This window comes from Ruegeria sp. AB7 (genome assembly GCF_056542625.1).
In genome coordinates this window covers 730,672-954,329 of the sequence record NZ_JBQGAC010000001.1, presented here as the reverse complement: position 1 = coordinate 954,329, position 223,658 = coordinate 730,672, and the positions used below count along the sequence as shown (strand labels likewise).

The 223,658-nt window shown below is 57.8% G+C and carries 221 protein-coding genes and 1 tRNA gene (2 of these 222 only partly in view); 128 read left to right on the top strand and 94 right to left on the bottom strand.

Features of this window, described 5'->3' with window-relative positions:
• Positions 1-675, bottom strand: partial view of a c-type cytochrome biogenesis protein CcmI gene (gene ccmI, locus ACR0EN_RS04785; RefSeq protein WP_170466350.1) — the 5' portion only. 546 nt of this gene lie to the left of the window's left edge; the window shows 675 of its 1,221 coding nt (coding positions 1-675); the start codon lies at positions 673-675; its stop codon lies beyond the left edge, outside the window.
• Positions 676-853: 178 nt separating this feature from the next.
• Here ccmI and ACR0EN_RS04780 point away from each other — a divergent pair, with 178 nt between their 5' ends.
• The 4 genes from ACR0EN_RS04780 (at position 854) to ACR0EN_RS04765 (ending at position 6,133) form a co-directional block, all read left to right on the top strand.
• Positions 854-2,098, top strand: coding sequence for a sarcosine oxidase subunit beta family protein (locus ACR0EN_RS04780; protein WP_170422297.1), 1,245 nt, complete (start codon positions 854-856; stop codon positions 2,096-2,098).
• A gap of 88 nt (positions 2,099-2,186) precedes the next feature.
• Entirely contained in the window at positions 2,187-2,516 is a 330-nt protein-coding gene (locus tag ACR0EN_RS04775) for a sarcosine oxidase subunit delta (RefSeq protein WP_170511915.1), read from the top strand.
• 43 nt (positions 2,517-2,559) lie between these two features.
• Complete coding sequence (locus tag ACR0EN_RS04770; protein ID WP_480585422.1) at positions 2,560-5,574, top strand: sarcosine oxidase subunit alpha family protein; 3,015 nt, start codon at positions 2,560-2,562, stop codon at positions 5,572-5,574.
• Positions 5,567-6,133: a sarcosine oxidase subunit gamma family protein gene (locus ACR0EN_RS04765; RefSeq protein ID WP_170396351.1), complete on the top strand. Its 567-nt coding sequence runs from the start codon at positions 5,567-5,569 to the stop codon at positions 6,131-6,133. The genes ACR0EN_RS04770 and ACR0EN_RS04765 overlap by 8 nt, the downstream gene beginning before the upstream one ends.
• Positions 6,134-6,242: 109 nt before the next feature.
• Here ACR0EN_RS04765 and ACR0EN_RS04760 read toward each other — a convergent pair whose 3' ends face one another.
• Positions 6,243-7,010: an FkbM family methyltransferase gene (locus ACR0EN_RS04760; RefSeq protein ID WP_170663719.1), complete on the bottom strand. Its 768-nt coding sequence runs from the start codon at positions 7,008-7,010 to the stop codon at positions 6,243-6,245.
• A gap of 101 nt (positions 7,011-7,111) precedes the next feature.
• Here ACR0EN_RS04760 and ACR0EN_RS04755 point away from each other — a divergent pair, with 101 nt between their 5' ends.
• Both ACR0EN_RS04755 and ACR0EN_RS04750 read left to right on the top strand, forming a co-directional pair.
• A complete protein-coding gene (locus tag ACR0EN_RS04755) occupies positions 7,112-7,711 on the top strand; it encodes a superoxide dismutase (protein ID WP_480585419.1) in 600 nt (199 codons plus the stop codon).
• Positions 7,712-7,995: 284 nt separating this feature from the next.
• Entirely contained in the window at positions 7,996-8,448 is a 453-nt protein-coding gene (locus ACR0EN_RS04750) for a baeRF12 domain-containing protein (protein WP_170396355.1), read from the top strand.
• Between the two features lie 49 nt (positions 8,449-8,497).
• On the opposite strand, the gene ACR0EN_RS04745 is transcribed toward ACR0EN_RS04750, so the two are convergent.
• Positions 8,498-9,049 (bottom strand): TIGR00730 family Rossman fold protein, encoded by a 552-nt coding sequence (locus tag ACR0EN_RS04745; RefSeq protein ID WP_170396357.1) that lies wholly within the window; start codon positions 9,047-9,049, stop codon positions 8,498-8,500.
• A 126-nt stretch (positions 9,050-9,175) separates the two neighbouring features.
• Here ACR0EN_RS04745 and ACR0EN_RS04740 point away from each other — a divergent pair, with 126 nt between their 5' ends.
• The 3 genes from ACR0EN_RS04740 to ACR0EN_RS04730 all read left to right on the top strand — a co-directional run bounded on the left by ACR0EN_RS04740 (position 9,176) and on the right by ACR0EN_RS04730 (position 12,847).
• Positions 9,176-10,516, top strand: coding sequence for a LysM peptidoglycan-binding domain-containing protein (locus tag ACR0EN_RS04740; RefSeq protein WP_480585416.1), 1,341 nt, complete (start codon positions 9,176-9,178; stop codon positions 10,514-10,516).
• A gap of 59 nt (positions 10,517-10,575) precedes the next feature.
• The gene (locus ACR0EN_RS04735) at positions 10,576-12,387 is read left to right on the top strand and encodes an ABCB family ABC transporter ATP-binding protein/permease (protein WP_170565844.1); all 1,812 of its coding nucleotides are present in this window, start codon (positions 10,576-10,578) and stop codon (positions 12,385-12,387) included.
• Positions 12,388-12,523: 136 nt separating this feature from the next.
• Positions 12,524-12,847 (top strand): hypothetical protein, encoded by a 324-nt coding sequence (locus ACR0EN_RS04730; protein WP_170663717.1) that lies wholly within the window; start codon positions 12,524-12,526, stop codon positions 12,845-12,847.
• Between the two features lie 47 nt (positions 12,848-12,894).
• Here the strand turns inward: ACR0EN_RS04730 and ACR0EN_RS04725 are convergent, their stop codons facing one another.
• Together ACR0EN_RS04725 and ACR0EN_RS04720 are read right to left on the bottom strand one after the other, a co-directional pair.
• Positions 12,895-16,710, bottom strand: a complete 3,816-nt coding sequence (locus tag ACR0EN_RS04725; protein WP_480585413.1) for an efflux RND transporter permease subunit — start codon at positions 16,708-16,710, stop codon at positions 12,895-12,897.
• A complete protein-coding gene (locus ACR0EN_RS04720) occupies positions 16,707-17,930 on the bottom strand; it encodes an efflux RND transporter periplasmic adaptor subunit (protein ID WP_480585410.1) in 1,224 nt (407 codons plus the stop codon). The genes ACR0EN_RS04725 and ACR0EN_RS04720 overlap by 4 nt, the downstream gene beginning before the upstream one ends.
• 226 nt (positions 17,931-18,156) lie before the next feature.
• Here ACR0EN_RS04720 and ACR0EN_RS04715 point away from each other — a divergent pair, with 226 nt between their 5' ends.
• The 5 genes from ACR0EN_RS04715 (at position 18,157) to ACR0EN_RS04695 (ending at position 23,540) form a co-directional block, all read left to right on the top strand.
• On the top strand, positions 18,157-18,828 hold the full coding sequence (locus ACR0EN_RS04715; protein ID WP_170396370.1) for a hypothetical protein: 672 nt from the start codon (positions 18,157-18,159) through the stop codon (positions 18,826-18,828).
• A gap of 40 nt (positions 18,829-18,868) precedes the next feature.
• On the top strand, positions 18,869-20,191 hold the full coding sequence (locus tag ACR0EN_RS04710) for a PQQ-like beta-propeller repeat protein (protein WP_480585407.1): 1,323 nt from the start codon (positions 18,869-18,871) through the stop codon (positions 20,189-20,191).
• 49 nt (positions 20,192-20,240) lie between these two features.
• The gene (gene der / locus ACR0EN_RS04705) at positions 20,241-21,704 is read left to right on the top strand and encodes a ribosome biogenesis GTPase Der (protein ID WP_480585404.1); all 1,464 of its coding nucleotides are present in this window, start codon (positions 20,241-20,243) and stop codon (positions 21,702-21,704) included.
• Positions 21,705-21,868: 164 nt separating this feature from the next.
• Positions 21,869-22,855, top strand: a complete 987-nt coding sequence (locus ACR0EN_RS04700; RefSeq protein WP_170396376.1) for a fatty acid desaturase — start codon at positions 21,869-21,871, stop codon at positions 22,853-22,855.
• 88 nt (positions 22,856-22,943) lie between these two features.
• Entirely contained in the window at positions 22,944-23,540 is a 597-nt protein-coding gene (locus ACR0EN_RS04695) for a helix-hairpin-helix domain-containing protein (protein ID WP_480585402.1), read from the top strand.
• A 52-nt stretch (positions 23,541-23,592) separates the two neighbouring features.
• Here ACR0EN_RS04695 and serS read toward each other — a convergent pair whose 3' ends face one another.
• Both serS and ACR0EN_RS04685 read right to left on the bottom strand, forming a co-directional pair.
• Positions 23,593-24,885, bottom strand: a complete 1,293-nt coding sequence (gene serS / locus ACR0EN_RS04690; RefSeq protein WP_170817939.1) for a serine--tRNA ligase — start codon at positions 24,883-24,885, stop codon at positions 23,593-23,595.
• A gap of 72 nt (positions 24,886-24,957) precedes the next feature.
• The gene (locus ACR0EN_RS04685) at positions 24,958-26,622 is read right to left on the bottom strand and encodes a mechanosensitive ion channel domain-containing protein (protein ID WP_170817938.1); all 1,665 of its coding nucleotides are present in this window, start codon (positions 26,620-26,622) and stop codon (positions 24,958-24,960) included.
• 192 nt (positions 26,623-26,814) lie between these two features.
• Here ACR0EN_RS04685 and yajC point away from each other — a divergent pair, with 192 nt between their 5' ends.
• The 10 genes from yajC to ACR0EN_RS04635 all read left to right on the top strand — a co-directional run bounded on the left by yajC (position 26,815) and on the right by ACR0EN_RS04635 (position 33,793).
• Complete coding sequence (gene yajC, locus ACR0EN_RS04680; RefSeq protein WP_155151194.1) at positions 26,815-27,102, top strand: preprotein translocase subunit YajC; 288 nt, start codon at positions 26,815-26,817, stop codon at positions 27,100-27,102.
• Positions 27,103-27,135: 33 nt separating this feature from the next.
• Positions 27,136-28,797 carry a protein translocase subunit SecD gene (secD, locus tag ACR0EN_RS04675; RefSeq protein ID WP_170403231.1) on the top strand — a complete coding sequence of 554 codons (1,662 nt, stop codon included), beginning with the start codon at positions 27,136-27,138 and terminating at the stop codon, positions 28,795-28,797.
• A gap of 1 nt (position 28,798) precedes the next feature.
• A complete protein-coding gene (secF, locus tag ACR0EN_RS04670; RefSeq protein WP_170396385.1) occupies positions 28,799-29,767 on the top strand; it encodes a protein translocase subunit SecF in 969 nt (322 codons plus the stop codon).
• Positions 29,748-30,506, top strand: coding sequence for a TSUP family transporter (locus ACR0EN_RS04665; protein WP_480585399.1), 759 nt, complete (start codon positions 29,748-29,750; stop codon positions 30,504-30,506). The genes secF and ACR0EN_RS04665 overlap by 20 nt, the downstream gene beginning before the upstream one ends.
• A 10-nt stretch (positions 30,507-30,516) precedes the next feature.
• Entirely contained in the window at positions 30,517-30,870 is a 354-nt protein-coding gene (locus tag ACR0EN_RS04660) for an Mth938-like domain-containing protein (RefSeq protein WP_170565867.1), read from the top strand.
• A gap of 130 nt (positions 30,871-31,000) precedes the next feature.
• On the top strand, positions 31,001-31,615 hold the full coding sequence (gene ccmA, locus ACR0EN_RS04655; RefSeq protein WP_170403218.1) for a heme ABC exporter ATP-binding protein CcmA: 615 nt from the start codon (positions 31,001-31,003) through the stop codon (positions 31,613-31,615).
• On the top strand, positions 31,612-32,268 hold the full coding sequence (gene ccmB, locus ACR0EN_RS04650; protein WP_170396393.1) for a heme exporter protein CcmB: 657 nt from the start codon (positions 31,612-31,614) through the stop codon (positions 32,266-32,268). The genes ccmA and ccmB overlap by 4 nt, the downstream gene beginning before the upstream one ends.
• Before the next feature lie 61 nt (positions 32,269-32,329).
• Entirely contained in the window at positions 32,330-33,103 is a 774-nt protein-coding gene (locus ACR0EN_RS04645; protein ID WP_170396395.1) for a heme ABC transporter permease, read from the top strand.
• Positions 33,100-33,258, top strand: a complete 159-nt coding sequence (gene ccmD / locus ACR0EN_RS04640) for a heme exporter protein CcmD (protein WP_170422269.1) — start codon at positions 33,100-33,102, stop codon at positions 33,256-33,258. The genes ACR0EN_RS04645 and ccmD overlap by 4 nt, the downstream gene beginning before the upstream one ends.
• Complete coding sequence (locus ACR0EN_RS04635; protein WP_170396396.1) at positions 33,251-33,793, top strand: DsbE family thiol:disulfide interchange protein; 543 nt, start codon at positions 33,251-33,253, stop codon at positions 33,791-33,793. Before ccmD ends, ACR0EN_RS04635 begins: the two co-directional genes overlap by 8 nt.
• On the opposite strand, the gene ACR0EN_RS04630 is transcribed toward ACR0EN_RS04635, so the two are convergent.
• From ACR0EN_RS04630 to acnA, 3 genes are all read right to left on the bottom strand, one after another.
• Positions 33,788-34,489 carry an SDR family NAD(P)-dependent oxidoreductase gene (locus tag ACR0EN_RS04630; RefSeq protein ID WP_480570282.1) on the bottom strand — a complete coding sequence of 234 codons (702 nt, stop codon included), beginning with the start codon at positions 34,487-34,489 and terminating at the stop codon, positions 33,788-33,790. The genes ACR0EN_RS04635 and ACR0EN_RS04630 overlap by 6 nt on opposite strands.
• Positions 34,490-34,604: 115 nt before the next feature.
• Positions 34,605-36,107 (bottom strand): BCCT family transporter, encoded by a 1,503-nt coding sequence (locus ACR0EN_RS04625; RefSeq protein ID WP_170403204.1) that lies wholly within the window; start codon positions 36,105-36,107, stop codon positions 34,605-34,607.
• A gap of 117 nt (positions 36,108-36,224) precedes the next feature.
• A complete protein-coding gene (gene acnA / locus ACR0EN_RS04620; RefSeq protein WP_170626640.1) occupies positions 36,225-38,915 on the bottom strand; it encodes an aconitate hydratase AcnA in 2,691 nt (896 codons plus the stop codon).
• Between the two features lie 226 nt (positions 38,916-39,141).
• Between acnA and ACR0EN_RS04615 the strand changes: the two genes are divergently transcribed.
• Positions 39,142-39,843 (top strand): DUF1223 domain-containing protein, encoded by a 702-nt coding sequence (locus tag ACR0EN_RS04615; RefSeq protein ID WP_480585396.1) that lies wholly within the window; start codon positions 39,142-39,144, stop codon positions 39,841-39,843.
• On the opposite strand, the gene ACR0EN_RS04610 is transcribed toward ACR0EN_RS04615, so the two are convergent.
• The 4 genes from ACR0EN_RS04610 to purB all read right to left on the bottom strand — a co-directional run bounded on the left by ACR0EN_RS04610 (position 39,844) and on the right by purB (position 44,241).
• On the bottom strand, positions 39,844-40,767 hold the full coding sequence (locus ACR0EN_RS04610) for a lysophospholipid acyltransferase family protein (protein ID WP_170396406.1): 924 nt from the start codon (positions 40,765-40,767) through the stop codon (positions 39,844-39,846).
• A gap of 85 nt (positions 40,768-40,852) precedes the next feature.
• A complete protein-coding gene (locus ACR0EN_RS04605; RefSeq protein WP_480585694.1) occupies positions 40,853-41,929 on the bottom strand; it encodes a flagellar motor switch protein FliG in 1,077 nt (358 codons plus the stop codon).
• A gap of 84 nt (positions 41,930-42,013) precedes the next feature.
• The gene (locus tag ACR0EN_RS04600; protein WP_170817933.1) at positions 42,014-42,556 is read right to left on the bottom strand and encodes a tetratricopeptide repeat protein; all 543 of its coding nucleotides are present in this window, start codon (positions 42,554-42,556) and stop codon (positions 42,014-42,016) included.
• A gap of 380 nt (positions 42,557-42,936) precedes the next feature.
• On the bottom strand, positions 42,937-44,241 hold the full coding sequence (gene purB / locus ACR0EN_RS04595) for an adenylosuccinate lyase (protein WP_170422262.1): 1,305 nt from the start codon (positions 44,239-44,241) through the stop codon (positions 42,937-42,939).
• Between the two features lie 88 nt (positions 44,242-44,329).
• On the opposite strand from purB, the gene ACR0EN_RS04590 reads away from it, so the two are divergent.
• The 5 genes from ACR0EN_RS04590 (at position 44,330) to ACR0EN_RS04570 (ending at position 46,802) form a co-directional block, all read left to right on the top strand.
• The gene (locus ACR0EN_RS04590) at positions 44,330-44,662 is read left to right on the top strand and encodes a hypothetical protein (protein ID WP_170396412.1); all 333 of its coding nucleotides are present in this window, start codon (positions 44,330-44,332) and stop codon (positions 44,660-44,662) included.
• On the top strand, positions 44,659-45,081 hold the full coding sequence (locus ACR0EN_RS04585) for a DUF6314 family protein (RefSeq protein WP_170422260.1): 423 nt from the start codon (positions 44,659-44,661) through the stop codon (positions 45,079-45,081). Before ACR0EN_RS04590 ends, ACR0EN_RS04585 begins: the two co-directional genes overlap by 4 nt.
• 75 nt (positions 45,082-45,156) lie before the next feature.
• Entirely contained in the window at positions 45,157-45,744 is a 588-nt protein-coding gene (locus tag ACR0EN_RS04580; RefSeq protein WP_170396416.1) for a biotin transporter BioY, read from the top strand.
• Positions 45,745-45,883: 139 nt separating this feature from the next.
• Entirely contained in the window at positions 45,884-46,441 is a 558-nt protein-coding gene (locus tag ACR0EN_RS04575) for a hypothetical protein (RefSeq protein WP_170511968.1), read from the top strand.
• A 10-nt stretch (positions 46,442-46,451) separates the two neighbouring features.
• On the top strand, positions 46,452-46,802 hold the full coding sequence (locus tag ACR0EN_RS04570) for a hypothetical protein (RefSeq protein ID WP_170511970.1): 351 nt from the start codon (positions 46,452-46,454) through the stop codon (positions 46,800-46,802).
• Between the two features lie 55 nt (positions 46,803-46,857).
• On the opposite strand, the gene ACR0EN_RS04565 is transcribed toward ACR0EN_RS04570, so the two are convergent.
• The gene (locus tag ACR0EN_RS04565) at positions 46,858-48,072 is read right to left on the bottom strand and encodes a bifunctional alpha/beta hydrolase/OsmC family protein (RefSeq protein ID WP_170422256.1); all 1,215 of its coding nucleotides are present in this window, start codon (positions 48,070-48,072) and stop codon (positions 46,858-46,860) included.
• A 254-nt stretch (positions 48,073-48,326) separates the two neighbouring features.
• Here ACR0EN_RS04565 and ACR0EN_RS04560 point away from each other — a divergent pair, with 254 nt between their 5' ends.
• Positions 48,327-48,521 (top strand): hypothetical protein, encoded by a 195-nt coding sequence (locus ACR0EN_RS04560; protein WP_170396424.1) that lies wholly within the window; start codon positions 48,327-48,329, stop codon positions 48,519-48,521.
• 10 nt (positions 48,522-48,531) lie between these two features.
• Here ACR0EN_RS04560 and dddP read toward each other — a convergent pair whose 3' ends face one another.
• Entirely contained in the window at positions 48,532-49,875 is a 1,344-nt protein-coding gene (gene dddP, locus ACR0EN_RS04555; protein WP_170396426.1) for a dimethylsulfonioproprionate lyase DddP, read from the bottom strand.
• Between the two features lie 124 nt (positions 49,876-49,999).
• Here dddP and ACR0EN_RS04550 point away from each other — a divergent pair, with 124 nt between their 5' ends.
• Positions 50,000-50,743: a heme-dependent oxidative N-demethylase family protein gene (locus ACR0EN_RS04550; protein ID WP_170396428.1), complete on the top strand. Its 744-nt coding sequence runs from the start codon at positions 50,000-50,002 to the stop codon at positions 50,741-50,743.
• Between the two features lie 36 nt (positions 50,744-50,779).
• On the opposite strand, the gene ACR0EN_RS04545 is transcribed toward ACR0EN_RS04550, so the two are convergent.
• The 5 genes from ACR0EN_RS04545 to ACR0EN_RS04525 form a co-directional block, all read right to left on the bottom strand.
• Entirely contained in the window at positions 50,780-51,688 is a 909-nt protein-coding gene (locus tag ACR0EN_RS04545; RefSeq protein ID WP_480438669.1) for a hypothetical protein, read from the bottom strand.
• Between the two features lie 197 nt (positions 51,689-51,885).
• Positions 51,886-52,680, bottom strand: a complete 795-nt coding sequence (locus ACR0EN_RS04540) for a lytic murein transglycosylase (protein WP_170396432.1) — start codon at positions 52,678-52,680, stop codon at positions 51,886-51,888.
• Between the two features lie 67 nt (positions 52,681-52,747).
• Positions 52,748-53,395 (bottom strand): MSMEG_1061 family FMN-dependent PPOX-type flavoprotein, encoded by a 648-nt coding sequence (locus tag ACR0EN_RS04535; protein ID WP_480585391.1) that lies wholly within the window; start codon positions 53,393-53,395, stop codon positions 52,748-52,750.
• A gap of 128 nt (positions 53,396-53,523) precedes the next feature.
• Positions 53,524-54,930: a type I glutamate--ammonia ligase gene (glnA, locus tag ACR0EN_RS04530; protein ID WP_170396436.1), complete on the bottom strand. Its 1,407-nt coding sequence runs from the start codon at positions 54,928-54,930 to the stop codon at positions 53,524-53,526.
• Positions 54,931-54,963: 33 nt separating this feature from the next.
• Positions 54,964-55,302, bottom strand: coding sequence for a P-II family nitrogen regulator (locus tag ACR0EN_RS04525; protein WP_170422248.1), 339 nt, complete (start codon positions 55,300-55,302; stop codon positions 54,964-54,966).
• 169 nt (positions 55,303-55,471) lie between these two features.
• On the opposite strand from ACR0EN_RS04525, the gene ACR0EN_RS04520 reads away from it, so the two are divergent.
• From ACR0EN_RS04520 to tig, 3 genes are all read left to right on the top strand, one after another.
• The gene (locus tag ACR0EN_RS04520; protein ID WP_480585388.1) at positions 55,472-57,055 is read left to right on the top strand and encodes an NAD(P)H-hydrate dehydratase; all 1,584 of its coding nucleotides are present in this window, start codon (positions 55,472-55,474) and stop codon (positions 57,053-57,055) included.
• Between the two features lie 300 nt (positions 57,056-57,355).
• Complete coding sequence (locus tag ACR0EN_RS04515) at positions 57,356-58,480, top strand: porin (protein ID WP_170663697.1); 1,125 nt, start codon at positions 57,356-57,358, stop codon at positions 58,478-58,480.
• A gap of 184 nt (positions 58,481-58,664) precedes the next feature.
• Positions 58,665-59,996: a trigger factor gene (tig, locus tag ACR0EN_RS04510; protein WP_170396960.1), complete on the top strand. Its 1,332-nt coding sequence runs from the start codon at positions 58,665-58,667 to the stop codon at positions 59,994-59,996.
• A gap of 95 nt (positions 59,997-60,091) precedes the next feature.
• Here the strand turns inward: tig and ACR0EN_RS04505 are convergent, their stop codons facing one another.
• From ACR0EN_RS04505 to rpsF, 6 genes are all read right to left on the bottom strand, one after another.
• Positions 60,092-60,946, bottom strand: a complete 855-nt coding sequence (locus tag ACR0EN_RS04505) for an acyl-homoserine-lactone synthase (RefSeq protein WP_170396444.1) — start codon at positions 60,944-60,946, stop codon at positions 60,092-60,094.
• Between the two features lie 119 nt (positions 60,947-61,065).
• Positions 61,066-61,767, bottom strand: coding sequence for an autoinducer binding domain-containing protein (locus ACR0EN_RS04500; protein ID WP_170396446.1), 702 nt, complete (start codon positions 61,765-61,767; stop codon positions 61,066-61,068).
• A 278-nt stretch (positions 61,768-62,045) separates the two neighbouring features.
• Positions 62,046-62,531: a transglycosylase SLT domain-containing protein gene (locus tag ACR0EN_RS04495; protein WP_480585385.1), complete on the bottom strand. Its 486-nt coding sequence runs from the start codon at positions 62,529-62,531 to the stop codon at positions 62,046-62,048.
• Between the two features lie 153 nt (positions 62,532-62,684).
• Positions 62,685-63,305, bottom strand: coding sequence for a 50S ribosomal protein L9 (gene rplI, locus ACR0EN_RS04490; RefSeq protein WP_170396450.1), 621 nt, complete (start codon positions 63,303-63,305; stop codon positions 62,685-62,687).
• 12 nt (positions 63,306-63,317) lie between these two features.
• Positions 63,318-63,545 carry a 30S ribosomal protein S18 gene (gene rpsR / locus ACR0EN_RS04485; RefSeq protein WP_005608650.1) on the bottom strand — a complete coding sequence of 76 codons (228 nt, stop codon included), beginning with the start codon at positions 63,543-63,545 and terminating at the stop codon, positions 63,318-63,320.
• Between the two features lie 27 nt (positions 63,546-63,572).
• On the bottom strand, positions 63,573-63,926 hold the full coding sequence (gene rpsF / locus ACR0EN_RS04480; RefSeq protein ID WP_068332653.1) for a 30S ribosomal protein S6: 354 nt from the start codon (positions 63,924-63,926) through the stop codon (positions 63,573-63,575).
• A gap of 269 nt (positions 63,927-64,195) precedes the next feature.
• Between rpsF and ACR0EN_RS04475 the strand changes: the two genes are divergently transcribed.
• Together ACR0EN_RS04475 and ACR0EN_RS04470 are read left to right on the top strand one after the other, a co-directional pair.
• On the top strand, positions 64,196-64,714 hold the full coding sequence (locus tag ACR0EN_RS04475; RefSeq protein WP_170422242.1) for a hypothetical protein: 519 nt from the start codon (positions 64,196-64,198) through the stop codon (positions 64,712-64,714).
• Positions 64,715-64,840: 126 nt separating this feature from the next.
• Positions 64,841-65,413, top strand: coding sequence for a YceI family protein (locus tag ACR0EN_RS04470; protein ID WP_170422240.1), 573 nt, complete (start codon positions 64,841-64,843; stop codon positions 65,411-65,413).
• A 53-nt stretch (positions 65,414-65,466) separates the two neighbouring features.
• On the opposite strand, the gene ACR0EN_RS04465 is transcribed toward ACR0EN_RS04470, so the two are convergent.
• On the bottom strand, positions 65,467-66,696 hold the full coding sequence (locus tag ACR0EN_RS04465) for a cytochrome b/b6 domain-containing protein (RefSeq protein WP_170817926.1): 1,230 nt from the start codon (positions 66,694-66,696) through the stop codon (positions 65,467-65,469).
• 172 nt (positions 66,697-66,868) lie between these two features.
• On the opposite strand from ACR0EN_RS04465, the gene fabD reads away from it, so the two are divergent.
• The 7 genes from fabD to mltG all read left to right on the top strand — a co-directional run bounded on the left by fabD (position 66,869) and on the right by mltG (position 73,208).
• Complete coding sequence (gene fabD / locus ACR0EN_RS04460) at positions 66,869-67,807, top strand: ACP S-malonyltransferase (RefSeq protein WP_480585382.1); 939 nt, start codon at positions 66,869-66,871, stop codon at positions 67,805-67,807.
• Positions 67,808-67,851: 44 nt separating this feature from the next.
• Complete coding sequence (gene fabG / locus ACR0EN_RS04455; protein ID WP_170396459.1) at positions 67,852-68,589, top strand: 3-oxoacyl-[acyl-carrier-protein] reductase; 738 nt, start codon at positions 67,852-67,854, stop codon at positions 68,587-68,589.
• A 210-nt stretch (positions 68,590-68,799) separates the two neighbouring features.
• Positions 68,800-69,033, top strand: a complete 234-nt coding sequence (locus ACR0EN_RS04450) for an acyl carrier protein (protein WP_008756330.1) — start codon at positions 68,800-68,802, stop codon at positions 69,031-69,033.
• A 141-nt stretch (positions 69,034-69,174) separates the two neighbouring features.
• On the top strand, positions 69,175-69,714 hold the full coding sequence (locus tag ACR0EN_RS04445; RefSeq protein ID WP_170396461.1) for a GNAT family N-acetyltransferase: 540 nt from the start codon (positions 69,175-69,177) through the stop codon (positions 69,712-69,714).
• A 123-nt stretch (positions 69,715-69,837) separates the two neighbouring features.
• Complete coding sequence (locus tag ACR0EN_RS04440) at positions 69,838-70,581, top strand: 1-(5-phosphoribosyl)-5-[(5-phosphoribosylamino)methylideneamino]imidazole-4-carboxamide isomerase (protein WP_170396463.1); 744 nt, start codon at positions 69,838-69,840, stop codon at positions 70,579-70,581.
• 203 nt (positions 70,582-70,784) lie between these two features.
• Positions 70,785-72,050: a beta-ketoacyl-ACP synthase II gene (gene fabF, locus ACR0EN_RS04435; RefSeq protein WP_170403139.1), complete on the top strand. Its 1,266-nt coding sequence runs from the start codon at positions 70,785-70,787 to the stop codon at positions 72,048-72,050.
• Complete coding sequence (mltG, locus tag ACR0EN_RS04430; RefSeq protein ID WP_170817924.1) at positions 72,051-73,208, top strand: endolytic transglycosylase MltG; 1,158 nt, start codon at positions 72,051-72,053, stop codon at positions 73,206-73,208. It abuts the gene before it with no gap.
• Between the two features lie 113 nt (positions 73,209-73,321).
• On the opposite strand, the gene ACR0EN_RS04425 is transcribed toward mltG, so the two are convergent.
• A complete protein-coding gene (locus tag ACR0EN_RS04425) occupies positions 73,322-74,581 on the bottom strand; it encodes a DEAD/DEAH box helicase (RefSeq protein ID WP_170512921.1) in 1,260 nt (419 codons plus the stop codon).
• Between the two features lie 325 nt (positions 74,582-74,906).
• Between ACR0EN_RS04425 and ACR0EN_RS04420 the strand changes: the two genes are divergently transcribed.
• A complete protein-coding gene (locus ACR0EN_RS04420) occupies positions 74,907-75,794 on the top strand; it encodes a DMT family transporter (protein ID WP_480585379.1) in 888 nt (295 codons plus the stop codon).
• A gap of 433 nt (positions 75,795-76,227) precedes the next feature.
• Entirely contained in the window at positions 76,228-77,598 is a 1,371-nt protein-coding gene (locus ACR0EN_RS04415; protein ID WP_480585691.1) for a DNA-packaging protein, read from the top strand.
• Positions 77,599-77,671: 73 nt separating this feature from the next.
• Here ACR0EN_RS04415 and ACR0EN_RS04410 read toward each other — a convergent pair whose 3' ends face one another.
• Entirely contained in the window at positions 77,672-77,926 is a 255-nt protein-coding gene (locus ACR0EN_RS04410; protein WP_170422230.1) for a hypothetical protein, read from the bottom strand.
• A gap of 888 nt (positions 77,927-78,814) precedes the next feature.
• On the opposite strand from ACR0EN_RS04410, the gene ACR0EN_RS04405 reads away from it, so the two are divergent.
• The 16 genes from ACR0EN_RS04405 to ACR0EN_RS04330 all read left to right on the top strand — a co-directional run bounded on the left by ACR0EN_RS04405 (position 78,815) and on the right by ACR0EN_RS04330 (position 91,339).
• Positions 78,815-79,975 (top strand): phage portal protein, encoded by a 1,161-nt coding sequence (locus tag ACR0EN_RS04405; RefSeq protein ID WP_480585376.1) that lies wholly within the window; start codon positions 78,815-78,817, stop codon positions 79,973-79,975.
• Positions 79,968-80,186: a GTA head formation protein, RCAP_rcc01685 family gene (locus ACR0EN_RS04400; RefSeq protein ID WP_170635229.1), complete on the top strand. Its 219-nt coding sequence runs from the start codon at positions 79,968-79,970 to the stop codon at positions 80,184-80,186. The genes ACR0EN_RS04405 and ACR0EN_RS04400 overlap by 8 nt, the downstream gene beginning before the upstream one ends.
• 26 nt (positions 80,187-80,212) lie before the next feature.
• Positions 80,213-80,758 (top strand): HK97 family phage prohead protease, encoded by a 546-nt coding sequence (locus ACR0EN_RS04395; RefSeq protein ID WP_480585373.1) that lies wholly within the window; start codon positions 80,213-80,215, stop codon positions 80,756-80,758.
• A 34-nt stretch (positions 80,759-80,792) separates the two neighbouring features.
• Positions 80,793-81,971 carry a phage major capsid protein gene (locus ACR0EN_RS04390; protein WP_480585370.1) on the top strand — a complete coding sequence of 393 codons (1,179 nt, stop codon included), beginning with the start codon at positions 80,793-80,795 and terminating at the stop codon, positions 81,969-81,971.
• Between the two features lie 172 nt (positions 81,972-82,143).
• Positions 82,144-82,743 (top strand): head-tail connector protein, encoded by a 600-nt coding sequence (locus ACR0EN_RS04385; RefSeq protein WP_170612370.1) that lies wholly within the window; start codon positions 82,144-82,146, stop codon positions 82,741-82,743.
• Complete coding sequence (locus tag ACR0EN_RS04380) at positions 82,740-83,078, top strand: phage head closure protein (protein ID WP_170817918.1); 339 nt, start codon at positions 82,740-82,742, stop codon at positions 83,076-83,078. The genes ACR0EN_RS04385 and ACR0EN_RS04380 overlap by 4 nt, the downstream gene beginning before the upstream one ends.
• Positions 83,075-83,488, top strand: a complete 414-nt coding sequence (locus ACR0EN_RS04375) for a DUF3168 domain-containing protein (protein ID WP_480585367.1) — start codon at positions 83,075-83,077, stop codon at positions 83,486-83,488. The genes ACR0EN_RS04380 and ACR0EN_RS04375 overlap by 4 nt, the downstream gene beginning before the upstream one ends.
• Before the next feature lie 20 nt (positions 83,489-83,508).
• Positions 83,509-83,922 carry a phage major tail protein, TP901-1 family gene (locus tag ACR0EN_RS04370; protein ID WP_170663688.1) on the top strand — a complete coding sequence of 138 codons (414 nt, stop codon included), beginning with the start codon at positions 83,509-83,511 and terminating at the stop codon, positions 83,920-83,922.
• Entirely contained in the window at positions 83,922-84,236 is a 315-nt protein-coding gene (locus tag ACR0EN_RS04365; RefSeq protein WP_170626664.1) for a gene transfer agent family protein, read from the top strand. The genes ACR0EN_RS04370 and ACR0EN_RS04365 overlap by 1 nt, the downstream gene beginning before the upstream one ends.
• Complete coding sequence (locus tag ACR0EN_RS04360; RefSeq protein ID WP_480585364.1) at positions 84,233-84,442, top strand: rcc01693 family protein; 210 nt, start codon at positions 84,233-84,235, stop codon at positions 84,440-84,442. Before ACR0EN_RS04365 ends, ACR0EN_RS04360 begins: the two co-directional genes overlap by 4 nt.
• Positions 84,429-85,091 (top strand): phage tail tape measure protein, encoded by a 663-nt coding sequence (locus ACR0EN_RS04355; protein ID WP_170512022.1) that lies wholly within the window; start codon positions 84,429-84,431, stop codon positions 85,089-85,091. The genes ACR0EN_RS04360 and ACR0EN_RS04355 overlap by 14 nt, the downstream gene beginning before the upstream one ends.
• A 12-nt stretch (positions 85,092-85,103) precedes the next feature.
• Positions 85,104-85,736 (top strand): DUF2460 domain-containing protein, encoded by a 633-nt coding sequence (locus tag ACR0EN_RS04350; protein ID WP_170817913.1) that lies wholly within the window; start codon positions 85,104-85,106, stop codon positions 85,734-85,736.
• Complete coding sequence (locus tag ACR0EN_RS04345; protein ID WP_170817912.1) at positions 85,736-86,620, top strand: baseplate hub domain-containing protein; 885 nt, start codon at positions 85,736-85,738, stop codon at positions 86,618-86,620. The genes ACR0EN_RS04350 and ACR0EN_RS04345 overlap by 1 nt, the downstream gene beginning before the upstream one ends.
• Entirely contained in the window at positions 86,617-87,060 is a 444-nt protein-coding gene (locus tag ACR0EN_RS04340) for an NlpC/P60 family protein (protein ID WP_170817911.1), read from the top strand. The genes ACR0EN_RS04345 and ACR0EN_RS04340 overlap by 4 nt, the downstream gene beginning before the upstream one ends.
• Positions 87,060-91,040, top strand: coding sequence for a baseplate multidomain protein megatron (locus tag ACR0EN_RS04335; protein ID WP_480585360.1), 3,981 nt, complete (start codon positions 87,060-87,062; stop codon positions 91,038-91,040). Before ACR0EN_RS04340 ends, ACR0EN_RS04335 begins: the two co-directional genes overlap by 1 nt.
• Positions 91,041-91,042: 2 nt before the next feature.
• Complete coding sequence (locus ACR0EN_RS04330) at positions 91,043-91,339, top strand: DUF7742 family protein (protein ID WP_480585357.1); 297 nt, start codon at positions 91,043-91,045, stop codon at positions 91,337-91,339.
• On the opposite strand, the gene ACR0EN_RS04325 is transcribed toward ACR0EN_RS04330, so the two are convergent.
• Positions 91,320-91,658, bottom strand: coding sequence for a TraR/DksA C4-type zinc finger protein (locus tag ACR0EN_RS04325; protein ID WP_170396506.1), 339 nt, complete (start codon positions 91,656-91,658; stop codon positions 91,320-91,322). The genes ACR0EN_RS04330 and ACR0EN_RS04325 overlap by 20 nt on opposite strands.
• A gap of 86 nt (positions 91,659-91,744) precedes the next feature.
• On the opposite strand from ACR0EN_RS04325, the gene cysE reads away from it, so the two are divergent.
• On the top strand, positions 91,745-92,554 hold the full coding sequence (gene cysE / locus ACR0EN_RS04320; protein WP_170396508.1) for a serine O-acetyltransferase: 810 nt from the start codon (positions 91,745-91,747) through the stop codon (positions 92,552-92,554).
• Positions 92,555-92,626: 72 nt separating this feature from the next.
• On the opposite strand, the gene ACR0EN_RS04315 is transcribed toward cysE, so the two are convergent.
• The 6 genes from ACR0EN_RS04315 to ACR0EN_RS04290 form a co-directional block, all read right to left on the bottom strand.
• Positions 92,627-93,928, bottom strand: a complete 1,302-nt coding sequence (locus tag ACR0EN_RS04315; RefSeq protein WP_170396510.1) for a pyruvate dehydrogenase complex dihydrolipoamide acetyltransferase — start codon at positions 93,926-93,928, stop codon at positions 92,627-92,629.
• A gap of 1 nt (position 93,929) precedes the next feature.
• Positions 93,930-94,190, bottom strand: a complete 261-nt coding sequence (locus ACR0EN_RS04310; protein ID WP_170403080.1) for a hypothetical protein — start codon at positions 94,188-94,190, stop codon at positions 93,930-93,932.
• The gene (locus ACR0EN_RS04305; protein WP_170396514.1) at positions 94,190-95,563 is read right to left on the bottom strand and encodes a pyruvate dehydrogenase complex E1 component subunit beta; all 1,374 of its coding nucleotides are present in this window, start codon (positions 95,561-95,563) and stop codon (positions 94,190-94,192) included. Before ACR0EN_RS04305 ends, ACR0EN_RS04310 begins: the two co-directional genes overlap by 1 nt.
• Positions 95,564-95,578: 15 nt before the next feature.
• Complete coding sequence (gene pdhA, locus ACR0EN_RS04300; protein WP_170396516.1) at positions 95,579-96,568, bottom strand: pyruvate dehydrogenase (acetyl-transferring) E1 component subunit alpha; 990 nt, start codon at positions 96,566-96,568, stop codon at positions 95,579-95,581.
• 172 nt (positions 96,569-96,740) lie between these two features.
• The gene (locus ACR0EN_RS04295) at positions 96,741-97,040 is read right to left on the bottom strand and encodes an FtsB family cell division protein (RefSeq protein ID WP_170626672.1); all 300 of its coding nucleotides are present in this window, start codon (positions 97,038-97,040) and stop codon (positions 96,741-96,743) included.
• Between the two features lie 130 nt (positions 97,041-97,170).
• The gene (locus ACR0EN_RS04290) at positions 97,171-98,361 is read right to left on the bottom strand and encodes a phosphoglycerate kinase (RefSeq protein ID WP_170817907.1); all 1,191 of its coding nucleotides are present in this window, start codon (positions 98,359-98,361) and stop codon (positions 97,171-97,173) included.
• A gap of 135 nt (positions 98,362-98,496) precedes the next feature.
• Here ACR0EN_RS04290 and ACR0EN_RS04285 point away from each other — a divergent pair, with 135 nt between their 5' ends.
• Together ACR0EN_RS04285 and ACR0EN_RS04280 are read left to right on the top strand one after the other, a co-directional pair.
• Positions 98,497-99,003, top strand: coding sequence for a peptidylprolyl isomerase (locus ACR0EN_RS04285; protein ID WP_170396522.1), 507 nt, complete (start codon positions 98,497-98,499; stop codon positions 99,001-99,003).
• Complete coding sequence (locus ACR0EN_RS04280; RefSeq protein ID WP_170512043.1) at positions 98,996-99,544, top strand: peptidylprolyl isomerase; 549 nt, start codon at positions 98,996-98,998, stop codon at positions 99,542-99,544. The genes ACR0EN_RS04285 and ACR0EN_RS04280 overlap by 8 nt, the downstream gene beginning before the upstream one ends.
• A 51-nt stretch (positions 99,545-99,595) precedes the next feature.
• Here ACR0EN_RS04280 and aqpZ read toward each other — a convergent pair whose 3' ends face one another.
• A complete protein-coding gene (gene aqpZ / locus ACR0EN_RS04275; protein WP_170396526.1) occupies positions 99,596-100,285 on the bottom strand; it encodes an aquaporin Z in 690 nt (229 codons plus the stop codon).
• A 239-nt stretch (positions 100,286-100,524) separates the two neighbouring features.
• Here aqpZ and ACR0EN_RS04270 point away from each other — a divergent pair, with 239 nt between their 5' ends.
• A complete protein-coding gene (locus tag ACR0EN_RS04270) occupies positions 100,525-100,890 on the top strand; it encodes a cupin domain-containing protein (RefSeq protein ID WP_170403066.1) in 366 nt (121 codons plus the stop codon).
• 176 nt (positions 100,891-101,066) lie between these two features.
• Here ACR0EN_RS04270 and ACR0EN_RS04265 read toward each other — a convergent pair whose 3' ends face one another.
• The 4 genes from ACR0EN_RS04265 to ACR0EN_RS04250 form a co-directional block, all read right to left on the bottom strand.
• Positions 101,067-101,567 (bottom strand): bactofilin family protein, encoded by a 501-nt coding sequence (locus ACR0EN_RS04265; protein ID WP_170396528.1) that lies wholly within the window; start codon positions 101,565-101,567, stop codon positions 101,067-101,069.
• Positions 101,557-102,882 carry a DUF5930 domain-containing protein gene (locus ACR0EN_RS04260; protein WP_170422207.1) on the bottom strand — a complete coding sequence of 442 codons (1,326 nt, stop codon included), beginning with the start codon at positions 102,880-102,882 and terminating at the stop codon, positions 101,557-101,559. The genes ACR0EN_RS04265 and ACR0EN_RS04260 overlap by 11 nt, the downstream gene beginning before the upstream one ends.
• A 178-nt stretch (positions 102,883-103,060) precedes the next feature.
• Complete coding sequence (locus ACR0EN_RS04255) at positions 103,061-103,879, bottom strand: ferritin-like domain-containing protein (protein WP_480585689.1); 819 nt, start codon at positions 103,877-103,879, stop codon at positions 103,061-103,063.
• 85 nt (positions 103,880-103,964) lie between these two features.
• Positions 103,965-104,426, bottom strand: a complete 462-nt coding sequence (locus ACR0EN_RS04250) for a peroxiredoxin family protein (protein ID WP_170396533.1) — start codon at positions 104,424-104,426, stop codon at positions 103,965-103,967.
• A 68-nt stretch (positions 104,427-104,494) separates the two neighbouring features.
• Here ACR0EN_RS04250 and ACR0EN_RS04245 point away from each other — a divergent pair, with 68 nt between their 5' ends.
• The 4 genes from ACR0EN_RS04245 (at position 104,495) to ACR0EN_RS04230 (ending at position 111,033) form a co-directional block, all read left to right on the top strand.
• Positions 104,495-107,878, top strand: a complete 3,384-nt coding sequence (locus ACR0EN_RS04245) for a YhdP family protein (protein WP_480585354.1) — start codon at positions 104,495-104,497, stop codon at positions 107,876-107,878.
• Between the two features lie 44 nt (positions 107,879-107,922).
• On the top strand, positions 107,923-108,969 hold the full coding sequence (queA, locus tag ACR0EN_RS04240; protein ID WP_480585686.1) for a tRNA preQ1(34) S-adenosylmethionine ribosyltransferase-isomerase QueA: 1,047 nt from the start codon (positions 107,923-107,925) through the stop codon (positions 108,967-108,969).
• Between the two features lie 106 nt (positions 108,970-109,075).
• On the top strand, positions 109,076-110,347 hold the full coding sequence (locus ACR0EN_RS04235) for an MFS transporter (RefSeq protein WP_170422201.1): 1,272 nt from the start codon (positions 109,076-109,078) through the stop codon (positions 110,345-110,347).
• Positions 110,348-110,454: 107 nt separating this feature from the next.
• Positions 110,455-111,033 (top strand): DUF924 family protein, encoded by a 579-nt coding sequence (locus tag ACR0EN_RS04230; RefSeq protein WP_170396541.1) that lies wholly within the window; start codon positions 110,455-110,457, stop codon positions 111,031-111,033.
• Here ACR0EN_RS04230 and ACR0EN_RS04225 read toward each other — a convergent pair.
• Positions 111,030-111,464 (bottom strand): hypothetical protein, encoded by a 435-nt coding sequence (locus ACR0EN_RS04225; protein WP_170396542.1) that lies wholly within the window; start codon positions 111,462-111,464, stop codon positions 111,030-111,032. The genes ACR0EN_RS04230 and ACR0EN_RS04225 overlap by 4 nt on opposite strands.
• A gap of 212 nt (positions 111,465-111,676) precedes the next feature.
• Between ACR0EN_RS04225 and lpdA the strand changes: the two genes are divergently transcribed.
• Entirely contained in the window at positions 111,677-113,071 is a 1,395-nt protein-coding gene (gene lpdA / locus ACR0EN_RS04220; RefSeq protein WP_480585350.1) for a dihydrolipoyl dehydrogenase, read from the top strand.
• A gap of 134 nt (positions 113,072-113,205) precedes the next feature.
• Here lpdA and ACR0EN_RS04215 read toward each other — a convergent pair whose 3' ends face one another.
• Positions 113,206-114,591 (bottom strand): dipeptidase, encoded by a 1,386-nt coding sequence (locus tag ACR0EN_RS04215; protein WP_170512055.1) that lies wholly within the window; start codon positions 114,589-114,591, stop codon positions 113,206-113,208.
• 302 nt (positions 114,592-114,893) lie between these two features.
• Between ACR0EN_RS04215 and hemA the strand changes: the two genes are divergently transcribed.
• The 3 genes from hemA to ispG all read left to right on the top strand — a co-directional run bounded on the left by hemA (position 114,894) and on the right by ispG (position 118,654).
• Positions 114,894-116,117, top strand: a complete 1,224-nt coding sequence (gene hemA, locus ACR0EN_RS04210) for a 5-aminolevulinate synthase (protein ID WP_480585347.1) — start codon at positions 114,894-114,896, stop codon at positions 116,115-116,117.
• 130 nt (positions 116,118-116,247) lie between these two features.
• On the top strand, positions 116,248-117,462 hold the full coding sequence (locus tag ACR0EN_RS04205) for a helix-turn-helix domain-containing protein (RefSeq protein WP_170817904.1): 1,215 nt from the start codon (positions 116,248-116,250) through the stop codon (positions 117,460-117,462).
• 70 nt (positions 117,463-117,532) lie between these two features.
• Entirely contained in the window at positions 117,533-118,654 is a 1,122-nt protein-coding gene (ispG, locus tag ACR0EN_RS04200) for a flavodoxin-dependent (E)-4-hydroxy-3-methylbut-2-enyl-diphosphate synthase (RefSeq protein WP_480585344.1), read from the top strand.
• A gap of 6 nt (positions 118,655-118,660) precedes the next feature.
• On the opposite strand, the gene ACR0EN_RS04195 is transcribed toward ispG, so the two are convergent.
• The 3 genes from ACR0EN_RS04195 to ACR0EN_RS04185 are packed head-to-tail and all read right to left on the bottom strand — an operon-like array spanning position 118,661 to position 121,894.
• Positions 118,661-119,731 carry an agmatine deiminase family protein gene (locus tag ACR0EN_RS04195; RefSeq protein ID WP_480585341.1) on the bottom strand — a complete coding sequence of 357 codons (1,071 nt, stop codon included), beginning with the start codon at positions 119,729-119,731 and terminating at the stop codon, positions 118,661-118,663.
• 22 nt (positions 119,732-119,753) lie between these two features.
• On the bottom strand, positions 119,754-120,512 hold the full coding sequence (locus ACR0EN_RS04190; RefSeq protein ID WP_170396556.1) for a DsbA family protein: 759 nt from the start codon (positions 120,510-120,512) through the stop codon (positions 119,754-119,756).
• On the bottom strand, positions 120,509-121,894 hold the full coding sequence (locus tag ACR0EN_RS04185; protein ID WP_480585338.1) for a M48 family metalloprotease: 1,386 nt from the start codon (positions 121,892-121,894) through the stop codon (positions 120,509-120,511). The genes ACR0EN_RS04190 and ACR0EN_RS04185 overlap by 4 nt, the downstream gene beginning before the upstream one ends.
• Between ACR0EN_RS04185 and ACR0EN_RS04180 the strand changes: the two genes are divergently transcribed.
• From ACR0EN_RS04180 to ACR0EN_RS04150, 7 genes are all read left to right on the top strand, one after another.
• A complete protein-coding gene (locus tag ACR0EN_RS04180; protein ID WP_480585335.1) occupies positions 121,893-123,056 on the top strand; it encodes a pyridoxal phosphate-dependent aminotransferase in 1,164 nt (387 codons plus the stop codon). The two genes, ACR0EN_RS04185 and ACR0EN_RS04180, sit on opposite strands and share 2 nt — an antisense overlap.
• Positions 123,057-123,122: 66 nt before the next feature.
• Positions 123,123-124,343 carry an N-acetylmuramoyl-L-alanine amidase gene (locus ACR0EN_RS04175; protein WP_170626681.1) on the top strand — a complete coding sequence of 407 codons (1,221 nt, stop codon included), beginning with the start codon at positions 123,123-123,125 and terminating at the stop codon, positions 124,341-124,343.
• Between the two features lie 95 nt (positions 124,344-124,438).
• Positions 124,439-126,925 (top strand): penicillin-binding protein 1A, encoded by a 2,487-nt coding sequence (locus tag ACR0EN_RS04170; RefSeq protein ID WP_480585332.1) that lies wholly within the window; start codon positions 124,439-124,441, stop codon positions 126,923-126,925.
• A gap of 89 nt (positions 126,926-127,014) precedes the next feature.
• Positions 127,015-128,142, top strand: coding sequence for a peptide chain release factor 2 (gene prfB / locus ACR0EN_RS04165; protein WP_480585329.1), 1,128 nt, complete (start codon positions 127,015-127,017; stop codon positions 128,140-128,142).
• A complete protein-coding gene (locus tag ACR0EN_RS04160) occupies positions 128,143-128,850 on the top strand; it encodes a M50 family metallopeptidase (RefSeq protein ID WP_480585328.1) in 708 nt (235 codons plus the stop codon).
• Between the two features lie 118 nt (positions 128,851-128,968).
• Positions 128,969-130,366, top strand: coding sequence for an amidase (locus ACR0EN_RS04155; protein WP_480585325.1), 1,398 nt, complete (start codon positions 128,969-128,971; stop codon positions 130,364-130,366).
• Between the two features lie 28 nt (positions 130,367-130,394).
• Complete coding sequence (locus tag ACR0EN_RS04150) at positions 130,395-131,192, top strand: DUF2189 domain-containing protein (protein WP_170396570.1); 798 nt, start codon at positions 130,395-130,397, stop codon at positions 131,190-131,192.
• Here the strand turns inward: ACR0EN_RS04150 and ACR0EN_RS04145 are convergent.
• From ACR0EN_RS04145 to ACR0EN_RS04130, 4 genes are all read right to left on the bottom strand, one after another.
• On the bottom strand, positions 131,189-131,884 hold the full coding sequence (locus ACR0EN_RS04145; RefSeq protein WP_480585684.1) for a helix-turn-helix domain-containing protein: 696 nt from the start codon (positions 131,882-131,884) through the stop codon (positions 131,189-131,191). The genes ACR0EN_RS04150 and ACR0EN_RS04145 overlap by 4 nt on opposite strands.
• A 340-nt stretch (positions 131,885-132,224) precedes the next feature.
• Positions 132,225-132,785: an acetolactate synthase small subunit gene (gene ilvN / locus ACR0EN_RS04140; protein ID WP_170396580.1), complete on the bottom strand. Its 561-nt coding sequence runs from the start codon at positions 132,783-132,785 to the stop codon at positions 132,225-132,227.
• Entirely contained in the window at positions 132,782-134,053 is a 1,272-nt protein-coding gene (locus tag ACR0EN_RS04135; protein WP_480585323.1) for a glycosyltransferase family 87 protein, read from the bottom strand. Before ACR0EN_RS04135 ends, ilvN begins: the two co-directional genes overlap by 4 nt.
• 73 nt (positions 134,054-134,126) lie before the next feature.
• Positions 134,127-135,878 (bottom strand): acetolactate synthase 3 large subunit, encoded by a 1,752-nt coding sequence (locus ACR0EN_RS04130; protein ID WP_170396584.1) that lies wholly within the window; start codon positions 135,876-135,878, stop codon positions 134,127-134,129.
• A 425-nt stretch (positions 135,879-136,303) separates the two neighbouring features.
• Between ACR0EN_RS04130 and ACR0EN_RS04125 the strand changes: the two genes are divergently transcribed.
• Positions 136,304-137,149, top strand: a complete 846-nt coding sequence (locus tag ACR0EN_RS04125; protein ID WP_170422173.1) for a HalD/BesD family halogenase — start codon at positions 136,304-136,306, stop codon at positions 137,147-137,149.
• Positions 137,150-137,192: 43 nt separating this feature from the next.
• On the top strand, positions 137,193-137,579 hold the full coding sequence (locus ACR0EN_RS04120; RefSeq protein ID WP_255612071.1) for a bleomycin resistance protein: 387 nt from the start codon (positions 137,193-137,195) through the stop codon (positions 137,577-137,579).
• A gap of 74 nt (positions 137,580-137,653) precedes the next feature.
• Here the strand turns inward: ACR0EN_RS04120 and ACR0EN_RS04115 are convergent, their stop codons facing one another.
• Positions 137,654-138,301: a response regulator transcription factor gene (locus tag ACR0EN_RS04115; RefSeq protein WP_170396590.1), complete on the bottom strand. Its 648-nt coding sequence runs from the start codon at positions 138,299-138,301 to the stop codon at positions 137,654-137,656.
• Positions 138,301-139,734 carry a cache domain-containing protein gene (locus tag ACR0EN_RS04110; RefSeq protein ID WP_480585320.1) on the bottom strand — a complete coding sequence of 478 codons (1,434 nt, stop codon included), beginning with the start codon at positions 139,732-139,734 and terminating at the stop codon, positions 138,301-138,303. Before ACR0EN_RS04110 ends, ACR0EN_RS04115 begins: the two co-directional genes overlap by 1 nt.
• A 246-nt stretch (positions 139,735-139,980) precedes the next feature.
• Between ACR0EN_RS04110 and ACR0EN_RS04105 the strand changes: the two genes are divergently transcribed.
• The 3 genes from ACR0EN_RS04105 to ACR0EN_RS04095 all read left to right on the top strand — a co-directional run bounded on the left by ACR0EN_RS04105 (position 139,981) and on the right by ACR0EN_RS04095 (position 144,479).
• Positions 139,981-141,063 carry a TRAP transporter substrate-binding protein gene (locus tag ACR0EN_RS04105; protein WP_170396967.1) on the top strand — a complete coding sequence of 361 codons (1,083 nt, stop codon included), beginning with the start codon at positions 139,981-139,983 and terminating at the stop codon, positions 141,061-141,063.
• A gap of 117 nt (positions 141,064-141,180) precedes the next feature.
• Positions 141,181-142,107, top strand: coding sequence for a TRAP transporter small permease subunit (locus ACR0EN_RS04100; RefSeq protein ID WP_170396594.1), 927 nt, complete (start codon positions 141,181-141,183; stop codon positions 142,105-142,107).
• A gap of 17 nt (positions 142,108-142,124) precedes the next feature.
• The gene (locus ACR0EN_RS04095) at positions 142,125-144,479 is read left to right on the top strand and encodes a TRAP transporter large permease subunit (RefSeq protein ID WP_170396596.1); all 2,355 of its coding nucleotides are present in this window, start codon (positions 142,125-142,127) and stop codon (positions 144,477-144,479) included.
• A 53-nt stretch (positions 144,480-144,532) separates the two neighbouring features.
• Here ACR0EN_RS04095 and ACR0EN_RS04090 read toward each other — a convergent pair whose 3' ends face one another.
• The 5 genes from ACR0EN_RS04090 to ACR0EN_RS04070 form a co-directional block, all read right to left on the bottom strand.
• The gene (locus ACR0EN_RS04090) at positions 144,533-145,891 is read right to left on the bottom strand and encodes a dicarboxylate/amino acid:cation symporter (protein WP_480585317.1); all 1,359 of its coding nucleotides are present in this window, start codon (positions 145,889-145,891) and stop codon (positions 144,533-144,535) included.
• A gap of 244 nt (positions 145,892-146,135) precedes the next feature.
• A complete protein-coding gene (locus tag ACR0EN_RS04085) occupies positions 146,136-146,543 on the bottom strand; it encodes a VOC family protein (RefSeq protein WP_170396600.1) in 408 nt (135 codons plus the stop codon).
• 6 nt (positions 146,544-146,549) lie between these two features.
• A complete protein-coding gene (locus tag ACR0EN_RS04080; RefSeq protein WP_170396602.1) occupies positions 146,550-147,374 on the bottom strand; it encodes an arginyltransferase in 825 nt (274 codons plus the stop codon).
• Between the two features lie 74 nt (positions 147,375-147,448).
• Positions 147,449-147,880, bottom strand: a complete 432-nt coding sequence (locus tag ACR0EN_RS04075) for an RDD family protein (protein ID WP_170396604.1) — start codon at positions 147,878-147,880, stop codon at positions 147,449-147,451.
• A gap of 65 nt (positions 147,881-147,945) precedes the next feature.
• Positions 147,946-148,371: a DUF2852 domain-containing protein gene (locus ACR0EN_RS04070; RefSeq protein WP_170598123.1), complete on the bottom strand. Its 426-nt coding sequence runs from the start codon at positions 148,369-148,371 to the stop codon at positions 147,946-147,948.
• Between the two features lie 263 nt (positions 148,372-148,634).
• Between ACR0EN_RS04070 and ACR0EN_RS04065 the strand changes: the two genes are divergently transcribed.
• Complete coding sequence (locus tag ACR0EN_RS04065; protein ID WP_170817898.1) at positions 148,635-149,312, top strand: aspartate/glutamate racemase family protein; 678 nt, start codon at positions 148,635-148,637, stop codon at positions 149,310-149,312.
• Between the two features lie 784 nt (positions 149,313-150,096).
• Here the strand turns inward: ACR0EN_RS04065 and ACR0EN_RS04060 are convergent.
• Positions 150,097-150,732: a response regulator transcription factor gene (locus ACR0EN_RS04060; RefSeq protein ID WP_255612072.1), complete on the bottom strand. Its 636-nt coding sequence runs from the start codon at positions 150,730-150,732 to the stop codon at positions 150,097-150,099.
• Positions 150,733-150,947: 215 nt separating this feature from the next.
• Here ACR0EN_RS04060 and ACR0EN_RS04055 point away from each other — a divergent pair, with 215 nt between their 5' ends.
• The 7 genes from ACR0EN_RS04055 (at position 150,948) to ACR0EN_RS04025 (ending at position 157,879) form a co-directional block, all read left to right on the top strand.
• Positions 150,948-152,189: a pyridoxal-phosphate-dependent aminotransferase family protein gene (locus ACR0EN_RS04055; protein ID WP_480585313.1), complete on the top strand. Its 1,242-nt coding sequence runs from the start codon at positions 150,948-150,950 to the stop codon at positions 152,187-152,189.
• Positions 152,190-152,204: 15 nt separating this feature from the next.
• Positions 152,205-153,401: a malate--CoA ligase subunit beta gene (locus ACR0EN_RS04050; protein WP_480585311.1), complete on the top strand. Its 1,197-nt coding sequence runs from the start codon at positions 152,205-152,207 to the stop codon at positions 153,399-153,401.
• Positions 153,401-154,291: a succinate--CoA ligase subunit alpha gene (sucD, locus tag ACR0EN_RS04045; protein WP_170613799.1), complete on the top strand. Its 891-nt coding sequence runs from the start codon at positions 153,401-153,403 to the stop codon at positions 154,289-154,291. The genes ACR0EN_RS04050 and sucD overlap by 1 nt, the downstream gene beginning before the upstream one ends.
• Positions 154,291-155,262, top strand: a complete 972-nt coding sequence (locus ACR0EN_RS04040) for a 2-hydroxyacid dehydrogenase (RefSeq protein WP_170818144.1) — start codon at positions 154,291-154,293, stop codon at positions 155,260-155,262. The genes sucD and ACR0EN_RS04040 overlap by 1 nt, the downstream gene beginning before the upstream one ends.
• Positions 155,263-155,290: 28 nt before the next feature.
• Positions 155,291-156,268: an HpcH/HpaI aldolase/citrate lyase family protein gene (locus ACR0EN_RS04035; protein ID WP_170817896.1), complete on the top strand. Its 978-nt coding sequence runs from the start codon at positions 155,291-155,293 to the stop codon at positions 156,266-156,268.
• A 622-nt stretch (positions 156,269-156,890) separates the two neighbouring features.
• The gene (locus tag ACR0EN_RS04030) at positions 156,891-157,469 is read left to right on the top strand and encodes a Gfo/Idh/MocA family protein (protein WP_480585309.1); all 579 of its coding nucleotides are present in this window, start codon (positions 156,891-156,893) and stop codon (positions 157,467-157,469) included.
• A complete protein-coding gene (locus ACR0EN_RS04025) occupies positions 157,445-157,879 on the top strand; it encodes a Gfo/Idh/MocA family oxidoreductase (RefSeq protein WP_480503328.1) in 435 nt (144 codons plus the stop codon). Before ACR0EN_RS04030 ends, ACR0EN_RS04025 begins: the two co-directional genes overlap by 25 nt.
• A gap of 342 nt (positions 157,880-158,221) precedes the next feature.
• On the opposite strand, the gene ACR0EN_RS04020 is transcribed toward ACR0EN_RS04025, so the two are convergent.
• From ACR0EN_RS04020 to ACR0EN_RS04010, 3 genes are all read right to left on the bottom strand, one after another.
• On the bottom strand, positions 158,222-159,901 hold the full coding sequence (locus ACR0EN_RS04020; RefSeq protein ID WP_170396620.1) for a BCCT family transporter: 1,680 nt from the start codon (positions 159,899-159,901) through the stop codon (positions 158,222-158,224).
• A 27-nt stretch (positions 159,902-159,928) separates the two neighbouring features.
• Positions 159,929-160,987 carry a hybrid-cluster NAD(P)-dependent oxidoreductase gene (locus ACR0EN_RS04015; protein WP_170626693.1) on the bottom strand — a complete coding sequence of 353 codons (1,059 nt, stop codon included), beginning with the start codon at positions 160,985-160,987 and terminating at the stop codon, positions 159,929-159,931.
• 78 nt (positions 160,988-161,065) lie between these two features.
• Positions 161,066-161,941 carry a LysR family transcriptional regulator gene (locus ACR0EN_RS04010; RefSeq protein ID WP_170817894.1) on the bottom strand — a complete coding sequence of 292 codons (876 nt, stop codon included), beginning with the start codon at positions 161,939-161,941 and terminating at the stop codon, positions 161,066-161,068.
• Positions 161,942-162,066: 125 nt separating this feature from the next.
• On the opposite strand from ACR0EN_RS04010, the gene ACR0EN_RS04005 reads away from it, so the two are divergent.
• The 8 genes from ACR0EN_RS04005 to ACR0EN_RS03970 all read left to right on the top strand — a co-directional run bounded on the left by ACR0EN_RS04005 (position 162,067) and on the right by ACR0EN_RS03970 (position 170,469).
• Complete coding sequence (locus ACR0EN_RS04005; RefSeq protein WP_480585308.1) at positions 162,067-163,149, top strand: amidohydrolase family protein; 1,083 nt, start codon at positions 162,067-162,069, stop codon at positions 163,147-163,149.
• Positions 163,150-163,166: 17 nt separating this feature from the next.
• Complete coding sequence (locus ACR0EN_RS04000) at positions 163,167-163,520, top strand: Rieske (2Fe-2S) protein (RefSeq protein WP_480585306.1); 354 nt, start codon at positions 163,167-163,169, stop codon at positions 163,518-163,520.
• A gap of 692 nt (positions 163,521-164,212) precedes the next feature.
• Positions 164,213-165,136: a hypothetical protein gene (locus tag ACR0EN_RS03995; protein ID WP_480585304.1), complete on the top strand. Its 924-nt coding sequence runs from the start codon at positions 164,213-164,215 to the stop codon at positions 165,134-165,136.
• 112 nt (positions 165,137-165,248) lie between these two features.
• Positions 165,249-165,638: a DUF4440 domain-containing protein gene (locus ACR0EN_RS03990; protein ID WP_480585302.1), complete on the top strand. Its 390-nt coding sequence runs from the start codon at positions 165,249-165,251 to the stop codon at positions 165,636-165,638.
• Positions 165,635-168,427 (top strand): [protein-PII] uridylyltransferase family protein, encoded by a 2,793-nt coding sequence (locus tag ACR0EN_RS03985; RefSeq protein WP_480585300.1) that lies wholly within the window; start codon positions 165,635-165,637, stop codon positions 168,425-168,427. Before ACR0EN_RS03990 ends, ACR0EN_RS03985 begins: the two co-directional genes overlap by 4 nt.
• Positions 168,414-168,686: a hypothetical protein gene (locus ACR0EN_RS03980; RefSeq protein WP_480585299.1), complete on the top strand. Its 273-nt coding sequence runs from the start codon at positions 168,414-168,416 to the stop codon at positions 168,684-168,686. The genes ACR0EN_RS03985 and ACR0EN_RS03980 overlap by 14 nt, the downstream gene beginning before the upstream one ends.
• 41 nt (positions 168,687-168,727) lie before the next feature.
• On the top strand, positions 168,728-169,930 hold the full coding sequence (locus ACR0EN_RS03975; protein WP_480585297.1) for an RSP_2647 family RNA methyltransferase: 1,203 nt from the start codon (positions 168,728-168,730) through the stop codon (positions 169,928-169,930).
• Positions 169,927-170,469: an RSP_2648 family PIN domain-containing protein gene (locus ACR0EN_RS03970; RefSeq protein WP_480585295.1), complete on the top strand. Its 543-nt coding sequence runs from the start codon at positions 169,927-169,929 to the stop codon at positions 170,467-170,469. The genes ACR0EN_RS03975 and ACR0EN_RS03970 overlap by 4 nt, the downstream gene beginning before the upstream one ends.
• A gap of 68 nt (positions 170,470-170,537) precedes the next feature.
• Here the strand turns inward: ACR0EN_RS03970 and ACR0EN_RS03965 are convergent, their stop codons facing one another.
• The 7 genes from ACR0EN_RS03965 to ACR0EN_RS03935 all read right to left on the bottom strand — a co-directional run bounded on the left by ACR0EN_RS03965 (position 170,538) and on the right by ACR0EN_RS03935 (position 177,385).
• Entirely contained in the window at positions 170,538-171,227 is a 690-nt protein-coding gene (locus ACR0EN_RS03965) for a M48 family metallopeptidase (protein ID WP_170396642.1), read from the bottom strand.
• Positions 171,228-171,311: 84 nt separating this feature from the next.
• Positions 171,312-173,114: a hypothetical protein gene (locus ACR0EN_RS03960; protein WP_480585292.1), complete on the bottom strand. Its 1,803-nt coding sequence runs from the start codon at positions 173,112-173,114 to the stop codon at positions 171,312-171,314.
• 161 nt (positions 173,115-173,275) lie between these two features.
• On the bottom strand, positions 173,276-174,460 hold the full coding sequence (locus tag ACR0EN_RS03955; protein ID WP_170817871.1) for a vWA domain-containing protein: 1,185 nt from the start codon (positions 174,458-174,460) through the stop codon (positions 173,276-173,278).
• Between the two features lie 4 nt (positions 174,461-174,464).
• Positions 174,465-174,632, bottom strand: coding sequence for a hypothetical protein (locus ACR0EN_RS03950; protein ID WP_170396648.1), 168 nt, complete (start codon positions 174,630-174,632; stop codon positions 174,465-174,467).
• A 6-nt stretch (positions 174,633-174,638) separates the two neighbouring features.
• On the bottom strand, positions 174,639-176,003 hold the full coding sequence (locus tag ACR0EN_RS03945; protein ID WP_170406392.1) for a DUF2927 domain-containing protein: 1,365 nt from the start codon (positions 176,001-176,003) through the stop codon (positions 174,639-174,641).
• Positions 176,000-176,449 carry a GNAT family N-acetyltransferase gene (locus ACR0EN_RS03940; RefSeq protein ID WP_170509831.1) on the bottom strand — a complete coding sequence of 150 codons (450 nt, stop codon included), beginning with the start codon at positions 176,447-176,449 and terminating at the stop codon, positions 176,000-176,002. The genes ACR0EN_RS03945 and ACR0EN_RS03940 overlap by 4 nt, the downstream gene beginning before the upstream one ends.
• A gap of 90 nt (positions 176,450-176,539) precedes the next feature.
• On the bottom strand, positions 176,540-177,385 hold the full coding sequence (locus ACR0EN_RS03935; RefSeq protein ID WP_170406386.1) for an AAA family ATPase: 846 nt from the start codon (positions 177,383-177,385) through the stop codon (positions 176,540-176,542).
• A gap of 385 nt (positions 177,386-177,770) precedes the next feature.
• On the opposite strand from ACR0EN_RS03935, the gene dksA reads away from it, so the two are divergent.
• Both dksA and ACR0EN_RS03925 read left to right on the top strand, forming a co-directional pair.
• Complete coding sequence (dksA, locus tag ACR0EN_RS03930) at positions 177,771-178,193, top strand: RNA polymerase-binding protein DksA (RefSeq protein WP_074736317.1); 423 nt, start codon at positions 177,771-177,773, stop codon at positions 178,191-178,193.
• A gap of 72 nt (positions 178,194-178,265) precedes the next feature.
• The gene (locus tag ACR0EN_RS03925; protein WP_170817870.1) at positions 178,266-179,417 is read left to right on the top strand and encodes an FAD-dependent monooxygenase; all 1,152 of its coding nucleotides are present in this window, start codon (positions 178,266-178,268) and stop codon (positions 179,415-179,417) included.
• 4 nt (positions 179,418-179,421) lie between these two features.
• Here the strand turns inward: ACR0EN_RS03925 and xth are convergent, their stop codons facing one another.
• Both xth and ACR0EN_RS03915 read right to left on the bottom strand, forming a co-directional pair.
• A complete protein-coding gene (gene xth / locus ACR0EN_RS03920; protein WP_170817869.1) occupies positions 179,422-180,201 on the bottom strand; it encodes an exodeoxyribonuclease III in 780 nt (259 codons plus the stop codon).
• A gap of 280 nt (positions 180,202-180,481) precedes the next feature.
• Positions 180,482-180,805, bottom strand: a complete 324-nt coding sequence (locus ACR0EN_RS03915; RefSeq protein ID WP_170406378.1) for a HesB/IscA family protein — start codon at positions 180,803-180,805, stop codon at positions 180,482-180,484.
• A 76-nt stretch (positions 180,806-180,881) separates the two neighbouring features.
• Here ACR0EN_RS03915 and ACR0EN_RS03910 point away from each other — a divergent pair, with 76 nt between their 5' ends.
• Positions 180,882-182,039: a deoxyguanosinetriphosphate triphosphohydrolase gene (locus ACR0EN_RS03910; protein ID WP_170626805.1), complete on the top strand. Its 1,158-nt coding sequence runs from the start codon at positions 180,882-180,884 to the stop codon at positions 182,037-182,039.
• Here ACR0EN_RS03910 and ACR0EN_RS03905 read toward each other — a convergent pair.
• The gene (locus ACR0EN_RS03905) at positions 182,021-182,572 is read right to left on the bottom strand and encodes a molybdopterin-binding protein (protein WP_170626806.1); all 552 of its coding nucleotides are present in this window, start codon (positions 182,570-182,572) and stop codon (positions 182,021-182,023) included. The genes ACR0EN_RS03910 and ACR0EN_RS03905 overlap by 19 nt on opposite strands.
• Positions 182,573-182,702: 130 nt before the next feature.
• On the opposite strand from ACR0EN_RS03905, the gene argS reads away from it, so the two are divergent.
• The 6 genes from argS to ACR0EN_RS03875 all read left to right on the top strand — a co-directional run bounded on the left by argS (position 182,703) and on the right by ACR0EN_RS03875 (position 188,315).
• Positions 182,703-184,448 carry an arginine--tRNA ligase gene (gene argS, locus ACR0EN_RS03900; protein ID WP_170817868.1) on the top strand — a complete coding sequence of 582 codons (1,746 nt, stop codon included), beginning with the start codon at positions 182,703-182,705 and terminating at the stop codon, positions 184,446-184,448.
• A 39-nt stretch (positions 184,449-184,487) separates the two neighbouring features.
• The gene (locus ACR0EN_RS03895) at positions 184,488-185,579 is read left to right on the top strand and encodes an SPOR domain-containing protein (RefSeq protein WP_480585286.1); all 1,092 of its coding nucleotides are present in this window, start codon (positions 184,488-184,490) and stop codon (positions 185,577-185,579) included.
• On the top strand, positions 185,576-186,583 hold the full coding sequence (nagZ, locus tag ACR0EN_RS03890) for a beta-N-acetylhexosaminidase (protein WP_170396666.1): 1,008 nt from the start codon (positions 185,576-185,578) through the stop codon (positions 186,581-186,583). Before ACR0EN_RS03895 ends, nagZ begins: the two co-directional genes overlap by 4 nt.
• Positions 186,573-187,367 carry a segregation and condensation protein A gene (locus ACR0EN_RS03885; protein ID WP_170626808.1) on the top strand — a complete coding sequence of 265 codons (795 nt, stop codon included), beginning with the start codon at positions 186,573-186,575 and terminating at the stop codon, positions 187,365-187,367. The genes nagZ and ACR0EN_RS03885 overlap by 11 nt, the downstream gene beginning before the upstream one ends.
• Positions 187,360-188,010 carry an SMC-Scp complex subunit ScpB gene (gene scpB, locus ACR0EN_RS03880; protein WP_170422113.1) on the top strand — a complete coding sequence of 217 codons (651 nt, stop codon included), beginning with the start codon at positions 187,360-187,362 and terminating at the stop codon, positions 188,008-188,010. The genes ACR0EN_RS03885 and scpB overlap by 8 nt, the downstream gene beginning before the upstream one ends.
• 65 nt (positions 188,011-188,075) lie before the next feature.
• Positions 188,076-188,315: a hypothetical protein gene (locus ACR0EN_RS03875; RefSeq protein ID WP_170396673.1), complete on the top strand. Its 240-nt coding sequence runs from the start codon at positions 188,076-188,078 to the stop codon at positions 188,313-188,315.
• A gap of 3 nt (positions 188,316-188,318) precedes the next feature.
• Here ACR0EN_RS03875 and ACR0EN_RS03870 read toward each other — a convergent pair whose 3' ends face one another.
• The 8 genes from ACR0EN_RS03870 to ACR0EN_RS03835 form a co-directional block, all read right to left on the bottom strand.
• Positions 188,319-189,398 (bottom strand): 2'-deoxycytidine 5'-triphosphate deaminase, encoded by a 1,080-nt coding sequence (locus tag ACR0EN_RS03870; protein ID WP_170396675.1) that lies wholly within the window; start codon positions 189,396-189,398, stop codon positions 188,319-188,321.
• A 61-nt stretch (positions 189,399-189,459) separates the two neighbouring features.
• Positions 189,460-189,536, bottom strand: a tRNA-Pro gene (locus ACR0EN_RS03865).
• A 61-nt stretch (positions 189,537-189,597) separates the two neighbouring features.
• Positions 189,598-190,188 carry a MerR family transcriptional regulator gene (locus tag ACR0EN_RS03860; RefSeq protein WP_170509407.1) on the bottom strand — a complete coding sequence of 197 codons (591 nt, stop codon included), beginning with the start codon at positions 190,186-190,188 and terminating at the stop codon, positions 189,598-189,600.
• Between the two features lie 18 nt (positions 190,189-190,206).
• On the bottom strand, positions 190,207-190,509 hold the full coding sequence (gene ihfA, locus ACR0EN_RS03855) for an integration host factor subunit alpha (protein ID WP_008755922.1): 303 nt from the start codon (positions 190,507-190,509) through the stop codon (positions 190,207-190,209).
• Positions 190,510-190,605: 96 nt separating this feature from the next.
• On the bottom strand, positions 190,606-191,577 hold the full coding sequence (locus ACR0EN_RS03850; protein ID WP_170406350.1) for a beta-ketoacyl-ACP synthase III: 972 nt from the start codon (positions 191,575-191,577) through the stop codon (positions 190,606-190,608).
• 24 nt (positions 191,578-191,601) lie between these two features.
• Positions 191,602-192,687 (bottom strand): phosphate acyltransferase PlsX, encoded by a 1,086-nt coding sequence (plsX, locus tag ACR0EN_RS03845; protein ID WP_480585283.1) that lies wholly within the window; start codon positions 192,685-192,687, stop codon positions 191,602-191,604.
• A 24-nt stretch (positions 192,688-192,711) separates the two neighbouring features.
• Positions 192,712-192,918 carry a 50S ribosomal protein L32 gene (gene rpmF, locus ACR0EN_RS03840; protein ID WP_008756996.1) on the bottom strand — a complete coding sequence of 69 codons (207 nt, stop codon included), beginning with the start codon at positions 192,916-192,918 and terminating at the stop codon, positions 192,712-192,714.
• 205 nt (positions 192,919-193,123) lie between these two features.
• On the bottom strand, positions 193,124-193,660 hold the full coding sequence (locus ACR0EN_RS03835; RefSeq protein WP_480585280.1) for a YceD family protein: 537 nt from the start codon (positions 193,658-193,660) through the stop codon (positions 193,124-193,126).
• A gap of 84 nt (positions 193,661-193,744) precedes the next feature.
• Between ACR0EN_RS03835 and ACR0EN_RS03830 the strand changes: the two genes are divergently transcribed.
• The 3 genes from ACR0EN_RS03830 (at position 193,745) to ACR0EN_RS03820 (ending at position 196,931) form a co-directional block, all read left to right on the top strand.
• Entirely contained in the window at positions 193,745-194,221 is a 477-nt protein-coding gene (locus tag ACR0EN_RS03830) for an outer membrane protein assembly factor BamE (RefSeq protein ID WP_170396685.1), read from the top strand.
• A 98-nt stretch (positions 194,222-194,319) separates the two neighbouring features.
• A complete protein-coding gene (locus ACR0EN_RS03825; protein ID WP_170510766.1) occupies positions 194,320-195,054 on the top strand; it encodes a GNAT family N-acyltransferase in 735 nt (244 codons plus the stop codon).
• Between the two features lie 68 nt (positions 195,055-195,122).
• On the top strand, positions 195,123-196,931 hold the full coding sequence (locus ACR0EN_RS03820) for an ABC-F family ATP-binding cassette domain-containing protein (protein ID WP_480585278.1): 1,809 nt from the start codon (positions 195,123-195,125) through the stop codon (positions 196,929-196,931).
• Between the two features lie 71 nt (positions 196,932-197,002).
• On the opposite strand, the gene ACR0EN_RS03815 is transcribed toward ACR0EN_RS03820, so the two are convergent.
• The 3 genes from ACR0EN_RS03815 to ACR0EN_RS03805 all read right to left on the bottom strand — a co-directional run bounded on the left by ACR0EN_RS03815 (position 197,003) and on the right by ACR0EN_RS03805 (position 199,336).
• On the bottom strand, positions 197,003-197,545 hold the full coding sequence (locus ACR0EN_RS03815; protein ID WP_170817865.1) for a sugar O-acetyltransferase: 543 nt from the start codon (positions 197,543-197,545) through the stop codon (positions 197,003-197,005).
• A 10-nt stretch (positions 197,546-197,555) separates the two neighbouring features.
• Positions 197,556-198,311, bottom strand: coding sequence for a 3-hydroxyacyl-CoA dehydrogenase (locus ACR0EN_RS03810; RefSeq protein WP_480585275.1), 756 nt, complete (start codon positions 198,309-198,311; stop codon positions 197,556-197,558).
• Between the two features lie 74 nt (positions 198,312-198,385).
• Positions 198,386-199,336, bottom strand: a complete 951-nt coding sequence (locus ACR0EN_RS03805; RefSeq protein ID WP_170396693.1) for a GlxA family transcriptional regulator — start codon at positions 199,334-199,336, stop codon at positions 198,386-198,388.
• A gap of 133 nt (positions 199,337-199,469) precedes the next feature.
• Between ACR0EN_RS03805 and ACR0EN_RS03800 the strand changes: the two genes are divergently transcribed.
• The 4 genes from ACR0EN_RS03800 to ACR0EN_RS03785 are packed head-to-tail and all read left to right on the top strand — an operon-like array spanning position 199,470 to position 203,942.
• Positions 199,470-200,180 carry a GntR family transcriptional regulator gene (locus tag ACR0EN_RS03800; protein WP_480585272.1) on the top strand — a complete coding sequence of 237 codons (711 nt, stop codon included), beginning with the start codon at positions 199,470-199,472 and terminating at the stop codon, positions 200,178-200,180.
• Positions 200,181-200,187: 7 nt separating this feature from the next.
• Entirely contained in the window at positions 200,188-201,105 is a 918-nt protein-coding gene (locus tag ACR0EN_RS03795; protein WP_480585269.1) for a dihydrodipicolinate synthase family protein, read from the top strand.
• A gap of 3 nt (positions 201,106-201,108) precedes the next feature.
• The gene (locus tag ACR0EN_RS03790; RefSeq protein WP_480585266.1) at positions 201,109-202,605 is read left to right on the top strand and encodes an aldehyde dehydrogenase; all 1,497 of its coding nucleotides are present in this window, start codon (positions 201,109-201,111) and stop codon (positions 202,603-202,605) included.
• Positions 202,602-203,942, top strand: a complete 1,341-nt coding sequence (locus ACR0EN_RS03785; RefSeq protein WP_480585264.1) for an NAD(P)/FAD-dependent oxidoreductase — start codon at positions 202,602-202,604, stop codon at positions 203,940-203,942. Before ACR0EN_RS03790 ends, ACR0EN_RS03785 begins: the two co-directional genes overlap by 4 nt.
• A 12-nt stretch (positions 203,943-203,954) precedes the next feature.
• On the opposite strand, the gene ACR0EN_RS03780 is transcribed toward ACR0EN_RS03785, so the two are convergent.
• From ACR0EN_RS03780 to ACR0EN_RS03770, 3 genes are read right to left on the bottom strand one after another with little or no spacing between them, the layout of a single operon-like run.
• On the bottom strand, positions 203,955-204,689 hold the full coding sequence (locus ACR0EN_RS03780; protein WP_480585261.1) for an SDR family NAD(P)-dependent oxidoreductase: 735 nt from the start codon (positions 204,687-204,689) through the stop codon (positions 203,955-203,957).
• Entirely contained in the window at positions 204,686-205,417 is a 732-nt protein-coding gene (locus tag ACR0EN_RS03775; RefSeq protein WP_480585259.1) for an SDR family NAD(P)-dependent oxidoreductase, read from the bottom strand. The genes ACR0EN_RS03780 and ACR0EN_RS03775 overlap by 4 nt, the downstream gene beginning before the upstream one ends.
• Before the next feature lie 19 nt (positions 205,418-205,436).
• Positions 205,437-206,987, bottom strand: coding sequence for a trimethylamine methyltransferase family protein (locus tag ACR0EN_RS03770; protein WP_170626821.1), 1,551 nt, complete (start codon positions 206,985-206,987; stop codon positions 205,437-205,439).
• Positions 206,988-207,339: 352 nt separating this feature from the next.
• Here ACR0EN_RS03770 and ACR0EN_RS03765 point away from each other — a divergent pair, with 352 nt between their 5' ends.
• Complete coding sequence (locus ACR0EN_RS03765; protein ID WP_480585257.1) at positions 207,340-207,984, top strand: hypothetical protein; 645 nt, start codon at positions 207,340-207,342, stop codon at positions 207,982-207,984.
• A gap of 180 nt (positions 207,985-208,164) precedes the next feature.
• On the opposite strand, the gene tyrS is transcribed toward ACR0EN_RS03765, so the two are convergent.
• Together tyrS and ACR0EN_RS03755 are read right to left on the bottom strand one after the other, a co-directional pair.
• Complete coding sequence (gene tyrS, locus ACR0EN_RS03760) at positions 208,165-209,415, bottom strand: tyrosine--tRNA ligase (RefSeq protein WP_480585254.1); 1,251 nt, start codon at positions 209,413-209,415, stop codon at positions 208,165-208,167.
• 298 nt (positions 209,416-209,713) lie between these two features.
• Positions 209,714-210,793, bottom strand: a complete 1,080-nt coding sequence (locus tag ACR0EN_RS03755; protein WP_170396711.1) for a Hint domain-containing protein — start codon at positions 210,791-210,793, stop codon at positions 209,714-209,716.
• Between the two features lie 650 nt (positions 210,794-211,443).
• On the opposite strand from ACR0EN_RS03755, the gene ACR0EN_RS03750 reads away from it, so the two are divergent.
• Positions 211,444-212,523 carry an anhydro-N-acetylmuramic acid kinase gene (locus ACR0EN_RS03750; RefSeq protein WP_370644450.1) on the top strand — a complete coding sequence of 360 codons (1,080 nt, stop codon included), beginning with the start codon at positions 211,444-211,446 and terminating at the stop codon, positions 212,521-212,523.
• 64 nt (positions 212,524-212,587) lie between these two features.
• On the opposite strand, the gene ACR0EN_RS03745 is transcribed toward ACR0EN_RS03750, so the two are convergent.
• On the bottom strand, positions 212,588-213,478 hold the full coding sequence (locus ACR0EN_RS03745) for a fatty acid desaturase (RefSeq protein ID WP_480585251.1): 891 nt from the start codon (positions 213,476-213,478) through the stop codon (positions 212,588-212,590).
• Between the two features lie 4 nt (positions 213,479-213,482).
• Positions 213,483-213,902: a cupin domain-containing protein gene (locus ACR0EN_RS03740; RefSeq protein WP_170611016.1), complete on the bottom strand. Its 420-nt coding sequence runs from the start codon at positions 213,900-213,902 to the stop codon at positions 213,483-213,485.
• A gap of 86 nt (positions 213,903-213,988) precedes the next feature.
• Here ACR0EN_RS03740 and ACR0EN_RS03735 point away from each other — a divergent pair, with 86 nt between their 5' ends.
• Positions 213,989-215,407 (top strand): protein adenylyltransferase SelO, encoded by a 1,419-nt coding sequence (locus ACR0EN_RS03735; protein ID WP_170611013.1) that lies wholly within the window; start codon positions 213,989-213,991, stop codon positions 215,405-215,407.
• A gap of 62 nt (positions 215,408-215,469) precedes the next feature.
• On the opposite strand, the gene ACR0EN_RS03730 is transcribed toward ACR0EN_RS03735, so the two are convergent.
• Positions 215,470-215,865 (bottom strand): hypothetical protein, encoded by a 396-nt coding sequence (locus ACR0EN_RS03730; RefSeq protein WP_480585247.1) that lies wholly within the window; start codon positions 215,863-215,865, stop codon positions 215,470-215,472.
• 152 nt (positions 215,866-216,017) lie between these two features.
• On the opposite strand from ACR0EN_RS03730, the gene ACR0EN_RS03725 reads away from it, so the two are divergent.
• The 6 genes from ACR0EN_RS03725 to ACR0EN_RS03700 all read left to right on the top strand — a co-directional run bounded on the left by ACR0EN_RS03725 (position 216,018) and on the right by ACR0EN_RS03700 (position 220,355).
• Positions 216,018-216,722: an endonuclease/exonuclease/phosphatase family protein gene (locus tag ACR0EN_RS03725; protein ID WP_480585244.1), complete on the top strand. Its 705-nt coding sequence runs from the start codon at positions 216,018-216,020 to the stop codon at positions 216,720-216,722.
• A gap of 72 nt (positions 216,723-216,794) precedes the next feature.
• Entirely contained in the window at positions 216,795-217,208 is a 414-nt protein-coding gene (locus ACR0EN_RS03720) for a Fur family transcriptional regulator (protein WP_170396723.1), read from the top strand.
• Between the two features lie 136 nt (positions 217,209-217,344).
• On the top strand, positions 217,345-218,223 hold the full coding sequence (locus ACR0EN_RS03715; protein WP_170422062.1) for a DMT family transporter: 879 nt from the start codon (positions 217,345-217,347) through the stop codon (positions 218,221-218,223).
• 144 nt (positions 218,224-218,367) lie between these two features.
• Complete coding sequence (gene eno, locus ACR0EN_RS03710; protein ID WP_170406273.1) at positions 218,368-219,645, top strand: phosphopyruvate hydratase; 1,278 nt, start codon at positions 218,368-218,370, stop codon at positions 219,643-219,645.
• 122 nt (positions 219,646-219,767) lie between these two features.
• Positions 219,768-220,085 (top strand): hypothetical protein, encoded by a 318-nt coding sequence (locus ACR0EN_RS03705; RefSeq protein WP_170422059.1) that lies wholly within the window; start codon positions 219,768-219,770, stop codon positions 220,083-220,085.
• 102 nt (positions 220,086-220,187) lie between these two features.
• A complete protein-coding gene (locus ACR0EN_RS03700) occupies positions 220,188-220,355 on the top strand; it encodes a hypothetical protein (RefSeq protein WP_170396730.1) in 168 nt (55 codons plus the stop codon).
• Here the strand turns inward: ACR0EN_RS03700 and ACR0EN_RS03695 are convergent.
• From ACR0EN_RS03695 to mazG, 3 genes are all read right to left on the bottom strand, one after another.
• Positions 220,352-220,801: a GNAT family N-acetyltransferase gene (locus ACR0EN_RS03695; RefSeq protein WP_170422057.1), complete on the bottom strand. Its 450-nt coding sequence runs from the start codon at positions 220,799-220,801 to the stop codon at positions 220,352-220,354. The genes ACR0EN_RS03700 and ACR0EN_RS03695 overlap by 4 nt on opposite strands.
• Positions 220,798-221,736 (bottom strand): nucleoside hydrolase, encoded by a 939-nt coding sequence (locus ACR0EN_RS03690; RefSeq protein WP_170509500.1) that lies wholly within the window; start codon positions 221,734-221,736, stop codon positions 220,798-220,800. Before ACR0EN_RS03690 ends, ACR0EN_RS03695 begins: the two co-directional genes overlap by 4 nt.
• A 63-nt stretch (positions 221,737-221,799) precedes the next feature.
• Positions 221,800-222,657, bottom strand: coding sequence for a nucleoside triphosphate pyrophosphohydrolase (mazG, locus tag ACR0EN_RS03685; RefSeq protein WP_170732455.1), 858 nt, complete (start codon positions 222,655-222,657; stop codon positions 221,800-221,802).
• A 66-nt stretch (positions 222,658-222,723) separates the two neighbouring features.
• Between mazG and ACR0EN_RS03680 the strand changes: the two genes are divergently transcribed.
• Positions 222,724-223,658, top strand: the 5' portion of a protein-coding gene (locus tag ACR0EN_RS03680; protein ID WP_170406258.1) for a M20 aminoacylase family protein. 229 nt of this gene lie beyond the right edge of the window; the window shows 935 of its 1,164 coding nt (coding positions 1-935); it begins with the start codon at positions 222,724-222,726; the stop codon falls past the right edge of the window.

Here is a 223,658-nt window from a genome sequence, read left to right as displayed (position 1 = left end):
CATCATCTCTGCCTGATCCGAATAGGCCTGAGCCGACGCGTTGTCACCCGACAGTTCGATCACACGGGTTTGTGCCTCATACCCTGCTTTGAAGTTCCCCGCGTTGGTTTCATGCTGTGCCAGCAGGGTATGGCCTTGCAGATCATCGGGGCGTTCGGCCACAGTTTCGCGCAGCCGGTTCAGCAAAGTTGCATAGCTTTCGTCCAGCGGAGGCGTCTGGAGCGGTGTGGCAATGCCCTCGGCCTCAGCCTGGCTGGGTCGATTTTCGCGCAGGTCTTCTGCCATTTCCAGACGAACTGAAAGGGGCATGTCAGGGAAACCGGCAGCACCCAACTGGCGATACATCGCCAACCCGCCACCAACCAGAACGGCGGCCATGGCGAGGAACGCAATTATGGTAACCAAGCGTGATGGCCCGGTGCCTTTGTCTTCATTGCGCATCTGCGCGTCTGCAGCCAGGATACGGCGCGAGATTTCCGTGCGTACACGTTCAGCATCAGCTTTCGCGATCACGCCGCGCGCCAAGTCTTTGTCAACGCCTGCTAGCTGTTCACGATAGACCCGCAGATCATAAGCAGCTGTCGGGCCGGTGCCGCGACGACCGCGCAGCATCGTGTAACCCAGGAAAATCGCGATCAGCAGCGCGATCAAGAAGATGAGAACCCAGAACGGCATGGTCCCTCCAAAATGGTTGCCCTGACTTAGACCTGTCGGCGCATGGAAAAAAGGGACAAATAGCCGCGAAGGGCGCTCATGTCGCAATAGTGCATTATTGCGGCGTTGCGCGGCAGGGTTAAAATGTACGGGCACGGCATACCTGCGCCCAATCATCGAAGACCGGACGGATTCGCACATGAAACACTACTCAGCCTTTGCTGTAGCGCGCGAAGCGCTGCGCTATCACACCGGATGGGAGCGCGCATGGCGTTCGCCGGAGCCTAAGAAGCGCTATGACGTCATTATCGTCGGGGCCGGCGGTCACGGCCTGGCAACAGCTTACTATCTTGGCAAGAACTACGGCATCCAGAACGTTGCCGTAATAGAAAAAGGCTGGTTGGGCGGTGGCAACACCGGTCGGAACACGACCATCATCCGATCGAACTATCTGCAGGATCCGTCAGCGGCGATTTACGAAAAGGCGCGCGGTCTCTACGAAGATCTGAGCCAGGAGCTGAACTATAACATCATGTTCAGCCCGCGTGGCGTAATCATGCTGGCGCAGACCCAGCACGAGATTCGCGGCTATCAGCGTACTGCGCATGCGAATGCGCTGCAGGGTGTTCAGACCGAATGGATTGGGCCCGAGCGTGTGAAAGAACTGGTGCCGATCATTAATCTGGAAGGTCCGCGCTATCCGGTTCTGGGCGGGCTTTGGCAGGAACGTGGTGGGACCGCGCGCCATGATGCGGTGGCATGGGGCTATGCCCGCGCATGTTCGGCCATGGGAATGGACATCATCCAGAAATGCGAAGTCACCGGCGTCCGGTCCGAAAACGGTCGTGTTGTCGGGGTCGATACCACAAAAGGTGCCATCGATTGTGACAAGCTGGGCATCGTGGTTGCGGGGCATTCTGGCCAGTTGGCTGAGATGGCGGGCTTCCGTCTGCCACTGGAAGCCGTTGCACTGCAAGCGTTGGTGTCCGAGCCGATCAAACCCTGTATGGATGTCGTTGTGATGGCGAACACCGTACACGGCTACATGTCTCAGTCCGACAAGGGCGAGATGGTGATTGGTGGTGGCACAGACGGGTTCAACAACTATACCCAGCGCGGCAGCTTCCACCATATCGAGGAAACGGTACGCGCATTGGTCGAAACTTTCCCGATGATCTCGCGCCTGAAAATGCTGCGCCAGTGGGGCGGTATTGTGGATATGACCGGCGACCGTTCACCCATCCTGTCGAAAACACCGCTTAATGGCTGCTTTATCAACGCAGGCTGGGGCACCGGCGGCTTCAAGGCCATTCCGGGATCGGGCTGGGGCATGGCTCAGCTGATGGCCACGGGGCATTCACCACTGACCGAAGCCTTCTCGCTGGATCGTTTCAAAGAAGGCCGCTTCATCGACGAAAGCGTCGCGGCCGGGGTGGCGCACTGATGAAGATTTTTTGTCGAAAAATCTCGCACGCCCGTCACGCAGAATTTGCAGGCAGATACGTCTCGCCTGCTGCCAAGAGGATGATCACATGCTGATCTTGAAATGCCCTTATTGCGGCGTCGAAGCCGAAGAAACTGAACTGGCTGCAGGTGGCGAGGCGCATTTGAAGCGTTATGGCCCGGGCTCGTCAGATGATGAGTTCCACGACTACCTTTTTATGCGCGAAAACCCCAAGGGCGTTCATTTCGAACGCTGGCGCCATGCCAATGGGTGCGGCAAGTGGTTCCACGCCGCGCGCTGTACGAACACGCTTGAGGTCTTTGGCACCTATTCGGCGCAGACAACCGAGCCGCCCCAAGAGATCAAGGACGCCATCACCGTCAAGCGTCCCGGCTGGACGTGGAGAGAGTACAAATGATCTGTACAGCCATCCAAAATACCGCCTGCGAAAGGTCCGCATCATGAGCACCCGTCTCGCAAAACATGGCCGTTTGATTGATCGGTCGAAAAAGGTCAACTTCACCTTCAACGGCACCTCGATGCAGGGCTACGAGGGCGATACGCTCGCGTCTGCCTTGCTGGCAAATGATCAGATGATGATGGGCCGGTCGTTCAAGTATCACCGCCCGCGCGGCGTGGTCGCTAGTGGCGCGGAAGAGCCAAACGCTCTGGTCGGTCTGGGTGAGGGCAACCGGTTTGAGCCGAACCAGCGCGCCACCACGACAGAGCTGTTCAATGGTCTGACATCCGCATCACAGAACCACTGGCCGAACCTCGAGTTCGACATCGGCGCGATCAATACGCATCTGTCGCGGTTTCTGCCAGCCGGATTCTATTACAAGATGTTCATCCATCCGAAACCGTTCTGGAAACATGTTTACGAGCCGTTTATTCGCCAGTCGGCGGGTTTGGGCAAAGCGCCCGACAAGGACAACCGTGACGCGGACACATACGAGCACTTTTACGCCTTCACCGATGTCTTGGTGATTGGCGGTGGCGTTGCAGGTCTGCAGGCCGCCAAAACGGCAGCCCAGTCCGGTGCCAGGGTAATGTTGATTGAACAAACCGCACATTGGGGCGGTCGCGCTCCGGTTGATGGCGGTACCATCAATGGTGAGCCTGTGGATAAGTTCGTGGAACAATTGGTTTCCGAACTCGAAACAATGAACAACGTCACCATGCGCAATCGCTGCATGGGCGCTGGTGTCTATGACCACGGTTATGTGCTGGGTTATGAGCGCCTGGCAGACCACAAGCCGGGTGTTCAGGGCCCGCGTCACCGCCTGTGGCGCATTCGTGCGAAGCAGGTCGTGACCGCGACTGGTGCGATTGAGCGTCCGCTGTCATTCGCAGGCAATGATGTGCCTGGCGTCATGCTGGCCTCTGCCATGCGCGACTATGTGGTCAACTGGGGCGTGACGCCGGGTGACCGTGTCATCATCGCCACCAACAATGATGACGCCTACCGGACTGCAATTACGTTGAAGCAGGCCGGTGTCGATGTCCTGCGCGTGGTTGATGCGCGCGACACCGCCGGACCTCTGGCCGAAGAGGCGCGTCAGCTGGGTATCCGCGTCGATCCGGGCAAGGCGATCGCAAAGGTCAAAGGCGGCAAGCGGGTCAAGAAAGTTGCGATCTGCAATCAAGAGGGTATCGGAGGCGCCCGGGAAGAGGTCGAATGCGATGCGATTGCCATGTCAGGTGGCTGGTCTCCGGTCGTGCATATGTGGTCGCATTGCGGCGGCAAGCTGATCTGGGACGAGGCGAACGCGCATTTCCGCCCCGATCCTTCGCGTCCTCCGCTGGGGGCCGACGGTGCAGGTTTTGTTCTGGCGGCAGGGGCTTCGAACGGCCCGCTGGCCCTAGGGGATGTCCTGAAGGATGCAGATACTGCCGGCAAAGCGGCAGCGAAGGCGGCCGGGTTCGCCGCGAAGCGCACCAAAGCGCCAGTTGGTGAGACTACGGCCGAGGCCCCTATGGCCGCTGTCTGGCTGATGCCTTCTAATGCCGAGATTGATCTGCGCATGAAATCGTGGCTGGACTTCCAGAACGACGTGAAAGTCTCGGACGTGCAACTGGCTGCGCGCGAGGGCTATGAAAGTGTCGAGCATACCAAGCGTTACACCACGCTGGGCATGGCAACGGATCAGGGTAAGTTGAGTAATATCAACGGTCTGGCAATCCTTGCTGATGCGCTGGATTCAGAGATCCCGAAGGTCGGTACCACCACCTTCCGCCCGCCATATACTCCGATCTCGATGGCTTCGATTGGTGGTGAAGCGCGTGGTGAGGTGTTCCAGCCGATCCGTCAAACGCCGATGCATAACTGGCACGATAAGAACGGGGCCGATTGGGAGCCGGTCGGCCATTGGCGTCGAACCTATGCCTATGTCCGTCCCGGTGAATCCGTGCATGACGCGGTGAACCGAGAGGTGAAAAACACCCGCGAAAACCTCGGGCTGTTGGACGCTTCGACCCTCGGCAAGCTGATCGTCAAAGGCCCCGACGCAGGCAAGTTCCTGGACATGATGTACACCAACATGATGTCCACGCTGAAGGTCGGCAAATGCCGCTATGGCCTGATGTGTTCCGAGAATGGCTTCCTGATCGACGACGGCGTTGTTGCCCGCATCGATGAGGACACGTGGCTGTGCCATACCACCACCGGCGGGGCCGAGCGTGTCCATGGCCACATGGAAGAATGGCTGCAGACCGAGTGGTGGGACTGGAAAGTCTACGTCGCGAACGTCACCGAGCAATATGCGCAGGTCGCCGTGGTAGGTCCGAACGCCCGCAAGGTACTTGAGAAGCTGGGCGGCATGGATCTGTCGAAAGAGGCGCTGCCCTTCATGGAATGGCGCGATGGCAAGATCGGCGCGTTCGACGCGCGGGCCTACCGTATCTCGTTCTCGGGTGAGCTGTCCTATGAGATCGCGGTCCCTGCAAGCCAAGGTCAGGCGTTCTGGGACGCTCTGATCGAGGCAGGGCAGGAGTTCGGAGTGATGCCATACGGCACCGAATGTCTGCATATTCTGCGTGCCGAGAAAGGCTTTATCATGATCGGCGATGAGACCGACGGCACCGTGATCCCGCAGGATCTGGGGCTGCACTGGGCGCTGTCCAAAAAGAAAGAGGATTACCTCGGAAAACGCGCCCATTCGCGGACCCATATGGCCGATCCTGAGCGCTGGAAACTGGTTGGTCTTGAGACTGTGGATGGATCGGTTCTGCCGGACGGTGCCTATGCGGTGGGCGAGGGTGTGAATGCGAACGGTCAGCGCAACATGATCGGTCGCGTAACTTCGACCTACTACTCGGCCAATCTGGGCAAAGGCATCGCCATGGGCCTGATCAAACACGGCCCCGACCGGATGGGCGAAGTGGTCGAGTTCCCGGGCACTGACGGCAAAACCTACAAGGCCAAGATCGTGGACCCGATCTTCTATGACAAGGACGGGGAGAAGCAGAATGTCTGAACCCATCAGCGCACTGAACCACGCCTCATATGATGGCATCGCCAAGATCGAGGAATGCGGCCTACAGGGCATGATCACACTGCGCGGTGATCTGTCGGATAAGGTACTGGCTAAGGTTGTCAAAGACGCCACCGGGCAGAAAGTGCCCGGTCAGCGTGAAGCGTTTGTGAATGGCGACACCGGTGTTTGCTGGATGTCCACCGACGAATTGCTGGTGCTTGTGCCTTATGCCGAGGTCGAGGCCAAACTCGCCGCGATGACCAACGCGCTAAGTGGTACGCACGCACTGGCGGTCAACGTCTCCGACGCGCGGGCCGTATTCCGCGTTTCGGGCGCGAACGCGCGCGAGGTATTGGGCAAGCTGGCTCCGGTTGAGCTGTCGGCCGAGGCATTCCAACCCGGCCAGATCCGCCGTTCGCGTTTGGCGCAGGTGGCAGGTGCCTTCTGGATGGACGACGCTGAGACTTTCCGCATCGTCTGCTTCCGCTCTGCGGCGGACTATGCGTTCAAATTGCTGAAGGTTGCGGCGCAGCCCGGCAGCGAGGTCGGGGTTTATTAAGCCCTGATCGCCTGATGATATGTGGGTGAGGGGGCTTTGCCCCCTCGGCCTGCGGCCTCACTCCCAGGATATTTCTGTTTAGATGAAGGTCGGATCTCTGGTTCGGATCTCAGGGGGTCGTGCTGAACAGGAATGTCGGGAACTGAGTGAGTGCACGCTGGCCCGTGAGGGCGGACTCACCGGTTTCGCGTGTGTGTGGGTCGTGGCATTGGCGATAGAAAGCCAGGTCTTCTGATAGTTTTTTCATGGCCGCGCTGCGGTTGTCTACGCTCAGATAAGGTGCGTGCGTTGAGAGAAACAGCGCAGGGTTATCTTTTTCTAACCAAGACAGCATAGAAGGCAGGACCGAAAATTCAGCGCCTTCGATATCCATTTTGACCAAAGAGACATCAGTCAGGTCGACGGATTCAGAAAATTGATCCCAACCGATGGTAAGTGCGTCGGTGCCATGGCTTCCTTCGTGGAGCAATGATGACGTTGAATCGCCTGCCTCTCCGTGCGCTGAAGCCATTCGTGTCACTCCAAACCCATCTGACAAGGCGATGCTGAAGGCTGATACGTTTCGGATGTCGTTCAGTTCTAGGTTCCAGACCAAATGGCGGTAAGCCACTGGGTCAGGCTCAAAACACCACACATGGCGAGCGCGGCGCGCGGCATAGAGGACCGTGGGGCCGATCCATGCACCGATATCAAGATAGTCCTTTTCGGGCGACAGATAGTGGTCCAGCACCGAAAATGTCTCAGGTTCCCACTCCCCGGCTGATACCTTGCGCCAGAATTTCGAGTGATAGGGGTCCAGGCGAAAGGGTTCACCGTTCAAGTTGCCCGCATAGTATCCGCGGGCGCGATAGAACATTTTGCGCGCCTGTGTCAGCATCGCGGACCTCCGGGTTTTTGTGTTGCGGCCCTTGACCTGCGGCGGCTGTCAAAGCATTTAACCTTTGGAACCGCAACATTCATTTTCAACAGGGGGCCGAGATGGCTTTTGTACTTCCTGATCTTCCTTATGCACATGACGCGCTGGCAGCCAAGGGTATGTCCGCGGAAACGCTGGAATATCACCATGACCTGCACCACAAGGCCTATGTCGACAACGGCAACAAGCTGATCGCCGGCACCGAGTGGGACGGCAAGTCACTGGAAGAGATCATCGTTGGCACATACGACGCAAATGCCGTCGCGCAGAACGGTATCTTCAACAACATCAGCCAGCTGTGGAACCACAACCAGTTCTGGGAGATGATGGGCCCCGGTGGCAACGCGATGCCCGGTGAGCTGGAGAAGGCTCTGACCGAAAGCTTCGGTTCGGTTGACGAATTCAAGTCGCAGTTCAGCGCTGCCGGTGCCGGTCAGTTCGGTTCCGGCTGGGCGTGGCTGGTCAAGAATGCCGACGGTTCGTTGGCAGTGACGAAAACTGAAAACGGCGTGAACCCGCTGTGCTTCGGTCAAACCGCACTGCTTGGCTGTGATGTGTGGGAGCACTCGTATTACATCGATTTCCGCAACAAGCGTCCGGCGTATCTGTCGAACTTCCTCGACAATCTTGTAAATTGGGAAAACGTCGCCTCGCGGATGTGATTTCCACTTGGTAGAACTTAATGAATGGCCCGCTGGCAGTGATGCTGGCGGGCTTTTTGTTATGAATTGATGGGTGGCCGGTAAAAACCTGCCGGTACGTCAACTTTCATTATTCCACCTATTGTGCACGGCCTTTCAGCACCTACGTAAAGTAGGCGGAGGGAGAGTACCGCCAATCAACCAAAAACCTATCAAAATGCGAGCGAAACACCAACGCCGCATCGTTAAACAGGTGTGTCTAAGGGACAGGCGAAGGCCAACCTAAGCGATACAGGAGATCACGAATGGCTGCACTTGAACAGGGAACATGGGTTATCATCGCCGATGGGGAAAAAGCGCTGGTGATGGAGAATATCACGGACGCACAGGACCCCAACTTGGTCGTCGTGTCGGTCGAAGAACAGGACGCAGCACCGACCAAGCCAAGTGACAGGGCAGGGCGGCGACCCGATACGGGACCGAACCAGAAATCTGCAGTTGAAGAGGAGACATGGAAGTCCCACGCAAAATCTCTGTTCGTTCAGGATGTGGCGAACCTTCTGAATCGCAAGGGGCTGAAAGGGGCCTATAAACGATTGGTGTTGGTTGCCAGTCCGCATGTTCTGGGCCTGTTGCGCCGTCGGCTGCACAGTGAAGTGCTGGCAAAGGTTGTGGCCGAAGTCGACAAAACACTCACAAACCACCCGTTGCACAAGGTCGAACGGATACTGAAGACTCGGTTGGCGAAACCTGCCTAAACGAATACTGAGACTCGGGCGGTTTGCGCCGCCCGATTGCCAGTTTTTCTTAGTTCAGTAATTTGCGAAGCGCGGACATGGTCGCATCCGGTGTGTCGACCCAGGTGATGAATTCTGCCAGAGAACCATCTGCAAACCCCTGACCGATCAGTTGATTCAGCAGCGTGTGCAGCGTGTCCCAGTACCCGTCAACATTCATCACCAGAATGGGTTTGTCATGAAGCCCCAGTTGCCGCCATGTCAGTGCTTCGAAAAGTTCGTCCAATGATCCGGGGCCGCCGGGCAGGACAACTACGGCATCCGCGTTCATGATCATCACTTTTTTACGCTCGTGCATCGTCTCGGTCACGATGAACCGGGTAAGGTCGGTCTTGCCGACCTCGCGCTGAAGCAAGTGCACCGGGATCACCCCAAATGTATCGCCGCCGGACGATTGTGCCGCCCGCGCGACCTCGCCCATAAGACCCACATCTCCGGCCCCGTAGACCAGCCGCCAGCCTTCGTTGGCCAACAAGGTTCCAAAGCTGTGGGCAGCGGCGGAGTAGGCAGGATTCACACCATTGCGTGACCCGCAATACACACAGACGGATTTCTGGGACATAGGTAGGGCTCTCTGCTCTTGTGTTAGGGGTTTTGACCCCTGATAGCGGGATTGATAGGTTGGCTCAACCGCTCCATGAAATGCGCGCCAAACTGGGCATTTCCCGGGCGGAGTGAAAGGAAAAGAATGAACGCCAAATCGGGAAGCGGAGGTTCTGGTACCTTCATATGGGGGCTGGTTGCCGGGATCGTTGTGGTGCTCGTTGCGGGCGGGTTGTACCTGTCCGGTCTGTTCGGCGAGCCGGAACAGCAGGCTGAGCAGGAAGCAACCGAAACATCCGAGCCGATTGCGGAGGTCGCCGAGCCGGAAACCCAGCCAGCGGAGGCGCAGCCCGAAAGCCAGGCGGCGGAAGCCGGCGAATCTGTTGCTGAAGACACACCGCCCGAGATTTCCGATCAAACTCCGGATAGCGAAGAAGCGGATGTTCCGGTTTTGGCCGCGCCGGTTCTGGATCAGATATTCGTTGAGTCCGATGGAAACGCGGTACTGTCCGGCAATGCCGAACCGGGGTCCGAGGTCAGTGTTCTGCTGGACGGTGAGACTGTTCACAGCTTCACCGTCGATGACAGCGGCCAGTTCGCCGAGTTTGTATCGATCCCGTTTGCAGACGACGCTCGCGGGCTTGTTCTTGAGACCCGGAAAGGCGAAGACACCAGCCGTTCAGATGATTATCTGATCGCGGCGCAGCCCGAACCGGCCCCACCGGCCGTGGCGGAGCCCGCTGCCGATGAGCCGGTCGAAGAGGTCGCCGAGGCAAAGACGACGGATACGGAAACAACCGATCAGCAAGCAGCCAACCAAGCTGAAACCGAAGAGAATGAACCAGAAGTTGCAGGTGCCGCAACGCCACCTGTGAATGAGACCGCGCCCGCGACTGAAACTCAGCCGGAATCGGGCGACGCGCCTGACCAGCAGGTTGCGATCCTGCGCTCGGGCGAAGAAGGGGTTGAACTTTTGCAAGCACCCACTGTTCAGGATACGCCGCCAGAGCAGATTGCCCTGGACACGATTGGCTATTCGGACGCGGGTGATGTGGAATTGACCGGGCGGGCACAGGATGGATCGGCCGTACGCTTGTATCTGGACAACCAGCTTGTGGCCGACATTGCACCAGCGACTGACGGGCAATGGCGCGGCGAGGTCGAGGGCATTGACCCCGGAGTTTACACTCTGAGAGTGGATGAGGTTGCCCCTGATGGCACTGTGGTCAGCAGGCTTGAGACGCCGTTCAAACGCGAACCCGTCGAGGTCCTGCGCGCGACCGAAACCACCAATCCGGGTGAGGCCTCAACCGACGCTCCGGCGATCCGCTCGGTCACGGTTCAAAAGGGTGATACGCTTTGGGCGATCTCGCGCGACCGGTTTGGTGACGGTGTGCTGTATGTCAAACTTTTCGAGGCTAACAAAGATTCGATCCGTGATCCTGACCTGATCTATCCAGGGCAGATTTTCACCATTCCTGAATAAACATGACCACTGGCCCAACCCGGGCCAGGGCTTTTCTCTGACCGCAGTTAAGGTACGTGATGAGACAACCATCCGCGATCAAAACCGACACGGACGAGCATCGTTCGGGCTGGCGAACCATCCGCAAGGTTTCGCCCTATCTTTGGCCCGAGGACGAGCCATGGGTGAAACGGCGTGTCATTTTGGCGATGGCGATGCTGGTGCTGGCCAAGCTGATCGCTGTGTATACTCCCATCCTGTACAAAGGTGCCGTGGATGGTTTGGCGGGCGAAGGTGTACCGCCGCTTGCGTTGGGTGCAATCGGATTGACCGTTGCCTATGGTGTGGCCCGCATGATGACTGTTGGCTTCCAGCAATTGCGGGATGCGTTCTTTGCGCCGGTTGGGCAACGCGCGCTGCGCGCGCTGGCGCTTGAGACGTTCCAGCACATTCACCAACTCTCGATGCGCTATCACGTGACCCGGCGCACGGGTGGTCTCAGCCGGATAATCGAGCGGGGCGTGAAAGGCGTAGAGTTTCTGTTGCGGTTTCTGCTGTTTTCAATCGGGCCGCTGATCCTGGAATTGCTTCTGGTGTCGATCATCCTGCTATGGTTATTCGACGTCTGGTATCTGGTCGTCGTTGCGGTGACGATTGCGCTTTACATATGGTTCACCTTTGCGGTGACCGAGTGGCGCGTGAAGCTGCGGCGCGAGATGAACGATCAGGATACCGAGGCCAACCAGCGCGCCATCGACAGCCTGCTGAACTTCGAAACAGTCAAGTATTTCAATGCCGAAACCCGCGAAGCCGAACGGTATGATGTTTCGATGAAAGGTTACGCGAAGGCCGCGCTGAAGACGGCCTATTCGCTGGCATTCCTGAATTTTGGTCAGTCGTTCCTGATCACATGTGGCCTGATTGGCGTGATGGTTCTGGCTGCAATGGGCGTGCAGAAGGGGGCGCTGACCGTCGGCGATTTCGTGATGGTTAATGCTTACATGATCCAGATAACCGTACCGCTGAATTTTCTTGGCACGGTGTACCGCGAAATTCGTCAATCACTGGTGGATATGGGGCAGATGTTTGATCTGTTGGAACAGCCAGCAGAAGTGATGGACAAACCCTGCGCCCCGAACCTGAAGGTAAATGGTGGGGAGGTCACGCTTGAAGATGTCCGCTTTGGATACGAGCCTGATCGCGAAATCCTCAAGGGCGTTTCCTTGGCCGTACCAGCCGGTCAGACCGTTGCGATTGTCGGCGCCACCGGGTCTGGGAAATCCACAATCGGGCGGCTGCTGTTTCGGTTCTACGATGTCACCGGCGGGTCGCTGAAAATCGACGGGCAGGATGTGCGCGATGTTAGCCAGTCAAGCCTGCATGCCTCAATCGGCGTCGTTCCGCAGGATACGGTCCTGTTCAATGACACGATCCGATACAATATCGCTTATGGGCGAGAAGGTGCGACCCAGCAGGATGTAGAGACCGCCGCCAAATCCGCGCAGATTCATGATTTCATCGTCAGCCTTCCAGAAGGGTACGATACCAAGGTCGGCGAACGCGGCCTGAAACTATCAGGCGGTGAAAAGCAACGCGTCGGCATCGCCCGAACCTTGCTAAAAAACCCGCCGATCCTGTTGTTGGACGAAGCGACGTCAGCCTTGGATACGGATACCGAGCAGGACATCAAAGATGCTTTGGCCCGAGCGGGTGAGGGGCGGACGGTGATCACCATCGCACACCGCCTTAGCACCATTGCCGAGGCCGACCGGATCGTCGTGCTGGAACGTGGTGAGATCATCGAGCAGGGCACGCATGATGAGCTGCTCAGCCGCGAAGGGCGATATGCCCAGCTATGGAACCGTCAACAGGCCGACAGCGAAGCGGCCTAGGCCCGACAGCCTTGACTGCCAATGATTGTGCGGATCGGTTCGAAAAGAAAATCGGCTGCTGTGGTACGGTTTCCGTTTGACGCGGACCCGCCGCCGCGACACTTTGCAGACCGAAACACAGACAAGGAAAAACTTCATGAAAATGCGAGCAGCAGCAGCGTTGACTGCAACACTGTTGATGGCCACATCGGCGGCAGCCGAGGATCTGGAATTCTTGATTATCAACGAAACCAGCTATGACTTGGTTGAGTTCAACGTGTCTCCGGCCTCGTCCGGCAGCTGGGAAGGCAACCTGCTTGAGGGTGGTTATCTGGGCGCGGATTACGAAGTAGACGTCCTTATTGCGGACGGGCTGACCACCTGTGTCTATGACATCCGTGGTATTTTCAGCGACGGAGAATCGATTGAAGACTATGGTCTGAACCTGTGCGATCTGGGCGAATACGCGTTCGTCGAGTAACGGCCATGCCAGAAACGAAAAGGCGAGCCCTTGGGCTCGCCTTTTTTTTATTCCGCCGCCTTCAGCGGTGTTGTCGGGGGATGATCGGGGCGGTCGTCCTGAGCGCTCTGATCTGGGGCAGCTTTGTCCTGTTCATCGGTCCAGATCATTTCGGCTGCTTGCACATCTCTCGCGCTTTGGCCGATTGCCATGTCCTGCGCGATTTGGCTGGATCGGCCCGCCGTGGCGCGTGCCAGCGCCTTACCCAGCCATACCGCGTAGGTTGTGACCCACACTCGCAGCGCCAGGAATGACGGCGTCACGATCAGTGTCAACACCGTGGCGGTACCCAAGCCAAAGACCACCGCCGTGGCCAGCTGTTTCCACCACAATGCCGTGGGGCTGTCGATCGAATACCCTCCGCCGATGAAATCCAGCGACAGGCCGAACATCATCGGGGTCAGACCCGCCATTGTTGTCAGCGTAGTCAGCAGAACCGGGCGGATACGCGCCTCAGCCGTGCGGACGATGGCATCAATGCGAGACATGTAGCCGCTATATTCCTGATAGGTGTCGATCAGAACAATGTTGTTGTTCACCACGATACCGGCCAACGCCACGATCCCGGTCCCGGTCATGATGATCGAGAACGGTTGTTGCATTACCATCATGCCCAGCAACACGCCGGTCGTAGACAGAACCACGGCCAGCAGCACCAGCACCGAGTTGTAGAACGAGTTGAACTGCGCCAGCAGGATCACGAACATCAGACCCAGTGCTGCCAGGAATGCGCTGGACAGGAACGCCTGGCTTTCCGCCTGATCCTCCTGATCGCCGGTCCATTCCCAAGTGATGGTGCGACCAAAAGGATCGGTTTCCAGCCACTCGGTCAGCACGGCAATCCGTTCGTTCGGATTGATCAGGGCAAACCGAGCGTCACCGCTTTCGATGGCGGACCGCACTTCACCCACGTTCTCGGCACCCGTTAGTTGAACGAGTTCGAACTCTGCCCCGTCCGCGCTGGTAATCGTGCTGCCAGTTGGTGTGGCACCTTCACCAATCGCGCGCACGGTTGCCAAACGCAGCTCTGCACCGTCGGGACCGGTGGTCACGATCTTGCTCAGCCCAGGCTCGACATCCGCTTTAACGTCATAGTAGCGCTGTTGATCCGCGCGATTGATCTCGGCGAGCTTAGCCACGGGTTTGCGGGTGACGAAGTTCGACAGGGGGACCAACCCGTCCGGTGTGCGAACTTTCAGCGTATCCAGCGTTGACAGGACGCGATCCTGATCAGGTAAGCGGACACGGATTTCTACCTCTTCATCGGTTGAATCCGGTCGCATTTCACCCAGCAAGATGCCACGCGTCACAAGCTGTACCATCGCGCCAACGGTTGCGACGTCCGCGCCGAATCGACCCGCCTTGGCCACGTCCACGTCGATCTGCCAGTCGATGCCGGGCAGAGGCAGGGTGTCCTCGATCTTGATCAAGCCGGGTGTGGTGTCAAAGGCTTCTCGTGCTGTGATGGTCGCGGCCGTCAGATCCTCCCAGCTATCGCCTTTGATGCGCAGATGAACGGGCTTGGCGGAAGCGGGACCTTGTTCCAGCGCCTGAAGATCAACGATAAAGCCAGGAAGGGTTGCCAGCTCTGCGGTTAGTTCGTCCAGAACAAAATTGCCGTCATATTCCGCCGCGACTTCTTCCTTTGCAAAGCCAAGTAGACCTGCAATCGGTCCCCAGAACCAACCGGTAATCTGTTCAGAGCTGATTGGGCGATCTTCCCAAGGAATGAGCTCGAACTGGACGCGACCAATTGTGTCGGCAGGGGCTTCTGCACCGCCATTGTTCTGATTGAGCCCACCTTCGCCCGCAAAGGCAAATACGTTGATCACCGCCGGGTGTTCGCTGATCACGCGCTCGGCCTCAAGAACCATTTCGTCCTTTTCAGCCAAAGACAGGTTGCCGCGCGCCCGGACATAGGCCGTGGCCTGTTCCGGTTCGCTTTCCACGAAGAATTCAACGCCGCGAGAGTTTTGCGGGAATATGATGAATGCGACCCAAAACACCGCCGCAAAGACGACTGCGATGGACACCACCGGCATGACCGGATTGCCGACCAGGAACTTGATCAAATAACCGAAGGGCGTGTGCTCTTTAGCGGTATGAACATGTTCATCCGGGGCGCGTTCGATCTTGGCAGCACTCAGCGTGACCGACCCAGCGAAGGCGCCGAACAGAAACAGCAGCACGCCAGCAAGTGAACCGCCGGGCAGCAGATAGTTGGGGTTCAAAACCTGCATCGCGCCGAGGAAGATCATATATAATGAAGGCGGCACCAGAAGCACTCGCAGCCACCAAGGCGTGCGGGCTCGCAGCCAGTTCGAGCTGCGCTCGAAACTGCGGCTCATACGGCCCGAGACACCGCCCACGACCGGCAGGTAGATCAGTGCCACAATCAGCGAGGCCGACAGAACGAAGATCAGCGTGATGGGCAGCATCTTCATGAACTCGCCGGGAATACCGGGCCAGAACAACATCGGAAGAAATGCACACAGTGTAGTGGCCGTCGACGAAACAATCGGCCAGAACATCCGTTGCGCCGCCTCGACATAGGCGTGCATCGGACCAACGCCTTCTTTGATGCGCTTGTCGGCATATTCCACAACAACGATGGCGCCATCGACCAGCATGCCTACGGCAAGGATCAGGCCAAACATCACCATATTCGAGATGGTGACCCCGATCATCGCGAGGAAGGCGAAGCACAACAGAAACGAGGTTGGAATGGCAAAACCCACCAACAACGCGGCGCGTGTTCCCAACGAAGCCAGCACCACGATCATCACCAGCGCGACAGCGGTCAGAACCGATCCTTCAAGCTGGCGCACCATTGAATCGACGATGCGGCTTTGGTCGTTTGAGGTGCCCACATCAACAGCGGCCTGCAGTTCGGCTGGCCACTTGATTTGTTCTTCGGCGACAGTGGCTTTGATCAGCGCAACGGTGTCGATCAAATTGAAGCCCTTGCGCTTGACGACCTGCAGCGCGACGGTGGGTTCGCCGTTGAACCGGGCCGTGCCCGCGCGGTCTTCAAACGTATAGTTGATTTCGGCCAGTTCGCCTAAGGTGACCACGCGGTCTCCGTTGACCTTTACGGGCAGGCCATAGACGTCCTGAGCAGTCTTAAATGACGACGGGATCTTGACCGAGAACGTGCCCTGTTCGGTCTCGACCTCACCTGCAGCGATCAGTTGGTTGTTGTTTTGCACAACGTTGATCAGTTCGGCGGCCGTGACGTTGTAGGCTTCGAGCCGCAGCGGATCGATCACGACCTCAAGCATTTCATCGCGGTTTCCGGCAATGCCAGCTTCCAGCACTGCGTCCAACGCCTCAAGTTCGTCCTGCAGATCTTTGGCAACGCGTGCCATCGTACGCTCTGGTACCGGGCCGGTCAGGTTAACAATGACGATGGGAAACTCGGAGAAGTTGACCTCGGTAATCGTGTATTGCTCAGCCCCATCAGGGAAATCAGCTTGCGCGGTGTTCATGGCATCGCGAACATCCGCGATGGTGGCGGATTTGTCCCAACCGAACTCGAACTCCAGCAGAATACCTGCATAGCCCTCGGCGGCGGTGGCTGTCATCGTGTCCAACCCGTCGAGATCGGCCATCTCGGTTTCCATCGGCCTGATCAGCAGGCTTTCGCTGTCCTCGGCTGAAATCCCTGGAAACTGCACCGACACAAAGAGCATCGGGATATCGATGTCGGGTTCACCCTCTTTAGGGAGCCCGACATAAGCATACCCGCCGATGACCAGCGAAATCGCGATGAAAGCCAGCACCATTCTGGCACGGCTTGCGGCCCAACTGACGATACCCGTCATTGCGATGCTTCCTTGTATGTCGGCGCGACCGTCACACCACGTGTGACGAATTCCTGCCCGATCACGATGATATCAGCAGTTTCCGGCAGGCCACCAACCCATACACCATCAGCGGTGTCACGCAGAAGGCGGATCGGAACAAAATCAACGACATTGTCGGCTACCACGGTGCGAACACCAAGCTCACCTTCATTGTTCAAGGTCAGTGCGGATTGGGGCAGCAGATGCGCCTTGACCCCTTCGGCCGCGATCTGAATGTTGGCGGTTTGGCCGTCACGGATCAGCAGTTCCGGGTTTGGCACTGTGATCTCGACCTCGAATGTCCGCGTGGTTTCATCAGCCGAACGGCTGAGGAAGGTCACGCGCCCCTCGACCTGCAGCCCCGTAACCAACTGCGCAGTTGCCATCGATCCGACAATGATCCGATTCACTTCGGATTCAGGCACAAAGCCCACCAGCTTGATCGGATCGAGCTGGATGACGGTTGCGCAGAGCGAGCCGGGCTGCATCAGGCTGCCCAATTCCGCAGTATCACTTTCAAGCAGACCCTTGAACGGTGCGCTGATGGTCAGGCGATCAATCTCGCGCTGGGCGGCTGCTACTGCTGCGGTGGCGGCTTCAATCCCGGCTTGCGTAGCTTCCAGACCGGCCTCGGCGGATTTGATTCCGGCCTCGGCAGTGCTCATTTCGGCTTCGCTTGAGATACGGCGCGTTTCTGATCCAAACCCGGTTTCCGACAGCTTGCGGGCTGCTTTCAGATTGATTTCGGCTTCAGCCAAACGGGCGTGAGCTTCTTCCAGGCGCGCTTCGGCCTCGGGAACGCGGCTTTCGGCCTCAAGCTTGGCTGCCATGGCTTCGGCCAGGCTCGCGGGCCGGGTTCCGGGGTCAAGCTCGCACAGCAGATCTCCTGCTTCGACAAAAGCTCCTTTGCGCTTGGGCTCGGACAGGACTGTCGAAATGGTTTCGGCAAGGACCTCGACCTGGCGGTTTGCCTTGGTCTGACCCCGTAATTGAACGGCGCTGCCGATCTCGCGCGCAGTCGAGCGCAGCACGACAACGCCGATCGAGTCCGGTGATTGCACCGATTCCGAGGCCTCGGTCGCGGTCTCGGATGGCTCGTCTCCGCGACCTGCAAAAGCAAACAGCGCGTCGCGCTCGAAAACAAGAAAATACAACGCAACAATAACCAAAATGGCGTTAACGAATGAAATCAATCGCATGCGGTAGAATCTCCAGATCTGTTCGCGCGGTCGGCTTTAGCCGCTATCCCTTAAAATGGGGCTGTGGCCATGTCTTTTCCATACTGAACTGAATAGTTCGGTTTAGTTTTTTACGCAAGGGTCACCCATATGGTGGCAAATGTATGAATTCGGGCACTTGGCTTGGCCTGATCGCCGGGGTATGACATGGCGCTAGAAAACCGGACACTTAAGCCTGGGGGCAGGGATGAGCGACGCCGACAGTTTTATTGAAGAGGTCACCGAAGAGGTGCGCCGCGATCGCATGTACCTTCTTTTGCGCCGCTGGGGCTGGGTCGGTGTGCTGGCTGTCGTGGCCATTGTCGGGGGCGCTGCGTTCAACGAATACCGAAAAGCACGTGATACCAACCAGGCCGAGGCTCTAGGTGATGCGATTCTGTCGGCGCTGGCTGAAAACGGATCGGCCGAACGGGCACAAAGCCTACAGGCGATCGATGCTGCATCTGTCGGCGGTGACGCGGTTTTGAACATGTTGCTGTCCGCCTCTCAGGCCGAGGCCGGATCGGCGCAAGATGCGGTGAACAGTCTGAACGCGATCGCCACGCAGGGGGATTTGCCCGAAATCTATCGCGCGATTGCAAGTTTCAAGGCATTGCTACTGCAAACTGACACGATGCCAGTGGCGGATCGTCGTCAACAGTTCGAAGCGCTGGCCATACCTGGTGCTCCGTTGCGTCTGCTCGCCGAAGAACAATTGGCCCTGATCGATGTGGCCGAGGGCAATACGCAAGCCGCTTTGGACCGTTTGCAGGCGTTGCGCCAGGACGCCGAGGCCAGCGTCGATCTGCAACAGCGCGCGGCTCAACTGATCGTCGCGCTTGGGGGCGAACCCGAGCCCGTGGCGAACCAGCAGGGTTAACCGGCAGCGAAACGGAACATCACAGGCGAGTTTGTAGATTATGCTATCACGTTATTTCTCAGGCTTCGGATTGCCCGTTGCGGCAGCCGCGCTCACCGTTCTCAGCGCCTGTCAGGAACCCGAAGTCATTCTGCCGGGTGAGCGTGAGGATATTCGTGCCTCCATCGACAACGAAACCGTTGAAACCCGTGGCGCCAAACCGATCAGTATTCCGGCTCAAAGCCGCAACGCCAACTGGTCGCAAAGCGCGGGTACACCCGCCTTCCGCACTACCAACGCAGCGCTGAGTGCCACACCGCAACGTATTTGGTCTGCTAACATTGGGTCCGGCGATAGCCGAAAACAGCGGATCACCGCAGACCCTGTTGTTGCTGGTGGCCTGATATATACGCTCGATTCCGGGGCAAATGTCTCGGCTGTTACGCCCCAAGGGCAGGTCGCCTGGAGTACAAACCTTATCCCGCCGAATGAAAAGGACGGGGATGCCACAGGCGGAGGGCTCGCCTATGCCGACGGTGTGCTTTATGTCTCGTCGGGTTTCGGTAGGTTGACCGCGCTCGATGCGAAATCCGGGGCGCAAAGGTGGCAGAAACGTCTGAATGCAACCGGCAGCGGTGCGCCTTTGGTCAGCGGCGGCATACTCTATCTGGTGGCCGGGGATGAAACCGGTTGGGCAGTGAATACCAAGGATGGCCGGATCATCTGGCAGATCGAAGGCACGCCGAGCGTCGGCAACGTTCTGGGTGCACCTGCGCCCGTGATTGCCTCGGACCTGTCAGTCTTTGCCTTTGGGTCGGGGGATATCGCTGCCACATTCCGCCGGGGCGGCATCCTGCGCTGGACTGCGTCCGTTGCAGGTGGGCGTCGGGGCCGTGCGGCGGCTCAGATCGTGGACGTGACCGCAGGGCCTATGGTGTCGGGTAGCTCTGTCATCATCGGCAACCACTCGGGGCGCACCGTCTCGTTCGACGGTAATTCGGGTGAGCGGAACTGGACCGCACCCGAGGGAGCCGTTGATACGGTCTGGCCAGCGGGGAACAGTGTTTTCCTGATCAGTGATCGCAGCCAGTTGGTACGGTTGGATGCAGCCGATGGCTCGACGGTCTGGGCGATCGATTTGCCGGGCTTTGTCAAGAACAAGCCGGGCCGCCGGGGGCCGATCTTTGCCCATTACGGCCCGATCATGGCCGGAGGACGCCTTGTCATCGCTTCGAACGACGGTTATCTGCGCTTCTTCAATCCCGTTGACGGTGCGCTGGTGCATCAGGTCGAAGTGCCGGGTGGCGCGACCACTGCACCGGTTGTGGCGGGTCAGACGCTCTATGTCGTATCGACCAAGGGCGAACTGCACGCTTTCCGTTGACGACAAGATGCGTTAAAGGGCGCATCTTGAGTCTTGAAAGTTGAGTATCATGTCGCTGACCCTCGCCATCGTGGGGCGCCCGAATGTGGGCAAATCCACCCTGTTCAATCGCCTTGTGGGCAAGCGTCTGGCTTTGGTCGACGACCAGCCCGGCGTGACGCGAGACCTGCGCGAAGGCGAAGGGCGTTTGGGCGATCTGCGGTTTACCGTGATTGATACAGCGGGACTTGAGGATGCGACCGATGACAGCCTTCAGGGTCGCATGCGCCGTCTGACTGAACGCGCTGTGGATATGGCCGATGTCTGCCTGTTCATGATTGATGCGCGCGTGGGCCTGACGCCGACCGATGAGATGTTCGCTGATATCCTGCGCAAACGCTCCAAGCATGTGATCCTTGCGGCTAACAAGGCCGAAGGGAACGCCGCTGACGCGGGTGTGCTTGAGGCTTACAATCTTGGCCTTGGTGAGCCGGTGCGCCTGTCTGGTGAGCATGGCGAGGGGATGACGGACCTCTACGCGCAGCTGATGCCACTGGCCGACGCGGCTGAAGAGGCGCGCGCCGAAGAGACACCGCAAACCGATATCGCGCTGGACGAAGACGGGGAAGGCGAAGCCCCGCTGATCACCGCCGACAAACCTTTGCAGGTGGCCGTGGTTGGCCGTCCGAATGCCGGTAAATCCACCCTGATCAACAAGATCATTGGCGAAGACCGCCTGCTGACCGGCCCCGAGGCCGGGATCACGCGCGACGCGATCAGCCTGCGGATCGACTGGGCCGACCCTGACGGGGGCAGTACCCCAATGCGGATTTTTGATACCGCCGGGATGCGCAAGAAGGCCAAGGTGCAGGAGAAGCTGGAAAAGCTCTCGGTCTCGGATGGCCTGCGTGCGGTCAAGTTTGCCGAGGTTGTCGTGGTTCTATTGGACGCTGCCATCCCCTTTGAGCAGCAGGACCTACGGATCGCCGATCTGGCCGAGCGTGAGGGGCGTGCTGTGGTCGTTGCGGTCAACAAATGGGACATCGAAGAAGACAAACAGGAAAAGCTGCGCGACCTGAAAGAATCCTTCGAACGTTTGCTGCCGCAGTTGCGTGGCGCTCCGTTGATCACTGTGTCGGCTAAAACAGGCCGCGGTCTGGAACGTCTGCGCGCCGCGATCCTGCGTGCCCATGATGTTTGGAACCGCCGGGTGCCGACCGCAGCGCTGAACCGTTGGCTGACCGCCATGCTGGAACAGCACCCGCCGCCAGCCCCGCAGGGGCGCCGGATCAAGCTGCGGTATATGACGCAGGCCAAGACCCGCCCGCCCGGGTTTGTGGTCATGTGTTCGCATCCGGACAAGATGCCTGACAGCTATTCGCGTTATCTGGTCAACGGCCTGCGCGAGGATTTTGATATGCCGGGCACCCCTATCCGCCTGACGTTGCGCGGACAGGGCGATAAGAACCCCTACAAAGGGCGGCGCAAGAAAAACGCAGGCGCACTGGCCAAGCATCTCAAGGGACGGGCGTAACTGCGCTAATTTCAAGCATTTTCAGAGAGGGGGCGTGACAGCCCCGTTTCTGCGCGTTAGCATTCAAGCACGTGCATTTGTTTTGCACGTGCTGCTTGTTTGCGGGATCTCCGCACTTAATTTTGAATTTGTGATTGGTCGGACCTCCGTGGGGAGCGGGCGTGATGGATCTGAGAGAATATACAAGACAATACGCGGTACAGGACAACAAGCTTGCCGCGCTAAGTTATTTCGGAACATTCGCGGTGTATTTCGCATCGCTTACATTGGCGATCACCTATGTCGACCGCTGGTACATCATGATCCCGGCCGGGATCGTTTTTGCCTTCTCTGCCGTGCGTCTCTATGTCCTGCAACATGATTGCGGGCACCATTCGTTGTTTGAAACGCGCGAGCAGAACGAATGGGCTGGCCATGGGTTATCGCCCTTCACATTTGCCCCGTTCGAGGTGATGAAGCAGAACCACAATCTGCATCACGCCGGAATCGGCAACCTCGAGCATCGCGAGACCGGTGAAATCCACACCATGACGCTGCGCGAATGGAACGAGGCGGATTGGAAAAAGCGTTTGTTTTACCGACTGTATCGGAATCCCTTCATTCTGGTGCCGGTTGGCGCGCTATTCACATACTTCATCCGCTATCGCTGGCCCAAGAACACCGTGCGGTTCGGCGTGATGGGCGTGGTGCTGCACAACCTCTCAATTGTTGTGTTTTTGGGGCTGCTGTATTTGATCGCCGGTGCCACCGGCATTCTGGTCTGGCTGGTGTTTTCGCTGCTGGGCGGGATGCTTGGGGTGTTCCTGGTGTATTTGCAGCACAATTTCGAAGACACCTACTGGGATCGCCGCCCCGAACTGGATCCGAAGCTGGCTGCGTTGGAGGGGTCCTCGGCGCTGGATTTCGGCTGGTGGTTCGATAATGCGGTGGCCTGCATCACATTGCATGACATCCACCATTTCAATGCCCGCATCCCATCTTACCGGCTGCGCGCGTGCCACTATAACCTGCCGCCAGAATACACACCGCGACGGATTAAGTTTCCCGAGGCAGTGGCGGCGCTGAATCTGAAACTATGGGATGAAGACGCCAAAAGACTTGTCCCATTTCCCAGCCGAACTGCAGGCCATCGCCTGGCCGAAAGCGGGTAACCTCCTATCTAATTCTTGAATTGGCGCTCTGTCAGGAACGTATGTGCTGTGCGTTTACAATCTGGGGGAGTTAACGAAAGGAAACGAAATGACCGCAGTTACCGAGGTGCGTGGCGTAGGGCCAGCGCTGGCTAAGGCCTTGAATGCAAAGGGCTACAAAACAGCAGAAGCCATTGCCAAGGCCAAACCGGAAGATCTGTCCGGCACCCCGCGGGTCGGTTCCACTCGCGCAGCTAAGCTGATCGCGGCTGCGAAAGAAGTCGTTGGTGCCAAGCCCAAGCCCGCGCCCCGCGCTGTCACCCGCAAGCCTGCAGAGCGGAAATCGGCTGTGCAGCGCGCGACGGCCAAAAGCAATGCGGCTGCGAACAAGGCCGAGGCCGAGCGTAAGGCGGCAAAGGAGCGCGCGGCGGCAGAACAGGCCGCTGCCGAGGCCAAAGCAAAGAAAAAGGCGAAAGCCAAGGCCAAGGCTGAAAAGGCGGCCAAGAAGAAGTCTGAAATGGAGGCGGTGTTTTCCAAAGCTAAGGAAAAGGTCAAAGAAAAGTCCAAGAAGGGTAAGAAAAACAAGAAGCCCAAAAAAGACGTTAAGAAAAAGGACGCCAAAAAGAAGGACGATAAGAAGTCTGATAAGAAGAAGTCCGACAAGAAGCCCGGAAAGAAGAAAGATAAGAAAAAGGCGAAGAAGTGATACTTCTCCGCCTTGTCTGATCGGAAACCGGCGCCTAAATGCGCCGGTTTTTTTATGTCAGCGTGCCGTTGGTCTGAAGGGTTAGCTTGCCGCCCAGATAGGGTGCCAGAACCTCGGGCAGGGTGACCGTCCCATCCGCATTCTGACCATTTTCCAACACAGCTATCAGGCAGCGCCCCACGGCCAGGCCCGAACCATTCAGGGTATGGACATATTCTGGCTTGCCCCCGGCCTCTGGCCGGAAGCGCGCATTCATGCGGCGCGCCTGAAAATCCCCGCATGTCGAGACCGAGCTGATCTCGCGATAGGTATTTTGGCCCGGCAGCCACGCCTCGATGTCGTAAGTGCGTCGTGCACCAAAGCCCATGTCGCCGGTGCACAAGATCACGGTGCGATAGGGGATGCCCAGCTTTTCAAGAATGCCTTCGGCGCAGCGCAGCATACGCTTCTGTTCATCATCCGACTTGTCCGGATGGGTGACCGAGACCATCTCGACCTTTTCGAACTGGTGCTGCCGCAGCATCCCGCGTGTGTCCTTGCCCGCACTACCAGCCTCGGACCGGAAGCACAGCGAATGCGCGGTATAGCGGCGAGGCAGGTAACTCTCCTCGATCATCGTGTCGTTGACGATGTTGGTCAGCGACACTTCGGAGGTTGGAATCAACCACCAGCCTTCGCGGGTCTGATAGCTGTCTTCTCCAAACTTCGGCAACTGGCCGGTGCCCTGCATCATTTCCGAGAGAACCAGAACCGGGCCGTTGACCTCGGTCAGATCATTCTCGTTGATATGGGTGTCCAGCATGAACTGCGCCAAAGCGCGGTGGATACGCGCGACGCCGCCCGACAGCAGCACAAAGCGCGAGCCGGAGAGTTTGGCAGCCGTCTCAAAATCCATGCCGTTTTGGACGGCATCGATTTCGAAATGCTCTTTAGGTGCAAAATCCAATTCGCGTGGTGTGCCCCAGCGGTTGACTTCGACATTGTCGTTCTCATCCGCGCCTTCGGGCACATCCTCGGCGGGCAGGTTCGCGATGCGGATCAGCTGGTCGGCCAGCAGAGCATCCAGATCCTTGGCCTCGGTCTGCATCCGCGCCACTTCGGCCTTTTTCTCGGCGACCAGAGCGCGCAGGCGTTCGAATTCAGCTTCATCCCCGCGCCCTTTGGCAGCGCCAACCTCTTTGGAGGCCTTTTTCTGCTCGGCCTGAGCTGTCTCAGCAGCCAGAATCTTGGCGCGGCGGCTTTCGTCCAGCCTCAGCAGGTCTGACGACACCGGCGCGTCCCCACGGCGCGCAAGGGCGGCGTCGAAGGCGGCTGGGTTTTCGCGTATGGCGCGGATGTCGTGCATGGTTCAGATCCTTAACTGCGTGAATCACTGAATCCGCTTATGCACCATCTGAATGGCAGGGTGTAGCACCGGTTACGACTTATCCGATTCCTCGTGGGATTCATGCGCCAGATGGCCATCCCACTCTTCGGTTGGGATTTTCGGCTCGGGCGGGTCGGCCATGTACGAAGGTGTCATGATCTGCACGTTATTCTCATTGAACACGGCCACGATGTTGCGGTGCAAATCCGAGCGGATTTTGGGAATGATGCTGCCTCGCGTGGTATAGCCGTTGATCTGATAGTTGATCGCGTAATCGGCCAGGGCGGTCCACAAAACAAAAGGTTCGGGCTTGGCCTTGATTCCCTTGGTGCGATGGGCTGCCTCGATCAGCATCGCTTCGATCTTTTCGGGCGGCTCTTCATAGCCAATCCCGACGGTCGTATGCAGCAGCAACCCGCTACCGTCTGTTCTTTTTGAGAAATTCACCACGTCCGAATTCATCAATTGGGCGTTCGGGATCGAGATCAGTTCATTCTTGATGGACTTCAGATGCGTCTCCATCAACTTGATCTGCACCACATCGCCAATATGGTCCCCGATCTGGATCCGATCCCCAATCGAGGTTGAGCGGCGATAGATCACGAAGAGCCCCGCCAGCATGTTCGACACGACCGAGTTTGCGCCCAGTGACAGCATGGCACCAACCAGAATCGTCAGCCCCTGAAACGCCGCCGAATCTGATCCGGGGATGTAAGGGACAGCAAAGACCAGAGCGATCAGGATAACGACGACGCGGGCGATGTTGAAGGTCGGGTTCACCCAGTGGCTTTCAAAATCGCCCATGTCAAAGGTTCCCGCCTCGACGGCGTCAAAGAACACACGCATGCCCCGGATAATATACAGCGTTATCCATGCGATCAGTATCAACATGATCAGGTTTGGGATGTAGCTGAGGATGCCTTTGAAGATCAGCAGGACCGGCTCGGTCAAGTAGGTCAGCAGGAGTTGCGCGAAATAGCGCGTCTCGGCAAAGGCAAGCAGAACGAAGGAGAGGTAGTAGTAGAAGCCGAGGAAAAAGATCACCAGCAGGACAAAATTTAGAGCATACCGGATCAACGCGGCGATGGCCTCGGCCTGAACACTTTTGGCGGTCGCGGTTTCGACATCCTTGAGGTAACGCTTGACCAGTTTCAGCGTACGGCGGCGAATGCGCCGGTGCAGCCACAGGATAACGACGACAAAAAGCGCGAATCCAGCTGTCCATGCTAAGGCTTCGATGGCACCCGAAACACGCGCCTGTTCGGTGCGGTTTGCGCGATAGCTTTCAATGGATTGTTTAATAGCGTCGCCGTGCAACAAACTGAGAACGTTCAAGTCCATCTGCTCAAGCTCGGAATCGGCATCGGTCACGATCGAAACTTGAACACCATCGGCAAAGATTCGAATGCCGAACTCTGAGTCCTCGAAGCTTATAGAGACCTGCTCGGCGTCTGAGGCCTCGGCGATTTCGATGATCTTGTTCTGTACACTCGCGGCCCGTTCCGGAGCGGGCAGCGCGCTGGAGCCGCGCAGGTGAAACAAGGTGTCGCCGTCAACGATAACCGGAGCCTGAAAAATCTCTGATTCAGTGTCTTCTATAGCAGGCTCTTCGCTAGTGGCGTTCTGTGCCCATACGGGCGACGCCAAAAGACCTATACAGGTTGTCACGAGCATCAGGCGAACAAACGCGCCAAGGGTCTGGATTGATTGAATCATTAGGCCTCCTGCCACAGGACTATATCTGACTGGAAGGGTCTGCCTAGAACATATCTGCAACGTCCGGCAGCAAACCTTTGAACCCGATGGTCGAAATGGGGCCAGGTTTGCTTGCAAACCCATGTTTCAAAGCATAGGTTCCCGCAAACTTTGCAGAGAGCTCTCTGCATCATCAGAACAAAGGAATATCCCATGGAAGGTGGCGCAATCGCCCAGTTTCTCCCGCTGATCCTGATCTTCGCGATCATGTATTTCCTGCTGATCCGTCCGCAGCAAAAGAAGATGAAGGAGCATCAAGCCATGGTCGAAGCCGTGCGCCGGGGCGATCAGGTTGTCACCCAAGGCGGGCTGATCGGCAAGGTGTCGAAGGTCAAGGAAGGCGATAACGAGATCGAAGTCGAGATCGCCGAGGGCGTTAAGGTTCGCGTGGTGAAATCGACCATCGCTCAGGTTCTGAACAAGACCGAACCTGCGAAGTAACTTCGCGCGACAATTCCTTGAAAAGGCAGGGTAATGCTGCAAATTGATTCCTGGAAGCGGGTTCTGATCTGGTCGGTCTGTGTGATCGGTCTGTTCCTTGCCCTGCCGAATGCGTTTTATACGCGCGTAGAACAATCTAACGATGCCAAGGCTGCGATTGAGCTGGGCATTGATACACCTGAAATGCAGGCCGAGGCCGCGCAATGGCCGAACTGGCTACCTTCGTCTCTGGTCAATCTCGGGCTCGACTTGCGCGGCGGCGCGCATTTGCTTGCCGAGGTCAAGGTTGATGATGTCTACGAATCCCGGATGGAGGCGATGTGGCCCGAAATCCGCGACGCGCTGCGTGATGAACGCGCGACGGTCGGCACGATCCGTCGTCAGGATTCGGCGCCTGACGAGATTCGCGTGCGCATCAGCCAACCCGAGGGCATGTCCCGCGCATTAGAGGTTGTGCGCGGTCTGGCCCGACAGGTGCAGACGCTGACCGGGGCAGGGGCAACAGATATAGAGGCTCGCGCTGAGGGGGACACTATCGTTGTCCAACTGTCCGAGGCCGAAAAGCTTGCTTCGGATGATCGTACTGTGCGCCAGTCCCTTGAGATCATCCGCCGTCGGATCGACGAGGTTGGCACACGCGAACCAACGATCCAGCGTCAGGGCGCTGATCGTATCCTGATTCAGGTGCCCGGCATCGGCAGCGCCGGGGAGCTCAAAGAGATTATCGGCACGACTGCACAGTTGACGTTCAATCCTGTCGTTGGGCGCGGGACTGACCCGGATGCCATTCCGGGCGTTGGTGAGAAGCTTGTGCCATCGATCGATGAAGATGGTGTGTACTACACTCTGGACGCCGCACCCGTCGTGACCGGTGAAGAATTGGTCGACGCGCAGCCATCTTTCGACCAGAACGGCCGCCCTGCGGTCAGCTTCCGGTTCAACACCTCTGGCGCGCGCAAATTCGGCGATTACACGCTGGAAAACATTGGCGCACCCTTTGCTATCGTCCTGGATGACGAGGTGATCTCGGCACCCGTAATCCAAAGCCATATCCCCGGCGGCTCGGGCATCATCACTGGCAATTTCACGGTTGAGGAAAGCACCAATTTGGCCGTTCTGCTGCGCGCAGGTGCCTTGCCTGCAGGTCTGGACTTCCTGGAAGAGCGCACCATCGGCCCTGAGCTGGGTCAGGACAGTATCGACGCAGGTAAAGTCGCGACAATCGTGGCCTTTGTCGCCGTGTTGGTATTCATGGCTCTCAGCTACGGCCTGTTCGGCATCTTCGCCAATATTGCGCTGATCCTGAACGTGGGGCTTTTGTTTGGCCTGCTCTCACTGATCGGCGCCACGCTGACCTTGCCCGGGATCGCGGGTATCGTGCTGACGGTGGGCATGGCAGTTGACGCCAACGTGCTGATCTTCGAGCGTATCCGCGAGGAACTGAAATCTGCCAAAGGTCCGGCGCGTGCCATCGAACTGGGATACGAAAAAGCGCTTTCGGCCATTCTGGACGCAAACGTGACCACATTCATTACCGCAACCATCCTGTTTGCCATGGGCAGTGGTCCCGTGCGCGGCTTCTCCATTACGCTTGGTCTGGGTATTCTGACCTCGGTCTTCACCGCGATCTTTGTGACGCGTCTGATGATCGTGATGTGGTTCGAACGCCGCCGTCCGAAAACGATCGAGGTTTGACATGAGACTGAAACTCGTACCCCAAAACACCTCGTTCGATTTCTTTAGCCGTTGGAAGGTCTGGCTGGGCATCTCGGGTTTGATGATGGTGATCGCATTCACGTCATTCCTGCTGCAAGGGCTGAACTTCGGCATCGACTTTCGCGGCGGCACCACGATCCGGACCCAAAGCGCGCAAGAGATCGACGTCGGCGCCTATCGCGACGCCATCGCGCCGCTTGAGCTTGGCGATGTGACCATCACCGAGATTTTTGATCCCACCTTTGGCGAGGATGAAAACGTCGCGATGATCCGCATTCAGGCACAGGACGGGGCCGAAGCTGTGGCGGCCGCAACCGTCACAGCCGTCGAAGAAGCGCTGACCGTCGCCGCGCCGGATATCCAGTTCGTCTCAGTCGAATCGGTTGGCCCCAAGGTTTCGGGTGAGTTGATCCAGACCGCGGTCATTGCAGTCGCCTTGGCGATTGGCGCAGTGCTTGTCTATATCTGGCTTAGGTTCGAATGGCAGTTCGCACTCGGGGCGGTCGCCGCGTTGGTGCATGACGTTATCCTGACCATCGGCATCTTCTCGGAACTACAAATCCGTTTTGACCTGGCGATCATCGCCGCTCTACTGACTATCGTCGGCTATTCGCTGAACGACACCGTGGTCGTCTTCGACCGGGTTCGCGAAAACCTGCGGAAGTACAAGAAGAAAGACCTCAAAGAGGTGCTGAACATCTCGATCAACGAAACGCTCAGCCGGACGGTGATGACCTCTGTGACCACGCTGCTGGCGCTGATCTCGCTCTATGTACTGGGCGGAGACGTGATCCGAGGCTTTGTCTTCGCGATGATCTGGGGCGTGATCGTCGGGACCTATTCGTCGGTCTTCGTGGCCTCGACCATCCTGCTGTGGCTGGGGGTCAAGCGCGACTGGTCGAAGCCGTCGAATACGGCGGGCAACCAGTTTGCCAACATTGATGCCTGAGTATTTCGGCCAGACCCCAACCGGTCTGGCCGTTATTATTTTCGCCGCCTTTGTTGGGGGCATCGTGCGTGGGTTCTCCGGCTTTGGGACGGCCCTGATCTTCCTGCCCATCGCCAGCCCGTATCTTGGCCCCTTCGGTGCCATCATCGCGCTGACGGTCATGGACCTATTTGGCCCGATCCCGAACCTGCGCCGCGCATGGACGGTTGTTGACAAGGCAGATCTGATGCGCCTTCTGGTCGGGTGCGCGCTACTTCTACCGGTTGGCTTATGGCTGCTAACCCGGACCGATCCCGAAGTGTTTCGCTATATCGTCAGCCTGATTTCATTGTCGATGCTGGCCGTTCTGGTTTTTGGTCTGCGCTACCGGGGAGCGGTATCGCGTGGCATGGTTGCTGCGATCGGCGGGGCTGCAGGGCTACTGGGCGGGGTAGCCGGGATACCGGGGCCTGCTGTCATCCTGTTTTATATGTCACGGCCCTTACCGGTTGAGATCATCCGCGCGACGATCCTACTGTTCCTGTTTGCTTTCGATTTGCTGATCCTTGGATATCTTGGCGGGATGGGGCGTCTTTCGATCGCGAGCATCGGATTGGGCCTTGCGCTTGCGGTTCCCAACATCACGGGCAACTGGCTGGGGGGCTGGATGTTCCGACCCGAGTACGAGAACCTCTACCGCGCCGCAGCCTATCTGGTGATTGCAACAGCGGCCTTGTCCGGCCTGCCGCTTTGGGGCTAGAACCCTGCACATGCGCCTGAACGAGATCACATATACAAACGCTCAGCCGGTTGATGGCTATGGCCCCGGGTTCTTTCGGATAGGCGGGGAAGTTCATGATGGGGCAGTCCTGACCGGCCCCACTGGTACATCGGCTTGGGCGGGTTACTCCGACGCCCAGACCCTGCTGGCCTTGTCCGAACATGTCGATGTTCTGTTCATCGGTACGGGCAAAGAACTGACCCACATCCCAGCCGACTTGCGCACCACATTGGAAGAGGCAGGTATGGGTGTCGAAATCATGAACTCTCCGGCGGCCTGCCGCACCTACAACGTGCTGCTTTCCGAAGGCCGCCGCGTTGCGCTTGCGCTGATCCCGGTCTGAGGATCTGTTCTTCCACTGGCTAAAAATATCCTGGGGAGTGTGAGGGGCTGGCCCCTCACTGCGACCCAACCGGCCGCTCTGCGGCAATTCCGACCTTTTGCCCACACGCACAATCCGCTAAGCGGGCTTCATGACTTTAAAGGTAACCGATCTGGCCATCGCACGCGGCGGAGTTCCCGTGCTCGAAGGGCTGAGCTTCTCGCTCGAGGCAGGAAGGGCGCTGATCCTGCGGGGACCGAATGGGATCGGAAAGACAACATTACTGCGTACGCTTGCGGGCCTGCAACCGCCGCTGGCAGGGCAAATCGTCGGGGCAGAAGACCAGATCGCATACGCGTCTCATTCCGACGGGTTAAAACCGACCCTGACCGTTGTCGAAAACCTCAACTTCTGGGCGTCGGTCTTTGGCACCCGTGATATCCAGCACGCCCTTGATGCGTTTGAGCTGAACGAGTTGGCTGACCGCCATGCGGGCAACCTTTCGGCGGGGCAGAAACGGCGTCTGGGATTGGCGCGCATGTTGGTTACTGGCCGCCCAATCTGGATGCTGGACGAGCCGACGGTCTCGCTGGATCGTCACGCCGTGCAGATGTTTGCGGATGCGGTGCGCGCGCATCTGGGGCAGGGTGGTTCGGCCCTGATTGCGACCCATATTGATCTTGGACTGGACGGAGAGGTTCTGGACGTTGGCCCCAACAAGGCCAAGCCCAAACCTATCGACGATTTCGACGGAGGTTTCTTGTGATCGCCTTATTGCTGCGTGATCTGAAATTGGCCTTCCGTGCGGGGGGTGGCTTTGGCCTCGGTCTTGCTTTCTTCCTGATCGTCACCGTTTTGGTGCCATTCTCGGTTGGCCCGCAATCTTCGCTGCTTTCGACCATCGCACCGGGCGTTCTTTGGCTGGGCGCGCTTTTGGCGTGTCTGCTGTCACTTGATCGCCTTCTGGCGCTGGATTGGGAAGACGGCTCGCTTGATCTGCTCGCGACCGCGCCGCTTCCGTTGGAATCGGTTGTTACCGTCAAAGCGCTAGCCCATTGGCTAACCACCGGATTGCCGCTGGTTCTGGCCGCGCCGTTCCTAGGCGTGTTGCTAAACCTGCCTGTACCCGGGTTTTCGTGGCTAGTGATCTCACTGCTCCTCGGTACTCCGGCGATGAGCGTTATCGGCACCTTTGGCGCGGCCCTTACTGTTGGTCTAAAACGGGGCGGTCTGCTACTGTCGCTTCTGGTTTTGCCGCTCTACGTGCCGACTTTGATCTTCGGAGCCGAGGTCGCCCGACGCGGTGCGACAGGCATGGAGACGCAAACGCCCCTGCTAATGCTGGCAGGGATTACCGCCGCAACGGTCGCACTTTTACCCTTTGCCAGCGCAGCGGTACTGCGCATCAATCTTAGGTGATGGCCACAAAGCTTGACAGAGGTCAATTGAGAACCACGCCGACTCGGACTAGATAGAGCCCATGACAATCGCAGCCAAAGCCAATGCCCTTTGGGAATACGCCAACCCGCGTAAGTTCCTCGCGACCAGCGAACGGGTCCTTCCGTTCTTCTGGATCAGCTCAGGTCTTTGTCTGGTCGTCGGATTGATCTGGGGCTTTTTCTTCACCCCGGATGACTACAAGCAAGGCTCGACCGTAAAGATCATCTATTTGCATGTGCCCGCCGCGTTGATGGCGATCAATTGCTGGCTGATGATGCTGGCAACTTCGCTGGTCTGGCTGGTGCGTCGCCACCATGTCAGTGCGCTGGCTGCCCGTGCCGCTGCGCCCATTGGCATCGTGATGACGCTGATCGCATTGGCCACCGGAGCGATCTGGGGGCAGCCCATGTGGGGGACATGGTGGGCCTGGGACCCGCGCCTGACATCGTTCCTGATCCTGTTCCTGTTCTATCTAGGTTATGTCGCCCTGTGGGAGGCCATCGAAGACCCGGACACCGCGGCTGACCTGACCTCGGTCCTTTGCCTTGTGGGTTCGGTCTTTGCGTTCCTCAGCCGGTATGCGGTGAACTTCTGGAATCAGGGGCTGCATCAGGGGGCTTCGGTGATGCGCGCCGGGGCGATCACAGGCACGGATACTGAGGAGAAGGTAAGCAATATCTACTTCTATCCACTGCTGCTTTGCATCATCGGCTTTGTACTGCTGTTCATTGCGCTGGTCTTCTATCGTACGGGCACAGAAATTCGCGCCCGCCGGACCAAGGCGCTTATGGCGCGTGAAAGGGTGAGCGGATGATGCCTGATCTTGGAAAATATGCCGATACCGTCTTGTGGTCCTATGTCGTGTCAATCGGACTTCTGATCGCATTGGTGGGTTTCAGCGTGATCCGGGGCCGTAAAGTACGGGCCGAGATGGAGAAGGTTGAACAAAGGATGTCACGCAATGGCTAAGATTTCGCCCCTGATGATCGCGCCTCCGCTGATTTTCGGCGCCTTCGCTGTACTCGCGGGCATCGGCATGTTCCGCGACGATCCTAACGCCTTGCCCTCGGCGCGCGAGGGTCAGCCAGCGCCGCCGGTTGTACTGACCGAGTTCGCGGGCAAACCGGGCTTCGATGATGCCACATTGCGTGATGGCGAGGTCAAGCTGGTCAACTACTGGGCCAGTTGGTGTGCACCATGCCGCGTCGAACACCCCAATCTGCAGGCTCTGTCTGACGAGGGTATCCCCGTCTATGGTATCAACTACAAAGATCAACTGGACAACGCCGAAGGATTTCTTGCTGAACTGGGCGATCCCTATGCCGGTATCGGTCGGGATGAACAGGGCCGAATGGGGCTGGACTGGGGCGTCTACGGTGTGCCCGAAACCTATGTGATCGACGGTGAGGGCACGATCATCCTGCGCTGGGCTGGTCCGGTCACTCAGCGGGTGATCGAAAGCACGATCCGCCCAGCACTTGAGAAAGCCGCAGGTGGCTCATAAGCGATAGCCACCGGTGACGCCCAGAACCTCACCAGTGATGAAGGATGCGGCATCGGACGCCAGAAACCTGACGACTTTGGCGATATCCTCGGGCTTTCCCGCGCGACCTAAAGCGGTTTCTTTGACAAACAGCGCGGTCAACTCCTCGGACCGGGGCGCTTCGGGGATGTTGATCGCACCCGGCGCGACTGCATTAACGCGTATCCCCTTTGGCCCAAGCTCCTTTGCCATGGCGTGGGTCCATAGATTCAGGGCAGCCTTGCTTGCCCCATAGGTCACCGCATCCCGAGGCGGCAAGACCGCGTTCATGGATGAGATATTGACGATTGAGGCGTCGCGTTTCAGATGTGGTAGCGCAGCAGCCAACAATGCGGCGGGGGCCAGCAGGTTCAAATCCAGAATGGCGCGGTGGTCCTCGGCCCGAAACTCCTCTTTGGGGGTAGATTTCACAAGGCCGGCATTGTTGACGATCACATCCAGCCGTCCAAACCGCTCGATCACCTGCGAAATCACGCTAGCCGGCTGGTCGGGCGCAGATAGATCGGAGCGTATGGCCAGAACATCCCCACCCAGTAGCTCGGGCGTGGGTTTGCTCGACAGCCAAGTAAACGCGACGCGGTGATCACGGCTGAGGTCTTCGACGATTGCACGCCCAATTCCGCGTGCACCGCCGGTTATCAATGCGACTTTGTCCATAATCGTAGGAAATCGGTAAAATGGCCGGGATTCAAGCCGTTACTTACGGACCAAAATCCAGATCATCGCGCCGATGAATGCAAAGGTGGTCAGATTCATAAGCGTATCCGTCAGATCACCGATCAGCATGGCTCAGCCCCTCTTCTCGTAGCCCTCGGAACAGGCAGACCATCAGCAGAACCGAGATGAACACAAAGGGCAGCGCCCCGAGTGAGATCAGGACTTTGACCGATTCCACCGAGCCCGACAGGATCATCGCAACACTCAACAAGCCCAGCAATGCACCCCAGATCAGCCGCACGCGCGGGGGCGGGTTTTCATCCCCCTGGGACGAGAATGTACCCAGCACAAAGGCTGCGCTTACAACGCTGGTTACGATGAACAGAAACGCCGCTGCTACGGTTGCGAGTATTGTGATCTGCGATAAGGGCAAACGGTCGAGCAGGGCGAAGGTCACACGCTCGATGTTTGTTTGCGTATAGGCCAGCAGTTCACCGGCACCGTTGAGCGCCTCGAACAGACCGATGCCGCCAAAGGCACCGAACCAAAGGATCGAGAACAGCGTGGGCGCAAAGAGTACTCCGATCACGAATTCCCGGATCGTGCGACCGCGAGAGATACGCGCGACGAACACACCAACAAAAGGTCCCCAGGCGATCCACCAGACCATATAGGTGAGGGTCCAGTCGCTGAACCATTTGGTGACGTCATCGCCGAAGAAGGTGAAGGTCTGAAAGCCCCGAGGAATGACATTGGTGACGTAATCGCCGAACCCTTGAACCACCGTGTTCAACAGATACTCTGTAGGCCCGAGGACCACTGTGTAGGCCACAAGGCAGATCGCGATCAGCATTGCCGCATTCGACAAGCGCGCCATGCCTTGGCCAAGGTCGATTAACAGAGCAGGGATGTAGGCTGCGACCATCGCCAGGAAAACAACGCCGATCAGAAGGGCACCAACCGTTTCCCGGCCACCCAGAACCGCAATCCCGTCCGCAACCTGGAACACGCCCATGGCCATTGAACCGCCAACACCGATAGAGATTGCAACAATGGCCATGAAATCCGACAGCCACCCGACCCGCTCGGCCCAGCGTTCGCCGGGAAACAGGCTTTTGATCGGGGCGCTGACCATCATGCCTGTCCCGCGCCGAAAGCTGAAATAAGCGATGGTCAGCGCGGTCGAACCGTAAATCGCCCAGGCGTGCAGACCCCAATGGAAGTTTGTTGCCAGCATGGCCTGCTGCGCGGCGACATAGTCGGGTGCCATGCCCGAGATGAAGTTGAAATGGGTCAGGGGCTCGGCGACCGCCCAGAACAGCAGTCCAACGCCCATTCCTGCGGAGAACAGCATTGAGATCCAGGTGGCGGTCGAGAACTCGGGCTCTTCATCATCCCGGCCCAGACGGATTTTGCCATAGGGCGAAAAGGCCAGAACCAAACACCCGATCAACATGCCTGAGGCCGCGAGCATCACGAACCAACCGCGACTGTGGAAGGTTTGTTGCACGATGCTATTGGCCCAAGTCACCAAGCTTTCGATATCGACGACGCCCCAGATCCCGATCACGGCGATGACGCTAAGCGAGCAAACCAATAGGGCGTTGGGCTTTTTCATGGTGATGAAATTCCGAAGACTGTCTTGCTCAACAGTTTCAGATTTTTGAATAAATGGCCAGAAAACAAAACCCCCGGCGCAGGGCCGGGGGTTGAGGTTGGATATCAACCTGCTGATTTATGACGCTTTTGCGAGATTGCGCAGCACGTATTGCAGCACCCCGCCGTTTTCGATGTATTCGATCTCGGGCGCGGTATCGATGCGGCACTTCAGGGTGATCGTCTTTTCGGTACCATCTCCGTAAATGATGGTGCAGGGCACTTCCTGCAGGGGCTCAACTGAATCCAACCCGTGGATCGATACGGTCTCATCACCTTTCAGACCCAGTGTCTTGCGGGTATCACCATCGGTGAATTCGAACGGTATGACGCCCATGCCCACCAAGTTTGAACGGTGGATGCGCTCAAAACTCTCGGCGATCACTGCCTTGACGCCAAGCAGAGCTGTGCCCTTGGCCGCCCAGTCGCGTGACGAACCTGCACCGTACTGTTCGCCGCCAAAGACGACCAGCGGGGTGCCTTGCTCCTGATAGGCCATCGATGCTTCGTAGACCGAGGTTTGTTCACCATCCGGGCCTTTTGTATAACCGCCTTCGACGCCATCCAGCATCTCGTTCTTGACGCGGATATTGGCGAAGGTGCCGCGCATCATGATCTCGTGGTTGCCACGGCGTGAGCCATACGAGTTGAATTCGCGCGGCTGAACCTGACGATCGGTCAGATACTTCCCGGCAGGTGTCGTTGTCGCAAACGAACCGGCGGGCGAGATATGGTCGGTGGTGATCATGTCACCCAGGATCAGCAGAACCTTTGCACCATCGATATTCGAGATTGTGCCCGGCTCAGGCCCCATGCCTTGGAAATAGGGAGGGTTTTGAATGTAGGTTGACGTCGGTGGCCAATCATAGGTTTCCTGTTGTGGAACCTCGACCTCCTGCCATTTCTCGTCGCCTTTGAAGACATCGGCATATTTCGACTGGAACGCCTCGCGGGTCACGGTTGCCTCAACCAATTCGGCGATTTCGCTTTGGGTCGGCCAGATGTCTTTCATGTAGACATCGTTGCCGGCCTGATCCTGTCCAATCGGTTCCGAGGTCAGGTCGATGTCCAACGTACCAGCCAAAGCATAAACCACCACCAGCGGCGGTGAAGCCAGATAATTGGCGCGCACGTCGGGCGAGATGCGGCCTTCAAAGTTGCGGTTGCCTGAAAGAACCGAAGTGGCAACAAGATCGCCTTCGGCAATCGCTTCGCTGATTTCCCTTTGGATCGGACCTGAGTTGCCAATACAGGTGGTGCAGCCATAGCCAACAAGGTTGAAGCCGATCTTGTCCAGATCTTCCTGCAGACCCGCAGCTTCCAAGTAGGCGGACACAACCTGCGAGCCGGGCGCCAATGAGGTCTTTACCCACGGTTTACGATCCAATCCCAGCGCGGCGGCTTTGCGTGCGACGAGGCCCGCGCCGATCATTACATACGGGTTCGACGTGTTGGTGCAGGAGGTGATCGAGGCGATCACGACTTTGCCCGATTCCATGCCGTAGTTTTCGCCTTTGACCTCTACTTGTTTGCCCATCGGGCGTTTGAAGGTCTCGGCCATTTCCTTGGTGAATGCGGCCTTGGCGTCGGTTAGTGCGACGTAATCCTGCGGCCGTTTCGGGCCCGAGATCGCAGGAACAATTGTGCCCATATCCAGCGACAGAGTGTCGGTGTAGATCGGCGCGTAATCGGCATCGCGCCAAAAGCCGTTTTCCTTGGCGTAGGCCTCGACCAATGCGATGCGGTCTTCGTCGCGTCCAGTATTGCGCATATAGCGCAAGGTCTCGCCGTCAATCGGGAAGAAACCACAGGTCGCGCCGTATTCGGGGGCCATGTTGGCGATGGTTGCGCGATCGGCCAAGGGCAAGCGGTCCAGACCTTCGCCGTAGAATTCAACGAATTTACCAACCACGCCTTTCTCGCGCAGCATCTCGACGACTTTCAGGACAAGGTCAGTTCCCGTTGTGCCTTCGACCATCGAACCGGTCAGTTCAAAGCCCACAACCTCGGGGATCAGCATCGAGATCGGTTGACCCAGCATCGCTGCCTCGGCCTCGATCCCACCAACGCCCCAACCCAGAACGGCCATGCCGTTGACCATGGTGGTGTGGCTGTCAGTACCAACAAGTGTATCGGGATAAGCGACTTCTTCGCCGCTTTGGTCCGTGTCCGTCCAGACGGTCTGCGCCAGGTATTCCAGGTTTACTTGGTGGCAGATTCCGGTGCCGGGAGGCACGACGCGGAAATTGTTGAACGCGTTCTGACCCCATTTCAGGAACTGATAGCGTTCCATGTTGCGCTCATATTCGCGGTCCACGTTCATCTGAAACGCGCGTGGGTTGCCGAACTCATCAATCATGACCGAGTGGTCGATGACCAGATCGACGGGGTTCAGCGGGTTGATCTTTTGCGCGTCCCCACCAAGGCCCTTGATGCCGTCGCGCATCGCTGCCAGATCCACCACGGCCGGAACTCCGGTAAAGTCTTGCATCAGAACCCGGGCAGGGCGATAGGCAATCTCACGTGGGTTCTTGCCACCGTTGGCACCCCATTCGGCAAAGGCTTTGATGTCATCGACGGAAACCGAGAACCCGTCATCTTCGAACCGCAGCATGTTTTCCAGAACCACTTTCAGCGCGGCAGGCAGATTCGAAAAATCGCCTAAGCCTGCTTCTTGCGCGGCTGGAATCGAATAATAGGAAATGGATTTGCCATTCACGTTCAGGCTGCGGCGTGTCTTGGCGGTGTCCTGTCCGACCTTGATGGGCATCTGTGGCCTCCCTCTCAAATGACTTGGAATACGGGCTTCGCTAAGGGTTATCTGCATTACCGCACCAGTTGTTTCAAGGTGCAACGGGCAGTTTGGGTGGTTTTTTGTATACCATTGCACACATTTTGTCGAAAGCTTGTGTCTGAGGTCTCAAGAAACCTTGATTGGCAGTTTATTCGGTTCCGACTTAAACCTGTCAGGCAATCATCCTCTATCGAGAGAAAACATGCTCAGATCAGTCGCTGCGACCGCGTTTGTTTCACTCTTTCTTGCTGCCCCGGCTCAGGCGCAGGATGATCCGGTGGTGGTCGAACTGTTCACCTCGCAGGGGTGCTCGTCCTGCCCGCCAGCAGACCGGATCATGCATGAATTGGCCAAGCGGGATGATGTAATCGGTCTGGCGTTGCATGTGGATTATTGGGACTACATTGGCTGGAAAGATGAATACGCCAATCCCGACCACACCGATCGTCAGCGCGCCTATGCACGTGAAGGCGGGCGGACGATGATCTACACGCCGCAGATGGTTGTGAATGGGCAGCAGGATGTGGTTGGGGCCAAGTCAATTGAACTGAACCGGCTAATCGATTCACACCTGACTGCGCCGCCGGAGGCCGAGGTCAGTGCCACGCGTACCGCGAACGAAGTATCCATGAATGTCGTTCCGATCGAGTTACCAGACGACGAAACCTATGATGTTCGGATTGTGCAGTATTCGCCGATGCGTCGCACCTCGATCCGGCGTGGCGAATTGGCCGGACATGATCTGGATTATGCAAACGTGGTCGAGAATTGGCAGATTGCCGGTCGCTGGGATGGCCAAACACCGCAGAGTTTCACCGCAACATTGTCATCGGAATTGCCTGCCGTTGTTCTGATCCAGCGCAGTGGCCATGGTCCGATCGTGGCCGCAGCGCGGGTTAAGTGATCAGGGCATATCCTTTGGCTGGACCCCCAGTCCCCTCCAGGACTTCCAGCGCCGATGAATCCAGAACCATTGTCCCATGTGCTGACGCACCATCGCTTCCAGGTCGTCATTGGTGAACTGGGTCATGGTTTTGGCATCAGTATGCGGGACCGGGTCGTGTAGGACGATCTCAAAATCGATCCCGTTGGGTTGGCGCACTGCATAGCAGGGGATCAGCACAGCCTTGTATTTGATCGCAAGTTCCGCGTTCAGCACCGAGGTGACGGCGGGTTTGCCGAAAAAGGTCAGCTCCTCACCACCATGCGCATGCAGGTCGGATACAATGGCAATGATGCCTCCGCTTTTCAGTGAACGGACCATTTCGACCATACCTCGGCGGCCCTGTTCGAACATGGGCGACCCGGTCTGATAGAATGCCTCGACATACATGTCGTTGAAATATGGATTTGCCATGCGGCGATAGAGGCTGCCGATGGGTTTACCGCTACGCGCCTGCAGCGCGACCCGCGCGGCCAGATAGTGCCCGAAATGCGCAGTGATCATCATCACTGGACGCCCTTCCGCCACGGCGGCATCAAATGCTTCGACACCCGAGCCCGATACTTTGGCCTTGCTTTGTCGCTCGATGAAACCGTCGGCTGAAAAATGCTCCATGATCGCGCGCCCGGCATTGTCAGGCACGGCGCGGCAGATGCGTTTGACCTCGGCCTCGGGCAGGTCTGGGCAGGTGAGTTTCAGGTTGCGGCGCACGCGGGTTCGAAACCCGACAATAGGGGCAAGCCAGCGCACAATCGCGCCCATCGCTCCGATGCGGCGCTCATATGGCAGCAGGCGCATGCCGCGGATTACGCCGGTCAGAAACAGGTTGGCGACGTAGTATTTTCCAAGCTCAAATCGGCTTAGTTCCGACTTTTCGACGGGCATGGGGAGAGACACCTGAGCGTTGTGAACTGCGCGACGAGACATACAGGCCCCATCGTGCGATCACAAGTGGTCGCGCCTTGCCGGACTATTCTGCATTCTCCTCAGCCTCGACCAGTGCGATCGCGCCCTCGTCCAAAAGCGCGCGGATGGCTGCAACGATCTGCGACATCGCTTCTTCACTGTCGGATTGTTTGACCTTGCCACGTTCAGCCATTTCTTCCCGTAAGTTGTCCGCCATGCGAGAGGACATGTTGGCTAGGAAGAACTCGACCGTGGCGAGGTCTTCGTCGCTATTGGCTCCGGCCAACGCCGTGATGAGAACGGGTTGATCCACAACGCGCAGAATCGCTGGAACATCGCGGGGTTGGATGCGCGAGGGCACATGCGAAAAGATGAAGATCGATTGCCGGACGGTATCCGCAAAATCGGCGTCTTCTTCGTCCAGCGCGGTCAGCAAACCATCACGCGTCGCCGCGGCCGACTGGTTGAGGATCGCGCCCACACGCTCACCCGGCCCATCCCGAAAGGCGGGCTCGGGGCGTTGATCCAGCTGAGCGGCCAAAGACCATCCGATCCGCTCAACCGCCTCGGGCGTCACGTTGGCCGTTTTCGAGACTGCATAAGTTATCCGTCGCGCTGTGGGGCCGGGCAGGTGGCCCAACAACTGGGCAGCCTTGGCGGTTTCCAGTTTCGACAGCATAACGGCGGCGACTTCTGTGCTTTCAGCTTTGGCCATCTCGGCCAGATCTTCTGAGGGTACTTCGCGCAAACGCTGCCATGGGTCACCGATCTGCCTCACGCCAGCTACCTTGCGCAGCCGGGCGGCGGTGGCTGGGGCGATCTTGCCGTTCACCGCGTCCAAAGCACCGGCAAGCCCATGGGGAAATGCAAGCCCTACGCCATCCAGCGCATCGGCAAATTCCTGTGCGACGGCGGCCAACGTTACCCGGTCAACCAACCCCATCTGTCCAAGTTGGTGGGTAAGTTGTTCCTGCAGTGAATCGGGAAGCTCTTCCAACGGGATATCCGCCCCCTCGTTCAGCAGCAGCCGAACCACAACTGCGGCTTTCTCTCGGTTGCTGAGGGCGCGCGGCACAACACGTGGCGCATCATCGTCTTGTTCAACGACCGGGGGTTGCGTGCCCGGCGTCATCTGCACCATTAGGTTCGTGTCCTGCATCTGCCTGCAATGCCTCATTCGCGTTGCAGGCAGAATATAGAGAGTCGGGTAAAGAAACCCTGAAACTCAGTAGCTATATGTCAGCCCTGTTCTGATCGCTTCGCGCAGCGATGTCTCAGCCCATGTGCCTTCGCCACCACGCGCCTTGATCTCGCGCCATTGTGCGATGGCCAACTCGGTCTTGCCCTGGGTAACAAATCCCTGACCCATGTAGCTGCGGGCGAGGATGTTGTTGGGGTTGGATTCAATTGCTTTCTGGTAAAATGCGTCAGCCAGTTTCAGCTCACCCATCTTGCGATAGGTGAATCCCCAATAGGTCTGCACCCGATCATCACCTTGATCCATGATACGCAGAATGCCCTGAGCATTTTCGTACTGCCCGTCGTAAGCCAACTCGCGCACGGCATCATACAGTTGGTCTTCGGTGAAATTTGTCTTGTTGGGTTTGACGCAGCGCCCGGCTGCCTCGTCATAAACGCGGCCAAACAGGCATTTCTTGGTGGTGTTGGTGGGCTTGGGCGGGCTGCTGTCCCCACCACCCGCAGCAATGGCCATGGGCGCGAAGGTAAAGGCCTGAAGAGCGATGGCCGAGGCTAGTACAAGACGCATTTTCCTACTCCGTTGTCAAAGAGACTTGTTACAATCATAGCTTGATCTTCAAAAAAGCTAACGATTGACTGATCGCTTTTATTCACAAGCAGGAAATAAAAATGTCAGCTATTGACGATTTTCATGCAGCTTTGGCTTTCGCTGTCCCAAATTGTGCCTTCAGCACAGGACTGGGTTTGCTTGGTGTTACCGTTACAGGCAAATCCGGCGGTGCCCGCACAGATAAGAGCAATTGCGCATAGAGCAGTTCGTAGCATCGAGTTTTCCTTTCGCGGAAACTGTGCCAACAGATTAACCGATTTTTGCCAATCTGGCAAAGACACAAGGCCCGGCTGCATTGAGCAAGCCGGGCCAAGTTTTTAGCACTGTTTGAGTTTGAATTATTCGCCGAATACGCGGGCGAAAATCGTATCTACATGTTTGGTATGGTAGCCGAGATCGAATTTCTCTTCGATTTCTTTCGGGCTCAGCGCGGCGGTGACATCGGCGTCGGCCAACAGTTCCTCTTTGAAGTCGGTGCGATGCTCCCAGACTTTCAGCGCGTTGCGCTGAACCATGGCATAGGCATCCTCGCGGCTTACACCGGCTTGGGTCAACGCCAACAGCACTCGTTGGCTCATGACAAGACCGGGGAACTTGTTCATGTTCTCGATCATGTTCTCGGGGAAGATCAGCATCTTGTCGATTACACCGGTCAATCGCGCGAGTGCAAAGTCCAGCGTGATAGTGGCATCCGGCCCGATCATGCGTTCGACCGAGGAATGCGAGATATCGCGCTCGTGCCACAGCGCCACGTTCTCCATCGCCGGGATCACGGCCGCACGCACCATGCGCGCAAGACCGGTCAGGTTCTCGGTCAGCACCGGGTTCTTCTTGTGCGGCATCGCGGATGAGCCTTTCTGACCCATCGAGAAGAACTCGGCCCCCTCCAGTACTTCGGTACGCTGCATGTGGCGGATTTCGATAGCGATGTTTTCGATGCTGCTGGCGATAACACCCAGTGTGGCGAAGAATGCGGCGTGACGGTCGCGGGGAATGACCTGCGTGCTGATCGGTTCAGGCACCAGACCCAGCTTGTCGCAGACATGCTCTTCAACCTGCGGGTCGATATTCGCAAACGTCCCGACCGCGCCGCTGATCGCTCCGGTGGCGATTTCCGCGCGGGCATCGCGCATCCGGGACAAGTTGCGGTCCATCTCGGCATAGAAGCGGGCAAAGGTCAGGCCCATCGTGGTGGGTTCGGCATGGATACCGTGGCTGCGACCGATGCGAACGGTGTCTTTGTGCTCGATCGCGCGGCGTTTCAGGGCAGCCAACAGACCTTCGAGGTCTGCAATCAGCAGGTCGGCGGCGCGGGTCAGTTGCACATTGAAGCAAGTGTCCAGTACGTCCGAGGAGGTCATGCCCTGATGCACGAAGCGGGCTTCCTCGCTACCCACATGTTCGGCCAGATGGGTCAGGAAGGCGATGACGTCGTGTTTGGTGACGGCTTCGATCTCGTCGATACGGGCGACATCAAACTCCACATCCTTGGCTTTCCACACGGCCTCGGCGTTTTCACGCGGGATCACGCCTAGATCGGCCATGGCGTCGCAGGCGTGCGCCTCGATCTCGTACCAAATGCGGAACTTGCTCTCGGGTGACCAGATGGCGACCATCTCTGGGCGTGAATAGCGGGGAATCATTGGCGGCAGCACCTTTTTATGATTGGGATGAGGCGTTGGCGCGGGGTTTAGCCGCGCATTGACCAAGGAACAAGGCGCGAGTGCTGGGATGAGACGGTTTGCCCTGATTTTATTGCTTTGGCCCGGATTTGTGGCCGCCGACGAGTTTCAGCAACTGACGGGTGATGAGATTCTGATGGCGCTTGCTGGCAAGAAGCTCGACTATGGCGAGGGGATCACCCAGACCTTCGATAGCAATATGCAAACGCAGTACTTTTCAGGCCGCCCAAGTTCGGGACGATGGGCCGTTCGTGATGATCGCTATTGCTCGGTCTGGCCGCCTTCGGATTTCTGGGCTTGTTATGATGTTGAGCAAAGCGGTGAAACCATCCGGTTTGTGGATGATTCAGGTAATACAACTGACGGAATCTATTTGAAGTGAGCCTGCCCAGAAATATTTATGATTTCCAGGGGGTTTGGGACCTGAGCCGCCTCATCCGGGACGAGCGTGCAGGCCAGATCATTCAGGCCGAGGGTAAGGCAGAGCTACGGCAAGATACCCAAGGGTTGGTCTATGATGAGACGGTCACGCTGCGTGTTCCGGGGCAGCCTGCAATGACGGGAACGCGTCGATACCTTTGGCGCGACGCCGGTGATCGGATCGCCATTCACTTTGATGATGATCGGTTTTTTCACGCACTTAAACTTGGCCAAACCCGCGTCAAGGATCATCACGATTGCCCGCCGGACAGCTATGATGCAGACTATGATTTCTCGGGATGGCCGCGCTGGACAGTCCGCTGGACTGTATCAGGACCGCGAAAATCCTATGAAATGGAGACCAAATACGCGCTGCGATAGCGTAATCATCTTGCAGCAACGGCCCGGAACGGGCATTGCTGCATGTGCAAATAAGTCCGAATGTGGAGAAATGAGATGAACGCAAACGTACTGGCCAATGCTTTTGGCCCGCGTGAGGGGACGGCGCTGCGCGTCAAGCAGGTGGCTCTGGTTGCCCTGGGTATCGTTGCTCTGGCTGTTGCTGCCAAAATCAAAGTGCCGATGTGGCCGGTTCCGATCACCATGGGCACATTCGCCGTTCTGACCATCGGCACCGCTTATGGCGCGCGCCTTGGCCTGATCACGATGCTGGGTTACCTGCTGGTTGGTGCTCTGGGCTTTGACGTGTTTGCAGGTTCCTCGGCCGAAAAATACGGCCTGACCTACATGATGGGTGGCACCGGCGGCTATCTGGTCGGTTACCTGATGGCGACCATTCTGCTGGGCGCACTGGCCGCGCGCGGCTGGGATCGTTCGGTCGGCAAGCTGGCGCTGGCGCTGGTACTGGCCAACGTGCTGATCTACGTGCCGGGCCTGCTGTGGCTGGGTCAGCTGTATGGCTGGGACAAGCCGATCCTGGAATGGGGTCTGACACCGTTCCTGCTGGGTGACGCGATCAAGCTGGCGCTGGCCGCTCTGCTGATCCCTGGCCTGTGGAAGCTGCTGGGCGACGCACGCACCTGATAGCGCGCTCTTGCGCAAGATACACCCGCGTTCGGAGCTTTCCGGACGCGGGTTTTTTATTGTCTGCAGAACAGGATGCTGGACAAAGTCAAACTGCATGGGCAACCTGACATCAGAAAACTGATCAGGTTATTGAGATATGCGTATTTTGTTAAGCTTGGTGCTTGCTGCAAGTGCCGTGACTTGGTTGGCTGTAACGCCTGTGCAAGCCGACACGCCGGTGACTTACACCGATGAAGGACGCGCCCTGTTCCGCTTTGAGGTTCCCGACTTCTGGACATTGCGTACCGGTGGCCCGCGTGAAATCGAGGATACCAATCTGGGCGATGCCCGTGCGGTTTCGCGCGTCATGGGGATCAGACCGGTGACCGACGATAATGTCTGGATGGGCTTCGTCTCACCATCACGGGTTTCCAGCATTCAGGGCGGGCTGAGCTATCTTGAGGATATCGACAAATTCCTCGTCAAAGACCCGACCGTGACCAGCACCAGCAATACAAGGATTGGTGGGCGGCCAGCCCACGTTATTCGAGGCACCGGCAATCGGGATGGGCGAGGCGTAAACTTTACCGCCACCGTGATTGACCTGCCGCGTGACCGTGTTGCGATAGGGGTTGCGATCCTGCGTGACGGGGCCGACCCGTCTTATGTTGATGCCTTGAACGCCGTTTTCGCGTCGTTCCGGTCTTTGCAGTAAGGAGGCTCGGATGACTCGCAAACTGTTAAAACGGTCTGTTCTGGCGCTGGGGTTGGGTACTGCAACGTTTACATTGTCCGCCTGCGATGGCGTGTCCGTCGGGGTAGGGTATGGCGTTGGGTATGACCCGTTCTACGACTCGATGCTGTGGAATGATTACTACCACGACCGTAACGTGAATGTAGATGTTGACATAAACCGCCCAGACCGGCCCGACCGCCCCGATCGACCGGTTCGTCCGACCCCTCCACCGCGGCCAAAGCCACCGATCGCCAAACCGCCGTCGCGTCCGCATCCCCCGGTGGCGCGTCCTCCGACGGCACGGCCACCAATTCACCGACCCTCACCGAGGCGCCGTTAGAAAAAGGGGGCAAAAGCCCCCTTCAATCATTATCATAAGCTGACAAAGGTGGTTTTCAGTCCAGCAGCTCAGTCGTGATATGGGCCGAGCCTTCAAGGGTTCGGTGTACGGGACATTTATCTGCGATCTCCAATAGCTTAGCACGTTGCGCGGCATCCAGCGGCCCTTGTAGCCGTATCTTGCGGCGGAACTGATCGACCTTGCCATCGCTGGCCAGTCCGGCGTCCTGCGCGTGTACCTTGTCGTGGCAGACATCGACGGTGATACCCGTCAGAGGCCATTTCTTGCGCCGCGCATACATGCGAATGGTCATCGAGGTACAGGCGCCCAATCCCGAGGACACAAATCCATAAGGGGACATGCCTCGGTCCGTTCCTCCGTACGAGGCGGGCTCGTCAGCGACCGCATGGTGGCGCGGGCCGGACTGGATGTCTTGCAGGAACCCTGCCGGGTCTGCCTCGGTCACGCGAACAACACCTTCCGGGGCACCGGGTGGTGGGGCGGGCGGGCACAGTTTGACGTATCTCGACACCCAAGCCGCAATGACATCCGCCGCGTAATCCGCATCAGCGGCGCGCGTGATCAGATGGTCGGCATCGTCCAGCGTGACAAAACTTTTTGGATGCTTCGCAGCCAGAAAGATGGTGCTGGCGTTGTCAATGCTGACCGTGTCATCGCGCGGTGCGTGCAGGATCAGAAGCGCTGCTTTCAAATCTGAAACGGCAGGGCTAAGCGCGGCCTCTGAAATGTCATCGACAAAAGCTTTGCCAATGCGGAACGGGCGACCGCCAAGCGAAACCTCTGCGCTGCCTTGCGCCTGAATCTCGGGCAGGGCGGCCTCGAAATGGTGTGATACATGGCCCGGGTCAGCAGGCGCACCCAATGTGACGACCGCCTTGACCGACGGGATGCCAGCGCGTGCGCGCAGTACCGCAGCGCCACCAAGTGAATGGCCAATGAGCAGGGCGGGGGCCATGTTGCGGCCGGACAGGTAGTGCGCTGCAGCGATCAGATCTTCGACATTTGAGGTGAATGTCGTATTCGCAAACTCTCCATCCGAGTGGCCAAGGCCTGTAAAATCAAACCTGAGCACGGCGATGCCCATCGCCGCCAAACGCGCCGAAATGCGCCGTGCGGCAGGTATGTCCTTAGAGCAGGTAAAGCAATGCGCAAACAAAGCCGTTGCCAGTACCGGCCCGTCCGGCAGATCAAGGCGCGCGGCCAATTGGCTGCCGTCGTGACCGGCGAAAGTAATGCGTTCGGTGGGCATGATGAATCCTTGGTGGTCCGGGTTTCGACAATACTGTGTGCTGTGTGCGGTTCTCTCAACCCTTGTGTCAGTGGCGTAACGGGAAGGTGAGGGGGAGCGACCACATAGCCCTTGGCGCGTCGCATCAATGCATTGTTGGGGTTGGTTCTTGAATATCAAAAAATGTGATGATAATTCGGATAAACATTCATTTTACTTATTTTTACTTGGACCCCAACTTGCAATCATCCTTCTTATCCAAAGCAGAGGTCAAAATGGCACATACAACATCTGCACCGCTAAGCCCGACACTCCACGCCGGAGTTCTGTTGGCAATTCTCGTGACTGGTGCAATTGGTTTTGCACTGGGACAAAGCTGGCCGCTGACCAATACGTCTGAGGACACGCCAACTCTCACCGCGCCTGAGGATTGGCACGGTAATGTCAGACGGTCCCACTGGTCGAACTAGGCCATAGCGCTTAGCCAGACCCCATCAACTGTGCGTCGAACGGATACTTCGTTAGGTTTTCATAGCCGTCTTCAGTGATCAGAACCTGATCTTCCAGCTTGATCGAGAAATCGCCGCCAACCTCGCCAACTGCCGCTTCGACGCACAACACCATTCCGGGTTCAAGTGGATAATCATAAGATCCCTCGACCGCCTTGTCGGGATAGGCCACCAAGGGCCATTCATCGCACAATCCAACTCCATGCATCAGGCAGCCGTATTTCTGTGCCTGAAACTTGTCATCCAGCCGATGGGCATTCGCGGTTAGTTCCGGGATCATGACGCCTGGTTTCAGCATTTCCATGTTGGTCATGATGTGCTCATGCGCGTGCTGCATGGCATAAATCATATCCGCACGTGGCTTTTGATCGCCGATCCACCAGGTTCGTGAGATGTCGACGCAAATGCCGTAAGAACCAATCAGGTCGGTATCAAACGCGATGATTTCATTTTGCCGCGTGATGCGCGGGCCGCATTCCTGAAACCAGGGATTGGTGCGCTGGCCCGAGGCAAGCAGGCGGGTCTCGATCCATTCACCACCGCGCCGGATGTTTTCAGCATGTAGCACTGCCCAAATGTCATCCTCGGATGTCTTCCCGTCTCCGACATTGATACGTGCGAAGCGCTCCATTTCGGCCACAGCGGTCTCGCAGGCGTGGCTGGCGCAGCGCATGGCGAGGATCTCGTCTGGGCCTTTGATGGCACGGGTTTTCTCGGTAAGCTCTTCGCCCTCCATCACCTCGAACCCCTGAGCCTCAAGCGCGCGCAGGCCGTGCAGCATGATCTTGTCGACACCCAGCCGCATGTTGCCGCCGCCGTGTTCTTCGATCAGGGCGCGCACCTCGTTTGAGAACACATCTGCGGCAACGTCAATCTTGTCGCCCCGGTCGAAATAGAACAGATCGGCACCCGAGCGCTGCTCGCGCACCAGCGGGTTGAATTTCGACAAGAACGGAGAGTTCTTGTAGTCCCAGATCACCATATACCCGTCAGCGCAAACCAAAACGGCCCGGAACGGGTTATGGGTATTCCAGAGCTGCATGTTGGTGCTGTCAGTCGCGTAGCGGATATTCAGGGGGTCAAACAGCAGGATCCCGCCCCAATCGCGTTGCACGATGGCCTGAGTGAGGCGTTTCCAGCGGTATTTACGCATCTGTTCTAGTTTGGGCAGGCTAAGCCCGGCAGCGGCCCATTCGTCGAAGGCAAGCTGTGTCGGTCCGATCTCGATCCTGTCATTGTCGTTCGGTGTCCCGTCCCCGAGGGTGGCGCCCCGGGTCGGGTCAATCTTACGGGTGTCACGATATGGTGTGTTCACGGTTGGACCTTTCTGCTTGCCTGCCCAACCTGCAAATCCAGATGCGCTGCGTCTTCTAGGTTTGCGACCGTCTTCTGGTCGCTTTTTGACCGACAGCGCCAGAGCAGGGTGTTATGCCTCGACTATGACCGTGATATTACAGCAAGCCATTCCCTATGATCCACTCGCCCAAAACCCGCTGCCTGGCATTAAGCCCGCGGACCCCAGGGCTTGGTTGCATCGCGACGATGCATTTTCTGCCCAGATGCAACGACGCGCGGCGCTGTTGGCGCAGCAAAAACAGGATGTCTTGGCGCAAAGCCCCGAGGCGTTGGCACCTGCGCAGGAGTTGCTGGAACTGGTCATTCAGCAAGTTTATCCGAATGTCTCCGATCACGTTGTGCGGCCCGACGGTGTACGGGTTGAGGTTGACCGGGAACGCCCGTTGGAAACGCTATGCCATTTGGTGCAAGAGGATTTCTGCATTCTGCAGAAACACGATGACGAGCATGTTTTGACTGGCGCGATCCTGTGCTTTCCCGCAAGCTGGATGCTGTCGGAAAAGTTCATGCGCCCGTTGATTGGGATCCATGAACCGGTTGATGCCTACGACGCCAATATTGCCCGCAGAGTTCAACGATTGTTTGACGGCATTCAGCCCAACCGGCCACTCTGGCGGTTCAATGCGCTTTGGTACAATGATGCCGAATTGTTCCAACCGCGTAGTCTCATGCAGCGACGCACACCGCGGGATGAAAATTCGGCCCGATATCTGCGTAGTGAACGTCAGACTCTCTTGCGTTTACCTGAGACAAACGCAGTGGTGTTCGCGATCCACACTTATGTAATGGCCGCTGATCAGGTCCTTAAAATGGAAAACCCCGCCTGACGGCGGGGCCTCCAAGGAGGGTCTTGGGTAATTTGATTACATGCCAATCGCGCTGGCGACCTCGGCAAAAGCATTCGTAGCGTTCAGGCCAAAAATCGCTGTGGTAAAAGCCAGAACCTGAGTGTTGAGGCGGAAATCCTCACCCCGGATCAGATTGACTGCTGCCAGGGATATGGCAATCGGTGTCGATATGCTTGCCACAGCACCAGTCATGCCCCAGCTGGTCAGTCGCAGAATATCGCTTGGGCGTTCCGTTTCGTCCTCGGACTGGTGAATGTTGCCGGCGGGCAGGGGAGCATCAGCCTCGGTCCGGAAGGCGATACTGAGCAGTTGGTCGTCACTTAGCTTGATCGGACGCGGCTTGGCGTGTTTGGTCTGTGTATTTTCCGCATCAGGATCGGGCAGATCAAGCCCCGCAAATGGGCCGCTGACTGCTTCGAATATCTGCTTTCGGTTCCGGGCGTTGCGCGGCGCAATTGAATCAAAGGCACTCATGAATTGTTCGATGGTCAGAACCGTTTTGGGCGACAACCATTCGACACGACGGGTCGTACAGATGTCGACCATTCGGTACAGGATCACGACAAGCATCAACTCGGATATTTCACTGTCATCGAGCAGTTTTGACACCGGACAAATCGAGATCGTCAGCCGGTTTCCCGGCAGCGTAACCGCAGCACGCGGCATAGTTTTGAGACCAGCGGTTCGATCCATCCGCTCATGGTGATTGTGATCTACTTGGGTTGGTTCCGAGTCCAATGTCAGACGCACGAGATATTGGCTGCTGACGATACTGGCCTCCGATGCGCTAAGAAGCGTCTTGCGCTCGACCAGATGGCCATAGTCACCCAGCGTCGTTGAGACGACCTCGCACAGACGCTCAAGCGCGCCATCTGCCGACCCGTCAAACTGGAGGCCACCGTGGTAACTATGCTTTGCAGTCACAGCATGTTCCTTTGCTGTCATAATCTTCACAACAAATTAACAGGCGAAATGGCGCAAATTTTGACCAAAATGGAAAAAAGTCGAAATATTCCAAGATTGATTACGCTTTGGAAACCAAGAAAATCGGGGTTTCCTTAAATCTATGTGGCAACAATGTGGCCGAATTCAGGTGCTCTGACGTCAAGCCTATGACTGCCCTAGTTGTCGATTCGCGCCGCCATGATTGCAATGGATTGCTGGTAGACCGAGGCCGCATTCCATTGCTGTATGACCGCAAAATTCGGCTCTCCGGGTTGATAGCCGCGACCGGGCTTCCACCCTTTCTTACGTAGAAAATTCGCGGTCGAGGCGAGCGCGTCGGTCATGTTATAAAAATCGACCCGACCGTCACCGGTGGCGTCCACACCATAGGTCAGGGCGTTGCCGGGCAGAAACTGCGTATGCCCCAGCTCGCCATGTTTTGCCCCTTTTGTCGCCATCGTAAGGGTACCTTGGTCAACCAGTTTTAAGGCGCCGATAGCGTGCGGGATGAAGAATTCGGACCGGCGACAATCATAGGCTAATGTCGTGATTGCGGAAACAACCTGACTATCGCCCATGAAACCTCCAAAGCCGGTTTCCATGCCGTGAATGGCAATTAGCACACCCGCCGGTACGCCATATTGACGCTCGAGCGCGGCGTAAAACTGCGGATTGCGAGCTTTGCGCTTGCGCCCTTGCGCAACGATGGTGTTTGCCCCGCGCACCTGCATGAATTTGTCTAATGAGTATTTAAAGCTCTTCTGATTGCGATCCGCGGCAATCGTACGTGTTGCATATTGCGTTTGTGCGAGCGCTTGCAGACCCTTCTTTTTCACACCCGCTCGTTTGGCGGTTTTGGCAAAGTCGGCTTTCCAGGCCTCAAACCCGCTGCTGGTATTCCCACAAGGGGCGGACAGTGCCACCGAGGGCAGAAGGAACGCGAGTGCAGCGTAAAGGCGAAGACGAGGCATAGAGGAAATCCGAGTGCTGAAAAAACTACGCTCAGCCTAAGCCGAGTTCGACCTACCGCAAAGTGCTTTAATAGAGATCAAGCTCGTCTGTGCCTTTCAGGGATTCGAACCATTCATCCGGGGTTTTGTCGATCTTGGCATGTTTGACCATCATCGCGTTCATATTTGGCAGACTGGATGAGTCCGGCCATTCATCGGGGTGCCACAGGTTTGATCGAATGATGCATTTGGGACAGTGCGCAAAGACGGTTTCGACATGGATCAACAGGGCCAGCTTGGGCACGCGTCCACCAACGGCCATGTTTGAAAGAAGTTCGGGATCTGCGCTAATTCTCGCGGATCCCCGCAGGCGCAGAGTTTCCAATTTTCCGGGGACAAAGAATATCACGCTGACGCGCTGATCTTTCAGCACATTATGAAACGTATCCACGCGCTTGTTCCCAGGCCGGTCCGGGATCGCAATCATCGAGTTCGAGAGCACCTGCACAAACCCCGCAGGATCGCCGCGAGGCGAAATATCGAGATGCCCATCGGGATTGGCCGAAGCGATCAGGCAGAACGAGGACATGCCGATGAAGTCTCGACACATCTCATCAAGTGCAGGCAATTCCTTTGCAATGATCTGCGGCAAGGGTTGCCCGCAAATGCGTTCCAGATCTTTCTCCGAGGTTACAAGTCCTGAATACTCAGAAAAGGGTTTGTCGCTTGCGGGCATGTGCTCTCTCCGCCTGATGTTGAGCTCAAATTTTGAAAGATCATCATCGATCCGTCAAATCTCGCGGAGATACAGAAAAAGGGGCGCCCGATGGGCGCCCCCTGAGAATTTTCGTCGAAAATTCTTTATCAGCAGCTGTAGTACATGCCGTACTCAACCGGGTGAGGTGTGTGCTCGTAGGTTTCTACCTCTTCCATCTTCAGCGCGATGTAGCCGTCGATCTGGTCTTTGGTGAACACGTCGCCTTGCAGCAGGAAGTCGTGATCAGATGCCAGCGCTTCCAGAGCTTCGCGCAGGCTGCCGCAGACGGTCGGGATGTCGGCCAGTTCTTCGGCAGGAAGATCGTACAGGTTCTTGTCCATGGCTTCGCCCGGATCGATCTTGTTCTTGATGCCGTCCAGACCGGCCATCAGCAGCGCGGCGAACGCCAGATAGGGGTTTGCGGCCGGATCGGGGAAGCGGGCCTCGACGCGCTTGGCTTTCGGGCTTTCGGTCCACGGAATACGCACGCAGCCTGAACGGTTGCGGGCCGAATAGGCGCGCAAGACGGGGGCTTCGAAACCTGGGATCAGACGCTTGTAGCTGTTGGTCGCCGGGTTGGTGAAGGCGTTCAGCGTTTTGGCGTGCTTCAGGATGCCGCCGATGAAGTACAGCGCCTCATCAGACAGGTCGGCGTATTTGTCGCCCGCGAACAGCGGCTTGCCGTCTTTCCAGATCGACATGTTCACGTGCATGCCGGTGCCGTTGTCACCTGCGATTGGCTTCGGCATGAAGGTCGCCGATTTGCCATAGGCATGTGCAACGTTGTGGATCACGTACTTGTATTTCTGCAGCTCATCGGCCTGCTTGGTCAGGCTGTCGAAGATCAGGCCCAGTTCGTGCTGACACGATGCAACCTCGTGGTGGTGCTTGTCGACCTTCATGCCCAGACGCTTCATTGTCGACAGCATTTCCGAGCGCAGGTCCTGCGCTTCGTCAACGGGGTTTACGGGGAAGTAACCACCTTTGACGCCCGGACGATGGCCCATGTTGCCCATCTCGTATTCGGTGTCGGTGTTCCACGATGCATCAGTCGCATCAACTTCGTAGGATACCTTGTTGATACTGTTCGAGAAACGAACATCATCAAAGAGGAAAAATTCGGCCTCAGGACCCATATAGGCCACATCACCAATACCGGAAGCCTTCAGGTACGCTTCGGCTTTCTGAGCGGTGCCTCGCGGGTCACGTTCATAAGCTTCACCAGTGTCAGGCTCCACAACCGAGCAGTGCAGGCAGATGGTCTTTTCCGCATAGAAAGGATCGACATAGGCGCTGTCGGTGTCGGGCATCAGTTTCATGTCGGAAGCTTCAATCGACTTCCAGCCCGCGATGGACGAACCGTCGAACATAAAACCCTCTTCCAAGAAGTCCTCATCGACCTGGTCGGACATGATGGTGACGTGCTGAAGTTTGCCGCGCGGGTCGGTAAAGCGGATGTCGACGTATTCGGCGTCTTCATCACGGATCAGCTGAAGAACTGCGTCCTTGCTCATACTATTTGTTCCTCTGATTTGAAGATTGCTGTGTTACAGGGCTTCCGAACCGGTTTCGCCGGTGCGGATACGAATGGCTTGTTCGATAGGTGAGACAAAGATTTTTCCGTCCCCGATCTTGTCGGTCTTTGCGGCGCCAACGATGGCTTCGATCGCAGCGTCAACCTGATCATCATCCAGGACGACCTCGACCTTTACCTTGGGTAGAAAGTCGACAACATATTCTGCGCCGCGATAAAGTTCGGTGTGACCTTTCTGGCGACCAAAGCCTTTCACCTCGACCACGCTGAGGCCCTGGACTCCCACGTCCTGCAGCGCCTCTTTCACTTCGTCCAGTTTGAACGGCTTGATGATCGCTTCGATCTTTTTCATTCCGGCTCACCTTGTATGGTTGTCTCGATGGCAATGATCACGTCTAAGGTCAGGCGGCAATGGAACTGCGAATATGGTCGCCTTGTGGTGCTGCGAAATCGTGCAACGGGTTAAATTTTGATCGATGTGCACAAAATGTAATCAGAATTGAATCGCGTGAGGGCGCAATATGGCAGAGTTGCTGACAGCGGCACAGATGCGGACGATCGAAAAGTCCGCGATTGAGTCCGGTGACGTGAGCGGACTGGAGCTGATGGAGCGGGCGGGGCGCGGTGTTCTTCAAGCCGTATTTGAAGAATGGCCAGAGCTGCAGCGGGGGCCAGCCCCCGCACCCCCGAGGTATTTGGGGCCAGATGAAGAGGATCCGCTGCGTGCGGTAATTCTTTGCGGGCCAGGAAATAACGGGGGGGATGGATTTGTTGTTGCACGCTTGCTGCGGGAGCGCGGCTGGGAGGTGGCGGCATTTCTTCTTGGTGATCCGGCGAAGCTGCCACCAGATGCGCGTGTGAATCATGACAGGTGGGGCGAATTGGGGGAGGTTCACCCATTTTCCGAAGTGTTTGCCGCGCATCAAGGGGCTGACCTTTATGTCGATGCGTTATTCGGGACGGGCTTACAGCGACCGCTTGAGGGTGATGTTCTAAAATGGGCAGAAATGACTGCCTTGGATCCAGCCATCGCCGAAAAGACAGTATCCGTTGATATGCCGTCTGGCCTGTGTTCCGATAGTGGGCGTGAGCTGGCCCCGGGGACCGCGACGGTTCAGGCCAGGCTCACGGTATCGTTTCATACTGCAAAGCTGGGGCATTATCTGGGGCTGGGGCCGGTCAGAAGTGGCCGATTGGTCGTCAAGGACATTGGTTTGGAGGAGGGAGTTCAGGGCGCGGTCAAACTGGTGACCGCCCCGGATGCTGATTTTTCGAAGGCAACTGCCTTACACAAATATGCGCATGGGCATGCCTTGATTATTAGCGGAGGTGCGGGGGCAACCGGCGCAGCAAGGCTGGCGGCACGTGGTGCATTACGCATCGGGGCCGGATTGGTGACGCTGGGTGTTCCACCCTCGGCTCAGATGGAGGTTGCCAGTCACATCACTGCGCTGATGCTGCAGCGGGTCCAGAGCGGCGATGATCTGTTGGAAGTCCTGATGGATGCGCGGTTGAATGCACTATGCCTCGGTCCTGGTTTGGGGCTGGCACGTGCGCAGGAGCTGGTTCCTGCGGCGCTGGCCTCGGGGCGTCCCGCAGTACTGGACGCGGATTCTTTGACGGCTTTTGCTGATGCGCCAGAGGTGCTGTTGGACATGCTCCATGACAGATGTGTTCTGACACCGCACGGGGGCGAGTTTGCGCGATTGTTCCCGGAGATCACCGAAAAGCTCTCGGTCAAGCCGGGCAGAGGGCCGGCTTATTCCAAAGTGGATGCCGTGCGTGAGGCGGCCAAGCAGGCTGGCTGTGTGGTACTATACAAGGGCCCTGACACGGTGATTGCTGCACCGGATGGGCAATGTGCGATCGATGCGGCGCTGTTTGACCGGGCGGCGCCCTGGCTGGCGACAGCAGGGTCAGGCGATGTGCTTGCCGGGTTCATAACGGGGCTATTGGCGCGGAGCTTCAACCCGATGGCTGCAGCCAAGACCGCAGCTTGGTTACATGTGGAATGCGCCAGGCAATTTGGGCCGGGGTTGATTGCTGAAGATCTGCCGGAACAAGTGCCAGCGGTATTCGCACGGCTTGAAATCAATGGGTCATAGGCAAATATTGGCCGATCGCGGGTCAAAGCGGCAATGTTTCGCCTTATGATTTACCTGTGCGCATAACGGGTGTTTGCAAGCTGCAACACGCAGCGCAAGAATTGTCTTGCAGGTTAGCTGGGTGCTGCTTTCGAACTAGGTCAAAATATTGATTATAAAACGCTTTCCCTGAAGGTCCCCGCTTCCGCCTGTGGCAGAAATGCAATGCCGGGCTAATAAGCTTTAGCAATCATTGGAACCGTTAATCCAGGTGCGCATATCGGCAATATCAAAAAAACTGACCCATCTATGGTGAATGACATGACAGTGAATTTTAAGCTGACTTCGATAGCAGCGGCGCTTGTCGCAACAACGGCAATCCCCGCCGCCGCCGAACTGAAATACGAAAACAACACGGGCGGTTATGTCCTGCTTTATGGTCAGTTGCACCCGGCCTTAATCTCGGTTGACGACGGTGAAGAGACCGAAACGCGCGTTCTGGACAATGACCTGTCAAACAGCCGCGTCGGTTTGGAACTGTTGCAGCCCTTCGGCAACAACGATTTCACCTTCCGTTTTGAAACCGGGCTTGGTCTGCCAAGCTCGAGCGAGTGGAACCAGCTGGGCACAGATTTCAGCGGCTGGACGCGTGAAGATATCCGTCACGCGGATTTCGCACTTGCCGGTGACTGGGGTAAATTCTCGGCCGGTCAGGGCAGCATGGTGGCCGATGGCGCTGCCGAAGTGGATCTGTCTTACGTTGGAACCGCGCTGTATTCCTTTACCAACGATGAGAATGGCGGGTTCTTCTATCGCGGTACTGACGGTTTGCTGAGCGACATCACCGTTGGCGATTCCAGCAGCAACTTTGACGGTGCGCGCCGTGGCCGCGTTCGGTATGACACGCCGGAGTTCAGCGGTTTTAAGGCCGGCATCGCCTATGGTCAGAACATTCTGTCCAGCAGCGATGACGATGACTATTACGATATCGGCCTTCGCTATAACAACACCTTCGGCGGCGGGGTTGAATTTGCAGCGGCGGTTGCATACTCGGTGCGTTCGGCTGACGATGGATCGGGGGACCGCAAGGATACGATCGGGTCGGCCTCGGTTATGCTGCAAAACGGCCTGAGCTTCACCGTAGCCGCCGGTACGCGGGACAATGACGCGGATGGTGCGTCTGACCCGAACTACTTCTACGGCAAGATTGCCTATGAGGATCAGTGGGTATCCTGGGGTAAAACCGGTATCGGGATCGACTATTACTCGGGTTCGGACTTCGTAAATGACGGCTCCAGCACTGATGCTTGGGGCATCGCTCTTGTTCAGCGTATCGACAGCATCAATACAGATGCATATCTGAAATACCGCAATCACGATTTCGAAGATGGCGCTTCGTTCGACAACAATGAGGCGTGGGTGCTGGGAGCCCGCTGGAGGTTCTGATTTCTCAGCTTTCGATGATCGAACGCCCCGGCCTGTGCCGGGGCGTTTTTTCGTCTGTAATAGGGGTAAAACCAGCCTGAAAGGGCCTTTGCCTCTTGCGCGCAGGCGGCTGTGCAAATAGAAGGCGTCAAATTTGCCCGGCGCGCCCGTTTTGCGCGCCCCGAATCCTATGGGGACTACCAAAATGCAGGTTACCGAGACGCTGAACGAAGGTCTGAAGCGCGGCTACAACATCGTTGTGACCGCAGCCGAGCTGGACGACAAGGTCAACGAGAAACTGACCGAAGCGCAGCCCGAGGTTGAAATGAAGGGTTTCCGCAAAGGCAAGGTGCCGATGGCTCTGCTGAAAAAGCAGTTCGGCCAGCGCCTGCTTGGCGAAGCGATGCAAGAAACCATCGACGGTGCGATGAACAAGCACTTTGAGGACAGCGGCGAACGTCCTGCATTGCAGCCCGAGGTCAAGATGACCAACGAGGACTGGAAAGAAGGCGACGACGTAGAAGTTGCGATGTCCTACGAAGCGCTGCCCGAGATTCCGGAAGTTGACCTGAAATCGGTCGAACTGGAGAAGCTGGTTGTCAAAGCGGACGACGCAGCCGTGGAAGAAGCGCTGAACAACCTGGCTGAAACCGCGCAGAACTTCAAAGCGCGTCGCAAAGGTTCGAAAGCCAAAGACGGTGACCAGATCGTGTTCGACTTTGTTGGTAAGGTTGACGGCGAAGAGTTCGAAGGCGGTTCGGCTGAAGACTACCCGCTGGTTCTGGGCTCGAACAGCTTCATCCCCGGCTTTGAAGAGCAGTTGGTTGGTGTGAAGGCCGAGGAAGAAAAAGACGTCAACGTCACCTTCCCCGAAGAATACGGTGCTGAGCATCTGGCCGGCAAAGACGCCGTTTTCACCTGCACCATCAAAGAGGTGAAAGAGCCGGTCGCAGCTGAGGTCGACGACGAGTTGGCCAAGAAGTTTGGTGCCGAAGATCTGGCTGGGTTGAAGGCACAGATCGCCGAGCGTCTGGAAGCCGAATATGCTGGTGCGTCCCGTGCAGTTATGAAGCGCGCTTTGTTGGACGTGCTGGACGAGAAAGTCTCGTTCGACCTGCCGCCGTCACTGGTAGAAGCCGAAGCCAAGCAGATCGCGCATCAGCTGTGGCACGAGGAAAATCCTGACGTTGAAGGTCACGATCACGATCCGATCGAACCAACCGACGAGCATAACAAGCTTGCCGAACGCCGCGTGCGTCTGGGCCTGCTGCTTGCCGAACTGGGCCAGAAGGCCGAGGTTGAAGTGACCGACTCGGAAATGACACAGGCGATCATGAACCAGGCGCGTCAGTACCCGGGCCAGGAGCGCCAGTTCTTTGAATTTGTGCAGCAGAACGCCCAAATGCAGCAGCAGCTGCGTGCGCCTATCTTTGAAGACAAGGTTGTCGACTACGTCTTCGAACTGGCTCAGGTTGCGGACAAAGAAGTCAGCAAGGACGATCTGCAAAAAGCCGTTGAGGCACTGGAAGAGGAATAATCCTCTTCCTTCCCCCATTAGGGGTCAAAAAAAAGCGGAGCCGTCTCGAATTAGACGGCTCCGCATGGGTGGCTTTGTACTATGAGGTGAGGGGGTCAGGCCTCATGAGCAAAAGCACGGGGGGTCTGTAACAGAGCGGTCTTCTGCTCTGGGGTGAATGTGTCGGACAGCGCTTCGATCAGTTTCAGCACTGCCTGCCTTTCTTCTTCCGTCTTGGCCGCACTCATCTGTTCGACAAAGTACTTCTCAAGATCGGTGAGCGGCTTGTGGTCGCGATTTGCCGGGCTGAGTTTGGCGGCCTTTTTGGCCTCGAAGAACTCCAACGCCTTTTCTTCTTCGATAAAGACATCGTGGTGAATGTCTGCGAATTCGCGAAGACCCGAAATCCTCTCTTCTGTGCAATCCAGCAACGCCGCCATGGCCGGTACCTTGCCCATCGGAACGGTTTCGCCCACATAGTCGTAAGGCGCACAGTTCGAGCGTTTGAGAACGCGGTTCATAACCGGGTCAATCACGGTGATGATGTCCTGGATACCCGCGCTGCGGCAGTATTCCAGAGATCCGATCATCAGCTCACAGGTCGCGTAAGAAACCGAGTTCTTCTCTTTCCCTCGGGTCAGTCGCTGCGTGTCGACGCAGAAGCGGGTGGATTCCCACATGGTCGCGCTGCGCATTGGCGCTTCGCCGCATAAGATATCCGAGAACACATCTGAAAGCATGTGCGGGCCGGTTGTCTGGAGTGCACGTACTGCGGCTACGACGTTCCCCTCATCGTCGAGACCAATTACGTATGCAGGATCCAGATGATCGAACTGATCGATTTCTTTGCCGTCTTCGATGTGGACGTCCCATCCAAGTCGCCCGCCAAAAACCCGAGCGCGCAGTTCGAACATATCGTCAAGAACTTCGGTGAACAGATGTCTGTTCAGCCCATCAACTACCAAAATCATGTTAACCCCCTTCGAGTGATCTGTCTGTGGATAAGACGTTACCCGGTTTCCACAGCGAATCTATTGGGGGTTTCCCGTAATATTGGCTTTTTTTAGCCCAATTTCGGCAAAATTTGGCTTTATCCTGGGTAGATTAAGCCGATTCCGATGGCCCGACCGACAGCCTGCGGAGTCGTCAGTGCATTAAGCTTTTCGCGAGAAGAGCGCAAGTGCACCTCAACCGTGCGGTGCGAAATCGACAGTATATCGCCGATATCTTGTTGCGATTTACCCGCTGCGGCCCATTGCAAAATCTCCAATTCTCGGCTGGAGAGGGTCGGGTGGTACAGCATCCGGCTGATCGTATCCGATGTCATGACATTGTCATGGATGTGTACGGCCAATGATTGCAGGTCACTTATCACGTTGGGCACCAGTTTCTTCCACTCATCCCGGCTGCACTCGCGCACTGCGCTAAGCAAGCCGATATCTCCGTACGGCCCGCGAACCGGAATCGTAATGCCTTGATCTGGAATGCCAAAATCATGTGCATCGCGAAAAACGCGCTGGAAATCTTTACCGCGTTCCAGACGGCTCCAGTCGACCGGAGCGATACTGCGCTGGCTCATGTGCAGCGTCGGATCGATCAGGTGCAGGCCTTGCTCTTGATAGTGGGTTTTCCAGTCGTCCCCATAGGTCACATGGCCGTGAATCGTACCTGCAGCAGGATTCATACCCGCATAGGCTGCGTGGTCCATTTCATATTTGTCACAGACCTGACGCAGGAACTCGTCATACCGAGTATCCTGTTCGGGAAGAGTGCTGAGATCAACAATATCCATACGGTAACGACCAGTTAGACCCGAGTGAGCGGGCGGATCCCCTTGGCCAGGAAAATGATACTGTCTTCCCTGACGTCAAGCAGGACACCACATTTCGCTTGTCAAGACAAGAAGATGTGGGAAATGTCTGCCTTTTATAGGTAAATGTGCCTTTCGGGCACACAATTACGCACCTTTAAAAGATTTAACGTCAGAGTTGTGCAGTAGGTCATGGGATTCGCCGTGGCATTTCGATGGTTATGTATGTGCATTACAATCGAAATGCGAATTAAACATGCCTATTCTGTGGCAGAAACCAGACCCGTCTCGACGAGCATGCCCCTGGCCTTTGCTTCGGGCCAATATCCTTTGGCATAAAGAAAGATGGCACGTTGCTGATCTCCATCAGACAAAAGCCAGGCACCTCGCAGGTATTTTCCGGCAAACTCCAGATTGGTATCGGCGTCCAGCAGGCCTTCGGCATTCCCAATATAACCCATTGATCGCGCAGTGGCCGGGAGGATTTGCAGAAGCCCGTAATAGGGCCGGTTCACCGCCCACGGCCGATGTGTACTTTCACGGATGGCCAGCTTGTGCACCAGCTCCCGCGGGAGCTCGTAGTGGTCAGCCCATTTATTGATCGAGGCGCGAAGCTCGGGTGTTTCATTGGGGTAGAGGGGGGGATCGAACGTATCGCCGGAACCCGAGCTGCCAGGACTGCCACAAGCTGCAAGCGGTGCCATAAGCAACAAGGTTAAGACGCGGCGACGAAGGAGGGGGGTCATCAAAATACTCCTGATTGCGAATGGCGATGATATGAAACCCTCGCCGGTCTACAAGGCCAGGCGAACAATCGGGCTGAATTTTGCTTGCGATGTAACAAAAAGAAAAAGGGCCGCGTAAAAGCGCGGCCCTTTGAAATTGGATATGCAGCCAGATCAGGCTTTTGCTTCGTCTTCTTCGACCGGAGCTTCTTCGGCAACCAGATCTTCGTCTTCCGAAGCGGCAGAGCCTATGTCGTCGAACAGCTCGGCGATCTCGAATTCGGCGGCGGCTTCTTCTTCAGCAGCCAGTTCCTGGATCGATTTGCCCGATGCCTGCAGTTCGGCTTCTTCTTCCGAACGTGCGACGTTCATTTTGATCTCGACTTCTACCTCGGGGTGCAGGTTGACTGCGACCGAGTGCAGACCCAGTTCCTTAATCGGAGCGATCAGGGCAATCTGTTTCTTGTCGACGGTGAAACCAGCTTCGGTTGCGGCGTCTGCGGCGTCACGCGGGGTGACCGAACCGTACAGAGCGCCGGCATCCGATGCCGAACGAATCACGATGAACTGCTGACCGTCCAGCTTTTCAGCCAGCGCTTCAGCTTCTTTCTTGGTTTCCAGGTTGCGTGCCTCAAGCTGGGCTTTCTGGGCTTCGAACGACGCGATGTTGGCGTTCGATGCGCTCAGCGCTTTGCCTTGGGGCAGCAGGAAGTTGCGGGCGTAGCCGGGCTTGACGTCAACGACGTCGCCCATCTGACCCAGTTTCGCAACGCGTTCCAGAAGGATAACTTGCATGTCAGTCTCTCCTTACTTCACGGCGTAGGGCAGCAGGGCGAGGAAGCGGGCGCGCTTGATAGCACGGGCCAGTTCACGCTGCTTTTTCGCCGAAACGGCGGTGATGCGCGAAGGTACGATCTTGCCACGCTCAGAGATGTAGCGCTGCAGCAGACGAGTGTCTTTGTAGTCGATTTTCGGCGCGTTCTCACCCGAGAACGGGCAGACCTTGCGGCGGCGGAAAAATGGTTTTGCGGCCATGGTTTATGTCCTTTCGTCAGGCGTTGATCAGCGGCGCTCGCGGCGGCCTTCGCGCTCATCGCGCTTCTGCATCTGGACCGAGGGGCCCTCGGCATGCTCGTCGACCTTGATGGTCAGAACGCGCATCACGTCATCATGCAGGCGCATCAGGCGTTCCATTTCCTGAACCGCACCCGAAGGGGCATCGGTTTTCAGGAAGGCATAGTGGCCTTTGCGGTTCTTGTTGATCTTGTAAGCCATCGTCTTGACGCCCCAGTACTCGCTTTCGACGACGTTGCCGCCGTTGTCAGCCAGAACGGTGCCGAAATGTTCGACAAGGCTTTCTGCCTGCGCGTTGGACAAATCCTGACGCGCGATCATTACATGCTCATACAGTGGCATGTGCACTCCTGTTTATATCAAGGCGCATTTCAAAGGCGGGGCCATATGGTCCTTCGCGACCCTGCCACGAGAGGCTGCGCGATTCATAACTCCTGCGAAGGATGGCCCCGTATACACGTTTGAGCGGGCGGGGCAAGCCCTGCCACATATGCCTTTGTGAAGTCGCCCTATTTCCACTGGTGCGCCCAATTCCTGACGCTTTTCGCCCCGAGGTTGTTCATGAAGCCGGGAGAACCCGGTAGATTGGAAAACATAGACAGGGCAAGACAATGGCCGTCATGAACACAAACACTTTTGAACAATCGACGCCTGCTGCGGTATTTGATAAATCCGTACCCGTTCTGATTACGTTTGCGCCGAATTGGCGGGCTCGGATGTTTCTTCTGCGTGCCGTTGGTGTCTTTCTGATCGTGTCGGCCTTTTCGATGTGGTTGATGCCGGGTTCGGTTATGGGGGCCGAGGTTTGGCCTATCAAGTTGGTCGCTTCGCTGATGTTCCTGATTGTTGGCGTCAGCCTGCTGACCATCGAGGTGATGGATGCGCGCCCAGACGCCTATTTTGACCCAATCCGCCGCGAGGTTCGCATTCTGCAGAAAAACGAAAACGGTCGGCCGCAAACGGTATTGCGCCGCAGCTACGACTCGCTGGGTGGCGCGCGTTTCGCTGACGACCAGGTCGAACTGTACGATGTAGACGGAAGCCTGCTGATGAAGCTACCACTGGAATCGGCGGATGTTGGCTCAGCGCTCAAAGGTCAACTCAGCCAAAACGTAACAATTTTCGCCTGATTTTTATTCTGTTCAAAAAGGAACAGAAGTTGTGAATCAAAAAAACTTGTGTGCCGCCCTTGGGCGGCACATTTTCGTAGGTGAGCAACCCACCCGGTTTGCAACAACACCATTGCGGAGATTGTTATGAAATCCACCCTTATTGCTGCTGCTTTGGCCGTATCGGCGACCACAGCATTCGCCAGTGCTGAAAAATACGTTTTGGACTCCAGCCATAGCCAGGTCATCTTCAGTTGGAACCACCTTGGCTTTTCGACCACCACGGGCATGTTTTCGGGCTTTGAGGGCGAAATCATGTTTGATCAGGAAGACCCGGCAGCATCGAGCGTGACTGTTTCGATGCCGGTCGTTGAGATGATCACCGGTTGGAAACCGCGCGAAGATCACTTCATGACCGAAGATTTCTTTGGCGCAGCCGAAGGTGATCTGGTGACCTTCACTTCAACTGGTATCGAGGTCACTGGCGAGAACACAGCCAACATCACCGGTGATCTGACCATGAATGGTGTCACCAAATCCGTGGTTCTGGATGCCAAGCTGAACCAAGTGGGTGAACACCCGATGGCGGGCAAGCCATGGGCCGGATTTGACGCCACCACAACGCTGGTGCGCAGCGATTTTGATTTGGGCCAATTCGCTCCATTCGTGGGTGATGAGGTCGAGGTCAAGATTTCGATCGAGGCACAGAAGGCCGACTAATCCCTTCATGATCCCAAAAAGAAACCGTCGGGGTTATGCGCCCCGGCGGTTTTTTATTTGTTGTCGCGTTCTGCCGTCAATTCGACTGCCACGATAACCGTGAACCCCAACGAATCTTCGGTGGGTTGCGATGTTCCAACGTCGAAATCCATTCGGTTGAGTTCCAGATTCCCCGACATCGTCGCTGCATCGTCGGCCAGTTCCAGCGTAAATGGCAGGACGACATCGATAGATTTGTCCCGGATTGTCAGAGGTCCTCGCGCCTCATAACCCGCATCCGTTTTGAACAGGTCGGCCTTAAATTGAGCCGTAGGAAACTGCGCACTGTCAAAGAAATCCGCACCCATCGCTTGGTCGGTGACTGTGCCGAGGCTGAGTGAGCCAATGGCAATCGTTACATCGACGGAACCGGCCAATCCCGGCTCGGCGGGATCCTCAAACGCTATCGCTGCAGTCCAGTCAGCAAACTCGCCGCTTACGGGACTGCCCAATTGCGAGATAGTAATCGACAGGTATCCGTCTTCGACCTCCCATTCCGATTGAACTTGCGCAAGTTCGGCCGTGTCTTCGGATGCTTTGGACTGGTCGTCAAAGACACCGGTGGACCAACCTCCGACCAGCACCGCGCCCCAGATTGCCAAGGCGGCGAAGGCGGGAACAATGGAATGGTGCTGCGCCGGGGGTTCCGGCGCGTCCGATTGGCCGGGCAGCATACGGCGCAGGGTGCTGTCTTTATCCACGACATGGTGTTTCAGCGCGCCCGCTATGTGCAGCACGAGTGCCACACCCAGGGCCCAGACGAAAAGCCAATGCAGGCTGGCGCTGATGTCTGCAAGGAAAGCTGACTTCGGAATAAGCGGCAGGTTCTGACCAAGGGGCCATAGGATCGGCGCGAAGCCGTCGGTGGCGGCGTGGTGGATCCAGCCGCTGAGCGGAGCCAGTACAAGCGAGCCGTACAGCAGCCAGTGCACAGTTTCGGCGGCGAAGGCCTCGGGTTTGTTTTCAGCGTTCAGCAAGCCCGGCTTCGTCTGGGTAACAGCCCAAAGGATTCGGGCCAGTGCGACGAAGAACACGGTAACACCAATGGTTTTGTGCAGTGAAAACAGCTGGGCGGCGCGGGCGATGTCATCCTCGGTCGTGGGAATGCTCGGATCGTAAATCGCATGGGCCAATTGGTTCGCGAACCAGCCCAGCGGCAGAGCCGTCAGGATCAGTAGCGCGGTCAGCCAGTGAAATGCTTTGGTTACACCACCATAGCTGGACCGGGTGTTGGTAAGGGGCATCGATTGGCTCTCCGAGTTTCTGAATTGAGGGTAAGTTAAATGGATGCCGTGTGGACACAAGACAGAGAAATGCACAGTAAAGGTGTCCTGATGCAGAACGCAGGCAATGCTTGTGCCGCGCCGATTGTCAGTTTAAACCCCGCCGAAATCTGACGTCACGCAAGAGGCACCAATGACACGCGCGTTTGTTTTCCCCGGGCAGGGCGCCCAGACCATCGGAATGGGCAAGGCCTTGGCTGAGGCATATCCAGCCGCCCGCGCCGTTTTCGATGAGGTCGATGAGGCCTTGGGCGAAAAACTGAGCGATCTGATCTGGGAAGGCGATATCGCAGAGCTGACCCTGACTCAGAATGCACAGCCCGCGCTGATGGCAACCTCGATGGCCGCAATGCGCGCACTTGAGGCCGAAGGCGTTTCGATTTCAATGGCATCTTATGTGGCGGGTCACTCGCTGGGTGAATACTCGGCGCTGGCTGCGGCCGGAGCTTTGACGGTTGCCGATACTGCCCGCCTGCTGCGGACGCGCGGGCAGGCGATGCAAAGTGCAGTGCCGGTGGGCGAGGGCGCAATGGCCGCCATTCTGGGGCTCGATCTTGAAGCGGTGCGCGCCGTTGCGGAAGAGGCCGCGCAAGATGAGGTCTGTCAGGCAGCCAATGACAACGACCCGACCCAGGTTGTTGTGTCTGGTTCAAGGGCCGCTGTTGAGCGCGCAGCCGAGATCGCCAAGGAAAAAGGTGCCAAGCGTGCAATTATGTTGCCGGTAAGTGCTCCATTTCACTGTGCGCTGATGCAGCCTGCGGCAGATGTAATGGCAGAGGCTTTGGCCTCGGTTGAAATCAAAGCGCCTGCCGTGCCTTTGGTTGCGAATGTTCGCGCCGAAGCTGTGGCTGATCCAGATATGATCCGTCAGTTGCTGGTGGAACAGGTCACCGGCTCGGTTCGGTGGCGTGAGAGCGTACAGTACATGGTCGCGCAGGGTGTGACCGAAGCGTGGGAGATCGGCGCGGGCAAAGCTCTGTCGGGAATGATCCGCAAGATCGATCGAGCATTGGCGTGCACAGCGGTCGGGACGCCTGAAGATATACAAAAAGCCGTTAACCCCGGCGCATGAACAAGGGACAGCCGCCGGATTCGGCGGCCAGAGAGGAAACATAGATGTTTGATTTGACAGGTAAGAATGCGCTAATCACCGGTGCTTCGGGTGGTATTGGCGGCGATATCGCCCGCGCGCTTTACGACGCTGGTGCAACTGTTGGCCTTTCCGGAACGCGCGTGGAGCCTCTGCAAGCTCTGGCCGACAGCCTTGGCGATCGTGCGCATGTCTTGCCGTGTAACCTGAGCGATCCCGAAGCCGTCGAGGCCCTGCCGAAACAAGCGGCTGAGGCGATGGGCTCGGTTGATATTCTGGTGAACAACGCAGGCATCACACGCGATAACCTGTTCATGCGCATGTCGGATGAAGAATGGCAGAGCGTGATCGACGTGAACATGACCGCAACGATGAAGCTGTGCAAAGGCGTGATCAGGGGCATGATGAAGGCGCGCTGGGGTCGGATCGTCAATGTCTCGTCCGTTGTGGCTGCGATCGGAAACCCAGGGCAGGCGAACTATGCTGCCTCCAAGGCCGGCATGATCGGCTTTTCCAAGGCGCTGGCGCATGAGGTTGCGACCCGTGGCATTACCGTTAATGCGGTTGCGCCGGGCTTTATCACCACCGCGATGACCGAGAAGCTGACGGATGAGCAAAAGAAGGGTCTGCTGCTAAAGGTTCCGGCCGGTCGTATGGGTGATCCGCAGGAAATCGCAGCCGCTGTGCTGTATCTGGCAAGCCCTGAAGCAGGTTATGTTACCGGAAGCACCTTGCATGTGAATGGCGGTATGGCCATGTTGTAATCGCAATTCAGGGTGGGCGCGAAAGCGTTTGCCTTGTGCGTTGTCTGTGCTATAGGCGGCGCATATGCGCAGGAACCGGTCCAAGGGCCGGTTCTCTGATTTCCCGGGGACCCGGGACCCAAACCGCCCGGAAAGGGCAAAACAAGTCCACCCCGAACGGGCAAGGGCAGAACCGGGCGGACAGCCCTGAAATTGAAATGAGGAATAGACATGAGCGACGTCGCAGATCGCGTAAAGAAGATCGTTGTTGAGCACCTGGGTGTTGAAGAGGACAAGGTTGCCGAAAACGCCTCGTTCATCGACGATCTGGGCGCAGACAGCCTGGACACCGTTGAGCTGGTAATGGCGTTCGAAGAAGAGTTCGGCATCGAGATTCCGGACGACGCAGCCGAGACCATCCAGACCTTTGGCGACGCGGTCAAATTCATCAGCGAAGCTTCCTAAGCTGACCTGACTGAGACAAAAACGGCGCTTCCGGGCAACGGAAGCGCCGTTTTTTTATGCTCTGCCACATTTCGCGCTTGCTTTGAGGCGTTGAGGCTCCGCACTCTGACACCTGAGGCAAGTTTCTGAGCGGGCAAGGGCATGATAAGATCCACCCCGATGATCAATACGGCGCGTCTGACCTTGTGTGCAATGCGCCCCGAGGATTTCAACCGGTTCGCCGAAATCTGGCGCGACCCCGAAGTTGTACGCCATATCGGAGGCACCCCGAAAACGCGCGGCGAGGCGTGGGATTCTTTCCTGCGCAACGCTGGACATTGGCAGATGACCGGGTTCGGTCAATGGGGTGTGATGCTGCAGTCGAATCGTACTCTGATCGGGCAAGCCGGGTTCTTCTATGGCAACCGGTCTCTGGGCGATGATTTCGATGGATTTCCCGAAGCCGGCTGGGTTCTGGCCCCGGACATGCAGGGGCAAGGATACGGGTGTGAGGCCGCGCAGGCGGCGCACGACTGGTTCGATCGGATCATTCCGGGCCCGTTGGTTGCGCTGATCGACGCGGACCATGCAGCCTCACAGCGATTGGCTGAAAAGCTGGGCTACAAGCTGTTGCGCGAAGCTGAATACCGCGGCACCCCCGTTCATCTGTTTCGCCGTGACGGACCTCCTACACGGGTGTGAAACGCATTAGGCAGTGCGATGCCGCAAAATGGACGAGCTTTGCCGATCTTGTGAAACAAAGCGGCAAACTGAGACTCTATGCTATCGTGGAATTACGGAATGATTCAGCGGAGGATATGAATCATGATGATTTACCCCACGATGGAGTTGCAGAACGGTCGGTGCGTTACGCTGGACAAGGGGCGTCTGGATGAAGCGATGATCTGGCATGTAGATCCAGTCGAGACCGCGCGCGGCTGGTCTGCGGCTGGAGCGGAATGGATGCAGCTTACGGATTTTGACGCGATCGAAGGCCGGGATACCAATTCCGAACTGATCGAAGAAATCATTCGCTCCTCTGAAATGTCAGTGCAGCTGGCAGGGGGGATGCGGACCCGCGAGCATGTTGAACATTGGATCAACAAAGGGGCCGGTCGAATCGTGATTGGCACACTTGCGGCCTGGGACCCGCAGTTGGTTAAGGAACTGGCCAAGCTTTATCCCGACCAGATCGTGTTGGCGGTTGATGTTTGGCAAGGGCAAGTGATGACCGAAGGTTGGCGCAGCCAAAGTGCGTTTACCCCGGAAGCCTTCATCGAAGCTTTCGCGGATACGCCTCTTGCTGCCATTCTGGTGACCGATATCGATAGCGATATGGAAGACGTCGAGGCGCAGCTGGGTCTGATTTCAGGACTGGCCGAAAAATCGCGTACACCGATCATAGCCAGCGGTGTCGTGCGTACCAGCGACGATATCTCTCGTCTCGCCTATATCTCGAATATTTCGGGTGCGATCGTTGGCCGGGCACTTTTCCGCAAGTCCGTCGATCTGTCCGAAGCATTGGAAGTCGCCCAATCGGCACACGAGCCAGTCGCCGAGTTCCAGTAAACTTCAGTACCAGACGACCCGCCTTTCCCGTTGAAGGAAGGGCGGGTTTTTGCTTTTCAGGCATCGTTCAACTCAATTGACAGAGGATTTGAACAGGTTACGGCACAAGGATGCCGGTTCAGAATATGCCGTTGCTCTTGCCCCCGCACCCCGGGCCGGGGTATGAGCGGTTCTCATAACAGGAAGCAGGCAAGAGGCACTTCATGCGCAGAGTCGTTGTAACCGGTCTTGGATTGGTCACTCCTTTGGCCAGTGGGGTCGAGGAAACATGGTCACGGCTGCTGGATGGAGAATCCGGCGCAGGACCAATCACGCAGTTTGATGCCGAGGCAAGCGGGGTCACCACGACCTATGCCTGCGAAGTGCCGCGCGGAGATGGCACCAACGGGACGTTTAATCCTGACGATTGGATGCCGCCGAAAGAACAGCGCAAGATTGAAGATTTCATCCTATATTCCATCGCTGCAGCCGAGATGGCTTGCAAGGATGCCAATTGGCTGCCCGAAGACGAAGAAGACCGCCTGCGCACGGGCGTTCTGATTGGGTCCGGTATCGGTGGGCTGGGATCAATTGCCAACACGGCCAACCTGATCCGCGACAAAGGTCCGCGCAGGGTTTCTCCGTTCTTTATCCCGGGCGCGCTAATCAATCTGGCCTCGGGGCAGGTTTCTATCCGTCATGGGTTCAAAGGGCCGAACCACTCGGTCGTGACTGCTTGCTCGACCGGTGCTCATGCGATCGGTGATGCCAGCCGCATCATCCGCGCCGGGGATGCAGACGTGATGATCGCAGGTGGCGGCGAGGGCTGTATTTGCGAAATCGGTATCGCCGGCTTCAACGCCTGCAAGGCGCTGTCGACCAAATACGCCGATGATCCGAAGAAAGCGAGCCGCCCCTATGACATCGACCGCGACGGTTTCGTCATGGGCGAAGGTGCAGGCATTGTAGTTCTTGAGGATTACGAACACGCCAAAGCGCGCGGTGCCAAGATTTACGCCGAGGTTCTGGGCTATGGCATGTCGGGTGACGCTTATCACATCACCGCGCCGTCCGAGGATGGCGATGGGGCCGAACGCTCGATGAAAGCAGCGCTGCGTAGTGCGGGGCTTGAGCCGAAGGATCTGGATTATATTAACGCGCATGGGACCTCGACCATGGCGGATACGATTGAGCTGGGCGCGGTAGAACGCCTGCTGGGGGATCACGCCAGCAACGCGACGATGACTTCGACCAAATCGGCCACTGGTCACCTGCTGGGCGCCGCTGGCGCGATTGAGGCGATCTTCTCTATCCTTGCGATCCGCGATCAGGTTGCACCACCGACGATCAATCTGGACAATCCAGCAGTTGAAACTCCGATCGATTTGGCCCCGAATGCCAAGCGCGAGCGTGAGATCAACGTGGCCTTGTCAAATTCGTTCGGCTTCGGCGGCACCAATGCAAGTGTGATCTTCGGAAAGGTCAACTAAATGTGGCGAGCGCTCGCTTCGAACGCGTTGACAATACTGATCGTTGGGCTGTTCCTGATGGGCGGTGTCGTCCTGTGGGGGCAGTCGCAATACAAGTCCGAAGGTCCCCTAGAAACTGCGATCTGTTTGCAGGTAAAGCCGGGCTCTAACATGACAAGGGTTAGCCGTGATCTGGAGGATCAGGGTGCGATCAGCAGCGGGTTGATTTTCCGCTTAGCTGCTGATTACACAGACAAATCTCAGCAGCTGAAAGCGGGTAGCTTTCTGGTTCGCGAAGGCGCGTCGATGGAGCAAATCGTCGACGACATAACTCATAGCGGCGCCAGCACTTGCGGGACCGAGATTGAATACCGCATTGGTGTGACCCGTATGCAGACCCGCGTGCGGGAACTGAACCCGGCGACTCTGGATTTTGATGAGGTGGCTTCCTTTGTGATCGGCGAAGAGGACGCCCCGGAAGTTTATGCAGAAAAACGCGGTGAGGCGGATACGCGTTATCGCATCTCGTTAGCTGAAGGCGTCACCAGTTGGCAGATTGTCGAGTCGCTGAAGGCGATGGATTTGCTAACCGGCGAAGTAGCCGAATTGCCCGCTGAAGGGATGTTGGCCCCTGACAGTTATGAGGTCAGACCCGGTGAAGATCGGAATGCAATTCTTGCTGAAATGCAGGAAAAACAGCAGCTTAGAATCAACGCGGCGTGGGAGGGGCGTCAGGATGATTTACCTCTGAACAGCCCCGAAGAGATGCTGATTTTGGCTTCGATCATCGAAAAAGAAACAGGTCAGCCGGAAGAGCGTGGCCAGGTAGCCAGCGTTTTCGTTAACCGTCTGAACCAAGGTATGAGGCTGCAGACAGACCCGACGGTGATCTATGGTGTAACCAAAGGGCAGGGTACTTTGGGTCGCGGCTTGCGGCAAAGCGAACTGCGCCGTGCGACGCCTTGGAACACCTATGTCATCGAAGGGCTGCCACCCACCCCGATTGCCAATCCGGGTCTCGCGAGCCTTGAGGCTGCAGTGGCACCTGACAACACGGATTTCATCTTCTTTGTTGCGGACGGAACCGGTGGTCATGCCTTTGCTGAGACCCTGCAAGAGCACAATCGCAACGTCGCAAAGTGGCGTGAGATCGAGGCTGAGCGGAATTCCGGGAACTGATTCAATCGTCCGTGTTGTACAGGTTTGAAACGGCACTTTGTCCGACTTGTACAACACGAAGCTCTGACCCCGATAAAGCAACGGCCCGGTCAATCGACCGGGCCGTTTCTTATTCAGGCCGCTTTCGCACGACGCGGTCGGCGGCGTTTCTGACCGCCCGGTTTTGGCGCACCAGAGTGCTGAGGTTTCGGGCCGCGACGGCGGTTGCTTGGGCGGCGCGGAGTTTTCTTTGGTGAGATTGCTTCAGGCATCTCACCGCTGGCGACCGGGATTTCGATCTTCATCAGCTTCTGAATCTGACGCAGCAGGTCGACCTCTTCCGCCGAGCAGAAGGCAATGGCCTCGCCCTCGCGGCCTGCACGAGCGGTGCGGCCGATGCGGTGGACATAGTTGTCCGGTACCTCGGGCAGGTCGTAGTTGATCACATAGGCCACGCCCGGAATATCGATGCCGCGCGCGGCGACATCGGTGGCGACCAGAACATTGACCTCACCGGCGCGGAAGGCCTTGATCGCGCGGTCGCGTTGACCCTGACTTTTGTTGCCGTGGATCGAGGCTGCATTGTAGCCATCGGCGACAAGCCCCTTCATCAGCTTTTCGGCCCCGTGTTTTGTGCGGGAGAAGACCAACGTCAGCGCGTCCATGTCAGCCGAGAGGATCTCGCGCAGTTTGGCGGGTTTTGCAGGCTTTTCAACAAAGTGGATCGACTGCGTGATCTTGTCGGCTGCTTTGCCGGGGGGCGAGACCTGCACCCGTTGCGGGTTGGTCAAATAGGCACGGCTGAGCTCTTCCATTTGCTTCGGCATGGTGGCTGAGAACAGCATGGTTTGGCGCGGCGTGCCCAGTTCCGGCGCGATCCGACGCAGGGCGTGGATGAAGCCCATATCGAGCATCTGGTCAGCCTCGTCCAGCACGAGGTGCTTGACTGAACCCAGATTAACTGCACCGCGATCCATCAGGTCGATCAGGCGACCGGGGGTGGCGACAAGAATATCGGTGCCGCGCGCCAGAAACATGATCTGCTTGTTGATCGACTGACCGCCAACCACGGTCGCGACGCGGATCTTGGTTTTCTTGGTCAAGTTGCGAAGGCTGTCGGCGATCTGGTTGACCAACTCGCGGGTGGGCGCAAGGATCAGCGCCTTGGCGGTTTTGGGATCGGGCTTGCCGGGCTGGGCCAGCAGATGGTCGATCAGCGGCAGGCCAAAGGCCAATGTCTTACCTGTACCGGTCTGGGCGAGGCCAAGGATATCGTGACCATTCAGGGCCAGCGGGATCGCCTGGTTCTGGATCGGGGTCGGTTGAGTGAAGTTGGCGCGTTTGAGCGCATCATTTAGAGCGGGCGCAAGGCCCAGCATATCGAAGTCGAACAAATATCTATCCTTTACAGCCCGAGGCAATGGCCCACGGGCAAGTCGTGATGGGCCGCATCCGCGACCGGCAGGGGTTGTGCGAAACCTCAGGACGTGCAGGCGTTCCCTGCAGCATCTGGTTGTCGCGTCAAGAACCCTGCGTGATGGGGAACTATGGGTGAATCGGGCGCTGTTGGGGGCGGTGTCGCCCACGTGCTCACGCGTTAGCGCTGTTTGAGGGGCACATGCGCCTTGCGGTCGCGATTGTCAAGCGCCGTGTCGGCGATAAGCTTGCGCGGGTTGCGCGTTTGCCAGATACGGTTCGGAAGGTTTTATGAGTCGGGTCATGACATTCAGAGCTTTACACGGAGCGGATTTGAGGACCGCCAGCGTCGCCCTTGTCATCGGCGGGATGATGTGGGGGCTGTACTGGATTCCGGTTCGCTACTTTGTCGACCAAGGACTGGATGGCCCATGGCCGGGTATTGTGATGTACACCTCGGCGTTGATCGTACTGACGCCTTTCCTGATGCGCGAACGGCAAGCGCTTTTGAAAGATTGGCGCGGGCTGATCTTCAGCGGGATGTTCACCGGTGCTGCGTTCAGCTTGTTTACCATCAGTCTGGTTTACACAGATGTCGTCCGGTCAATCCTGCTGTTCTATCTGACACCGGTCTGGGGAACGATCCTTGGAATGGTGTTTCTGGGTGAGCGTCTTGGCCCGGCGCGCGTGCTGGGCTTACTCTGCGGTCTGGGTGGCATGTTCATCGTGCTTGGCGGAGAACAGGGGTTTCCCTGGCCGCGCAATGCTGGAGACTGGCTGGCCCTGATCTCGGGTATCACTTGGGCGATGGGATCGCTGGGGCTTTATCGGACGTCCGGTATTTCTGTTCCGGGGCAGGTTTTTGCCTTTGTTTCAGGCGCTTTGGTGTTGTCTCTGCTGAGCCTTCCATTCGGCGGCGGTTTGGCGTCATCAGAGGCAGTCGGCGAGATGGTAATACGTATCGGCCCGGTCGCGTTGCTGTCGGTCCTGTACACCTTGCCGATGTTTTTTCTGACGATTTGGCCCGCAACCAAGCTGACCCCGGCACGCGTTGGTCTACTGCTGATGAGCGAAGTTGTGGTGGGCCTGATCTCGGCGGCGGTCTTCTCGGGCGAGCCGTTTGGGATGAGAGAAGCATTGGGTGCGGCTTTGATCGTAAGCGCTGCGTTTCTTGAGGTCATGCGGGGCTGATCGTTAACGGATCGGACGCCGGGTGTTGCGTCCGCGTTGCGTAACAAATTGACTTTGCGCGCTTTTCTTGGTATGAATTATGTCATGCTAGAAGAGGTGGGCAACGGCCCCGGGGCGACCCGGCGGTCGTTTTTCGTTTCTCTCGTGCGGAAAAACTCACGCATGAGGTCACAGGCAAACATGACTTTGATTACCCCGGAAGAGCGGATTTCTCAGACGGCTGATTTGTTGCAGTCGCTCGAAAGATCCATTCGCGATCTGCGCCAAGCAGCGGAAGAACTGCGAAAACAGATCGGTGCCGGGGAGGATGCAAACCTTGCCGGAACAGGCAAGCAACTGGGTCAGCTAGAGGGGCTGATCCGCAGTTGCCAGAAAGTGGAGACAAGCTTTGTCGAACAACATCACAGACAAGCCGGAATTGCCCAAGGGGGCTATGCGCTCGACCTTGATCGGGCACGATCTGAGATCGGGTGCAGGCTGGCTCGCCTCCGCGCCTGCTGCGGTGCAGGACAGATTTCTGAGTGAGATCGGGGAGGGGGGGCTGTGTGCCCTCCCTTTCCTGTTCGAGTTCTGGGCGCTGCCGCATCAGTTGCCGCCCGAGGGTGACTGGCGCTCGTGGGTGATCATGGGCGGGCGCGGGGCCGGTAAAACGCGGGCGGGGGCCGAATGGGTGCGGTCGGTGGTCGAGGGGTCTTTGCCTCTGGATCGGGGGCAGGCGTGTCGTGTGGCTCTGGTCGGTGAGACATTTGATCAGGTGCGCGATGTGATGATCTTTGGGGATAGCGGGATATTGCAGTGTTCACCGCCGGATCGGCGGCCTGTTTGGAAGGCGTCTGAACGCAAGCTGGTTTGGCCTAACGGGTCCGAGGCGCAGGCGTTTTCGGCGCATGATCCCGAGGGGCTGCGGGGGCCGCAGTTTGATGCGGCCTGGGTGGATGAGCTGGCCAAGTGGAAGAAGGCGGGCGAGACCTGGGATATGTTGCAATTTGCGCTGCGGCTGGGGGAACGGCCGCGGGTCTGTGTGACCACGACGCCGCGCAATGTGAAGGTTTTGAAGGAGTTGCTGGCGTCTCCGTCCACGGTGCAGACCCACGCGCCGACCGAGGCGAACCGGGCCAATCTGGCGGGTTCCTTTTTGGAAGAGGTACGCGCGCGCTATGCAGGCACGCGGCTGGGGCGGCAGGAATTAGACGGGGTGTTGCTGTCGGATGCCGAAGGCGCGTTGTGGACGGGTTCGATGCTGGAGGCGGCGCGCTGTACGCGGGTGCCTACGCTGGACCGCATCGTCGTGGCACTGGACCCGGCAGTAACGGCGAGGGCGGATGCAGATGCTTGCGGGATCGTGGTCGTTGGTGCTCAGCTAGAGGGGCCGCCCGAGGACTGGCAGGCCTATGTGCTGGCTGACCGGACGGTGCAGGGTGTTGGCCCGGCGGGCTGGGCGCAGGCGGCGATTGACGCGATGGATGAGTTCGGGGCCGAACGGCTGGTGGCCGAGGTCAATCAGGGCGGGCAACTGGTGGAAGAGGTCGTGCGGCAGGTGGACCCTCTGGTGCCTTATCGCGCGGTGCGGGCGTCACGCGGCAAGGTCGCGCGGGCTGAGCCTGTGGCGGCGCTGTACGAACAGGGGCGGGTAAGCCATGTGGCCGGGCTGGATGCGCTAGAGGAGCAGATGTGCCAGATGACCGCGCGCGGGTTCGAAGGGCAGGGCTCACCCGACCGGGTCGACGCGTTGGTCTGGGCGCTGCATGAGTTAGTTGTGGCACCTGCGGGGGCGTTTCGGCGGCCCAGGGTGCGGAGTTTGTGAGCACTTTGAGGGTTGCTCTACAAACAATCATATTTCGCCTTAAGGGCTGCTCTTTCGCTGGGCGCATTCAGGTTCAGGACGTTGGGTACTCTTGATTCCAACTGTCCTCGTATTCGCCGAGCAACCTCGACAACGTCAGCAGCGAAGAAAACAGCCTTGCGTGGACATCCGGCGACATCATGGTTTTGTAGTCATCAAGCAGCTGCACAAGAACGACCACGTTGGAGGCAAACACCTCGTAGACGTGTTTGTCGGCAGCAGTAGGTTCCTTGGTCCAGTTATTGTTCGTATCGGAGTGTCCGGACGGTGCAGGTTCGTTTTCAGTCATCGGGTGGCCTCTTCAATTTGAAGCACACGTGGGGGCATGTGAAACGCAGACAATTGCCGTGGCACGAAATCACAAGAACTTGGCGGTGATTGCAAAGGATTTAGGCTATCGGTTGAACAAACTTCTGAATCTTGCAATCAGCCAAGCTAGAGTCTGGGTCAGGGCTCGCCCGACCCGGTCGACCCGTTAGTCTCTGCGTTGCATGAGTTGGTTGTGGAGCCTGCGGGGGTCTATCGGCGGCCTTGGGTGCGGGCGCTATAGCAGTTTCACTGCCCAGTTTAAGTGCTGTTAAGTAGCAAAATGTGGCACTAGCGAGCAGGTACAGACAGTATTGTCCAGTGTCGCGCGTGAGCTATCACTTGCGCGCCTTCGCTTTGCCTGTCGCTGATTGCGCCGCGTTCGTGCTTTGGGCAAGCAATCAAAAAAGATCCATCGTTGACGGGTTCGCGGATCTCTCGATTTTCACTGATGATTTGGCAAACGTCTTCGGGTGTCGGGTAGGGTCTGACTGGATTTAAGCCTGAGGTTCCGGCTTCGGTATACTTGAAGGTCGTTGGTTCTGCGCCGTAATCCAAATTTGGTCCGAAACATCCCGACACTGCTAAAAGCAAGACCGGTACGATTGCTTTGGTTAAATTCATGAAACCTCACTACATTCTTGAAAACCATAAAGTTATATTTCAGGAGTATTCGAACAGAATCTTCGCGTCTAGATTGAATGCGTGCGAGCAGTGGTTTTACGGTGAACTCTCTGAATTCGCTCTAGTTCGATTTCACGTCATGTATCCGTTGCCCAACTCCCGTACGCCCTATTCCCAAGCCTTAAACTTCTTTCCGTCATAACTCCTTTCAACAAGCCGGGCAGAGCGGCGGCAGAAAGGAGCACAGATGGTATTCGATTTCTTGCGTCGTGGATCGGCTGAGGCAACGCCCGAGGCGAAGGCGAGCGCGGCGGGGCCTGTGGTGGCGTGGCAGACGGGCGGGCGCGTGGCGTGGAGCCCCAGGGATGCAATGTCGCTGACGCGGACAGGGTTTTCGGGGAACCCGGTGGGGTTTCGATCCGTCAAACTGATTGCCGAGGCGGCGGCGGCCTTGCCACTGGTGCTGCAGGATCAGGCTCAGCGCTATGATACCCATCCGATCCTGTCCCTGATGCGCCGTCCGAATGCGGCGCAGGGGCGGGCGGAGTTGATGGAAGCTCTGTTTGGGCAGTTGTTGCTGTCGGGCAATGCCTATGTTGAGGCAGTGCAGGCCGAGGAAGGGCTGCCGGTTGAGCTACATGTCTTGCGCTCGGACCGGATGAGCGTGGTGCCGGGGGCGGATGGGTGGCCCAAGGCGTATGACTACGCTGTAGGCGGCAAGAAGCATCGGTTTGCGGCGGAAAATATCTGTCATATCAAGTCGTTCCACCCTCAGGACGATCACTATGGGTTTTCGCCGATGCAGGCGGCGGCGATGGCGATTGATGTGCATAACAGCGCGTCTCGGTGGTCGAAATCGTTGTTGGACAATGCAGCGCGGCCTTCGGGGGCGCTGGTGTGGAAGGGTGACGGCCATGGGGTGATGGCCGAGGATCAGTTCCGGCGTTTGTCGGATGAGATCGAGCAGAACTATCGCGGGGCACGCAATGCCGGGCGTCCGATGGTTCTGGAAGGGGGCTTGGATTGGAAGCCGATGGGGTTCTCTCCGTCCGATATGGAGTTTCAAAAGACCAAGGAAGCCGCCGCCCGCGAGATCGCGCTGGCATTTGGGGTCCCGCCGATGCTGCTGGGGATACAAGGCGACGCGACCTATTCGAACTATCAGGAGGCCAACCGGGCGTTTTATCGCCTGACCGTATTGCCTCTGGTGACGCGGGTGGCGGCGGCGATGTCCGAGTGGCTGGCGGGCTTTTCGGGTGAGGATTTGGTGCTGAAGCCGGATCTGGATCAGGTGCCCGCGCTGTCGGCGGAACGCGATGCGCAATGGGCGCGGGTCAACGGTGCCGATTTCCTGACGGATGCGGAAAAACGTGCGTTGCTGGGGCTGCCGGAGCGTGGCGATGGGTGACGGGTATCCTCCGTTCGACTGCGCGCCGGGCCTGCGTCTGGCCGCGCATGAGCGGGTGGCCGAGATCCAGCACGCCCACCTGTGTCGGCGGCTGGATCAGATCGAAGAGATGATGGAGCGACTGGAGAAGCGGTTGTGGCTGACGGTTTACGGCGTGGCGGCGGTGATTTTGGCGCAGGCGTTTCAGTCGTTACTGGTGGTAGCGCCGTAATGTCAGTGGGTTACATGGAGAAGTTCATGGATTTGGAGCATAAATTCGCACAGTTCGGAGACAGCTTGTCGGTGACCGACGATGCGGTGATCGAAGGGTATGCCAGCCTGTTCGGGCAGGTCGATCAGGGCAGCGATGTGGTGCAGCGCGGGGCGTATAGGGGCTCGCTTGACGGGCTGTCCAAGGCGGGTCAGCGGGTCAAGATGCTGTGGCAGCACGATCCGGCGCAGCCAATCGGCGTCTGGGACGAGGTGCGCGAGGACGACAAGGGCCTGTGGGTCAAGGGGCGTCTGCTGGAGAGCACGCAAAAGGGCCGTGAGGCGGCCGAGTTGATCCGGGCGGGCGCTATGGATGGCCTGTCGATAGGCTATCGCACCAAGCGGGCCGTGAAGAATGACAAGGGCCAGCGGGTCCTGACGGAACTGGAGCTATGGGAGGTGTCGCTGGTGACCTTCCCGATGCTGCCCAGTGCGCGGGTGGCGGCGAAGGGCGTTGAGCCCGACGTTGAAAACACCTGGCGCAGTATTGCCGAGGTGTTCAACGACGCCCGGCAGGAGCTGGCGCGGACCTAGCGCGCCTCAATACCCACCCAAAAAGGAAGTGCTGATGAGCAAGACCGAGACCCCGGCCTTGACCGGAGAGGGTGCGCCCCTGGTTCAGGAGGTGAAGCAGGCGATGGCTGGCTTCGTGAATGAATTCAAGGGCCTGAAGGCTGAAGTTAAAATCAAACTGCAACAGACAGAAGAGCGACTGACCATGCTGGATCGTAAATCAACCATCGCGGCGCGTCCGCACCTTGCGGCATCGATCGAAGAAGGCGCCCCGCATCAGAAGGCATTCGATGCCTATGTGCGTTCGGGCGAAGATGATGGGCTGCGCGGGCTGGAGATCGAGGCCAAGTCGCTTTCGACGGCGGTGAACAGCGACGGTGGCTATCTGGTCGATCCGCAGACGGCTGAGATGATCAAGTCGGTGTTGAATTCGACCGCTTCGATCCGTTCGATTGCGTCAGTTGTGAATGTCGAGGCGAACTCGTTCGATGTGCTGATCGACCACACCGATGTGGGCGCGGGTTGGGCGGATGAGAACTCGGCCACGGCTGAGACCTCGACCCCATCGATTGATCGGATTTCGATCCCGCTGCACGAGCTGAGCGCGCTGCCCAAGGCGTCGCAGCGTCTGTTGGATGACAGTGCGTTTGACGTCGAAGGCTGGCTGGCCGGTCGTATCGCCGACAAGTTTGCTCGCGCCGAGGCAGCGGCGTTTATCAATGGCGACGGTGTGGACAAGCCCAAGGGTATCCTGACCCACCGCACGATGGAAAACGGCAGCTGGGGCTGGGATAGCCTGGGTTATGTCGCGTCGGGCATTGATGGTGGCGTCGATGCGGATGCGATTGTGGACGTGGTCTATGCGCTGGGCGCGCAGTACCGGGTGAACGGCACTTTCGTGATGAACTCGAAAACCGCGGGTCTGATCCGCAAGCTGAAGGACAGCGATGGCCGCTTCCTTTGGTCGGATGGCCTAGCCGCTGGTGAGCCTGCGCGTCTGATGGGCTATCCGGTGCTGATTGCCGAGGACATGCCGGATGCGGCAACCGACAGCTATTCGATTGCCTTCGGTGACTTCCAGTCGGGCTACACCATAGCCGAACGTCCCGATCTGCGGGTGCTGCGCGATCCGTTCAGCGCCAAGCCGCATGTCCTGTTCTACGCGACCAAGCGCGTGGGCGGTGATGTGAGCGATTTTGCTGCAATCAAACTGCTGAAATTCGGCATCGCCTAAGCGGTGGCGGATCCGGGGGGCTGCAAAGCCCCTCGGGCGGCGGGCGCGGGCCGGGGTGAGATCCCCCGCGTTGTCTAGCTGCTCCCCTCCGTCCGAGCAACGTGGGGCGGCGCGTGCCCGTCATTTTCCAAGGATACGGCCCCGGAGGGGTCCGAGATTGCGGAGTGAATGGATGATGTTGATCGAAGAAACCGCCATCGCGGATGCGGCGCTGCCGGTGGATCAGTTCAAGGCGCATCTGCGGCTGGGCACGGGCTTTGCCGAGGGCAATGTGCAAGACGAGGTGTTGAATGGCTTTCTGCGTGCGGCCATTGCAGCGATTGAGGCGCGCACCGGTAAGGTGCTGATCGAACGGGACTTTTCGTGGAGCCTGAATGGCTGGCGCGACACGGCGGGCGAGGTGCTGCCAGTGGCACCTGTGGGTGCAATTGGCGCTGTGACGCTGACGGATGCGGCTGGGGCCGAGACCGCGTTGGATTCGGCGACCTTCCGGCTGGAGCGCGATGCGCAGCGCCCTCGGTTGCGTCCGGCGGGGTCTTGTTTGCCCAAGGTGCAGATCGGTGGTTCGGTGAAGATTGTATTCACGGCTGGAATGGCTGCGGATTGGGGCGGGCTGCCCGCTGATCTGGGGCAAGCGGTGCTGCTGCTGGCGGCGCATTACTACGAATACCGCGATGAGACGGCGCTGGGCGCGGGGTGCATGCCATTTGGTGTCACCAGTCTGATCCAGCGTTATCGAACTGTGCGCTTCGGGGCAGGGGTGACGCAATGAGCGCGCCGCGATTGAACCGCAAGCTGGTGCTGGAGGCTCCGGTGCGCAGCGCGGACGGCGCGGGGGGGTATACCGAGACCTGGACTGCGCTGGGTTCGCTTTGGGCCGAGGTGACGGCACGCAGCGGTGCGGAGCGGGCGGTTGGTGGCGCCTCGGTGTCGCGGGTTGGGTATCGGATCGTGGTGCGCGGCGCGCCCGAGGGGTCCTCGATGCGGCCTGCGCCGGATCAGCGGTTTGCCGAAGGGACGCGCCGGTTTGTGATCCGCGCCGTGGCCGAGCGTGACCCGCGCGGCCAGTACCTGACCTGTTTTGCAGATGAAGAGGTGGCGGCATGAGCTATGGCGTTGCAGCCGCGTTGCAGGCGGCGGTGTTTCAACAGCTTTTGGGGGATGTGCAGGTAAGCGCCCTGTCAGGCGGTGCGATCTATGACGCGGTGCCACCGGGGGTGCTGCCTCAGACCTATGTGACGCTCGGGCCGGAGGAGGTGCGGGACGCCTCGGACCGGTCGGGGGCGGGCGCATTGCACCGGTTCACGGTTTCGGTGGTGTCCGAGGCGGCGGGCTTCAGTGCGGCCAAGACATTGGCGGGCGCGGTGTGTGACGCGCTGGAAGGTGCGGCGCTGAGCTTGGACCGGGGCCATCTGGTGGGGCTGTGGTTCGAACGCGCTAGCGCCCGGCGCACGGGAACTGGCGGCGCGATCCGCCAGATCGATCTGAGATTCCGCGCCCGCGTGGAAGACGACTAAGCAATCAACGGAGAGAGCATATGGCTTCCCAGAACGGAAAAGACCTTTTGGTCAAAGTGGATATGAACGGCACCGGCCTGTTCGAGACCATCGCGGGCCTGCGCGCCACGCGGATCAGTTTCAACGCGGAAAGTGTGGATGTGACCAGCCTGGAAAGTCAGGGCGGGTGGCGCGAGTTGCTGTCGGGGGCCGGGGTCAAATCGGCCGCGATTTCGGGCTCGGGCGTGTTCAAGGATGCGGGCACAGATGAGCGTGCGCGCCAGCTGTTTTTTGACGGTGAGACGCCCGGTTTTCAGGTGATCATCCCCGATTTCGGCATTGTCGAAGGCCCGTTTCAGGTCAGCAGCATCGAATATGCGGGCTCGCATAACGGTGAGGCGACCTATGAGATGAGCATGGCAAGCGCCGGTGCACTGAGCTTTACAGCGCTCTGATGGCCAATCCGTGGACGGGCGAGGTGGCGCTGACCATCGATGGGGAGCAGCGGGTGCTCAAGCTGACTTTGGGCGCTTTGGCGGAATTGGAACAGGAGCTGCAGGCCGGATCTCTGGTCGAGCTGGTGCAGCGGTTCGAGGGTGGCGCGTATTCCAGCGGCGATGTGCTGGCGTTGCTTGTTGCCGGGCTGCGCGGCGGCGGGTCTCAGGTGACCCGCGATGATCTGCTGCATGTCGAGATTGCAGGCGGGCCGATGGCGGGGGCCAAGGCGGCAGCCGAGTTGCTGGCGCGCGCCTTCATGGTGCCCGAGTGAGTGGGTTCGACTGGCCCGTGCTGATGCGGGCCGGGTTCCTCGGCCTTCGCCTGACGCCGGATCAGTTCTGGCGTCTGACCCCGGCTGAGCTGCGGCTGATGCTGGGGCAGTGCGCGGGGATGCCGGCGATGAACCGGTCAGGGCTGGATGCGCTGCTCGCGGCCTATCCGGACAAGACACAAGGAGAGCGTAATGACGGATCGTGATGGTTTTGACGACCTGCAGGAGCGGGGAGAGGCGCTGGGTGACGCGCTGGGCGATGCGGCGACCATGGCCTCGGCATTTGATGGCCAGATGCGACGGATCAAGGCCGCGTTTGAAGAGACCGGAAAGGATGTGGCTACGCTGGAGCGTGGCATGTCGGGCGGGTTGCGCAAGGCTTTTGATGGCGTGGTGCTGGATGGGATGAACCTGTCGGGGGCGCTGGATGTGCTGAAGAACTCGATGATCCGCACGGCGTATTCGGCGGCGATCAAACCGGTGACGGATCATTTCGGCGGGATGCTTGCCAATGGGGTGGGTGGCTTGGTGCAGGGGATACTGCCCTTTGCCGATGGCGGCAGTTTTTCTCAGGGCCGTGTGATGCCGTTTGCCAATGGTGGGGTCGTTAGCAGCCCGACCATGTTCCCGATGCGAGGCGGCACCGGGTTGATGGGTGAGGCGGGTCCCGAGGCGATCATGCCGCTAGCGCGCGGGGCCGATGGCAAGCTGGGTGTGCGGACGCAGGGCGGCGGGCGAGCGGTCAACGTGGTGATGAATATCTCAACACCGGATGTGCAGGGGTTCCGCCGCTCTCAAGGCCAGATCGCGGCGCAGATGAGCCGCGCATTGGGCCGCGGCAATCGCAACAGATAAGGGGAGCAGGCGATGAATTTCCACGAGGTGAGATTTCCCGCCAGCCTGAGCTTTGGCTCGGTCGGTGGGCCGGAACGGCGCACGGATATTGTGACGCTGGCCAACGGGTTCGAAGAGCGCAACACGCCCTGGGCGCATTCGCGACGGCGCTACGACGCCGGGCTGGGGATGCGGTCGCTGGATGATATCGAGACTTTGATCTCGTTTTTTGAGGCGCGACAGGGCCAGATGTTTGGTTTTCGCTGGAAGGACTGGTCGGACTTCAAATCGGGTGCGGCGACGGCTGAGGTCGACAAAGGCGATCAGGTGATCGCGCGGGGGGATGGCGAGACCACAGTGTTTCAGCTGATCAAGACCTACAGCTCGGGCGGGTTCAGTTATGTGCGGCCAATTCTGAAGCCGGTGCTGGGAACCGTGACGCTGGGGTTGGATCAGGACGCACAGCACGAGGGCGTGGACTTTGAGGTCGATCTGGCGACCGGGCGTGTGACGTTTACTGCGCCGCCACCCGAACAGGTCGAGATCACCTCCGGGTTCGAGTTCGATGTGCCGGTACGGTTCGATACCGACAAGATCCAGACCAGCGTGGCCAGTTTTCAGGCAGGCGATGTGCCGAATGTGCCGGTGGTCGAGGTGCGGGTCTGATGAGCGGGGACAAACAGGCGCTGCAGGCGCATTTGCAAAGCGGGCTGACCACGACCTGTCGTTGCTGGGCGATCACGCGCAGTGACGGGCAGACATTCGGCTTCACCGATCACGACATGGAACTGAACTTTGATGGGCTCGCCTTCAAGGCCAGCACCGGTCTGACCGCCGCCGCGATCGAGCAGGCAACCGGTCTGTCGATCGACAATACCGAGGCGATGGGCGCGCTGTCTGATGCCTCGGTGCGCGAAGAAGATATCGAGGCCGGTCGGTTTGACGGGGCCGAAGTGCGGGCCTGGCTTGTCAATTGGACCGACTCCGAACAGCGGATGCTGCAGTTTCGCGGCTCGATTGGCGAATTGCGCCGCGCCGGTGGGGCGTTTCATGCGGAATTGCGGGGGCTGACCGATCTGCTGAACCGGCCTTTGGGGCGGATTTATCAGAAACCTTGTACGGCGGTACTGGGGGATAAAGCCTGCCGTTTTGCGCTGGACACGCCGGGCTACCGCGCCGAGGCCGAAATTGTTGCGCTGGACGGCGCTGCGTTGCGTCTGCGCGGCGCGGAAAGCTCGGATGCGGGGTGGTTTGAACGGGGCAGGCTGGATGTGCTGGATGGTGCCGCACAAGGCCTTTGGGCCTCGATCAAGCTGGATGAACAGGCCAAGGACGGTCGCGAGGTCACGTTGTGGTCGGCGATTGGCGGAGGGCTGGCGGTGGGGGACCGGGTCCAGCTGACCGCCGGGTGTGACAAGCGCATGACCACTTGTCGGTTGAAGTTCGACAACATGCTGAACTTTCAGGGCTTCCCCGACCTGCCGCACGAGGACTGGGTTATGGCCGTACCCAAGCGCAGCAGCCAACACAAAGGGGGGAGCAGGCGATGATGCGTGCAAAACAAGATATCGTGGATGAGGCGCGCGAATGGTTGGGTACGCCTTATATCCATCAGGCCTCGGTTCGGGGTGCCGGGGCTGATTGCCTGGGTCTTTTGCGGGGGGTCTGGCGCGATGTGGTCGGGCATGAGCCCGAGACAGTGCCGGTCTATAGCATGGACTGGTCCGAGCCGCAGGGCGAGGAACGCATGTGGGCTGCGGCCCGCCGTCATCTGATCGAGAAATCGCCCGGAGACATGGCCCCGGGGGATGTATTGCTGTTTCGGATGCGGGATGCGGCAGTGGCAAAGCATCTGGGCATTGTCAGCGCCCAAGACCCGATGCGATTCATCCACGCCTATACCGGGCATGGTGTTGTTGAAAACACACTGAGCGAGCCTTGGCGTCGCCGCGTGGTCGCTTGTTTCGAATTCCCGCTGGAGGATTTCTGATGGCCACAATAGTTCTGTCTGCTGCAGGTGCGGCAATAGGTGGTTCGATCGGGGGCTCGGTTGCGGGCCTGTCAACGGCGGTGATTGGCCGCGCGGTCGGGGCGACGCTGGGGCGGGTGATAGACAACCGGTTGATGGCCAGCCAATCCGTAATGGGCGGCGGCAGCGAGGTGGTCGAGACCGGGCGTCTGGATCGTTTCCGTCTCACCGAAACCGGTGAGGGTGCGACCGTCGCGACGGTCTACGGCCGGATGCGAGTTGGAGGACAGGTCATCTGGGCCTCGGACTTTCTGGAAACCCGATCGACCTCGACGACGACGCAAACATCAGGCGGTGGCGGTGGAGGCAAGGGGAAACCCAAGCCCGTTGAAGTGACGACAACAACAACCACGCATAGCTACAGCTATTCGGTGTCTCTGGCGATTGCGGTGGGCGCGGGACAGGTTGCGGATATCACGCGTGTCTGGGCCGATGGTGAAGAGGTCGAGCGCCGAACGCTGAACATGCGGATATATCGCGGCGATCACGAGCAATTGCCCGACCCGCTCATTGAAGCGGTCGAAGGGGCAGGCACGGTGCCCGCCTATCGCGGCACGGCTTATGTGGTGATCGAAGATCTGGCGCTGGGCCCCTTTGGCAACCGCGTGCCGCAATTCTCGTTCGAGGTGGTGCGGCAGGAACAAGAAGAGATGCCGGATGCGGCGGACGCGCTGTCACGGATCATCAAGGGGGTGGCCTTGATGCCGGGTACGGGTGAATACGCGCTGGCTTCATCTCAGGTTAATTACACCAAGGGCCGGGGGCGCAGTTGGGCGGCGAATGTCAATTCACCATCGGGCAAGTCCGATCTGGTGACCTCGACGCGGGCGCTCGGCCAGGAATTGCCGGGCTGCGAGGCGGCTTCGTTGATCGTGTCGTGGTTCGGCGATGATTTGCGCTGCGGAGAATGCCAGATCCGCCCCAAGGTTGAACGCAAGAATATCGAGGGCGCAAACATGCCCTGGAGTGTTTCAGGTCTGTCCCGAACTGCGGCGGGGCAGGTGAAATGGCAGGATGGGCGTCCGGTTTATGGCGGCACACCGGCTGATGCGGCCGTAGTGCAGGCGATCCGGCACCTGAAGAACTCGGGCAAACGGGTTATGTTTTACCCGTTCATTCTGATGGAGCAGTCCGAGGGCAACGGCCTGCCTGATCCGTGGTCCGATGCGCCGGATCAGCCGCATTTGCCATGGCGTGGGCGGATCACTTTGGATGTTGCTCCGGGACGGCCAGGCTCGCCGGATCAAACTGCCGATGCGGATGCGCAGGTGGCGGCGTTCTTTGGTACAGCGCGCGCGTCACATTTCTCGACCAGCGGCAGCAAAATGGCCTATCGCGGCCCAAGTGAATGGGGATTACGGCGGTTCATTCTGCACTATGCGGCCCTGTGCAAGGCGGCGGGCGGCGTGGAGTCCTTCTGCATAGGGTCCGAGATGCGCGGGCTAACGCAAATCCGCGGCGCGTCTGGTTTCGCTGCAGTTGCGGGGCTGCGGTCTCTGGCCGCGGAAGTACGCGCGATATTGGGGCCGGAAACTAAGATCGGCTATGCCGCAGACTGGACCGAGTATTTCGGGTATCAGCCGCAAGACGGCACCGGAGACCGGTATTTCCACCTCGACCCGCTTTGGGCCGATGAGAACATAGATTTTGTCGGCATCGACAACTATATGCCGCTGTCCGACTGGCGGGACAGGGCCTCGCATCTGGACGCTGAGGTGTCGAATGGGTCGATCTACGATCTGGATTATCTGCGCGGCAATATCGAAGGTGGCGAGGGGTATGATTGGTACTATGCCTCACCGGAGGAAGCTGAAGCGCAGATCCGAAGCCCGATCACTGATGACGATCATGGCGAGCCGTGGGTCTGGCGGTACAAGGACCTGCGCAACTGGTGGGCGAACCGACATCATGAGCGGATCGGGGGCGTGCGGCAGCAAACACCCACGGGTTGGGTTCCGGGGTCCAAGCCAATCTGGTTCACCGAACTGGGCTGCGCGGCCATCGACAAGGGCACGAACCAGCCGAACAAATTCTTGGACCCAAAGTCGTCTGAATCAAATTTGCCGCGGTATTCCAACGGGGTACGGGATGATTTTATCATGGTTCAGTACCTTCGGGCCGTCCTTGGCTATTGGGGTGATGCTGAGATCAACCCGGTTTCAGATATCTATGACGGCCCGATGGTGGACCTGTCGAACGCCTTTGTCTGGGCTTGGGATGCGCGTCCGTTCCCGACTTTCCCGAACCTGCGGTCGCAGTGGTCGGACGGCGATAACTATGCACGTGGGCATTGGCTGAACGGGCGATCCGGGTCGCGGACTCTGGCCTCGGTCGTGACAGAAATCTGCCATGAGGCAGGGGTGACGGCGATTGATGTGTCCGAGCTCTACGGCGTGGTACGCGGTTACGCGGTTGAGGACGTAATGAATGCTCGGCAGGCCTTGCAGCCGCTGATGCTGCGCTATGGGTTCGACGCGATCGAGCGGGACGGGGTGCTGAAGTTCAGAACCCGCGACGGGCGTCGGGCCGTTGACATTGACCCCGAGCAGATCGCCATCAGCGCGGATATCGACGGGCCAGTGGAACATCGCCGCGAGGCTGAGGCCGAGATGACCGGGCGTGTGCGTCTGCGGTTCGTCCAGTCGGATGCGGACCATGATGTTGTCGCGGAAGAGGCCGTCTTGCCTGATGACAGAACCCATTCGGTCGCCGTCAACGAAATGCCATTGTCGATGACTCGCGCCGAAGGGCGTCAGACGGTCGAGCGCTGGCTAAGCGAGTCCCGCATCTCGCGCGAGACTGTGCGATTTGCTCTGCCGCCCTCGCTGCTGCATGTCGGGGCCGGCGATGTGGTGCGTTTGCCGGATGGCGGGGACGGAACGCTATATCGGATCGACCGGCTGGAACAGGCCGAGATGCAATTGGCGGATGCGGTGCGGATTGAACCCGGAGTTTATACCCCGTCCGATGTTTTGGATGATGTGGCGGCAGCCAAGCCATTCATTGCTCCGGTGCCAGTTCTGCCGGTGTTCATGGACCTGCCGCTGATCACTGGATCCGAGGCGCCCCATGCGCCGTATCTGGCGATATCGGCCGAGCCCTGGCCCGGTAACGTGGCTGTCTATTCGGCTGCACAGGATGAGGACTATACCTTGCATCAAGTGATCGCGGGGCAGGCGGTGATTGGCTTCACCGAAACACCCCTGCGACGCGCAGGGGCTGGGATCTGGGACGAAGGGGCCGCGTTGCGTGTCAACCTGATCGATGGCGTGTTGGAGTCGCGTCCACGCTCGGCGTTGCTGAGTGGTGCCAATCTGGCTGCCATCGGTGACGGAACACCGGGCAATTGGGAAGTGTTCCAGTTCTCGGATGCGGTCTTGCAGGAGACTGGCGTTTACAATTTGTCAGGCCGCTTGCGTGGTCAGCTGGGTACGGATGCCCTGATGCCGGATGTATGGCCTGAAGCGTCTACCTTTGTCCTACTGGATGAACGTGTTTATCAGACCGGATTGCTGCGCACCGAACGCCGCGTGGCCAAGCATTACCGTATCGGCCCTGCAACGCGCGGCTACGAGGACCCGGCATATGTGCATCTGGTTGAAGCGTTCGATGGCAATGGGCTGAGACCTTATGCGCCAGTGCATTTGCAGGCTTCTGCGTCGGCTACCGGGGACAAGATCTCGTGGGTGCGCCGCACCCGGATTGATGGCGATGACTGGAGCGCATTGGATGTGCCTCTGGGCGAAGAAAGCGAATCCTATCTGATCCGCGTCTTCACTGAGGGTGCTTTGTTGCGCGAAACTGTCACCAGTGATCCGGTTTGGCAGTATTCTGCCGCGATGAAAGCCGATGACGGGCTGGCCGGACCCTACGATATCGCAGTCGCGCAGGTTTCGGCTACCTACGGACCCGGGGCGTTTGCGCGCCTTTCGGTCGGCTAGCCGTGCGGCCAGTCCTGCACGGAGATCTCAGCGCGGCGGCGCGGGCTTTGCTGGCCGCGCCGCGAACCGACCGCGATAGGATAAGCACCCTCCTGATTGCTGAGGTCGAACTGGCGGATCGACATGTCGCCAGAACAGGGCGGTTGCATCCTGTTTATGGAAATGGCTCGTTGATGGCAGCCGCGCGCTGCCGGCCCTTGGCAGACGAGCCAAATTTCGACGATCTGCAATATTGCCAATGTTTCGAGATGGTTCTGCGAAAACTGATCCGGTTCCAAATCAGCCAGATGCGCAGCTGACACATTTTGAGGCGGCAAGGTCCAGCTCTAGCCTTCCGTGCGCTATTTCCTCGCCGCAATCTTCGCAATAGCCGAATTCGTCTTCGTCCATCCGGTTCAGCGCGGCCCGAAGCCGATGCGTTTCGGTGTCGCGCCGGGCCTGTTGCGCCTTGGCCATTGCTTGATTTTGCAACGCATCCATCCGGCTGAGCCGACCCACTGCCTGTTGATCCAGCTCCACAACTGATTGCGCATCCTGACCGGCGGCGGATTGCGCGGCCAGATCGCGAAGGCGCTGGTGAATAAGCTTCCGAAAATGGTCCAGATCGGCTGAGTTCATTTTTTGTTGTAGTGCATATCAAGGGTTTGCGTTTGGTAATTTTACGACTAGATGGCTATTCTAAGCGCAGCAAAGGATGAAAAGCCATGTTCGAAACGCGCAGCCAAGTGACACCTGTGGACCCGGTTTGGGACCGCATCACCTCGGAAGCCCATGCAGCCGTTGAGAAAGAGCCGCTGATGGGCGGGTTGGTACACGCCTGTATCTTACATCACCGCAGTCTTGAGAGGGCATTGTCCTATCGCATCTCGGCCAAGCTATGCTCGAATGAGATGTCGATGATGGTACTGCGTGAGATCGTGGATGAGGCCTATGCTGACGACAAAGCGTTGATTGAAGCCGCGCGCGCGGACCTGATGGCCGTTTATGAACGCGATCCGGCCTGCCACCGCCTGCTGCAACCGATCCTTTATTTCAAGGGGTATCAGGCGATGCAGGCTTATCGCGTGGCCCACTGGCTTTGGAACAAGGGGCGCCATGATCTGGCGTATTTCTTCCAGATGCGATCTTCCGAGATATTCGGCATTGATATCCATCCAGCTGCCCGCATCGGTAAAGGCATCATGATCGACCATGCCCATTCTATCGTGATCGGTGAAACCGCTGTGGTCGGGGACAATGTTTCGATGTTGCATTCGGTGACGCTGGGCGGAACCGGCAAGGAAGAAGAACAGCGCCATCCAACCATTGGTGACGGCGTTCTGATCGGTGCGGGTGCTAAGGTTCTGGGCAATATTGAGGTTGGCCATTGCAGCCGTATCGCCGCCGGATCAGTGGTGCTGCAGGAAGTGCCACCGTGCACGACGGTCGCTGGCATTCCCGCCAAGATCGTGGGCGAGGCCGGGTGCGATCAGCCGTCAATCTCGATGGATCATATGCTGGGGAAAGACCAGTAATTCGGAGTGAATAGACGAAAAATGCCGCCTCGGGGTTCGAGGCGGCATTTTTTTGTGCATGATCTTCTGGGCTTAGGCCAACATGACCATCGGATTTTCCAGATTGTCGACGATGGCTTGAAGAAGCTGAGCGCCAAGCGCGCCGTCGATGACCCGGTGATCGACCGACATGGTGACGGACATGACGGTTGCGACCGTCAGTTCTCCGTCATCGCCCACGATGGGTTTCTTGAGGCCGGTACCAACTGCGAGGATACCTGCATGCGGCGGGTTCACGATGGCATCGAAATTGTCGATGCCGAACATGCCGAGGTTCGAGACCGCGAAAGTACCGCCTTGGTACTCGTGCGGGGCCAGCTTGCGCTCGCGGGCGCGTCCGGCGAGGTCTTTCATCTCGGTCGACAGCGCCGACAGCGATTTGGTGTCGGCATCTTGCAGGACCGGAGTGAACAGACCGCCCTCGATAGCGACGGCAACAGCCACATCCGAAGGTTTCAGTTGCAGAACCCGGTCACCCGCCCAGACGGCATTGCACTCGGGCACCTGCTGCAGCGCGTTGGCGACGGCCTTGATGATAAAGTCGTTGACGCTGAGTTTCACACCCCGGCCTTCGAGTTGCTTGTTCAGCTGGCTGCGGAATTTCAGCAGCGCATCCAGCTTGATATCCCGGCGCAGGTAGAAATGCGGGATGGTCTGTTTGGCCTCAGACAGACGCGCGGCGATGGTCTTGCGCATGCCATCGAGTTTGATCTCTTCGTATTCGCGGCCTTCGTACATCTTGGCCACGGCGTCGGCCGATGGACCTGCGGGAGCGGCGGCGGTTGGGGCGGCTGCAGCAGCAGGCGCAGGTGCCGCTGCAGGTGCGGCTGTGGCGCTTTCCACATCGGCTTTGACGATACGGCCATGAGGGCCAGAACCTGAGATTTGAGCCAGATCTAGACCCTTTTGCGCGGCAATCCGACGAGCAAGGGGGGAGGCAAAAATACGACCGCCATCCGCTTTGGCCGGTGCCGCTGGGGCAGGGGCGGGCGCCTCGGGTGCCGCCGGTGCCGCAGCCTCGTTGCCCGCTGCGGCAGCTGGCGCAGCCGCGGGAGCAGCGGTTGGCGTTGCACCGATATCATCAGCGCTTTCCCCATCTTCCAGCAGGACTGCGATGGCGGTGTTGACTTTAACGCCTTCGGTTCCCTCAGGAATAAGGATCTTGCCGACGGTGCCTTCGTCAACGGCCTCGAACTCCATTGTTGCCTTGTCGGTTTCAATTTCGGCCAGCAGATCGCCCGAGGAGACGGTGTCGCCTTCCTTGACGAGCCATTTTGCAAGTGTGCCTTCCTCCATCGTCGGGGACAGGGCAGGCATCAGGATTTCGGTGGGCATTTCAGCGCTCCTCAATCAGAGTAATTTGGTCAAAGGGCGCCTTGGGGCGCCCAGTGCCGCGTGCGAGTGTCGCAATCGCAGCCTCGATTTTGTCTTTGTTCTCCGCCATCCAGACATAGGCGGTCTGGTGTGAGGGGCGCGCGCCGATCAAACGCATATCCGCCGCCAGTCGCTCGGGTACAAGCGCCCGCACGATGCGGTTGTCGATGTCAATCTCGACACGGTAGCATTCGGTTGCTGGATCGCGGCCCCTGATCTCCATTACCGGTAGGTCACCTGTTTCACCGCAGCGATCACCTCATCAGTGGTGATCAGCGCCAGCTTTTCGAGGTTCGCCGCATATGGCATCGGAACATCTTTGCCGGTGAGGGTGATGACCGGGGCGTCGAGATAATCGAACGCTTCCTGCATGACCACCGAGCTGATGTAGCTACCAACGGAACCTTGCGGCCAGCCTTCTTCGACGGTCACAAGACGGTTGGTTTTCATCACCGAGTTGATGATCGCGCCGGTGTCCATCGGGCGGATAGTGCGCAGGTCGATCACCTCGGCGCTGATGCCGTCTTCGGCCAGCTTGTCGGCGGCTTCCAGCGCATATTGCATGCCGATGCCGAAGCTGACGATGGTCACATCCGAGCCTTCGCGCCAGATGCGGGCCTTGCCCAGCGGGATGGTCAGGTCATCCACTTGCGGCACGTCGAAGGACCGGCCGTAGAGGATTTCGTTTTCCAGGAAGACCACGGGGTTCGGGTCGCGGATGGCCGATTTCAGCAAACCTTTGGCATCGGCTGCGGAATAGGGCATCACCACTTTGAGACCTGGCACCTGCATGTACCATGCGGCGTAGTCCTGCGAGTGTTGCGCGGCCACGCGGGCAGCGGCACCGTTAGGGCCACGGAATACAATCGGACAGCCCATCTGACCGCCAGACATATAAAGCGTTTTGGCGGCAGAGTTGATGATCTGATCAATCGCCTGCATGGCGAAGTTGAAGGTCATGAACTCGACAATCGGTTTCAGCCCGCCAAAGGCCGAGCCGACGGCGATGCCGGTGAAGCCGTGTTCAGTGATCGGGGTGTCGATGACACGTTTGGCACCGAATTCATCGAGCAGGCCTTGAGAGATTTTATAGGCGCCCTGATATTCAGCGACTTCTTCGCCCATCAGATAGACATCTTCGTCGCCGCGCATTTCTTCGGCCATCGCGTCGCGCAAGGCTTCGCGGACGGTTTGCTGCGCCATCTCGGCGTCGGCAGGCCAATCGGGCGACAGGTCCACAACCGGAGCAGCGGGGGCTGCTGCGGCAGGAGCGGGGGCCTCAACCGCCGCAGGGGCGGCTTCGGCCTCCGCTGCGGCTGCGGGCGCAGCCACGGGCAGGGCGGAGGCGTCTTCACCATCTTCGACCAGGATCGCGATAGGGGTGTTTACTTTGACCCCTTCGGTGCCCTCGCTGATCAGAATCTTACCGACGATGCCTTCATCGACGGCTTCGAACTCCATCGTCGCCTTGTCGGTTTCGATCTCGGCCATGATGTCGCCCGAGGATACGGTGTCGCCTTCCTTGACCAGCCACTTGGCCAATGTGCCCTCTTCCATCGTGGGCGAAAGGGCGGGCATGAGAATTTCGGTTGCCATGTCTTATTCGTCCTCTCAGGCGTAGATATCAGTCCAGAGCTCGTCCAGCGACGGCTCAGGGCTTTCTTTCGAGAATTCGGCGGCCTGATTGACGACCTCTTTGATCTCTTTGTCGATCGCCTTCAGGTCATCCTCGGTCGCGTGTTTGCCGGTTAGCAGCAGCTCGCGTACATGTTCGATCGGATCGCTTTGTTCGCGGACCTTCTGAACCTCTTCGCGTGTACGGTACTTGGCCGGGTCAGACATCGAGTGGCCGCGATAGCGGTAGGTTTTCACCTCGAGGATGTAGGGACCTTTGCCCGCACGGCAGTGGGCGACCGCTTTTTCACCTGCGGCTTTGACGGCCAGCACATCCATGCCGTTCACCATTTCACCCGGTATTCCGAAGGCTTGACCGCGGTGGTAGATGTCGGCCGAAGAGGTCGAGCGTGCTTGCGCGGTGCCCATGGCATACTGGTTGTTCTCGATCACGAATACCACCGGCAGTTCCCAAAGAGCCGCCATATTGAAGGTCTCATAGACCTGACCCTGGTTGGCCGCGCCGTCACCGAAATAGGTGAAGGTGACGCCGCCGTTCTCTTTATACTTGTCTGCAAAGGCCAAACCCGCACCCAGCGGAACCTGTGCGCCGACGATGCCATGGCCGCCATAGAAATTCTTCTCTTTCGAGAACATGTGCATCGAGCCGCCTTTGCCTTTGGACAGCCCGCCTTCGCGACCGGTCAATTCGGCCATTACGCCGCCCGGGTCCATTCCACAGGCCAGCATGTGGCCGTGATCGCGATAGGACGTGATGCGCTTGTCGCCTTCTTTGGCCGCGGCCTCAAGGCCGACAACAACCGCTTCCTGACCGATGTAGAGGTGGCAGAAACCCCCGATCAGACCCATGCCGTAGAGTTGACCTGCCTTTTCCTCGAATCGGCGGATCAGCAGCATCTCGCGGTAATATGTGGTCAGTTCTTCCGCAGAAACATTTGGTTTCTTTGTGGTTTTTCGCGCAGCCATAGTGGCGATCTCCCCCTTTCGGCAAGATAGTTTAGCGTTAAACTATCTCATAGAGCATTTCACACGTTCTGGCGAGTACTAATGTTACGCGAGGGCAGGATACGCGAGTTGCGGCCTGCCACAGCTTATCTTCCAGGCGTTAAGGTACAGAGATTCTTAGTCAAAAATTTCGTCAGCGGATAACGATCTCATCCGCGCGGATCATGCCGAGCACTGAGCGGGCCTGTTGATCCAGCAGATCGAGATCCAGATAGGTGTCTGACAGTCGGCGGGTCAGGTTTTCCATTTGTTCGATTTCGGCGTTCAGCTGCGCCAGATCGCGAGACAAAACATCGCGCTCGGCGGCAATCTCGACCCGGCGAAACAGACCGTAATCCCCTTGAACGGCGGCAAAGGTGAAATACACCCCCAGCATGAAGGCGATCGTGAAGAAAATGAAAGCCCCTAAACCGGGCCGATTGGAACGGGACACTGTGTTAACCGCCGTGTGAAATACTGCCTCAGAAACGCACCCTTTTTGGATGTCTCGACGCACTATGTCACAGGTGATTCGGGTTGTGAATCCCCTGAGTAGAAAAAGCTGAGACCTGAGGTTTGAGCGCTTACGGGTCCAGCGCGGCCACACCCGGCAAGGTCTTGCCTTCCATCCATTCAAGGAAGGCACCACCAGCAGTAGAGATATATGAGAAATCCGTTGCCGCGCCCGAGGCGTTCAGCGCGGCGACCGTGTCACCCCCACCCGCGACCGAGGTCAGCTTGCCATCGCGGGTTAGTGCAGCCGCCTTCAGCGCCGCCGCATTGGTTGCGGCATCGAACGGGGTCAGCTCAAACGCCCCCAGTGGGCCGTTCCAAATCAGGGTCTGGCTTTTTTCCAGCACTTCGGACACGGCTGCGACGCTTTCGGGACCGGCGTCCAGGATCATCGCGTCCGAAGGGCACTGATCAGCGGGCAGAACCTGCTGCGGCGCGTTGGCCTCGAACACTTCGGCCACGACGATGTCGCGCGGCAGGACGATCGTACAGCCTGCGGATTCGGCCTTGCCGAGGATTTCGGCGGCGGTATCGGTCATGGCGTGCTCGGCCAGCGATTTGCCGACATCGATCCCCTGCGCCAGTAGGAATGTATTCGCCATCCCGCCACCGATGACCAGATAGTCAACCTTCTCGATCAGGTTGCCCAGCAGGTCCAGCTTGGTCGACACTTTGGCGCCCCCGACAACCGCTGTGACAGGCCGCTTGGGTGCGCCCAAGGCGGCTTCAAGCGCGCTCAGTTCCTGCTGCATCAAGCGCCCGGCACAGGCGGGCAGCAGACGGGCCAGCGCCTCGGTCGAGCTGTGGGCGCGGTGCGCGGCCGAGAAGGCATCGTTGCAATAGATGTCGCCCAGCTTTGCCATGCCTTGGGCAAGTGGGACGCTGTTCTTGGTCTCCTCGGCATGGAAGCGGGTGTTTTCCAGCAGCAGAACCTCACCTTCCGTCAGGGCGGAGGCGGCGGTTTCAGCCTCATAGCCCACGCAATCATCGGCAAAGCGCACGGGAGCCCCAAAAGCGGATTCAAGTGCTGGCACAAGCTGCTTCAATGACAGCTCGGGTACATGCTGACCACCGGGGCGTCCGAAATGGGCCAGCAGGATGGGTTTACCGCCTGCGGCGAGGATATCGCGCACGGTTGGCACGATCCGTTGAATGCGGGTGTCGTCGGTCACCACGCCATCCGCGACCGGTACGTTGATATCCACGCGCACCAGAACCCGCTTACCGCCAAGATCCATATCGTCCAGAGATTTCCAGCCCATCGCGCTCATCCTTGCCCATTGCATCCAGTTTCAGCGGTTCTTTTCCTGCATTTTGCGTTCAGGTCAATGCGTCACTTGGCATTCGCGCGCCCGCGTCATAGGTATTTGCGCAAGTTTCAAAGACAGGAGGGCCAGATGGCCGAGATCAAAGACCCCGAAAACACGATCATCATTGAGCTGAAAGACGGCAATGTCGTCATCGAATTGCTGCCTGATGTGGCCCCTCAGCACTCGGCCCGCATGAAAGAGCTGGCGCGTGGTGGCGAATATGACAACGTCGCATTTCACCGCGTGATCGACGGGTTCATGGCGCAAACCGGCGACGTGCAGCATGGCGACATGGAAGACGGGTTCAACATTCGTATGGCGGGCACCGGTGGATCGTCGCTGCCGAACGTACCTGCCGAGTTCTCGAAACTGCCTCATGATCGCGGAACTTTGGGTGCGGCACGCTCGGCCAACCCGGATTCGGCCAACTCGCAGTTCTTCATCAACTTCAAGGACAACCATTTCCTGAACGGCCAGTACACCGTTTATGGCCGCGTCATCGACGGGATGGAGCATGTGGACGCGATTGTGCGTGGTGAGCCGCCAGCAAGCCCCGACCGCATGATCAGCGTTAAGGTGGCTGCCGATGCATAAGCTGGCTGCAGTTTTTGCCTTGCTGGCCAGCCCTGCGCTGGCAACCGGGCTTGAGATTGAGATCGAGGGCGAGGGCGCCAATGGCACCGTCACCGTTGATCTATTCGAGGATATTGCGCCCAAGCATGTAGAGCAGATCACCGCTCTGGCCGCTGCTGGTCAGTACGATGGGGTTGTGTTCCACCGTGTGATCGACGGCTTTATGGCGCAGACCGGCGATGTTGAGTTTGGCCGTGTCGGTGGCGACATGCGTCGTGCGGGTACGGGTGGATCGGATCGCCCTGATCTGCCTGCTGAATTCTCGGATTTCAATTATGACCGGGGCGTCGTGGGTATGGCGCGGGCGCAGGACCCAGACAGCGCGAACTCGCAATTCTTCATTATGTTCGAGCCCGGCCCGTTCCTGAATGGTCAGTACACCGTTGTTGGTCAGGTGACAGAAGGGATGGACGTGGTCGATGCGATCAAGCGGGGCGATGGCCCTAATGGCGCAGTGATCGGACAACCGGATGCGATGAAAAAGGTCACGGTGACCGAATAAAAGAAAACCCCGGCGCGCTTCTGCGGGCCGGGGGGTCTTGATGCGGCCGGGTCAATCGTCGTCCGACATCGCCCGCCAGATCAGTGCGCCAATCGCACCGCCGATCAAAGGTGCCACCCAGAACAGCCAGAGCTGCGCCAGTGCCGGACCATCGGCAAACAACGCCACGCCGGTTGACCGGGCAGGGTTCACCGAGGTGTTGGTCACCGGGATCGAGATCAGGTGGATCAGCGTCAGCCCCAATCCAATCGCAATCGGGGCGAAACCGGCAGGCGCGCCGCTGGAGGTCGCACCGAGAATGATCACGATGAAAAACGCCGTCATGACGATTTCGATCACTAAGGCCGACATCATCGAATAGCCTTCGGGTGATGCCTCGCCATACCCGTTTGAGGCAAAGCCCCCGACGCCTTCAAAGCCCGGTGCTCCGCTGACGATCAGATAGAGCACGGCTGCTGCGGCGATCGCTCCGATCACCTGCGCGATCCAGTAGGGGATCAGATCTTTGGCATCGAACCGCCCTCCGATCATCAGCCCAAGACTGACCGCCGGGTTGAAATGCCCGCCCGAGATATGACCGACCGCGTAGGCCATAGTCAGCACCGTTAGGCCGAAAGCGAACGAAACGCCCAGCCAGCCGATACCCACATCGGCCACACCTGCAGCCAGTACCGCGCTGCCACAGCCACCCAGTACCAGCCAGAATGTACCGAAGAATTCGGCCATGAGTTTTGATGACATGAAAAGCCCTCCAGAAATCAATGACTTTAAGGTTAATTCAAAAAACGCTTTTTGTGAAACTGTGAGAATGCGGGGAATTTTCCTTCAAGACACGTCAGATAGGGGGGCTGTTAGGGAATATGCTTATTCCGGTGTGCTGGCGATTGAGAACGACACACTCGGCCCAACTTGCGTTTTTCTCCTGTGCGCCCCAATGTCCGGTATCGGTTGTGGGCTTGCGATGTGGCGGGGGTATCAAAGTGAAGTTCAAAAAACTGTATTCGGATGCTCAAGGCGAAAGCCATTGGAAAGACATCGAAGTCGAACTTGAAGAGCAAAGCTTTGCACCACCTGCGAAAGCAATCGAGATTTCAAAGCCAGAAGCTGTCAAGCAAACCATGTTCTTGAGACTCAAGAAGGGTTGGGATGAGCCAATTCATCCCACACCTGTCGCTCAAAAGCTCATTTGTCTTTCTGGCTCAGTGCGCGTGACCGCGAGCGACGGTGAATTCAGAGATATTGGTCCGGGTGACGTCTGGCATATGGAAGACAAACACGGCAAAGGCCACCACACAGTAGTAACAAGCGATGATGATTTTCTTTCGGTGATCGTTCAGTACGAGTAGCGGGGGCAGCGCAGACCAAGCCCTCCTGATCAACCAAGCGCATTGCGGCACTTGCGCGGTGTAAGGCCGCTACGTCCCGCATTGAGGTCATTGTTAGATTTAGACGAACACCCCAAAACAAAAAAAACGCCGCAGGGTATCCTGCGGCGTTTCTGATTGGTCTTGCCGATAAGTGTTTACTGCTTCACTTCCGCCGCCGGGTTGGCACCCGATTTGCCGCTGCGGCCCGGGTTCAGCGGGTCGTCCTGACGCTGCACCGAACCTTCGAAATGCGCGCCGCTTTCAATGGCGATGGTCTTGTGAATGATGTCGCCTTCGACGCGGGCGGTTGAGGTCAGGCGGACCTTCAGGCCGCGGACGCGGCCCACGATACGGCCGTTGACCACTACGTCATCTGCAGTGACTTCGCCCTTGATGGTGGCAGTCTCGCCGATGGTCAGCAGATGGGCGCGGATGTCGCCTTCAACGGTGCCCTCGACCTGGATATCGCCCGAGGTCTTGATGTTACCTGTGATGTGCAGATCCGAGGATAGCACCGATGCCGGTGGCTTGGGCTTGGGAGGGGTGCTGGCCTTTGTTTCAGCCGGTGCGGGTGTTGCCGGAGTGGCCGGAGCGGCCGGTTTTGCTGCCTCAGTCTCTTTCGACCCGGGTTCGTTGATTTTGCTCTTAGAAAACATTTCTCGCAGCCTTGATGTAAGTCATTGGGTTCATGGGTTTTCCGTTCACGCGCACCTCATAGTGCAGATGCGTGCCGGTCGATCGTCCGGTGGTACCCATATCAGCAATATGGTCCCCGCGCGAGACCCTTTGGCCAACCTTAACGCGAAGATTGCTGTTATGAGCGTAAAGTGTCTCAATCCCGAAGGCGTGTTTGATTTTCACCAGCTTTCCGAAACCGGATTGCCAGCCCGCATGGGTGACAACGCCATCGGCGGTCGCAAAGATATCGGTCCCGCGAGGACCGGCGAAATCCGACCCGTTATGCATGCGCCGGCCGCCGGTTTTTGGGTCGCGGCGGGTTCCGTAGCCACTGGTATAACGGACAGCGGCGCGCACCGGGCTGGCGAAGGGGGCCTTTTCCGCAGCGATGCGATAGAGGTTCAGCTGGTCCATCTGTTCCAGCAGGATATTGGCGCGGATCTGGTCGGGGCTCAGTTCCTCACCGCGGGTGCTGAAGGATAAAGGGGTCAGCGGACCGCCCATACCGCTATATCCGCGCCGAACTTCGTCGAGGATACGATCTGTTGGCATGCCCGCGCTGCGGAACATCTTGTCGAGAGGTTCGACCGAGATCAGCATCGCCTCTTCCAACTGGCGGAAAATCTCGTCGCTGCGCTCCTGCATCAGGCGGATCTCAAGCTCGAGCTCGTCACGCTGGTCCAACGCGCCTTGCGCATCGGCAGCGATCTGGTCGCGCTGCGCCGCGGTCCGGGCCAGGGCATCGGTCATAAATGCCATCTGTTCCGGGTTTGCCGATGCCATCGCATAAGCCGCGTCCGCATCATTGCTGGGTTGCAGTTCGGCCAGTTTGGTCCGCGCGTCTTCGCGTTGCTTCATAGTGGCACGCAGCGTGGTTTGGATCACCTCGATGCCGGTTTCCAACTCGCGCCGGCGGTTCTCGGATTCCAGCAATTCGGACTGCATGACCGAAATCTGTTCCAGAGCTGCGTTAAACCTGTCATGTGCAGCCAGCGCTTCGGCCGCACGCGCATCGCGCTCTTCCGACAGGATGTTCAGACGTTCTTGATACGTAGCCTGATCGCGCTTGGCCTGTTCCCGGAAATTGCCCGATCCGATGCTGTCCATCAACAGAACTGACGTGGCAATCGCGGTCCAGGCGACCATCACCGACACACCGGCGACTGCAGCGATCTGAGTTTCAGAACTCAGTCGGATGAACCGTGTGTCGTTGTCAGATTTCAGAAAAACACGGCGCTCTGGAAAGTGCCGCTCGAGCAGTGAGTGTAGTTTAATTGCCAGACGTGTCCGCACGCGTCCTACCTCAATTGTCCCCATATCTCGGAGCCGGTCGTGAGTGAGTAGCCGCTCCTTGACGCGATTGCATAAAGCGGTCGAGGCATTCGGGCAAGTTTGTTAACCAATCAAGAGCTATGAACGGAGAATTACCGCACGTGATCGGCGAGAACTTGCCGATAGCGAGCATTTGCGGTCAGTCCGACACAACTCCGGGTGGTGGCAGGTCTTCGGTCAGGGGCCAATAGAAATCTGGCGGCAGTCCGGCCTCGGCCCGTTTCTCTTCGTTAAATGGTGGTTTCAGCGCGCCGTGGAAATAGCGGCGGACGAGGGCGTGGAATACATCCTTGGGGTCGGCATTCTCGCGCCCGCACAAGAAGTGGAACCATTTCGAGCCATAGGCGACGTGACCAACTTCCTCGGCATAAATCACTTCCAGTGCAGCGACTGCGTCGTCAGCCTTGGCCTTGCGGAAAATGTCGACCATTCCGGGGGTCACGTCCAGCCCACGTGCCTCAAGCACCATTGGGACGACGGCAAGACGACCCATAAGATCCTGTGCGGTGTCCTCGGCGGCGCGCCACATGCCTGCATGGGCGGGCAGGGCGCCATAGTGGCTCCCCATCTGTTCGAGGCAGTCGCAGACCATCTCAAAATGGCGCGATTCTTCTTCGGCGCATTTCACCCAATCGTCATAGAAGCCGATGGGCATGGGCACATGGCCAAACCGGGCAATGATATCCCAATGCAGATCCACGGCGTTCAACTCTATATGAGCGACAGCGTGCAACAGTGCGATGCGGCCGGCCTCGGACCCCGCCCTTCGGCGCGGTACATCACGAGGCGACAACAGTTCGGGCTTTTCAGGTCGCGCAGGGTATAGCGGTGGCTTTGCGGTGCCCACTTCGATCTTGGGCGCGTCGCCTTGCCGGGCTGCGAACCAGGCAGCGGCGTATCGTTTGGACAGGGCGGTTTTCTCGCGACCGACTGATGTGGTCAAAACCTCGGTCGCCATTTCGGTCAGTGTTTTTGACACGCTTGCCCCCTTACGCTTCACTCCGCGCGGGTCATACCCTTGATGCCCGCGCGGGTCGAGAGGGCTAGAGCGCGCGTGCGGCCTCCAACACTTCGTCCACATGACCCGGCACTTTCACCTTGCGCCAGACGCGGGCGATTTTTCCATCCGCATCAATCAGAAAGGTCGAGCGTTCGATCCCCATGGATTTGCGTCCGTACATGTTCTTTTCGACCCAGACGCCATAATCTTCGCACACGCTCTGACCCTCATCGGACAAAAGCGGCGTCGTAAGGCCGTGCTTGGCGACAAATTTGTCATGCTTTGCCACGGTATCGCGCGAGATGCCGAAAACGTTAGCACCCGCATCCGCAAAGGCTTGTAGTTGTTCCGAGAAACCGATGGATTCCTTGGTGCAGCCCGGCGTATCATCGCGGGGATAGAAAAACAGAACGACCGCGCGGCCACGCTGTTCCGACAGGGTCACCTCGCCGCCGCCGTCGCGAGGCAGTGTAAAGTCGGGTGCGATGTCTGAGACTTCGGGCATATTCAAACTCCGGCTGAGAAATTAACGGTTGCCGCATATCATAGGGCTCCGTTGACAGGTTGAAAGGCGTGAGACGCAAATTGGTCCAGCAAGAACAGCAGGATGACACGAAGGCGGATAAGAAACCCCGCCGTCGGTCGCGGCGTCGGACCGCAGGGCTGTGGACATTGCGCGGTGTCTTCATCCTTGGATTTCTGGCACTGGTCACCGGCTTTATGGTTGTCGGCCAGCGCATGCACGCGCCGGATTGGTTGCGCGACCGGGTCGAGGCGCGCCTTGATCAGACATTGGGTGGCGTCAAAGTTCGGTTCGGCGATGTCAGTTTCATCATTCATGAAGGCTGGCGTCCGCGATTGCGACTGACCGATGTTCGTATCAGCGATGCGGACGGACGGCAGATTGCCGAAGTGTCCGACCTGCGGGCCAGCCTGTCGATGCGCCCGCTGTTGCGCGGGCATGTGCGCCCGAAGCGGATCATATTGCAAGGCGCGCAGATTGCACTGACACGGGGTGTCGATGGAGCGCTGTCGCTGACCGTCGGTGCCGGAAGTGCGCCGGTCGGTCAGGCCCGGAACCTGGCGCAGCTGATTGAATCATCGGACGAGGTGTTCCAGGCACCTATTTTGTCAGCCCTGACCTCGGTCGAACTGGATGCAATTACGCTGGACTATCAGGACCTGCGGTTGGGCCGGTCCTGGGTGCTGGACGGCGGGCGTATTCAGGCCAACCGCAGCGCGGGTGAGATTCGTCTGGCCACCAATTTCTCGGTGCTGGCCGGTCGCGATTATGTCAGCACGATCGAGGCCAACTATACCAGTTTGCTGGGCAGTCCCGTTGCGCAGTTCGGCATCTCGATCACCGATCTTCCCGCCGAGGATATCGCAGGCCACAGCCCGGCGCTGGCATGGATGCAGGTACTTCGCACACCGATCTCAGGTGCTTTGAGGGGTGGCATTGATACTGAGGGCGCGCTGGGGCCGGTCTTTGCCACGTTGAATCTGGGTGCAGGCGCCGTGCAGCCCACGCCTGAAACAACACCGATCAAATTCGACGCGGCGCGGACGTATTTTACCTACGACCCGAAACAACAGGCGCTGGATTTCAACGAAGTCTCGATCCAGTCTGCCTGGGGTACGGTGCAGGCAGATGGCAAGGCCTTTCTACATGGGGTCAAAGCTGGCGGGTTGGACAGTATGTCGGGGCAGTTCCGCCTCAGCGGGATTGAGATCAACCCGGCCAATCTGTTCCCCGAAGCACTGAATCTGACGCGGGCCGATGTTGATTTCCAGATGAAACTTGCGCCGTTCCGTATACAGCTGGGGCAAATGACGGTTGAAGACGGTGCACATCGCGCACGGCTCAGCGGGTCTCTGGCTGGTTTGACCGACGGCTGGGTCGCAGCCATTGATGCACAGATTGATCGGATGAGCTCTGATCAGCTGTTGAACTACTGGCCCGAACGACTTGCGCCGAAACCGCGCCTTTGGGTCACCGATAACCTCTATCACGGAGAAATGTCCGATCTGGATTTCGCCCTGCGTCTACGGCCCGGCGAAAAGCCGGACATCTATGCGGATTTCGAATTCGACGAGACCGAGATTCGGTTCGCCAAGACGTTGCCAACCATCCAAGACGCGCAGGGACAGGCCAGCCTGCTCAACCGGCGCTTTACCGTCTCGGCGCAAAAGGGGATTGTGATCGCGGATGAAGGAGGTACCGTTGATGCCTCGGGCACCTCGTTCATCATCCCCGATACCGGCATCAAAAAAACCACCCCGGCCATTGCGCGGATTAAGGCCAGCGGCAGTGTAACCGCAGCCATGTCATTGCTGGACCGCCCGCCGCTGCAACTGTTGACCAAGGCCAATCTGCCGGTGGATCTGGCCGACGGTCAGGTCAGTCTGAGTGGAACGCTTTCCTTGCCGCTGATCAAGGGCCTGAAGCTGGAAGATACCAGGTTCCATTTCGTTGGCGAGTTGTCGAATTTGGACAGCAGCAAGCTGGTACCCGGATTTGAAGTCAGCGCAGACCGATTGGACCTGAGCGGCGACCAGACGCAAGTGGCCATCCAGGGCGAGGGGCTGTTTGGTGTTGTACCGGTTGAAGCGCTTTGGCGGCAGCCGATCGGAGGCGAAACCCCGCAGCAAAGCGAACTGACAGGTCAAATCGAACTCTCCCCGCGTCTGATGGAACAAATCAATGCCGGACTGCCGCGCGGCATGTTGACCGGAGAGGGGATCGCCGATTTCAGCCTGAGTCTTGGTGCGGGTGAGCCCCCGCGCTTGTCCGCACAATCCGATCTGGTTGGTGTCGCGCTGGCGATCCCTGAGCTTGGATGGCGCAAATCAGCCAGCACTGGCGGCTCTCTGACTGCCGAGGCCACGCTGGGCGCTCAGCTAAGTGTCGATTCCCTTCAGATCAACGCTGCTGGTTTGCGGACAACTGCAGCGATCTCGTTCCGGGATGGCGGGTTCGAAAGGGTACGGTTCAGCACGTTCGAACTGGGCGACTGGCTTGCAGTTCCGGCGGAATTGATTGGGCGTGGTGCTGCGCTGCCAGATATCCGTGTGTTGGGCGGCGTGCTTGATCTGGGAAAATCCACTATCGGCGAGGGAGGCAGCAGCAGTGGTGCTGCCGGGCCCGGGCCAAAGCTGGATGTGAAGCTGGACCGACTACAAGTCACTGAATCCGTTGCGTTGACCGGGTTGACTGGCTCGTTTCAAACCACTGGCGGACTGACCGGCAACTTTGCGTCGCAAGTCAATGGCGGTGCAGCGATCCGCGGACAGGTCACCCCGCGCGCGTCCCGATCTGCGGTTGGTCTAACCTCGGACGATGCGGGGGCAGTTCTGCGATCAGCGGGGGTTCTGACGCAGGCACGCGGTGGAACAATGCAATTGCAGCTGGATCCGATCGCGGAGCCTGGAAACTATGACGTCGACCTGAAAATCAAAAATACGCGGATCACGGACGCCCCGGCCATGGCAGCGATATTGAACGCGATCAGTCTGGTGGGGTTGCTGGATGAAATGGCGGGGCAAGGCATTTTCTTCGCAGCCATCGACAGCAAAATGCGTATCACTCCGACCGAGGTGAAAGTGCTGAGCGGTAGTGCCGTAGGTCCATCAATGGGGCTGTCCTTTGACGGTACGGTCGACACTGTAGCCGGGATGCTGAACCTGCGCGGCGCGATTTCACCGATCTATCTGGTCAATGCTATTGGCAGCGTTCTGACCAAAAAGGGGGAAGGTATCTTTGCCTTCAACTACACTTTGTCCGGACCGCTGTCCGACCCGCAAGTTTCGGTCAATCCTCTGTCTGGCCTCGCACCTCTGTTTCTGCGCAACCTGTTGCGCGAGCCCGCGCCAACGGTCTCGGATGGCCCGAATGCCACACCGGATCGATCTGGCGAACCCAATCCCGCCTTCCAGACACGTGGTGAGGATCGCTGATCTGAGCTGTGGCCGAATCTGTCGGGCCGATGTATGGCGCGGCCATGAAACTCAGCGACTTTGACTTCCACCTGCCCGAACACCTGATTGCCACGCGTCCCGCCAGCCCGCGCTCGTCCGCGCGACTGCTGCTTGCGCAGGGTGATGCTGTTCAGGACCGGCACGTGTTCGATCTGCCGGACATATTGCAGCCCGGGGACCGTCTGGTGCTGAACGACACCCGCGTCATTCCCGCTCGCCTCAGCGGTCGCCGCCACCGTGACAGCGCGCAAGGGCCGGTATCTGCCGCGATTGAGGCGACATTGCTGGACCCGCAATCTGATGGTTGTTGGGCCGCGCTGATCAAGCCGCTTAAGAAGATCAAACCGGGCGAAGAGATCGTATTCTCAGACGATCTGAGCGCAACCCTGGACCGAGTTGCCGATGGCCAAGCCTATCTGCGCTTTAACCTGACCGGAGAGGATTTCGATCAAGCGCTAGAGCAGGCGGGCGCGATGCCGTTGCCTCCCTACATCGCAGCGAAACGTGCAGCGGATGAACAGGACAAGACCGACTACCAAACTGTGTGGGCGCGAAACTCCGGAGCCGTAGCGGCCCCAACCGCGTCCTTGCATTTTGATGATGCGCTTTTGCAGGCGCTATCGGAGCGCGGTGTCGAGTTCACGCATGTCACGCTGCATGTGGGGGCAGGCACATTTCTGCCGGTCAAAGTGGAAGACGTGACCTCCCACAAGATGCACGCCGAATGGGGACGGGTCAGCGCGCAGGCCGCTGCCGAGATTGCGGCGACCAAAGAAGCGGGCGGGCGCGTTATCCCGGTGGGCACAACCGCCCTTCGACTGATCGAAAGCGCGGCACGCTGCGGCCGGATCGCGCCGTGGGAAGGCGAGACCGATATCTTCATATACCCAGGTTTTGAATTTCACGTCACTGATGCGCTGATGACCAACTTCCACCTGCCGAAATCCACATTGCTGATGCTGGTTTCGGCGTTGATTGGGCAGGATCGGGTCAAGTCGGTCTATGACCACGCTATCGCAGAAGAATATCGCTTTTTCTCATACGGCGACGCGTCTCTGCTGATACCATAGTCGTATCTTGGCCATCTGCGCCCTTACAATGTCGTAGACAAGCGCGACGTGCTTCGTCATTGACGGCAAAGCGGACAAAACACACCAGCAATTTTGGATAGGCAGAATGCTTCAGGTTCTTTCCAGCGCTTGGGCGCTTCTTCTGGGAATGGGGTTGCTGATGGTCGGCAATGGCCTGCAGGGCACGTTGCTAGGGGTGCGTGGAGAAATCGAGGGATTCTCGACCTTAGAGATGTCCTTTGTGATGTCGGCCTATTTCCTTGGGTTCCTTGGCGGCTCGCGTCTGGCGCCTGAAATGATCCGCCGCGTGGGGCACGTGCGCGTGTTTGCGGCGCTGGCCTCGTTCATCTCGGCTGTCATGATAATGTATCCGATGCTGACCGATCCAATTGCATGGTCGATTGGCCGCGTGATTATCGGGTTCTGTTTTTCGGGCGTGTATGTGACCGCGGAAAGCTGGCTGAACAATGCCGCAAACAACGAGAACCGAGGGCAGGCGCTGTCGCTTTATATGATGGTGCAAATGACAGGTGTGGTGAGCGCCCAAGCCTTATTGCTGGTCGGCGACCCGGCAGGATATGAGACCTTTGTCATCGCTTCTATACTGGTTTCGATCTCATTTGCGCCTATTCTGCTGTCCATTTCTCCGACCCCGGCGTTCGATACCACCAAACCGATGACATTGCGCCAGCTGATGGAAACATCGCCGCTGGGCTGCGTCGGCATGTTCTTGCTTGGCGGGATATTTTCAGCGCAATTCGGGATGAGCGCCGTTTATGGCGCTCAGGTTGGATTGAGTCTGGTCGAGATTTCGACCTTCGTAGCGGTGTTTTATATCGGCGCCGTAGTCCTGCAATATCCGTTGGGCTGGATGTCCGACAGAATGGACCGCCGTCTGCTGATCATGCTGGTGGCCGCTGTTGGTGGGGTAGGCGCCGTGATAGGCATGATACTGGGCGTCACTTTCACCATGCTTCTCGTAGCTGCCTTTATCATCGGCGGCATGACAAGCCCGCTCTATTCTCTGTTGATCGCGTATACCAATGACTACTTGGAGTATGACGATATGTCGGCGGCTTCGGGCGGTCTGGTTTTTATTAACGGCTTGGGCGCTATCGCAGGTCCAATTATCACCGGTTGGCTAATGGGGGCTGGCGTGCTCGGCCCACAAGGCTTTTTCCTGTTCATCGCGGCGCTGATGTTCATCATGGCCGCCTATGCGGCCTATCGTATGACCCAGCGCGTTTACAAACCCGTGGATGAAACCGGATCGATTGCCCCGATCTACCCGACATCTTCGCCCGTTGCCCTGGAAGTTGCGCAAGAGGTCGCCATTGAAGCGGCCCAGGACGAGCAGGATACACAAGAACCCGCCTGAGCGCCGGAAATGTGACTTTTGTGTTGCAATATGTTACTGTCACAAATCTGTAAAAGTGATTTTAATGACGTTACGTCCTGGGGAGGGCAATTACGGAGTCTAGGGCAATGGTAGGTCCTGAAGAAGTATTGAGTTTTTGGTTAGATGAGGTTGGCCCCGAGGGGTGGTACCTGCAGGATGAAGCGCTGGATGCGCGGATCCGGGATAAATTTCTTTCAACATGGGAAGCCGCGTGTGAGGGTAAATTCTCGCTTTGGCTGACCTATCCCAGCGGTTCGCTGGCCTATATTATTCTTATGGATCAGTTGCCTCGCAACATGTTCCGGGGAAGCAAACAGGCCTTTGCATCGGATCGGGCGGCACTGGCTGCAGCGAAATGCGCGGTCGACAAAGGCTGGGATCTTAAGATCGACGAACCGGCGCGGCAGTTCTTTTATTTGCCGATGATGCATTCGGAAAATCTGTGCGATCAGGAGCGCTGTGTGCGCCTTATGATCGAACGGATGCCGGAAGGCGGCGAGAGCAATCTGCTTCATGCGCGCGCTCATCGTGAGGTGATCCGCAAGTTCGGTCGTTTCCCGTATCGAAACGATGCGCTGGAACGCGCGACTACTGAACACGAAGCCGCATATGTCAGTAATGGCGGATATGGTTCGACTGTGCGCGAGTTGCAGGCCGCGACCTAGGTCGCGGGCTCACAGCCTTTTAGGATCAGAAGGCGGTCGGTGACAGTGTCGGCGGATGTCGTGATGGCATAGTCGATCAAGTCTTCTGGTTTTTCGACCAGGCCCGCCAATCGGGCCTGGGTATTTTCCAGCTTCCCTTCCAGATCACCCAAACGTCGCAATGCCGCATTCAGCTGTTGGCGCGTGACCGCATCGAGTTGCGTGCCCTGACTGCTAAGGGTTGCAAGATCGCTGCGCAACGCGGCCAGTTCCCCACGAATTCCCTGCGCCTGATCTCGTAGCGGCGCCACGACCTGCAGGTTCTCAGCAAACCCGACCCGGATCTGATCGACAGACTGCGCAAGTTTCCACCCCAAAAACAGGCATAAAGCCAACAATATCAATGTCGCGTTCAAAAGAGCGAGCAGTAAATCTTTGAGCGTTTTAGCCATGATACGCCTTTCGAAAATCGGGAAGGTCAAAAACTGGTAGTGCATATTCGTCAGTTCTAGCCTTTGCGGTAACGTGGGTATAGGCTGAATTCAGCTCCAAATACCTGATTTGACCCCGCGTCACATATGTCGCGGGCTCTGATGTTGATGCGTTGTAAAAAATAGTTTAACGGTAAACTAGTTTTTGAACTGACCTGTGCCGAGAGGGAAACATGGCTGCACAATCTTATGATCTGATCGTAATCGGGGCTGGCCCCGGTGGCTATGTAGCCGCTATTCGCGCGGCGCAACTGGGCCTGAAGACCGCTGTTGTCGAGCGCGAGCATCTGGGTGGTATCTGCCTGAACTGGGGTTGTATCCCGACAAAGGCACTACTGCGGTCATCGGAAGTGTTTCACCTGATGGAGCGTGCCAAGGATTTTGGCTTGAAAGCAGACAAGGTCGGCTACGATCTGGATGCGGTTGTGAAGCGCTCGCGCGGTGTTGCCGCGCAGTTGTCCGGCGGTATAGGTCATCTGCTGAAAAAGAACAAAGTCGCCGTTGTCATGGGTGAGGCATCGATCCCCGCCAAGGGCAAGGTCAGCGTCAAAACAGACAAAGGCACGGAAGACCTAACCGCGAAGAATATCGTTCTGGCCACCGGTGCCCGGGCGCGCGAACTGCCGGGCCTTGAAGCGGATGGCGATCTGGTCTGGACGTACAAACACGCGCTGCAACCGCCGCGGATGCCCAAGAAACTGCTGGTCATCGGCTCGGGTGCGATCGGGATCGAATTCGCCAGCTTCTATAACACTTTGGGCGCGGACACGACCGTGGTCGAGGTGATGGATCGAGTGCTGCCTGTAGAAGATGCCGAGATCAGTGCATTTGCCAAGAAAGCTTTCACCAAGCAGGGCATGACCATCATGGAAAAGGCGATGGTTAAAAAATTGGACCGCGCCAAGGGCAAGGTGACTGCGCATATCGAGGTGAAAGGCAAGGTTGAGAAACACGATTTTGACACGGTGATCTCGGCCGTGGGCATCGTCGGCAATGTGGAAAGCCTCGGGCTTGAAGCCTTGGGTGTGAAGATCGACCGCACGCACGTGGTCACCGATGAATACTGCCGCACTGGGGTAGACGGGCTTTACGCAATAGGTGATATCGCAGGGGCGCCCTGGCTGGCACACAAGGCCAGCCACGAAGGCGTGATGGTAGCTGAGCTGATCGCGGGCAAACACGCACATCCGGTCAAGCCTGAAAGCATCGCGGGTTGCACATACTGTCAGCCTCAGGTCGCTTCGGTTGGGTATAGCGAAGCCAAGGCCAAAGAGCTGGGCTATGACATCAAGGTTGGACGCTTCCCGTTCATCGGCAACGGCAAGGCCATCGCGTTGGGTGAGCCCGAGGGACTGATCAAGACCGTCTTCGATGCCAAGACTGGGGAACTGCTGGGTGCACACATGATCGGTGCCGAAGTCACAGAGCTTATTCAGGGCTATGTGGTCGGTCGCCAGTTGGAAACCACTGAAGAAGACCTGATGAACACCGTCTTCCCGCATCCGACGCTGTCTGAAATGATGCATGAAAGCGTGCTGGATGCCTATGGACGCGTGATCCACATGTAAGGACAGGGGGCTCTGCCCCCGCCGCGGCAAGCCGCGACTCCCCCGAGATATTTATAGCCAGATGAAGCAGGGGATCCGTACTTCATCTGGCCGAAAATACCTCGGAGCGCGAGGCAGAGCCTCGCAAAGGATCCTCATTTATTTATTGCTTCCAATATACGGGCCCACGAGCGGATGCCTTTGTGGAAGCTTTTGACGTCGTATTTCTCGTTCGGCGAGTGGATGGCATCATCGTCATTGGCATACCCAACCAGCATCGAATCCAGCCCCAACACTGTATTGAAATATCCAACCACCGGGATTGATCCGCCCATCCCGGTGAAAACGGCCTCGCGATTCCACTCGTCCGAAAGTGCTCCGCGGGCCGCTTCGAATTCTGGGCGGCTAAGGTTCATCACGGAAGCAGGCGAGCCTTCGAGATCACTGTCCCAGACCACTTTAGCATCCGTAGACAGGCGCTCTTCGACATGTTTGCGGATCCTTTTGCGGAGCGCGTCCGGGTCCATGTCGCCGACCAGGCGGCAGGTGATCTTGCAATGTGCCTCGGACGGGATAACGGTTTTGGAGCCCGCGCCGTTGTAACCTCCCCAAAGGCCATTCACTTCGAGCGTGGGTCGCGCCCATTGTTGTTCCAGCGTGGAATAGCCTGTTTCACCGTGCGGCTCGGTATAGCCAACCGAATTCAGGTATTCCGCTTCATCAAACCCGCAATTCTCCCATTGGCGCAACTGCTCGGCCGGGACTTCGTGTACGCCTTCGTAAAAACCTTCGACCGCGACGCGGCCGGTTTCTTCATCATAGAAGGATGCGACGATGCGCGACAGTTCCCGCAGCGGGTTCAGACCCGGCCCGCCATAGTGGCCCGAATGCAGGTCGATGCGGGGACCGATGATTGTGAATTCATCCTTGAGCATGCCGCGCAATTGCGACGCTATCGAAGGCACCCCCCGCGACACCATCGAAGTATCACAGACCAGCGCGAGATCCGCCTGAAGCTCGGATTTGTTTGCTTTGAGAAATGGCACGAGCGAGGGCGACCCGGATTCTTCCTCACCTTCGAAGAAAAACGTGATGCGGCAGGGCAGGGTGCCATGCACTGCTTTCCAGGCGCGGCAGGCCTCGACGAAGGTCATCAGTTGGCCTTTGTCGTCAGAAGCGCCGCGCCCGCGTATCACCTGTCCGTGTGGAGTGTCTTCCAAAGCCGGATCGAAAGGATCGCGTGTCCACAGCTCCAGCGGATCGACAGGTTGAACATCATAGTGTCCATAGAACAGAACATGCGGCCCACCGCTGTCCTCACCGACATGGCCAACGACCATGGGATGTCCCGGAGTTTCGCGCTTTTCGGCTGCAATACCGATACTTTTCAGATCCGCCACCAGCCAATCGGCAGCCTGGTCGACTTGGTCCTTGAAGGCCGGGTCAGTCGAGATGGAGGGAATGCGCAGAAACTCCATCAGGCGGTCGATGGAGGTGGTCAGATCGGTATCGATCCGGCTCAGTACAGCGTCAAGCGACATAGGGGTCTCCTGGGAAGGTCTTGAAATTGGGCAGAGCCTATCAGCATGGGCGGTACCGTCCAGCAGGTTTCTGTGCTGGATCTGGGGGAAAGGCCTGCGGCGTTTCCTCGCGTCTTGTGGTCGTAACTTTGCTTGTCGGTTTAGGCGTTTGGCGTTATTTGATGCAAATCAAAGTTGGGTTCAGCTATTCGGCTGTAGGCCAGTTGGACAGATGAACGCGACGTCATACTTCCAGCCCGGCTTGTGAAGTGGCGAAAAAAGTCGCCCGGGGCTATAATAACCGGGCATCCAAGGAGGGTCCGTTGGACTATACTGCTCAGCTCGATACAGCGATTGCCAGGCTGCATGACGAAGGACGTTATCGGACCTTTATCGATATTGAACGTCGGAACGGTCATTTTCCGCATGCGGTACGGACTTGTCCCGATGGTTCGCAGCAGAACATCACCGTGTGGTGTGGCAATGATTATTTGGGCATGGGTCAGAATCCTGTTGTTTTGGAGGCCATGCACGAGGCGGTGGAGGCCGCAGGCGCAGGCTCGGGCGGAACGCGCAACATTTCAGGCACGACAGTCTATCACAAACGGCTGGAAGCTGAATTGGCGGACTTGCACGGCAAAGAAGCCGCACTGCTATTCACCAGTGCCTATATCGCCAATGACGCGACACTCAGCACTCTGCCAAAACTGTTCCCCGGCCTGATTATATATTCCGATGCACTGAACCATGCGTCGATTATCGAAGGCGTGCGCCGCAACGGGGGGGCCAAACGCATCTTCCGCCACAATGACGTGGCGCATCTGCGTGAGTTGCTTGAGGCTGATGACCCTGCAGCCCCCAAGCTGATCGCGTTTGAGTCGGTCTATTCGATGGATGGCGATTTCGGACCCATTGAAGATATTTGCGATCTGGCCGATGAATTCGGTGCTTTGACCTATATTGATGAGGTTCACGCGGTTGGCATGTACGGCCCCCGCGGCGGGGGCGTAACCGAGCGTGATCGGTTGGCGCATCGCATTGACATCATCAACGGAACGCTTGCCAAAGCCTACGGTGTCATGGGCGGCTACATCGCGGCGAGTGCCAAGATGTGTGACGCCATCCGGTCCTATGCGCCGGGCTTTATCTTCACTACCTCGCTGCCACCTGCGGTTGCGGCAGGGGCGGCAGCCTCGGTGGCCTATCTCAAGCGCGCGCCTGAACTGCGCGAGCAGCACCAGACCCAGGCCAGCATTCTTAAGCTGAGGCTGAAAGGGCTTGGCATGCCTCTGATTGATCGCGGCAGCCACATTGTGCCGGTGATCGTTGGCAACCCAGTCCACACCAAGAAGTTGAGCGATATGCTGCTGGATGACTATGGTATCTATGTGCAGCCAATCAATTTCCCGACCGTTCCGCGCGGCACCGAACGTCTTCGGTTTACGCCATCTCCGGTGCATGGACCCGACGAAATGAACCGTCTGGTGCAGGCGATGGACGAACTTTGGTCACATTGTGCGCTAAATCGCGCCGAACTTGCTGGATAACCTCACGCTAAAGTGTGCAACGAGTTTGCTGCGTGTTAAGCTTACGCTAACAAAAGAAGCGGACGAATCGTTATAGGGGCGATTCGACGTTTGCGCGTAACACGCGACAGGCAAAGATGGGGCAGCAGGAATGATTGGGCGCAGATCACAGCGCGATTCCGAAGAAGACATGGACGTCAGACCCAAGGGTTTTGATGACTATGAGGTACGGCTTGGCGATGTCATGCGCGGCGAACGTGCAACGATGGGCAAGTCGCTTCTGGATGTGCAGCGTGAACTGCGAATCAAAGCCAACTACATCGCCGCCATCGAAAATGCAGATCCCGATGCCTTTGACACACCCGGCTTCATCGCCGGGTATGTGCGTTCATATGCCCGTTATCTGGGCATGAACCCCGATGAGACTTTTGCGACCTTCTGTCAGGAAAGCGGTTTCGAGGTTGCGCATGGCATGTCGGCCGAGGCGTCGGTGGTCAAAAAGGCGCAGGGTGGTTTGCCCTCACGCGGGCCGATGGGACGTGATCCGTTTGTCTCGCCCAATACGCCTTATATTCCGGGCCGCGAATCCTTAGTCAGCCAGATTGAACCGCGTGCTATTGGATCGACGCTGGTGCTGTTGGCCGTCATTGGCGGCATCGGTTATGGGGGCTGGTCGGTTCTGAACCGCATTCAGCAGGTGCAGGTCAGCCCGGTTGAGCAGGCCCCCGTCGTGCTTACAGACCTTGACCCGCTGGATGCCGCACAGGCCCGGCCCGAGGGAACCGAACTGGCCAGCGCCGAGGTGCCAAGCTCTGAAGCGCTGGATCGTCTGTATCGTCCGCAGGCGCTTGATGTGCCGGTGCTGGTGGCGCGGGATGCGCCGATTTCCACCCTTGATCCGCGCAATGTCGGAACGTTCCGCGCGCCTGAACCTCCGCAAATCAAAGTGACCGAAGTTCATACGGTTGAACGCCCGGCCTTGCCTCAAGTGGTTGAAAAGCTGGAAACGACGCTGAAGATCGTGGCCGTGAACCCTGCTTGGATGCGTGTCACGGCAGCCGATGGCAGCGTGATTTTCGAAGGAACTCTGGGCACCGTTGAGCAGGGCAGCACGTTTGAAGTGCCGCTCACCGAGGAACCCCCGCAACTGCGAGCAGGAGCTGCGGGGTCGGTCTATTTCTCGATGAATGGCGAACATTTTGGTCCTGTGGGCGCGCCGGGTACGGTGGCCAAAGGCGTTGTTCTGTCAAAAGATGCCGTTGCAGAAACCTTCGCAGTTGCCGATCTTGAGGCCGATCAGAACAGCGCACTCAAGCAACTGGTGGCCGAGTTGCAGACCGAGGCGGCAGAAGCGCCCGCCGAGTGATCTTGGCATTGCTCCCCAAGGGATGGCGAACTATCTAAGGGTCAATTCAGGCTGATCCGGATCGATCCTCATGTCGCTCAATCACGTGCGCCCCTGGCGCAATATCTATCGCCGCAAATCCCGCCAGATCATGGTTGGCAATGTGCCCGTCGGAGGTGACGCACCGATTGCCGTGCAGACCATGACCAACACGCTGACCACCGATGTGGCTGCGACCGTGGCACAGGTGCAGGCGGCAGCAGAGGCGGGGGCGGATATCGTGCGGGTCTCGGTCCCGGATGAGGCCTCGTCAAAAGCGCTGAAAGAGATCGTGCGCGAAAGCCCTGTTCCTATCGTAGCTGATATTCATTTCCACTACCGTCGCGGAATCGAATCTGCCGAGGCCGGTGCGGCCTGTCTGCGGATCAATCCGGGCAATATCGGCGATGAAAAACGGGTGAAAGAGGTTATCAAAGCCGCGCAAGACCACAATTGCTCGATCCGGATCGGGGTGAATGCAGGGAGCCTGGAAAAGCACCTGCTTGAGAAATACGGCGAGCCGTGCCCCGAAGCGATGGTCGAGAGCGGGTTGGAGCATATCCGTATTCTCGAAGACAACGACTTTCACAATTTCAAGATCAGTGTGAAAGCCAGCGACGTATTCCTGTCAGCCGCGGCTTATCAGGGCATTGCCGAGGCGACGGATGCGCCCATCCATCTGGGCATCACCGAGGCCGGAGGGCTGGTAAGCGGCACCATCAAATCGGCCATCGGTCTGGGCAATCTGCTGTGGATGGGCATTGGCGACACGATCCGCGTCAGCCTGTCTGCTGATCCGGTGGAAGAGGTCAAGGTCGGCTATGAGATCCTGAAATCTCTGGGCCTGCGCCATCGCGGCGTAAACATCATCTCATGCCCCTCCTGCGCGCGACAGGGTTTTGACGTAATCAAAACGGTTGAGGCGTTGGAACATCGCTTGGAACACATCAAGACACCCATGAGCCTGTCGATCATCGGCTGTGTCGTGAACGGTCCGGGTGAGGCGCTGATGACCGATGTCGGTTTCACCGGTGGCGGGGCAGGCTCGGGCATGGTCTATCTGGCAGGCAAAGCCAGCCACAAGATGTCAAACGACCAGATGATTGATCACATCGTTGAAGAGGTCGAAAAGAAGGCAGCAGAGCTGGATTCGGCAGCTGAAGCTGCTGAGTAACAAGGCCTATGCAACAGGCATTTGCTGTGTCGCGCAGTGAATGCCGCCGCCCAGCTCGCCCAATACGTCGACATTCAATGCAATGATCTCGCGCCCGGGGTAGTGACGAGCTAGGGCCATCTGTGCAATCTCATCGGTTTCGCGGTCTCCGAACTGGGCCATCACGATGCCGCCATTACAAACATAGTAATTCGCATAAGACGCCACGAATTCGGGATCGTTAACTCGGCGCCTATTGGGTTCAGAGATCACCACAACCTGCAATCCTTCGGCGACGAGACGGTCATGAGTATCAAGGGCCGCGACATGAAACGGATCATCCATATCCGGCTCGTCTGGCAGGTTGATCAAAACGCGCCCAGGGCCGGTGAAGCGCGCCAGACTGTCGATGTGGTAATCGGTGATATCCTCGCCCCAGACCCCATCAGACCAGACCATGCGGTCAGCCCCATAGGCTGCCAGTAATCGGGATTCAATTTCGTTGCGTGACAGGTCTGGATTGCGGTTCTCATTCACCCACGAGCTTTCATGGGCCATGATCAACCCATGCCCGTCTTGTTCTACACCACCGGCCTCGCCCCTCAAGCCGGACGGAAGCAGGGGTAGGCCGAGGTGATCGGCAACCTTACTGGCGATTTGCGCATCGTGTTTGTGCACCTGTTTCCGGCCCCAGCCGTTGAACTGGATATGACTGACCGCAATCCCGCCTCGATTGTCGATCACGAAGATTGGACCTGCGTCGCGGCACCACAAATCTTCGGTTGGAACATCCCAGAGCTCGACTGATGAGGAAAGTTTTTGACGCGCATCCGCATGGTGCTTTGCCGCCGCAAGCATTGTCACGGGTTCAAAGGCGGAAATGGCGTTCGCGATTTCCGCGATGGTTTGTTGCACCATATCCAGAAAGATCTGGTCACGGTAAACTTTGCGGCTGACCGGCCATTGCATGAATGTGCGTTCGTGGGGCGCTTCTTCCGCCGGTACGAAGAAGTTTGAAGTGCGCTGAGCGAGGGTTTGCTTAGACAGGCCCATAAAACTCAGCGCGCCTCCAGTGAGTAAGAGGTTCCGTCGATCCATGCTGGAAACCTACAGTGATGACTTAACCCTGTTCTGCCCGAACTCCATTTGCGATCTGGAGCATTTGGTCTGCGGGCAGGTACCCGCGCATCATTTCGGTGCCCAGAACAAAGGATGGTGTGCCTGAAATCCGCAGCTTTTGCGCCAGATCGCGGGTTTTTGCGATTTCTTCGGTGACCTCATCGCTGTTCATTGCCGCGATGATCGCGTCGCTGTCCAGACCCAGCCCATCTGAAATCCGGCGCAGGGTCACCTCGGAGGGCTCGCCGCTGAATTCCAGCAGAGCGTCATGCACCTGCTTATAGGCATCGTCTCCCGCCACCTGTTTTGTTGCGATGGCAAAGCGGGATGACGCTACAGAGGCATCGCCCAGGATCGGCAATTCCTTAATCACAAGACGGATATTGCCGTCCTCGGCCAGCAGGGTGGCCACTTCGGGCACGGCGCGCCGGCAGTAACCGCAACGGTAGTCCATGAACTCGACCAGAGTAATATCGCCGTCCGGATTGCCACCGACCCAGCTGTAACCGTCATTAAAAAGCTCGTCAGCGTTGGCCGCGACGAGCTCCTTGTCAGCCTGAGCCTCGGCAACGGCATTGCGTTCCTCAAGGATGTTGATCGCCTCGAGGATCACTTCGGGGTTTTCCAGAAGGTATTCGCGCACCTGTGCGCCAAACTCGGCCTTCTCGGCGTCGCTCATCGCGTTCAATTCCAGCGCCTGCGCAGGACCAGTGATCAGGGAAAGACCCAATAGGGCCGGTGCAGCATGTCTCAGGATCATTTCCGTTTCCTCTTTTTCTTCTTCTTTGCGCGCTCCGAGGCAATCAACACATCCTGTGCCCTTTGCCAACCCGGAGAGCCTTCGGGGAGCTGTGCAACAGCCCGTTTAGCATGTATGCCCGCATCATCAAGTCGGCCCTGCAGCGCATAGCGTTCTGCAGTCACCGCAGACGCCATTCCGTTGTTGCCCACCTGCGAATAGGCAGAACCCAGATCCTGCATCAGCCGGGCATTGCGAAAGTCGCGTGCGCGCGCCTTTTCAAGCACTTGCAGGGCTTTCTTCGTCTTGCCATCCGCCAGCAAAGCACGTCCGTAACCGGCGAGGATCAGGGCATTGTTGGGCGCCATATCAACGGCTGCACCGTAGGCATCCACAGCTTCGGGCACGCGCCGGTTCTCCAATAGAATCTGGCCCTTCAATTCATAAAAAAACGGATCGTCAGGGCGAATCTCAAGCGCACCATTGATTGCGGCGCGGGCACGGGCGAGATCGCGATTTTGATGATGGGCCGATGCCTCGCGCATCAGGCGTATGTCACGATCTTTTTCTTCGCCCGCGCGACGCATGGTCCAGGTCGGGGATCGAAGAAAGGCTGACAACTTACCTTTGATCCGCGCGAACCAGTAATCGGCATTTGCGTTTTGCTCTGCCTTGTCGCCGAATTCGTTCAGAAAGGCCTCGGCGGCGCGCAAACGTTCGCGGCTGGTAGGGTGTGAGCGCATGTAGGGGTCTTGATTGACGGGGTTCAACAGCTCTTGCCCCGCGAACTTACGGTGCAGGTTGACCATCCCGCGCGGAGATACTCCCGCCCAACGCAAATAGCTGGCAGCACTTCGATCCGCCGAGGCTTCTTCAGCCCGCGTATGGCCCAGAAAGCTGCGCAGCGCCGAGGCTTGTGTGCCCGCTGCAATTCCTGCAGCAGCTTCTCCGCCACCTGCGGCTGCGGCTGCAAGCGCTAAAAGTGTCCCAAGCTGCGCGTTACGTTGTGCCGCGCGCAGGTTCTCTGAGCGTCTGGCCAAGTGGCCGTTGGCGATGTGCGCGGCCTCGTGTGCGATCACCGCTTGCAGCATCTCGGGCGTATCGACGCTCAGGATCAAGCCATAGTTGATATAGATCGTGTTGTAATCGATCACGAAGGCATTGAACGTACCATCATTGACGATCAGAACGCGCACCCGGTTGGTGTTCAGGCCAGCGGCCCGCAGGATCGGAAAGGCAAGCTCTTGCAGCCCGTGTTCAATGTCGGGATCGCGGATCAGGCTTTGCGCGCTGGCCTGCATGGCGCTGATCGACCATGTCACTGCCAGCAGCAACACGGCCGGGATTGACGCCAGCCGGGATAAGCGTTCAAAAGCCATGGCTGCAACATGGGAGATGGCCATGAGAAACTCAACCCGTTCCGGGGTCGATCCCTTCATCGTGATGGACGTGATGGAGGCCGCGCGCAAGGCGGAAGAAGCCGGGCGGCATGTCGTTCACATGGAAGTAGGTCAACCGGGGACCGGCGCACCCAAAGGGGCAACCGAAGCATTGGCGAAGGCCATGGAACAAGGGCCGCTTGGGTATACGGTGGCTTTGGGTTTGCCCGCTCTTCGTCAGCGGATCGCGCAGATGTATGGCGAATGGTATGGCGTTGATCTCAATCCAGAACGGGTGGTCATCACACCGGGATCATCGGGCGGGTTTTTGCTCGCCTTTACCGCTCTGTTCGACAGCGGTGATCGGGTGGGGATTGGTGCCCCGGGATATCCCTCTTATCGGCAAATCCTGAAAGCCTTGGGTTTGGTGCCGGTAGACTTGCCGACAGCACCGGAAAACCGGCTGCAGCCGGTGCCCGCCGATTTCACGGGGCTTGATTTGCAGGGATTGATGGTTGCCTCGCCTGCCAACCCGACTGGAACAATGCTGGATCACAAGGCGATGCAGGCGCTGATCGATGCGGCGCACGGGCAGGGTGCATCGTTCATCAGTGACGAGATTTATCACGGGCTGGAATACGAAGCCAAAGCCGTCACTGCGCTGGAGCTGACGGATGAGTGCTATGTGATCAACTCATTCTCCAAATATTTTTCGATGACCGGCTGGCGCGTTGGCTGGATGGTTGTGCCCGAAGATCAGGTACGGGTGGTTGAGCGGATTGCCCAGAACATGTTCATCTGCGCGCCTCACGCCAGTCAGGTGGCCGCATTGGCAGCTATGGATTGTGACGACGAATTGCAGGCAAATCTGGATGTATACCGCCGCAATCGTCTGTTGATGTTGGACGGGTTGCCCAAGGCCGGTTTTACCAGTATCGCACCGCCGGATGGGGCGTTTTATGTTTACGCGGATGTCTCAGACTTGACCGATGACAGCCGGGCATTTGCAGCCGAGATTCTCGACAAAGCCGGAGTTGCCGTGACGCCGGGGCTGGATTTCGATCCGGTGCGCGGGCATACGACGCTGCGATTTTCCTATGCGCGATCGACCGAAGACATTCAGGAAGGGCTGGATCGGCTGCAACGTTTTATGGCCAAGCGAGGTGCGATCCCGCAATCGGCCTAAAGCGTTCACAAAGGCGGCGTCATGCGATAGGCTCTGCCTCAAACGATCTCGGGATAACTTGAGGCCATGAGCAGGATTTTCTACGCAATCGCCCTGATCTGGGCGTTGAACGGTGTCGCTGTCGCGCAGGACTTCAGCGCGCTTGCACGCGTCCTTCCGGACCAGAGCGGCATCGTCGATGATGGCAATACCGGCGTAAGGGTCGAACTTGGGCTGACTCAAGGCGTGCCATACCGCGTGTTCACGCTGCGCGATCCATACCGCGTGGTGCTGGATTTCCAAGAGGTCGACTGGTCTGGCCTAAACCGCGAGACCTTTCTGCAAACCAGCCGGATCAGCGGTGTTCAATTCGGCGCATACGTGCCCGGTTGGTCGCGTCTGGTGTTGGAGCTGGGCGCTCCGCTGGCGGTGGAAACAGCTGATCTGCGGGTTGATCAGGCGACGGGCACTGCTCAACTATCGCTGCACCTGAAAGGCACTGATTTTGACAGTTTTGCAGCCAGCGCAGGTGCCCCCCGTCAGCCTGGCTGGGATTTGCCGGAACCCGCAGTGACACCGGCACTGCCGCGGCGCGACGGCGTGCGGGCGGTACGGGTCATGCTGGATCCCGGGCATGGCGGCATTGATCCCGGGGCAGAATTCGCTGATACCAATGAGAAAACACTGATGCTGACCTTCGCGCGAGAGCTGCGAGAGGCGCTGCTGCGTACCGGCGGTTTCGAAGTGGTGATGACGCGTGTTGACGATCAATTCGTCTCGCTCGAACGCCGTATCTCGCTGGCACATCAGGCCGGGGCCGACGTGTTTATCTCACTGCATGCGGATTCGCTTTCCGAAGGGCTGGCGCATGGGTCGGTCGTGTACACTCTTTCAGAGGAAGCTTCAGACGTTGCCAGTCAAAAGCTGGCCGAACGGCATGACCGGAGTGATTTGATCGCAGGTATTGATCTCAGCGGTGCAGACGATCAGGTCGCTGATGTGTTGCTGGATCTGGCTCGGCAAGAGACCGTACCACGCAGTAGCGCACTGGCGCGCTCGCTGGTGGATGGAATGACGCAGCAGGGAGGCCCGATGAATCGTCGTCCGCTACGTTCTTCGTCGTTTTCGGTGTTGAAGGCAGCAGATATCCCGTCGGTTCTGGTTGAGCTGGGTTTTTTGTCCAGCCCGCGCGATTTCAAGAACATCTCTGATCCAAACTGGCGCGCATCCATGGCGCATGGGCTTGTGCAGGGGCTTGAGAACTGGCGTCGGGACGATCTGGTGAAGCGATCTCTGATCGGACAATGACGCAGCGGCGCAAAACAGCCATTGTAGCCTTTCGTGTTTTGACCCTGCGCGGGGGCGACACTATATAGGCGTCATCGCGAGTAAAAGGCAGTAACGTGATCCGGTTCATTCTTTCGTTCTTCGGGGCAATTTTCAGTCTCGTGACCTTAGGTATTTTTATGGCCGCGCTGGTCGTTGGCGCGGTGTTCTGGATGTATGGCCGAGACCTGCCCAGCCACGAGTCATTGGCGCAATACAAACCACCGACGATCAGCCGGATTTACTCGGGTGAGGGCCAGCTGATCGACGAATTTGCACAGGAGCGCCGCCTGTTCACGCCGTCCGAGGAAATTCCCGATCTGGTAAAACAGGCGTTTATCTCGGCGGAAGACAAGAATTTCTATACCCATCAGGGCTATGACCCGCGGGGTATCATTGCTGCCGGGGTCGAGGCCGTGCGCACCAAGGGCGAAACCGTACGTGGTGCATCAACGATTACACAGCAGGTGATGAAGAACTTCCTGCTGTCCGGCGACCGCCGGGCCGAGCGCAAGATCAAGGAAATTATCCTCGCCACCCGGCTTGAGGATACCTTGGACAAGGAACAGATCCTCGAGCTGTATATGAACGAGATCTTTCTGGGCCAGAACTCTTATGGTGTGACCGCTGCAGCGCAGACCTATTTCAACAAAACTCTGCAGGAACTGGCCCCGCATGAGGCCGCGATGCTGGCGGCGATGCCCAAGGCACCATCGGACTACCATCCTGTGCGGCAGAAAGAACGTTTGCTGAACCGCCGCAACTATGTGCTGCGCGAGATGCAACAGAACGGCTATATCGATCAGGCCACCTATGAGACCGAAGTCGAGATGCCTTTGCGTTCGGTTCAGAACGGCGATTTTGAAAGCTTCCGCACTGCACTGCCGCCGCGTGACTATTTCACCGACGAAATCCGTCGCCAGTTGAGCGAGGATTTTGGCGAGGGTGAGTTCTTTACTGGCGGTTTCACCGTACGCGCCTCGGTGGATGAGGAAATGCAGGTCGAAGCGGCGAAAGCCCTGCGCACGGCGCTGCAGAAATACGACCGCTCTCGCGGGCGGTGGCGCGGCACAGGCGAAGTCATCGCCGAGGAGAAGCTGGCGGATGAAGCACAGTGGCGCGAGGCGCTGGCGATCATGGAAATCCCCCGCGACGTGGTGCTGCCGACGCAGTGGTATCCTGCCGTTGTTTTGAACGTGGCCGACCAATCCCTGACCGTCGGGATCGAAGATGGTCCAGCAGATGGCACCATCCCGCGCGAAGACATCAAGTGGATGCAGGGCAATTTCCAGGACAATTTCAAACGCGGCGATGTCATTCTGGTAATGGCTGGCGAAGAGGGGCAGTGGTCTGCCCGTCAGGTGCCAGAAGTGCAGGGCGGCTTTGTCGCGATGGACGTGAATTCGGGCCGTGTTCTGGCGATGCAGGGCGGGTTCTCGTATCAGGATACCGTGTTTAACCGCGCCACTCAGGCACAGCGCCAACCCGGGTCGAGCTTCAAACCGTTCGTTTATGCAGCGGCGCTAGACAGCGGATACAGCCCCGCAACGATCGTTGTGGATGCGCCGATTGAAGTGAATACACCGCAGGGCCTGTGGCGTCCCAAAAACTCGACGAACAAGTTTTATGGTCCGACCCCGTTGCGTACCGGGATCGAACAGTCGCGGAACCTGATGACCATCCGTCTGGCGCAAGAAGTCACAATGCCCGTGGTCGCAGGCTATGCCGAGCGGTTTGGCGTTTATGACCGGATGGGTGCGTTCCTTGCGAACTCGCTAGGGTCTGAAGAGACTACGCTGTACAAAATGGTCGCTGCCTATGCGATGTTCGCCAATGGTGGCGAGCGGGTTGAACCCACACTGGTTGACCGTATTCAGGACCGGTTCGGCAAGACCATCTATCGCCATGACGATCGCCAGTGCGTCGATTGTAACTCTAGCTGGCTTGAGCCTGATGAATCGCCCACGATCCTCACCGATCGCAGCCAGGTCATGGATGCCATCACCGCCTACCAGTTGACGTCGATGATGAAGGGCGTGGTTGATCGCGGCACTGCATCACGTGTTGTGAACCTGCCCGTGCCCACAGCGGGCAAGACCGGCACCACGAACGAATCCAAGGATGCGTGGTTCATCGGTTTCACCTCAAATATCGTGGCCGGTTGCTACATCGGTTATGACCGCCCGCGCCCTATGGGCCGAGGAGCCTACGGCGGCACCTTGTGCGGTCCTGTGTTCCAAAGCTTTATGGAAAAAGCAGTCGAGAAATACGGCGGTGGCCCGTTCGAGGTGCCTCCGGGTGGCCATTTCATCAAGATTGACCGTTTCAGCGGCGCGCGCCTGCCAGAAGACGCGAGTGGAGAATATGTGGTCGCCGAGTATTTCCGTGATGGCGTGGATGGTTTTATCGATCGCGTCTATGACGGTGGCTTCGCGATGGGATCTGACCTGCCGTTGTTTGAAGAGGCAAGTTCGGGCCGTCAGGTGACCACCTCAACCGGGGATACGATCACGGTTGGTCCCAATGCCAGCCAGGGCGATCTGCAGGGCGGCGGGCTTTACTGATCCGCCCAAGTTTCCCGGCTCAGTCGTCTTGTGGTGCCTCGCACCTCTTGCTATCACGCACACCTGATTGAGCAAGTTGGGACCTGACCATGCGCGCCGAAACCCAGAATATCGTGGCGGAAATCGAAAAGTCGCTGGAGCTGCTGGCGCAGCGCATGGACTATGAAACAGCGCCGCACCGGTTGGAGGAATTCAACGCGCGTGTAGAAGATCCGAACCTGTGGGACAATCCCGAGAACGCGCAGAAATTGATGCGCGAACGGCAGTTGCTGGTCGATGCCATCGAGACCTACGAATCCATCAAGACCGATCTCAGCGACAATATTGAGCTGATCGAACTGGGCGAGATGGAAGAGGACGAAGAGGTCGTGACCGACGCCGAAGAAGCGATCAAAAAGCTGAAGACCAAGGCCGCAAAGAAAGAGCTTGAGGCGCTGCTTGATGGCGAGGCGGACGGCAATGATACCTTCCTTGAGATCAACTCGGGCGCGGGCGGTACGGAAAGCTGCGACTGGGCCTCGATGCTGGCGCGGATGTATGTCCGCTGGGCCGAGAAAAAGGGCTATACGGTCGAACTGCAATCCGAGACAGCGGGGGAAGAGGCGGGGATCAAGTCCGCCGCCTACAAGATCACTGGCCACAACGCCTATGGCTGGCTGAAATCGGAAAGTGGCGTGCACCGTCTGGTGCGTATCTCTCCGTTCGACTCGGCGGCCAAGCGGCATACCTCGTTCAGTTCGGTCTGGGTTTATCCTGTGGTGGATGACAATATTGAGATTGAGGTGAACCCGGCCGATATCCGCGTAGATACCTATCGGTCGTCCGGTGCCGGTGGTCAGCACGTGAACACCACCGACTCGGCGGTTCGGATTACGCATATTCCAACCGGAATTGTGGTGACCAGTTCCGAGAAATCGCAGCACCAGAACCGAGATATTGCCATGAAGGCGCTCAAGTCCCGGCTGTACCAGCAAGAGCTGGATCGCAGAAACGCCGAGATCAACGCCGCCCACGAAGCCAAGGGCGATGCGGGTTGGGGCAACCAGATCCGGTCTTACGTGCTGCAGCCCTATCAGATGGTCAAAGACTTGCGGACCAATCATGAAACATCCGACACCAAAGGTGTGCTGGATGGCGATCTGGATGGTTTCATGGCGGCGACACTGGCCCTGAATGTCTCGGGCAAAAGCCGGTCCGAGGCGCAGGGCGAGGGCTAATTGCGGCAGTCCCTGACCTCGGCTGTGAACCTGATCAAGGGCCACTGGCAATTGATCGCAATTGTCGCGTTGGTGTTTGTGTTCTGGAACACGATGCTGGTGCTTCCGTTGAAAATCCTGGTTGTGTTCCTGCATGAGCTTTCACATGCCGGTGCCATTATCCTGACCGGTGGTTCGGTTGAAAGTTTCTCGGTCTCTCCACAACAAGGTGGTCTGGTTATTGGCCGAGGAGGCAATCGGTTTGTCAGTCTGTCAGCGGGATATCTTGGGTCCTTGATGCTTGGGATGGGCCTGCTGATGATCGCCCTGCGCACCAATGCCGATCGGGCTGCGCTTGGTCTCTTTGGGGGAGTCATGCTGATTATTGCGCTCCTGTATATCCGGGAACCGTTTGCCATGGCGTTCAGCGCGGGCTGTGGAGCGGTGATGCTGGCCACCGCGTGGTTCCTGAACCGCAACCTGTGTGATCTGATTCTACGGGTCATCGGGCTGACCAGCATGATCTACGTTCCGTTTGACATTTTCGATGACACGATCCGACGCGCGGGATTGCGATCAGATGCATACATGCTGGCTGAAGAATTCGGCGGAACCACCTTGATGTGGAGCGGGTTGTGGCTGGTGCTTAGTCTGGTGATGATCGTCTTTGGTCTGAAGAATGTGCTGGGCCGCAATAGCAATGTGCGGATCGACCTCAGGATCAGATGATGCGCGCTCTTGCGCCGCTCTTCTTCGCGAAATTCTAAAAAGATACATTTAAACAGTGGCTTTAAATGGTCCGAGCACGTCGCTAGGCTGATGACGAGCAGCCAAAGGACCAACCCGCATGGATTTGACCAGAGCATCCGCGACGGACATTCTTGACGCCTTGTCCCGCCGACAGCTTTCAGCTGCAGAACTGATGCGCGCGACGCTGGATCGGATCGCCCAGGTGAACGGTGAGGTAAACGCGATTGTCGCGCTGCGGGATGAAGACGCTTTGATGGCCGAGGCGCGGGCGGCGGATGCCGCGTCACCTCGCGGCGCGCTGCACGGGTTGCCGATAGCGGTGAAAGATCTGGTAAATGTGGCAGGGATCACTTCGACGCAGGGTTCGCCATTGTTCAAGGATCATGTGCCGCAAACTGACGATCTGCTGGCCGCCCGGCTAAGGGCTGCTGGGGCAATTCTGATCGGTAAGACCAACACGCCGGAATTCGGACTGGGTTCGCACACGTTCAATCCTGTCTATGGTGCAACACGCAACCCTTATGATCCCACGAAAACCTGTGGAGGTTCGTCGGGCGGTGCAGCAGTGGCGTTGGCGACGGGAATGCTGGCGCTGGCGGACGGCTCGGACATGATGGGCAGCCTGCGCAACCCGGCCGCATGGAACAACGTATACGGGTTCAGGCCAAGTTGGGGGCGCGTTCCGTCTGAGCCAGTGGGGGACGGTTATCTGCATCAGCTTTCAACTCTGGGGCCTATGGCGCGCAGCCCTGAAGACATCGGGCTATTGCTTGACGTCATATCCGGCCCCGATCCAAGGATGCCATTAAGCACAGAGGTCGAGCGCGTGTCGCCCGTTCAAGCGGCTGATCTGACAGGGATGCGCATAGGCTGGTTGGGCGACTGGGGCGGGGCGTTTCCATGCGAAGAGGGTATCCTCGCGCTATGCCGCGATGCGTTGCACGTTTTCGAAGAACGCGGTGCGCGCGTTGAGGCGCTTGCACCACCGTTTGACGCGGACCTGATCTGGGACAGTTGGATTACTCTGCGCTCCTGGTCAGTGGCCGCAGGGTTGGAGCCTTTGGCCAAGAAGAAATCATCACTCAAAGATACCGCGCAATGGGAGTTGGAGCGCGGCCTGGCGCTCAGCGCGATGGATGTGCACCGGGCCAGTGTGAACCGGTCTGACTGGCACAAGCGGGCGGTGGAGCTTTTCGAAGACTATGACGCCTTGGTGTTGCCCGCAGCGCAGGTCTGGCCGTTCGAGCTCGAAACGCCGTACCCAACCGAAATCAAGGGGCAGGGGATGGATACCTACCATCGCTGGATGCAGGTCGTGACACCCGTCAGCCTTTTGGGGTTGCCCTGTCTGGGTGCGCCTGTCGGTTTTGGAGCACAAGGGCTGCCGATGGGAATGCAGCTGTTCGGTCCGCGTGGTGCAGATGCGCGGATCTTGTCGATTGGGGCGGCATATCATTCTGCAACGCTTTGGCCTCAGAAACGACCCGCCATGTAGAACAACCGCCCGGGAGGAGAAAACAAGAATGGACAAACCCTTTGGTGTGCCGACGCTGAAACCCGTTGATACCGCGATGCTGAAAGAAGCGTTACGCCGAGCTTGGCAGGATTATCGCCGCGCGCCGCTTTTCGGACTTCTGTTCGCAGGCTTCTACGTGCTGGCCGGGTGGCTGATGGCGTGGGTCACGCTGCAGACGGGAACGTCGTTCTGGCTGGTTTTGGCCGCGATCGGCTTTCCCCTGATCGGGCCGTTTGCTGCCGTGGGATTATATGAGGTCTCGCACCGGCTGGAACAGGGTGAGCCGTTGAATCCCGGTGCGATCTTCGGCGTGGTCATACAGCAAAGCCGAAGGCAACTGCCGTCGATCTGCGCCATTATCGTGGTGATCTTTCTGTTCTGGTTCTTTCTGGGCCACATGATCTTTGCCCTGTTCATGGGGCTGTCGACGATGACCAACATTTCAACATCATTTGAGGTATTCCTGACCCCGAATGGGCTGAGCATGTTGGTATTGGGCACACTGGTCGGGGCCGTATTTGCAATCATTCTGTACATGATCACCGTGCTGTCGATCCCTATGCTGCTGGATCGAGAGCTGGATTTTGTAACCGCGATGATCACCAGCTTTGCCTATGTCAAAGCGAACATGGGTGTGATGCTGGCGTGGGGGGCCTTCATCGCGATCATCACTTTTTTGGCCATGATCCCTTGGTTCCTGGGCCTGTTTATCGTCCTGCCTTTGCTGGGGCATGCCAGCTGGCATCTTTATCGCTTGATCTTGGACAACGATCCGTCCGGGGCTGCTCAGCCGACACCCTCTTAAATCTGTCCGTTTAAGTCAGGCCCTGATGAATTGTGCGCCTTTCGGGCCGATTGCAGTGCTGCGGACAAATCATGCCCAAGGTGATGCAGCGTAAGCCGTCTTACATCGGATCCACTGCCACCGGCCAACCGATACACATAACCCGACCATTCCTGAGGTGCCCATTCAGGCGGAAGGTTCAGAACCATCATTCTGCAATCCTGTGCGCCGGGCCGGGACATCAATGCGCAGACTTGTCCGCCGATGTGAGAAACGATGCCCTGAACCTCACGCATGGGCGCGGAGCATTTCGGCATATGGGACAAGGGCTCATAGCTGCGCAGCAAGGTGCAATGCCTAATGCGGCGGATAAACAGCAGCCGGTGCAGTGTTGGTTCGCGTCGGTTTGGCGGGGCCTCAGCGGCGTGATAAAATCCGGTCGCCATAGTTTTTTCTGACCCGGTGACGAGAAATCGATCGATGATTTCTGATGCGGGATGAGCGGTGACCGGTTCTATTTCATCCAAAGGTTTCAGAAGGATACGCGCGTCGATATCGAAGAATCGACACATCCGGTCCAGCACATCCGGCCTGGGAAAACTTTCACCTGACAGATAGCGATTAAACTGAGTTCGATTGATACCCAATTGGCGGCAAAGCTCTGAAACCGACCGGTATCTGTTTGCGAGCTGCCTGAGGTTGGCTCCGAACATGCTGCGCAATTCTGCGGGGCTGCGATTGATGTCGGTCACTTCTGTCCCAGATTTCCGTTTGTATCTTCAGCAAAAACAGGTTTGCGGCGGCACAGCGGCCGCGCAGTATTCAGAAATCGTAAAGTTGACCCCAACGGGCGCTGCAAAGCGCCTCGCTACGCGTCACAGGCTAGTCTGATGATAAGCAAAATCAATAGGCTTTCAGCCTATTTGCATGATCTTTTTCATGCTGTTACTCATATTTTATGAACGCATTAAGCCTTTTTGAGGTTAGCAGGGCACAATGGCCAAGCAGGCCGCCGCCCCGAGAATGAATTCAGTCCCGGGGCGGAAATGGGGCTTAGTCACCGCGCAACAGGGCTGCAACTCCGGTACGGGCGATTTCAATCAAGCCAAGAGGGCGCATCAGATCGGCAAAGGCATCGATCTTGTCCGGTGCACCGGTGATCTCGAAGATGAACGAATTCAGCGTACTATCGACGACATTGGCCCGGAAAATGTCGGCCAGTCGCAGGGCTTCGACCCGTTTATCGCCTTCACCCACAACCTTTATGATCGCCAGCTCGCGCTCGACCGAAGCACCTTCGACGGTCAGATCATGCACGTCACGGACCGACACGATGCGTCCAAGCTGCGCCTTGATCTGCTCGATCACTTGCGGGGTGCCGGTGGTGACGATGGTAATTCGGCTGAGATGCCCGGTATGGTCAACCTCAGCAACCGTTAGACTTTCAATATTATAGCCACGACCCGAGAACAGACCAATTACGCGGGCCAGAACCCCCGGTTCGTTTTCAACCAGCACCGCGATCGTGTGTTGTTCCTGCACGTCCGAGAATGTCGGGCGTAGGTTATATGCAGAATGGCGGGTGGAGCCTTTGACGATGTTTAGCGGAGTCATTGATAGACCTCATCTTGGACATAAGTTTCTTCGGGCTTTCGTAGCGCAGAGATCAGCGCTTGGAGGCAAACTACGCAAGCCAGTATTAGGATCGGGGCAAACACGAGGCGCAAAGACAATATCTCGGTCATCTTGAAAAGCACCATATGTGTTGCTGGTCCGATACCGATCCACATTGCGGCGGCCAGTACCAGACGCCATGGAGAAGTTGTCAGGACGCCAGCTCGAAGCAGGAACAATGCAACGATTGCAAGCAGCCCAGATTCATAGAACCAGAAGTACGGTGTAGACATGGAAATACCCAGAAAGAGCACCGCTACCCGCAAGTCAAAACCTACCCTTGGGCTGCGCCATGCAACGAAGACTGCAATTCCAGACAACACTGTCAAAGTCCATTGCATCGCAAGCGCGAGCGTTTCTGGCACACCTATGCTGGCCAGCAAGGAATAAGGGCTAAGCATGACCGTATTCAGGTGGATTGAGCTTCGTATCTCTTCAAAGTGAACGCCCATCATGTTGCGCATTTCGGTCCAATATTCGACGCCAACGACCAGAGTGGTCAGAACGGACAAGACCACCGTCGTGACCGTTGCTGATATGATCGTCTTCCACGCACCGCTTGCCAAAAGCGCAAGCGGTATGAGCAGGCCGAGTTGGGGTTTAAGCGTCAGCAATCCAATAAAGAACCCTGCTAGTAAGAAGCGGTCGTTCTTTAGCGCCGCTAGTGCGGCCAGAAGGCCTGCTGCCCAAAGGGTTGTGGTCTGCCCCATATACAAGTTTGGCAACATGGCGGGGGAGAGTGCAAAAGCAAACCAAACCGGTACAATTCCGCAGGAAAATGGCCGCACAGCAAGAAACATCGCGACAATTGAAATCGCTGTGAAAATCGCCCAAGCCGGAGAAAACGACAATGCCCCGAGTGGTTGGAGTGCGACAAGGAATGAGGGAGGATAAGACCAAGGCATCCAATCGTCTTCCTTGGACGCTTCGTGTATTTCCGACAATCTGTCGATATCAAATGCCGCAAGCGGTTCGCCTAAATGCGCGAGGTGACCTGCAGCCCAGAACACCTTGAAATCAACGGATAACGCCATTTTTCCTTGATCAACAACGGCATACCAGCCTGTGCCGACCCAGAACAATATCAACGCTAGAACGAAGAGTGGAACCATGAGCCCCACTTGCCAACCGCGACGGCCGGCGAATATCGACAAATTCTCTTCCGGGCTCGAAGCTCTGGCTGAGAACTGACTGCTGAGATCACGCATGATCTAACCCTTTTTCATGTCACGTGCGGCGACCTTAGCTCCGGCATTTGACCTAGATGTGGCAAAGCGGTGCTCAAACAAGCACAGCTCCACCAGCTTGGATAACACCTTGCGTTTCGGCTTCGCCCAGCAGCATCTCATTGTGGGCCTTGCCCGATGGGATCATCGGGAAGCAATTCTCGTGCTTTTCGACCACGCAGTCGAAGATGACCGGACCGTCGTAATTGATCATCTCCATGATCGCGTCGTCCAGATCAGCTGGGTCGGAACAAAGAATACCCTTTGCGCCGAAAGCTTCTGCGAGTTTAACGAAATCTGGCAGGGCCTCGGACCACGAATGCGAATAGCGTTCGCCGTGCAGCAGCTCTTGCCATTGGCGCACCATTCCAAGCCGCTCGTTATTCAGAATGAATTGTTTCACAGGCAGCCGGTACTGCGCGGCCGTGCCCATTTCTTGCATGTTCATCAGCCACGAGGCCTCACCAGCCACGTTGATGACCAGCGCATCGGGATGTGCCATTTGCACACCGATTGAGGCGGGGAAACCATAGCCCATGGTGCCCAGCCCGCCTGATGTCATCCAGCGGTTGGGGTCCTCAAAGCCCAAGTATTGCGCCGCCCACATCTGGTGTTGCCCAACCTCGGTCGTGACATAGCGGTCATATTTCTTCGTCAGCTCTTCAAGCCGTTGCAGCGCGTATTGCGGCTTGATGGTCTTCTCGCTGTTTGTGAAGGCAAGGCAGTTGACCTTGCGCCATTCGTTGATCTGGTCTTGCCACTGCTTGATATTGGCAGCGTCTGTTTTGCGACCGCGTGCTTTCCAGACTTTCAGAATATCCTCAAGCACGTGGGCAACATCGCCAACTATTGGGATGTCGACACGGATAACTTTGTTGATCGACGAAGGGTCGATATCTACATGGGCTTTGATCGAGTTCGGCGAGAACGCATCGATCCGGCCGGTGATACGGTCATCAAATCGCGCGCCGATGTTGATCATCAGGTCGCAATCATGCATCGCCATGTTTGCCTCGTAGAGCCCATGCATCCCAAGCATACCGATCCAGTTTTCGCCAGAGGCCGGATAGGCCCCAAGCCCCATCAGAGTCGAAGTGATCGGAAAGCCGGTTGCATCCACCAGTTCGCGCAGCAGCTGGCTGGCAGCTGGACCAGAATTGATAACGCCACCACCGGTATAGAAGACTGGTTTCTTCGCGGTCTCGATTGCTGCGACGAGTTCCGTGATTTCTTCCAAATCGCCTTTCAATACCGGCTGATAATGGGAAGTTGACGGTTTCGGCGTTGTATACTCTCCGGAGGCAAACTGAACGTCCTTCGGAATATCGACCAGCACGGGGCCGGGGCGACCCGATGTGGCCACATGGAAGGCTTCGTGCATAGTCGCCGCCAGCGAGTCGGTATCCTTCACCAGCCAATTGTGCTTGGTGCAGGGGCGGGTGATGCCCACAGTGTCTGCTTCCTGAAAGGCGTCAGAGCCAATCATGAAGGTCGGAACCTGCCCGGTCAGAACGACGATCGGGATTGAATCCAATAACGCATCGGTCAGGCCGGTCACGGCATTGGTCGCGCCAGGACCGGATGTGACCAAGGCAACGCCCGGCTTGCCGGTCGAGCGGGCATAGCCTTCGGCAGCATGTACCGCACCTTGCTCATGCCGTACCAGAATGTGACGGATGTCATTTTGCAGAAAGATCTCGTCATAGATCGGTAGGACGGCGCCACCTGGGTATCCGAATACCGTGTCCACGCCCTGATCCTTGAGGGCCTGAACCACCATCTTTGCGCCGGTCATCTCACGTGTCATCTGCTTTGCTCCGTTCGCGACATGTGTCTTGCGTGTTGCCAAAAAAAAGCCCCCGAGATTTTCGGAGGCGCATGGGTTCGATTATGGTTTACCGTTACCGGCCCATGCGCGTGTTTCCTACGATTACGACTAGCGCTTTCATCGCCAGAGGCTCCTTCTTTGCGTGCAGGGACATTATGGTTGAGGGGAAGGGGCGTCAACAGGCAAATACAAAAATATTGTAAGTCTGGGCTTGTGAGATTTGATATTTTGTTGCGCAAAATGACGCAGGTCGAGAAATATCCGCGAAAATTCGCCGAAATTTGGGGCGCGATCCCGCGATCAACAGTGGTCTGATTGCGTCAGGCCTATGTCTGAAACAGACCAGAGCAGCGCCCGATGCTGAGGCAGGCTGGTGAAAACAGCGCTAAATCGGGAGGTCAGACATGCTGCACGATCTTGTGGATCTGGGGCGCTATCCGATCGATCGGCCTGATTCATACGGGTACAGGCAGCTGATCGCTGACCTGAGGCGGGATCTGGAAGTTGATGGATGCGCGGTCCTCCCCGGCTTTGTGCACGAAGATGGCCTTGGGAAACTGATCGCTGAGGCCGATCACGTCGCTCCCAAAGCTCATCGATCGTTCAATCGCACGAATGCCTATTTTACGCAGGATGATCCCAGTTACGGGATCGGTCATCCAATCCGACGTTTTTATGACCGATCCAACGCCTTTGTTCCGGCTGACAACTTCCCTGTCACAAGCCCGCTGCGGCGTATTTATGAGTATGAAGGTTTCATGCCTTTCATCCGCATGGCTTTGAACGAGCCGGAGGATCGATTCTTCCGATATGATGACCCGTTGGCGGATGTGATCATCAATGTGGTCGAGAAGGGAGGCGGCTTTCCGTGGCATTTTGACACCAATAATTACACCGTGACGCTGGCAATCCAGAATGGCGAGGAGGGCGGTGCATTCGAATACGCACCCAATCTGCGGACCAGTGAAGACGAGAATTTCAAAGGCGTCGCTGCGATTTTGGATGGCAGCAGGAGGGGCGTACACCAACTGGAACTGCAACCGGGCGACCTGCAGATATTCAAGGGGCGCTATGCCTTGCACCGGGTAGCGCCGGTTGAAGGACAACGGAAACGCTATGTTGGTATCTTTTCGTTTGTCGAAACCGAAGGCATGTGTGGTGGGGTGGAGCGGACCCGTCAACTCTATGGCCGTGTGCTGCCGCATCATTATGAGCGTGAAGGGTTGCGGGGTGATCAACTGCTTGACTGATATGTGCTAGTCTCGGGCCCGAGGTTGGAAGAGGGCTGTTTTGATGCAGATATTACAACTTACACCATTTGTCCTTTGTTCTTCTTTGGACGCGCAGATTGAGTTCTACACTCAGCGGCTTGGGTTTTCCTGCACATTCAGGCAGGACAATTATGCCTTTTTGCGCCGTGATCCTGTAGCGATCCGATTATTGGAATGTCCACCGCGTCAGGATGGGCGCGCATTGGGGGATGAGCAGTCGTTTTATGTTGACGTCAAAGGAATCGACAGCCTGTTCGAAAGCCTGCGCCCCGGGTTGGAGGAGCTGCCTGAAGGGCGGGTGCGCCCGCCATTCGATCAGCCGTATCAGCAGCGCGAATTTCATGTCCTCGATGAAGACGGGACTTTGGTGTTCTTTGGTGAAGATATCAGTGAACGCGGCAGCGGGTAGTGCTCCCGCCCGACTTCAATGTGCCGTTGGCACATCTCCTTCGGTTGGGCCGGGCAGCGCGTTTCGCGCTGCGGTCATAGCCCGGGGCTGGTGCCCTGCAGGACGCCATGCTCCAGGGCATAGCGGGTCAAGCCGGCGGTGGAGGAGATGCCAAGTTTGCGCTTGATGTTCTTGCGATGCGTCTCAACCGTGCGCACCGAAATGTCCAGCGCCAGTGCCACCTCTTTGTTGGATTTACCCTGCGCCAATTCCAGCAGGATTGTCTGTTCCCGGCCGGTCAGCGCCTCGCGCGTGTTGCCGTCCTTCGGCTCCAGCGAGCCGCTGGCCCCGGTACAAAGATACCGCTCGCCCCGCATCACGGCATCGATGGCTTGCTTGATCTCTTCGGTGGGAACGTCCTTGAGGATATAGCCTTTGGCGCCGTGGCTGAGCGCGGTTGAGATGTATTCGGGACTGTCATGCATCGACAGGATCAGAACGCGGGTTTTGGGCAGGCGCTCTAAAATGATCTCGGTGGCGTTCAACCCGCTCAGGCCGGGCATGTTGAGATCCATCAGGATCACGTCCGGCTGCAGGTGGGTTGCTCGATCGACAGCTTCTTGTCCGTTGGAAAGTGTGCCGACAACTTCGATCTCATCATAGCTTTCCAGCAGAGATTGAATGCCTTCGGCGACCATGGGGTGATCGTCGACAATAAGGACCCGGATGATTGAGTCGGACATCAGATACCGGCCTTTCGTTTTGGCGTTGGGTCTTCCTGTGGTGGCAGCATATGACTGAGCGGCAAGCTGACCTCAATCACGGTGCCGCTGCGCCCGCCGCGCGATGAGAGGATGCGTAGAGTGCCGTCAAGCTGTTCGATCCGTTCCTGCATGTTGCGTAGCCCGATTCCGGTGCTGACATGGCCTGGCTCGTTCCGCAACCCGCGACCATTGTCCGTAATCCGCATCGTGGCGCCTTTCTTATGACCCCGCAGGTCAATGGTAACACGGGTTGCTCCCGAGTGGCGCTCGATATTGGTCAGGGCTTCCTGCGCAATACGGTAGAGGGCAATCTTGCTGTCTTGATCCAATCGGTTTCGGAACACCACGGTTGAGAAATCGGTTTCGATACCCGTGCGTTCACTGAAATCGTCGGTCAAAGCCTTGAGCGCTGGCCCAAGCCCCAGATCATCCAGAACACCCGGACGCAGGTCGCGGCTGATGCGGCGAACCTCGGTGATGGCGGTTGCCAGATTGACGATACCTGTTTGCAATGGTTCCTGCGCCGACTCGTCATCCCCGCGGATCAGACGTCGTCGGGCGTTGTCCAGTGCATAGCGTACGCCAACCAGAATCTGGCTGATGCCGTCATGCAATTCGCGGGCGACGCGCCCGCGCTCTTCTTCCTGAGCGTCCAGTACCCGCTGTGTCAGTTCTTTAAGCTTGGCATCAGCCAGCCGCCGTTCGCGGAAGTTCAGCAACATGCCCGAGGCAAAGACGATCAGAACAGCGGCCAGAACAATGCCTCCGATATAAAGGAAGGTGCGCTGCACGCGCGCCTCAACCTCAGCACGGGCATTGGCGACGGTGGCGACGATGTCATCGATGAACACACCCGTGCCCACCACCCAGCGCCAGTCCTGCAGGCCAACAACATAGGCGATCATCTGAGCCTCTTCACCGGTCGATGGTTTTTGCCACATAAAGCTGTGCCAGCCCGCGCCCTGTCGGGCGAGCGTGATAAACTCATCCACAATCGGAGTGCCATCGCTGTCGGTCAGATCGGCCCAGTTGCGATTGATGAATTCAGTCTGGCGCGGGCTGACGAGGTTGTTGCCGTCATAGTCATAAACAAAGAAGAACCCGTCCTTGCCGTAAATCATCGCCGACAGAATCTGGGTCACGAGGTTTTTTGCGATTTCGTCATCCGGGGAGGCGCGACCATAAATATAGGCAAACCCATTCCGCGCCTGGGTCACGTAATTACGCAGCTCTTCTTTTTTGGCTTCGATCAGGCGGCGCTCGAGGGCCTGTATCTCACTCTCGGCGGTCGCGCGGGATTCATAAGCGACCACCATTGCAATGGCCGCAACCGCTACGATCAGCGGGATTGCGGCAACCAGCGACAGTTTTTGCGCATAGGTTAGCGAGATTAGGTTCCGGATTCCTCCCATGTTCGAATCGATACGCAAGCTGCCGGGAAATTGCAAAAAATTTGGAAGAACACAGTGCTCGGCCACAGTGATTTGGCCTTGAGCGGGTAAAATCAACCGGATTTGTGCTTTTGAATGTGGAAAAACCCGACTGGCTACGTAGTAGTAGGTATTCACATTCATGTGTGTGGAACTAGGCTAACGCGCACTAGAAACGATCGACCCGGCATCACCCGGGGAATGAATATGAAGGGGAGGATCACTCATATGGATCGTCGTAAGTTTCTGAAAACATCAGCACTGGGCGGCTCGGCCGCTGCAGCCACTACGCTGGCAGCGCCCGCCTATGCGCAAGGCAAGCGCACGCTGACTATGGTCACCTCGTGGGGCCGTGGCCTCGCAGGCGTGTTCGACAGCGCGCAGCGTTGCGCCGACAGCATTACCACAATGTCGGATGGCGACCTGAACGTTGAAATCAAAGCCGCTGGTGAACTGGTTGGTGCCTTTGAGGTGTTTGACGCGGTATCGTCCGGTCAGGCCGATATGTACCACGCGGCAGACTACTACTTTGTGGGTCAGCACCCGGGCTATGCGTTCTTCACCGCTGTTCCGTTCGGCATGACCGCACAGGAACTGGTGAACTGGTACTACCATGCCGGCGGCATGGAGCTGCATGATGAACTGGGCGAAATCTTCGGCCTGAAATCCTTCCTGGCCGGTAACACTGGCGCGCAGGCAGGTGGCTGGTACTCGAAAGAGATCAACAGCCCCGAAGACTTTAACGGCCTGAAATTCCGCATGCCGGGTCTGGGTGGCAAGGCGCTGGGCAAACTGGGCGCATCCGTTCAGAACATTCCGGGTTCGGAAGTGTATCAGGCGCTGTCGTCCGGTGCTATTGACGGAACCGAGTGGATCGGTCCCTGGGCTGACGAAAAAGCGGGCTTCCAGGAAATCACCAAAACCTACTACACCGCGGGCTTCCATGAGCCGGGTGCGGGTCTGTCGCTGGCCACCAACCGCGAGGTTTATGACAGCCTGTCCGCCGCGCAGCAGAAGATCATCGAGATCGCAGCTGCCGAGTGCCACCAGTGGAATCTGGCACAATTCCTGGCCAACAACGGTGCAGCGCTGCAGCGTCTGCAGGCCGGTGGTGTCAAGGTCATGGAATTCCCGGACAGCGTTTGGGACGCGTTTGGCGCAGCCAGCCAAGAAGTTCTGGATGAAAACATGGGTGATGAGCTGTTCAAGCGCATTCACGACAGCGCCATGGAGTCGATGGCAGCATCGTCGGCATGGAACAACCTGTCGTCGGGTGTCTACACCTCGCAGCGTGACCGCGTACGCGGCTAAGCAATCCGCTCAATGCAATCGGTTCCCCCGTCAGCGGGGGAGCCTTTCCTGTTGCACATAAGCGGCCCGGACATGCCGTCATAACCAAACGTGCAACCGATGCGACCTGGGGACAACATGCAGGACGAAAACGGTATCTCGTTCTTCGGCGCCCTGTGGAATGGACTGGTCTGGTTCATTCAGAACATTGCCGAAGCCTTCTATAATTTCGGATACGCCATCACGCATCCGCAGCTCTGGCTGGACTGGTCGAACAAAGAAGCAATCATGCGCTTTGTTTATTATGGCGGGTCTGTCGAGTTCTTCTTCGTGATCTTCGCGCTGTTTCTGGTGCTGACGGCCATTGGTCTTTACTATCGGAACTTCATGTGGGGAATGGTGCGCGGGCTCGAGGGCTTCGCCAATACCACTGGACGCTTCTTTGCGTGGGCGGGATTGCTGATGGTAATTCAGCAGATCGTTATCGTATTCATGCAGCGGGTGTTCACACGGCCGGATATGTCCTTTGGGCTGGGTATCCCTTTTCAAATGGATATCAGTTGGTTCGCCGAAGAACTTAAACTCTACAACGCCATGGTTGTGTGCCTTTGCTGCACCTACACATTCGTGCAGGGCGGCCATGTGCGCGTTGACTTGATTTATGCGGGCATCAGTCACAAGGCCAAACGCGTCGTTGATATGTGCGGGGCGGTTCTGTTCATGATGCCCATGGCCGTTCTGACCTGGATGTATGGATGGTACTTCATGTGGCGGCACCTGATCGTGCCGAAACCCTCGGCCAGTGACACGCTGGATAGGCTTGTGGCCAAGTCCCGAGCGCTGCGTTGGAACGTGGAAACCATCGGGTTTAGTCCCAACGGGTTCAACGCCTACTTCCTGTTCAAAATCCTGCTGGTGGCCTTTGCCGCCATGGTGTTCCTGCACGCGATTGCGTTCCTGTATCGCTCGTATCTGGAATACGTGGAAGGGCCGGAAAGTGAAGGAAAATACCTCGACAAGGACAGCCTTGGCGAGGGTGAAGAAGCCTACGAAGGCGCGCATTAGGGACGGAGAACCAGACAATGCTATTCGGACTTGATGGCGTCGAGATAGGCCTCATTATCGTATTTTTCTGCCTCTTCGGAGGCATTCTTTCGGGTTTCCCCGTGGCCTTTGCCATCGGTGGGGCCGGGGTGATTTCGTTCGGGATTATCGCTGCATTGGATAGTGCCGGCCTGTTGATCCACCAGGCGATCGACACCGGCTCGCAAGCCTACCGCGACGTGGTGAATTCTGGCGTCAAACCTGACGTGATATCCGTGTTCCGATACCCGGATTTGCCAAGGATCGCCGAGCCGGTCTTTGTACAAGGCTGGGAAACAGCGCTGGACCGGAATGTTTCCTTCATCGTGAACCGCATGAACGAACGTGTTCTGGCCGGGCAGTCGATCGAGACGCTGCTGGCGGTGCTGATGTTCGTTCTGATGGGCATCACGCTGGAGCGTTCAAAAATTGCAAACGACCTGCTGACCACGATGGCGCGCGTCTTTGGCCCGCTGCCCGGTGGCCTTGCGGTCTCGATTGTGGTCGTGGGCGCGTTCCTTGCTGCCTCGACCGGTATCGTTGGCGCGACCGTTGTTACCATGGGACTGTTGGCCCTGCCGACCATGCTGCGGAACAACTATTCGCCGGAATTGGCGACAGGTGTGATCGCGGCCTCGGGTACGTTGGGGCAGATCATTCCACCCTCCATCGTGATCGTTCTGCTGGGTACACTGGCTGGCGACCTCTATTCGACCGCGCAGGAAACGCGCGCGGTTGAAGCCGGGTGCACCGATGCGCTGACCTATCTGGGTGAACCAGCGGTTGTTTCGGTAGGCACATTGTTCCAGGCGGCACTGTTGCCTGGGATCATGTTGGCGCTGCTCTACGCGCTTTATGCCTTTGGCTATGCGCTATTGAACCCGGAAAAGGCCCCGGCTGTTGAATTGTCGGGAGGCTCGGGTGAAACCATCACGCGCTCGGAAGGGCTGACCTGGCTGCTGGGTGCTCCGGTTGCTCTGATTGTTGGCGCGGTGCTTCTGGGAAGCGCGGGAGTGATTGGCAGCCAGAACATCTCGGTCTCGGCATTTACGGATATCGGGCAGGGCGCCTCGCTGCGCACGAACGTGTCCGAAGAGTGTAAGGCTTCGATGATCGAACTGCATGGGCAATCAGCCTGGGATCAGGCCGTGGCCGAGCAGGAAGCGATTGACGAAGCAGGTGGTTCGTCCGAAGCGCAGCGTCTGAGCGAAGAGGAACTGGCTGCTGCGCAAGAGGCCAAGATCGCCGCTGCAGCGCCAATTGGCAACGGTGTCGCCGTGATTGTGGTACTGCTGGGTCTGACACTGGTGCTGGGTCGCGGAATCGCACCGTCGCAAGCGCCGCAGCCTCTGATCGTCGGAGCGATTGGCCTGTTGCTGATGCTGTTGGTCGACGTGTTGCTGATCGCGCCAACGACTTCGTCCGGGGCTACGTTCCTGATACTCGCCATACCTTTTGCGCTCGCAATGCATGGGTGCAAAGAAGCTGCCGCCCGTTGCGCGACCAATGATCTGATCCGTGTGGTCTTCCCACCGCTGGTGCTGATCATCGCGGTGTTGGGTTCGATTCTTGGCGGTGTCACCAACCCTACGCCGGCTGCGGCACTGGGGGCGGGTGGAGCGATCATGCTAGCGGCCTATCGGAAACTTCAGGATCAGAACCGGTCGGGCAAAGTGATCATCTGGTCAACCTTCGCAGTGATCATCGCACTGGTGATGGGGGTGAACTTCGATCTGCGCATCAATCAGGGCAATGTTTCGGTTGAAAGCTGGATCGCGTTCATCATCGCCTATTCGGCCTACCTCTATGCGCTGTTCGGCTTGATCTACGGCTGCTGGGTGCTGTTCTCAAGCGGGGTTCTGACACCGGTGGTGCGTGAGACAGCGAAGGTGACGTCGATGGTCTTCACCATCCTGATCGGATCGCAACTGCTGAACCTGGTGGTGATTTCCTTTGGTGGAGAGCACTATATCCAGCAGTTCCTGCGCAGCTTTGATAATGAATTCACGGTCTTCCTGATCGTGATGCTGGTGCTATTCATTCTTGGCTTTGTGCTGGATTTCCTTGAGATCATCTACATTGTGATCCCGATCGTTGGGCCGGTGATCTATGGCGGGTCGTTCGATCCGAAATGGGTGACCATCATGGTGGCGGTGAACCTGCAGACCTCGTTCCTGACGCCTCCGTTTGGATTTGCGCTGTTCTATCTCAGGGGTGTTGCGCCGAAAGAGGTCACCACTGGTCACATCTATCGCGGCATCATACCGTTCGTGATCATTCAGGTTGTGGGCATCGCAATCCTGTGGTTCTTCCCGTCGATTGTAACCATCGTTCCTGACCTGATCCCGAACTGATCTGTCGCTTAGACTGACGAATACGGAGGCCCAATAGGGCCTCCGTTTGTTTTTCAGGAATTCGGCTGTGGGTGTGTCAGCCTTTCAAACTCCGCTTCAGTGGCATGATCGATTGCAAGGTCTGTGGTCTCGACAAGTCCGGCATTGGGATTGTCGAACGTGGCCTTGTCCAGCTTGCCGACCTTTTGCCCGACAATGGTGGTCACCACCGCATCGCCAGTGACATTCACAACCGTCCGCATCATATCGAGGATCCGGTCGACGGCCAGAATGATGCCGATGCCTTCCAGCGGCATACCCAACTGGTTCAGAACCATCGCAAGCATCACTATCCCCACGCCCGGCACACCTGCGGTGCCGATCGAAGCCAGAACCGAGATCGAGATCACGGTCAGGTATCCGCTCAGCCCCAGATCAATGCCATAGGCGTTGGCCAGGAATACCGTTGCCACACCATGCATAATTGCGGTGCCGTCCATGTTGATCGTCGCCCCCAGTGGGATACCGAAAGATGCGACCGAACGATCAACACCGACGCGCTGCGTAACGCATTGTAAGCTGGCCGGAATTGTCGCGTTCGAGCTTGAGGTCGAGAACGCAAACACCTGCGCCGAGCGCATCTTGCGCAGGAATACCCGAGGGCTCAGCCCGGTCGTAAAATACAGCAGCGCCATCAACGTGACACACAGATGGAATACCAGCGTCAGGCTGATCGTGGTCAGATAGCCGATCACCGGTCCGAATAGGCCAAAGCCCTCCATCGCAAAGGTTTTGGCAATCAGGCTGAAGACGCCGATGGGGGCGAAGGCCATGACGATATTGACGATCTTCATCGCCAGTTCATTCATGAACTCGCAGCCTTCCACAAAGGCCTTGGCGCGGCTGCCCATCATTAGCACTGCAATACCAACGACCATCACGTAGAAGATGATCTGCAGCATCTCACCATTGGCCAGAGCGTTGATCGGGTTCTTTGGGATGATGTTCGCCAGTATTTCCCAAGTGGTCTGTGGGTCGGCGACGCTTACGCTATCACCGGCCAGATGCAGGCTCGTGAATCCGGTGCCCGGCCCAATGAGGCCCGCAAAAATCAAGGCAGTTGTCACGGCCAAGGCGGTGGTGGCCAGATAGGTAACAAAGGTCAGCCCTCCGACACGGCCCAGCAATTTGACATCGCCAATGCCGACAACGCCGCACAGCAGTGAGAACACAACCAGCGGCACAACAAGCATCTGAAGTGCATTAAGGAACATTTGCCCAAACATGGACAGCACACCCTGCACAAGTGTTGCGTTGAGCGCAGCGATATCGAGATAGTTCAAGACCAGACCAAAGATCGAGCCCAAGGCGAGCGCGACCAGGATCTGGGTCGTCAGCGTGGCCGAAACCAGTCGGCGTGCGGCATATGTCATTTTCCCCCTCCTTCAGAACCTCTGCGACAGGGTGGGAGGCCTGCCGTAGCGACAATAAAGCCAGCCCGGTCAGCGTCTGATTGAGCTGCGGGTTTCAGGTTTGGGCTGGACGTTTAGAAGTGCGGCTAATTTGGTGACCTTGCGTCAACTTTCAATCGCACGGGCGGGGGAAGGTCGATTAAGATTGCTTAACAATTGGGCGCAGCATGGCGGAAGGTAGTTTAACGTGATGAAAAAAATGTATTTATTTTGTCGATACAGGTGCTGAAAATTCGATCAAATCCCAACGATTTCCGAAAGGATCCCGCCAGACGGCGACAATTCCATAGGGTTCATGGCGCGGGCGCTCTTCAAATCCTACGCCTGCTTCCAGCATCGCCGCATGATCGCGGTAGAAATCATCTGTTTCGAGGAAAAAGCCAACGCGCCCACCGGTTTGATTGCCGACCGATGCGATCTGTTCCGCGCCCACCGCCTTGGCCAGCAACAACGAAGCACCATCCGAGCCCGGAGGCGTGATCCGCACCCAGCGTTTACCATCGCCCAGATCAATATCCTGCGTCAGAGTAAAGCACAGCACTTTGGTGTAGAACGCGATCGCTGCGTCATAATCCGGGACGACCAGCGTCACCGCATGAAGGCTCTGACGCATGATAAATTAACCTTTGGTGGGGTGGCGGTCAGGCAGTTGGATGTTGGCCACCTGCTCGGCAATCGGGGCCGACGAAAGGGGGTGGTGGGCCGTATGGTCACACTGCTCGGGATTTTTAATTCGCTGCCATTCACCCTGCATATAGACCTGCAAGCCCGCGAATTTGGCCTTGTACCCCATCTTGGGGCTGCCGGGCACCCAATAGCCCAGATAAATATAGGGCAACCCAGCCTCGCGCGCGATCTCGATATGGTCGAGAATCATGTAAGTGCCCAGCGAGCTTTGCTGGAACTCTGGATCGTAGAATGAGTAAACCATGCTCAGCCCGTCATCCAGTACATCGGTCAAACTGACGGCGATCAACTCGCCGGTTTCGGGATCGGCATATTCTACGACTCGGCTGCGGATCGGGGTTTCCTCGATCATCGCGGCAAATTCGAAGACATCCATATCGGCCATGCCGCCATCCGCATGGCGCGCGTCCAGATACCGACGGAACAGGTCGAACTGTTCATCCGTTGCCCAGGGCGATGTTGCACGTCGGATCAAGTAGGAATTGCGCTTGTGGGCCCGTTTTTGGCTTTTGCTTGGCTGAAAGGCTGACACATCGATACGGGCAGACAGACAGGCGGCGCAGTCGGTGCAGGACGGGCGATACAGTACGTTCTGCGAGCGGCGAAATCCTTGTTGCGAAAGGCAATTGTTCAATTGATCCGCACCTTCCCCCTGTAGGGCGGTGAACAGTTTGCGCTCCATCCTGCCCTCAAGGTAAGGGCAGGGCTGGGGTGCCGTCACATAGAATTGTGGCGCAATTGGCAGCGTGTGTCGCATGAAGGTCCCGCATTTCCTCGGAACCGATGATAGCAACGGTTTTTGGCGCAGCCAAGTGTTTCACTCAGGTGTTTTTAGGCGCGCTGGTTGATCATCACGGTGCCGAGGAAGGCATCGGTCAGGCCCTGACAGCGGGCGCTGGTCATCATCATGATGACCGAAATGATCTGTAGTACCGGGATCGCCATGCTGACAAAGTAACCTGCCGTATGTGCAATGGCTTTGCCCGTATCCATCCGGGCGCCAAACGCGTCACGCAGCTCGATCCCCATGAACCGCATCCCCAGCGTGGCCGAGCCGTTGGCGATGGTGACGACGCGATAGACAAAGCTGATGACGGCGTAGATCAGCGCCAGAATGAAGAAGCCCATGCCAAAGGTCAGCAGGATCGCAACCGTGCAGAGCAATGAGATAAAGGCGATATCGAACAGCCACGCAAAAAAGCGCTTGGTCGCTACGGACTGATAGAATTCGGGTTGGCTGTCAGGGTCAGGCAGATGAGACATATACTGTGGTCCGGGTCTTGTACGGTAACACCCTGTCCCGATGGCCGGGACAGGGCAAGTTGCGATCAGGCAGTTTGTTCGCCATTTTCGCTGTCGTCACGGTTGTCGCGGGCGCGTTCATCCATGAACTCGTCGAATTCGGCCTTGTCCTTGGCTTCGCGCAGGCGGTGCAAGAAGGCCTCAAAGTCTTTCTGTTCGCGCTCCAACCGGGCCAGAGTGTCGGCCTTGTAGGCGTCAAACGCGCTGTTGCCCGAAGGTTTCATGGCGCTCATGTGGCTGTTCCACGACGAACGGCGGCTGCAGGATTTGCTGAACATGCGTTTGCTCCAGATCATATAGGCAAGAAAGGCCAGGCCGATGGGCCAGAAGAAGATAAAGCCAAGGACCATTGCGGCGATCCAGGCGCCTTTGCCCTTGCTATCAAGCCAGGCTTCGCTTCGGTGCAGCCATCCCGGATTTTGGGGAACGGCGTGGTCGGACAATGCGGTCATGTGCTCTCTCCAGTTAGGATGTAAATGCTTTTCACATTACCAAGATGGGAGGGGGGATAGGTGGTTGCAAGGGGGTATGTGAAAAAGATTTACATTTTTCGGAATCCAGCGTCTGACCGGGCGGATCAATCAGCGGGGTGAAGCGCGCCATGGTTTTATTCAAATTTCGACATGGATAATTGCAGCAAGTCGTTTTCTGGTTTCTTCGCTCACTGGTCCCCGGATCAAAGCCGCCTATCTGGGCGGAGAAGTGTGAGGACGCTGTGAAACTGCTTGTTGTAAATCCCAACACCACCGCCTCCATGACGCGAAAGATCGAAGAAGCTGCACGGGCCGCTGCGCATTCCGAAACCACGATCATTGCCGCCAATTCGCAAGAAGGCCCCGCCAGCATTCACGGCTATCTGGATGTCTCTACCTGTGTACCCGGTCTTCTGGAGGTCGTGAAGGCGCATGCTGATGCGGACGCAATTGTTGTTGCTTGTTTCGATGATACCGGAGTCGACGCCGTGCGCTGCGTCACTTCGGCGCCAGTCATCGGCGTTGGGGAGGCGGCCTACCACGCGGCGTCCATGATCAGTCCAAAATTTAGCGTCATCACCACTTTGTCCCGATCTCTAGCAGGGCTAGAGGCAAACTTGTTGCGATACGGCTTAGATTGCAGATGTGTCAGGGTTCGGGCTTCGGATGTGCCGGTTTTGAAGCTGGAGGAAAACGACCCCAAGACCATCGATATAATACGGGCAGAGATACGCGCCGCAATCGAAGAAGACCGAGCGGAAGCGATTGTTCTGGGCTGCGCTGGCATGACAGATCTGATGTCACAACTGTCCGAAGAGTTCGGCCTGCCGGTGGTAGATGACGTTGCATGTGCCGTCACTTTTGCCGAAGCCCTTGTCAAATCCAGATTGACGACGTCAAAGCTTTGTTCTTATTCCTAGCCGGTTTTTTTACTAGTTGCGTCAGAGGTCGAGTGGTAGCAATGGCATGTTGCTTATCAAAATTGTTAATTGATGCGTTCAATCGTTGAAATTAGTTGATGCACAAGATCATTTGCCGCGGCGGATGGCAGGCAATGCGCAGGGCGCATGATTGAAATATTTAGCGCAACATCGGGAAAGAATGCTCGAAAGACAACCGAAGGCGATTATTACTGCCCGTTGATGTATCCGCTCACGGTGGTCGTGTCGCAAAGACTATGGCAAAGCTCTTTTTCGACCAGTCAAGTCAGGGTGAAAGGCTCTGAGTTCGAAGCCGTGTTCGAACCGAGTTTACTACAGAACGAAGGCAACGAGGGTTGCGATCAGGTTCGGGTCCCCCAACTGAATCGCTGCCCTTGGGCGGCCCAATAGCGATTTGGTGTCCCGTGTATATCCTAGAATTACGGGCACAAAATCTGGGCTAGAGCATCAGCGTATATCTGCGTCCAGAAATTCAGTGCACAGCAACAACGCCTCAAAGTAGGCATAGCCCGCTGGTTTGCCCCTGATCTACGCCAGCCGGTCCGACGCGATGTCCATGGCCCAGATGTCATTCATACGCTCAACTTCTGATCGGCTGGATCAGCGCGCTCAAATCAGCGGGGGTAACGCTCGACGAAAGGTAAGTGACGCATATGATCCGCAAAGGTCAAATCACACCCGGAATCTGTCCGTTTCATCAATTCGCTGAACCAGCCGCTTAGCAATCTAAACCTTAGCAACGGACGTCACGAGGTTTCGCAGTTCACGAGTTTCCGTTGTCCAGTTTTGAAGCGTAATAGAAGGCAATCGCCTGCGCGCGGTTCTTGATCGACAGCTTGTCGTATATGTTCGACAGATGGAACTTTACCGTGTTGGTCGAAATCTGCAGCTCTTTCGACAATTCCTTGTTGGACATGCCCTGCGCCAGTGCCTCAAGGATAGCGAGTTCCTTGCGCGACAGAGTCTGCAACGGGTTTTGATGCATTTTGCGCACGTCGATATAGGGAAATACCATTTTGCCCTTAGCGACATCGACACAGGTTTCCAGCAAGCCTTCGACCTCGCCCGAACGCGGCGCGAACCCTGCGGCCCCGGCCTGCATAGCCTGACGCGGTACGTCCCCAGCCTCGTCCCCATAGACCACAAAGCGTGGCGCGTTGGTCTGCTCGCGCAGAACCTCAATCAGTTTTGCCGCGCCCAAAGCAGGAAGTTCCCAGGACACGATCCCCACCTGAACCGGCACCCGCATGACTGTGCCCAGAAATCCCTCGGCGGTCGCTGAAGTGGCCACCAGAGAGAATCGCGGGTCGCGCTCGAAGATCTCGGACATGGCCGACAGCACCAAAGGGTTGTTGTTGGCCAGCATGACATCAATGGGGCGTTGAGATGTGTCGGACATTGTTTTCCCGTCTGATTTTATCTAAACCTACCCATTTTGGTGGGGATGCTTTCAGTATACATTGGCATATTTACCAAAATGGGTAGGTTAATACCCACCTAACAAGATATGCTAAAGCTGTAGTAAGTTACGTTGTGCCCCGGCGCAAGTTTCAGTTTTCCTCTGGGTCAAGGCGATCGGCGGTATCGAACACACCCGACGCACAGGAGGAGCACATGACGTTTCAGATTTATCCAACGCTCGACATCCCCGAGACGCTGGCCGCTGGCCCAGGACCGGGAAACACCGACGCACGTGTTTTGCAGGCGTTTGCCAGCGCCGGCGTTGCCGACCACATGCAGAGCGACGTGCTGCGTGGCATGATCGAATGCAAGCACATGCTGCGTCTGATCTGGGGCACCGCCAACACCCATACCTTCGCGGTTGCTGGCACCGGATGGAGTGGGCTGGACACCATGTTCTCGGCGGTGATGCCGGGTGACAAGGTTGTGGCATTCACCAATGGCACCTTCTCGGGCATCGATGCGATGACTCTGCGGATCAAGGCTGCAACACCGGAAGAGCACGCGACCAACCCTCTGGACCCACAAGCCGCGAGTGTCGCCGTTATTGAAATTCCCCACGGCCAGCCCGTCACAGGCGAGATGGTCGAAGAGGTGTTGGCCACGCACAAACCGAAGTGGGCCTTCATGGCGCATTGGGAAACCGGGTCGGGTCGGGTCAACGACCTGCGCGGCTTCTCGGATGCCTGTGAACGCCACGATGTGATGGGTTTGATCGATGCCGTATCGTCGTTGGGTATCGCGGATTTCCGCATCGATGACTATCCGGGTGTCGCGGGATGGGCCTCGTGCCCGCAAAAAGGGCTGTGCTGCCTACCGCTGACCTATGCGCCGGTCAGCTTCACCGACGCTTATATCGACGCGCTGAAGACCTCCGGCGCCTATACATACGTCCACAACCCGATTTTCGAAGCACGCCACTGGGGCATCGTTGACGGGCAAGACGTGGAAAAGGGCACCTATCACCGTACCCATTCGGGCTATGCGGTCGCCGCCTTCCATGAATCGCTACGCCTGACTCTGCAGGAGGGATTGGCCAAACGTGCGCATTCCTATCGCACGCATGAGGCCGTCCTGCGCGACGCCGTCACCGCGATGGGTTGCCAGGTCACATCGGACATGCCCAGCCTTGTGGTGCTGAACCTGCCCGCAGAGCTGGCGGGTCGTGAGATGGAGTTGGTACAGAACTGCCGCGCCCGTGGCTTTGGCATCTGGCCCACGCTCAGCGCCCCGGTTCAAGTCCGTATCGGCATCCTGAACCAGCTAACCCACCAATCGGTCAGTCGCATCGTCAGGCTGTTCGCCCAGGCCATCCGCGAGATGGGCGGCTCGGTTGATTTCGAAGCCATCGAAGCACTTTTGGAAAGTCGCTACGGCACATCTATCGCTGCATAACGGGAGGGAATGCAGATGGATATCCATGAATATCAGGCGAAAGAACTTCTTTCGAATTTCGGCGTCGAGGTCCCTTCGGGGGCTTTGGCCTACAGCCCCGAGCAAGCGGCATATCGCGCGCGTGAGTTGGGTGGTGACAAGTGGGTTATTAAGGCGCAAGTCCATGCTGGCGGGCGTGGAAAGGCCGGTGGTGTAAAGCTGTGCAACTCGGAAAGCGAAATATACGAGGCTTGTGACGAGATGTTTGGCCGCAAGCTGGTGACGCACCAGACCGGCCCCGAGGGCAAAGGCATCTACCGCGTCTATGTGGAGGCCGCCGTACCGATTGATCGCGAGATTTATCTGGGCTTTGTACTGGATCGGTCCAGTCAGCGGGTGATGATCGTGGCCTCTTCGGAAGGTGGGATGGAGATCGAAGAAATCTCATCTGAGCGCCCCGACAGTATCGTCCGCTCAATCGTTGAACCTGCCGTTGGACTGCAGGAGTTTCAGGCCCGCGAAATAGCGTTTAATCTGGGGCTGGAACCTCGCCTAATTCAACACATGGTCCGTACCCTGCAGGGTTGCTATGCTGCGTTCAGCGAGCTGGACGCGACTATGGTCGAGATCAACCCGCTGGTCATCACTGGTGACGACCGTGTGCTGGCGTTGGACGCGAAGATGAGCTTTGACGACAATGCCCTGTTTCGCCATCCACAGGTTGCTGAATTGCGCGACAAAAGTCAGGAAGACCCGCGCGAAAGCCGCGCGGCGGATCGCGGACTGTCTTATGTCGGACTGGACGGCAATATCGGCTGTATCGTGAACGGTGCCGGTTTGGCCATGGCCACGATGGACACCATCAAGCTGGCTAGGGGTGAACCTGCGAACTTTCTGGACATCGGTGGCGGTGCCTCGCCCGAGCGGGTGGCCAAGGCGTTCCGACTGGTACTGTCCGATGACAACGTTCAGGCGGTGCTGGTCAATATCTTCGCAGGCATCAACCGCTGTGACTGGGTGGCCGAGGGCGTAGTACAGGCGCTGCGCGAGTTGGAAATCGACCTGCCGGTCATCGTGCGTCTGGCGGGTACCAATGTCGAGGAAGGTCAGAAAATCCTGGCCAAATCGGGCCTGCCAATCATCCGCGCGACAACCCTTATGGAAGCCGCTGAACGCGCTGTGGGTGCATGGCGCAACGATCTGTCCCAAAACACCAAGATGAGGGCTGTGTAATGAGCATTCTTCTGGACCGCGACACCCGCGTTATCGTTCAGGGCATCACCGGACGCATGGCGCGCCTGCATACCAAGGATATGGTGCAATATGGCACCAACGTCGTTGGCGGCGTTGTTCCCGGCAAAGGCGGAGAGACCGTCGAAGGCGTACCCGTATTCGACACCGTCAAACAGGCGGTTGAGGCCACTGGCGCCGAGGCTAGCCTTGTCTTCGTGCCTCCGCCGTTTGCGGCGGATTCGATCATGGAGGCCGCAGATGCCGGTATTCGCTATTGCGTCTGCATCACCGACGGCATCCCCGCGCAGGACATGATCCGCGTAAAACGCTACATGTACCGCTATCCTAAGGACAAGCGCATGGTGCTGACCGGTCCGAACTGTGCCGGTACCATCAGCCCCGGTAAGGCGCTGCTGGGTATCATGCCGGGACATATCTACCTGCCAGGCAATGTGGGCATCATCGGACGCTCGGGCACGCTGGGTTATGAGGCTGCGGCGCAGTTGAAAGAGCGCGGCATCGGTGTCTCAACCAGCGTCGGCATTGGCGGCGATCCAATCAACGGCTCGTCCTTCCGCGATATCCTTGAGCGGTTCGAACAGGACGAAGACACCGAGGTCATAGCTATGATCGGCGAGATCGGTGGCCCTCAGGAAGCCGAGGCTGCAGAATATATCCGTGACCACGTCACCAAGCCTGTTGTGGCCTATGTCGCGGGTCTGACCGCGCCCAAGGGCCGGACCATGGGCCATGCTGGCGCGATCATCTCGGCCTTTGGCGAAAGCGCCAGCGAGAAGGTGGAAATCCTGTCAGCGGCTGGTGTGACGGTTGCTGAAAACCCCGCGGTGATCGGCGAAACCATCGCCCGTGTCATGGGAAAGGCTGCGTGATGGTCAAACCTTCGGTCCTTGTCACCCGTCGCTGGCCTACCGCCGTCGAGGCGCAACTGGCCGAAAACTACAACGCCGTGCTGAATACCGGGGACATTCCGATGTCTCCGGCTGAACTCCGCGACGCGTTGAAGACATACGACGCGGTTCTGCCGACAGTGACAGATACACTGAGCGCCGAGGCGCTGGACGTACCAACCGCACAAACCAAGATTTTGGCGAACTACGGCGTGGGTTACAGCCACATCTGTGAACCGGCGGCCCGAGATCTGGGTATGACGGTCACGAACACGCCGGATGTCCTGTCCGAATGCACCGCTGATTTGGCCATGACGCTGCTGCTGATGGCCGCTCGGCGCGCGGGCGAGGGTGAACGCGAGCTGCGCGCTGGCGGCTGGACCGGCTGGCGTCCGACCCATTTGGTCGGCACCAAGGTCAGCGGCAAGACGCTGGGTATCATCGGCTTTGGCCGCATCGGTCAGGAAATGGCCCGCCGCGCTCATCACGGTTTCGGCATGAAAATTCTCGTACAGAACCGCAGCACCGTGTCGCCAGACGTACTGAAGCAATTCAACGCCACGCAGGTCGAGACAGTGGACGATCTGTTACCGCAGTGCGATTTCGTCTCGCTGCATTGCCCCGGCGGGGCCGCGAACCGGCACCTGATCAACGGGCGCAGGCTGGACTTGATGAAACCCGACGCCTTCCTGATCAACACCGCGCGCGGTGAGGTGGTGGACGAGCGCGCTTTGGTACAGTCGCTGATGTTCGACACGATCGGCGGCGCTGCGCTGGATGTTTTCGACGGCGAGCCGCGCATCAACCCTGACCTGTTGCAATGCGACAACTTGGTGATGCTGCCGCATCTGGGCAGCGCAACAAAAGAATCGCGCGAAGCCATGGGCTTTCGCGTGCTGGACAATCTGGGCGACTTCTTCGCTGGTCGCCCACCCCGTGACCGCGTGATCTGACGAACCCTTCTTCAAAGGAGCAAAACCCATGAGCTTTTATGCCATCGAACAGGCCCCCGCGCGCCTGAACCGCAGCGAACTCGCCGTGCCGGGCAGCCAGCCCGGCATGTTCGAAAAAGCCGCGAACTCGGATGTGGACGTGATCTTCCTAGATCTCGAAGACGCGGTAGCCCCGGATGAAAAAGAGCAGGCCCGCAAGAACATCATTAAAGCCCTGAACGATATCGACTGGGGCAGCAAGACAATGTCGGTGCGCATCAACGGGCTGGATACGCATTACATGTATCGCGATGTTGTGGATGTAGTCGAACAAGCCGGTGAGCGGCTGGACCTGATCATGATCCCCAAGGTCGGCACAGCAGCAGATGTCTATGCCGTCGATATGATGGTCACGCAGATCGAAGACGCGATGGGTTACAAGAAACGCATCGGGTTCGAGCATATCATCGAGACCGCTCTGGGCATGCAGAATGTCAGCGAAATCGCGGCGGCCTCGAACCGCAATGAGAGCCTGCACTTCGGTGTGGCGGACTATGCAGCCTCGACCCGCGCGCGAACCACGATCATTGGTGGCGTGAACCCCGACTATTCGGTTCTGACTGACCCGGATGGCGATGCTGCGCGCGCGACCCATTGGGGCGATATGTGGCACTACGCGCTCGCCCGTATGGTTGTCGCCGCCCGTGCCAACGGTCTGCGTCCGATTGATGGTCCGTTCGGTGATTTTCAGGATCCTGAAGGCTATAAGGCAGCTGCCAAAAGGGCGGCGGTGTTGGGCTGCGAAGGCAAATGGGCCATCCACCCCAGCCAGATCGCGTTGGCGAACGAGGTCATGTCACCCAGCGATGCCGAAGTCACCAAGGCCCAGCGTATCCTTGTTGCTATGGCCGAAGCCGAGACCGCAGGCAAAGGTGCGGTGTCTCTGGATGGTCGTCTGATCGACTATGCCTCGATCCGCCAGGCGGAGGTCATGGTCGAAAAGGCTCGCCAGATCGCGGCTGCCTGATTTTAGCCCGCATTGGGCACTGAAGTAGGGGTGCGCACGCTTGCCTCGGCAGGTCCGGGGCAGGCAACATCTGCAGACTTCGGTGGTCATTAAATCGATATGGCTGAAGTCTGCAACATACTATCTTGAACACTCACAGCCTTGCCTGAAAACGATGTTTTTCGGACCAAACCAGATGGGTTCTGTCGCAATCTACGATCCCAACTGTCGCTTGCAAGGTAGTTCTTTTGGCGGCGTTCGCAAAACAGACAGGAGCGGTATGTACTGATCTTACTCAAGGGAGCACAATTTCCTGATGAAGTGATCTTCCACGCGGTTTTCCACTACCTGCGCTAGCGTGTTTCTTGCGGGGACCCAGAAGAAACCATGTCGGAGCGGAGCGTAGTCTTGGACCACGCTGCACTGAACCGCCTTTTGAAGGAGACCAATAGCAGACCGTCAACTGGATAATACCTTTCGCCAAACAGGCGCTAGATCTACCAAGGTCAATAGTCAAAAGATTGCAACGGGTCCCGTTACGACAGAACCGACTTCTATAAAGTGGCAACGGCGCAAACGCGGTTTTGAACCATGTCAATTTTGACGACGACAGCAGGGGGCCAAGACGTTCAATCAGTGTCGCATGATAGGTATTAAGCCAGATGACCTAAGCCTCGGTCAAAAACTGAATCTGCAGCATGGTGGTTTGAACAGGGCACCATGTCAGGTTCGAAAGCTGCATGAACCCGTCATCGACTCTTACGATCTCGAACAGGTTTTCGATCCGGATACCGAACTATTCGGGCACATAAGAGCCTGGTTCGCAAAGATGGGCGATCTTGAAACCGAACGTGATGCCGAGTACGCCATTCTGCGCTTCCGACATGCGTCATCAGCTCATTTTATACTGACTCACAACTACACGGGTTATCCAATGGTTCGTCAGGCACGTGGCATGGTGCGTGCGGGCGAGTTGAGCAAGCTGCGGTTGGTGCAAGTGGAATATGCGCAAGACTGGCTGGCCGTACCCACCGCATCGGACAACAAGCAGTCCGACCGGCGCACCGACCCAATTCGGTCCGGTGCTGGTGTAATTGGTGATATCGGTACTCACGCGTTCAATCTGGCACATTTTGTAACTGCGAAGTGCCATCGCACCTTGCCGCTGACCTTTCAAGCTTGGTTCCGGGCCGCCAGGTGGACGACAACGCCCACGTCTTGATGCGCTATGCTAGTGGCGCGCGTGGAATGCTATGGGCCAGTCACGTGGCCGTGGGAAACGAAAACGGCCTGCGTTTGCGGGTTTATGGCGAACGTGGTGGTCTGGAGTGGTCACAGGAACACCCCAACCACCTACAATTCACCCGCTTTGGCCAGCCTATGCAGCTCCTGACACGTGGATCAGGATCGGTGCTGCCGCAAGCCGCCCAACGAGCAACTCGTATCCCTCCGGGCCACCCTGAAGGATATTTGGAAGGCTTTGCAACCCTCTACGCCGAGGCCGCCGAACTGATCCGATGTGAGGATAAGGCGGACCACTTACTGCCCGGTCTTTTTGACGGTTTGTTGGGTATGGCATTTATCTCAAGCGTACTGGCATCGGCCAAGACGAAGGCCGATGGTGCCGCATGAGTGCATAAGGGTTCTGCAGCGAAGCCTCCTGAAGTTTTAAGAAATGCATCTGACCTGCGGTATAAAGTGGTCAGTTCTTTGAGTTTTTGAAAGGAACAGACTCCGAGCGTTAGCTGACCTTTACGGATCATGTGCGCGACCTCGATTGTCGGCAAAAAGGTGCGGGGCGATACTTGTAGTAAAGCGTCCACATTGGCCGACATTGTCGCAAACAACTTCAAACTGGAATACAGATTTGAATCAGTTTCAGTTTGCTCACACATTTGATGGGTTGGCATTGAGGGCCAGACAGAAAATGGCCTCCGAAATACCGGAGGCCAATCAAAGATATTTCCTCAACCTCTATTCGGCCGGCATAGTCGTTGCTTCAGCTGAGATTGTTGTCGCGATGCCCGCTGCTTCGCGCCGCCCATCATTCCAGATTGCTTTGATCAGTGCGATGCACATCAACGCCATTACAATAGAGAAGGGCAATGCACCTATCACCATAGCGGTCTGGATGGCTCCGGTACCACCTGAGACAAGCAAGCCCCCGACAACAAGTGCCAGAGCTGCGCCCCAGAACATGATGTGAGGCCTTGCCTTGGGACCTTCGTCGCCAGCTGCGTTGATCGTATTCACGATCAGCACGGCCGAGTCTGCAGACGTGACAAGGAACGTCATCAGCAGGACAACGATCACGGCGGCCATTGCCCACGCCAATGCTTCTGCAATCGGAGCAAGCATGTGTTCTGTCATCGCGAAGATCTTGTCGCCGTTCGCCGCATCCAGGATGACGCCGTTTGCGTCTCCGTTCAGTTCCAGGTCGATAGCCGTGCCTCCGGCCCAGGCGAACCAGACAAAGCACATTAGTGCGGGAACAATCATCGCGCCCAACACGAACTCACGGATTGTCCGGCCTCTGGAAATCCGCGCCAGGAACAAACCGACGAAAGGTGCGAACGCGATCCACCACGCCCAATAGAAGACCGGCCACCAGCCTTGCCACTGCGCAAGAAGGAACGCTTCCGACCCTTCAACACCATCAGATGTGTATACGTTGAAGCTCAGCCATGGCAGCGCGACCACATAGTCCCATATGCCTACAAAAAACGCTTTGGCGCCAAAGAAGGTCGCTCCGAACAGGATGAAGAACCCCAGAAGGAAGATCGACAGGCCCATATTGATGTTCGAAAGCCATTTGATGCCCTTGCCAACACCGGACAGGGCCGACAAGGTCGACGCGCCCATGATGACAAGCAGAGCGACGACGATACCCAAGTTTGTCGCAGAACCATCGGGCTGTGCGAGCCCACCGATGCCGATGCGTGTGAGACCTGCAACGAACTGTTCAACACCGAAGCCGAGCGTCTGGGCTACCCCAAGAATAGTGGCGACAACGGCGACGATGTCGATCAGATGACCGAGGTTGCCCGACAGTGATTTACCAAACAGTGGGGTCAATGAGGAGCGGATCGTTAGCGGCAGTCCGCGACGATAGCTGAAGAAAGCAAGCGCCAAGCCAGCTATCGCATAGCATGCCCACGCCCCGAAACCCCAATGTAGGTATGACCAAACATACGCCGTTCGGACATTGTCTGCATCCAGTGCAGTCGTCACCCCCTGAATAACGGACGGATTGTTCTTGAAATGCGCGACAGGTTCGGCGACCGCCCAAGTTAACATTCCGACACCGATGCCCGCGCCAAACATCATCGAGAACCAGGAAAAGTTAGAGAACTCGGGTTTCTCGCCCTCTACGCCAAGTTTCATACGTCCTGCAGTTGGCCAGATGGCCAGCCCAATACAGACGATGACAAACCCGGTAACAACCCAGATATACCAGGCAGCAAACTGCGAAAGAATGGCGGCATTCCAATCGCCAAGAATTCTACCCGCCTGTGTTGGCCAGACTATGCACCAAACAACCAGCAGGCTGATGACGATCTTGCTGATCACCGTCACGTTGACGCTGAACCCCCGGTAAAAACCGTTGTCGGCGGTTTTTATCGGAAGTTCCGATAGTGGTGGTTTCATTGACATTTGTATTCCTCCCTTTGAATCTCCGCTTCACGCGTCGAGCGCGACCGGGCCTTTCGGCCAACTGCAACAGGCCAGCACATACCCTTGCTCGGTATCACCGGGTTGCAGGCCGCCCATGTCCTGCATCTCAACATCGCCCTGAGTGAGGCGCACTTTGCAGTTGCCGCAAACGCCCTGCTGGCAGGCCGAGTCGATCCAGACGCCTGCGTTCAGCGCAGCCTCTAGCAAGGTCTCGCCCTCGGCGGCATGACCGTGCAGACCGCTGAGTGAGAAATAGACCTCACCCCCCGTGCCGCTGCTTTCTTCGATAGTGATCTTTTCGCCAAAGCTTTCTTCGTGGACAGCGGCAAACGGAATGACAGAAGCCACATCACGGGCTGCTTTCATGAACCCTTCGGGACCGCACATGAAAATGCTGCGCTCGGCGTGATCAGGCACAAGTCGCTGCAGCAAATCTGCCGATATCTGACCGATTTCACCCTCAAACCCATCATTCGCTTCATCCACAATGGTATGGATGGTCACGTTGGCGAAGCGTCGGTTCAAAAACTCAAGCTGGTCGCGGAAAATGATGTCCCTAGGCGAGCGAGCGAAATGCACGAAAACGATGTCTTTCGGCAAGGTCACGTCGGTGACGTATTGCAGCATCGACATGACCGGGGTGACACCCGAGCCACCGGACAGGAACAATGGCTTATCGCTGGGGATATCCACCCAGTTGAAGCCACCGGTGATATCTGCAATCTCGATCTCTGTTCCGGGGACCATCTGATCGTTCAGATAGTTGGACACAACCCCACCGGGCACGCGCTTGACGGTGACCTGAATGTTGTGGGGCCGGGTCGGCGTGGACGAGATCGAATAGGCGCGTACATGCTGCTTGCCCTCGATCTCGAAACAGAAGGTCACGTATTGGCCTGGTTTGAAGTCGAAGCTGCGGCTTTGCGTGTCTTCAAAGACGAAGGTCTTGCTGTCATGCGTTTCATCGATCACCGCTTTGCAGGTCAAAGTGGCAGGCCCACCTGCGTAGCAGGGTTGGTTGTTGGCTGAACTCAGGGAAAACGGACTGTCCGTCGCAACGAGCATCTTGCGGAAACCTCCAGAATAGGGTTCGCGCGAGGATAATGGTGCGAGGGGACTGAAAAACGGTGCAGAATTGCGGTATCAATCGGTTAGAGCGATTGATCTGTGTTGGATTAGTTCTTTGAACAGGGTGACAGCTTGCGCCACCAGCGGGTCATGGCGTTTTCGAACGTGCACGATGGAATAGATGGGCTGTGGGATCACCGGTGCGTCAGTAACCTGTTGCAATGTTGGATACTCGGCACACAGACCCGGTGCGGCAAATCCGGGGAAATATGCCGTTCCGCCGTTGGCTTTTAGGAAATCCAAAGCCAGATCATTGCTGCCCACCAGGGTCGAGCTTTGCGGCTGATCCAAAAACGCCTCGTCATGCTGGCGGTCAAAATATGATGTGTAGGCCACCTGAATGTAGCGCGTCCATGGAACGTCCTCGATACGGTCACAATCGGTGGACAGCATTATATAGCTTTCGCTGCCCAATTCGCTGACAAACATGTCAGGCGCCCGCTGCGGGACAAAAACAATACCGATATCGGTCTCGCCGGTCAGAACATCCCGCTGTATCTGTTGTGAGAAATTCGCCTCGAGATACAAGTCCAGATACGGGTTTCTTTCCCTGACTGCCTTAGTCCAGTCTATCAGCACGGATCGGGCCAAACTGAACTGAACTGATATACGCAAGCGTTGCCTGTTGCCGCTGCCACCCGCCTCAACATCGCGTCGTGCCAGACTCCAAGCAGCCAGCAGTGACCGGCAATGGGTCTCAAAGCGGCGCCCGGCGGCCGTGGGTTCAGCCCCGCCGCGCCCCCGTTCGAACAGGCGTGTGTCCAGCTCCTGCTCCAACTGACGGATGCGAGCGCTGACCGTGGATTGGGTCACATTCAGACGTTCGGCGGTGCGGTTGAAGTTCCGCGTTTCCAGAACATCCATGTAGGTCACTAAAAGCTGGCGATTCATTTAATCGGTAATCCCGATCGATAGGTGCGTTTCAATTGTATTTATTTGCCAAAGTTTCGCAGATATCAAGCATCGTTGAACAAGATGTAAGCCCGCCCTTTTGGCGCCAGCAACAGGAGAAGTTCATGTTCATCGTCGATTGCGACTGCCACAACTATTGGTGCAGCGCCACGGTTCTGGAACCCTACATGGAAGGTCTTTTCAAGGACATGTTCGTCCGGGGTGAACGCACCGGCCCACGTGGTGCATTCCCACATGGCCATCGTCCCTGGTTCCACCCCGAAGGATTTGCCCGCCATGACGTGAACCCGGTTGAGGAAGACGACAACTACTTGATAATGAAGGAAAAGCACCTCGATAAATACAATATCGACGTTGCGATCCTGACCGGCGACGAACCGATCGAAGCCTCAACGCTGGCCAACCCTTATTACGCCAATGCGCTGTGCAAAGCCTATAACGACTACATGATCGACTACTGGCTGCCCAAGGACGAGCGGTTCTGGGGCTCGATCGTGGTGGCACCGCAGGACCCGCATCTGGCCGCCGCTGAAATCCGCCGGGTTGGCGGCCACCCCCGTGTCGTTCAAGTCTTGGTGAGCCACGGTGCCGCACGCCCTTATGGCGACCCGTTCTATCACCCGATCTATGAGGCTTGCGCCGAAATGGGCTTGCCATTCGCTATGCATCTCGGCGGACAGGGCGGCATCAACTCGACCCCCATCGGGGCCGGGCCTTCGACCTTCTTCTGGGAAACCCACGCGATCCTGCCGCAGACGGCCATGACCCACATGGCCAGCCTGATCGCCCACGGCGTGTTTGAGAAATGGCCGGGCTTGAAAGTGGTAATAGTCGAATGTGGCGTCGCCTGGGTGCCCTCGGTTCTTTGGCGTCTAGATGCGAACTACAAGGCGCTGCGCAAGGAAACGCCGTGGCTCAAGCGTCTGCCGTCCGAGTACTTCAAGTCGAACATCCGCATGTCGACCCAGCCGTTGGAGCAGCCCGCGAATATCCAGCACCTGTGGGCCACGCTTGAGGCGATGGATGGAGAGAACACCCTGATGTTCGCGTCGGACTATCCGCATTGGGACTACGACGACGTCAACAAGCTGCATGTCCCGCCCGCATGGCGCGAGAAGATCTTCGGACTCAATGCGTTGGACGTATATACCCGTCTGCCACGCCCGATGGCGCATGCCGCCGAATAAAGAAGGAGACATCGACCATGGCAAACAAGTATTTCGCCTGCAAAACTGATGAAGTCCCCAGCGACGCGGCAAAGATCGTCACAGTTTCGAACATGCCCATCGGCGTTTTCAAACTCGACGACGGTTATCACGCTTTGCTCAACATCTGTCCTCACAAAGGTGCGGCCCTCTGCGAAGGCCCGGTCTGCGGTACGACCCGCCAAACGGACACAACCGAATTTGTCTATGATCGCGCCGGTGAAATCGTCCGTTGCGCCTGGCACGGTTGGGAATTCGACATTCGCAGCGGTGAGTTTCTTGTGGATTCGTCCATTAAAACGAGACGCTTCGATGTATCAGTAGAGGGCAGTGATCTCTTCGTGCATCTGTAAGAAGCGGGTTTCACGACGAAGGTCAGAAATATTTGGCAGTTCAATCTTTCCTCCCAGCTGCCTGCGCTGGCATTGTCTAGGCATAGGCAATGCCAGTATTATTTTTGAAACCGGAGATCCATCGCTGTGCTTTTCGTATTGGCTTGGAGGATGGCTATATGCACGTTCTGATTGGCCTACAGGAGGGCGCTCACCCTGGCCAGATATTCAATGAAAACAACTCATGGCTTGGCTAAGCCATTCTTACCAGCGCCCAAAACTATTTGTTTGATTGGCTTCATGAGGCATTGGGCATTTGCCACTTTTATGTCCCAGAAAACAGCAGACCGCGTAAATAGCTGTTCAAGGCCTTCTTGAAAACCATTGGGCTCATGAGATTTTCAAACTAAGGAAATGCATTTGAGCCCATATTTTACACGCCAATTCAGGTCCATTCGCAATTATCCCGCTTCCTCTGATCTACTGCAGTATAGAGTATTCAACTACAGCGGATTTACGTCTCAGTAATTCAGGCCAAGCGACGCAGCCCATCGGTTAAACGTTTCATTAAGAACGCTTAATAATCAAACCCTTCCATAGGGTTTGCACGATGGCTGCATACATAGTTTTCCGAGGAGTAATCAAGGGAGGTCGCTGAAATGGTTGTTGTGAACACAACTCATTGGCCGTTCGGGTCAGAGGAGAGTTTCATCTTGTCGACCGAACCAGGCCTAGCTTCGCAAGGCGGCGTATCTAGTTCGATTGATCAAGTCGATTTGCCTTTTTTGAACCTCGATCCCCATGATCTCGAAGGGAAAGAAGATCTGCCGGATATCGAACTGCGCGGGTTTTGGGACGGGGTGATCGACAGCACGGTCAGCGCGTATCAAGGTGCTGGGTCTCACGAGGTTGAGTTCAATCTTTCGATGGTGAACCACGAGATCACGACACGCGGAAGCGCCACGCTCATTTCCGAGCTGTACCATACACAGCAAGTCGCGCTTGAAACCATAAGCATGCATGGAACGGACATACCTGTTTCTTATGAGGCCCGGTCCGCCTTTGGATTTGAGGGCGTTCACATTGGTCAGGCAGCACAGTTTCAGCATCTGTCTATAGCCAGCGAACAGGGGGAGATGTTCGATGTGCATGGGTTCGATGCAAATGGCGATCTGGTTCTGGCGTCATACGGCTATTACGAGGTCGTCGAAATCGCAGGCAAGCTTCATCAAAACGGAATTTCTGATTTTGCGCTTAGTTTCGAGGTGTCGTTCGAGCTCGAAATGAATGAGACCGGTCTTTATGAAGTATTTGCTGCGGTCTCGTTCGATGGCCAAATTGACTTTAACCACGGAATGTCGCGCTTTTTTGAGTTTGAAGAGGATATGTATTTCCCAGCTCGCGATCTGGGGAGTGTGGAATTTGGCCCTTTGCCAGATGGCTTGTTCCAACAACTGGCGATGTTTCAGGCTCATATGGGTGACGCCTGGGACGAGTTGGTGAGTTTGAACGATCAGCTTGAGGCGGTGTTTCTGCAGCTTCGTGAAGACGAGCACTATGATGAGTGGGATTTGGCCGGGCAGGGGATTGAAAATCCGTTCACTTTCGATTTGCCGCCAGTGGATCAGTGGCTATAACGATTTGGACATTAGGCCCTTTCTGCTGTTCAATCGGACAGGGCTAAGCCAACTCTGTCCGATCATGTGCGCTGGCCGCATCTGATTTTCGGCCGTCACAAGTCATAGGCAAATGGAAGATATTGAAAACACCAGCCCACCGTCACTCGATCAGATCCTCTCGCTGGAAAAACAGGTATGGACTGCGCTGGTTGAAGGCAATGCACAGGCCGACCGGGCACTTCTGAGCCCCGATTTTCTGGGCGTGTATCCAACGGGTTTTGCCAACCGCGACGATCATGTTGGCCAGTTCGCCGATGCGCCTACGATGGCGCAATATGAACTCAGCGATACCAGGTTGCGCGTCTTATCGGCGGATGTGGTTTTGCTCTCATACAGGGCAGATTATCTGCGACCCGAAGCACAGGAATGGGAGGCGATGCTGATCTCATCCCTGTGGGAGCAGCGTCACGATGTCTGGATCAACAGTTTCAGCCAGGACACGCCACTGGAACGGTCATGAGCCAGTCTCTTGTTATCAACCGCTTGCCGCGCGCTTTTCATACCGATCTGGGTGACGAAACACGCGCGGCGCTGCCCGATTTGACTGCCGAGCAGGGGGAGTTGATCGCGGGAACTGCGGGCTCTAGCCCCTACCTGAAAGGGTTGATTGACCAAGAAAGGAACTGGTTGCCACACGCGTTACAGCAACCGGACCAGGCATTGTCTGAAGTGATGGACGCGGCGCGCGCGCTGCCGTCGGATCAGTTGAAACCCGGTTTGCGGCAAGCGAAGAGGCGCATGGCCTTATTGACGGCGCTGGCCGATCTGGCAGGTGCGTGGCCGTTGGAAAAGGTAACTGCCGCGCTGACTGACTTTGGCGCTTTGGCCGTAGATGTGGCAGCGAAGGCCGAAATTGCTGCGTTGATCCGGCGCGGCAAGCTGCCGGGTATGACCGAGAATGATGTCGAAACCGCAGCTGGTATGGTCATTCTGGCGATGGGCAAAATGGGCGCACATGAGCTGAACTACAGCTCGGATATCGATCTGATCGTGCTGTTCGACGAAACCCGTTTCGATCCCGATGATTTCTATGAAGCCCGTCAGGGAATGGTGCGCGCCACGCGGAATTTCTGTGCCACGCTTAGCGACAAGACGGCTGATGGGTATGTATTCCGCACCGATCTGCGATTGCGCCCCGACCCTGCGGTCACGCCCATCTGTCTGGCGATGGAAGCGGCCGAGCGGTATTACGAAAGTCTTGGGCGCACGTGGGAACGTGCGGCCTATATCAAGGCACGCCCCTGCGCCGGGGATATCGCGGCAGGTCAAAGATTTCTCGATGCATTGCGCCCGTTCGTTTGGCGGCGGCATCTGGATTTTGCCGCCATTCAAGACGCTCATGACATGCGACTGCGTATACGCGAGAACAAGGGAACGGGCGGAAGTCTCTCGATTCCCGGTCACGACATGAAGCTGGGGCAGGGCGGTATTCGAGAAATCGAGTTCTTCACCCAGACCCGCCAATTGATCGCGGGCGGACGTGATCCAGACCTTCGTGTACGGGGCACCGTTCCCGGTCTGGCGGCGCTGGCCTCAAAAGGCTGGGTGCCCGAAGATGTCGCCGAGAAGCTGACCGATCATTACCGTGCCCACCGCGAGGTCGAGCATCGAATCCAGATGGTACATGACGCGCAGACCCATAAGGTGCCAAATTCAGAGGACGGTATCGAACGGGTCGCGTGCCTGATGGGCATCAGCAGCGCCGAACTGACCGCTGATCTGACCCGCCGCCTGACAGAAGTGCATGAACTGACCGAAGGGTTCTTTGCCCCCGGACCGGGCGCAGCACCCGCGCCGGTACAGGAGGTCGAGTTTGACAAGGGCGTGCTGGCCCGCTGGCCCACCTATCCGGCGCTTCGCTCGCAGCGGGGTGCACGGATATTCGAACGGCTCAGGCCGGAACTTCTGGCGCGATTGGCAAAAACTGCGAAACCCGACGAAGCGCTATTGGCACTGGATGGGTTTCTGGCGGGATTACCCGCCGGAGTGCAGCTGTTTTCCCTGTTCGAGGCGAATCCGCATCTGATCGATCTGCTGGTCGATATCGTTGGGACATCGCACGCCCTTGCCACCCATCTGTCGCGCAACGCCTCGGTTTTTGATGCGGTGATTGGTGGCAGCTTTTTCAGCGACTGGCCCGGACAGTCGGCCTTGCAAGCTGATCTTACACAGGCGTTGTCGGATGAAAGCGACTATGAAACACAGCTCGATTTCGCACGTCGCTGGTGCAAGGAGTGGCACTTTCGCATCGGTGTGCATCATCTGCGCGGACTGATCGATGGGGCGCAGGCCGGGCAGCAATATGCCGAACTGGCGCAGGCCGTGATTGCGGCGGTTCTGCCCTGCGTTGTCGACCAGTTCTCCAAAAAGCATGGACCGGCGCCCGGGCGTGGCGCTGCGGTTTTGGGCATGGGGTCACTTGGGGCAGGGCGCATCAACTCGCAATCCGATCTGGACATGATTGTCATCTACGATCCTCAGGATCAGGACATGTCCGATGGCCCTCGCCCGCTGGCAACGCGGACATACTACGCTCGTTTCACCCAGGCTCTGATCACGGCGCTCAGCGCGCCAATGTCGCAGGGACGGCTTTATGAGGTCGACATGCGTCTGCGCCCGTCGGGCAATCAGGGGCCGGTGGCTACAAGCTGGGTCAGCTTCACCAACTATCAGCAGAATGAGGCCTGGGTGTGGGAACACCTTGCTTTGACCCGCGCCCATGTGGTCGCAGGTGAAGCCGGTTTAGCCGAGGATATCGAAAGCTTCCGCGCTGAATTCCTATCGCAAACGCGCGACCACCAGAAGGTGCTGAAAGAAGTCGCCGAGATGCGCGAAAGACTGGCCGCAGCCAAAGCACCAGCGGGCGTTTGGGACGCAAAGAATGGGCCGGGCCGCATGATGGATATCGAGCTGATGGCAGAGACGGGCGCATTGCTGGCCGGATTCCCCCAGCGCGATGTACACTCGGGTCTGGACGGGGCGGTCGCTGTCGGGCTGCTGGATGTCGCGCAGGCGCAAACCCTGAAGGGTTGTTACGATTTATGCTGGTCGGTGCAATGTGCGGCGCGTCTGCTGTCGGGAAAGGTGATCGAGGCCGACAAGATCGGTGAAGGCGGTACGGCCTTTCTTTGCCGGGCGACCGGGTTCGATCAGGTCGAACAGCTGCAATCCGCGTTGCAAGACAATTACAGCACTGCGGCCTCGTTGATTGGCGCAGTTGTCGGAGGGGTTGAAGATGGCACGCAGTGATGATCCGAATGACCACAAAGGCCTGATCCGCGAGGCGTATCGCATTGAAGGCATCACCTTGCCCGAATGCCGCAGCATCTTTCTGGATTGGGCGCTGAGCCTGCCCGGAGAGCTTGACCAAAATCAGGCCCTGACCAACCTGCAGGCAGTCTATTCGGAACAGGCCGCTGATCATCCGATGACGCAGGTCCTGACCGAGGGTTTGCAGGCGGCCCAAGCCCCCAAGCGACGTGGCGGCTGGCGCAAGCGCAACCGTTAACGGGGCTTTCACCCACGCGCATTCACGATTATGAGGGCGCCATGACACCCGTAGCTGATCGCCCCCGTATCCGTTTGAAACCCAAGGCCAATGCGCGTGGCCTGCGCCACGGGTTTCCCTGGGTCTACGCCAACGACATCGTCACCGACCGCCGGACTCGCAAGATCGGGCCGGGGTCCTTGGCTGTGCTGGAAGACGAGAAGCGCGCGCCAATCGCTCTGGTCGCAGTGAATCCGGTCTCGAAGATCATGTGCCGGGTATTGGATCGCGATATCGGCGCGCAGTTGGATGCGGACTGGTTTGAAACCCGTCTGCGCCGCGCGCTTGAGATGCGCGAGCGACTGTTCGATGCGCCGTACTACCGCCTGATCCATGCCGAGGCGGATGGGTTTCCCGGGGTGATCATCGACCGGTTCGGAGACGCCTGCGTGATCCAACCCAACGCAGCCTGGGCTGAGGCACATCTTGAATCTCTGACCGACGCGCTAGTCAAGGTGACCGGGGTCGACACAGTGCTGAAGAACGCCTCGGGGCGCACGCGTGTGCTCGAGGGGTTGGACGACACCAATCTGACCTTGCGTGGAACTGTGCCTTATGAGCCTCTGCCAGTGCCAATGAATGGCGCAACCTACATGGCTGACCTGACTGGTGGGCAGAAAACCGGCCTGTTCTATGACCAACGCCCCAACCACGCGTTTGCCGCCAAGTTGGTTCACCCCGAGGCGCAGGTGCTGGACGTATTCAGCCACGTCGGAGGCTTTGGTCTGGCCATGCTGGCGGGCGGCGCAGCACAGGCATTGTCCGTTGACGGCTCGGCAGCGGCGCTCGAACTGGCGGCGAAGGGCGCAGAAGTCTCAGGATTTTCTGCCCGTTTCCAGACCCGACAAGGCGACGCCTTTGATATACTGACCAAACTCGGCGAAGAGGGCGCGTTGTTCGACGTCGTCATCTGTGATCCCCCGGCTTTTGCACCTTCGAAACAGGCGTTGGATGCAGGTTTGCGTGCCTATGAGCGTACCGCACGTCTGGCGGCTCCGCTGGTCAAACCGGGCGGGTATCTTGGCCTCTGCTCCTGTTCTCATGCCGCTGATCTGGGCCGCTTCCGCGATGCCTCATCCCGTGGGATCGGACGGGCAGGACGACAGGCCCAACTGATCCGAACTGGCTTTGCCGGGCCGGACCATCCACAACTGCCGCAGCTGGCAGAAAGCGGCTACCTCAAAGCCGTGTTTTACCGTCTGTGAAGGCCGTTCTGGATACCTGCGTCATCTATCCCACGGTGATGCGAGAGATGCTGTTGGGCGCTGCGAGGCTTGGTTATTTCACGCCCGTCTGGTCTGCACGTATCCTCGAAGAATGGGCCCGCGCCGCCCGCAAGCTTGGCCCCGAGGGCGAGGCGCAGGCGCGCGCCGAGATCTCGCTGGTTCAGGCCCAATGGCCAAATGCCGTGCAACCCGCCAACCTCGGTGTTGAACAGCGCCTATGGTTACCGGATGCCGCCGACATCCACGTTCTCGCAACGGCGGTCACAAGCTCGGCAGATGTCATTGTCACCGTCAATGCCAAGGACTTTCCCAAGAATATGTTGGCCGACGAAGGGCTTGAGCGGCGCGATCCGGACGGGCTGCTGCATGAACTCTGGCTGTCCGACCCCGAAGGCATGACGCAGGTTTCCAAAGCGGTCCTTGCTGAAGCCAACCGGCTATCCGGTGCTCAATGGACCTTGCGCAGCTTAATGAAAAAAGCCCGCCTGCCGCGCCTTGGCAAAGCCCTGAGTACTTAATTCGGGATCCCATTCATCTGGCCAAAAATATCTCGGGGAGCGCGAGGGGCTGGCCCCTCGCTCCTATCCTAAACTCCCACGCCCCACTTTTGTTCAAGTACTTCCAGAGCTGCGATCCGCTCATCCGTCTTTGGATGACTCATTAACCAAGCGGGCACAACGCCCGCGCGCTGCTGTGTCAGATCCTCAAGCTTGTGGAACAAAGACTTCTGTGGACCAATCCCGATCCCGGCTTTTGTCAAAAGCGCGGCCGCATATTCATCCGCCTCATATTCATCACTCCGCGACAGGCGGGAGGCCAGCAAATGAGTCAGCATATTTGCAATCCAGGCTCCAATGAACGGGATGAAGCGGTTCAATAGCATCATCAGCGCAGCACGCAGGGCGTTTTGACCCGAGAAATCAATCATCCGCCGCCGGGCGTGGCCAAGGGCGACATGGCCCAATTCATGCGCGATTACGCTTGCCATTTCTTCCGCTGATACTTCGCCGTTGCCAAATTTGCGATAAAAACCGCGCGTGATGAAAATACGCCCATCCGGCGCGGCCAGCCCGTTCACCGGATCGATCTCGTAGATGTAGACTGGGACCCGATCAATCTCCAAGGCTGCAGCCAGCCGGTCCGTCATGCGTTTTAGCGCAGGATCGGCCAGTTCGGTGGACTTCGCATCCAACTCACGATGCGTGCGCCAGACGGATATCCGGTACATCACAACGGCATAGGCTATGGCCAGCAGGATGGGTGTTAAGCGAAGCATGAGTTAGATATGGGCGACCCACCCCGAGGAGGCAAGCGGTAACTCGCCCTTCACGTCCGATCAGTTATGCGGCTCAATCCAGCCTTACCTGCCTGGCGAGGGCAGGTGCAGGTTCGAATGAAACTCGGCAAGGGACTGCTTGGTTAAGACCTCGCCCTTCGAAGCCTCAAAAAATGCGCGTTCAGCTTCTTTTTCTGCGACCAGAGCATCAACTCTCAGGTCCCTCACATCCGCGCGCAGAGCGTCGCGCGCCTCCTCGTAGGTTTCAGCATCGCGCAGCTCATCCTCAAGCGTACTCAGCTTGTCATCATAGTCCGGGTCCGAAGGATCAAGTGTGGCGATATCATCGGCGATGTCTTCGCTGCTGCGGCCATCGTAGTCTTCGTTCAGATCACGCAGTTCACGGCGCGCCTCATAGAGGTCACCGCGTAAGTCGTAATAGGTTTCCGCCGCCGCCTGGTAGGTCGCGATTTTGCCGACATTACTGTTGGGTGAAGCATTGCGGAACGCCGGGGCTGCTGCCTTAGACGCATTCAGGTTACGCAGCTTGTCCGAGCCATAGGGATCGGTGATCGCTGCAACAAGCGGGTCGCGATAATAGCGGTAGCGGTCCTTCTTGCGATCGGAATATGGCTTGTCGTAGCGCAGTCGATAGTCGGTTTCATCATAGAACTTCTTATCATCCGAATAGCGGTAGCCGTCAGGACCGTAAGGCACCGGCTGGACCGTTGCCCAGTCCTTGTGCCGGTAGTTTGGCTGTGGCAGATCGAGATTGCCGTGGAACTCGCCCAGCGTCGCCTTGGTCAATGTGCGCCCTTTCGAAGCGTCATAAAAGGCAGCCTCCGCATCTTGCAACGCGTCGCGGGTTTCGTATTTCAGATCCCTCACATCCGCGCGCAGAGCGTCGCGCGCCTCCTCGTAGGTTTCAGCATCGCGCAGCTCATCCTCAAGCGCACTCAGCTTGTCATCATAGTCCGGGTCCGCAGGATCAAGTGCGGCGATATCATCGGCGATGTCTTCGCTGCTGCGGCCATCGTAATCTTCGTTCAGATCACGCAGTTCACGGCGCGCCTCATAGAGGTCACCGCGTAAGTCGTAATAGGTTTCCGCCGCCGCCTGGTAGGTCGCGATTTTGCCGACATTGCTGTTGGGTGAAGCATTGCGGAACGCCGGGGCCGCTGCCTTAGACGCATTCAGGTTACGCAGCTTGTCCGAGCCATCGGGATCGGTGATCGCTGCAACAAGCGGGTCGCGATAGCGACGCTTGCTGGGCTTCTTATTGTCATAGTGCTTGGATTTATAATCTGTGCGAGCAACAGGTCGCGGGGAATACTCAACAGGAGCAACCGACGCCTTGCGATACGTTTTCGTTCCGCGGTTCGCGCTTGACTTGGTTTTTGCCGGCGAACGCTTGCCAAATAGTTGCTCGACATCGCGTTTAAACTCTCTTCCAAAGCCCGCCAGTGTGGTCTTTTGTACCTTGCCGTTCCGTCCCTTAGCTTTAGCAGAGGTTTTGGCTGACCGGTGGTGTTTTGCCTTTTGCTTCTTGTTAAACCCGAAAGCCTTTTCCACGCGGTGCGTTTTGGAGTTGGCCTTGCCGGCATCTTTACCCGCGCTTTTGGAACCCTTAGCTTTGCCGGATTTTCCCTTTTCGCCGCCTTTGTTGCCGTCGTTGCCTTTTCCGGACTTTCCCTTGCCTTTGTTGCCGTCGTTGCTTTTTCCAGAATTACCTTTGCCGCCGCCGCGGCCCTTTCCATTGCCATTATCATTCTTGGCATAAGCGGCGTCAGGGGAAAGTACCAATGTCGCGGTCGCACCCGATGCAATTGCGAACGCTGTAATGGTCAAAACAGATGTCAGGATATTTGGTAGTTTTGAAATGGTCATCTCAGCCCCCCAGCTTCAATCCCTTTGTCGTATATCACGAATTCGAGAGAGGCAGGGAATTTTGCCGAGATTGTTTCTTTGGTGGTGCTTTTGACGCGAATATTTCTGAAAACTAGGCCTATTGTTTCCGGTTTCTGAGTCAACCAGGACTCCGACGGTGACTAGCGCGTCAGTTCCCGCATACCTTGTTCCAAACCCGCCAGCGTCATGGGTACCATGCGATCTTCGAATATCTCACGGATCATGCCGATCGAATGGGTATATTCCCAATACTTCTCTGGCACTGGATTGATCCACAGGTTCGATGTCCACTGTTCGCGTGCACGGCCCAGCCAGACTTGGCCAGATTCCTGATTCCAATGCTCATTTGCACCGCCGGGATAAGCGATCTCGTAGGGACTCATCGAGGCATCGCCGACAAAGATGCATTTGTAGTCCGGCCCGTATGTGCGCAAGACCTCGTGCGTCGGAGTTTGCTGATCCCAGCGGCGGCGATTGTCGCGCCAGACGCCTTCATAGAGGCAATTGTGGAAGTAGTAGTATTCCAGATGTTTGAATTCGGTTCGGGCCGCTGAGAACAGTTCTTCGACGACCTTGATATGCGGGTCCATCGATCCGCCCACGTCCAGAAACAAAAGCACTTTGACGGCGTTGTGTCGTTCGGGTCGGGTTTTGACATCCAGATAGCCGTGTTCAGCTGTTGCCTTGATCGTTCCGTCCAGATCAAGCTCTTCGGCAGCGCCTTCGCGGGCCCAGCGGCGAAGGCGCTTCAGAGCGACCTTGATGTTCCGGGTGCCCAGTTCAACAGTGTCATCTAAATTCTTGAATTCGCGCTTGTCCCAGACCTTTACGGCACGCTGATGGCGGCTTTCTTTCTGGCCGATGCGCACGCCTTCGGGGTTGTAGCCATAGGCGCCGAAAGGTGAGGTGCCCGCGGTGCCGATCCACTTGTTACCGCCCTGATGGCGACCCTGTTGGTCCTTGAGGCGCTCGCGTAGCGTCTCCATCAGCTTCTTAAAGCCACCAAGCGCCTCGATCTCGGCTTTTTCTTCATCCGACAGGTGCTTTTCGGCCATCTTTGCAAGCCACTCGGCAGGAATATCGACCGCCTCGAGTACTTGATCGAAACTGATTTCACCCAACCCTTCGAAACTGGCGGCAAAGGCACGGTCGAACTTGTCGATGTTGCGCTCGTCTTTCACCATCGAAACGCGGGCGAGATAGTAAAACGCCTCGACATCGTATGTCGCCAAGCCCTTTTTCATCCCTTCCAGAAACGTCAGGTACTCGCGCAGAGATACGGGAATGCCAGCGTTTCGGAGGTTTTCGAAGAAGGGCAGGAACATCGTTCTATACCAGGCGGACAATGACCAGTGAAATCACCAGCCCGACCAACGCAAAGGCAATGCCGTAACCTGCAGCGTATTGAGCCATATCAGCACCGCTTCCGTTACGTTTGCGTGCTGTCAACGCGCCCAGAATCGCGCCCAGAATAGCCATGCCCAGAACCACTATCATGTGACGTTATCCACCCGTGCTTGTGGCAGCTGACTGCGCGATGTCTTGTGTGACCGAGCGCACCACCAAATCCGAGCCGAAGCCGTAACGTGCCCATCCGATACTGTCCAGCCGAACGCGACGTGCCTGATCTAGTTGACCGGACTGCCGCAGTGCCTCGGATTTGAGCAGCAGCAGGGTGGCCAGAAGGGCGGCGTTCTCGGCCTTGGTCATGACATTGATTGCTTTGTTCAATTCGGGCAGGGCCTCGGTGCCCTGACCCTGTGCCAAAGCAAATGCTGCGGTTTGTGCCGTGATATGAGCGCGCTGAATTTCTGTTCCCGGGGTGGCGTTCAGGTATTTCAGGGCAATTTCATATTGCTGCTGCGCCGCCTCGGGGTCGTCGAATTGCCCCATGCGCCCCAGCAGATAATGCGGATAGGCGCGGCGGTGGTCGGTCCAGCCTTGCTGTTGACCAATTCGCGCTGCCTCGTTCGCAGCGTTGACGCGTTTGGCCGTACCAGCGCCAGCCCCCAAAGCGCGTTGAACTGCGTTAATCCAGGCCCGAGGTGTCTCAGTAACCTGTTGTGGCGCAACCCGATCCCCTCTGGGGTTCAGCCGGCTGAGTACGCCGGGCAGAACCGCCGCCACCTGTTCGCGTGTCATGCCATTTTGCAGCTCAGGCGCATAGGCTGCGCGCAGGATCAACATGTCGAATCCGGTCAGAACCGTGTGGAAATTGTCGTCGTTGAATACTGAATCGGTTAGGCGATAGAGGTCGTTCAGAGGTCCAAGTGCCTGAGCCAATTCTTCATGCAGGCAGTCCCGAATTTCCTGTGGGCTGGCATCGTAGGGGATGAATATCCCGATCCGTTCACGTTTTCGCAGTTCGGTCCAGTTGCTTTTACTTTTGCGCCTGTCACGGCGGTATTCTTCCAGACTTGAAGAGTTGGGCACGACGAAACAGGCGGCCTGCGGCAGGATGCGGCGGATCTGTTTCTGGCTTACAGCCTCGATCGTGATGTTCGCCTGACCCTCTGGAATCTGCCGGATGTCGATCTTCGCCTCACGTTGCAACCGGGTCAGTAGCCGGCTCAGGTCGGTCTGCATCGTTGGTGGCGGTGTCCCAGTCAGACGCACCGTGATGGGTCCATCAAACCGGGTGAAAACGGGCAACTCTGCGCCGCTCTCAAGTGCGAAATGCAGCGATAGGAAATCTGCGGCGATGTTCTTGTTTGAACGGGCAGGCGGGCTTGGACGAGCAGCGCCGAAGGATTTAGACGGCGGCAGCGAAGCTTCAATCACCTGGGTACGGGTCGGCGTCTCGATCCGGTCGACCGTGGTGCAGGCAGACAGCGCCGCCAGAAGGAGAGTTGCGCCTAAAAGCCTCATGGTCGCTGATACTTCAGGAACGGCGACAACTTGCCGATGCGGTCATAGAGTTTGCGTGCGGTATGGTTGTTTTCCTGCGTCAGCCAATAGACTGAGGGGGCTTTCTGCCTGTCCGCTTCTTCATAGACGGCCTCAATCAGGGCGCGTCCAACTCCGGTGCCTCTCGCTTCTGGGCGGGCATAGAGATCCTGCAGATAGCAGACACTTTCTTCCTTCCAGGCGTGGCGATGAAACAGGTAGTGGGTCAGTCCAAGCAGTTGCCCATCCAAATCCGCGACAAAACAGGAAAAGTCATTCGGATCATCACCTAAGAGCCGCGCAAAGGTGCTTTGGAAAGTCGAATCCGGCACTTCGGTTTCATAAAATGCCAGGTAGTCACGCCACATTTCGGCCCATTGATCCCGGTCTTCTGGTCGCAAGGGGCGAATTGTGAGGGCGTTAGTCATTTTATTATTTCCTGCTCTGGAGGCCCGATTGGCGCGGGGTCTTTCGTTGATGTAATGCTGACACCCGACCGTACCGATGACAAGCTGTGATCACCGCTTGCTACGCGCCATAAAGGCCAGCCGTTCAAACAGGTGTACGTCCTGCTCATTTTTTAGAAGCGCACCATGCAGCTTGGGCAGTGCATTCACACCGTCGCGTTTAAGGTCCTCAGCGCTCAAGTCCTCAGCCAAGAGCAGTTTCAGCCAGTCCAGCACTTCCGAGGTCGAGGGCTTTTTCTTCAAACCCTGCGTTTCGCGGATTTCGTAGAACTGGGTCAGCGCGGTGGTCAGCAGCGCATCTTTGATGCCGGGGTGATGGACTTCGACGATACGGCGCATCGTGGCTTCGTCTGGAAAGCGGATGTAGTGAAAGAAGCAGCGGCGCAGGAATGCGTCAGGTAGTTCCTTTTCGTTGTTCGACGTGATTATGACGATAGGGCGGTTCTTGGCACGGATCGTCTCGCCAGTCTCGTAGACGTGGAACTCCATCTTATCGAGTTCTTGCAATAGATCGTTGGGGAATTCGATATCAGCCTTGTCGATCTCGTCGATCAGTAGCACGACCTTTTCATCCGCATCGAATGCCTGCCACAGCTTGCCCTTGCGAATATAGTTCGAGACATCATGCACGCGCTCATCACCTAGCTGACTGTCACGTAGACGGCTGACCGCATCGTATTCATACAACCCCTGCTGCGCGCGCGTTGTGGATTTCACGTTCCACTCAATCATCGTCAGCCCCAGCGCGCCTGCGACCTGTTTCGCCAGCTCGGTTTTGCCGGTTCCGGGTTCGCCCTTGACAAGCAGCGGGCGTTCCAGCGTGACGGCCGCGTTCACGGCAATGTTCAGATCGTCGGTGGCAACATATTCTGCGGTGCCTTGAAAACGTGCGGTCATGGGACCCCTCATGTGGTTTCCGCGGAATGCGGGCTGGGTTTGCTCTGCTCGGGTTACAGAGAGGCAAGGTTATTTACAAGCCGGGCCGCAGCGTCGCGAAAGGATGGAATGGGCTGTAAGTCCAATCTGTTTTGGGCGATTCGTTCGGGGCGGGGTATCGCAGGGGTTGAAGCTGCCTGAAAAACGCCTTGCGAGAACCACAGAAAAACAAGGTTTTGTTGTTACAAGTCTCAATATTAGAGCAGTCGGAGTGACGCGGCGGCGAGGCATACGTTTGTGTAGTGACAATCTCTGCCCCGTCGGATAAACGCTCCGCAGAAGGGGGTGCCGAATGTCAGGTAATACAATCGCAACCGACGTTTCAGGCCATACCGAGGGAGCAAATATGAAGCAGGAAGTTTTTCTGCCGGAAGATTACCGTCCGGCTGAAGATGAACCTTTCATGAATGATCGCCAGCTTGAGTATTTTCGCCGCAAGCTGATGGATTGGAAGACAGAACTACTCGCAGGCAGCCGTGATACGATCGAAGGTCTGCAGGACAACACCCGAAACATTCCCGATGTCGCTGACCGCGCAAGCGAAGAGACCGACCGTGCGCTGGAACTGCGCACCCGGGATCGTCAGCGCAAGCTGGTGGCCAAAATCGACTCGGCCCTGCGCCGGATCGAAGAAGGGGAGTATGGATATTGCGAGAAGACCGGTGATCCGATCTCGCTCAAGCGCCTGGATGCGCGCCCTATCGCGACTATGACGCTTGAGGCGCAAGAGCGTCACGAGCGCCGCGAAAAGGTCCACCGCGACGATTGATCGCTGGGAAATTGCAACAAAACAACTGCGCCGGGGCCTGTCGCCTCGGCGTTTTTGCGTTATGGCAGGTCCATGAATATCAATGGTCTGAATTTCTGCGTCATTGGCGGCGGCATTGGGGGCATGGCGGCGGCACTCGCACTGCGAAGTCAGGGTGCTCAGGTGACGGTTCTGGAGCAGGCCCCAGAACTGACCGAAGTTGGTGCTGGATTGCAAATCAGTGCGAACGGGATGGCGGTACTGCGTGCGCTAGGCGTTGCTGGTAAGGTCCCGGAAGCTGGACAAATCTCGGGTGGGACCGTTCTGCGCGATTACCGTAATGGGCGCGTGATCAGTCGGGTCCCGGTCCCTGCCGCTGGGTCGACTTACTATTATCACCGGGCAGATCTGCTGGACCTGTTACACAAAGCCGCCTTGCGCTCTGGGGTGGATATTCGGCTGGATGCACCTGTCGCCACGGTTCATAAACACCCAAGCGAAGCCGAGATCGTTCTGGAAAGCGGCGAAAGGCTGCGTGCGGAATGCGCGATCGCCGCAGACGGTGGGCGCAGCGCTATCCGCCCGATCTTGAATGGCCCCGAGGTCCCGGTTTTCACCCATCAGGTTGCCTGGCGAGCAACGATCCCCTGGACCCAGCGAGAAGAACTGCCATGCGCGTCCTTGACGATGGGGCCAGGCCGGCACGTGGTAACCTACCCGCTGCGCGATCAACGCCTCGTGAACATCGTGGCCATAGAAGAGCGTTCCGACTGGAAAGAGGAAGGCTGGCGACGTCAGGGTGATCCCGACGACCTGCGAACCCGGTTCGCCGATTTTGGCGGACCGGTTGGTGACATATTGTCAAAGATTGACGAGGTTCACCTTTGGGCGCTGTTTCTGCGCCCCGTGGCGCAAATCTGGCAGAATGGGCGATTGGCCTTGCTTGGGGATGCTGCGCACCCGACATTGCCTTTTATGGCCCAAGGAGCTTGCCTAGCACTGGAAGATGCCTGGGTCCTGACACGCGCGTTCCAGGACAACTCAGGCGTCGCCCGCGCATTGGCTACCTATGAAGCCACTCGACGACCGCGTGCCAGGCAAGTGGTTGGCGCCGCAGGCGCAAATGCGCGTAATTTCCATCTTCGTGGGCCAATGAGGCTGGCCGCACAGGCCGCCTTAATGGCGGTTGGTCCACGCTTGGCACGGCGCTACGAGTGGATCTATAGCTACGACGCGACCGCGTAAGCGTTCACAGGTCGAGATCAACCCAGACCGGCACATGGTCCGAAGGTTTTTCGTGCCCCCTCACTTCGGCATCGATCCTGCAATCACGCATCAAATCTGCAGCTTGCGGCGTCAGAAGAAAGTGATCGATGCGAATCCCGTCGTTTCTGTTCCACGCGCCGGCTTGATAATCCCAGAATGAGTAATGACCAGGGCCTTGCGTTCGCGCGCGAAAGGCTTCAGTGAAGCCCAGATTCAATACCTTGCGGAATGCAGCGCGACTTTCGGGTCGAAAAAGCGCATCCTCGCGCCAGGCGTCGGGGCGCTTGGCATCTTCGGCCTGCGGAATAATATTGTAATCCCCTGCCATCAACGCGGGTTCCTCTGATGCCATCAAATCGCGGGCACGATCATAGAGGCGCTCCATCCACTCAAGCTTGTAGTCATATTTCAGCCCCGGCACCGGATTGCCATTTGGCAGATACAATCCGCAGATGCGCAGTGCTCTCTTTCCTATGACAGTAGCTTCGATCCAGCGCGCCTGCTCATCACTTTCATCACCGGGCAACCCACGGGAGACACCCTCAAGCGGCAATTTCGAAAGGATTGCAACGCCGTTGAAGCTCTTTTGCCCATGGGTTTCAACGTTATATCCGCGCTCCTCGAAAATCTCGCGGGGGAAATTCTCATCAATAGATTTGATTTCCTGCAGCAACACAACATCGGGCTGCGCCTCATCCAACCAGCGAGGTAACGCCTCGGCCCGTGCCTTGATACCGTTGATGTTGAATGTGGCGATTTTCATGCGTGATCCTCCGGTGCCATTGGCAACCTATCGCGCAGAATACACGCAACGGCAAGTTGCCGAACAAGTAAGCGAGGCTCTGCCTCGCGCTCCGAGGTATTTTGGGCCAGATGAAGAAACGGATTCTTAACCATATTCGTCAAAACTGAGTATGCGGTACAGGCGGAGGCGCCGATGACCGCGCCAGGTGAAGTTCTCTGACTTTGACTGTCAGAGAGCGGATCCCTCTTCATCTGGCTAAAAATACCTTGGGGGTGTGGGGGCAAAGCCCCCACTGACGCTACATCGAGAACGATGTGCCGCAGCCGCAGGAAGACGTGGCGTTGGGGTTCTCAATCACGAAGCGCGCGCCGATGAGTTCCTGTGTGAAATCAATTACCGCGTTCTCCAGAAACGGCAGAGAGATCGAGTCGACGATGACCTTTTGGCCTTTGCCCTCTAGCACCAAATCGTCCTCTTTCGGCTCATCCAGGGCGATCTCGTATTGAAAACCGGAACATCCGCCACCCTCCACAGCGACACGCAGGGCCTGGCCCTGATCTGCGGCACCGATTTCGGCCAGGCGTTCAAAGGCGCGTTCTGTGACTGTTGGGGGCAGATTCATGCCGGTCTCCAAAGGTTTATTTCCTTAGCGTCGTACAATATATGGAACCTGACGACAGGCGACAAGGACAAGACCTTTGGACAGAGCGGGTTTTGCCTCGGACCCAGGCCGCGCGAGGGGGCGGCTTGTACCTGAGGAGGAAAGCAGTTTTCGGTCATGCTTTCAGCGCGACCGTGACAGGATTATTCATGCCAGCGCGTTTAGGCGCCTCAAACACAAAACTCAGGTGTTTGTTGAGCATGAGGGCGACAGTTATCGAACCCGCCTGACGCATTCCATAGAAGTGGCTCAGGTGGCTCGAACGATTGCCGGGGCCTTAGGCTTGAACGGCGAATTGACCGAAGCGGTCGCGTTGGCGCACGACCTCGGGCATACGCCGTTTGGCCACACGGGCGAGGACGCTCTGCATGCGTTGATGGAGCCATATGGTGGCTTTGACCACAACGCACAGGCCATTCGGATCGTAACCAAACTCGAGCGTCACTACGCCGAGTTCGATGGGTGCAACCTGACCTGGGAATGTCTGGAAGGGATAGCCAAGCACAACGGGCCGGTCACTGGTGCATTGCCTTGGGCATTGGCCGAATGCAACCAGGGCTTTGACCTCGAACTCCATACTCATGCGAGCGCTGAGGCGCAGGTCGCGGCGTTGTCAGACGACATTGCCTACAACAACCACGATCTGTTTGACGGATTGCGGGCGGGATTGTTCAGAGATGAAGACATTCAGCAGCTTCCCATAATTGATGCCTGTTTCGCCGAAGTGGATGCCAAATTTCCGGGTCTTGACCCTTATCGCCGTCGGCACGAGGCGCTCAGACGGGTATTTGGCGTCATGGTTTCGGATGTTATCGACACCTCACGCGCGTTGATAGCGGCCTCGGGGGCGCAGTCGGTCGAGGAGATCCGCCATCTGGGTTATCCGGTTATTCAATTCTCGGATGATCTTTGGGCGAAGCTCAAACAGATCCGCGCCTTCCTGTTTTCGCGCATGTATCGCGCACCGAGCGTGATGGAAGTGCGCGCCAGTGTCAGCAAGGTGGTTGAGGAACTGTTTCCGATTTACCTGTCCGACCCGAAACAGATGCCCAGGCACTGGCATGTCGATATCGAGACGGCAAAGGATGAGACCGCGCTGGCCCGCATCGTCTCGGATTATATCGCGGGCATGACCGACAGGTTTGCGCTGCAAGACCATGCCCGGCTTACCGGAGATCACTCGATCGCAATATAGGCGATGGCCCAGACCTGTTGGCTGGCTTGTGTTTGAGCCAGTTCAGCATCATCCGTGGGCGGGAAAACGATCATCGTGGGGCCGTAACTACCAATGCCCATCGGCACGCCATCCGCGTGGGTGGCTACGATGGGTTGGTGTGCCTCGATGCTTTCCCATGGGATTTCAGCCTGATAGCCATCCATAGCCATGGGCAGAGCAGATTTGCCCCTGGCACCTGCCATCGTCATCACGTCGGACAACAGTGGGCCGGAAAAGGTATACTCGCGCTGGTTCTCTGGCGGGCCATAGGGGATGGTTATTTCGATCTGATCCAACCCGTCCAGCATGGCAGCGTCAAAGCCTGCTGCACCGTCATGTGTGACTTCGAGAAAACCCAACAGCCCACCGTCGTTCTCAGCGCGCGCGGGCAGATTGGTTTCGGTGATGGCGCCACCGAGCGTCAGCAGTACGTGGCCTTGAGGTGAGGGCATCTCGGCCCATGTAGGCAGGGCGGTGGTCAGCAACAGGGCGAAGGGCAGGGTAAGGCGCATTCAGGGGCTCCGGTCACGGTTTTCCCCGACCTTAGCCCTGATAGCGGTTAATCCAAGCGCAAAATTTAGGCGTCCATTGACCTTGGCGCTTTGCGTGGTAAACCCCGCGGCAAGCAAAAGGACATCCGAAATGAACCTGTTTTCCGAGATCCGCGGCCTGGTACTGGACGCGCTGGCGCAGATGCAGTCCGAAGGCGCGCTGCCTGAGGGGCTGAGCTTTGACAACGTGGCGGTTGAGCCTCCGCGCGATGCGGCGCATGGCGATATGGCGACCAATGCGGCGATGGTACTGGCGAAACCGGCGAAGATGAAGCCGCGGGACATTGCGGATGTGCTTGCGGGCAAGCTGTCTGCAGACGACCGGATCACCAGCGCCGAGGTGGCGGGCCCGGGCTTTCTAAACCTGCGGCTTGCGTCTTCGGTTTGGCAGGGCGTGCTGGCTGCGGTGCTGGAAAAGGGCACCGGTTATGGCCGTTCGACCATGGGACATGGTCAGAAGGTGAACGTGGAGTATGTCTCGGCCAACCCGACCGGCCCGCTGCATGTGGGCCACACGCGGGGAGCTGTGTTCGGTGATGCGCTGGCAAGCTTGCTGGCCTATTCGGGCCATGAGGTGACCCGCGAATACTACATCAACGATGGCGGCGCGCAGGTGGATGTGCTGGCGCGGTCGGCATATGAACGGTATCGCGAGGCTAACGGGCTGAGCCCTGAGATCGCAGAAGGTCTCTATCCCGGCGATTACCTGATCCCGATCGGTCAGGCGCTGAAAGAGAAATACGGCGACAGCCTGATCGACAAGCCTGAAAGCGTATGGCTGGAAGAGCTGCGCGAGTTCTCGACCGACGCTATGATGGACCTGATCCGCGCCGACCTGAAGGCGCTGGGCGTTGAGATGGACGTGTTCTTCTCAGAGAAGTCGCTCTACGGCACGGGTCGGATCGAGGCGGCGCTGCAGTCTTTGACCGACAAGGGCCTGATCTACGAAGGCGTGCTTGAGCCGCCGAAAGGCAAGAAGCCCGAGGATTGGGAGCCGCGCGAGCAAACCTTGTTCAAATCTACTGAACACGGGGATGACGTCGACCGCCCGGTCAAGAAATCGGACGGCAGCTGGACCTATTTCGCCCCGGATATCGCTTATCATTATGACAAGGTGAGCCGTGGGTTTGACGCGCTAATCGACGTGTTCGGTGCGGACCATGGCGGCTATGTCAAACGGATGAAGGCGGCGGTTTCGGCCCTTTCCGATGGTAAGGTGCCGCTGGATATCAAGCTGACCCAATTGGTGAAGTTGTGGAAGAATGGCGAGCCATTCAAGATGTCCAAGCGGGCAGGGAACTTTGTCACGTTGCGCGATGTAGTCGATCAGGTCGGGCCTGATGTAACCCGTTTCGTGATGCTGACCCGCAAGAACGACGCACCGCTGGATTTCGATTTCGACAAGGTGCTGGAACAAAGCCGCGAAAACCCGGTGTTCTACGTCCAATACGCCCATGCCCGCGTCATGAGTGTGCTGCGCCGCGCCGCTGAGGCCGGGATTTCTGCCGATGATGCTACGCTATCTGGGGCAGATCTGGGCAAGATCGACCACGCCTCTGAGCTGACCGTTTGCAAGAAGCTGGCAGAATGGCCACGTCTGGTTGAAATCGCCGCTCGCACAAATGAACCGCACCGGGTTGCCTTCTATCTCTATGAATTGGCAGGAGATTTCCACGCGCTGTGGAACAAGGGCAATGACGAAACCCAGTTGCGCTTCATTCAGGATGGCGATGTTGCCACAAGCCAATCGAAAATCGCACTGGCCCGGGCTGTTTCTGTTGTGATTTCAGCGGGCTTGGGTATTCTTGGCGTTACCCCGGCGCAGGAGATGCGATAACAAATATCGCCCGAACCGCCGGTCTGAGGCAGACAAGAAATGACCCGCGCGCCACTTTTTACGGCGCAATCGGGCGGTGAGGCGGAAATGGCACGTTACGATTACTCGGGGCAGCATAGCCCCGAGCAGATGCATTACTCGAATCAATCGCATCCTGAAGATGCGTATGATTATCCTGATGAAAGCTATAGCTATGATGACGCCCCGCGCGCAGGCGCTGGGCTGGGCCGTATTGTCAACGTGCTTGGGGCGGTTGCGTCTTTGGCGCTGGTCGCCGGAGTCGGCGTTTGGGGCTACCAACTGATCATGCGCGACGTCAGCGGGGTACCGGTCGTGCGTGCCGCCGAAGGACCCATGCGCGTGCAGCCCGAAAATCCCGGCGGGACGCCTGCTGATCATCAGGGCCTAGCGGTGAATGCAGTTGCCGCTGTCGGGACTGCTGCACCGCCGGCAGATCGTCTGATCCTCGCACCGCGTCCCGTGTCTCTGACTGATGAAGACACGCCCATGACCGCGCTTGAGGCCACAAATGCAGTGCAAGTGATTGAGGAACCTGCCACTGATCAGGCGATCGTGAACGCTCTGGCCGAAGGGCTCGCCGCCGAACCTCTGCCCGAACAGGCGCCTGAGCAGGGCGTGCAATTGGCTTCCCTGGTCACGCCCGAAGACGAGCCCGCGATTGATCCGGCTGATTACGCAGCGCAACAGCCCGACCCTAAGATTGCTGCACTGCCTGGTGTGCGCCGGTCGCTGCGTCCGCATGTGCGTCCAGCCCGCGCTACGCCAAGTTCTATTTCGTCCAACAGCGCTACGGAAGCTGCGATCAATGCTGCAGTAAAGGCTGCTGTTGGTCTGGATGTTGATCCCGATACATTGACCAAAGGCACGCGACTTGCTCAGCTTGGGGCATACGAAAGCGCCGATGTGGCGCAGGCCGAATGGGCTCGTTTGAATGGCCGATTTGGAGAATATATGGATGGAAAACAGCGTGTTATACAGAAGACCTCAAGCGGAGGACGAACCTTCTATCGCCTGCGTGTCATGGGGTTTGATGATCTGAGCGACTCGCGCCAGTTTTGCGCGGCCCTAGTCGCGCAGGGTGCAGACTGTATCCCGGTCGCCGTCCGGTGAGATTTGGCGCGGTTATCACCGATGCCGAAGGGCTGCGCCTGACGCCGGATGAAAAAGCTTTGTTCAAAGAGATGAACCCGTTCGGGTTCATTCTGTTTGCCCGCAACATCGAATCCGCTGACCAGACCCGCGCCTTGTGCGAGGACTTCCGCGAGGCGGTTGGCCGAAATTGCCTAATCACAGTCGATCAGGAGGGGGGCCGCGTACAACGTCTGCGCGCACCTTTAGCCCGTGAATGGTTGCCCCCTTTGGATCATGTCGCGCATGCCGGAGATCAGGCCGAGCGCGCGATGTATCTGCGCTATCGTCTGATCGCGCATGAACTGCTGGGATTGGGCATCGACAGCAATTGTGCGCCGATGGTCGATCTGGCCCGCGAGGGTACTCATGCGTTCCTGAAGAACCGCTGCTATGGGTCTGATCCCGAAAAGGTTTCCGCGATTGGTCGAGCCGTTGCCAACGGACACTTTGATGGCGGAGTGTTGCCGGTAGTAAAGCACATGCCCGGCCACGGTCTGTCAACGCTCGACAGTCATCACGAGTTGCCGCATGTGGATCTTTCTCTAAGTGCACTGGAAGCAGCAGATTTTGCACCATTCCGCGCGCTGAACGACTTGCCGATGGGGATGACGGCGCATTTGGTTTATGACCAGATCGATCCACGGCCCGCAACGATTTCTGCTGGAATGATGACTTTGATTAGGGAGCGCATCGGTTTCGACGGTCTGATTATGACCGACGATATCACGATGAAAGCCCTGAACGGCGCGCCCGCCGACTTGGCCCGACAGGCACTGGACGCTGGATGCGATGTTACTTTGCACTGCAACGGGGCCTTTGAAGAGCGTGCTAAGGTGCTCGAAGCCGCTGGTGAGATGTCGGATGCGGCACAAGCCCGCGCAGATCGGGCGTTGGCTCGACGCCAGCCGCCACAGGAACTTGACATCCAAGCCGCCGAGGCGGAACTATCTGCCCTAATGGGCGGGCAGGTATATGCAGGATAACCTTTTCAGCGAAGACCCGGTCTCGGTTGCCGATCGGCTGGCCGCCGAGGCTTTGATTGTGGACGTCGACGGGTTTGAGGGTCCGCTCGATGTGCTTTTGACACTTTCGCGTACGCAAAAAGTGGACTTGCGCAAAATCTCGGTTCTGGCGTTAGCGCAACAGTATCTGACCTTTGTCGAAAAAGCGCGTCAGTTGAGGATCGAACTGGCCGCCGACTATCTGGTGATGGCCGCTTGGCTAGCTTTCCTCAAATCCCGTTTGCTGCTGCCCCCGGACCCGGATGATGAAGGCCCATCGGGCGAGGAACTCGCCGCGCACCTCGCATTCCAATTGGAGCGTTTGCAGGCCATGCGCGATGCCGCTGCGCGCCTGATGGCGCGTGATCAATTGGGCCGCGATTTTTTCAAACGCGGGCAGGGTGAGGATGTTACGCGTATCCGCACCGTGACCTATTCCGCCACACTGCTGGACCTGATGCAGGGCTATGCGCGTATCCGCACGCGCGACGAGTTCCGACCCTTCGTCATGGACCGCGACGCCGTTTTCACCATGGAACAAGCGCTTGAGCGGATGCGGCCCCTGATAGGCTTTGCCGGTGCGTGGACGGATATGGAGACCTACCTGCCCGAAGGCTGGGATGCTGATCCGGTTCGGCGACGCTCTGCCACGGCTGCAACCTTCGCAGCCTCGCTTGAGCTGGTGAAAGAAGGACATATGGAGATCAAGCAAAGCGACACCTTTGCGCCGATCCATCTGCGTAAGAGGACTGAGACACGTGACTGACGCCAACGAAGAGACAGGCACACTGTTCGAAGCGCCGCCCTTGGCGGAACAGGAACGTATGGTCGAGGCCGTGCTGTTTGCCAGCGCCGAGCCAGTGACGATTGGTGATCTTGAAGCGCGGATGCCCCATGGCAGCAATGCCGCGCAAGCTGTTGAATCGCTTCAGAAACGGTACGAAGGGCGCGGGGTGCGTGTGGTGCGCGTTGGTGAGGCTTGGGCGATCCGCACAGCCCCCGATCTTGGCTTCCTGATGCAGAAGGAAACGGTTGAGACCCGCAAGCTTAGCCGGGCGGCCATCGAAACGCTGGCGATCGTGGCTTATCACCAGCCCTGCACGCGTGCGGAGATCGAGGAAATCCGGGGCGTGTCCGTTTCGCGCGGCACCATTGATCAACTGCTTGAGATGGAGTGGATCCGACTGGGCCGCCGTCGCATGACACCAGGCCGTCCGGTGACATTCGTCGTAACGCCTGAGTTTCTGGATCATTTCGGGCTGGAAAACGCCCGTGACCTGCCGGGCCTGAAGGAGTTGCGCGCAGCCGGACTGTTGGAGAATCGCCCACCCCCTGGTGCTGTGCCGCTGGGCGAAGGAAAGGGTGATGACGAGGACGAAGATCAAACCGAGCTGTTCGAAGAAGAGTGATCGGACGGCCCTTTTATTGCCGCAGATCGCACCTATCCTAGGGTGCACATAACGGAGTTGAGCCAATGAATGCCAATCGGATCATCGATATGATCGTGCGCCGGGTGATGCGTCGCCTGGTGAACCACGGTGTGGACAAGGGTATTGATATGGCCAGCAAGGTGGGTCGCAAACCGGGTCAGTCTGATGTTGAGAATGGCCCCGAGGCGGATCGCCAGATGCGCGATGCGACCAAGCGCCAAAATCAAAGCGCAAAGCAGATGCGTCAGGTGTCGCGTCAGATGCGTCGGTTCATGAAGTTCTGAAACTCAGCCCACAGCTTTGAAATGCTTGGACAGTTTCAGGCCTTGACCCTGATAGTTCGAGGCAATCCCAGCACCATATAGCTGTGTCGGCATTTCGGCCATCTTCTCATAAACCAGGCGCCCGACGACTTGTCCGTGTTCCAACACAAATGGCGCTTCGTGGCAGCGCACTTCCAGCACCCCGCGTGATCCGGCACCGCCTGCTTCGGCATGTCCAAAGCCCGGGTCAAAGAATCCGGCGTAATGTACCCGGAACTCGCCGACCATAGCGAGATATGGGGCCATTTCAGCAGCATACATTGGCGGGATATGCACCGCTTCGCGGCTGACGAGAATGTAGAACGCGCCGGGGTCGAGGATGATGCGACCGTCCTTGGTATGCACCTCTTCCCAGTATTCCTGCGGGTCGTATTCGCCGATCCGATCCAGATCGATCACCCCGGTATGGGGCTTGGCGCGATAGCCGACCAGATCGGTATCGGGCAGTTGCAGATCGACCGAAAACCCCAACCCGTCCTGAATGACGGCTGGCCCATCAACCAACGGCGTTTGACCATGCAACGCGGTCAGCTCGGCGTCGCTGAGTACCGCCTGACCTTTGCGGAAACGGATCTGATTCAGACGCATTCCGGGGCGCACCAGAACCGAGAACGATCGCGGGCAGATCTCGGCATAAAGCGGACCTGTGTAGCCTGCGGGAACCCGATCAAACTCGGTTCCGCCATCAGTGATCGTGCGCGTGAGCAAGTCGAGCCGCCCGGTCGAGCTTTTGGCATTTGCCACCGCACTGATGTCATCGGGCAGGGCGAGCGATTCCATCAGCGGCACCAGATAGACACAGCCCTTTTCCAGAACAGCGCCTTCAGTGATGTCGATGCGGTGCATTTCAAACTCGGCCAGACGATCTGCAACAGACCGTCCTTCGCCTGCCAGAAATGAGGCGCGCACCCGGTAAGCCACTGTTCCCAAACGTAGATCAAGGCTTGCGGGCTGCACCTGTGCAGGGATGATATCCGGGCTTGCGGCGATCTCACCGCGTGCAATCATCGCCTCAAGCTGTTGATTTGGGCAAACACCTGTCATCTCGATCCCCTCTGCTGCCAGAGCGGGATCTGGCCTATGTGCCATAAACGTCGGTGTGATTTGGTCGGGCTAGCAGGACTCGAACCTGCGACCTTCCGTCCCCCAGACGGACGCGCTACCAGGCTGCGCCATAGCCCGACGTTGAGGTGTTCATAAAGACTTTCCCGGCGGGGGCAAGAGGAAATCATCGCCTTTTTTGCTATCCCGCCGTGTGGTGTTCGACGCGATCCAGCCACCTGCGCAGGTCCTTGGCGATGGGTGCAATCTGGTGCAACAGCTCATCGTCATACTCGTCACGATTCCATGCCAGCGAGGCAATACCACCCATCAGCGGCGCTGCATCCAGCTCAGCCGGTATCGGTTTGGGTTCGGGGGTTGCGACGGGTCTCGGAGCCTCTGGGGCAGGGGAATGGGCGGGTTCGCCCAAATCCATGTCGATCTGGTTTGCGGATGGTTCCGGCGCTGAGGCGAACGGAACCACAGTATCGTCGATGCTGGGTGCGGGCGCGTTTTCATCCAAATTGGGCGAAAGCGATGCAACATGCGCAACGCCCTGTTCCCGAAGGATACGCTGAACACCTTTGATGGTAATCCCGTCCTCGTGCAGCAGTTTCTTGATACCGCCCAGCAGACGCATATCATTGGGGCGATAATATCGCCGCCCACCGGCGCGTTTGACGGGTTTGACTTGGGTAAACCGGCTTTCCCAGAAACGCAGCACATGAGCCTGAACTCCGAGCCAGTCCGCAACTTCACTTATGGTGCGAAAGGCATCGGGGGACTTACTCATAACCTAGATGTCCTGAACTTACTTGCGGTTCCCTGCGGCGACGCGATCCTTCATCAGGTGCGACGGACGGAATGTCAGTACACGACGGGGCTGGATCGGAACCTCTTCACCGGTTTTAGGGTTGCGACCGATACGGGCAGTTTTGTCCCGAACGCTGAAGGTGCCGAAGGACGAAATCTTGACCTGTTCGCCACGCACCAGCGCGTCAGACATGTGGTTCAGAACGCTTTCGACCAGCTGTGCGCTTTCATTGCGTGACAAGCCAACCTCACGAAAGACGGCCTCGCTCAGATCCATTCGGGTCAGTGTTTTGTCGCCCATGCTTTTTCCCCTGTTGATGTCTGAGCATATGGCTATGCAAAATTCGCTGTCAATATCAATGAATTGCAGGAGGCTCTGTAAGCCGGATTGTGCCGGTTACCAACGCAGTGCGACCGCCCCCCAGGCCAGACCGCCACCAATCGCCTCTGTAACGATCAGATCGCCGGTTTTGATCTGGCCGTTTTGCTTGCCCACCGACAGGGCCAGAGGGATGGAGGCTGCCGATGTGTTGCCATGGTCCTGAACGGTGACGACGACGTTATCCATCGGCAGGCCCATCTTCTTGGCGGTGCCCTGAATAATGCGGATATTGGCCTGATGCGGCACGATCCAGTCGACATCATCGCTGGACAAACCGGCTCGTTCCAGCGCGACTTCGGCAGTTCGGGCCAGTTTCTCGACCGCATGACGGAAGACCTGATTGCCCTGCATCCGCAAGTGGCCGGTGGATTGGGTCGAAACCCCGCCATCAACATAGAGCAGGTCTTTGTAGCGTCCGTCCGAATTCAAGTCGGTCGCAAGAATACCGCGATCATCCGAAGTGCCCTGACCCTCTTGCTCTTCCAGAACCAGTGCGCCCGCGCCATCGCCAAACAGCACGCAGGTCGACCGGTCGGTCCAGTCCATGATTCGTGAAAAGGTCTCGGCGCCGATCACCAGTACGCGCTTGGCCTGACCGGACAGGATCAGGGCGTTGGCGTTGCTGAGCGCAAAGACAAACCCTGCGCAGACTGCCTGTACATCGAAGGCAAAACCTTTGGTCATGCCCAACCGGGCCTGTACCATGGTTGCCGCCGAAGGAAAGGTCAGATCAGCTGTGGAGGTTGCCAGTACAATCGCGTCGATATCATCCGCCGTCAGTCCGGCATCAGCCAGTGCGGCTTCGGCCGCTTTGGTGGCCAGATCGGAAGTGGTTTCGTCCTCGGCCGCGAAGTGTCGCCGCTCGATCCCGGACCGGGTGCGAATCCATTCGTCCGTCGTATCCAGCGTTTTCTCGAACTCAGAGTTCGGTACAACGCGCTCTGGCAAATAATGCCCGACACCTACAACAACTGAGCGGCCTGCCATGCTGGGGTACTGCCTTTTTTGTTATTATTCCGATTGAGACACGGAATGGGCCGCATCTTGTGCAAGTGCGGCTGTTGATGCAACCCGTGCCGCCAATTTTTCGGCGAAACCGGATTCAGCCAGAGTGAAGGCCAGCTTAACCGCTGCGGAAACGCCGGTTGCGTCCGCTCCGCCGTGGGATTTCACCACGGTTCCGTTGAGTCCCAGGAACACGCCGCCATTGACGCGGCGCGGGTCTATCCGCTTTTTCAGACGATTCAACGAGGTGATTGCCAGGATCGAGGCCAGCCGGGATAGAGGCGAGTATTTGAACGCCTCACGCAGCAAATCACCGATAAGGTTAGCGGTGCCTTCACCGGTTTTAATGGCGACATTTCCAGTGAAGCCGTCGGTCACGATCACGTCAGCTTTGTCGCCGGGGATATCGCTGCCCTCGACAAAGCCCACAAACTCGAAGTTCGCCTGATCGGCAAAGTCCGAGATCATCGCGTGGGCTTCTTTCAGTTCGGCGCGGCCCTTGTGTTCTTCGGTACCGACATTCAGCAACCCGATCCGAGGGCGGCTGAGCGCCATACCGTTGCGCGCGTATGAAGCCCCCATCAGCGCGTATTGCAGCAGGTCCTTGGCATCAGCGCGCACATCTGCGCCGACGTCCAGCATCACGTTGAACCCATGCGGATTGCGCGAGGGCCACAGGATCGCGATGGCAGGGCGATTAACGCCGGGCAGCTTGCGCAGCCGCAACATGGACATGGCCATCAGCGCGCCCGTGTTGCCGCAGGACACCGCGCCGTGCGCTTCACCTGCACGCACCGCTTCCAGAGCGGACCACATCGATGTGCTCTTGCCGCTGCGGACAACCTGGCTTGGTTTGTCTTCCATCGTGACCACGTCCGGGCAATCACGAAAATCGACGCGCCCATCAAGGACACGCCGTTTGGCAACCAGCTTGCGTAGTTCCTGTTCCTGACCGTGCAGGATGAACCCGATCTTCGGGTTCTTGTCCGCAGATTTCGCAATGCCCGCCACAACGACGGCAGGGCCCGAATCTCCGCCCATAGCGTCAACCGAGATGATGATCCGTCCGGTCTGCGTGGGCTGATACGTCATGCCTTGGCCTGCGTCCAATCAGGCTTAGGCCGCGTCTTCGTCCAGGTCGATTTCGTCGGCCTGAGCGACGACTTCACGATCGTCATAGTGGCCGCAAGATGCGCAAACGTGGTGTGGGCGCTTCAGCTCGCCGCAGTTCGGGCATTCGTTCGGGTTTGCAGCAACCAGAGCGTCGTGTGCGCGGCGGTTGTTGCGACGCGACTTGGAAACTTTGTTCTGTTGGACGGCCATGGTCTCAACCTTTGTCTGATATGGGCTGACAGAATCGCTGTCAGCCGGGTTACGTACTTTGTTTTCTCGTGGTTTGACGCGCGTTTAAGGGGCTTGCCCCGCAATGTCCAACCCAAATTCCAATGAGCGCGCGAAAATACTGCGATTCTCGTCATGTTCAAGCGGTTTTTCTGACGGCCTGCTATGACAGGAAATCCCTCGCCTGTCACTCGTCTTTTTTCATCGCATCCCGCAGCCCCGCCAAACCAGCGAAGGGTTTTACATCCTCATCTGTGAGGGCCTGTTTGCCCGGTTCGGTATAGTCTATCTGGCCCAGCTCGACTCCATCCTTCCGTGGGTATTGGGGCAGGGCCAGCGACAGCGCTTCAACCATGATCAGCGCAGGATCGATTTCGGGGCCAAGCGGTTCGGTCTCGTCATCCTCGGGGATTTCGAACTCGGGCTCTTCCGGATCGCTCCAATCGGCCACAAAGACGCGACTCACCGGGCTGTCGATGCGTGTGGTCACAGGTTCCAGCGTCACGACACAAGGTTGGATCACCGTTGCGCCCAGCTTGCCAGAAAGCATCCAATCCCGTTTGCCCTGCGCGCGCAATTCGCCGACAAAGCTGAGCTTGCGCAGGCCAAGCAGTCCGAGCTCTTGCTTTATGGCCTCCAGCGCGTCGCCGGTCGGGCGCAACTCAAACGGGGTCGGAGCGTTTTGCGGCAGGTCTGCGACGCGTAAAGATGTCTGGTTGCTCATTCGTGAGGTTTTCCTGTGTTGAACCGGAGCCTTGGTTTCTGTAATCGGATAGGGTCCGCAAGGGGCCATGGCAAGAGGATGTGCATGTTGAAGGGTTTGAACAGGTTGAAACCAGCGTCGAAAACGCTTGTCTTTGCGGCCTGTCTGGCGGTCGCGGGCGCATGTTCACCAATCTTCAAGAATCACGGCTACGTGCCTCCGCCAGAGGATCTGGCCAAAATCAAGGTCGGCGTCGATACCCGCGATAGTGTTGAAGAAACCATCGGCGCGCCCAGCTCGGCGGGGGTAGTGCGGGATTCGGGCTATTACTATGTCGCCTCGCGCGTCCGTCATTATGGGCCCAAACGACCCGAGGTCGTTTCACGTGAACTGGTCGCGATCAGCTTTGATCAGCGCGGTGTCGTTCGCAATATCGAGCGGTTCGGCCTGGAAGACGGCTATGTCATCGTGCTGGATCGTCGCGTGACCGATTCCAACGTGGAAGACAAAGGCTTCCTGCGTCAGCTTCTGGGTAACATCGGCAACTTCAACCCGGCAAATATTCCTGGCGCAAACAACTAAAGCGACCAATTCTCTTGCAGTGGTCACAGGACAGTCACACATTCTGTAGTAAGGACCAGACAGATGTGACCGGTCAGCAACCGCAGGAGGATGCGACCATGGCGGTTTTGTTGGACAAGGGCCGATATCGCGCCCGCTTGGCGCAAACCGAGCAAGACGTGGCGGCGGCGCAGACGCTGAGGATGCTGACCTTTGCTACTGATGGTCAGGATTGTGATGCTTTTGATGCACGCTGCGCCCATGTTCTGGTCGAAGATCTGCAGGCCGGTGGGGCGTTGGTGTGCTGTTTCCGTATGCTGACAATGCAGGGCGGCTTTGAAATCGGACTCAGCTACTCGGCACAGTTCTATGACCTGTCGGCGCTACGCGATTTTACCGGACCGATGGTTGAGATGGGCCGGTTCTGTATCCACCCGGACTACAATGATCCGGATATCTTGCGTGTCGCGTGGGGCGCAATGACGGCGTATGTCGATCAGAACGGGATCGAAATGCTGTTTGGTTGTTCGTCATTCGCTGGAACAGAAACTGCCGAATATCTTGACGCTTTTGCGATGCTCAAACACCGACATCTGGCACCAAGGCGATGGTTGCCGCGAGTCAAGGCGCCGGATGTGTTTCGCTTTGCGGCGCGCTTGCGCCGACGCCCTGATGTAAAACAGGCGATGCTTCGGATGCCTCCCTTGTTGCGCACCTATCTGATGATGGGGGGGTGGGTCAGCGATCATGCGGTGGTAGACAGGCACATGAACACCCTGCATGTGTTCACCGGCCTTGAAATCGGAGCAATTCCCCCAGCTCGTAAACGGTTGCTGCGCGCGGTGGCTGGGTGATTTGAGTATCTGGGAAAAGGTGAAGTTGGGGCGTTGACGCCTTGCTTTGGCCGGTTTAGCTGGCGGGTATGGCGAGAATTCCTTTATTGCAGATGTCCGGTATCTCTCTGACGTTCGGGGGTGATCCGGTGTTTTCCGATCTGGACCTTGTGATTCAACCAGGTGATCGCGTGGCGCTGGTCGGGCGGAACGGGTCAGGCAAATCCACCTTGATGAAAGTGATGGCCGGGCTGGTCGAGGCCGATCAGGGTGAAATCGTCATCCCTCCTGGTAAATCAGTGGGTTACATGGAGCAGGATCCCGGAATGCAGGGATTCGCGACGCTTGGAGACTATGCCTCAAGCGGGTTGGAACCGGGTGAGCTGTATAAGGTCGAACGCGCGGGCGAAGGGCTGAAATTCGACCCTGAGCGTGCGGTCGAAACCGCTTCGGGTGGGGAAAGGCGACGCGCCGCCTTGGCCAAGCTGATGGCCGAGGCGCCTGACTTGATGTTGCTGGACGAACCGACGAACCACCTGGATATCGAGGCGATTGCGTGGTTGGAGCGTGAGTTGGGCTCGACGCGCGCGGCTTATGTTTTGATTTCGCATGACCGCGCTTTCCTGCGTGCGTTGACCCGTGCGACGCTGTGGATCGATCGCGGAGTTGTGCGGCGGCAAGAACAGGGCTTTGCGGCCTTTGAAAACTGGCGGGACAAGGTCTGGGAAGAGGAGGATCAGCAGCGCCACAAGCTGAATCGCTTGATCAAGTCCGAGTCGCGATGGGCCGTCGAGGGTATCAGCGCCCGCCGCAAGCGCAATCAGGGTCGTGTCCGGGCGCTACAAGCCTTGCGCGCCGAGCGTGCAGCGCAGATCAAACGTCAGGGATCGGCTGCCATGACGTTGGAATCCGGTCCGAAATCAGGCCGCAAGGTCATCGAGGCCAATGGCGTTTCAAAGGCATTTGACTCTCAGCAGATCGTGCGCAATTTCGATCTTCTGGTTCAGCGCGGTGACCGTGTGGCCTTTGTTGGGCCGAACGGTGTGGGCAAGACCACGTTGCTGAAAATGCTGCTAGGTCAGGTCGAACCGGACAAGGGTTCGGTGGTGCTGGGTACTAACCTTGAGATCGCCGTGTTCGATCAGGCGAGGGCACAGTTGGACCCGGAAATGAGCCTGTGGGACAGCTTGACCGGCGATCCCGAGATGCGGGTCTCGGGCAAGGCCGATCAGGTGATGGTGGGCGGCCAACCCAAGCATGTAGTGGGCTATCTCAAAGAGTTTCTGTTCGATGACGCGCAGGCAAGAGCGGCTGTTAAGTCCTTGTCTGGTGGGGAAAAAGCCCGGTTGCTGTTGGCGAAACTGATGGCGAAAACATCGAACCTGCTGGTGCTGGACGAACCGACCAACGATCTGGATGTCGAAACGCTGGATCTGCTGCAGGAATTGCTGGACGACTATGATGGCACGGTGCTGCTCGTTAGCCACGATCGGGATTTTCTGGATCGTGTTGCGACCACAACCATCGCCATGGAGGGCAACGGGCGCGCGACCGTCTATGCTGGTGGTTGGTCCGATTACATCGCTCAGCGAGGTGATGTAGTTGCGAAAAAGGAAGAAAAAGCAAGGCCTTTAAAACCGAAAGTGAAGCAAGAAGCGAAGGCAAAAGCAGGGCTGTCGTTCTCGGAGAAACACCGACTTGAGAAGCTACCAGCAGAGATCGCGCGCCTTGAAGCCGAGATCGCCAAGCTCGAAGAACTGATGTCTGATCCTGAGCTGTTCACACGCGAACCGATCAAGTTCCAGAAGGCAACCGATGCCCTGGTCGAACGGCAGGAAAAACTGTCAGCGGCTGAGGAAGAGTGGCTGATGCTTGAAGAGAAGGCCGAAGCCGGTTGAGTCCGAGTTGTACAACCTCAATCGACTAGATTGTCTGAGTTGTACAAACCTATGCACCGGTTTGCGCGTGCTCAAATGGGGCGGGCGGGGTTACCGACAACAGTTGCTCCGGCGGGGACGTCCTTCGTGACGACACTGCCCGCGCCGACGATGGCGCGGTCTCCGATAGTAACGCCGGGCATGATGATCGCGCCACCGCCGATCCAGACGTTTTCGCCGATTGTCACCGGGTGGTCGATTTCCAGACCCTGTGCGCGCAGGGCTGGGTCTTTGGCGTGTTGGGCGCAATAGATCTGTGCCGTGGGGCCGAGCATCGAGTCACTGCCGATGCGAACAGGCGCGGTGTCGAGAATGACACAGCCCGCATTCAGATACACCCGGTCGCCCAGCGACAGGTTCATTCCATAAGCGCAGTGGAACGGAGCCTCAAAATAGCAATCTTGCCCGATCCCCGCAAAGAGCGCCGCCAATTCGGGAGCTATAGCCCCTCGGTCATCGGGCGGGCAGGTGTTGTGGGCATGGACCGCGCGGCGTGCTTTCATACGAAGCACTTCCAGTTCGGGGTCGAGGCAGCAATACCACTCGCCTGCCGCCATTTTCTGCCGCTCGGTCATGAAACCCGTCTTAGCGCATCCGCAGGGCACCGTCGATGCGGATGACCTCTCCGTTCAGGTAGCCCATCTCGACGATGAACCCGGCCAGACGACCGTATTCGCGCGGGTCGCCGAGGCGAGCAGGGTTGGGGACGTCCGCCGCAAGCTGTTGCTGCACCTCTTCAGGCAGGCCGGCCAGCATCGGGGTCATGAAGATGCCCGGTGCGATGGCCATCACACGGATACCAGTCGAGGCCAGATCGCGCGCCATGGGTAGCGTCATGCCGACCACGCCGCCTTTCGAGGCTGCATAGGCCGCCTGACCTTTTTGCCCGTCAAAGGCGGCGATGGAGGCGGTGTTAATAATCACGCCGCGCGCGCCATCTGGTTCAGGATCATTCTTTGCCATCTCTGCGGCAGCAAGACGCGAGACGTTGAAGGAGCCGACCAGATTGATGTCGATGGTACGCTGGAACGCCTCCAGAGGGTGGGGGCCGTCTTTGCCAACCGTTTTGGCTCCGATCGCGATCCCGGCGCAGTTCACGGCGGCGGTGATGCGACCCATCTTGTCCATCGCATGTGCAATCGCTGAAGCGACCGAGGCCTCATCCGTCACATCGGTTTGCGCGAAATGTCCGCCGATTTCAGCCGCGACCTGCGGGCCACGCTCGGCGTTGCGGTCAAGGATTGTGACCTGCGCGCCGTTCTCGGCAAAGTGACGGGCTGTAGCTTCACCCAGGCCGGAGGCTCCGCCGGTGATCACCGCAGCTGTGGTTGAGAGTTGCATGGCGGGTTCCTTCCTGATCTGAACACTTGTTCAGATAATCCCAACCATGGCCTCCTGTCCAGTCACAGCTTTGATCAATCAAGCCTGCTGCGCTGCTGCATCGGCGTGACGCCAAACGCAGCCCGGTACACACGCGAGAAATGGCCGGCGCTTTCGAAACCGCAGGCAAAGGCGACCTCGGTCACCGAAGATTCGGTCTGCAACAGCAGATTGCGGGCGCGGTCCAGCCGCAATTCCATGAAGTATTTCTTAGGCGAGGTGTTCAGGAATTTCCCAAACAGGCGCTCCAGTTGCCGGGTTGAGATGCCGATATCGCTGGCGATGACCGAGGGGGACAACGGGCTTTGGATATTGTCGGTCATGATGTGGATTGCCTTGGCCAGATGCGCGTTCCGCATCCCGTTACGCGATTGCAGCGAGACGCGCTGATCGGCAGTGGCGTTGCGCACGGCGTTATAGACCATCTGATCGGCCACTGCGACCGACAGGTCGTGGCCGTGGTCGCGTTCGATCAGGTGCAGCATCAAATCGGCGGTCGCGGTGCCGCCCGAGGCGGTCATGTGTTTTTCGTCGGCGACAAAGACGCTGCGAACAAGATTGATCTCGGGGAAGGCCTCCATGAAAGCATCATGGTATTCCCAATGGATCGCCGCCTGCATCCCATCCAAAAATCCGGCCTCGGCCAGCAGCCATGCACCGGAACACAAGGCGCTGATATTGGTGCCCCGTGCCCGCTCTCGGCGCAGGGTTGCGAGCAGCGGACGCGAGACGTGATTGCGCATGTTTATTCCTGACAGAACAAACAGTTGGTCACATTTTGGGATAGATCCCAATCCGCCATGCACCAAAGTGACCGATCCGTTTGAACAGACCGCATGCTCAGCGTGTTCGGACAGGAAGGACCATCGATAAAGATCTTCCTCGGCCAGCAAATTTGCGATCCGCAATGGCTCGACCGCGCAGGAGAAGGCGAGATGCGAGAATTCCTCGACCAGTATGAAGGCGTAGTGCTGTGTTTGGCTCATCGATAGGACCGGAATCAGGGCGTTCTGACTGTTTTCTGCATGCTGCACGAAAACTAACTGTATACAACATGTATTTTTATACGATACCAGAGGGCAAGCTATCGATTCGCGGGATCGTGATGAAGGGGATCGGATGAGGGACGAAGGGAAATCACCAAAAGAGGCGTTGGCTGAGCATCTGAAGATGTCGGTTCTGACCCTGCGTTTGCGTCCCGGAGAAGATTTGGACGAGGCGCAGCTGTCGCAGGCCTTTGGCTTGTCGCGCACGCCTTTGCGCGAAGTGTTCCGGCAGTTGGCCGGTGAGGGGTATCTGGACCTGCGCACCCATCGCGGGGCGCGGGTGTCAGAGATGTCTCATACCACGCTACGCGATTTCTTTCTGGTTGCGCCGATGGTCTATGGCGCGGTGCTGCGTCTGGCCGCGGCGAATGCGACGCACGATCAGATCGATCAGTTGAAAGAGGCGCAAGAGACGTTTGGGCAAGCCTTGCGTACAGGCTCGGCTGAGGAGCGGACGCTGGCCAATACCCGGTTTCACGAGGTGACCGGAGAGATGGCGGGGAACGTCTATTTATCCCCATCGTTCAACCGGTTGCTGATCGATCACGCGCGGATCGGGATGACATTTTATCGCCCGCAGACCGCACGAATGGCTGAGAACCTTTCAGAGGCGAGCGACCAGCATGACGCCATCATCGCCGCCATCGAGGCGGGCGATGAGGCGGCTGCTGCGCAGCTGGCCGACGACCACTGGACCCTGTCACGCGATCAGATAGAGCTGTTCGTGATGCCCGAGGGTTTGGATTTTCCGCTGGGGCAGGTCCCCGGCAAGACTTCTGCATGAGGGACACATGACTCCGATCTTCAGATTTGAGGGTATTTATACGCCGGTGGTGACACCCTACGCGGCGGATGGTGGCGTGAACTGGGACGCGTTGGCCGAGGTGATCGAGTACCTGATCGAGAATGGTGTGCACGGGCTGATCTCGGGCGGGTCCACCGGCGAAAACTATGCGCAGATCGTCGATGAGCGGCTGGAACTGGCGCGCTTTACGCATGAACGACTGAAGGGGCGTGTGCCTCTGGTTGTGGGAACGGGGGCGATGCTGACCGGGGATTCCGTCGCTTTAGCCTCAGGTGCGCGAGACCTAGGCGCAGATGCGATCTTGTTGGCAAGCCCGCCGTATTCGGTGCCCACCGACCGCGAGAATGCGCTGAATGCGCTGGCAATCGACAAGGCGGCTGACCTGCCGGTGATGCTGTACAACTATCCGCACCGGACCGGCACGATGATGGGGGAAGAGTTCCTGGACCGCGTAGGCCGCAGCCGGAATTTCTGTGGCATCAAGGAAAGTTCGGGCGATATCAACCGGGTGCATCTGCTGGCGCGGGACTACCCGCATATCCAACTTGGTTGTGGCATGGATGATCAGGCGCTGGAGTTCTTCGCCTGGGGAGCGCCGTTCTGGGTCTGTGGTGGGTCGAACTTTCTGCCTGCCGAACACGTGGCGCTGTATCAGGCTTGTGTGATCGAGGGCAACTTTGCCAAGGGCCGTCGCATCATGAGCGCGCTGATGCCGCTGATGCGGGTGCTGGAGCAGGGCGGCAAATTCATCCAGACGATCAAGCATGGCGTCACCATGAACGGGATCGACGCAGGCGTGGTGAGGCCGCCTCTGAAAGGTTTGAACAAAGATGACAAACGCGCGCTGGAGCAGGTGACGCGCGTTCTGAAACGCAAAATCGCAGATATTTTGGCGGAGGGTTAAGGCATGGGCTTGTTGACGAAAGACGAATATGAATCCATCGCTGCGCATCTGGATCTGCCGACGGGCGCTTTCATCGATGGCGGCTACCGCCCGGCGACCTCAGGGCAGGTGTTCGAGACTATCAATCCAGCCACCGGGGCTGTGCTGACCAGCATTGCTGCCTGCGGATCGGAGGATGTGGATTTTGCGGTCGAAAAGGCGCGAGAAGCCTTTGACGACGGGCGTTGGTCAAAGATGCACCCCTCGGATCGCAAAGACATTCTGATCCGCCTGTGCAAGCTGCTTACCCGCAACGCGCGGGAACTGGCGGTGATGGAGAGCATCGACAGTGGCAAGACGATCTTTGATTGCGAAACCGTTGATGTTCCCGAGACGATCCACTGCCTGAAATGGCATGCCGAGGCGATCGACAAGATCTATGATCAGGTCAGCCCGGCCAGTGATGACCACATCGCCATGGTCGTGCGTGAGCCCATCGGCGTGGTTGGGCTGGTCCTGCCGTGGAACTTCCCCTTGCTGATGCTGGCGTGGAAGATCGGGCCGGCGCTGGCGGCGGGCTGTTCGGTGGTGGTGAAACCGGCGGCCGAGACTTCTCTGACCGCATTAAAGGTGGCGGAGCTGGCGTCTGAGGCCGGGTTGCCGCGCGGTGTGCTGAATGTGGTGCCCGGCGGTGGCGCCGAGGTGGGCGAACCCATCGGGCGGCATATGGATATCGACATGGTGTCCTTCACTGGCTCGACCGTGACGGGCAAGAAGTTCCTGAACTATTCCGCTGAAAGCAATGCCAAGGAGGTGGTGCTTGAGATGGGCGGCAAGAACCCGGCCATCGTGATGGAGGATGCGGAAAATCTGGACCGCGTGGCGGCGCATGTCGTCAATGGTGCGTTCTGGAACATGGGCGAGAATTGCTCGGCCTCGTCGCGGATGATCGTGCATAAGGACGTGAAGGCAGAGTTGTTGGAACGGATCGCGCATCATGCGAAGCAATGGAATGTCGGCGAACCGTTGGACCCAGAGACCCGCATGGGCGCGCTTGTCAGCGAGGGGCATTATTCCAAGGTGTGCGGCTATCTGGATCAGGCCGAGACTGTGCTGATTGGTGGCAAGGCGGAGAATGGGTTTGTTGAAGCCACGGTGGTCGAGGTGCCCGGAAACGATGCCACGCTGGCGCGCGAGGAGATCTTTGGCCCGGTTCTGTCGGTGATCGAAGTCTCTGGCTTTGACGAGGCGATCAGCATTGCCAACGACACTGAATATGGCCTGTGTGCTTCGATCTTCACAGCCAACGCCAAACGCGCCATCCGAGGCGCGCGGGCGATCCGGGCGGGTACCGTCACGATCAACAGCTTTGGCGAAGGGGATATCACCACACCCTTTGGTGGCTACAAGCAGTCCGGGTTTGGTGGCCGGGACAACTCGGTTCACGCCCATGATCAGTATACCCAGCTGAAAACCATCTGGATTGATCTGGCCGATGACGAAGATGAGGCGGTAGATTGACGATCTACACCGCCAAACGTTTGCCCCGGCAAACCGGCGTGGCAGGATGGAATGCCATCCTGCCTCTGCAGCAAGACCTGCCTCGGCTTGAGCAAGACCAGACCGCAGATGTGACCATCATCGGCGGTGGTTTTGCCGGGCTGTCCGCAGCGCTGAGGCTGCATCAGCTTGATCCGGCGCTGAAGGTTGTGGTGCTTGAGGCTGGGCGCTTTGCGGAAGGCTCTGCCGGGCGCAACTCAGGGTTCATGATCGATCTGCCGCATGACTTGGCCTCGGACAATTACGCCAGCGATGGGCTGGAGGCAGATCGGGCCACAATCGCGCTGAATCGCCAGGCGATTTCCTTTGCGACCCGGGTAGCCGCTGAGTGCGACCTGTCGCCGGAGATGTTCGACCCGTGCGGCAAGATCAACGCTGCTGCGACCGCAGCGGGTGATCGGCACAACGCAGACTACGCAGTGCATCTGGCGCGATTGGGAGAGCCCCACGAGCTTTATGATGCACAGCAGATGCAGGCGCTGACAGGCAGCCCGCATTACACATCTGGTCTGTTTGCGCCCGGGACGGTGATGATCCAGCCTGCAGCCTATGTGCGGGCTCTCTCAACGCATCTGGCTGGGCGGATCGGTGTTTATGAAAACTCTGCCGTGACAGGGTTTCGCAAACAAGGCGGTGGCTGGGTGGTCGAGACCGAACAGGCGCGGGTTTCGACGGGGCGGATCGTGATGGCAACGAATGGTCACCTGGAGAGCTTTGGGTTTTACCAGCGGCGTCTGATGCACATCTGCCTCTACGCGTCGATAACGGAACCGCTGACGCCAGATCAGATCGCCACGCTGGGCGGACAGCCACGCTGGTCGGTAACGCCAGCGGATCCGATGGGCACTTCGGTCCGGCGGGTTTCGGGCAGTTATGGGGATCGCATTCTGATCCGGACCTGTTCAAGCTTTCATCCTGAAATCCACAGCAGCGATAGCCATTTGAATCGGGCAGGCGCGGTGCACGATCGTAAGTTTCAGGAGCGATTTCCCAACTTGCCAAATGTACAGATGCAGCACCGTTGGGCTGGGATGCTGTGCCTCAGCCGCAATGGTTCGGCCGCGTTCGGTGAGATCGAGCAGGGTGTATATGCCGCCTGCTGTCAAAACGGATTGGGTATAGCGCGAGGAACACTGCAGGGAATGGGCGTGGCAGAGCTTGTACTGGGGAAAGACTCCCAGATTGCAGATCATTTTCTGGCGCAACCGATGCCACCGCGTTTGCCACCCGAGCCCTTCGCATCGGTTGGGGCCAATGCGTATCTGCGCTGGAAAGAGTGGCGATCAGGGGCGGAATAGCTTGCAGGCTGGTCAGGGCAGGCTGAGCTTTGCCATCCGTCCGCCATCGATCGTGTAAATTTGACCGGTGACAAAACCCGCTTCCTCGGCTGCCAAGAAAGCGACCAGTGCGGCGACTTCTTTCGGGTCGCCGGTGCGGCCAACGGGATGAATGCGGGCGATATCCCGGCGGAATGCGCCGGGGTCGTTCATGCTCTCGATGAAATTGATGTTGAGGTCTGTGTCGATCCAGCCCGGTGCCACCGCATTGCAGCGAATGCCTTCTGCTCCGTGATCCACGGCAACCGCGCGGGTCAGCCCATGCAGCCCGGCCTTAGAGGCGCAGTAGGCGGCGTGGCCGGGGTTGCTGCCCAACCCCTCGACCGAGCCGATATTGACGATGCTGCCCTTGGTTTTGCGCAGATGTGGCAGTGCAGCCTGGATCAGCAGGAACGGGGCGGTCAGGTTGACCATGAGGTTGCGTTGCCAATCTTCAAGCGGCATGTCGTTGACGGAAGCCTCCTGCATCATGCCTGCATTGTTGATCAGTACGTCCAGCTGGCCCGCGCTGTCCACAACCTGCTTGATGATCTGCGCCGGGCTTTCCGGGTTGGCAAAATCCGCTGGGATAGAGGGGAACTCATCATCTTTACCGCGCTGCGCAGTGTAGACATTAGCCCCTTCTTCGCGCAGCCGCCGGGCGATGGCTTGTCCGATGCCACTGCGGCCACCGGTCACGAGCGCTGTTTTTCCTGCAAATCTTTTCATTGTACCGGCTTGCCCCCATTCACTTCGACCAGAGCACCACACATGTAGCGCGCCGAATCCGAGGCGAGAAAAAGGATCACTTCGGCTATATCTTCGGGTTCGGCGATACGCCCTAAAGGCACCGACTTCCCAAGCTCGGCAATCGCCGTATCAGGATCGAACCCACGTTTGGCAAAGCCCGAACGCAGCATCGGTGTGTTCACCTCGTTCGGGCAAACGGCGTTGATGCGGATGCCCTGATGGGCGTGATCGTGCCCCATGCATTGGGTGAGGCTGGCAATGGCCGCTTTGGTCATGCAGTACACCGCATGATCCGGGCCAGGTCGAAGGCCCCAGCACGAGGCAGTGTTCACAATAGCACCGCCACCCGCCGCCGCCATGATTGGAATCGCAGCGCGGCAGATACGGAAAGGGGCCTCGACATTCACTCCGACGGACAGGGCCCAATCCTCATCGGATGTTTCAGTCGCCGGGCCGCGGGTGATCACGCCTGCATTGTTGATCACGATATCAAGACCATCCAGCGCCTGATGCGCGGCCAAGGCCAGCCCGTCGCAATAGTCGGGATCGCGCAGATCGCCGGGCAGATGCGCCTCGGCTTCAAGGCTGCCCACATCGCGGTCAGCAACAGCCACACGCGCGCCTTCGGCCCGCAGCTGGCTGACGATGGCGGCCCCGATCCCGCCCGACGCCCCTGTGACGAGTGCGGTTTTTTCAGCGAACCTCATTCGTGTACCTCCCCGGGATTTAGTAGGACTGGTTCAGCTCATCCGCAGCCGGTATTTCACGCTCGCGCCGGGCGATGTAATCCAGCAGCTCTTCGTTCTTGGCGATATCGAGCGTTGGTTCCTGATACTCGGCCAGCAGCTTGCGGGCGTGTTTCAGGGCGCGTTCGGTGATTTCAACACAACCCTCAGCTTGCCATTGTTCGATCGAGTTGTTGTCGAACATATCCGGCATGAAGAATGCGCTCTGGAAATTGTCCTGCGTATGCGGATGCCCAAGGTAATGCCCGCCCGGACCGATATCACCGACTGCCGAAACGGCCTGATCGAAATCGCCCCATTTCGGGCCCTCGGCCATGCGATAGGCCATGGCGCATTGTTCTGCGTCAACGATGAACTTGGCGGTCGAGCAGTGCATCCCGGCCTCGTTCCAGCCCGCCGAATGCCAGATGTAGTTGGCGCCGGAATGGATCACGGCCTGCAGAGTGGTTGCGGATTCATAGCCTGCCTGCGCGTCGAACGTCTTGGCTCCGCCCAGAGTGTTTGAGGTACGCCAAGGCACTTCGTAATACCGGGCCATCTGTCCAATCATGAAGTTCATCAGACTGATCTCGGGCGTGCCTGCCATCGGCGCGCCGGATTTCATCGAGACGGTCGACAGGTAGTGCCCGTAGATCGCGGGCGCGCCCTTGCGGATCACCTGCGTATAGGCCAGCGCGCTGAGCGCCTCGGCATTCAGTTGCGCCACGGTCGCCGGAACGCTGGCAGGCGTATTGGCCCCGCCCAGAACGAAGGGCGAGCACAACACCGGCTGCTTCCGGCGACAGAAGGCGCGCATCGCGCCCAACATGGTTTCATCCCAGACCAGCGGCGAATTGCCGTTGCAATTGCCAGTGGTGACCGGGTGATCTTCAAGGAAATCCTCGCCGAACAGGATGGCGCACATCTCCATGACATCTTCGGCATTCTTGGGGCTGGTGGTCATGCCCATGAAGGTTTTGTCAGAGTGCTTCATTGACGAATAGGTAATCCGCAGATGCCGCTGACTGATCGGGTGATCATAGGGCTCCACGATGTGATGGGCCGAGGAATGCAGCGCGGGCAACATATGGCTGAGCTTGTGGAACATCGCCAGATCGTCCAGCGTCGGGTTGCGGCGCACATCTTCCAGATCGCGCAGGAAGGGCGCTCCGGTCATCGGCACGAAGATCGAGTGTTTGCCGCCCAGCCGCACGTTCTTTTTCGGATCGCGCGCGTGGTAGGTGAAATCTGACGGAATGGTCGCGATCAACTCGCGCACCAGACCGCGATCCAGATAGACGAGCTCGCCTTCTACCTTGGCACCAGCCTTCTTCCAGTCTTCCAGCGCGATGGGGTCACGGAACTGAACGCCTACGTTTTCCAGAATATCCATCGAGGCCGCATCGATGCGTTCTACCTGTGCGCCGTCCATAACCTCGCATAACGGAATGCCGCGGGTCAGGCCCGGCAACATCTCGAAGTTTGGAGCGGTGCGCATGGCGCGCCGGGCAGAGCGCCCTCCGGTACGTGTGGCTGTGGCAGTTCTGGTCATATGGTGCCTCCTTCCGGTTCAGAGTGGAACGGAAAGGGTGAGGTCCACATGCAGGAATGCGAAAGACTGTTGCGAAATGCGACGTTGAGTTGGCACACGGAAAAACCGCCACAGGAGGGCGTCCCTTGAGAGAAGTACTATTGATCTCTCAGCCACTTGGGCTTTGGTACGTCCAGACAAAGACAATACGGAAAACGCCTCGGTGAGGGTTTTTGCGTTTGATTTTGTTCAATGGCAGGTAAGCGTGGCGAAAGTGAACTTTCGCTGCATCTGCGCCAAGGTCTGTTTTCAAGAGCGCCGTAAATCGGTTAGCTAAGACTAGCATCAACAAGAGCAATGGAGATTGAGGCCGTTGAAGTACAAAGCAGCTCGAAGGGCAAAATTGGTTGACCTCGAGCCGGTGTTGCGACTGCCTAAAAAGCCGGGGCACAATTCTGTAGGCAAGAGTAGCTTAGCTTTCTGCCATCCAAATCACAGTAGAGAAACGCTAGAGACTTATTTTGGAACTTTCCTACAAGCGATGTTTGTGAGCGAGGAGGAAGACCAAATCATCAGTTTTGCATGTGCGATCCGAACATCTGGCAAGCCAATACAAGAGCCAATAGTTTGGTCGGATGCAACAGGTGATGGAGCGACTTTAAATCACGACAAAAATGGAGCGTGGTTATATGTCAGTCGCCTTGCATATACAGCAGGACCTGGACATGCTCACGTATCGAAGGAAATAGGTCCGCTCCTTGTGTCCCTGCAAGAATTAGCCGTGAGGCTAAAATTACAAGGCGTTGCTTTCCCTACACGCTTCTCTGGGTTCCGCGAACGGTCGGGGACGACCGAGTTTCAAAGGACGACAATTGACGACAAGGGTTCGTTGGAGCGGTCGGGGCTACGGCCTCTCGGCATCGCCTTCCAAGCGGGCTTTGAACATGTAATAGCCTTGCCGAACTACCTGGGTGACGGGAAGCACTTCGCAATGATGGTTTGGCGAAACGAGCAGTGACAAAAAACGCGAACCTGAAAGCTGACGTTCTTTTCAATCACAACATTCAACACTTTGGGCTCAAGGCAGACCTTCGCCAGGTTCGCCAAGTATGCACCAAAAAAGTGTTGCAGTTCGAGTTACTCGATCTGCAAGATTTACCATGGAGCGCGGCCACCCGAAGGCAGCCCTTTGATTGGCTCAGCCCAACTGAACCAGCGCGTGGCGTTTCTTGCCCGCGCTGAGTTTGATGGGCGAGGACAGTGCGCCTGCGTCGATCATCAGGCCCGCGTCGGTCAGCGGAGCATCGTCTAGCTTGGCACCGTTTTCGGCGATCAGGCGTTTGGCCTCTTTGCCGGATTTGGCGAGGCCGGATTTGACGATCAGCTGGACGATGGACATGCCGTCACCCAGCTCTGATGCGCTGAGGGTCAGGGTCGGGAGGTCTCCGCCAACGCCGCCCTTTTCGAACACCTCGCGCGCGGTCGCCTCGGCGGTTGCAGCGGCTTCTGCACCGTGCAGCAGAGTTGTGACTTCGTTGGCGAGGCGGATTTTGGCCTCGTTGATTTCGGACCCTTGCAGCGCGGCCATGCGATCGCATTCGTCTACCGGAAGCTCGGTGAAGATTTTCAGGAACCGTCCCACATCGGCGTCGGTCGTGTTGCGCCAGAACTGCCAGAACTCATAGGCGCTCAGCATGTCGCCGTTCAGCCAGACGGCTCCACCTTGCGATTTGCCCATTTTGCGACCATCGCTGGTGGTCAGCAGGGGTGTGGTCAGACCGTAGATTTCGTGATCCAGTACGCGGCGGGTCAGGTCGATGCCGTTGACGATGTTGCCCCACTGGTCCGAGCCGCCCATCTGCAGAACGCAGTTATACCGGCGGTTCAGTTCGAGGAAGTCATAGGCCTGCAGGATCATGTAGTTGAATTCGAGGAACGACAGCGATTGCTCGCGGTCCAGCCGCGATTTCACCGATTCAAAGCTCAGCATCCGGTTAACCGAGAAATGCCGCCCAATATCGCGCAGGAAATCGAGGTAGTTCAGGCTATCCAGCCATTCGGCATTGTTCAGCATCAGCGCGCCGGTGTCGCTGTCATCGTAAGACAGGTATTTCGAGAACACCTGTTTCATGCCTGCGATATTGGCGTCGATCTGTTCAGGGCCCAGCAGGGGGCGTTCGTCTGAACGGAACGAGGGGTCGCCTACCTTGGTGGTGCCGCCGCCCATCAGGGTAATTGGCTTGTGGCCGGTTTTCTGCAACCAGCGCAGCACCATAATGTTCATCAGGTGACCTACATGCAGCGACTGTGCGGTGGCGTCATAGCCGATATAAGCCGTCTGCACCCCAGAGATCAGCGCGTCGTCAAGGCCCTGATAATCGGTGCAGTCGGCGAGAAAGCCGCGCTCGATCATCGTGGCGATGAAATCCGATTTGGGGTGGTAGGTCATGACGCTCAACAGGCCTTGTGTTCTGGCCCTCTCTGCAAGGGCTGGTGTAAGTCATAGGTCAGTAATTTCAAAACCAGACCCGCTTGGTCGCACGGCGGAAGGTACATTCATGCGACTGGCCTTCTAATTCCCTAAGTCTCGCGGAATGTCCAGACATTGGCGAGCAAGTGCAGTCCGCACTGAAAGAATCTTGCGGATAAGCTTTCTGAGGGAAACGCGAAGAAATAACGCATAGCGAAACACAGAATATCGCGTCAGTCTTTGAAGCGTACCAAGTCCTGCCGGATAACCTCTGGTTCTAGCGTGCAGTGTGTCTGGACAGAAGCGGCTTTTCATTCTTGATGTGGCGTTCAATCAGTTGCTTTTGCAGCTTCCCGGATGGGATCGGGCAGGCGGGCTTGGGGGCAAATTCCAGTTCTGCTATCTCGGGGAATATGCTCAGGATTTCTGTTCGTGCTTCTGGACTGATGGCCTTGAGCACTTCCGGTCCGGTAAACAGGCTTTCCGATGGTGCGCCTTCGGCATAGACTACCTCGTGCTGTCCAAAAAGAAGGTGAAAATACTCGACGCTCTGGGCATCCTGGTCGATGAAAATACCGGGCAGCGAAGTCAGATTGACGGCGGGTACCAGAACTTCGGAAGTCCTGAACATCCGCTCGACAATCTTCGAAGACACCAGCATCCGGTGCTGCCGGGACACCACAAGATCACGCTGAGGCAAGCCCAGACCTAACGCTCCGGCGCTGATACGAACCGGGCGCAGTTTGGGGTTTGCGGCCAGTTCCGGGGCAGATATCGTACGGCGAAACACCCGCAGCAGGGTGGCAAATCCGGGCCCATCACCTGTGGGATCAAACACTTCGATCTCATCGCTGGCTTTCAGATCCTCGACCGCCTTATGACCACCCCTTACCCGAATATTCGTGCCACTGGTGAAACAGGGAACAAAGTCGTCAACGGGCAGATTTACGACTGGACTGGCGAAGGCACCGTCACCCAGCGCCGTGATCGTCAGTGTTGTGTTGAGCGGGGGGACATCCCCCAAAAAGCCGATGAAGAATCCTTGCTCGGCTCCGCCGCCAAACGCGCCGTTGCCGCTGGAATCATAGTCGAAAACGCCAATCGTATAGGTATTGGTGCCATCCGTGACTATGTAATTGTAATCCCAGGCAATTGCATTCCCCAGATAGGTTTGCGTGGGGTCGTCTGGGAATTCGTTGTTTACACCGTCTCCCTCGATGGTGTTGGGGTCAACACCATCAGTAATTTCGATCGTATTGTACGCGGAGATCTGAAATGTCGTTCCAACGCCGCCGAATTGGGCCTGGTTCGTAGTCAGAGTCGTGTCCGTCCGAAATGCACCGTATATGTTTGGCATAAACCCTGTTCAGGCCAATTCACTGCCGCTTTTTACTAAGCGGTATGAACCTACTCACCCGTCCTCAATTTGTTGTCTGTGCTTTGCTGCATATTAATATCTCATCTATAAGCATTGGCGCAACATTTGCGAATATCCAGGGTTTTGAGCCTGCGCTTTTATTGCACTGAACATCCCAAAGTACCTGCCATTATTCAGTCGCTTTGTTTCAATGCAAATCTGACGAAGCTGAGCTATATGGAATGATCGTAGGTGCTTCAGATCAAGTGGAACACTGAAACCGGCGACGGGCATTCTTGGGAGAGCTTGGCACCTGCTGTAGCGATCTGCGAACATGTGGTAATGGACTTTGTACAGCTCTTTCATGAGCACTCGGAACTGCGCTGCGTTTGGGAACGCCTTGTCGCCTTCATTCGCGGTCTCGTACCTTTCGGAACTCTGTAGCGGCGCACGGTACAGGCGGGGGCAGAGGCAAGGAAAAGGCACCTTTTCCAAGAAAAATGAAGCTCGCGCATGATGTGTCTTGCCTTGGCTTTGCATTACCGTGCAGGTTGTGCTCAGAACCCGGCGAAACGGGTGGAGAGACGCAATACGAGGTCGGCGTGGGCAGGGTCATCAGCAAATCGGGGGCGATCAGAGCGTTGGGGGCCATGTCGGGCACATCGCTGGACGGTGTGGACGCTGCGGTCGTTGAAACCGATGGGCAGCAGATATTCGGCTTTGGTCCCAGCGGGTATCGCGCTTATTCCGAAGAAGAGCGTGCCACACTGCGCGCGGCGCTGGGGCTTTGGCATGGACCAAAGGTTGATATTTCGGCTGAATTGGTGACCCGGGCACATGCCGAGGTTCTTTCAGAGTTCGAAGAGGTCGACCTGATCGGCTTCCACGGTCAGACATTGGCACATGAGCCGCGTGGGCGTGGCACGTTGCAGGTGGGTGACGGGCTGGGTCTGTCGCAGGCTTTGGGGCTGCCGGTGGTCTGGGATTTTCGCAGCGATGATGTGGCGCTGGGCGGAGAGGGTGCGCCTCTGGCCCCGTTCTTTCATTTCGCCTGCGCCAAATGGATCGGGGCGGAAGAGCCGCTGTGTTTCCTCAATTTGGGCGGTGTTGGGAACCTGACCTATGTTGACCCGTCTTTTGACGGGCCTGAAGCGCCAGGGGCGTTGCTGGCTTTCGACACCGGACCTGCCAACGCGCCGGTTGACGATCTGATGCAGGCGCGGTTGGGGTTGCCGATGGATCGGGACGGCGCGCTGGCCCGAGAGGGTACGGTCGAGACCGGCGCACTGGAGCTGTTTCTGGCCGAACCCTATTTCAACCGAATGCCGCCCAAATCGCTGGACCGGAATGATTTCTCGGAAATGATCGGTCTGGTGACCGAGCTGAGCGATGCGGATGCGGTGGCCACGTTGACCGGGATGAGCGCTGCGGGTGTGCTGCAGGGGATGGAGCATTGTCCCAAGCCGCCTGTGCGCATGCTGGTTACCGGTGGCGGACGTCACAACCCAGTGCTGATGGAAATGCTGCGCGTGTCGCTGGATTGCCCGGTCGAGCCGGTTGAGGCGGTTGGGCTGGACGGAGACATGCTGGAAGCGCAGGCCTTTGCCTACCTTGCCGTGCGTGTGGCGCGGGGATTGCCGACCTCTTGCCCGGGTACCACCGGGGTAAGTGCGCTGGTCGGGGGCGGTGTCGTGTCGTCTCCGGCGAGGGGTGTCGTGGTGAGCGGGTAGGGGGCTCTGCCCCCGTCGCTGCGCGACTCCCCCGAGGTATTTTTGGCCAGATGAAGAGGCGGATCTAGCGATTTAGGGCGCGGGCGTAATCTAGAGTGAATTCGGTGTAGCCGTCCGAGGTGGATTGCAGGTGTGCTTGGGTCCAGCGGTGGAAGGCTGGAAGGTGGTGGAAAGGCACGTTTGGAAAGGCGTGGTGTTCCGCGTGGTAGGGCATGTTCCAGGCCAGAAATCGGATCATTCGATTGGTAAAGGTGGTACGGGAGTTTTCGAGCATGTTTGCCACCGGCGGGCAGAGGCCGTGTTCGGCGAGCAGGTATAGGCGCAGGAAAGGCTGGCCGATAAGGGCGGGCAGAAGCCAGAGCCAGAACAACAAGGGGCTGAAGAACAGGCTGAGTGCGGCCAGGGCATATAGTGTGGACAATATTCGGGCTTCGGTTCGTATGGCGTGGTGCTGGCGGGTTGGCAGGTAAGCGGCGTCAATCCTGCCGCGCGCGTTGTCGGTCAACACACGGGCCATACCCGTCCAATATGGCCAGCCGCTGAGATAGATCGCAAGGCTGCGCCAGTTTTCGGGGCGGGGTTTGCCGCCAAGTTCCGGGTCTTTGGCCGGGTGGTTTGTCCATTTGTGATGGGCAAGGTGAAAGTAGCGAAACCATGTGAACGGCAGGCAGATGGGAATTGAGACAAGGTGCCCAACCGCTTCGTTGATCCAAGGGGTTTTGAACGGCGTCTTGTGGGTGCATTCGTGGCTGAGCGTAAAGAGGAAAACCAGCAATAGGCCTTGCGGCAGGAGCAATAGTGGCCAGAGGGGAACCTGTAGGATGATACCGATGCTGGTTGCTGTCAAAGCGCCGAAATAGATCGCTAGATGTCTGAGACCTGCCGTGTCTGACCGCTGTTGCAGCCTGTGCTTGGTCTCGGGCGGGATCGCGGCGATCAGGGCGCGGTGGTCCATGGAATTACACTCCTGGAATGTCAAAACCGGGTGGCGCGAGCTCAAACCCGTCAAATTCAAATCCCGGTGAAACAGTGCAACTGACTAGCGTGTAGTCTCCACTGCTGCGCGCCGCCTGCCAATGGCCCTTGGGTACAATAAGCTGCGGTGCGCCTTGGGTCAGATCAGGTGTGAGGGTGTGGTCTTTGGCAGGGCCTGTATCGGAGGCGCTGAGCGAGAGGATCAGCGGAGCGCCGGAATGGTAGAGCCAGATCTCGGTCGCATCTACCTTGTGCCAGTGGCTGCGCTCACCCTTTGCCAGTAGGAAGTAGATGCAAGTGCCGGTGGCACGGCCGGGATTGTCGGCACGCCAGGTCTCTTTGAACCAGCCGCCTTCGGGGTGCTGCTGCAGGTTCAGGTGTTGGATGATGTCTTGCGCGGTCATGGAAGCCTCGGGTCTGTTTGTGGGATTATGCACGCACGCGCACGATCTGCTATGGCAATTGTGTATGCAGAGCATATGTTTGCCGCATGACTTTGACGATCCCGTTTGACAACAGCTATGTTCGCCTGCCGGACACCTTCTTTGCGCGGCAGGGGCCCGTGCCTGTGCGTGCACCAAAGCTTGTTGCCTTCAACAGTGATCTGGCGCGACTGTTGCGGATTGCGCCGGGCGACGTTGAAGAGATGGCGCAGGCTTTTGCGGGCAATACTGTGCCCGAAGGGGCCGAGCCGCTGGCGCAGTTATATTCCGGGCATCAGTTTGGCACCTATAACCCTCAACTAGGAGATGGGCGCGCGGTTTTGTTAGGTGAGACGGTCGGAACCGACGGGATTCGGCGGGATATTCAATTGAAGGGCTCAGGGCAGACACCTTTCTCGCGCCAGGGAGATGGACGTGCCTGGCTGGGGCCGGTTTTGCGCGAATATGTGGTTTCCGAGGCGATGCATGCGCTGGGCATTCCCACTACGCGCGCCTTGGCAGCGGTTGAAACCGGAGAGATCGTGCTGCGCGAGGGTCCGATGCCCGGGGCGGTACTGACACGTGTGGCGCAGAGCCATTTGCGGGTGGGCACGTTTCAGGTGTTTGCAGCGCGAGGGCAGATAGAGAGCCTGCAACGGCTGACTGAATATGCCGTTCAGCGCCACTATCCTGAGGCGGACGGGGCTATGGGTTTGTTGCGCGCGGTTCGGGATGCGCAGGCCGGGTTGATCGCTCGATGGATGAGCGTGGGTTTCATTCACGGGGTCATGAATACTGACAACAGCTCGATCGCCGGTGAGACGATCGACTATGGCCCATGTGCGTTCATGGACAGCTATCACCCGAATACAGTCTATAGCTCGATCGACCGGATGGGGCGGTATGCCTACTCGAACCAGCCTGAGATTGCGGTTTGGAATCTGGCGCAGCTGGCAACGGCCCTAATTCAGCAGTTTGAGGACAAGGACGCAGCTGTCGAAGAGGCCACCGAAATTGTCCATGCCATGCCTGCGTTGATGCAGGCACATTGGCTGGAACGTTTCAGGGCCAAGATCGGATTGGTTCGGGCAGAGGAGGGGGATCTTGAAATGATCTCGGACCTGTTGACGCGGATGGCGCAGAATCAGGCGGATTTCACAAACACGTTCCGCGCGCTGGGCAGCGACCGCGCGCGAGACCAGTTTGCCGACCCGGCGGCTTTTGACGAATGGGCAAAGGGGTGGCAGGAACGCTTGGCGCGTGAGGATGCGCCTTCGGACGTGATGGCTGCGGCCAATCCGGCCTTCATTCCACGCAATCATCGGGTGGAGCAGATGATTCAGGCTGCGGTGCAGGGCGATTACGCACCGTTCAATCGACTGAATGAAGTGCTGTCACGGCCGTATGAGGATCAACCAGAATCAGCTGACCTGATGCGCCCTCCGGCGAAGAACGAGGTCGTACACGCGACATTCTGCGGTACGTAACAAAGAGACGGTTTCTTATGAAGAAACTGAGCCTGAAACTTTTGAAGTTTCAGGTTTCGAGGCTATCGGGGCGTGTCTGCAAAGGGCTCGGCGATCACCTGACACGCATCTTCATAGACAATGTAGCCGATCCGGTCTGATCGCAGAGTATCGATCTGATATCCGTTTTCTTTGAGCAGTGCGACCATCTCATACGACTTGCCCAAAACCTGGTTGGCTTCGGGTTTGAACCAGCTGAGGCCTTTGGTGTTGCGCTGAAAGGCGCCTTTAGATTTTGTCCTGTTGAAACGATAGGGGATTTCAAGGTTTTCCCGGAACCAAGCCAGTAGCGCCTCAATTCGATCGAATGTGTATTTATCCAGCGCGGCAGTGTCGCGCAGGTCGTAGGCAGCGCAGAAGAACCCCTGACGCGCGTCCATATCTTCTATCTTGATCGGGTGGACAAACCTTATGAACATGATCGTGAAGGTGGCCTAGAGGCTGTGCGGGCTCAAGGCCGTTTTGCACAAATGTTAGCGGAGCAGGCGGCGCGTTGCCATTCAGCGCTGGGTTCAGCTTGCACTTGTCCGACCAGTTGGCGATCTTGGGTTAAATCAGTTTAAGTGTGCCGATGACCTACCACTCGACCCTGCGCCTTGCCAGTTACAACATTCAGAAATGCGTGGGCCTCGATTTCCGGCGGCAGCCGCAGCGGATATTGCAGGTCATCGAAAGCATGCAGGCCGATATCGTTGTTTTGCAGGAGGCGGACAAACGATTGCCGCCCCGTCCTGCCGCTTTGCCACATTTCATGTTGGATGAGGCCGGGTGGCAGATCGTGGACCTGGGCGGTGCCGGTAGTCTTGGTTGGCATGGCAACGCGGTGATCTGGCGTGGGGACGCCATTCAGGTGCGTCAGGCAGGTCATCATGATTTGCCGGGTCTGGAGCCCCGCGGCGCCGTGCGGGTCGAGTTTGATACGCAGATCGGGCCTTTGCGGGTGATGGGGATGCATCTTGGGCTTTTGCCGGCGTCGCGACGTCAACAGATCAGTCATATCCGTCGATGTGATTCTGATCTGGAACACATGCCCACCGTCTGGGCCGGGGATTTCAACGAATGGTCACGCCAGCCTGTTCTAGATCATTTGGCCCCGGACATGCGGTTTCTTCCTCCGGTTCCAAGCTTCCCGGCCGCGCAGCCATTGGGGGCACTGGACAGAATCGCGGTGGGGCAGGGGCTTGAGGCTGCACTGCACGGGGTGCATGATGCGCGGCCCGCGCATATCGCCTCGGATCATTTACCCGTCTGGGCCGATCTGCGACGCATCGCCTGACCGCAAAATCGTCTGTGGCGCAGGGCGCGTAGACATATTAAGACAGAACACCGAACAGTTCCGGGGGTCACCATGTCCGACACGATTATCGCCCGTTGCGAAGCCAAGGGCCTGCGCATGACCGGCCAGCGGCGGACCATTGCACAGGTCTTGCAGCAAAGCGAAGATCACCCGGATGTAGAAGAGCTTTATGCCCGTGCTTCAGCCGAAGATGCGGGAATTTCGATCGCGACAGTCTATCGTACCGTGAAGTTGTTCGAAGAGGCCGGGATACTTGAGCGGCTGGAGTTCGGTGACGGGCGCGCGCGGTACGAAGATGCAGAGCGTGATCACCACGACCACCTGATCGACATGCAGTCAGGCGAGGTGATCGAGTTTGTCGACCCTGAGATAGAAGCTCTGCAAGAAAAGATTGCAGCCAAGCTTGGCTACAGGCTGAAAGGCCATCGCCTTGAATTGTACGGCGTACCGTTGGAAAAAGACTGACACATCACGAAAATCGATCGGTCGGTGAACGCGATTTCATCAAACATGTCGTAATACTGCTTGCGACGTCGCAAAGGTTGCGGTTTTGCTGCCGGAAAGGTCCGCCTGACAGCGGCCTGTTCCAATGGAAACGCGCATGAACAACGTAAACGGCATTTTGCTGATCATCGGCTCGATGGCGGCCTTCGCGCTTGAGGACATGTTCATCAAGCATCTCTCGGTCAGCGTGTCGACCGGGCAGATCATGATCGCATTGGGTCTGATCTGCGGGGCTGTGTTTACGCTTATGTCTATGGCAACACGCAAACGCATCTTCGACCCGGTCGCGTGGCAACCTTTGCCGCTGATCCGTGCCGGAACCGAAGCCTTTGGTGCGCTCAGCTTCGTGACCGCGCTGTCACTTGTTGATCTGTCGACTGTGGCGGCGGTTTTTCAGGCGATGCCTCTATTTGTCACGATGGGGGCAGCACTGTTTCTGGGCGAGCAGGTCGGTTGGCGCCGTTGGAGCGCCATCGGGATCGGCTTTGTCGGCGTCTTGATGATCATCCGCCCCGGGTTCGAGGGATTCCAGCCGGAATCATTGTTTGTTTTGGTATCGGTCGTTGCGATCGCGGCACGTGATCTGATCACACGCAGGTTGGATGTTCGTGTGGCCTCGTCGGTCGTCGCATTGCAGGCCTATATCGGAGTGGCGCTGGCTGGTGCGGCCCTTATGGTGTTCACAGCACAGCCCGTTGTGCCGCTGCAAGCTGCGCAGATCGGGCCTTATCTGGGTGCCATCGGGTTCGGCGTTTTGGGCTATTACGGCATCGTAACCGCGATGCGGATTGGCGAAGCTTCAGCGCTGACGCCATTTCGGTATACTCGGTTGGTGTTCTCGATCACGGCCGGGATGCTGATGTTTGGCGAACGCCCCGACAGCATGACGTTGGCTGGTGCCGGTCTGATTATCGGATCAGGTCTGTATACTTTCATTCGAGAACGCCAGCTGGCGCGGGCATTGGCAGTGGCCTAAGCGCCCGCGACCTGTTGGCGCAAACAGCAAACTGTTAGCCCTAAAGGCTGAAAAATATAAGTGTTAGCGATAACGGAAACGGTTTACTTTTCGCCGCGTGCTGGTATGAGGCATGCAACCGTTGGCATCATTGGGACCCGTATCATGAGCACGATCATCGACATCCACGCACGCGAAATACTGGACAGCCGGGGCAACCCGACGGTCGAAGTAGACGTGATTCTGGAAGACGGCACCATGGGCCGCGCCGCTGTGCCTTCAGGGGCGTCGACCGGCGCCTACGAGGCGGTGGAAAAGCGCGATGGTGACAAATCTCGTTACATGGGCAAGGGCGTGCTGGAAGCGGTTGCTGCCGTTAACGGCGAGATCGCCGAAGAACTGGTGGGCTTTGACGCGACCGAGCAGGTGGCCATCGATCAGGCGATGATTGAACTCGACGGGACCGAGAACAAGGGCCGTCTGGGCGCGAACGCTATCCTGGGTGTCTCGCTGGCGACGGCCAAGGCGGCGGCGGATTTCACCACGCAGCCTCTGTATCGCTATGTTGGCGGTACTTCGGCGCGCGTTCTTCCGGTTCCGATGATGAACATCATCAACGGGGGTGAGCACGCCGATAATCCGATCGACATTCAGGAATTCATGATCATGCCGACCTCGGCCGCGAATATCCGCGAAGCCGTGCGCATGGGGTCGGAGGTGTTCCATACGCTCAAGCGCGAACTGTCGGCTGCCGGACTGGCCACCGGAGTGGGGGACGAAGGTGGTTTTGCCCCTAACATCGCTTCGACCCGTGAGGCACTGGATTTCATCCTGCAGGCGGTCGAAAAAGCGGGCTACAAACCCGGCGAGGAGATCCATCTGGCGCTGGACTGCGCCGCCACCGAATACTACCGCGACGGAAAATATGTTCTGTCGGGTGAAAACATCTCGCTGACCTCAGAGGAAAACGCTGAGTATCTGGCGACATTGGTCAAAGATTACCCAATTATCTCGATCGAAGATGGTATGTCCGAGGACGATTGGGATGGCTGGAAAGCGCTGACTGATGCCATCGGCAACGAAGTACAACTGGTCGGCGACGACCTGTTCGTAACCAACCCAGAGCGTTTGGCCGAGGGGATCGATCGTGGCTGTGCCAACTCGATGCTGGTCAAGGTGAACCAGATTGGATCACTGACCGAAACTCTGCGCGCCGTCGATATGGCCCACCGTGCACGGTATACCAACGTGATGTCGCATCGCTCGGGCGAGACCGAAGATGCCACCATTGCCGATTTGGCTGTGGCGACCAACTGCGGGCAGATCAAAACCGGCTCGTTGGCGCGGTCGGACCGGTTGGCCAAATACAACCAGCTGATCCGCATCGAGGAATCGCTGGGTGAGGTCGCAGAATACGCCGGCGCGTCGATCCTAAAGCGCTGAGTTTGGCGTACTTGATAAAACCAGATCAGGCCCCGGCAGAACGCCGGGGCCATTTTTTTCTTTGCGTCATTACCGATCCGTCTAAGCTGGGCATCGAAGGCCAACATGGGAGAGGGCGATTTATGACAACATTCAAACGCATCGTTGGCGCTGGGGCGCTATTGATCCTGCCTCAGCTTGCAGGGGCTGATCGTCCGCCTCAGGCAGTGTGCCAGAAAATGGTGGAAGGCGATCCCAGCGGGCAGGTCACGATGGAGGAATGCCTGTGCACCTATAACGTCGCCAACACGGTTTTGGACGATGACATCAAAGAATTATTGTTCGAGTCCTGGTACACAGGTGAGAACATAACTGAACAGTTGAATGCGCTGCCCAAACCCAAACGCGTGCCCCGGCAGTTCAAGACCATGGAGCAGACGTTCAATAAGAACTGCCGCTGATCGTTAAGCTAAACAAACATAAATGTCGTTATGTGTGAACTTGTTCCTATTGCGGCGCTGTGACTCCCGATAGTCTGCAAGCATTGCAGAAAGGGGGACGATATGTCTGCTTCAAAGGTCTTTCTCGTAATTTCAATGCTTTGCGCGGGGATGCTGGCCGCATGTTCAGAGCCTGGGACCTATCCGATCACAGGGATGCAGGTTTCGCAGGATGATCCGGTGCAGGAAATGGCAAATCCGGCGGTAATCTTCCGGGGGGAATCGCGCTAAAGCGATTTGCTCATCAGCATGTAGCGATCGCGCGGTTTAAAACCTGACCGCAGATATAGTTTCTGCGCGGTTTCGTTGGTCCGGTCGACCTCAAGATGCAGGGCGGTCAGACCGGCCTCGGCCAGCGCCTTGGGGAGATCATGCAGCACTTCGGTGGCGATACCGCGCCCGCGAACGGCGGGGCGGATGTAAATCTCATCTACAAAGGCATCCATGCCACCAAACTCGACCGACCAGCCGAAGGTGAGGATGACATAGCCCAGCGGCGCGCGGCCCGGACCGATCAGATATATGCACCCATGGGGTATTCCATCCAGCAGAGGGGCCAGCGCGTTGCGACGTTTCTCGTCATCCTGCGCGATGCCGGATTCCGAGTGAAACGCTGCGACCAGCGCCATCAGTCGGTCCAGATCGTCGGGGCGGGCAAGGCGGAGTGCGGCGGTCATAGGCGGGCAAGTCTCTCTGTGAGCAGGTCGAAGAAACCTTGGGCATCCACGTCACCCATGAACATGGCGTTTGGTGCGCGATCAGTGACCCGCCACCAGTCGGCCACTGTCATGCCCAACGTCAATTCTGATTGGGTTTCGATCTCAACATTGATGTGGCGGCCCGAGAACAACTCGGGTCGGATCAGATAGGCGGTGACGCAGGGGTCGTGCAGCGGTGCGCCCTCCGATCCGTATTTTTCCTTGTCGAAACGTTCGAAGAAATCGGTCATCTCTGCCACTGCATGGCCAACCTTGCTGTCCAATGCCCGGAATGCATCATTGCGATGGGGTGTGACCAGCGCATCATGTGTGACATCCAATGGCATTACGACGACATGAATGCCGGATTTAAACACAATATCAGCAGCTTCCGGGTCGACATAAATGTTAAATTCAGCTGCTGGTGTGATGTTTCCAACCTCAAAATACGCACCACCCATTAGCACGATTTCCTGCACCCGGTTGATGATGTCGGGCGCTTTCTGGAACGCTGTGGCGATGTTCGTCAGCGGCCCCAGAGGGCAGAGCGTCACCGTGCCGGGCTCATGTGCGCGTAGGGTATCGATGATAAAATCGACCGCGTGACCTTCGGCCAGAGGCATTTCAGGATCTGGCAAAACAGGGCCGTCGAGCCCTGTTTTACCATGCACATGCTCGGCGGTGACGAGCGGGCGTTTCAAGGGGCGATCGCATCCGGCGTAGACGGGGATTTCGGTGTGCCCCGCCAACTCGCAAACGATGCGGGCGTTTTTGGCGGTCAGCTCCAAAGGCACGTTTCCAGCGACGGCGGTGATACCCAGAACCTCGATCTCTTCGGGGCTGGCAAGCGCCAGAAGAATGGCGACGGCGTCGTCCTGTCCGGGATCGGTGTCGATTATGATCTTGCGGGGCATGGGGGTCTCCGGGGGCCGTGAAGGTCGGACACTCGCAAGTGTCGCGGGACTTGTCTAGCCGAATTACGTGCCTGCCGGAGCATCCACCGGCGGGAGTTTGCCGTTGGCGCGGTGTTCCTCGATTTTCACCTCGTCCCACAGCGCGTCCATTTCGGCCAGATCACTTTGCGAAGGCGTTTTTCCGCGTTCGGCCAGCCGGGCTTCGACCTTCTCAAAACGACGAGTAAACTTGGCGTTTGTGCGGCGCAGGGCGGCCTCGGGTTCGATGCCTAAGTGGCGGCCGAGGTTGACAATCACGAACAGCAGATCGCCGAATTCATCCTCAAGCGCGTCGGCATCCATGCTGTCGCGCGCCTCTTCCAGCTCAGCGGCTTCCTCGGTGATCTTGGCGAGCACATGGCTGGCGTCAGGCCAGTCGAACCCTACGCGCGCGGCACGTTTCTGCAGCTTATGTGCGCGTAGCAGGGCGGGCAGGTTGGCGGCGACACCGTCTAGTGCACCTTTTTGTTCTTTGCCCGCACGTTCGGCGGCTTTGATGGTTTCCCAGTCCTTTGTCTGTTGATCCGCCGACTTGTCTCGGGACTCATCACCGAAGACATGTGGGTGACGGGTAACCATCTTGTCCGACATGGTGCGCACCACGTCCTGAAAGGTAAAATGCCCAGCCTCTTCAGCCATTTGCGCGTGGAAGACGGATTGGAACAGCAGGTCGCCCAGCTCTCCCTTCAATTCGTCATAAGCCTCGCGTTCGATGGCATCGGCGACTTCATAGGCTTCTTCGATCGTATAGGGCGCGATGGTCGAAAAATCCTGTTCGATATCCCACGGGCAACCGGATTGAGGGTCGCGTAGGCGGCGCATGATTTCCAGCAAACGCTCGATACCTGCGTCCGTGTCGTGGATCAGAGGATTTTCGGCCATTGCGAACCCTTTCGTTCCGGTGTCAGATGCATCCATCCCGCAGTCAGGATCAGGAGTCCACCCCAGATGCCCGTCGTCAACCGAATTGCCGATTACGCCGCTGATATGGCCAAGTGGCGCCAGCACCTTCACACCATCCCCGAATTGGAGTTCGAATGCTATGAGACCGCCGCCTTTGTGGCCGAGCGTCTGCGCGAGTTTGGGGTGGATGAACTGCATGAGGGAATCGCCAAAACCGGCATGGTCGCGATCATCAACGGGCAGGGCGAGGGACCGACTATTGGTCTGCGCGCTGACATGGATGCATTGCCGATTACCGAGGAAACGGGCGTGGACTACGCCTCGAAGAACCCCGGTAAGATGCATGCCTGCGGTCATGACGGGCACACAACCATGCTGCTGGGTGCTGCGCGCTATCTGGCCGAAACGCGGAATTTCGCGGGCCGCGTTGCGCTGATCTTTCAGCCTGCCGAGGAAGAGGGCGGCGGCGCGGGCGTGATGGTTGAAGAAGGCATCATGGATCGGTTCAATATCTCTCAGGTTTACGGCATCCATAACACTCCGGGTCGGCCCGAAGGGCTGTTCGAAACCACGCCGGGGCCGCTGATGGCCGCAGTAGATACGTTTGAGATCCATATTCAGGGCGTGGGCGGCCACGGGGCAATGCCGCATGAGACGCGCGACCCAGTGATGGCAGCTTGCGGGATGGCGCAGGCGATCCAAACTATCGTCAGCCGCAACCACTATGCGCTGGACGATCTGGTGGTGTCGGTGACGCAGATACACACCGGAACAGTGAATAACGTGATACCTGATACCGCTTATCTGAACGGCACCGTTCGCACCTTTGATCCGGCCGTGCAAAGGATGGTCAAAGAGAGAATGGCGCAGATCGTGGCGGGGCAGGCGGCCTCGTACGGTGTTGAAGCCAAACTGGACTATCAGGAGGGTTATCCCGCCACTATCAACGACGCCGACAAGGCGGCATTCGCGGCTGAAGT

What these genes read in the sequence shown, in the direction of transcription:
- ACR0EN_RS04325 (WP_170396506.1), bottom strand. Translation starts at nt 91,658, where the DNA reads ATGAACTCAGCCGATCTGGACCATTTTCGGAAGCTTATTCACCAGCGC.
- ACR0EN_RS04080 (WP_170396602.1), bottom strand. Translation starts at nt 147,374, where the DNA reads ATGCGACACACGCTGCCAATTGCGCCACAATTCTATGTGACGGCACCC.
- ACR0EN_RS04590 (WP_170396412.1), top strand. Translation starts at nt 44,330, where the DNA reads ATGAGACGGTTTGCCCTGATTTTATTGCTTTGGCCCGGATTTGTGGCC.
- sucD (WP_170613799.1), top strand. Translation starts at nt 153,401, where the DNA reads ATGAGCATTCTTCTGGACCGCGACACCCGCGTTATCGTTCAGGGCATC.
- ACR0EN_RS04450 (WP_008756330.1), top strand. Translation starts at nt 68,800, where the DNA reads ATGAGCGACGTCGCAGATCGCGTAAAGAAGATCGTTGTTGAGCACCTG.
- ACR0EN_RS04195 (WP_480585341.1), bottom strand. Translation starts at nt 119,731, where the DNA reads ATGGATCGACGGAACCTCTTACTCACTGGAGGCGCGCTGAGTTTTATG.
- eno (WP_170406273.1), top strand. Translation starts at nt 218,368, where the DNA reads ATGAGCACGATCATCGACATCCACGCACGCGAAATACTGGACAGCCGG.
- ACR0EN_RS03875 (WP_170396673.1), top strand. Translation starts at nt 188,076, where the DNA reads ATGAATGCCAATCGGATCATCGATATGATCGTGCGCCGGGTGATGCGT.
- ACR0EN_RS04445 (WP_170396461.1), top strand. Translation starts at nt 69,175, where the DNA reads ATGATAAGATCCACCCCGATGATCAATACGGCGCGTCTGACCTTGTGT.
- ACR0EN_RS04525 (WP_170422248.1), bottom strand. Translation starts at nt 55,302, where the DNA reads ATGAAAAAGATCGAAGCGATCATCAAGCCGTTCAAACTGGACGAAGTG.
- ACR0EN_RS03945 (WP_170406392.1), bottom strand. Translation starts at nt 176,003, where the DNA reads ATGAGGCTTTTAGGCGCAACTCTCCTTCTGGCGGCGCTGTCTGCCTGC.
- ACR0EN_RS04345 (WP_170817912.1), top strand. Translation starts at nt 85,736, where the DNA reads ATGAGCGGGGACAAACAGGCGCTGCAGGCGCATTTGCAAAGCGGGCTG.
- ACR0EN_RS04145 (WP_480585684.1), bottom strand. Translation starts at nt 131,884, where the DNA reads ATGTTCGGAGCCAACCTCAGGCAGCTCGCAAACAGATACCGGTCGGTT.
- ACR0EN_RS03870 (WP_170396675.1), bottom strand. Translation starts at nt 189,398, where the DNA reads ATGACAGGTGTTTGCCCAAATCAACAGCTTGAGGCGATGATTGCACGC.
- ACR0EN_RS03885 (WP_170626808.1), top strand. Translation starts at nt 186,573, where the DNA reads ATGCAGGATAACCTTTTCAGCGAAGACCCGGTCTCGGTTGCCGATCGG.
- ihfA (WP_008755922.1), bottom strand. Translation starts at nt 190,509, where the DNA reads ATGGGCGACAAAACACTGACCCGAATGGATCTGAGCGAGGCCGTCTTT.
- ACR0EN_RS03725 (WP_480585244.1), top strand. Translation starts at nt 216,018, where the DNA reads ATGACCTACCACTCGACCCTGCGCCTTGCCAGTTACAACATTCAGAAA.
- ilvN (WP_170396580.1), bottom strand. Translation starts at nt 132,785, where the DNA reads ATGACTCCGCTAAACATCGTCAAAGGCTCCACCCGCCATTCTGCATAT.
- ACR0EN_RS04355 (WP_170512022.1), top strand. Translation starts at nt 84,429, where the DNA reads ATGACGGATCGTGATGGTTTTGACGACCTGCAGGAGCGGGGAGAGGCG.
- rpsR (WP_005608650.1), bottom strand. Translation starts at nt 63,545, where the DNA reads ATGGCCGCAAAACCATTTTTCCGCCGCCGCAAGGTCTGCCCGTTCTCG.
- queA (WP_480585686.1), top strand. Translation starts at nt 107,923, where the DNA reads ATGAAACTCAGCGACTTTGACTTCCACCTGCCCGAACACCTGATTGCC.
- ACR0EN_RS03820 (WP_480585278.1), top strand. Translation starts at nt 195,123, where the DNA reads ATGGCGAGAATTCCTTTATTGCAGATGTCCGGTATCTCTCTGACGTTC.
- ACR0EN_RS03780 (WP_480585261.1), bottom strand. Translation starts at nt 204,689, where the DNA reads ATGAAAAGATTTGCAGGAAAAACAGCGCTCGTGACCGGTGGCCGCAGT.
- ACR0EN_RS03860 (WP_170509407.1), bottom strand. Translation starts at nt 190,188, where the DNA reads ATGAGTAAGTCCCCCGATGCCTTTCGCACCATAAGTGAAGTTGCGGAC.
- ACR0EN_RS03740 (WP_170611016.1), bottom strand. Translation starts at nt 213,902, where the DNA reads ATGACCGCGCAAGACATCATCCAACACCTGAACCTGCAGCAGCACCCC.
- ACR0EN_RS04475 (WP_170422242.1), top strand. Translation starts at nt 64,196, where the DNA reads ATGGCCGTCATGAACACAAACACTTTTGAACAATCGACGCCTGCTGCG.
- ACR0EN_RS03830 (WP_170396685.1), top strand. Translation starts at nt 193,745, where the DNA reads ATGTTGAAGGGTTTGAACAGGTTGAAACCAGCGTCGAAAACGCTTGTC.
- ACR0EN_RS03770 (WP_170626821.1), bottom strand. Translation starts at nt 206,987, where the DNA reads ATGACCAGAACTGCCACAGCCACACGTACCGGAGGGCGCTCTGCCCGG.
- ACR0EN_RS04410 (WP_170422230.1), bottom strand. Translation starts at nt 77,926, where the DNA reads ATGACTGAAAACGAACCTGCACCGTCCGGACACTCCGATACGAACAAT.
- glnA (WP_170396436.1), bottom strand. Translation starts at nt 54,930, where the DNA reads ATGAGCAAGGACGCAGTTCTTCAGCTGATCCGTGATGAAGACGCCGAA.
- ACR0EN_RS04250 (WP_170396533.1), bottom strand. Translation starts at nt 104,426, where the DNA reads ATGCCCGAAGTCTCAGACATCGCACCCGACTTTACACTGCCTCGCGAC.
- ACR0EN_RS04225 (WP_170396542.1), bottom strand. Translation starts at nt 111,464, where the DNA reads ATGGCTAAAACGCTCAAAGATTTACTGCTCGCTCTTTTGAACGCGACA.
- ACR0EN_RS04105 (WP_170396967.1), top strand. Translation starts at nt 139,981, where the DNA reads ATGGATCGTCGTAAGTTTCTGAAAACATCAGCACTGGGCGGCTCGGCC.
- ACR0EN_RS03720 (WP_170396723.1), top strand. Translation starts at nt 216,795, where the DNA reads ATGTCCGACACGATTATCGCCCGTTGCGAAGCCAAGGGCCTGCGCATG.
- plsX (WP_480585283.1), bottom strand. Translation starts at nt 192,687, where the DNA reads ATGACGTATCAGCCCACGCAGACCGGACGGATCATCATCTCGGTTGAC.
- ACR0EN_RS04500 (WP_170396446.1), bottom strand. Translation starts at nt 61,767, where the DNA reads ATGGATATTGTTGATCTCAGCACTCTTCCCGAACAGGATACTCGGTAT.
- ispG (WP_480585344.1), top strand. Translation starts at nt 117,533, where the DNA reads ATGTCGCTCAATCACGTGCGCCCCTGGCGCAATATCTATCGCCGCAAA.
- ACR0EN_RS04515 (WP_170663697.1), top strand. Translation starts at nt 57,356, where the DNA reads ATGACAGTGAATTTTAAGCTGACTTCGATAGCAGCGGCGCTTGTCGCA.
- mazG (WP_170732455.1), bottom strand. Translation starts at nt 222,657, where the DNA reads ATGGCCGAAAATCCTCTGATCCACGACACGGACGCAGGTATCGAGCGT.
- ACR0EN_RS04040 (WP_170818144.1), top strand. Translation starts at nt 154,291, where the DNA reads ATGGTCAAACCTTCGGTCCTTGTCACCCGTCGCTGGCCTACCGCCGTC.
- ACR0EN_RS03795 (WP_480585269.1), top strand. Translation starts at nt 200,188, where the DNA reads ATGACTCCGATCTTCAGATTTGAGGGTATTTATACGCCGGTGGTGACA.
- ACR0EN_RS04710 (WP_480585407.1), top strand. Translation starts at nt 18,869, where the DNA reads ATGCTATCACGTTATTTCTCAGGCTTCGGATTGCCCGTTGCGGCAGCC.
- mltG (WP_170817924.1), top strand. Translation starts at nt 72,051, where the DNA reads ATGTGGCGAGCGCTCGCTTCGAACGCGTTGACAATACTGATCGTTGGG.
- ACR0EN_RS04520 (WP_480585388.1), top strand. Translation starts at nt 55,472, where the DNA reads ATGGCAGAGTTGCTGACAGCGGCACAGATGCGGACGATCGAAAAGTCC.
- ACR0EN_RS04005 (WP_480585308.1), top strand. Translation starts at nt 162,067, where the DNA reads ATGTTCATCGTCGATTGCGACTGCCACAACTATTGGTGCAGCGCCACG.
- ACR0EN_RS04090 (WP_480585317.1), bottom strand. Translation starts at nt 145,891, where the DNA reads ATGACATATGCCGCACGCCGACTGGTTTCGGCCACGCTGACGACCCAG.
- ACR0EN_RS04310 (WP_170403080.1), bottom strand. Translation starts at nt 94,190, where the DNA reads ATGGAGATCAGGGGCCGCGATCCAGCAACCGAATGCTACCGTGTCGAG.
- ACR0EN_RS03815 (WP_170817865.1), bottom strand. Translation starts at nt 197,545, where the DNA reads ATGACCGAGCGGCAGAAAATGGCGGCAGGCGAGTGGTATTGCTGCCTC.
- ACR0EN_RS03835 (WP_480585280.1), bottom strand. Translation starts at nt 193,660, where the DNA reads ATGAGCAACCAGACATCTTTACGCGTCGCAGACCTGCCGCAAAACGCT.
- rpsF (WP_068332653.1), bottom strand. Translation starts at nt 63,926, where the DNA reads ATGCCACTGTATGAGCATGTAATGATCGCGCGTCAGGATTTGTCCAAC.
- serS (WP_170817939.1), bottom strand. Translation starts at nt 24,885, where the DNA reads ATGCACGACATCCGCGCCATACGCGAAAACCCAGCCGCCTTCGACGCC.
- ACR0EN_RS03935 (WP_170406386.1), bottom strand. Translation starts at nt 177,385, where the DNA reads ATGACCGCACGTTTTCAAGGCACCGCAGAATATGTTGCCACCGACGAT.
- ACR0EN_RS03700 (WP_170396730.1), top strand. Translation starts at nt 220,188, where the DNA reads ATGTCTGCTTCAAAGGTCTTTCTCGTAATTTCAATGCTTTGCGCGGGG.
- ACR0EN_RS03915 (WP_170406378.1), bottom strand. Translation starts at nt 180,805, where the DNA reads ATGAATCTGCCCCCAACAGTCACAGAACGCGCCTTTGAACGCCTGGCC.
- ACR0EN_RS04550 (WP_170396428.1), top strand. Translation starts at nt 50,000, where the DNA reads ATGACCGTGATATTACAGCAAGCCATTCCCTATGATCCACTCGCCCAA.
- ACR0EN_RS04565 (WP_170422256.1), bottom strand. Translation starts at nt 48,072, where the DNA reads ATGCCCACCGAACGCATTACTTTCGCCGGTCACGACGGCAGCCAATTG.
- ACR0EN_RS04190 (WP_170396556.1), bottom strand. Translation starts at nt 120,512, where the DNA reads ATGATCCTGAGACATGCTGCACCGGCCCTATTGGGTCTTTCCCTGATC.
- rplI (WP_170396450.1), bottom strand. Translation starts at nt 63,305, where the DNA reads ATGCAAGTTATCCTTCTGGAACGCGTTGCGAAACTGGGTCAGATGGGC.
- aqpZ (WP_170396526.1), bottom strand. Translation starts at nt 100,285, where the DNA reads ATGTCATCAAAACTCATGGCCGAATTCTTCGGTACATTCTGGCTGGTA.
- ACR0EN_RS03980 (WP_480585299.1), top strand. Translation starts at nt 168,414, where the DNA reads ATGGCACGCAGTGATGATCCGAATGACCACAAAGGCCTGATCCGCGAG.
- ACR0EN_RS04280 (WP_170512043.1), top strand. Translation starts at nt 98,996, where the DNA reads ATGCATAAGCTGGCTGCAGTTTTTGCCTTGCTGGCCAGCCCTGCGCTG.
- ACR0EN_RS04775 (WP_170511915.1), top strand. Translation starts at nt 2,187, where the DNA reads ATGCTGATCTTGAAATGCCCTTATTGCGGCGTCGAAGCCGAAGAAACT.
- ACR0EN_RS04375 (WP_480585367.1), top strand. Translation starts at nt 83,075, where the DNA reads ATGAGCTATGGCGTTGCAGCCGCGTTGCAGGCGGCGGTGTTTCAACAG.
- ACR0EN_RS04110 (WP_480585320.1), bottom strand. Translation starts at nt 139,734, where the DNA reads ATGGGAGGAATCCGGAACCTAATCTCGCTAACCTATGCGCAAAAACTG.
- ACR0EN_RS04070 (WP_170598123.1), bottom strand. Translation starts at nt 148,371, where the DNA reads ATGACCGCATTGTCCGACCACGCCGTTCCCCAAAATCCGGGATGGCTG.
- ACR0EN_RS04030 (WP_480585309.1), top strand. Translation starts at nt 156,891, where the DNA reads ATGATAGGTATTAAGCCAGATGACCTAAGCCTCGGTCAAAAACTGAAT.
- ACR0EN_RS04055 (WP_480585313.1), top strand. Translation starts at nt 150,948, where the DNA reads ATGACGTTTCAGATTTATCCAACGCTCGACATCCCCGAGACGCTGGCC.
- ACR0EN_RS03955 (WP_170817871.1), bottom strand. Translation starts at nt 174,460, where the DNA reads ATGTTCCTGCCCTTCTTCGAAAACCTCCGAAACGCTGGCATTCCCGTA.
- ACR0EN_RS03940 (WP_170509831.1), bottom strand. Translation starts at nt 176,449, where the DNA reads ATGACTAACGCCCTCACAATTCGCCCCTTGCGACCAGAAGACCGGGAT.
- ACR0EN_RS03750 (WP_370644450.1), top strand. Translation starts at nt 211,444, where the DNA reads ATGTCGGGCACATCGCTGGACGGTGTGGACGCTGCGGTCGTTGAAACC.
- ACR0EN_RS04625 (WP_170403204.1), bottom strand. Translation starts at nt 36,107, where the DNA reads ATGAAAAAGCCCAACGCCCTATTGGTTTGCTCGCTTAGCGTCATCGCC.
- ACR0EN_RS03735 (WP_170611013.1), top strand. Translation starts at nt 213,989, where the DNA reads ATGACTTTGACGATCCCGTTTGACAACAGCTATGTTCGCCTGCCGGAC.
- ACR0EN_RS04635 (WP_170396396.1), top strand. Translation starts at nt 33,251, where the DNA reads ATGGCTAAGATTTCGCCCCTGATGATCGCGCCTCCGCTGATTTTCGGC.
- tyrS (WP_480585254.1), bottom strand. Translation starts at nt 209,415, where the DNA reads ATGACCTACCACCCCAAATCGGATTTCATCGCCACGATGATCGAGCGC.
- ACR0EN_RS04370 (WP_170663688.1), top strand. Translation starts at nt 83,509, where the DNA reads ATGGCTTCCCAGAACGGAAAAGACCTTTTGGTCAAAGTGGATATGAAC.
- ACR0EN_RS04285 (WP_170396522.1), top strand. Translation starts at nt 98,497, where the DNA reads ATGGCCGAGATCAAAGACCCCGAAAACACGATCATCATTGAGCTGAAA.
- ACR0EN_RS04050 (WP_480585311.1), top strand. Translation starts at nt 152,205, where the DNA reads ATGGATATCCATGAATATCAGGCGAAAGAACTTCTTTCGAATTTCGGC.
- ACR0EN_RS04340 (WP_170817911.1), top strand. Translation starts at nt 86,617, where the DNA reads ATGATGCGTGCAAAACAAGATATCGTGGATGAGGCGCGCGAATGGTTG.
- purB (WP_170422262.1), bottom strand. Translation starts at nt 44,241, where the DNA reads ATGATTCCCCGCTATTCACGCCCAGAGATGGTCGCCATCTGGTCACCC.
- ACR0EN_RS03965 (WP_170396642.1), bottom strand. Translation starts at nt 171,227, where the DNA reads ATGCTTCGCTTAACACCCATCCTGCTGGCCATAGCCTATGCCGTTGTG.
- ACR0EN_RS04405 (WP_480585376.1), top strand. Translation starts at nt 78,815, where the DNA reads ATGGTATTCGATTTCTTGCGTCGTGGATCGGCTGAGGCAACGCCCGAG.
- ACR0EN_RS04085 (WP_170396600.1), bottom strand. Translation starts at nt 146,543, where the DNA reads ATGCGTCAGAGCCTTCATGCGGTGACGCTGGTCGTCCCGGATTATGAC.
- ACR0EN_RS04470 (WP_170422240.1), top strand. Translation starts at nt 64,841, where the DNA reads ATGAAATCCACCCTTATTGCTGCTGCTTTGGCCGTATCGGCGACCACA.
- der (WP_480585404.1), top strand. Translation starts at nt 20,241, where the DNA reads ATGTCGCTGACCCTCGCCATCGTGGGGCGCCCGAATGTGGGCAAATCC.
- ACR0EN_RS03960 (WP_480585292.1), bottom strand. Translation starts at nt 173,114, where the DNA reads ATGACCATTTCAAAACTACCAAATATCCTGACATCTGTTTTGACCATT.
- ACR0EN_RS04465 (WP_170817926.1), bottom strand. Translation starts at nt 66,696, where the DNA reads ATGCCCCTTACCAACACCCGGTCCAGCTATGGTGGTGTAACCAAAGCA.
- acnA (WP_170626640.1), bottom strand. Translation starts at nt 38,915, where the DNA reads ATGCCCATCAAGGTCGGACAGGACACCGCCAAGACACGCCGCAGCCTG.
- ACR0EN_RS04385 (WP_170612370.1), top strand. Translation starts at nt 82,144, where the DNA reads ATGATGTTGATCGAAGAAACCGCCATCGCGGATGCGGCGCTGCCGGTG.
- ACR0EN_RS04765 (WP_170396351.1), top strand. Translation starts at nt 5,567, where the DNA reads ATGTCTGAACCCATCAGCGCACTGAACCACGCCTCATATGATGGCATC.
- xth (WP_170817869.1), bottom strand. Translation starts at nt 180,201, where the DNA reads ATGAAAATCGCCACATTCAACATCAACGGTATCAAGGCACGGGCCGAG.
- ACR0EN_RS04615 (WP_480585396.1), top strand. Translation starts at nt 39,142, where the DNA reads ATGCTCAGATCAGTCGCTGCGACCGCGTTTGTTTCACTCTTTCTTGCT.
- yajC (WP_155151194.1), top strand. Translation starts at nt 26,815, where the DNA reads ATGGAAGGTGGCGCAATCGCCCAGTTTCTCCCGCTGATCCTGATCTTC.
- ACR0EN_RS03825 (WP_170510766.1), top strand. Translation starts at nt 194,320, where the DNA reads ATGGCGGTTTTGTTGGACAAGGGCCGATATCGCGCCCGCTTGGCGCAA.
- ACR0EN_RS04745 (WP_170396357.1), bottom strand. Translation starts at nt 9,049, where the DNA reads ATGTCCCAGAAATCCGTCTGTGTGTATTGCGGGTCACGCAATGGTGTG.
- ACR0EN_RS04305 (WP_170396514.1), bottom strand. Translation starts at nt 95,563, where the DNA reads ATGGCAACCGAAATTCTCATGCCCGCCCTTTCGCCCACGATGGAAGAG.
- ACR0EN_RS03755 (WP_170396711.1), bottom strand. Translation starts at nt 210,793, where the DNA reads ATGCCAAACATATACGGTGCATTTCGGACGGACACGACTCTGACTACG.
- ACR0EN_RS03745 (WP_480585251.1), bottom strand. Translation starts at nt 213,478, where the DNA reads ATGGACCACCGCGCCCTGATCGCCGCGATCCCGCCCGAGACCAAGCAC.
- ACR0EN_RS04420 (WP_480585379.1), top strand. Translation starts at nt 74,907, where the DNA reads ATGACATTCAGAGCTTTACACGGAGCGGATTTGAGGACCGCCAGCGTC.
- ccmD (WP_170422269.1), top strand. Translation starts at nt 33,100, where the DNA reads ATGATGCCTGATCTTGGAAAATATGCCGATACCGTCTTGTGGTCCTAT.
- argS (WP_170817868.1), top strand. Translation starts at nt 182,703, where the DNA reads ATGAACCTGTTTTCCGAGATCCGCGGCCTGGTACTGGACGCGCTGGCG.
- ACR0EN_RS04175 (WP_170626681.1), top strand. Translation starts at nt 123,123, where the DNA reads ATGAGCAGGATTTTCTACGCAATCGCCCTGATCTGGGCGTTGAACGGT.
- ACR0EN_RS04215 (WP_170512055.1), bottom strand. Translation starts at nt 114,591, where the DNA reads ATGTCGCTTGACGCTGTACTGAGCCGGATCGATACCGATCTGACCACC.
- ACR0EN_RS04395 (WP_480585373.1), top strand. Translation starts at nt 80,213, where the DNA reads ATGGATTTGGAGCATAAATTCGCACAGTTCGGAGACAGCTTGTCGGTG.
- tig (WP_170396960.1), top strand. Translation starts at nt 58,665, where the DNA reads ATGCAGGTTACCGAGACGCTGAACGAAGGTCTGAAGCGCGGCTACAAC.
- fabG (WP_170396459.1), top strand. Translation starts at nt 67,852, where the DNA reads ATGTTTGATTTGACAGGTAAGAATGCGCTAATCACCGGTGCTTCGGGT.
- secD (WP_170403231.1), top strand. Translation starts at nt 27,136, where the DNA reads ATGCTGCAAATTGATTCCTGGAAGCGGGTTCTGATCTGGTCGGTCTGT.
- ACR0EN_RS04750 (WP_170396355.1), top strand. Translation starts at nt 7,996, where the DNA reads ATGGCTGCACTTGAACAGGGAACATGGGTTATCATCGCCGATGGGGAA.
- ACR0EN_RS04265 (WP_170396528.1), bottom strand. Translation starts at nt 101,567, where the DNA reads ATGTTTTCTAAGAGCAAAATCAACGAACCCGGGTCGAAAGAGACTGAG.
- ACR0EN_RS04400 (WP_170635229.1), top strand. Translation starts at nt 79,968, where the DNA reads ATGGGTGACGGGTATCCTCCGTTCGACTGCGCGCCGGGCCTGCGTCTG.
- ACR0EN_RS03775 (WP_480585259.1), bottom strand. Translation starts at nt 205,417, where the DNA reads ATGAGGTTCGCTGAAAAAACCGCACTCGTCACAGGGGCGTCGGGCGGG.
- ACR0EN_RS04315 (WP_170396510.1), bottom strand. Translation starts at nt 93,928, where the DNA reads ATGCCCACCGAAATCCTGATGCCTGCCCTGTCCCCGACGATGGAGGAA.
- ACR0EN_RS04715 (WP_170396370.1), top strand. Translation starts at nt 18,157, where the DNA reads ATGAGCGACGCCGACAGTTTTATTGAAGAGGTCACCGAAGAGGTGCGC.
- ACR0EN_RS04290 (WP_170817907.1), bottom strand. Translation starts at nt 98,361, where the DNA reads ATGGGCTGGAAATCTCTGGACGATATGGATCTTGGCGGTAAGCGGGTT.
- ACR0EN_RS03715 (WP_170422062.1), top strand. Translation starts at nt 217,345, where the DNA reads ATGAACAACGTAAACGGCATTTTGCTGATCATCGGCTCGATGGCGGCC.
- ACR0EN_RS04415 (WP_480585691.1), top strand. Translation starts at nt 76,228, where the DNA reads ATGCGCTCGACCTTGATCGGGCACGATCTGAGATCGGGTGCAGGCTGG.
- ACR0EN_RS03790 (WP_480585266.1), top strand. Translation starts at nt 201,109, where the DNA reads ATGGGCTTGTTGACGAAAGACGAATATGAATCCATCGCTGCGCATCTG.
- ACR0EN_RS03810 (WP_480585275.1), bottom strand. Translation starts at nt 198,311, where the DNA reads ATGCAACTCTCAACCACAGCTGCGGTGATCACCGGCGGAGCCTCCGGC.
- ACR0EN_RS04725 (WP_480585413.1), bottom strand. Translation starts at nt 16,710, where the DNA reads ATGACGGGTATCGTCAGTTGGGCCGCAAGCCGTGCCAGAATGGTGCTG.
- ACR0EN_RS04365 (WP_170626664.1), top strand. Translation starts at nt 83,922, where the DNA reads ATGGCCAATCCGTGGACGGGCGAGGTGGCGCTGACCATCGATGGGGAG.
- ACR0EN_RS04390 (WP_480585370.1), top strand. Translation starts at nt 80,793, where the DNA reads ATGAGCAAGACCGAGACCCCGGCCTTGACCGGAGAGGGTGCGCCCCTG.
- pdhA (WP_170396516.1), bottom strand. Translation starts at nt 96,568, where the DNA reads ATGGCTGCGCGAAAAACCACAAAGAAACCAAATGTTTCTGCGGAAGAA.
- ACR0EN_RS04495 (WP_480585385.1), bottom strand. Translation starts at nt 62,531, where the DNA reads ATGACCCCCCTCCTTCGTCGCCGCGTCTTAACCTTGTTGCTTATGGCA.
- secF (WP_170396385.1), top strand. Translation starts at nt 28,799, where the DNA reads ATGAGACTGAAACTCGTACCCCAAAACACCTCGTTCGATTTCTTTAGC.
- prfB (WP_480585329.1), top strand. Translation starts at nt 127,015, where the DNA reads ATGCGCGCCGAAACCCAGAATATCGTGGCGGAAATCGAAAAGTCGCTG.
- ACR0EN_RS03730 (WP_480585247.1), bottom strand. Translation starts at nt 215,865, where the DNA reads ATGTTCATAAGGTTTGTCCACCCGATCAAGATAGAAGATATGGACGCG.
- ACR0EN_RS04095 (WP_170396596.1), top strand. Translation starts at nt 142,125, where the DNA reads ATGCTATTCGGACTTGATGGCGTCGAGATAGGCCTCATTATCGTATTT.
- ACR0EN_RS04255 (WP_480585689.1), bottom strand. Translation starts at nt 103,879, where the DNA reads ATGGCGACCGAGGTTTTGACCACATCAGTCGGTCGCGAGAAAACCGCC.
- ACR0EN_RS04770 (WP_480585422.1), top strand. Translation starts at nt 2,560, where the DNA reads ATGAGCACCCGTCTCGCAAAACATGGCCGTTTGATTGATCGGTCGAAA.
- ACR0EN_RS03990 (WP_480585302.1), top strand. Translation starts at nt 165,249, where the DNA reads ATGGAAGATATTGAAAACACCAGCCCACCGTCACTCGATCAGATCCTC.
- ACR0EN_RS03850 (WP_170406350.1), bottom strand. Translation starts at nt 191,577, where the DNA reads ATGGCAGGCCGCTCAGTTGTTGTAGGTGTCGGGCATTATTTGCCAGAG.
- ACR0EN_RS04335 (WP_480585360.1), top strand. Translation starts at nt 87,060, where the DNA reads ATGGCCACAATAGTTCTGTCTGCTGCAGGTGCGGCAATAGGTGGTTCG.
- ACR0EN_RS04735 (WP_170565844.1), top strand. Translation starts at nt 10,576, where the DNA reads ATGAGACAACCATCCGCGATCAAAACCGACACGGACGAGCATCGTTCG.
- ACR0EN_RS04125 (WP_170422173.1), top strand. Translation starts at nt 136,304, where the DNA reads ATGCTGCACGATCTTGTGGATCTGGGGCGCTATCCGATCGATCGGCCT.
- ACR0EN_RS04575 (WP_170511968.1), top strand. Translation starts at nt 45,884, where the DNA reads ATGCGTATTTTGTTAAGCTTGGTGCTTGCTGCAAGTGCCGTGACTTGG.
- ACR0EN_RS04060 (WP_255612072.1), bottom strand. Translation starts at nt 150,732, where the DNA reads ATGTCCGACACATCTCAACGCCCCATTGATGTCATGCTGGCCAACAAC.
- fabD (WP_480585382.1), top strand. Translation starts at nt 66,869, where the DNA reads ATGACACGCGCGTTTGTTTTCCCCGGGCAGGGCGCCCAGACCATCGGA.
- ACR0EN_RS04780 (WP_170422297.1), top strand. Translation starts at nt 854, where the DNA reads ATGAAACACTACTCAGCCTTTGCTGTAGCGCGCGAAGCGCTGCGCTAT.
- ACR0EN_RS04380 (WP_170817918.1), top strand. Translation starts at nt 82,740, where the DNA reads ATGAGCGCGCCGCGATTGAACCGCAAGCTGGTGCTGGAGGCTCCGGTG.
- ACR0EN_RS04645 (WP_170396395.1), top strand. Translation starts at nt 32,330, where the DNA reads ATGACAATCGCAGCCAAAGCCAATGCCCTTTGGGAATACGCCAACCCG.
- ACR0EN_RS04540 (WP_170396432.1), bottom strand. Translation starts at nt 52,680, where the DNA reads ATGCCTCGTCTTCGCCTTTACGCTGCACTCGCGTTCCTTCTGCCCTCG.
- ACR0EN_RS04150 (WP_170396570.1), top strand. Translation starts at nt 130,395, where the DNA reads ATGGACAAACCCTTTGGTGTGCCGACGCTGAAACCCGTTGATACCGCG.
- ACR0EN_RS04015 (WP_170626693.1), bottom strand. Translation starts at nt 160,987, where the DNA reads ATGCTCGTTGCGACGGACAGTCCGTTTTCCCTGAGTTCAGCCAACAAC.
- ACR0EN_RS04185 (WP_480585338.1), bottom strand. Translation starts at nt 121,894, where the DNA reads ATGGCCATCTCCCATGTTGCAGCCATGGCTTTTGAACGCTTATCCCGG.
- ACR0EN_RS04205 (WP_170817904.1), top strand. Translation starts at nt 116,248, where the DNA reads ATGATTGGGCGCAGATCACAGCGCGATTCCGAAGAAGACATGGACGTC.
- ACR0EN_RS04350 (WP_170817913.1), top strand. Translation starts at nt 85,104, where the DNA reads ATGAATTTCCACGAGGTGAGATTTCCCGCCAGCCTGAGCTTTGGCTCG.
- ACR0EN_RS03975 (WP_480585297.1), top strand. Translation starts at nt 168,728, where the DNA reads ATGACACCCGTAGCTGATCGCCCCCGTATCCGTTTGAAACCCAAGGCC.
- rpmF (WP_008756996.1), bottom strand. Translation starts at nt 192,918, where the DNA reads ATGGCCGTCCAACAGAACAAAGTTTCCAAGTCGCGTCGCAACAACCGC.
- ACR0EN_RS04180 (WP_480585335.1), top strand. Translation starts at nt 121,893, where the DNA reads ATGAGAAACTCAACCCGTTCCGGGGTCGATCCCTTCATCGTGATGGAC.
- ACR0EN_RS04660 (WP_170565867.1), top strand. Translation starts at nt 30,517, where the DNA reads ATGCGCCTGAACGAGATCACATATACAAACGCTCAGCCGGTTGATGGC.
- ACR0EN_RS04075 (WP_170396604.1), bottom strand. Translation starts at nt 147,880, where the DNA reads ATGTCTCATCTGCCTGACCCTGACAGCCAACCCGAATTCTATCAGTCC.
- ACR0EN_RS04010 (WP_170817894.1), bottom strand. Translation starts at nt 161,941, where the DNA reads ATGAATCGCCAGCTTTTAGTGACCTACATGGATGTTCTGGAAACGCGG.
- ACR0EN_RS04605 (WP_480585694.1), bottom strand. Translation starts at nt 41,929, where the DNA reads ATGGTGCAGATGACGCCGGGCACGCAACCCCCGGTCGTTGAACAAGAC.
- ACR0EN_RS04230 (WP_170396541.1), top strand. Translation starts at nt 110,455, where the DNA reads ATGGTAGGTCCTGAAGAAGTATTGAGTTTTTGGTTAGATGAGGTTGGC.
- ACR0EN_RS04155 (WP_480585325.1), top strand. Translation starts at nt 128,969, where the DNA reads ATGGATTTGACCAGAGCATCCGCGACGGACATTCTTGACGCCTTGTCC.
- ACR0EN_RS04580 (WP_170396416.1), top strand. Translation starts at nt 45,157, where the DNA reads ATGAACGCAAACGTACTGGCCAATGCTTTTGGCCCGCGTGAGGGGACG.
- ACR0EN_RS03690 (WP_170509500.1), bottom strand. Translation starts at nt 221,736, where the DNA reads ATGCCCCGCAAGATCATAATCGACACCGATCCCGGACAGGACGACGCC.
- ACR0EN_RS04695 (WP_480585402.1), top strand. Translation starts at nt 22,944, where the DNA reads ATGACCGCAGTTACCGAGGTGCGTGGCGTAGGGCCAGCGCTGGCTAAG.
- ACR0EN_RS03925 (WP_170817870.1), top strand. Translation starts at nt 178,266, where the DNA reads ATGAATATCAATGGTCTGAATTTCTGCGTCATTGGCGGCGGCATTGGG.
- ACR0EN_RS04700 (WP_170396376.1), top strand. Translation starts at nt 21,869, where the DNA reads ATGGATCTGAGAGAATATACAAGACAATACGCGGTACAGGACAACAAG.
- ACR0EN_RS04035 (WP_170817896.1), top strand. Translation starts at nt 155,291, where the DNA reads ATGAGCTTTTATGCCATCGAACAGGCCCCCGCGCGCCTGAACCGCAGC.
- ACR0EN_RS03800 (WP_480585272.1), top strand. Translation starts at nt 199,470, where the DNA reads ATGAGGGACGAAGGGAAATCACCAAAAGAGGCGTTGGCTGAGCATCTG.
- ACR0EN_RS03695 (WP_170422057.1), bottom strand. Translation starts at nt 220,801, where the DNA reads ATGACCGCCGCACTCCGCCTTGCCCGCCCCGACGATCTGGACCGACTG.
- ACR0EN_RS04535 (WP_480585391.1), bottom strand. Translation starts at nt 53,395, where the DNA reads ATGCCCGCAAGCGACAAACCCTTTTCTGAGTATTCAGGACTTGTAACC.
- ACR0EN_RS03905 (WP_170626806.1), bottom strand. Translation starts at nt 182,572, where the DNA reads ATGCGCCTTACCCTGCCCTTCGCCCTGTTGCTGACCACCGCCCTGCCT.
- ACR0EN_RS04235 (WP_170422201.1), top strand. Translation starts at nt 109,076, where the DNA reads ATGCTTCAGGTTCTTTCCAGCGCTTGGGCGCTTCTTCTGGGAATGGGG.
- ACR0EN_RS04120 (WP_255612071.1), top strand. Translation starts at nt 137,193, where the DNA reads ATGCAGATATTACAACTTACACCATTTGTCCTTTGTTCTTCTTTGGAC.
- ACR0EN_RS04720 (WP_480585410.1), bottom strand. Translation starts at nt 17,930, where the DNA reads ATGCGATTGATTTCATTCGTTAACGCCATTTTGGTTATTGTTGCGTTG.
- ACR0EN_RS04600 (WP_170817933.1), bottom strand. Translation starts at nt 42,556, where the DNA reads ATGCGTCTTGTACTAGCCTCGGCCATCGCTCTTCAGGCCTTTACCTTC.
- ACR0EN_RS04135 (WP_480585323.1), bottom strand. Translation starts at nt 134,053, where the DNA reads ATGCGTGATCTCAGCAGTCAGTTCTCAGCCAGAGCTTCGAGCCCGGAA.
- ACR0EN_RS04000 (WP_480585306.1), top strand. Translation starts at nt 163,167, where the DNA reads ATGGCAAACAAGTATTTCGCCTGCAAAACTGATGAAGTCCCCAGCGAC.
- ACR0EN_RS04570 (WP_170511970.1), top strand. Translation starts at nt 46,452, where the DNA reads ATGACTCGCAAACTGTTAAAACGGTCTGTTCTGGCGCTGGGGTTGGGT.
- ACR0EN_RS04100 (WP_170396594.1), top strand. Translation starts at nt 141,181, where the DNA reads ATGCAGGACGAAAACGGTATCTCGTTCTTCGGCGCCCTGTGGAATGGA.
- cysE (WP_170396508.1), top strand. Translation starts at nt 91,745, where the DNA reads ATGTTCGAAACGCGCAGCCAAGTGACACCTGTGGACCCGGTTTGGGAC.
- ACR0EN_RS03950 (WP_170396648.1), bottom strand. Translation starts at nt 174,632, where the DNA reads ATGATAGTGGTTCTGGGCATGGCTATTCTGGGCGCGATTCTGGGCGCG.
- ACR0EN_RS04760 (WP_170663719.1), bottom strand. Translation starts at nt 7,010, where the DNA reads ATGCTGACACAGGCGCGCAAAATGTTCTATCGCGCCCGCGGATACTAT.
- ACR0EN_RS03805 (WP_170396693.1), bottom strand. Translation starts at nt 199,336, where the DNA reads ATGAGCCAAACACAGCACTACGCCTTCATACTGGTCGAGGAATTCTCG.
- ACR0EN_RS04730 (WP_170663717.1), top strand. Translation starts at nt 12,524, where the DNA reads ATGAAAATGCGAGCAGCAGCAGCGTTGACTGCAACACTGTTGATGGCC.
- ACR0EN_RS04020 (WP_170396620.1), bottom strand. Translation starts at nt 159,901, where the DNA reads ATGTCAATGAAACCACCACTATCGGAACTTCCGATAAAAACCGCCGAC.
- ACR0EN_RS04630 (WP_480570282.1), bottom strand. Translation starts at nt 34,489, where the DNA reads ATGGACAAAGTCGCATTGATAACCGGCGGTGCACGCGGAATTGGGCGT.
- ACR0EN_RS04610 (WP_170396406.1), bottom strand. Translation starts at nt 40,767, where the DNA reads ATGCCCGTCGAAAAGTCGGAACTAAGCCGATTTGAGCTTGGAAAATAC.
- ACR0EN_RS04560 (WP_170396424.1), top strand. Translation starts at nt 48,327, where the DNA reads ATGGCACATACAACATCTGCACCGCTAAGCCCGACACTCCACGCCGGA.
- ACR0EN_RS03705 (WP_170422059.1), top strand. Translation starts at nt 219,768, where the DNA reads ATGACAACATTCAAACGCATCGTTGGCGCTGGGGCGCTATTGATCCTG.
- dksA (WP_074736317.1), top strand. Translation starts at nt 177,771, where the DNA reads ATGAAGCAGGAAGTTTTTCTGCCGGAAGATTACCGTCCGGCTGAAGAT.
- fabF (WP_170403139.1), top strand. Translation starts at nt 70,785, where the DNA reads ATGCGCAGAGTCGTTGTAACCGGTCTTGGATTGGTCACTCCTTTGGCC.
- ACR0EN_RS03985 (WP_480585300.1), top strand. Translation starts at nt 165,635, where the DNA reads ATGAGCCAGTCTCTTGTTATCAACCGCTTGCCGCGCGCTTTTCATACC.
- ACR0EN_RS04740 (WP_480585416.1), top strand. Translation starts at nt 9,176, where the DNA reads ATGAACGCCAAATCGGGAAGCGGAGGTTCTGGTACCTTCATATGGGGG.
- ACR0EN_RS04130 (WP_170396584.1), bottom strand. Translation starts at nt 135,878, where the DNA reads ATGACACGTGAGATGACCGGCGCAAAGATGGTGGTTCAGGCCCTCAAG.
- ACR0EN_RS03895 (WP_480585286.1), top strand. Translation starts at nt 184,488, where the DNA reads ATGACCCGCGCGCCACTTTTTACGGCGCAATCGGGCGGTGAGGCGGAA.
- ACR0EN_RS04440 (WP_170396463.1), top strand. Translation starts at nt 69,838, where the DNA reads ATGATGATTTACCCCACGATGGAGTTGCAGAACGGTCGGTGCGTTACG.
- ccmA (WP_170403218.1), top strand. Translation starts at nt 31,001, where the DNA reads ATGACTTTAAAGGTAACCGATCTGGCCATCGCACGCGGCGGAGTTCCC.
- ACR0EN_RS04505 (WP_170396444.1), bottom strand. Translation starts at nt 60,946, where the DNA reads ATGATTTTGGTAGTTGATGGGCTGAACAGACATCTGTTCACCGAAGTT.
- ACR0EN_RS04115 (WP_170396590.1), bottom strand. Translation starts at nt 138,301, where the DNA reads ATGTCCGACTCAATCATCCGGGTCCTTATTGTCGACGATCACCCCATG.
- ACR0EN_RS04755 (WP_480585419.1), top strand. Translation starts at nt 7,112, where the DNA reads ATGGCTTTTGTACTTCCTGATCTTCCTTATGCACATGACGCGCTGGCA.
- lpdA (WP_480585350.1), top strand. Translation starts at nt 111,677, where the DNA reads ATGGCTGCACAATCTTATGATCTGATCGTAATCGGGGCTGGCCCCGGT.
- ACR0EN_RS04685 (WP_170817938.1), bottom strand. Translation starts at nt 26,622, where the DNA reads ATGATTCAATCAATCCAGACCCTTGGCGCGTTTGTTCGCCTGATGCTC.